Annotated in this window: 213 protein-coding genes and 4 pseudogenes (2 of these 217 only partly in view); 100 read left to right on the forward strand and 117 right to left on the reverse strand. The window is 63.0% G+C overall.

The features are described 5' to 3' along the window. The 4 genes from ACEN42_RS26880 to ACEN42_RS26895 form a co-directional block, all read left to right on the forward strand. A protein-coding gene (locus ACEN42_RS26880) for a DUF2126 domain-containing protein (protein WP_371883632.1) crosses the window boundary here: on the forward strand, positions 1 to 1,855 show its 3' portion. The gene continues 1,613 nt to the left of window position 1, outside the view; the window shows 1,855 of its 3,468 coding nt (coding positions 1,614-3,468); the start codon falls outside the window, past its left edge; its stop codon occupies positions 1,853 to 1,855. 37 nt (positions 1,856 to 1,892) lie between these two features. Then, entirely contained in the window at positions 1,893 to 4,517 is a 2,625-nt protein-coding gene (locus ACEN42_RS26885) for a circularly permuted type 2 ATP-grasp protein (RefSeq protein WP_371883960.1), read from the forward strand. Beyond that, a complete protein-coding gene (locus tag ACEN42_RS26890) occupies positions 4,514 to 5,410 on the forward strand; it encodes a transglutaminase N-terminal domain-containing protein (protein WP_371883633.1) in 897 nt (298 codons plus the stop codon). Before ACEN42_RS26885 ends, ACEN42_RS26890 begins: the two co-directional genes overlap by 4 nt. A 154-nt stretch (positions 5,411 to 5,564) precedes the next feature. After that, positions 5,565 to 6,542, forward strand: a complete 978-nt coding sequence (locus tag ACEN42_RS26895; protein ID WP_371883634.1) for an aldo/keto reductase — start codon at positions 5,565 to 5,567, stop codon at positions 6,540 to 6,542. Between the two features lie 30 nt (positions 6,543 to 6,572). Here the strand turns inward: ACEN42_RS26895 and ACEN42_RS26900 are convergent, their stop codons facing one another. The 3 genes from ACEN42_RS26900 to ACEN42_RS26910 all read right to left on the reverse strand — a co-directional run bounded on the left by ACEN42_RS26900 (position 6,573) and on the right by ACEN42_RS26910 (position 10,718). Next, positions 6,573 to 8,129 carry a phospholipase D family protein gene (locus ACEN42_RS26900; RefSeq protein WP_371883635.1) on the reverse strand — a complete coding sequence of 519 codons (1,557 nt, stop codon included), beginning with the start codon at positions 8,127 to 8,129 and terminating at the stop codon, positions 6,573 to 6,575. 13 nt (positions 8,130 to 8,142) lie between these two features. Beyond that, complete coding sequence (locus tag ACEN42_RS26905) at positions 8,143 to 9,483, reverse strand: TAXI family TRAP transporter solute-binding subunit (RefSeq protein WP_238216293.1); 1,341 nt, start codon at positions 9,481 to 9,483, stop codon at positions 8,143 to 8,145. 170 nt (positions 9,484 to 9,653) lie between these two features. Next, positions 9,654 to 10,718, reverse strand: a complete 1,065-nt coding sequence (locus ACEN42_RS26910) for a hypothetical protein (protein ID WP_371883636.1) — start codon at positions 10,716 to 10,718, stop codon at positions 9,654 to 9,656. Positions 10,719 to 10,983: 265 nt separating this feature from the next. Between ACEN42_RS26910 and ACEN42_RS26915 the strand changes: the two genes are divergently transcribed. Further along, positions 10,984 to 11,937 carry a D-2-hydroxyacid dehydrogenase family protein gene (locus tag ACEN42_RS26915; protein WP_371883637.1) on the forward strand — a complete coding sequence of 318 codons (954 nt, stop codon included), beginning with the start codon at positions 10,984 to 10,986 and terminating at the stop codon, positions 11,935 to 11,937. A 9-nt stretch (positions 11,938 to 11,946) separates the two neighbouring features. On the opposite strand, the gene ACEN42_RS26920 is transcribed toward ACEN42_RS26915, so the two are convergent. Together ACEN42_RS26920 and ACEN42_RS26925 are read right to left on the reverse strand one after the other, a co-directional pair. Next, positions 11,947 to 12,507, reverse strand: coding sequence for a TetR/AcrR family transcriptional regulator (locus tag ACEN42_RS26920; protein ID WP_371883638.1), 561 nt, complete (start codon positions 12,505 to 12,507; stop codon positions 11,947 to 11,949). A gap of 57 nt (positions 12,508 to 12,564) precedes the next feature. Then, positions 12,565 to 12,987: a hypothetical protein gene (locus ACEN42_RS26925; protein ID WP_371883639.1), complete on the reverse strand. Its 423-nt coding sequence runs from the start codon at positions 12,985 to 12,987 to the stop codon at positions 12,565 to 12,567. 179 nt (positions 12,988 to 13,166) lie between these two features. Here ACEN42_RS26925 and ACEN42_RS26930 point away from each other — a divergent pair, with 179 nt between their 5' ends. Further along, entirely contained in the window at positions 13,167 to 14,276 is a 1,110-nt protein-coding gene (locus ACEN42_RS26930; RefSeq protein WP_371883961.1) for a peptidyl-alpha-hydroxyglycine alpha-amidating lyase family protein, read from the forward strand. A gap of 77 nt (positions 14,277 to 14,353) precedes the next feature. Here the strand turns inward: ACEN42_RS26930 and ACEN42_RS26935 are convergent, their stop codons facing one another. Next, the gene (locus tag ACEN42_RS26935; RefSeq protein ID WP_371883962.1) at positions 14,354 to 15,277 is read right to left on the reverse strand and encodes a DNA-3-methyladenine glycosylase; all 924 of its coding nucleotides are present in this window, start codon (positions 15,275 to 15,277) and stop codon (positions 14,354 to 14,356) included. Positions 15,278 to 15,436: 159 nt separating this feature from the next. Between ACEN42_RS26935 and ACEN42_RS26940 the strand changes: the two genes are divergently transcribed. Further along, on the forward strand, positions 15,437 to 15,604 hold the full coding sequence (locus ACEN42_RS26940) for a hypothetical protein (protein WP_371883640.1): 168 nt from the start codon (positions 15,437 to 15,439) through the stop codon (positions 15,602 to 15,604). Positions 15,605 to 15,607: 3 nt separating this feature from the next. Continuing rightward, complete coding sequence (locus tag ACEN42_RS26945; protein ID WP_371883641.1) at positions 15,608 to 15,952, forward strand: hypothetical protein; 345 nt, start codon at positions 15,608 to 15,610, stop codon at positions 15,950 to 15,952. A gap of 120 nt (positions 15,953 to 16,072) precedes the next feature. Here the strand turns inward: ACEN42_RS26945 and ACEN42_RS26950 are convergent, their stop codons facing one another. After that, positions 16,073 to 16,822, reverse strand: a complete 750-nt coding sequence (locus ACEN42_RS26950; protein WP_187604311.1) for a GntR family transcriptional regulator — start codon at positions 16,820 to 16,822, stop codon at positions 16,073 to 16,075. A gap of 164 nt (positions 16,823 to 16,986) precedes the next feature. On the opposite strand from ACEN42_RS26950, the gene ACEN42_RS26955 reads away from it, so the two are divergent. The 7 genes from ACEN42_RS26955 (at position 16,987) to ACEN42_RS26985 (ending at position 26,967) form a co-directional block, all read left to right on the forward strand. Continuing rightward, positions 16,987 to 18,207, forward strand: a complete 1,221-nt coding sequence (locus tag ACEN42_RS26955; protein ID WP_371883642.1) for an alanine--glyoxylate aminotransferase family protein — start codon at positions 16,987 to 16,989, stop codon at positions 18,205 to 18,207. After that, on the forward strand, positions 18,204 to 18,968 hold the full coding sequence (locus ACEN42_RS26960; protein WP_371883643.1) for a 2-keto-4-pentenoate hydratase: 765 nt from the start codon (positions 18,204 to 18,206) through the stop codon (positions 18,966 to 18,968). The genes ACEN42_RS26955 and ACEN42_RS26960 overlap by 4 nt, the downstream gene beginning before the upstream one ends. Positions 18,969 to 19,022: 54 nt before the next feature. Next, a complete protein-coding gene (locus ACEN42_RS26965; RefSeq protein WP_371883644.1) occupies positions 19,023 to 22,061 on the forward strand; it encodes an FAD-binding and (Fe-S)-binding domain-containing protein in 3,039 nt (1,012 codons plus the stop codon). 253 nt (positions 22,062 to 22,314) lie between these two features. Beyond that, positions 22,315 to 23,604: an MFS transporter gene (locus ACEN42_RS26970; RefSeq protein ID WP_371883963.1), complete on the forward strand. Its 1,290-nt coding sequence runs from the start codon at positions 22,315 to 22,317 to the stop codon at positions 23,602 to 23,604. 98 nt (positions 23,605 to 23,702) lie between these two features. Next, the gene (locus ACEN42_RS26975; RefSeq protein ID WP_371883645.1) at positions 23,703 to 24,485 is read left to right on the forward strand and encodes an enoyl-CoA hydratase/isomerase family protein; all 783 of its coding nucleotides are present in this window, start codon (positions 23,703 to 23,705) and stop codon (positions 24,483 to 24,485) included. 1 nt (position 24,486) lies between these two features. Next, the gene (locus tag ACEN42_RS26980) at positions 24,487 to 25,725 is read left to right on the forward strand and encodes a CaiB/BaiF CoA transferase family protein (protein ID WP_371883646.1); all 1,239 of its coding nucleotides are present in this window, start codon (positions 24,487 to 24,489) and stop codon (positions 25,723 to 25,725) included. 93 nt (positions 25,726 to 25,818) lie between these two features. Then, entirely contained in the window at positions 25,819 to 26,967 is a 1,149-nt protein-coding gene (locus ACEN42_RS26985; RefSeq protein ID WP_371883647.1) for a DSD1 family PLP-dependent enzyme, read from the forward strand. On the opposite strand, the gene ACEN42_RS26990 is transcribed toward ACEN42_RS26985, so the two are convergent. The 7 genes from ACEN42_RS26990 to ACEN42_RS27020 all read right to left on the reverse strand — a co-directional run bounded on the left by ACEN42_RS26990 (position 26,964) and on the right by ACEN42_RS27020 (position 34,398). Next, positions 26,964 to 28,013 (reverse strand): aromatic acid exporter family protein, encoded by a 1,050-nt coding sequence (locus ACEN42_RS26990; protein WP_371883648.1) that lies wholly within the window; start codon positions 28,011 to 28,013, stop codon positions 26,964 to 26,966. The genes ACEN42_RS26985 and ACEN42_RS26990 overlap by 4 nt on opposite strands. A 209-nt stretch (positions 28,014 to 28,222) precedes the next feature. Beyond that, complete coding sequence (locus ACEN42_RS26995; protein WP_035505719.1) at positions 28,223 to 28,408, reverse strand: hypothetical protein; 186 nt, start codon at positions 28,406 to 28,408, stop codon at positions 28,223 to 28,225. 146 nt (positions 28,409 to 28,554) lie between these two features. Beyond that, positions 28,555 to 29,772 carry a c-type cytochrome gene (locus ACEN42_RS27000; protein WP_371883649.1) on the reverse strand — a complete coding sequence of 406 codons (1,218 nt, stop codon included), beginning with the start codon at positions 29,770 to 29,772 and terminating at the stop codon, positions 28,555 to 28,557. Positions 29,773 to 29,846: 74 nt separating this feature from the next. After that, the gene (locus tag ACEN42_RS27005) at positions 29,847 to 31,586 is read right to left on the reverse strand and encodes a methanol/ethanol family PQQ-dependent dehydrogenase (RefSeq protein WP_371883650.1); all 1,740 of its coding nucleotides are present in this window, start codon (positions 31,584 to 31,586) and stop codon (positions 29,847 to 29,849) included. 240 nt (positions 31,587 to 31,826) lie between these two features. Further along, positions 31,827 to 32,108, reverse strand: coding sequence for a pyrroloquinoline quinone biosynthesis peptide chaperone PqqD (gene pqqD, locus ACEN42_RS27010; RefSeq protein ID WP_238216323.1), 282 nt, complete (start codon positions 32,106 to 32,108; stop codon positions 31,827 to 31,829). A 65-nt stretch (positions 32,109 to 32,173) separates the two neighbouring features. Beyond that, positions 32,174 to 32,248, reverse strand: coding sequence for a pyrroloquinoline quinone precursor peptide PqqA (pqqA, locus tag ACEN42_RS27015; protein WP_008347847.1), 75 nt, complete (start codon positions 32,246 to 32,248; stop codon positions 32,174 to 32,176). 206 nt (positions 32,249 to 32,454) lie between these two features. Beyond that, a complete protein-coding gene (locus tag ACEN42_RS27020; protein WP_371883964.1) occupies positions 32,455 to 34,398 on the reverse strand; it encodes a sigma-54-dependent Fis family transcriptional regulator in 1,944 nt (647 codons plus the stop codon). Between the two features lie 347 nt (positions 34,399 to 34,745). Here ACEN42_RS27020 and ACEN42_RS27025 point away from each other — a divergent pair, with 347 nt between their 5' ends. Further along, positions 34,746 to 34,940 (forward strand): hypothetical protein, encoded by a 195-nt coding sequence (locus tag ACEN42_RS27025; RefSeq protein ID WP_187604301.1) that lies wholly within the window; start codon positions 34,746 to 34,748, stop codon positions 34,938 to 34,940. 94 nt (positions 34,941 to 35,034) lie between these two features. On the opposite strand, the gene ACEN42_RS27030 is transcribed toward ACEN42_RS27025, so the two are convergent. From ACEN42_RS27030 to ACEN42_RS27050, 5 genes are all read right to left on the reverse strand, one after another. After that, complete coding sequence (locus ACEN42_RS27030) at positions 35,035 to 35,679, reverse strand: LysE family translocator (protein WP_371883651.1); 645 nt, start codon at positions 35,677 to 35,679, stop codon at positions 35,035 to 35,037. Positions 35,680 to 35,790: 111 nt separating this feature from the next. Continuing rightward, on the reverse strand, positions 35,791 to 37,314 hold the full coding sequence (locus ACEN42_RS27035) for a diguanylate cyclase (protein WP_371883965.1): 1,524 nt from the start codon (positions 37,312 to 37,314) through the stop codon (positions 35,791 to 35,793). A gap of 325 nt (positions 37,315 to 37,639) precedes the next feature. Then, a complete protein-coding gene (locus ACEN42_RS27040; RefSeq protein ID WP_374191221.1) occupies positions 37,640 to 38,479 on the reverse strand; it encodes a hypothetical protein in 840 nt (279 codons plus the stop codon). A gap of 110 nt (positions 38,480 to 38,589) precedes the next feature. Further along, positions 38,590 to 40,347, reverse strand: a complete 1,758-nt coding sequence (locus tag ACEN42_RS27045) for an IlvD/Edd family dehydratase (protein ID WP_371883653.1) — start codon at positions 40,345 to 40,347, stop codon at positions 38,590 to 38,592. A gap of 213 nt (positions 40,348 to 40,560) precedes the next feature. Then, complete coding sequence (locus ACEN42_RS27050) at positions 40,561 to 41,370, reverse strand: LysR family transcriptional regulator (protein WP_371883654.1); 810 nt, start codon at positions 41,368 to 41,370, stop codon at positions 40,561 to 40,563. Between the two features lie 108 nt (positions 41,371 to 41,478). Here ACEN42_RS27050 and ACEN42_RS27055 point away from each other — a divergent pair, with 108 nt between their 5' ends. Continuing rightward, a complete protein-coding gene (locus ACEN42_RS27055) occupies positions 41,479 to 42,603 on the forward strand; it encodes a mandelate racemase/muconate lactonizing enzyme family protein (RefSeq protein ID WP_371883655.1) in 1,125 nt (374 codons plus the stop codon). Positions 42,604 to 42,632: 29 nt separating this feature from the next. Here ACEN42_RS27055 and ACEN42_RS27060 read toward each other — a convergent pair whose 3' ends face one another. Together ACEN42_RS27060 and ACEN42_RS27065 are read right to left on the reverse strand one after the other, a co-directional pair. Then, positions 42,633 to 43,463: a siderophore-interacting protein gene (locus ACEN42_RS27060; protein ID WP_371883656.1), complete on the reverse strand. Its 831-nt coding sequence runs from the start codon at positions 43,461 to 43,463 to the stop codon at positions 42,633 to 42,635. Between the two features lie 16 nt (positions 43,464 to 43,479). Then, positions 43,480 to 44,211, reverse strand: coding sequence for a PadR family transcriptional regulator (locus ACEN42_RS27065; RefSeq protein ID WP_371883657.1), 732 nt, complete (start codon positions 44,209 to 44,211; stop codon positions 43,480 to 43,482). Between the two features lie 181 nt (positions 44,212 to 44,392). Between ACEN42_RS27065 and ACEN42_RS27070 the strand changes: the two genes are divergently transcribed. From ACEN42_RS27070 to ACEN42_RS27080, 3 genes are all read left to right on the forward strand, one after another. Further along, positions 44,393 to 44,974 (forward strand): flavin reductase family protein, encoded by a 582-nt coding sequence (locus ACEN42_RS27070; RefSeq protein WP_250486153.1) that lies wholly within the window; start codon positions 44,393 to 44,395, stop codon positions 44,972 to 44,974. 260 nt (positions 44,975 to 45,234) lie between these two features. After that, positions 45,235 to 45,903, forward strand: a complete 669-nt coding sequence (locus tag ACEN42_RS27075; RefSeq protein WP_371883658.1) for a hypothetical protein — start codon at positions 45,235 to 45,237, stop codon at positions 45,901 to 45,903. Between the two features lie 96 nt (positions 45,904 to 45,999). Further along, positions 46,000 to 46,794: a class I SAM-dependent methyltransferase gene (locus tag ACEN42_RS27080; RefSeq protein ID WP_371883659.1), complete on the forward strand. Its 795-nt coding sequence runs from the start codon at positions 46,000 to 46,002 to the stop codon at positions 46,792 to 46,794. Here ACEN42_RS27080 and ACEN42_RS27085 read toward each other — a convergent pair. From ACEN42_RS27085 to ACEN42_RS27100, 4 genes are all read right to left on the reverse strand, one after another. Next, entirely contained in the window at positions 46,767 to 47,234 is a 468-nt protein-coding gene (locus ACEN42_RS27085; protein WP_371883660.1) for a hotdog family protein, read from the reverse strand. The two genes, ACEN42_RS27080 and ACEN42_RS27085, sit on opposite strands and share 28 nt — an antisense overlap. After that, positions 47,231 to 48,028, reverse strand: a complete 798-nt coding sequence (locus ACEN42_RS27090; protein ID WP_371883661.1) for a beta-ketoacyl synthase chain length factor — start codon at positions 48,026 to 48,028, stop codon at positions 47,231 to 47,233. Before ACEN42_RS27090 ends, ACEN42_RS27085 begins: the two co-directional genes overlap by 4 nt. Beyond that, on the reverse strand, positions 48,025 to 49,230 hold the full coding sequence (locus ACEN42_RS27095) for a beta-ketoacyl-[acyl-carrier-protein] synthase family protein (RefSeq protein ID WP_371883662.1): 1,206 nt from the start codon (positions 49,228 to 49,230) through the stop codon (positions 48,025 to 48,027). Before ACEN42_RS27095 ends, ACEN42_RS27090 begins: the two co-directional genes overlap by 4 nt. A 79-nt stretch (positions 49,231 to 49,309) precedes the next feature. Further along, positions 49,310 to 50,032 (reverse strand): class I SAM-dependent methyltransferase, encoded by a 723-nt coding sequence (locus ACEN42_RS27100; RefSeq protein WP_371883663.1) that lies wholly within the window; start codon positions 50,030 to 50,032, stop codon positions 49,310 to 49,312. 693 nt (positions 50,033 to 50,725) lie between these two features. On the opposite strand from ACEN42_RS27100, the gene ACEN42_RS27105 reads away from it, so the two are divergent. Next, a complete protein-coding gene (locus ACEN42_RS27105) occupies positions 50,726 to 51,697 on the forward strand; it encodes an IS110 family transposase (protein WP_371880810.1) in 972 nt (323 codons plus the stop codon). Positions 51,698 to 51,845: 148 nt separating this feature from the next. Here the strand turns inward: ACEN42_RS27105 and ACEN42_RS27110 are convergent, their stop codons facing one another. The 5 genes from ACEN42_RS27110 to ACEN42_RS27130 all read right to left on the reverse strand — a co-directional run bounded on the left by ACEN42_RS27110 (position 51,846) and on the right by ACEN42_RS27130 (position 55,980). Continuing rightward, the gene (locus ACEN42_RS27110) at positions 51,846 to 52,655 is read right to left on the reverse strand and encodes a lysophospholipid acyltransferase family protein (RefSeq protein WP_371883664.1); all 810 of its coding nucleotides are present in this window, start codon (positions 52,653 to 52,655) and stop codon (positions 51,846 to 51,848) included. Beyond that, positions 52,648 to 53,499: a MipA/OmpV family protein gene (locus tag ACEN42_RS27115; protein WP_371883966.1), complete on the reverse strand. Its 852-nt coding sequence runs from the start codon at positions 53,497 to 53,499 to the stop codon at positions 52,648 to 52,650. The genes ACEN42_RS27110 and ACEN42_RS27115 overlap by 8 nt, the downstream gene beginning before the upstream one ends. A gap of 5 nt (positions 53,500 to 53,504) precedes the next feature. Beyond that, positions 53,505 to 54,833 (reverse strand): NAD(P)/FAD-dependent oxidoreductase, encoded by a 1,329-nt coding sequence (locus tag ACEN42_RS27120; protein WP_371883665.1) that lies wholly within the window; start codon positions 54,831 to 54,833, stop codon positions 53,505 to 53,507. Positions 54,834 to 54,853: 20 nt separating this feature from the next. Beyond that, entirely contained in the window at positions 54,854 to 55,570 is a 717-nt protein-coding gene (gene fabG, locus ACEN42_RS27125; protein ID WP_371883666.1) for a 3-oxoacyl-ACP reductase FabG, read from the reverse strand. 149 nt (positions 55,571 to 55,719) lie between these two features. Further along, on the reverse strand, positions 55,720 to 55,980 hold the full coding sequence (locus tag ACEN42_RS27130; RefSeq protein WP_008348277.1) for a phosphopantetheine-binding protein: 261 nt from the start codon (positions 55,978 to 55,980) through the stop codon (positions 55,720 to 55,722). Positions 55,981 to 56,425: 445 nt separating this feature from the next. Here ACEN42_RS27130 and ACEN42_RS27135 point away from each other — a divergent pair, with 445 nt between their 5' ends. The 7 genes from ACEN42_RS27135 (at position 56,426) to ACEN42_RS27165 (ending at position 64,981) form a co-directional block, all read left to right on the forward strand. Beyond that, positions 56,426 to 57,079, forward strand: coding sequence for a hypothetical protein (locus tag ACEN42_RS27135; protein WP_371883667.1), 654 nt, complete (start codon positions 56,426 to 56,428; stop codon positions 57,077 to 57,079). Positions 57,080 to 57,099: 20 nt separating this feature from the next. Further along, the gene (locus ACEN42_RS27140) at positions 57,100 to 58,770 is read left to right on the forward strand and encodes an AMP-binding protein (protein WP_371883668.1); all 1,671 of its coding nucleotides are present in this window, start codon (positions 57,100 to 57,102) and stop codon (positions 58,768 to 58,770) included. Next, positions 58,767 to 59,747, forward strand: coding sequence for an acyl-CoA synthetase (locus ACEN42_RS27145; RefSeq protein ID WP_371883669.1), 981 nt, complete (start codon positions 58,767 to 58,769; stop codon positions 59,745 to 59,747). Before ACEN42_RS27140 ends, ACEN42_RS27145 begins: the two co-directional genes overlap by 4 nt. 4 nt (positions 59,748 to 59,751) lie before the next feature. Continuing rightward, the gene (locus ACEN42_RS27150; protein ID WP_187604281.1) at positions 59,752 to 60,336 is read left to right on the forward strand and encodes an outer membrane lipoprotein carrier protein LolA; all 585 of its coding nucleotides are present in this window, start codon (positions 59,752 to 59,754) and stop codon (positions 60,334 to 60,336) included. A 7-nt stretch (positions 60,337 to 60,343) separates the two neighbouring features. After that, on the forward strand, positions 60,344 to 62,707 hold the full coding sequence (locus ACEN42_RS27155) for an MMPL family transporter (RefSeq protein WP_371883670.1): 2,364 nt from the start codon (positions 60,344 to 60,346) through the stop codon (positions 62,705 to 62,707). Further along, complete coding sequence (locus ACEN42_RS27160) at positions 62,704 to 63,516, forward strand: polysaccharide deacetylase family protein (protein ID WP_371883671.1); 813 nt, start codon at positions 62,704 to 62,706, stop codon at positions 63,514 to 63,516. The genes ACEN42_RS27155 and ACEN42_RS27160 overlap by 4 nt, the downstream gene beginning before the upstream one ends. 697 nt (positions 63,517 to 64,213) lie before the next feature. Beyond that, the gene (locus tag ACEN42_RS27165; RefSeq protein ID WP_371883672.1) at positions 64,214 to 64,981 is read left to right on the forward strand and encodes a glycosyltransferase family 2 protein; all 768 of its coding nucleotides are present in this window, start codon (positions 64,214 to 64,216) and stop codon (positions 64,979 to 64,981) included. On the opposite strand, the gene ACEN42_RS27170 is transcribed toward ACEN42_RS27165, so the two are convergent. The 4 genes from ACEN42_RS27170 to ACEN42_RS27185 all read right to left on the reverse strand — a co-directional run bounded on the left by ACEN42_RS27170 (position 64,982) and on the right by ACEN42_RS27185 (position 69,481). Then, positions 64,982 to 66,994, reverse strand: a complete 2,013-nt coding sequence (locus ACEN42_RS27170; protein ID WP_371883673.1) for a glycoside hydrolase family 28 protein — start codon at positions 66,992 to 66,994, stop codon at positions 64,982 to 64,984. A gap of 288 nt (positions 66,995 to 67,282) precedes the next feature. Then, on the reverse strand, positions 67,283 to 68,611 hold the full coding sequence (locus ACEN42_RS27175; RefSeq protein ID WP_187604276.1) for a HAMP domain-containing sensor histidine kinase: 1,329 nt from the start codon (positions 68,609 to 68,611) through the stop codon (positions 67,283 to 67,285). Continuing rightward, a complete protein-coding gene (locus ACEN42_RS27180; RefSeq protein ID WP_035499809.1) occupies positions 68,608 to 69,351 on the reverse strand; it encodes a response regulator in 744 nt (247 codons plus the stop codon). The genes ACEN42_RS27175 and ACEN42_RS27180 overlap by 4 nt, the downstream gene beginning before the upstream one ends. Then, complete coding sequence (locus ACEN42_RS27185) at positions 69,338 to 69,481, reverse strand: hypothetical protein (RefSeq protein ID WP_167390430.1); 144 nt, start codon at positions 69,479 to 69,481, stop codon at positions 69,338 to 69,340. Before ACEN42_RS27185 ends, ACEN42_RS27180 begins: the two co-directional genes overlap by 14 nt. Positions 69,482 to 69,721: 240 nt before the next feature. Between ACEN42_RS27185 and ACEN42_RS27190 the strand changes: the two genes are divergently transcribed. The 8 genes from ACEN42_RS27190 to ACEN42_RS27225 all read left to right on the forward strand — a co-directional run bounded on the left by ACEN42_RS27190 (position 69,722) and on the right by ACEN42_RS27225 (position 75,938). Then, a complete protein-coding gene (locus ACEN42_RS27190) occupies positions 69,722 to 70,261 on the forward strand; it encodes a thioredoxin family protein (RefSeq protein WP_035499914.1) in 540 nt (179 codons plus the stop codon). Between the two features lie 203 nt (positions 70,262 to 70,464). Next, positions 70,465 to 70,683: a DUF4148 domain-containing protein gene (locus ACEN42_RS27195; RefSeq protein WP_035499810.1), complete on the forward strand. Its 219-nt coding sequence runs from the start codon at positions 70,465 to 70,467 to the stop codon at positions 70,681 to 70,683. A 47-nt stretch (positions 70,684 to 70,730) separates the two neighbouring features. Beyond that, positions 70,731 to 71,003: a hypothetical protein gene (locus ACEN42_RS27200; RefSeq protein WP_371883674.1), complete on the forward strand. Its 273-nt coding sequence runs from the start codon at positions 70,731 to 70,733 to the stop codon at positions 71,001 to 71,003. A 35-nt stretch (positions 71,004 to 71,038) separates the two neighbouring features. Continuing rightward, on the forward strand, positions 71,039 to 71,455 hold the full coding sequence (locus ACEN42_RS27205; RefSeq protein WP_238295741.1) for an organic hydroperoxide resistance protein: 417 nt from the start codon (positions 71,039 to 71,041) through the stop codon (positions 71,453 to 71,455). Positions 71,456 to 71,533: 78 nt separating this feature from the next. Then, positions 71,534 to 72,457, forward strand: coding sequence for a LysR family transcriptional regulator (locus ACEN42_RS27210; RefSeq protein WP_250485362.1), 924 nt, complete (start codon positions 71,534 to 71,536; stop codon positions 72,455 to 72,457). 109 nt (positions 72,458 to 72,566) lie between these two features. Then, positions 72,567 to 73,769, forward strand: coding sequence for a YbfB/YjiJ family MFS transporter (locus tag ACEN42_RS27215; RefSeq protein WP_371883675.1), 1,203 nt, complete (start codon positions 72,567 to 72,569; stop codon positions 73,767 to 73,769). Continuing rightward, positions 73,766 to 74,998 (forward strand): MFS transporter, encoded by a 1,233-nt coding sequence (locus ACEN42_RS27220; protein WP_371883676.1) that lies wholly within the window; start codon positions 73,766 to 73,768, stop codon positions 74,996 to 74,998. Before ACEN42_RS27215 ends, ACEN42_RS27220 begins: the two co-directional genes overlap by 4 nt. Positions 74,999 to 75,116: 118 nt before the next feature. Further along, a complete protein-coding gene (locus tag ACEN42_RS27225) occupies positions 75,117 to 75,938 on the forward strand; it encodes a serine hydrolase (RefSeq protein ID WP_187604270.1) in 822 nt (273 codons plus the stop codon). A gap of 1 nt (position 75,939) precedes the next feature. On the opposite strand, the gene ACEN42_RS27230 is transcribed toward ACEN42_RS27225, so the two are convergent. The 10 genes and pseudogenes from ACEN42_RS27230 to ACEN42_RS27275 all read right to left on the reverse strand — a co-directional run bounded on the left by ACEN42_RS27230 (position 75,940) and on the right by ACEN42_RS27275 (position 85,371). Further along, complete coding sequence (locus tag ACEN42_RS27230; protein ID WP_371883677.1) at positions 75,940 to 77,199, reverse strand: MFS transporter; 1,260 nt, start codon at positions 77,197 to 77,199, stop codon at positions 75,940 to 75,942. An 84-nt stretch (positions 77,200 to 77,283) separates the two neighbouring features. Next, positions 77,284 to 78,209 (reverse strand): annotated as a pseudogene (locus tag ACEN42_RS27235) (LysR substrate-binding domain-containing protein). 59 nt (positions 78,210 to 78,268) lie between these two features. Further along, positions 78,269 to 79,564 (reverse strand): sugar efflux transporter, encoded by a 1,296-nt coding sequence (locus tag ACEN42_RS27240; protein WP_371883678.1) that lies wholly within the window; start codon positions 79,562 to 79,564, stop codon positions 78,269 to 78,271. Positions 79,565 to 79,789: 225 nt separating this feature from the next. Next, positions 79,790 to 80,698 (reverse strand): catechol 1,2-dioxygenase, encoded by a 909-nt coding sequence (gene catA / locus ACEN42_RS27245; RefSeq protein ID WP_371883679.1) that lies wholly within the window; start codon positions 80,696 to 80,698, stop codon positions 79,790 to 79,792. A gap of 19 nt (positions 80,699 to 80,717) precedes the next feature. Then, positions 80,718 to 81,782: an NADH:ubiquinone reductase (Na(+)-transporting) subunit F gene (locus ACEN42_RS27250; RefSeq protein ID WP_371883967.1), complete on the reverse strand. Its 1,065-nt coding sequence runs from the start codon at positions 81,780 to 81,782 to the stop codon at positions 80,718 to 80,720. Between the two features lie 13 nt (positions 81,783 to 81,795). Continuing rightward, positions 81,796 to 82,158 (reverse strand): phenol hydroxylase subunit P4, encoded by a 363-nt coding sequence (locus tag ACEN42_RS27255; protein WP_371883680.1) that lies wholly within the window; start codon positions 82,156 to 82,158, stop codon positions 81,796 to 81,798. A 23-nt stretch (positions 82,159 to 82,181) separates the two neighbouring features. Beyond that, positions 82,182 to 83,771 (reverse strand): aromatic/alkene/methane monooxygenase hydroxylase/oxygenase subunit alpha, encoded by a 1,590-nt coding sequence (locus tag ACEN42_RS27260; protein WP_371883681.1) that lies wholly within the window; start codon positions 83,769 to 83,771, stop codon positions 82,182 to 82,184. A 25-nt stretch (positions 83,772 to 83,796) separates the two neighbouring features. Beyond that, on the reverse strand, positions 83,797 to 84,069 hold the full coding sequence (locus ACEN42_RS27265) for an MmoB/DmpM family protein (RefSeq protein ID WP_035499831.1): 273 nt from the start codon (positions 84,067 to 84,069) through the stop codon (positions 83,797 to 83,799). Continuing rightward, positions 84,062 to 85,069, reverse strand: a complete 1,008-nt coding sequence (locus ACEN42_RS27270) for an aromatic/alkene monooxygenase hydroxylase subunit beta (protein WP_371883682.1) — start codon at positions 85,067 to 85,069, stop codon at positions 84,062 to 84,064. Before ACEN42_RS27270 ends, ACEN42_RS27265 begins: the two co-directional genes overlap by 8 nt. A 32-nt stretch (positions 85,070 to 85,101) precedes the next feature. After that, positions 85,102 to 85,371, reverse strand: coding sequence for a phenol hydroxylase subunit (locus ACEN42_RS27275; RefSeq protein ID WP_187604262.1), 270 nt, complete (start codon positions 85,369 to 85,371; stop codon positions 85,102 to 85,104). Between the two features lie 450 nt (positions 85,372 to 85,821). Between ACEN42_RS27275 and ACEN42_RS27280 the strand changes: the two genes are divergently transcribed. Further along, on the forward strand, positions 85,822 to 87,561 hold the full coding sequence (locus ACEN42_RS27280; RefSeq protein WP_371883968.1) for a sigma 54-interacting transcriptional regulator: 1,740 nt from the start codon (positions 85,822 to 85,824) through the stop codon (positions 87,559 to 87,561). Between the two features lie 13 nt (positions 87,562 to 87,574). Here the strand turns inward: ACEN42_RS27280 and ACEN42_RS27285 are convergent, their stop codons facing one another. Beyond that, a complete protein-coding gene (locus ACEN42_RS27285; RefSeq protein ID WP_371883683.1) occupies positions 87,575 to 88,600 on the reverse strand; it encodes an AraC family transcriptional regulator in 1,026 nt (341 codons plus the stop codon). A gap of 138 nt (positions 88,601 to 88,738) precedes the next feature. On the opposite strand from ACEN42_RS27285, the gene ACEN42_RS27290 reads away from it, so the two are divergent. The 3 genes from ACEN42_RS27290 (at position 88,739) to ACEN42_RS27300 (ending at position 91,403) form a co-directional block, all read left to right on the forward strand. Then, positions 88,739 to 89,677, forward strand: a complete 939-nt coding sequence (locus ACEN42_RS27290; protein ID WP_371883684.1) for a 3-keto-5-aminohexanoate cleavage protein — start codon at positions 88,739 to 88,741, stop codon at positions 89,675 to 89,677. A 47-nt stretch (positions 89,678 to 89,724) separates the two neighbouring features. Beyond that, the gene (locus ACEN42_RS27295) at positions 89,725 to 91,068 is read left to right on the forward strand and encodes an MFS transporter (protein ID WP_371883685.1); all 1,344 of its coding nucleotides are present in this window, start codon (positions 89,725 to 89,727) and stop codon (positions 91,066 to 91,068) included. Positions 91,069 to 91,139: 71 nt separating this feature from the next. Continuing rightward, positions 91,140 to 91,403 carry an SDR family NAD(P)-dependent oxidoreductase gene (locus tag ACEN42_RS27300; RefSeq protein ID WP_371883969.1) on the forward strand — a complete coding sequence of 88 codons (264 nt, stop codon included), beginning with the start codon at positions 91,140 to 91,142 and terminating at the stop codon, positions 91,401 to 91,403. Here the strand turns inward: ACEN42_RS27300 and ACEN42_RS27305 are convergent. Further along, a complete protein-coding gene (locus tag ACEN42_RS27305; RefSeq protein ID WP_371881115.1) occupies positions 91,393 to 92,403 on the reverse strand; it encodes an IS30 family transposase in 1,011 nt (336 codons plus the stop codon). The genes ACEN42_RS27300 and ACEN42_RS27305 overlap by 11 nt on opposite strands. Positions 92,404 to 92,469: 66 nt before the next feature. Between ACEN42_RS27305 and ACEN42_RS27310 the strand changes: the two are divergent. Both ACEN42_RS27310 and ACEN42_RS27315 read left to right on the forward strand, forming a co-directional pair. Continuing rightward, a pseudogene (locus ACEN42_RS27310) lies at positions 92,470 to 92,940 on the forward strand (SDR family oxidoreductase); the annotation flags it as partial. Positions 92,941 to 92,973: 33 nt separating this feature from the next. Beyond that, entirely contained in the window at positions 92,974 to 93,765 is a 792-nt protein-coding gene (locus ACEN42_RS27315; protein WP_371883686.1) for an SDR family oxidoreductase, read from the forward strand. 194 nt (positions 93,766 to 93,959) lie between these two features. Here ACEN42_RS27315 and ACEN42_RS27320 read toward each other — a convergent pair whose 3' ends face one another. Further along, a complete protein-coding gene (locus ACEN42_RS27320) occupies positions 93,960 to 94,184 on the reverse strand; it encodes a DUF6900 domain-containing protein (protein ID WP_035499921.1) in 225 nt (74 codons plus the stop codon). A gap of 321 nt (positions 94,185 to 94,505) precedes the next feature. Between ACEN42_RS27320 and ptsP the strand changes: the two genes are divergently transcribed. From ptsP to ACEN42_RS27335, 3 genes are all read left to right on the forward strand, one after another. Next, positions 94,506 to 97,040 carry a phosphoenolpyruvate--protein phosphotransferase gene (ptsP, locus tag ACEN42_RS27325; RefSeq protein WP_371883687.1) on the forward strand — a complete coding sequence of 845 codons (2,535 nt, stop codon included), beginning with the start codon at positions 94,506 to 94,508 and terminating at the stop codon, positions 97,038 to 97,040. A 13-nt stretch (positions 97,041 to 97,053) separates the two neighbouring features. Further along, a complete protein-coding gene (ptsG, locus tag ACEN42_RS27330; protein ID WP_371883688.1) occupies positions 97,054 to 98,829 on the forward strand; it encodes a PTS glucose transporter subunit IIBC in 1,776 nt (591 codons plus the stop codon). Between the two features lie 106 nt (positions 98,830 to 98,935). Continuing rightward, positions 98,936 to 99,838 (forward strand): DMT family transporter, encoded by a 903-nt coding sequence (locus ACEN42_RS27335; RefSeq protein WP_371883689.1) that lies wholly within the window; start codon positions 98,936 to 98,938, stop codon positions 99,836 to 99,838. A gap of 24 nt (positions 99,839 to 99,862) precedes the next feature. Here the strand turns inward: ACEN42_RS27335 and ACEN42_RS27340 are convergent, their stop codons facing one another. The 4 genes from ACEN42_RS27340 to ACEN42_RS27355 all read right to left on the reverse strand — a co-directional run bounded on the left by ACEN42_RS27340 (position 99,863) and on the right by ACEN42_RS27355 (position 102,560). Further along, a complete protein-coding gene (locus ACEN42_RS27340) occupies positions 99,863 to 100,144 on the reverse strand; it encodes a DUF3325 domain-containing protein (protein WP_371883690.1) in 282 nt (93 codons plus the stop codon). Next, the gene (locus ACEN42_RS27345; RefSeq protein WP_371883970.1) at positions 100,141 to 101,718 is read right to left on the reverse strand and encodes a PepSY-associated TM helix domain-containing protein; all 1,578 of its coding nucleotides are present in this window, start codon (positions 101,716 to 101,718) and stop codon (positions 100,141 to 100,143) included. The genes ACEN42_RS27340 and ACEN42_RS27345 overlap by 4 nt, the downstream gene beginning before the upstream one ends. A 47-nt stretch (positions 101,719 to 101,765) precedes the next feature. Further along, positions 101,766 to 102,053, reverse strand: coding sequence for a DUF3649 domain-containing protein (locus tag ACEN42_RS27350; RefSeq protein ID WP_371883971.1), 288 nt, complete (start codon positions 102,051 to 102,053; stop codon positions 101,766 to 101,768). A 255-nt stretch (positions 102,054 to 102,308) separates the two neighbouring features. Beyond that, on the reverse strand, positions 102,309 to 102,560 hold the full coding sequence (locus tag ACEN42_RS27355; RefSeq protein WP_371883691.1) for a hypothetical protein: 252 nt from the start codon (positions 102,558 to 102,560) through the stop codon (positions 102,309 to 102,311). Positions 102,561 to 102,678: 118 nt separating this feature from the next. Between ACEN42_RS27355 and ACEN42_RS27360 the strand changes: the two genes are divergently transcribed. Together ACEN42_RS27360 and ACEN42_RS27365 are read left to right on the forward strand one after the other, a co-directional pair. Further along, complete coding sequence (locus ACEN42_RS27360; RefSeq protein ID WP_371883692.1) at positions 102,679 to 103,359, forward strand: dihydrofolate reductase family protein; 681 nt, start codon at positions 102,679 to 102,681, stop codon at positions 103,357 to 103,359. A gap of 144 nt (positions 103,360 to 103,503) precedes the next feature. Further along, positions 103,504 to 104,226, forward strand: coding sequence for a DeoR/GlpR family DNA-binding transcription regulator (locus ACEN42_RS27365; RefSeq protein WP_238211419.1), 723 nt, complete (start codon positions 103,504 to 103,506; stop codon positions 104,224 to 104,226). Between the two features lie 73 nt (positions 104,227 to 104,299). Here ACEN42_RS27365 and ACEN42_RS27370 read toward each other — a convergent pair whose 3' ends face one another. The 8 genes from ACEN42_RS27370 to deoC all read right to left on the reverse strand — a co-directional run bounded on the left by ACEN42_RS27370 (position 104,300) and on the right by deoC (position 113,920). After that, a complete protein-coding gene (locus ACEN42_RS27370; RefSeq protein ID WP_371883693.1) occupies positions 104,300 to 105,361 on the reverse strand; it encodes an ABC transporter permease in 1,062 nt (353 codons plus the stop codon). Next, positions 105,358 to 106,887 (reverse strand): sugar ABC transporter ATP-binding protein, encoded by a 1,530-nt coding sequence (locus ACEN42_RS27375; protein WP_238211417.1) that lies wholly within the window; start codon positions 106,885 to 106,887, stop codon positions 105,358 to 105,360. Before ACEN42_RS27375 ends, ACEN42_RS27370 begins: the two co-directional genes overlap by 4 nt. A 53-nt stretch (positions 106,888 to 106,940) precedes the next feature. Then, the gene (locus ACEN42_RS27380; protein WP_371883694.1) at positions 106,941 to 107,945 is read right to left on the reverse strand and encodes a substrate-binding domain-containing protein; all 1,005 of its coding nucleotides are present in this window, start codon (positions 107,943 to 107,945) and stop codon (positions 106,941 to 106,943) included. A 50-nt stretch (positions 107,946 to 107,995) separates the two neighbouring features. Then, entirely contained in the window at positions 107,996 to 109,039 is a 1,044-nt protein-coding gene (locus tag ACEN42_RS27385) for an ABC transporter permease (protein WP_238211415.1), read from the reverse strand. Next, on the reverse strand, positions 109,036 to 109,968 hold the full coding sequence (gene rbsK, locus ACEN42_RS27390) for a ribokinase (protein WP_187604244.1): 933 nt from the start codon (positions 109,966 to 109,968) through the stop codon (positions 109,036 to 109,038). The genes ACEN42_RS27385 and rbsK overlap by 4 nt, the downstream gene beginning before the upstream one ends. Then, positions 109,965 to 110,438, reverse strand: a complete 474-nt coding sequence (locus ACEN42_RS27395; protein WP_371883695.1) for an RbsD/FucU family protein — start codon at positions 110,436 to 110,438, stop codon at positions 109,965 to 109,967. Before ACEN42_RS27395 ends, rbsK begins: the two co-directional genes overlap by 4 nt. A gap of 61 nt (positions 110,439 to 110,499) precedes the next feature. Continuing rightward, positions 110,500 to 112,890 (reverse strand): aldehyde dehydrogenase family protein, encoded by a 2,391-nt coding sequence (locus tag ACEN42_RS27400; protein WP_371883696.1) that lies wholly within the window; start codon positions 112,888 to 112,890, stop codon positions 110,500 to 110,502. Positions 112,891 to 112,912: 22 nt separating this feature from the next. Then, entirely contained in the window at positions 112,913 to 113,920 is a 1,008-nt protein-coding gene (gene deoC / locus ACEN42_RS27405; protein ID WP_238211409.1) for a deoxyribose-phosphate aldolase, read from the reverse strand. Between the two features lie 186 nt (positions 113,921 to 114,106). Between deoC and ACEN42_RS27410 the strand changes: the two genes are divergently transcribed. Beyond that, positions 114,107 to 114,649, forward strand: a complete 543-nt coding sequence (locus ACEN42_RS27410) for a hemerythrin domain-containing protein (RefSeq protein ID WP_371883697.1) — start codon at positions 114,107 to 114,109, stop codon at positions 114,647 to 114,649. Positions 114,650 to 114,678: 29 nt separating this feature from the next. Next, complete coding sequence (locus tag ACEN42_RS27415; RefSeq protein ID WP_187604239.1) at positions 114,679 to 114,855, forward strand: hypothetical protein; 177 nt, start codon at positions 114,679 to 114,681, stop codon at positions 114,853 to 114,855. A gap of 18 nt (positions 114,856 to 114,873) precedes the next feature. Here the strand turns inward: ACEN42_RS27415 and ACEN42_RS27420 are convergent, their stop codons facing one another. From ACEN42_RS27420 to ACEN42_RS27440, 5 genes are all read right to left on the reverse strand, one after another. Then, entirely contained in the window at positions 114,874 to 115,182 is a 309-nt protein-coding gene (locus tag ACEN42_RS27420; RefSeq protein WP_371883698.1) for a hypothetical protein, read from the reverse strand. Continuing rightward, positions 115,179 to 115,553 carry a phage holin family protein gene (locus ACEN42_RS27425; protein ID WP_238211405.1) on the reverse strand — a complete coding sequence of 125 codons (375 nt, stop codon included), beginning with the start codon at positions 115,551 to 115,553 and terminating at the stop codon, positions 115,179 to 115,181. Before ACEN42_RS27425 ends, ACEN42_RS27420 begins: the two co-directional genes overlap by 4 nt. A 196-nt stretch (positions 115,554 to 115,749) precedes the next feature. Beyond that, the gene (locus ACEN42_RS27430) at positions 115,750 to 116,148 is read right to left on the reverse strand and encodes a DUF3597 domain-containing protein (RefSeq protein WP_035499864.1); all 399 of its coding nucleotides are present in this window, start codon (positions 116,146 to 116,148) and stop codon (positions 115,750 to 115,752) included. Positions 116,149 to 116,424: 276 nt separating this feature from the next. After that, positions 116,425 to 117,741: an MFS transporter gene (locus ACEN42_RS27435; protein WP_371883699.1), complete on the reverse strand. Its 1,317-nt coding sequence runs from the start codon at positions 117,739 to 117,741 to the stop codon at positions 116,425 to 116,427. Between the two features lie 40 nt (positions 117,742 to 117,781). After that, a complete protein-coding gene (locus tag ACEN42_RS27440; protein ID WP_371883700.1) occupies positions 117,782 to 119,056 on the reverse strand; it encodes a glucarate dehydratase family protein in 1,275 nt (424 codons plus the stop codon). 165 nt (positions 119,057 to 119,221) lie between these two features. On the opposite strand from ACEN42_RS27440, the gene ACEN42_RS27445 reads away from it, so the two are divergent. Continuing rightward, the gene (locus ACEN42_RS27445; RefSeq protein ID WP_238288980.1) at positions 119,222 to 119,923 is read left to right on the forward strand and encodes a GntR family transcriptional regulator; all 702 of its coding nucleotides are present in this window, start codon (positions 119,222 to 119,224) and stop codon (positions 119,921 to 119,923) included. A 633-nt stretch (positions 119,924 to 120,556) separates the two neighbouring features. On the opposite strand, the gene ACEN42_RS27450 is transcribed toward ACEN42_RS27445, so the two are convergent. The 13 genes and pseudogenes from ACEN42_RS27450 to ACEN42_RS27510 all read right to left on the reverse strand — a co-directional run bounded on the left by ACEN42_RS27450 (position 120,557) and on the right by ACEN42_RS27510 (position 135,371). Next, positions 120,557 to 121,702, reverse strand: coding sequence for an IS481 family transposase (locus tag ACEN42_RS27450; RefSeq protein WP_371880587.1), 1,146 nt, complete (start codon positions 121,700 to 121,702; stop codon positions 120,557 to 120,559). Positions 121,703 to 121,895: 193 nt separating this feature from the next. Further along, the gene (locus tag ACEN42_RS27455; protein ID WP_371883701.1) at positions 121,896 to 123,152 is read right to left on the reverse strand and encodes an SRPBCC family protein; all 1,257 of its coding nucleotides are present in this window, start codon (positions 123,150 to 123,152) and stop codon (positions 121,896 to 121,898) included. A gap of 116 nt (positions 123,153 to 123,268) precedes the next feature. Next, entirely contained in the window at positions 123,269 to 124,195 is a 927-nt protein-coding gene (locus ACEN42_RS27460) for a LysR substrate-binding domain-containing protein (RefSeq protein ID WP_371883702.1), read from the reverse strand. A 7-nt stretch (positions 124,196 to 124,202) separates the two neighbouring features. Next, a complete protein-coding gene (locus tag ACEN42_RS27465) occupies positions 124,203 to 125,204 on the reverse strand; it encodes a LysR family transcriptional regulator (protein WP_371883703.1) in 1,002 nt (333 codons plus the stop codon). A gap of 42 nt (positions 125,205 to 125,246) precedes the next feature. Then, positions 125,247 to 126,017, reverse strand: coding sequence for a pyrroline-5-carboxylate reductase (locus ACEN42_RS27470; RefSeq protein WP_371883704.1), 771 nt, complete (start codon positions 126,015 to 126,017; stop codon positions 125,247 to 125,249). 17 nt (positions 126,018 to 126,034) lie between these two features. Next, entirely contained in the window at positions 126,035 to 127,528 is a 1,494-nt protein-coding gene (locus ACEN42_RS27475; protein ID WP_371883705.1) for an aldehyde dehydrogenase, read from the reverse strand. Positions 127,529 to 127,545: 17 nt separating this feature from the next. Continuing rightward, positions 127,546 to 128,877 (reverse strand): NAD(P)/FAD-dependent oxidoreductase, encoded by a 1,332-nt coding sequence (locus tag ACEN42_RS27480; RefSeq protein ID WP_371883706.1) that lies wholly within the window; start codon positions 128,875 to 128,877, stop codon positions 127,546 to 127,548. 5 nt (positions 128,878 to 128,882) lie between these two features. Then, the gene (locus ACEN42_RS27485) at positions 128,883 to 129,770 is read right to left on the reverse strand and encodes a dihydrodipicolinate synthase family protein (protein ID WP_187604227.1); all 888 of its coding nucleotides are present in this window, start codon (positions 129,768 to 129,770) and stop codon (positions 128,883 to 128,885) included. A gap of 50 nt (positions 129,771 to 129,820) precedes the next feature. Next, positions 129,821 to 130,120, reverse strand: a pseudogene (gene glyA / locus ACEN42_RS27490) (serine hydroxymethyltransferase); the annotation flags it as partial. Positions 130,121 to 130,125: 5 nt separating this feature from the next. Then, complete coding sequence (locus tag ACEN42_RS27495) at positions 130,126 to 131,007, reverse strand: glycine betaine ABC transporter substrate-binding protein (RefSeq protein ID WP_371883707.1); 882 nt, start codon at positions 131,005 to 131,007, stop codon at positions 130,126 to 130,128. A gap of 55 nt (positions 131,008 to 131,062) precedes the next feature. Further along, positions 131,063 to 131,950 (reverse strand): ABC transporter permease, encoded by an 888-nt coding sequence (locus ACEN42_RS27500; protein WP_371883708.1) that lies wholly within the window; start codon positions 131,948 to 131,950, stop codon positions 131,063 to 131,065. After that, entirely contained in the window at positions 131,947 to 133,233 is a 1,287-nt protein-coding gene (locus ACEN42_RS27505; protein ID WP_238211391.1) for a glycine betaine/L-proline ABC transporter ATP-binding protein, read from the reverse strand. The genes ACEN42_RS27500 and ACEN42_RS27505 overlap by 4 nt, the downstream gene beginning before the upstream one ends. Before the next feature lie 383 nt (positions 133,234 to 133,616). Beyond that, a complete protein-coding gene (locus ACEN42_RS27510) occupies positions 133,617 to 135,371 on the reverse strand; it encodes a cytochrome c biogenesis protein DipZ (RefSeq protein WP_371883709.1) in 1,755 nt (584 codons plus the stop codon). 242 nt (positions 135,372 to 135,613) lie between these two features. On the opposite strand from ACEN42_RS27510, the gene ACEN42_RS27515 reads away from it, so the two are divergent. Then, entirely contained in the window at positions 135,614 to 136,177 is a 564-nt protein-coding gene (locus ACEN42_RS27515; RefSeq protein ID WP_371883710.1) for a thioredoxin family protein, read from the forward strand. Between the two features lie 53 nt (positions 136,178 to 136,230). On the opposite strand, the gene ACEN42_RS27520 is transcribed toward ACEN42_RS27515, so the two are convergent. Beyond that, the gene (locus tag ACEN42_RS27520) at positions 136,231 to 137,190 is read right to left on the reverse strand and encodes a bile acid:sodium symporter family protein (RefSeq protein ID WP_371883711.1); all 960 of its coding nucleotides are present in this window, start codon (positions 137,188 to 137,190) and stop codon (positions 136,231 to 136,233) included. 312 nt (positions 137,191 to 137,502) lie between these two features. Between ACEN42_RS27520 and ACEN42_RS27525 the strand changes: the two genes are divergently transcribed. Together ACEN42_RS27525 and ACEN42_RS27530 are read left to right on the forward strand one after the other, a co-directional pair. Further along, the gene (locus ACEN42_RS27525; protein WP_371883712.1) at positions 137,503 to 138,012 is read left to right on the forward strand and encodes a DUF6622 family protein; all 510 of its coding nucleotides are present in this window, start codon (positions 137,503 to 137,505) and stop codon (positions 138,010 to 138,012) included. Positions 138,013 to 138,135: 123 nt separating this feature from the next. After that, complete coding sequence (locus tag ACEN42_RS27530; RefSeq protein ID WP_371883713.1) at positions 138,136 to 138,930, forward strand: DUF899 domain-containing protein; 795 nt, start codon at positions 138,136 to 138,138, stop codon at positions 138,928 to 138,930. A 2-nt stretch (positions 138,931 to 138,932) separates the two neighbouring features. Here the strand turns inward: ACEN42_RS27530 and ACEN42_RS27535 are convergent, their stop codons facing one another. From ACEN42_RS27535 to ACEN42_RS27565, 7 genes are all read right to left on the reverse strand, one after another. After that, the gene (locus tag ACEN42_RS27535) at positions 138,933 to 139,787 is read right to left on the reverse strand and encodes an alpha/beta fold hydrolase (protein WP_371883714.1); all 855 of its coding nucleotides are present in this window, start codon (positions 139,785 to 139,787) and stop codon (positions 138,933 to 138,935) included. Between the two features lie 13 nt (positions 139,788 to 139,800). Then, positions 139,801 to 141,522, reverse strand: a complete 1,722-nt coding sequence (gene poxB / locus ACEN42_RS27540; RefSeq protein WP_187604218.1) for a ubiquinone-dependent pyruvate dehydrogenase — start codon at positions 141,520 to 141,522, stop codon at positions 139,801 to 139,803. A gap of 423 nt (positions 141,523 to 141,945) precedes the next feature. Further along, entirely contained in the window at positions 141,946 to 142,743 is a 798-nt protein-coding gene (locus ACEN42_RS27545; protein ID WP_371883715.1) for a transporter substrate-binding domain-containing protein, read from the reverse strand. Positions 142,744 to 142,801: 58 nt separating this feature from the next. Continuing rightward, positions 142,802 to 143,530 (reverse strand): amino acid ABC transporter ATP-binding protein, encoded by a 729-nt coding sequence (locus tag ACEN42_RS27550; protein WP_061117075.1) that lies wholly within the window; start codon positions 143,528 to 143,530, stop codon positions 142,802 to 142,804. After that, positions 143,514 to 144,167, reverse strand: a complete 654-nt coding sequence (locus tag ACEN42_RS27555) for an amino acid ABC transporter permease (protein ID WP_371883716.1) — start codon at positions 144,165 to 144,167, stop codon at positions 143,514 to 143,516. Before ACEN42_RS27555 ends, ACEN42_RS27550 begins: the two co-directional genes overlap by 17 nt. Beyond that, entirely contained in the window at positions 144,164 to 144,910 is a 747-nt protein-coding gene (locus ACEN42_RS27560; RefSeq protein ID WP_371883717.1) for an amino acid ABC transporter permease, read from the reverse strand. The genes ACEN42_RS27555 and ACEN42_RS27560 overlap by 4 nt, the downstream gene beginning before the upstream one ends. Before the next feature lie 103 nt (positions 144,911 to 145,013). Continuing rightward, positions 145,014 to 145,859 (reverse strand): NAD-dependent epimerase/dehydratase family protein, encoded by an 846-nt coding sequence (locus ACEN42_RS27565; RefSeq protein WP_371883718.1) that lies wholly within the window; start codon positions 145,857 to 145,859, stop codon positions 145,014 to 145,016. 144 nt (positions 145,860 to 146,003) lie between these two features. On the opposite strand from ACEN42_RS27565, the gene ACEN42_RS27570 reads away from it, so the two are divergent. Then, complete coding sequence (locus tag ACEN42_RS27570; protein WP_371883719.1) at positions 146,004 to 146,780, forward strand: FadR/GntR family transcriptional regulator; 777 nt, start codon at positions 146,004 to 146,006, stop codon at positions 146,778 to 146,780. Between the two features lie 52 nt (positions 146,781 to 146,832). Here ACEN42_RS27570 and ACEN42_RS27575 read toward each other — a convergent pair whose 3' ends face one another. The 3 genes from ACEN42_RS27575 to ACEN42_RS27585 all read right to left on the reverse strand — a co-directional run bounded on the left by ACEN42_RS27575 (position 146,833) and on the right by ACEN42_RS27585 (position 150,156). Then, complete coding sequence (locus tag ACEN42_RS27575; RefSeq protein WP_035499767.1) at positions 146,833 to 148,179, reverse strand: MFS transporter; 1,347 nt, start codon at positions 148,177 to 148,179, stop codon at positions 146,833 to 146,835. Positions 148,180 to 148,411: 232 nt separating this feature from the next. Next, entirely contained in the window at positions 148,412 to 149,329 is a 918-nt protein-coding gene (locus ACEN42_RS27580; RefSeq protein WP_371883720.1) for an SMP-30/gluconolactonase/LRE family protein, read from the reverse strand. After that, positions 149,326 to 150,156, reverse strand: coding sequence for an NAD-dependent epimerase/dehydratase family protein (locus ACEN42_RS27585; protein WP_371883721.1), 831 nt, complete (start codon positions 150,154 to 150,156; stop codon positions 149,326 to 149,328). The genes ACEN42_RS27580 and ACEN42_RS27585 overlap by 4 nt, the downstream gene beginning before the upstream one ends. A gap of 198 nt (positions 150,157 to 150,354) precedes the next feature. Between ACEN42_RS27585 and ACEN42_RS27590 the strand changes: the two genes are divergently transcribed. Continuing rightward, entirely contained in the window at positions 150,355 to 151,344 is a 990-nt protein-coding gene (locus tag ACEN42_RS27590) for a LacI family DNA-binding transcriptional regulator (RefSeq protein ID WP_187604208.1), read from the forward strand. Between the two features lie 69 nt (positions 151,345 to 151,413). Here ACEN42_RS27590 and ACEN42_RS27595 read toward each other — a convergent pair whose 3' ends face one another. After that, positions 151,414 to 152,703: an MFS transporter gene (locus ACEN42_RS27595; protein WP_250485342.1), complete on the reverse strand. Its 1,290-nt coding sequence runs from the start codon at positions 152,701 to 152,703 to the stop codon at positions 151,414 to 151,416. Between the two features lie 434 nt (positions 152,704 to 153,137). Here ACEN42_RS27595 and ACEN42_RS27600 point away from each other — a divergent pair, with 434 nt between their 5' ends. Both ACEN42_RS27600 and ACEN42_RS27605 read left to right on the forward strand, forming a co-directional pair. Then, positions 153,138 to 154,010 carry a DMT family transporter gene (locus ACEN42_RS27600; protein WP_371883722.1) on the forward strand — a complete coding sequence of 291 codons (873 nt, stop codon included), beginning with the start codon at positions 153,138 to 153,140 and terminating at the stop codon, positions 154,008 to 154,010. Between the two features lie 84 nt (positions 154,011 to 154,094). Then, on the forward strand, positions 154,095 to 156,050 hold the full coding sequence (locus ACEN42_RS27605; RefSeq protein WP_371883723.1) for a Cache 3/Cache 2 fusion domain-containing protein: 1,956 nt from the start codon (positions 154,095 to 154,097) through the stop codon (positions 156,048 to 156,050). Positions 156,051 to 156,062: 12 nt separating this feature from the next. Here ACEN42_RS27605 and ACEN42_RS27610 read toward each other — a convergent pair whose 3' ends face one another. The 3 genes from ACEN42_RS27610 to ACEN42_RS27620 are packed head-to-tail and all read right to left on the reverse strand — an operon-like array spanning position 156,063 to position 158,351. Next, positions 156,063 to 156,872, reverse strand: coding sequence for an SDR family oxidoreductase (locus ACEN42_RS27610; RefSeq protein WP_371883724.1), 810 nt, complete (start codon positions 156,870 to 156,872; stop codon positions 156,063 to 156,065). Between the two features lie 45 nt (positions 156,873 to 156,917). Continuing rightward, complete coding sequence (locus tag ACEN42_RS27615; protein WP_187604204.1) at positions 156,918 to 157,226, reverse strand: non-heme iron oxygenase ferredoxin subunit; 309 nt, start codon at positions 157,224 to 157,226, stop codon at positions 156,918 to 156,920. A gap of 39 nt (positions 157,227 to 157,265) precedes the next feature. After that, complete coding sequence (locus ACEN42_RS27620) at positions 157,266 to 158,351, reverse strand: fatty acid desaturase family protein (protein ID WP_371883725.1); 1,086 nt, start codon at positions 158,349 to 158,351, stop codon at positions 157,266 to 157,268. Between the two features lie 145 nt (positions 158,352 to 158,496). Between ACEN42_RS27620 and ACEN42_RS27625 the strand changes: the two genes are divergently transcribed. The 3 genes from ACEN42_RS27625 to ACEN42_RS27635 all read left to right on the forward strand — a co-directional run bounded on the left by ACEN42_RS27625 (position 158,497) and on the right by ACEN42_RS27635 (position 161,441). Further along, a complete protein-coding gene (locus tag ACEN42_RS27625) occupies positions 158,497 to 159,549 on the forward strand; it encodes a LacI family DNA-binding transcriptional regulator (protein WP_371883726.1) in 1,053 nt (350 codons plus the stop codon). An 81-nt stretch (positions 159,550 to 159,630) separates the two neighbouring features. Beyond that, positions 159,631 to 159,858, forward strand: coding sequence for a hypothetical protein (locus ACEN42_RS27630; protein ID WP_371883727.1), 228 nt, complete (start codon positions 159,631 to 159,633; stop codon positions 159,856 to 159,858). A gap of 521 nt (positions 159,859 to 160,379) precedes the next feature. Then, positions 160,380 to 161,441, forward strand: a complete 1,062-nt coding sequence (locus ACEN42_RS27635) for a glycosyltransferase family 2 protein (RefSeq protein WP_371883728.1) — start codon at positions 160,380 to 160,382, stop codon at positions 161,439 to 161,441. Between the two features lie 13 nt (positions 161,442 to 161,454). Here ACEN42_RS27635 and ACEN42_RS27640 read toward each other — a convergent pair whose 3' ends face one another. Then, positions 161,455 to 162,090 carry a TetR/AcrR family transcriptional regulator gene (locus ACEN42_RS27640; protein WP_371883729.1) on the reverse strand — a complete coding sequence of 212 codons (636 nt, stop codon included), beginning with the start codon at positions 162,088 to 162,090 and terminating at the stop codon, positions 161,455 to 161,457. 113 nt (positions 162,091 to 162,203) lie between these two features. Here ACEN42_RS27640 and ACEN42_RS27645 point away from each other — a divergent pair, with 113 nt between their 5' ends. Together ACEN42_RS27645 and ACEN42_RS27650 are read left to right on the forward strand one after the other, a co-directional pair. Next, positions 162,204 to 163,043, forward strand: a complete 840-nt coding sequence (locus tag ACEN42_RS27645) for an NAD(P)H-binding protein (RefSeq protein WP_371883730.1) — start codon at positions 162,204 to 162,206, stop codon at positions 163,041 to 163,043. Positions 163,044 to 163,083: 40 nt separating this feature from the next. Then, the gene (locus ACEN42_RS27650) at positions 163,084 to 163,341 is read left to right on the forward strand and encodes a hypothetical protein (RefSeq protein ID WP_035499747.1); all 258 of its coding nucleotides are present in this window, start codon (positions 163,084 to 163,086) and stop codon (positions 163,339 to 163,341) included. 15 nt (positions 163,342 to 163,356) lie between these two features. Here ACEN42_RS27650 and ACEN42_RS27655 read toward each other — a convergent pair whose 3' ends face one another. Continuing rightward, complete coding sequence (locus ACEN42_RS27655; protein ID WP_371883731.1) at positions 163,357 to 164,754, reverse strand: HdeD family acid-resistance protein; 1,398 nt, start codon at positions 164,752 to 164,754, stop codon at positions 163,357 to 163,359. A gap of 155 nt (positions 164,755 to 164,909) precedes the next feature. On the opposite strand from ACEN42_RS27655, the gene ACEN42_RS27660 reads away from it, so the two are divergent. The 5 genes from ACEN42_RS27660 to ACEN42_RS27680 all read left to right on the forward strand — a co-directional run bounded on the left by ACEN42_RS27660 (position 164,910) and on the right by ACEN42_RS27680 (position 170,573). Further along, positions 164,910 to 165,494 carry a DUF1349 domain-containing protein gene (locus ACEN42_RS27660; protein ID WP_371883732.1) on the forward strand — a complete coding sequence of 195 codons (585 nt, stop codon included), beginning with the start codon at positions 164,910 to 164,912 and terminating at the stop codon, positions 165,492 to 165,494. Between the two features lie 97 nt (positions 165,495 to 165,591). Continuing rightward, entirely contained in the window at positions 165,592 to 166,659 is a 1,068-nt protein-coding gene (locus ACEN42_RS27665) for a LacI family DNA-binding transcriptional regulator (RefSeq protein WP_250485375.1), read from the forward strand. Positions 166,660 to 166,764: 105 nt separating this feature from the next. Next, entirely contained in the window at positions 166,765 to 167,739 is a 975-nt protein-coding gene (locus ACEN42_RS27670) for a substrate-binding domain-containing protein (protein WP_035499743.1), read from the forward strand. Positions 167,740 to 167,757: 18 nt separating this feature from the next. Next, on the forward strand, positions 167,758 to 169,275 hold the full coding sequence (locus ACEN42_RS27675; RefSeq protein WP_371883733.1) for a sugar ABC transporter ATP-binding protein: 1,518 nt from the start codon (positions 167,758 to 167,760) through the stop codon (positions 169,273 to 169,275). A 23-nt stretch (positions 169,276 to 169,298) separates the two neighbouring features. After that, positions 169,299 to 170,573, forward strand: a complete 1,275-nt coding sequence (locus tag ACEN42_RS27680; protein WP_371883734.1) for an ABC transporter permease — start codon at positions 169,299 to 169,301, stop codon at positions 170,571 to 170,573. On the opposite strand, the gene ACEN42_RS27685 is transcribed toward ACEN42_RS27680, so the two are convergent. Beyond that, positions 170,574 to 171,362 carry an aldolase gene (locus tag ACEN42_RS27685; protein WP_371883735.1) on the reverse strand — a complete coding sequence of 263 codons (789 nt, stop codon included), beginning with the start codon at positions 171,360 to 171,362 and terminating at the stop codon, positions 170,574 to 170,576. 248 nt (positions 171,363 to 171,610) lie between these two features. On the opposite strand from ACEN42_RS27685, the gene ACEN42_RS27690 reads away from it, so the two are divergent. Both ACEN42_RS27690 and ACEN42_RS27695 read left to right on the forward strand, forming a co-directional pair. Beyond that, positions 171,611 to 171,814: a cold-shock protein gene (locus ACEN42_RS27690; RefSeq protein WP_008347993.1), complete on the forward strand. Its 204-nt coding sequence runs from the start codon at positions 171,611 to 171,613 to the stop codon at positions 171,812 to 171,814. Positions 171,815 to 172,068: 254 nt separating this feature from the next. Beyond that, positions 172,069 to 172,500 (forward strand): hypothetical protein, encoded by a 432-nt coding sequence (locus ACEN42_RS27695; RefSeq protein ID WP_238211355.1) that lies wholly within the window; start codon positions 172,069 to 172,071, stop codon positions 172,498 to 172,500. 229 nt (positions 172,501 to 172,729) lie between these two features. On the opposite strand, the gene ACEN42_RS27700 is transcribed toward ACEN42_RS27695, so the two are convergent. After that, on the reverse strand, positions 172,730 to 173,497 hold the full coding sequence (locus ACEN42_RS27700) for a sulfite exporter TauE/SafE family protein (protein ID WP_238288939.1): 768 nt from the start codon (positions 173,495 to 173,497) through the stop codon (positions 172,730 to 172,732). Between the two features lie 82 nt (positions 173,498 to 173,579). On the opposite strand from ACEN42_RS27700, the gene ACEN42_RS27705 reads away from it, so the two are divergent. Further along, complete coding sequence (locus ACEN42_RS27705) at positions 173,580 to 174,470, forward strand: LysR family transcriptional regulator (RefSeq protein WP_187604189.1); 891 nt, start codon at positions 173,580 to 173,582, stop codon at positions 174,468 to 174,470. Here the strand turns inward: ACEN42_RS27705 and ppk2 are convergent. Together ppk2 and ACEN42_RS27715 are read right to left on the reverse strand one after the other, a co-directional pair. Further along, a complete protein-coding gene (ppk2, locus tag ACEN42_RS27710; RefSeq protein ID WP_371883736.1) occupies positions 174,467 to 175,558 on the reverse strand; it encodes a polyphosphate kinase 2 in 1,092 nt (363 codons plus the stop codon). The two genes, ACEN42_RS27705 and ppk2, sit on opposite strands and share 4 nt — an antisense overlap. Before the next feature lie 27 nt (positions 175,559 to 175,585). After that, positions 175,586 to 175,807, reverse strand: coding sequence for a YdcH family protein (locus ACEN42_RS27715; RefSeq protein ID WP_371883972.1), 222 nt, complete (start codon positions 175,805 to 175,807; stop codon positions 175,586 to 175,588). Between the two features lie 224 nt (positions 175,808 to 176,031). Between ACEN42_RS27715 and ACEN42_RS27720 the strand changes: the two genes are divergently transcribed. Together ACEN42_RS27720 and ACEN42_RS27725 are read left to right on the forward strand one after the other, a co-directional pair. Next, a complete protein-coding gene (locus tag ACEN42_RS27720) occupies positions 176,032 to 176,346 on the forward strand; it encodes a hypothetical protein (protein WP_187604187.1) in 315 nt (104 codons plus the stop codon). Positions 176,347 to 176,497: 151 nt separating this feature from the next. Then, a complete protein-coding gene (locus tag ACEN42_RS27725) occupies positions 176,498 to 177,145 on the forward strand; it encodes a VC0807 family protein (protein ID WP_250485383.1) in 648 nt (215 codons plus the stop codon). An 8-nt stretch (positions 177,146 to 177,153) separates the two neighbouring features. On the opposite strand, the gene ACEN42_RS27730 is transcribed toward ACEN42_RS27725, so the two are convergent. Then, complete coding sequence (locus ACEN42_RS27730; RefSeq protein WP_371883737.1) at positions 177,154 to 177,978, reverse strand: alpha/beta fold hydrolase; 825 nt, start codon at positions 177,976 to 177,978, stop codon at positions 177,154 to 177,156. A 24-nt stretch (positions 177,979 to 178,002) separates the two neighbouring features. Further along, positions 178,003 to 178,182 carry a DUF3563 family protein gene (locus ACEN42_RS27735; RefSeq protein WP_238211352.1) on the reverse strand — a complete coding sequence of 60 codons (180 nt, stop codon included), beginning with the start codon at positions 178,180 to 178,182 and terminating at the stop codon, positions 178,003 to 178,005. A gap of 486 nt (positions 178,183 to 178,668) precedes the next feature. Between ACEN42_RS27735 and ACEN42_RS27740 the strand changes: the two genes are divergently transcribed. Then, positions 178,669 to 182,559: a response regulator gene (locus ACEN42_RS27740; RefSeq protein ID WP_371883973.1), complete on the forward strand. Its 3,891-nt coding sequence runs from the start codon at positions 178,669 to 178,671 to the stop codon at positions 182,557 to 182,559. Positions 182,560 to 182,579: 20 nt separating this feature from the next. On the opposite strand, the gene ACEN42_RS27745 is transcribed toward ACEN42_RS27740, so the two are convergent. Beyond that, complete coding sequence (locus ACEN42_RS27745; RefSeq protein ID WP_371883738.1) at positions 182,580 to 183,494, reverse strand: response regulator; 915 nt, start codon at positions 183,492 to 183,494, stop codon at positions 182,580 to 182,582. Positions 183,495 to 183,876: 382 nt separating this feature from the next. On the opposite strand from ACEN42_RS27745, the gene ACEN42_RS27750 reads away from it, so the two are divergent. Together ACEN42_RS27750 and ACEN42_RS27755 are read left to right on the forward strand one after the other, a co-directional pair. Next, positions 183,877 to 185,250, forward strand: coding sequence for a sigma-54 dependent transcriptional regulator (locus ACEN42_RS27750; RefSeq protein WP_187604185.1), 1,374 nt, complete (start codon positions 183,877 to 183,879; stop codon positions 185,248 to 185,250). 408 nt (positions 185,251 to 185,658) lie between these two features. After that, positions 185,659 to 186,969 (forward strand): MATE family efflux transporter, encoded by a 1,311-nt coding sequence (locus ACEN42_RS27755; protein ID WP_371883739.1) that lies wholly within the window; start codon positions 185,659 to 185,661, stop codon positions 186,967 to 186,969. On the opposite strand, the gene ACEN42_RS27760 is transcribed toward ACEN42_RS27755, so the two are convergent. The 3 genes from ACEN42_RS27760 to ACEN42_RS27770 form a co-directional block, all read right to left on the reverse strand. After that, the gene (locus ACEN42_RS27760; protein WP_371883740.1) at positions 186,966 to 188,162 is read right to left on the reverse strand and encodes an acyltransferase family protein; all 1,197 of its coding nucleotides are present in this window, start codon (positions 188,160 to 188,162) and stop codon (positions 186,966 to 186,968) included. The genes ACEN42_RS27755 and ACEN42_RS27760 overlap by 4 nt on opposite strands. 153 nt (positions 188,163 to 188,315) lie before the next feature. Beyond that, positions 188,316 to 189,494 carry an alpha/beta fold hydrolase gene (locus ACEN42_RS27765; RefSeq protein WP_371883741.1) on the reverse strand — a complete coding sequence of 393 codons (1,179 nt, stop codon included), beginning with the start codon at positions 189,492 to 189,494 and terminating at the stop codon, positions 188,316 to 188,318. A 10-nt stretch (positions 189,495 to 189,504) separates the two neighbouring features. Next, positions 189,505 to 190,386, reverse strand: coding sequence for a LysR family transcriptional regulator (locus ACEN42_RS27770; protein ID WP_371883742.1), 882 nt, complete (start codon positions 190,384 to 190,386; stop codon positions 189,505 to 189,507). A gap of 126 nt (positions 190,387 to 190,512) precedes the next feature. Between ACEN42_RS27770 and ACEN42_RS27775 the strand changes: the two genes are divergently transcribed. From ACEN42_RS27775 to ACEN42_RS27785, 3 genes are all read left to right on the forward strand, one after another. Next, on the forward strand, positions 190,513 to 191,796 hold the full coding sequence (locus tag ACEN42_RS27775; protein ID WP_371883743.1) for an MFS transporter: 1,284 nt from the start codon (positions 190,513 to 190,515) through the stop codon (positions 191,794 to 191,796). 7 nt (positions 191,797 to 191,803) lie between these two features. After that, entirely contained in the window at positions 191,804 to 192,673 is an 870-nt protein-coding gene (locus ACEN42_RS27780; protein ID WP_371883744.1) for an amidohydrolase, read from the forward strand. Between the two features lie 79 nt (positions 192,674 to 192,752). Further along, on the forward strand, positions 192,753 to 193,634 hold the full coding sequence (locus tag ACEN42_RS27785) for an oxaloacetate decarboxylase (RefSeq protein WP_371883745.1): 882 nt from the start codon (positions 192,753 to 192,755) through the stop codon (positions 193,632 to 193,634). Between the two features lie 22 nt (positions 193,635 to 193,656). On the opposite strand, the gene ACEN42_RS27790 is transcribed toward ACEN42_RS27785, so the two are convergent. Next, entirely contained in the window at positions 193,657 to 193,956 is a 300-nt protein-coding gene (locus tag ACEN42_RS27790; RefSeq protein WP_035499708.1) for a DUF4148 domain-containing protein, read from the reverse strand. A gap of 260 nt (positions 193,957 to 194,216) precedes the next feature. Between ACEN42_RS27790 and ACEN42_RS27795 the strand changes: the two genes are divergently transcribed. Further along, positions 194,217 to 194,507 carry a DUF1330 domain-containing protein gene (locus tag ACEN42_RS27795; RefSeq protein WP_035499900.1) on the forward strand — a complete coding sequence of 97 codons (291 nt, stop codon included), beginning with the start codon at positions 194,217 to 194,219 and terminating at the stop codon, positions 194,505 to 194,507. Between the two features lie 40 nt (positions 194,508 to 194,547). Here ACEN42_RS27795 and ACEN42_RS27800 read toward each other — a convergent pair whose 3' ends face one another. Continuing rightward, complete coding sequence (locus tag ACEN42_RS27800; protein ID WP_371883746.1) at positions 194,548 to 195,270, reverse strand: haloacid dehalogenase type II; 723 nt, start codon at positions 195,268 to 195,270, stop codon at positions 194,548 to 194,550. A 182-nt stretch (positions 195,271 to 195,452) separates the two neighbouring features. On the opposite strand from ACEN42_RS27800, the gene ACEN42_RS27805 reads away from it, so the two are divergent. Both ACEN42_RS27805 and ACEN42_RS27810 read left to right on the forward strand, forming a co-directional pair. Continuing rightward, entirely contained in the window at positions 195,453 to 196,163 is a 711-nt protein-coding gene (locus tag ACEN42_RS27805; protein ID WP_371883747.1) for an SDR family NAD(P)-dependent oxidoreductase, read from the forward strand. 73 nt (positions 196,164 to 196,236) lie between these two features. Continuing rightward, on the forward strand, positions 196,237 to 196,467 hold the full coding sequence (locus ACEN42_RS27810) for a 4-oxalocrotonate tautomerase family protein (protein ID WP_035499705.1): 231 nt from the start codon (positions 196,237 to 196,239) through the stop codon (positions 196,465 to 196,467). A gap of 58 nt (positions 196,468 to 196,525) precedes the next feature. On the opposite strand, the gene treA is transcribed toward ACEN42_RS27810, so the two are convergent. Next, a complete protein-coding gene (gene treA, locus ACEN42_RS27815) occupies positions 196,526 to 198,175 on the reverse strand; it encodes an alpha,alpha-trehalase TreA (protein WP_238211338.1) in 1,650 nt (549 codons plus the stop codon). Positions 198,176 to 198,308: 133 nt separating this feature from the next. After that, the gene (locus tag ACEN42_RS27820) at positions 198,309 to 199,202 is read right to left on the reverse strand and encodes a helix-turn-helix domain-containing protein (protein WP_371883748.1); all 894 of its coding nucleotides are present in this window, start codon (positions 199,200 to 199,202) and stop codon (positions 198,309 to 198,311) included. A gap of 135 nt (positions 199,203 to 199,337) precedes the next feature. Between ACEN42_RS27820 and ACEN42_RS27825 the strand changes: the two genes are divergently transcribed. The 4 genes from ACEN42_RS27825 (at position 199,338) to ACEN42_RS27840 (ending at position 203,773) form a co-directional block, all read left to right on the forward strand. Next, on the forward strand, positions 199,338 to 200,177 hold the full coding sequence (locus ACEN42_RS27825; protein WP_371883749.1) for an SDR family NAD(P)-dependent oxidoreductase: 840 nt from the start codon (positions 199,338 to 199,340) through the stop codon (positions 200,175 to 200,177). Positions 200,178 to 200,237: 60 nt separating this feature from the next. Beyond that, positions 200,238 to 201,983, forward strand: coding sequence for an FAD-dependent oxidoreductase (locus tag ACEN42_RS27830; RefSeq protein ID WP_371883750.1), 1,746 nt, complete (start codon positions 200,238 to 200,240; stop codon positions 201,981 to 201,983). Then, the gene (locus ACEN42_RS27835; RefSeq protein ID WP_371883751.1) at positions 201,980 to 202,315 is read left to right on the forward strand and encodes an NIPSNAP family protein; all 336 of its coding nucleotides are present in this window, start codon (positions 201,980 to 201,982) and stop codon (positions 202,313 to 202,315) included. Before ACEN42_RS27830 ends, ACEN42_RS27835 begins: the two co-directional genes overlap by 4 nt. 75 nt (positions 202,316 to 202,390) lie before the next feature. Continuing rightward, positions 202,391 to 203,773 (forward strand): MFS transporter, encoded by a 1,383-nt coding sequence (locus ACEN42_RS27840; RefSeq protein WP_371883752.1) that lies wholly within the window; start codon positions 202,391 to 202,393, stop codon positions 203,771 to 203,773. Here the strand turns inward: ACEN42_RS27840 and ACEN42_RS27845 are convergent. The 6 genes from ACEN42_RS27845 to ACEN42_RS27870 all read right to left on the reverse strand — a co-directional run bounded on the left by ACEN42_RS27845 (position 203,746) and on the right by ACEN42_RS27870 (position 208,237). Continuing rightward, positions 203,746 to 204,282, reverse strand: coding sequence for an Ohr family peroxiredoxin (locus tag ACEN42_RS27845; RefSeq protein WP_371883753.1), 537 nt, complete (start codon positions 204,280 to 204,282; stop codon positions 203,746 to 203,748). The genes ACEN42_RS27840 and ACEN42_RS27845 overlap by 28 nt on opposite strands. A gap of 22 nt (positions 204,283 to 204,304) precedes the next feature. Then, positions 204,305 to 205,072 (reverse strand): SDR family oxidoreductase, encoded by a 768-nt coding sequence (locus ACEN42_RS27850; protein WP_371883754.1) that lies wholly within the window; start codon positions 205,070 to 205,072, stop codon positions 204,305 to 204,307. 128 nt (positions 205,073 to 205,200) lie between these two features. Further along, positions 205,201 to 206,208, reverse strand: a complete 1,008-nt coding sequence (locus ACEN42_RS27855; protein WP_371883755.1) for a LysR family transcriptional regulator — start codon at positions 206,206 to 206,208, stop codon at positions 205,201 to 205,203. 78 nt (positions 206,209 to 206,286) lie between these two features. Further along, complete coding sequence (locus tag ACEN42_RS27860) at positions 206,287 to 206,694, reverse strand: cupin domain-containing protein (RefSeq protein ID WP_187604166.1); 408 nt, start codon at positions 206,692 to 206,694, stop codon at positions 206,287 to 206,289. Between the two features lie 38 nt (positions 206,695 to 206,732). After that, positions 206,733 to 207,212: a carboxymuconolactone decarboxylase family protein gene (locus ACEN42_RS27865; protein WP_187604165.1), complete on the reverse strand. Its 480-nt coding sequence runs from the start codon at positions 207,210 to 207,212 to the stop codon at positions 206,733 to 206,735. Between the two features lie 143 nt (positions 207,213 to 207,355). Further along, positions 207,356 to 208,237, reverse strand: a complete 882-nt coding sequence (locus ACEN42_RS27870) for an RNA polymerase sigma-70 factor (protein WP_371883756.1) — start codon at positions 208,235 to 208,237, stop codon at positions 207,356 to 207,358. Between the two features lie 168 nt (positions 208,238 to 208,405). Between ACEN42_RS27870 and ACEN42_RS27875 the strand changes: the two genes are divergently transcribed. Beyond that, the gene (locus ACEN42_RS27875) at positions 208,406 to 209,686 is read left to right on the forward strand and encodes an MFS transporter (RefSeq protein ID WP_371883757.1); all 1,281 of its coding nucleotides are present in this window, start codon (positions 208,406 to 208,408) and stop codon (positions 209,684 to 209,686) included. Here the strand turns inward: ACEN42_RS27875 and ACEN42_RS27880 are convergent. After that, positions 209,637 to 210,689 carry a helix-turn-helix domain-containing protein gene (locus ACEN42_RS27880; protein WP_371883758.1) on the reverse strand — a complete coding sequence of 351 codons (1,053 nt, stop codon included), beginning with the start codon at positions 210,687 to 210,689 and terminating at the stop codon, positions 209,637 to 209,639. The two genes, ACEN42_RS27875 and ACEN42_RS27880, sit on opposite strands and share 50 nt — an antisense overlap. 265 nt (positions 210,690 to 210,954) lie before the next feature. On the opposite strand from ACEN42_RS27880, the gene ACEN42_RS27885 reads away from it, so the two are divergent. Together ACEN42_RS27885 and ACEN42_RS27890 are read left to right on the forward strand one after the other, a co-directional pair. Next, positions 210,955 to 211,251 carry a hypothetical protein gene (locus ACEN42_RS27885; RefSeq protein WP_238211323.1) on the forward strand — a complete coding sequence of 99 codons (297 nt, stop codon included), beginning with the start codon at positions 210,955 to 210,957 and terminating at the stop codon, positions 211,249 to 211,251. Between the two features lie 405 nt (positions 211,252 to 211,656). Next, positions 211,657 to 211,809, forward strand: a pseudogene (locus tag ACEN42_RS27890) (gluconate transporter); the annotation flags it as partial. A gap of 14 nt (positions 211,810 to 211,823) precedes the next feature. Here ACEN42_RS27890 and ACEN42_RS27895 read toward each other — a convergent pair. Beyond that, positions 211,824 to 212,555 (reverse strand): GntR family transcriptional regulator, encoded by a 732-nt coding sequence (locus ACEN42_RS27895; RefSeq protein WP_255503561.1) that lies wholly within the window; start codon positions 212,553 to 212,555, stop codon positions 211,824 to 211,826. A 171-nt stretch (positions 212,556 to 212,726) separates the two neighbouring features. On the opposite strand from ACEN42_RS27895, the gene ACEN42_RS27900 reads away from it, so the two are divergent. From ACEN42_RS27900 to ACEN42_RS27920, 5 genes are read left to right on the forward strand one after another with little or no spacing between them, the layout of a single operon-like run. Further along, positions 212,727 to 214,025 (forward strand): MFS transporter, encoded by a 1,299-nt coding sequence (locus tag ACEN42_RS27900; protein ID WP_187604160.1) that lies wholly within the window; start codon positions 212,727 to 212,729, stop codon positions 214,023 to 214,025. Positions 214,026 to 214,082: 57 nt separating this feature from the next. Then, positions 214,083 to 214,811, forward strand: a complete 729-nt coding sequence (locus ACEN42_RS27905) for an aspartate/glutamate racemase family protein (protein ID WP_187604159.1) — start codon at positions 214,083 to 214,085, stop codon at positions 214,809 to 214,811. 11 nt (positions 214,812 to 214,822) lie between these two features. Then, on the forward strand, positions 214,823 to 216,229 hold the full coding sequence (gene hydA, locus ACEN42_RS27910) for a dihydropyrimidinase (protein WP_371883759.1): 1,407 nt from the start codon (positions 214,823 to 214,825) through the stop codon (positions 216,227 to 216,229). An 11-nt stretch (positions 216,230 to 216,240) separates the two neighbouring features. Next, complete coding sequence (locus tag ACEN42_RS27915) at positions 216,241 to 217,407, forward strand: serine hydrolase domain-containing protein (RefSeq protein ID WP_371883760.1); 1,167 nt, start codon at positions 216,241 to 216,243, stop codon at positions 217,405 to 217,407. A 3-nt stretch (positions 217,408 to 217,410) separates the two neighbouring features. Then, a complete protein-coding gene (locus ACEN42_RS27920; protein WP_371883761.1) occupies positions 217,411 to 218,598 on the forward strand; it encodes a serine hydrolase domain-containing protein in 1,188 nt (395 codons plus the stop codon). A gap of 2 nt (positions 218,599 to 218,600) precedes the next feature. Here the strand turns inward: ACEN42_RS27920 and ACEN42_RS27925 are convergent, their stop codons facing one another. Beyond that, a complete protein-coding gene (locus ACEN42_RS27925) occupies positions 218,601 to 219,701 on the reverse strand; it encodes an aldose epimerase family protein (RefSeq protein ID WP_371883762.1) in 1,101 nt (366 codons plus the stop codon). A gap of 206 nt (positions 219,702 to 219,907) precedes the next feature. Between ACEN42_RS27925 and ACEN42_RS27930 the strand changes: the two genes are divergently transcribed. From ACEN42_RS27930 to ACEN42_RS27960, 7 genes are all read left to right on the forward strand, one after another. Then, positions 219,908 to 220,093, forward strand: coding sequence for a hypothetical protein (locus ACEN42_RS27930; RefSeq protein ID WP_238211314.1), 186 nt, complete (start codon positions 219,908 to 219,910; stop codon positions 220,091 to 220,093). A 233-nt stretch (positions 220,094 to 220,326) separates the two neighbouring features. Continuing rightward, on the forward strand, positions 220,327 to 222,936 hold the full coding sequence (locus ACEN42_RS27935) for a PAS domain-containing protein (protein ID WP_371883763.1): 2,610 nt from the start codon (positions 220,327 to 220,329) through the stop codon (positions 222,934 to 222,936). Positions 222,937 to 222,984: 48 nt separating this feature from the next. Then, on the forward strand, positions 222,985 to 223,572 hold the full coding sequence (locus tag ACEN42_RS27940) for a peroxidase-related enzyme (RefSeq protein WP_371883764.1): 588 nt from the start codon (positions 222,985 to 222,987) through the stop codon (positions 223,570 to 223,572). A gap of 6 nt (positions 223,573 to 223,578) precedes the next feature. After that, complete coding sequence (locus ACEN42_RS27945) at positions 223,579 to 224,472, forward strand: LysR substrate-binding domain-containing protein (protein ID WP_187604152.1); 894 nt, start codon at positions 223,579 to 223,581, stop codon at positions 224,470 to 224,472. A gap of 93 nt (positions 224,473 to 224,565) precedes the next feature. Continuing rightward, on the forward strand, positions 224,566 to 225,315 hold the full coding sequence (locus ACEN42_RS27950; RefSeq protein ID WP_371883765.1) for an SDR family NAD(P)-dependent oxidoreductase: 750 nt from the start codon (positions 224,566 to 224,568) through the stop codon (positions 225,313 to 225,315). Positions 225,316 to 225,371: 56 nt separating this feature from the next. Next, positions 225,372 to 226,706: an MFS transporter gene (locus ACEN42_RS27955; protein WP_238211311.1), complete on the forward strand. Its 1,335-nt coding sequence runs from the start codon at positions 225,372 to 225,374 to the stop codon at positions 226,704 to 226,706. 26 nt (positions 226,707 to 226,732) lie between these two features. Next, positions 226,733 to 227,548, forward strand: the 5' portion of a protein-coding gene (locus tag ACEN42_RS27960) for a transketolase (RefSeq protein WP_371883766.1). 27 nt of this gene lie beyond the right edge of the window; the window shows 816 of its 843 coding nt (coding positions 1-816); it begins with the start codon at positions 226,733 to 226,735; its stop codon lies off the right edge, out of view.

Raw genomic sequence — 227,548 nt, forward strand, 5'->3', positions numbered from 1 at the left:
GCTCGACTCGCTGCCGTGGGTCTCGGAAGGCGATTACCCGTGGCAGCACACGCACGACCCGTTCGCGCCGTCCACGCCATTGCGCACGGCGACTGAATTACGCATGCAATATGCGGATCTGGATAATGAATCGCGCATGCAAAATGCCGATGCGGGCGTGGCGGGGCGCGCGGGAGCATCGGGTAAATCTGGTGAGTCGGGTACGCTCGCATCGAGTGAATCGCGCGATCGCAAGCCGCAACGAGGCGAATCGGCTGGCTGGATCGCGCGCATCGCGCTGTGCGTGGAGGCACGCGATCCATCGCGCGCGGCCGGTCCCAAAGCGGAAGCCGACGCCCTCAAAAAGCTCGGCAACGGCAACAAGCTCATGCATGTCTTCATGCCGCCGCTTACCTCGCTCGATGACTATCTCGATCTTCTGACTGCCGTCGAAGCGACCTCCGCCGATCTGAAGATTCCGGTGATCGTCGAAGGCTATCCGCCGCCGCGCGATGCGCGCCTCAAGATGTTGCAGGTGACGCCCGACCCTGGCGTGATCGAGGTGAATATTCATCCGGCGGCGAACTGGAACGATCTCGTCGAACACACGGAGTTTCTCTATAACGCGGCGCACGAGTCATATCTGAGCCCGGAGAAGTTCATGCTCGACGGCCGCCATACCGGAACCGGCGGCGGCAATCACTTCGTGCTCGGTGGCGCGACGCCTGCCGACAGTCCTTTCCTGCGCCGTCCCGATCTGCTCGCGAGCCTGATCCGCTATTGGCACAACCATCCTTCGTTGTCGATGCTGTTCTCGGGCCTTTTCATCGGTCCGACCAGTCAGGCGCCGCGCGTCGACGAAGCGCGCAACGATCAGGTTTATGAACTGGAGATCGCGTTCGCCGAATTGCAGCGTCAGCTCGACCTGCTCGGCGGCCGCGACAGTGCGACCGTGCCGCCGTGGCTCATCGATCGCATTCTGCGCAACATCCTGATCGATGTGACGGGCAATACGCATCGCGCGGAGTTCTGCATCGACAAGCTGTATTCGCCCGATGGCCCGACCGGCAGGCTCGGCTTGCTGGAACTGCGTGGCTTCGAGATGCCGCCGCATGCCCGCATGAGTCTCGTGCAGCAACTGCTGTTGCGTGCGCTCGTCGCGCGATTCTGGGACACACCCTATACCGCGCGCCTCACGCGCTGGGGCACGGAACTGCATGATCGCTTCATGCTCCGCACCTTCGTGCAGATGGACTTCGATGACGTGCTCGCGGAACTGCGCGAAGCGGGCTTCGCATTCGAGCAAAGCTGGTTCGCACCGCACTTTGAATTCCGTTTCCCGCTGGTCGGCGGATACGATACGAACGGCATCGCGCTCACGATTCGCAATGCGCTCGAACCGTGGCATGTGATGGGTGAAGAAGGCGCCATTGGTGGCACGGTGCGCTTCGTGGACTCGTCCGTCGAACGTCTCGAAGTGCGCGTGCTCGGGCTGAATGGCAATCGACATGTCGTGACCGTGAACGGCGAGACGTTGCCGCTGCAACCGACTGGACGCGTAAGCGAATACGTCGCGGGCGTGCGCTTTCGCGCTTGGTCGCAGGCGGCGTCGCTGCATCCTACGATCGAGGCGCATGCGCCGCTCACTTTCGATATCGTCGATACATGGACGGGACGCGCGATCGGCGGGTGCCAGTATCACGTCGCGCATCCGGGCGGGCGCAACTATCAGACCTTCCCGATCAACGCGTATGAAGCGGAAAGCCGCAGGCGCGCACGTTTCTTCGCGACGGGTCATACGCCCGGCGCGATGCACGTCGAAGCCCGCAAACGCAGCCTCGAATTCCCGTTCACGCTCGACCTGCGCTATCGTTGAAATGCATTCATCATTCGAATAACGAACATTGACGACATTGGCTTATCAATCGACCTTACCCTTCGATACCGCCGCGGCGCGCATCGATGCGCTCGCGCTGCTGCGCACGCTGCCCGCGCGTGAAGGGCACTGGGACGAACTGCGCGACACGGCGGGCCAGTTGCGCGAGCCGTGGCGGCACTTCTTCGAGTTGCTCGGCGAGCAGGGCATCGCGCGGCTCGACGATGGTGTAAGCGCCGTCGCGCAGCAGGTGCGCGACAACGACATCACGTATAACGTTTATGCCGACAACGGCAAGCCGCGTGCGTGGTCGCTGGATCTTTTGCCGCTCATCATCGATGAAGAAGAATGGGCGTTGATCGAACGCGGCGTCGCGCAACGCGCACGCCTGATGGAAGCGATCGTCGCGGATGTCTACGGCCCGCAGACGCTGCTGCAACGCGGGCTATTGCCCAGCGCGCTCGTGTTCGGACACCCAGGCTATCTGCGCGCAGTGAAGGGTTTCGTGCCGCCCTTCGGCCGCTTTCTGCAGATCGTCGCGGTGGATCTCGCGCGTGCGCCATCGGGCGCGTGGACGGTCGTCGCGCATCGGACGGAAGTGCCTTCGGGGCTCGGCTATGCGCTGGAAAATCGCATGATCGTCGCGAGCCTTTTTGCCGAACCGTTTCGTGCAATGCGCGTGAGCCGTCTTGCGGCGACCTATTCGCAACTCATCGCGACCATCGCGCAAGCCGCGCGCGCGACGATGCGCGATGACGAAGACGGCCGCAGCGATGCATCGAACGACGCGCCGCATATCGCGTTGCTGAGCCCGGGTCCGTTCAGCGAAACTTATTTCGAGCATGTGTTTCTCGCGCGTTATCTCGGCGTGACGCTCGTCGAAGGCAAGGATCTCACGGTTCGCCATGACAAGCTCTATCTCAAGACGCTCGCCGGCCTGTCGCGCGTGCATGCGGTCTTGCGGCGCCTGGACGATGCGTTTTGCGATCCCGTCGAACTGCGCGCCGATTCCACGATCGGCGTGCCTGGCCTGTTGCAGGTGATGCGCGCGGGCAATGTGATGGTGTCGAACATGCCGGGGGCGGGCTTCACGGAATCGCCCGCGCTCAATGCATTTCTGCCGGGCATCGCGCAGGCATTGCTGGACGAAGAACTCGAATTGCCGACCGTGCCGACATGGTGGTGCGGCGAGCAGGCCGCGCGCCGCGAGGTCTTCGAGCGCGTCGGCAGCGCGCTCATTGCGCCGACGTGGCCGGGCCCTGAGGCCGAACACGTGCCGGGCATCGATGCGGGCGTCCAGGATATTGCGGCATGGCGCGAGCGCATCGAACGCGCGCCTGATGTCTTCACGGTGCAGGAGGATCTGCCGTTCTCCAGTGCGCCGCGCTTTCACGATGGTGCGATCGGATCGCGTCCCTGCGTGCTGCGCGCCTACGCGATCGCCAACATCGATGGAAGCTGGAGCGTGATGCCGGGCGGCTTCACACGACTCGCGGCCGACAAGCGCGCGACAGTGTCCATGCAATTCGGCGGCAGCAGCGTCGATACCTGGGTGATGTCGAGCCAGCCCGGAGGGTCGGTCTCGTTGCTGCCCACGCCGATGAAGCCGGGCGATTTGCGCAAGCATCGCATCGTATCGAGCCGCGCCGCGGAAAATCTCTTCTGGGCCGGGCGTTACGGCGAACGCGCAGAAAACAACGTGCGGGTGTGCCGTCTTTTACTCGGGATGCTCGATGGCAGCGTCGCCGAGGAACTCTTCCCGACACTCGTGGAACTCGCGTCGGAATGCGGGCTGATTCCATCGGTCGATACGCTCGCGCGCAGCACGCCGCAAGCGTTCGAGCGCGTGCTCGTCGCGGGGCTGCCGGAATCGGGCAGAGCGACGAGCATCGGCAACAATCTCGCGGATCAGGCCCGCGCATGCGGCGAGATACGCGACCGGCTATCGACGGATCACTGGCGCACGATTCTCGCTTCGCGCAACGACTTTCGCGATGCGCTCGCGCGCCTCGTGTTCAGCGATCCCCCTGACGAAAGCACGGTGCGCATCGGTCGCGACTATGATCGTCTGATGCTTGCGAGCGCACTCGAGCAACTCGCGACGCAACTGTCCGCGATCAGCGGCGCACAGGGCGATCGCATGACGCGCGACCAGGCGTGGCGGCTGCTCTTTATCGGGCGGCATATCGAACGCGTCTCGACGATGGCGACGATTCTGCGCGTGGTCGCCGAGCGCGGCACGCTCGCATCGCCTGCAGGCTTCGATCTGCTCCTGCAACTCTTCGACAGCACGCTCACGTATCGTTCGCTCTATCCGGGCAGACTCGAAGTGCCGGCGCTGATCGATCTGATCGTGGTGGATCAAACCAATCCGCGCGGACTCTATGGCGTGTACGCGCGCCTGCGCACGAAGCTCGACGAAATCGCAGCCGCTGCGGGCGGCGCACGCCGCGCACAAGCGACGCGTTTCGCGGACCTGCTCGTTCACGCCGATGCATTGCCGGATCTCACCGCACTGTGCGAGACGGATGAGAACGGCCTGCACGATGCGTTGATCGCGCTATGCGACAGGCTCGTGGCATCGGTTTTCGCGGCATCGAATGAAGTGAGCGCGCGCTACTTCAGTCACGCGAACACGCTTTCCGCGCAGGTGTCGTCATGAGTCTCGGCATGAACGGTACCGTGCTTGCGGTGACGCATCGCACGACCTATCGCTATTCGACGCCGGTCGAAATCGCGCAGCATCTCGCGACCATTCGCCCGTTGCATTGCCCGTGGCAGCAGGTGATTTCGCATACAGAGCGCATCGAGCCGGTGCCGTCTTATGTACATAGCCGCGTCGATGCATTCGGCAATGACGTGCTGTACTTCTCGCTCGACGCGCCGCACGAACGTCTTTCGATGACGAGCGAAACCACGGTGCGGCTCACGCCGCGCTGGAATGCGCTCGATGCAGAGGCCACGCCGCCGTGGGAAACCGTCGCGCAACGGATGCGCTATCGGGCCGGCGAGTCGTTCTATCCGGAGAGCGAGTTTTGTTATGCGTCGCCTAATATCTCGCTCGATCATGAATTGCGCGCCTATGCGCAAGCGAGTTTCGATGCGGGCACGCCGCTCGTTGCGGGCGCCATCGACCTGATGCATCGCATTCACGAGGACTTCGAATACAAGCCATCGGCCACCGCGTTCGATACGCCCGCATCGCGCGCGTTCGAATTGCGTCATGGCGTGTGCCAGGATTTCTCGCAAGTGATGATCGGCTGTCTGCGTTCGCTCGGGCTGCCGGCGCGCTACGTGAGCGGCTACTTGCGCAACGATCCGCCGCCGGGGCATGCGCGTCTGATCGGCGCGGATGCATCGCATGCGTGGGTATCGGTGCATTGTCCGCAAAGCGGATGGATCGATCTCGATCCGACCAATGACGTGCTCGCGGACCTCGATCATGTCACGCTTGCGACGGGGCGTGATTACAGTGACGTGTCGTTATTGCGCGGGATGATACTCGGCGGTGGCGCGCATCATGTGGATGTGGCGGTGAATGTGCTGGCGCTTTGATGGTCGATTCGCTCGCGATGCATCGATCTTCGCGCACGGCCGACCGGGTTCGAGAAAGCAGGCTGCGCGATAGTGAGTTAATGTTTTACGCTTCGTCGTTCATGCGCGAGCGCGCCTGCGCATACCCTTTCGCTTTGCAAGGAGATTTCGCACGATGGAATACGTGAAACTGGGTTCGACCGGCCTCGACGTGTCGCGGCTCTGTCTTGGTTGCATGACTTACGGCGTGCCCGATCGCGGCACGCATCCGTGGACGCTCGATGAGGAAAAGAGTCGTCCGCTCATCAAGGAGGCGCTCGAAGCGGGCATCAATTTCTTCGATACGGCCAACACTTATTCGGACGGCACGTCGGAAGAAATCGTCGGACGCGCGCTGCGCGATTTCACGAAACGCGACGACATCGTGATTGCGACGAAAGTCTTCAATCGTATGCGTCCCGGACCGAATGGCATGGGGCTATCGCGCAAGGCGATCTTCAACGAAATCGACAACAGCCTGAAGCGCCTTGGCACCGACTACGTCGATCTGTTTCAGATCCATCGCTGGGATTACCGGACGCCGATCGAGGAAACGCTCGAAGCGCTGCACGATGTCGTGAAGGCAGGCAAGGCGCGTTATATCGGCGCGTCATCGATGTATGCGTGGCAGTTCAGCAAGGCGCTCTACACATCGCGTGCGAACGGCTGGGTCGAATTCAGGACGATGCAGAATCATTTGAATCTGCTGTATCGCGAGGAAGAGCGGGAGATGATCCCGCTTTGCAAGGACCAGGGCATCGGCATGCTGCCGTGGAGTCCGCTCGCGCGCGGACGTCTCACGCGCGAATGGGACGCGACGAGCGCGCGTCAGAAATCGGATGCGTTCGGCAGCACGCTCTATCGCACGGACGATGCCGATCGCGCGGTGGTCGAAGCCGTGGCCGCGGTGGCGAAGGCGCGCGGCGTGCCGCGTGCGCAAGTGGCGCTCGCATGGGTCGCGCAGAAGGCGCCGGTGAGCGCGCCGATCATCGGGGCATCGAAGCCGAATCATGTGAGCGACGCGGTCGCGGCGTTGACGCTCAATCTCACTGCCGATGAGATCGCGCAACTCGAAGCGCCCTATGTGCCGCATGCGGTCGCGGGTTTCAAATGAAGCGGCGATGAACGCCGGGAAGCGCGCGGTTCACAACTGCGATTCGATAGGCAGGATGCCCAGCATCCAGATGCCCGCGCGCTTCATCGCAGACACACCCGGCTCGCTGTCGAGCTGGGTCGTGTTGCCGTTGGCGTCGGTGTCGATCCATACCATGCGCGTGCCGCCGTTGCCATCATCGAGCAATTCGACACGCCACGCGATGCGATCGATATTCGCGCCGATGCCATCCGCCACTTCTTCGGCCGCCTCCGCGCTTTCGCAATAGACGCCGATCTCCGTATTCAACTCCACGGAACGCGGGTCGAGGTTCATCGAGCCGATGAAGATGCGCTTGCGGTCGAACACATAGGTCTTCGCGTGCAGCGACGCCTTCGACGATCCGAACGTGGACTTCTTCACGGTCTTGTCGTTACCCGTCGATGCGACGGGCTTGAGTTCATACAGGCGCACGCCCGCTTCGAGCATGTCCTTGCGATAGCGCTGATAGCCCGCATGCACTGCGGCGACATCGGTGGCAGCGAGCGAATTCGTGAGCACGGTGACGCGCACGCCGCGCGATGTCATCGACCGCAGCCATCGCACGCCTTCATCGCGGGGCACGAAATACGGCGACACGATCAGCATGTCCTTGTCGGGATCGAGATTCAATGCCTTGAATTGCGACATCAGATGGCCTTCGGTGTCGCCGGGCGCGCGCGTGATCTTCGCGGGATCGTCGTAGAGCAGCGTCGCCTTGCCCCACGAAAACGAGGCGTCGCGCTGCTGGATCACGCTCGCGAGACGCGCACGCACTTGCGCCACATAGGGCGAATGCGTCTCCGACAACAGATAGGCATTGAGCTTCTCGCGATAACCCGCAAGCGCGTCGGGATCGGCGGTACGTCGCATCAGGTTATCGATCGGATAGGCCGCATCCGAGTTCCAGTAAAGATCGAATGCTGTCGATACCTCGGGCACGACAGGCCCGTGCACGAGCACGTCGAGATCGCCGAACGCGACCGTGCTCGATGCGCCGAAGTATTCGTCGCCGATATTGCGGCCGCCGAGAATCGCGGCCTGGTTATCGGCGATGAGCGCCTTGTTATGCATGCGACGGTTCACGCGAAAGAACTCGGCGGCCGAGCCCAGTTTTTTGAACGTGCGATTGGCCACCGGATTGAAAAGCCGCACCTGCACGTTCGGATGCGATGCGAGCGCGAGCAGGATCTGATCGTCGGCGTTGGTGCCGAGGTCGTCGAGCAACAGGCGCACGCGCACGCCGCGATCGGCGGCACGCATGATCGATGCGGCCATCTCGCGGCCCGTCAGATCGTCGTGCCAGATGTAGTACTGGAGATCGAGCGTGCGATCGGCGGTCTCGCTCAGTATCACGCGCGCGATGAGCGCATCCGTGCCATCCGATAACAAGTGAAACGCATTGTCGCCGGGATGCGCGGCCTCGCTCGCGGCGAAGGCTGCGCCGAGGCGCGTGTTCGCGGTATCGGTGAGGGCGTGCGTCTCCACGCGTCCGGTTTGAGGCGGAAGGCTCGCGCATGCCGACATCAGCAGCATCGCCGTAACAGCGAACCATGTACGAAGTTTCATCGTGCATCCTCGGTTAGGCCATGCTCTTGTCTCGCCGCGACGCTTCGGTCAAGCGCGAGCGCACGAAGCTGACATGCTCGCGCAGGACGTAGAGCGCATCGGCGTGAGCGAGCGGCAGCCTGATCGTATCCAGCGATTCCTCGATGTAATCGAGTTCGACCAGCAACGCGCGGCGCTCTTCTTCACTGGTCACGCGCATCGCGCCGCGCTCCACCGCGATCAGCGCGCCGTAATAACGATAGATGCGCGAGCGCACGCGCCATCGATACAGCGCGGGCACGAGCCGTAGCGCGGGAAAGATCAGCACCGCGACGGGCAGCAACAGCACGAGCGCGCGATCCGCGATATTCGCGAGCCAGAACGGCAGCGTTCGATAAAGAAAGCTTTTGCCCGAGCGGTAATAGCGGCTGGCATCCTCGCTGATCGGAAACTCGTGCGCGACGGGACTCGGGAACTGCCCCGCGCGTTGCAGCAAGCCAGCCGTGCCGTGCACTTCCTGCGCCGCTTCGATGAGCAGGTCGGATAACGCCGGATGCAAGGTCGGCCGCGCGACCAGCTCGACTGTCGGACTGATCAGATGCACGGACTCCGGCGGGATGCGCCGGCCGAGGTCGAGCACGCCGGGGGGCAGCTCGATATCGTCGAGATAAGGGAAAAGGCGCGTATATGCGAGGGCTTCGTTGAAGTCCATCACCGAGATGCCGGGCACGCGCAAGAGGCGCAGCATCAAGCCGCGCGTCGCGGAGTCGCCGGAGAGAAAGACCGCGTCGGCTTCGTTGCTGACGAGTTGCGTGGCGGCTTGCAGGCCGTCGGTCGGCAGAAGCTTCGTATCGCCGCCCGGATAGATGCCGTTGGCTTCCAACAGCTTCAGTGAGAGCGTGCGTGTGCCGCTGCCTTCGCGGCCGATCGCGATGCGCTTGCCTTCCAGTTGCGACAGCAGCGTGAGTCCCTTGCCACGATAGAACACGACGAGCGGCACATACGACACGCTGCCGAGCGACATGAGCTTCGACGCTTCTTCCCTCGTCGCGATACCGCCTTGCACGAGCGCGAGATCGACGTGTTGCTTAGGATCGAGCAGACGTTCGAGGTTCTGCACGGAGCCGTCCGAGGGCAGCACTTTCAGCGTGATGCCGTTACGCGCGAGCAGCTTCGCGTATTCCTGCGAGATGACGTAGAACGAGCTGTCGGGCTGGCCCGCGCTCATCGTGATGGTTTTGGGCGGCGCGGGATCGACGAGCCAGTAGACGAGCGCGACGATGATCGCTATGACCAGCACGACGGGACCGGCCGTCCACGTGATGTCGTGCAGGACGCCTTTTGCATGATCGCGAGGCAGATGCGGGCGTTTCATGCCATGCCTCGTCATGAGCGTGCGATGGTGACTGCTTGTGTGCCGGGAAAGACATGGAGCATGTCGTGTCTGTGTCGGAAGCGGCGTTGTTTCGCAGTGTAACGCGAGGTGCGCACAAAACGAGAAGGCCGGCGCGCATGCGGCCGGCCTTCGTTTTCGTCGATGCCCGCTTATGCCCAGTGAGCGGGAATCCAGAAGCGGCCGACCCAATGGCCCGGGATCAGGACCGCGCGGTGCGGCACGACATAAACCACCTTGGCGGGCGGCGGCGGTGCGACATACACCGTCTTGACCGGAGCGGGGGCCGGCGCGACCACCACGGTCTTGACCGGAGCCGGGGCCGGTGCGACGACCACCGTCTTGGCGGGCGGCGGCGGAGGCGGCGTGACCACGACCGTCGAAGAGGCCGGGGGCGGTGCGACTACCACGGTCGTCGAAGACGGCGGGGGCGGCACGATCACCGGCGCGGCAATGACCGTCGTCCCGGTGACGACCGGCGCGGTGGCAACCACCGTCGTGCTCGACGTGACCGTGCCGCCCCCGACGACCGTCGTGCTGTGCGAGCCGTTCGTGACCGTCGCGGTGCCCGAGGTCGTGACCACGCCCGGCGCTACGCTCGTCGCGCTGCCTGAATGCGCCACCGTGCCGCCATTCGCTGTGTTCACGGTGCCGGAGCGGTTGCACGTATAACCCGCGCAGTTCGTCGATGCGGAGTGCGTCGACGTGTTGCCGTTCGGCCCAGTCACCGAGCCCGACGACGAGTATTGTCCGGGCGCCGTGCGCGTCACGGTATCGCTGCCGGTCGCGGTCTTGCCGTTCGGGCCGGTCGCGCTGCCGTTGTGCGAGCAACTGCCGCCGGCGCAGCTCGTGTCGCCTGCGTGCTGCACCGAGCGGCCGTTCGGGCCGTAGGCGGTGCCGGAGTTGGAGAACTGGCCGGGCGCGGTGCGCGTCACGGTGCCGGAGTTGGTGCCGACTCGGCCCCACGGATTTTCGACGGCGCCCGCATGCGAGCAGCTTCCGCCGCCGCAGGAACCGACGTGCGCGCCCTGATATTCGCCGCGGCCGGTGTAGGCCGTGCCGCCGCGCGCCCATCCAGCGAAGGCGGAACTGCTGCACAGCGTGAGGGCGGCTGCGGCCGCGACGACCAGCAACTGGCGCACGCGGCTCTTGCCGGAACTCGCGTCGGAGGCGGAAGCAACGCGGACGTTTGAAGCGAAAGTCGATCTGTTTTTCACGGGATGTCCTTCTCGGTTCTCAAGGCCACGTTGCGTTTCGTGTGGCGACGGAAGTGACTATAGAGAAGGGCACACGCGAAGTCCCGCGGTAACTTATTTCACGCCATGTCACGCATTCGGAGACGGCGCTCCGGCTTATGCAGCAAGGCTTTGCCGGGCTTCATGGACGCTCGCCGAGGCCCCCGCGCGACATAAATTCGCGCATTGCGTCACACTGGCGGCTGCCGCTCGATCCATTCGTAATAACAAACCAGACGAAACCATCATGGCCACATCCGATCCGATCAAGGTCGCCGTTCTCGACGACTATCAGCATGTCTCGCTTTCCATGGCCGACTGGTCGCCGCTCGAAGGACGCGCCACGATCACCGTGTTCAACGATCACATCGCCGATCGCGACGCGCTGCTCGAACGCCTGCGCCCCTTCGACGTCGTGTGTGCAATGCGCGAGCGCACGCCGTTCTCTCGCGACATCATCGACCATCTGCCGAACCTGAAGCTGATTGCGTCGACGGGCGCGGCCAATGCATCGATCGATCTCGAAGCCGCCGCCGAACGCGGCATCGAAGTGCGTCACACGGGCTACGCATCCACTCCGACGATCGAATTCACCTGGGCGCTGATTCTCGCGATGATGCGCAACATCCCCGCCGAAAACCGCTCGCTGAAGGAAGGCGGCTGGCAGGTGGGCCTCGGCACCGAACTGGCGGGCAAGACGCTCGGCCTGCTCGGGCTCGGGCGCGTGGGATCGGCGGTCGGCGTGATCGGCCGCGCGTTTCGCATGAACGTGATCGCGTGGAGTCAGAACCTCACGCGCGAGCGCGCCGAAGAAAAGGGCGTGCAACTCGTCGACAAGGACACGCTCTTCAAGACTTCCGATGTGCTCTCGGTTCACGTGCGGCTGAGCGAGCGCACGCATCATCTCGTCGGCATGAAGGAACTCGCGCAGATGAAGCCGACGAGCCGTATCGTGAACACGTCGCGCGGGCCGATCGTCGATAGCGCTGCGCTCGTCGACGCGTTGAAGGCGGGCAGGCTCGCGGGCGCGGCCATCGACGTGTACGACGAAGAGCCGCTCGCTGCGAACGACGCGCTGCGCGCGCTGCCGAACGTATTGGCGACGCCGCATATCGGCTATGTATCGGAGGAGCTGTATCGCACGTTTTACGGGGATACGGTGCGCAATATCGTCGAATGGCTCGATGCGCGCAAGGCGTGATCGTCCTGCTTATGAAGGCTTCGATGCGTCGGGCAGCAACGAGAACAAGGTTTCGATTGCGCTGCTCGCGCGGCGCTTGCCGTCCGAGCGGCCCATCGCGAGATCGATGACCGCAAGCCCGACGACGAGCGCATGCACCATCGCCACATGCTCTTTCGTCACGGCGAGGCCCATTGCTTCGAGCATGCGCGTGATGCGCACCGCGACGCCGTCCGCGAGTTCGCGAAAGAGGCTGCGGATGGTCGGCTCTTCGTCGGCGGCTTGCGCGAGCGCCATCAGCACGCGGGTGTTCTCGTGGCGTATCGCGACATTGGCGATGGATGCCGCCGTGACCTTGGGCGACGTTTCGCCCGCGAAGGCATCGACGGCGGCGAGCTGGCCGTCGATCGCCGTGCGCGCGACGGCTTCGATCAACGCGAGACGCGTCGGATAATAGTACGTGAGATGACTCTGACGCACGCCCGCGCGCGCGGCGACGCGCGGTTGCGTGAAGCCCGAATAGCCTTCTTCGCGCAACGTGGCGAGCGCGGCTTCGAGTATGGTTTGACGACGATCCTGCACGGGGCGCATTCCAGATTTGGTTGATTTACCAAACCTTAGCGCGGGCAATGCACGACGTCAACCTCGTCAATTGTTATACGAAGGCGGTTGCGGATTGTTTGCGGGGTTCGTGTCGAGCTTGCGGATTTCTATGATCGCATCGCTTGCGAGTAACTGAAGAGCTTCCTCCAGTGCATCGGCGAGCGCCTTGTCATAGACTTCGTCGCCGTTCACATAAAGCGTGAACGCTTCGATATATTTAGCCTTTTTAGCGGGATTTTCGATGGTTTCGCGCGTCCACCGATAGAGCGGATAGTGCTCGATGCCATCTCGCTCCGCTTGCGCGACGTAGTCGGCGAAGGCGTCGTACTGGCATTTCAATTGGGCATCGTGCCTGATGAGCACTCCGTTGATCGGCGCGAGCTTTTCGCTCGCAGGGTCTTGACGCGCCAGAGCCGCGTATTCGGGCGCGAGCCGGATTCGAACTTGATATTGCCAGGATTCGGTCATGATGTCCTTTCAGCGTTGAAAGCGATAAAAGCACGTGCATGTGAATAATGCGATTCATGCACTACACTTCCTCTCGCATCGCGAAGCAAGCCGACCATCGATGTTCATCATTGCAGGCGACGAACAAGAGGAGGGTAACAGTGAGTCTTCGACACTCGATGTACTGCCCATGTTGCGACATGACGCCAGGCGCTGCAAGCCGCCGGCGCTTTCTGATGCTCGCGGGCCAGAGCGCCGCCGCGCTCGCGCTCTTTCCGCATCTCGCTTACGCCGACAACGACGTGCCGGCCATTACCTACGACTCCGTTCCCGATCCGGTGCGCTTGCCGCGCGACGTGTATTTCGGCGAATGCTCCGGCGTCGCGCTCAATTCGGCGGGACATATCTTCGTGCTCTCGCGCGGCAATAGCATCGGCCCCGCATATGGCGCAGCCGCGGCGCAATTGCTCGAATTCGATCGCAACGGACGTTTCGTGCGCGAGATCGGCCATAACCTTTATGCGTGGTCATTCGCGCATACGGTCAAGGTGGATCGGCAGGACAACGTGTGGGTCACGGACAAGGGCTCGGACATGATCATCAAGTTCACGCCCGAAGGCCGTGTCGCGATGGTGTTCGGACGCAAGCAGGAAGCATCGGATGAGGATACCGCGCCGCTCAAGCATCCGAATCCGCCGTTGCCTTCGGAACCCGGCCGCTTCCGACAAGTCACGGATGTCGCGTGGGATGCCGCGGGCAACACGTACATCAGCGACGGATACATCAATTCACGCGTCGCGAAGGTCGACAAGGACGGCAACTGGCTCAAGTCCTGGGGCGAGCGCGGCAAGGAGCCGGGGCAATTCCATACGCCTCACAGCATTGCCGTCGACAGAAGCGGCCTGGTCTATGTCGCCGATCGCAGCAATCGGCGCATTCAGGTCTTCGATGGGGAAGGGAATTTTCAGCGGCAATTCACGATCGACGTGCCCGTGCCGCCCGATGCGCGCCCGGCTATCGGCAACATGCCCGATGAAGCCGCGATCGCGGCGGGCACGTTCGCGCCGGGATCGCCGTGGGCCATTTGCATTTCGCCGGGTCCGGCTCAAGTGCTGTACTCCGCCGATGCGTTTCCCGGCAGGATCTACAAGCTATCGCTCGATGGAAAACTCCTGGGCGTGCTCGGGCGATCGGGCAAGCAACCGAAGCAGTTCGGATGGATTCACGAAATGGCGTGTCCGGCGGAGAACACGTTGTTCGTGGCGGAATTGCTCAACTGGCGAGTGCAGAAGCTCGTATTGCATGGGTGAATGCGGCATCGCTTCCCGGCATTTTGCATGCGTACGAAATGCACGCAACATGCGATCGCGGTCGGTTGCATGCGATATCAGCCGCCGCGCGCAAGTCCCGTTTCCATCGCCACGCCGTTCCACAGGTGCATCGCCGCGTAGGCGCGCCACGGACGCCAGCGCTCTGTGCGCGCGCGCTGCTGGGCAGGCTTCGCCAGCGACGGATCGCGTCGCGCAATCGCCTGCATGAGAACGAGATCGGCGTCGGGCCACGCGTCGGGATCGCGTAGCGCGCGCATCGCGACATAGCCGACGGTCCACGGCCCGATGCCGGGCATCGCGAGCATGTCCCGTTTCAGCATTTCGATGTCGGCGCCCGGTTCGTCGAGCGGCAACGCGCCCGTCGCCACCGCATGAGCGAAGCGTTGCACGGTCTCGATGCGCTTCGTCGGCATGCCGATCTTCTCCAGGTCGGCTGCGGCGAGTTCGGCGGGCGTGGGAAAGCGCCACGCGGTGCCTTCGTGTGGATGCCCCGCGATCTTTTTCCCCGCGCGCTGCACGATGCGATTCGTGATCGTCGATGCGCCTTTCACGCTCACCTGTTGTCCGACGATCGTGCGCACCACGAGCTCGAAGCCGGACCACGCGCCCGGCACACGCAAACCCGGCGCGGCCGAGACGAGTGGCGCGAGCACCGGGTCATCGCCGAGGCACCGGGCGATTTCGCGTGGATCGACATGCAGATCGAACATGCGCGAGAGCGGCGTGGCGAGCGCATCGGCGTGGCGCGCCACCGCGCCCTCGACGTTCACGACGAGCCGATGCCTGCTTTCGTGCGGCTTCACTTCGACGGTGCCGTCGTCGCCTTGCCATTCGATCGCGCGTCGATAGACGCCATCTTCGACCGACTCGACGCCCGCGGACGCCCGCCCCGCGATGAATTTCAGCATGCGCGTCCAGTCGAAAGGCCGCTTGAAGGGCAGCTCGAGCGTGGCGGTCGATGTATCGATGGTCGAATGCATTTTGAATGCCGTATGCGCGATGGTCGATTGCATGCCGATCTTACTCCGGCAGCCTGCATGATCGTCGCGCGCCGATGCTCACTCTTCGCTAACTTTAGGCGGCCACAATGCCTCACATCGACAGCAACGATTCAGCGACAACAGCCAAAGGAGCCGAACATGAACGCCATCTCGATCAGCATCGCCGCCATCGTCATCACTGCCGCGCTCGCGGCCATCGCGCCGGTCACGCATTACACGCAGCATGAAATCGCCGTGCTCAGTGCGCATGCGGCGAGCACACGCGCCGAGGTTCAAGTCGGCGCGGGCAGCGGGCTGACGGCTTGATCGATGCGCGCGGAATCAGGGACGCCGCGCGAGTTCCATCGTGCTCGCGTTCAGCATCTGTCTGAATTCGGGGTCTTGAGACAGGACCTGGCGCGCGCTCGTGACCAGTTGCGGACGGCGGTCCCATTGATCGGAACGCACGACGCAGCGCGAGAGGACATCACTGTAGACGGGACGAAGCCCTTCGCGGTCGTGCACCGCGGTCAGTTGGGCGATGCGGACTTTCTCGTCACGCGTGAGGCCGCGCGTGAGGCAGTCGACAGTCTGGCGGTCCATTGCGGCCTGCGCAGTGTCGAAGTCCGAAGAGTGATAGAACGTGAAGCCCGTGATGACGAGCACCGCGCCTAGCGCGATGCATACCCCTCGAATTCTGGTCAAGGTTTTCCCCGGTAGAAGGCTCTGGCGGCCGTAGGCCGGTATCGTATCCCATCTTCCGAGAAATCGCGTGACCGTTCTATTCTCTAGCGCTCATCCACCATCGACTTTGTTCGTCGCACGCTTTTTTTGTGTTGCGGGTTTCACCGTCGTCAGCGTGCGCTCGGCGAGAACCGCATCGCGCTTGGACAGCAAATGCTTGCGCAGGATCTCGCCCATGCGCCTGCCGTCACGAGTCTCGAGCGCCTCGATCATCTCTTCGTGATCGCGAATGGCGCTGTCCCATTTCGGCGTCTGGAAGTTCGAACGAAAACGCAGCGCCATCAGACGCCGGTTGATCGACACATAGGTCTGGCGCAAGGCGGTATTGCGCGCGGCTTCGTTGATCTTGTCGTGAATGGCCTGGTTGCGGCTGTAGTAGCCCGAGAGATCGTTTTGCGCACGGCACGCGAGCATCGCGTAATGCAGGGCTTTTATCTCCGCGATCTCCAGCGGCGTGATGCGCTCGCACGCCAGTTCACCTGAAAACGCCTCCAGCCCGCTCATCAATTCGAACATCTCGCGAATCTCGAACTCGCTCATCTGCGATACGGACGCGCCCCGGTTCGGCGAAATCTCGATCAGACCTTCGGCGGCCAGCACCTTCAGCGCCTCGCGAAGCGGCGTGCGCGAGATGCCGAGCGTCTCGCATAGCTTGCGCTCGTTGAGCTTCACGCCCGGCGCGAGCAAGCCCTCGACGATGAAGCCGCGCAAATGGTCGACGACGGTGTCGTGCAGGCGCAGGCGTTCGACCTTCGGCAGTGACGAGGAAACGTGCGTTTCCGGAAAATCGGGATTTTGCATTCAATACCTCTGATTCCATTTACGGCAATTTTAACCCAGCGCTAGCGGAAAAAACCGCCAGCGGGTTATCCCTAGGCCGTTCGGCCTATGTATTCCTTTACGCGTCTCGATCACTGCGTTATTGTATTTTGCATGCAAAATTACATCTAAGAGGACGCGGACTCATGTTCAAGCTCGATTTCCATCCTGCTGGCCGTCACTTTCTGCAGATCCCGGGGCCGAGTCCGGTACCCGATCGCATTCTGCGTGCAATGAGCTATCCGACGATCGATCATCGCGGCCCCGAGTTCGGCGCGCTGGGATTGAAGGTGCTCGACGGCATCAAGAAGGTCTTCAAGACGAGTCAGCCGGTGGTGATCTATCCGGCATCGGGCACGGGCGCATGGGAGGCGGCGCTCTGCAACACGCTGAGTTCCGGCGACACGGTACTGATGTACGAGACGGGCCACTTCGCGACGCTGTGGAAGAAGATGGCCGAGAACCTCGGGCTCAAGCCGGAGTTTCTGGGTTTGCCCGGTATCGAGGGATGGCGGCGCGGCGTGCAGGCCGACATGATCGAGAAGCGCTTGCGTGAGGACACGCAGGGCGTGATCAAGGCCGTATGCGTGGTGCATAACGAAACGTCGACGGGCGTGACGTCCGATATCGCCGCCGTGCGGCGCGCCATCGACGCCGCGAAGCATCCTGCGCTGCTGATGGTGGACACGATCTCGGGTCTCGCGTCGGCGGATTATCGTCACGACGAATGGGGCGTGGACGTCACGGTCTCCGGGTCGCAGAAAGGTCTGATGCTGCCGCCCGGAATCAGCTTCAACGCGGTATCGGAGAAGGCGCGCGAGGCGTCGAAACGCGCCACGCTGCCGCGCGCGTTCTGGGACTGGAACGAGATCATCGAGATGAACAAGCAGGGTTACTGGCCTTACACGCCGAACACGAACCTGCTCTACGCGCTCTCGGAAGCGCTCGACATGATCCTCGGCGAAGGGCTCGATAACGTGTTCGCTCGCCATCAACGGCTCGCGGCCGCGTGCCGCTCGGCGGTCACCGCATGGGGACTCGAGATTCAGTGCGCCGATCCCGCCGTGTATTCGCCGGTGCTGACGGGCGTGATGACGCCCGAAGGCGTCGATGCCGATGCGGTGCGCAAGCTCATCTACGAACACTTCGACATGTCGCTCGGCACGGGGCTCGGCAAGGTGAAGGGACGTATGTTCCGGATCGGCCATCTCGGCGATTGCAACGATCTCACGCTGATGGCCGCGCTCTCCGGCTGCGAGATGGGATTGAGGCTCGCGGGTATCGAAGTGAAGGGCAGCGGTGTGACGGCGGCGATGGACTATCTGACGAGCCACGTCGCGAAGCCCGCGCTGAAGGCGGCAGCATGAGCGCCGTGTTCGACGCAGACTCGCTCGCGCGGCTTTTTGTCGAGGCCCGCGCGCATCGGGCGAAGCTCGACGTATTGCCGGAAGGCGCGCGTCCGCAGAACCCGGATGAAGCCTACGCCGCGCAGGAAGCGACTTTGCGTGCGCTGAACGCGGACATCGGCGGATGGAAGGTCGGCGCGAAATCGCACGATGGCCCGATTCAGGGCGCGCCACTTCCCGCCGATGGCATGCATGATTCAGGCGCGCGTCTCTCGATGCATGCATTCGGCAAGGCCGGACTGGAACTCGAAGTCGCGTTCAGGCTCGGCCGGCGCTTCGAGGCGGGCAGCGGTCCCTATGGCGATGAAGACGTATTTGCCGCGATCGAGTCGGTGCATGCCGCGATCGAAGTCGTGGCGAGCCGTTTCGCCGCGTGGCCCGATGTCGAGAAGCCCTGGCAACTCGCCGACCTGCAGAATCATGGCGCGTTGATCGTGGGCAATGGCGTGCCCTACGACGCGGCGTTTCCCTTCATGTCGCCCGCGATGACGTTCACCTTCGACGGCGCGCCGCTCTTCCAGGGCGCTCCCGCGAACCCTTCGGGCGACCCGCGTCGCCTGCTTGCCTGGACGGTGAACCACAGCGTGTCGCGCGGGCTTGCCGTCGAGCGCGGCACCGTGCTCACGGCGGGCTCGTACACCGGCCTCGCATTCCCCGATGCGCCAGGCACGGCTGTGGGCAGCATCGAAGGCTTGCCTGCCGTCGAATTGCATTTCGCATAACGCATTCATAAGGCCACGAACCGCACAGCGCTCTGGCACTCACCGACAGCGACGATGCTCAATTCCCCAACAGACCGGCTCGTCAAGCCGATTCATTTGATGCCCGCTTCCGCGCGTGCGCGGCCCGGGTCCACGCCGACGCCGCTGCAGGCGCGACTGCAACGCGAGCTGAAAGGCGATGTGATGTTCGATCGCGCATCGCGCGGGCGCTACGCCACCGATGCGTCGATCTATCAGATCATGCCGGTCGGCGTCGTCGTGCCGAAGGATCAGGACGATTTGCGCCTCGCATTGCAGATTGCACGCGACAGCCACGCGAACGTGCTCGCGCGCGGCGCGGGCACGAGCCAGTGCGGGCAGACGGTCGGCGAGGCGCTCGTCATCGACACGACGAAGTGGCTCAACAACATCGTTCATTTCGACAAGGATGCAGGCACGGTCACTGTCGAACCGGGCGTCGTGCTCGATCATCTGAATGCGTGGCTGAAGCCGCATGGCCTGTGGTTCCCGGTGGACGTTTCGACGAGCGCGCAATGCACGATCGGCGGCATGGCGGGGAACAACTCGTGCGGCTCGCGCTCGATGGAATACGGGATCATGGTGCATAACGTCGATGCGATCGACGCGATCCTAGCGGATGGTCACGAAGCGCGTTTCGGCAAGCTCTCGACGATGACGAACGATGCACGTGTACGCGATCTCGTCGACGGCGTGCGTGGCATCGCGCTGCGCGAGCAGCAGGAAATGCGCGAGCACATCCCCAAGGTGCTCCGGCGCGTCGCAGGCTACAACCTCGATCTCTTCGATTGCCAGAGCCCGCTCGCTTTCAGCGCCGCCGGCGAGCCGAATCTCGCGAACCTGCTGGTCGGCTCGGAAGGCACGCTTGCGTTCAGCCGCCAACTGACATTGAAGCTTGCGCCGCTGCCCGCGCACAAGACGCTCGGCGTAGTGAACTTCCCGAGCTTCTACGATGCGATGGACATGACGCAGCACATCGTGAAGCTTGGACCGGTCGCGGTGGAACTCGTCGATCGCACGATGATCGATCTCGCGATGTCGAATCCCGCCTTCCGGCCCGTGATCGAAAAGGCTTTGGTCGGCGAGCCGAAAGCGATCCTGCTCGTCGAGTTCGCGGGCGCGGATCACGATGCGCAAGTCGCGAAGCTCGCTCAACTCGTCGAGCTGATGAGCGATCTCGGTTTGCCCGGCTCGGTCGTGCAGATGCCCGATGCGGGTCCGCAAAAAGCGCTGTGGGAAGTGCGCAAGGCGGGCCTCAACATCATGATGAGCATGAAGGGCGACGGCAAGCCGGTGTCCTTCATCGAGGATTGCGCGGTGCCGCTCGAACATCTTGCCGAGTACACGAGCCGGCTGACCGAAGTCTTCAGGCAGCACGGAACCGAAGGTACGTGGTATGCGCATGCGAGCGTCGGCACGCTGCATGTGAGGCCGATTCTCGATATGCGCCGCGACGGGGCCCTCAAGATGCGCGTGATCGCTGAAGAGGCCGCGGCAATGGTGCGCGAATACAAGGGCGCATTCTCGGGCGAACACGGCGACGGCTTGTGTCGCGGCGAATGGGTTGCGTGGCAATACGGCCCGCGTATCAACCAGGCCTTTCGCGAGATCAAGCAGCTCTTCGATCCGGAGAACCGCTTGAGCCCGGATCGAATCGTCGCTCCGCCGAAGATGGACGATGCGCGCAACTTCCGCTTCCCGCCTTCTTATCACGAGCTTGCGTTGACGCCGCGGCTCGACTGGTCCGCATGGAACGTGACGCGCGACCCATCGACGGGCGAAGAGGGTGCGGCGGGGTCGGGCGGCGATCTGTCGGGTGGACTCGCGAAAGCGGTCGAGATGTGCAACAACAACGGTCATTGCCGCAAGTTCGATGCGGGCACGATGTGCCCGAGTTATCGCATCACGAAGGATGAGCAGCATCTCACGCGCGGCCGCGCGAACACGTTGCGGCTCGCGCTGTCGGGACAGTTGGGCGATGACGGGCTCGCGAGTCAGGATGTGAAGGACGTGCTCGACCTGTGCGTGTCGTGCAAGGGTTGCAAGCGTGATTGCCCGACAGGCGTCGACATGGCGCGCATCAAGATCGAGGCGCGAGCCGCATGGACCGAACGTCATGGCCTGCGCTTGCGCGAGCGATTGATTGCGTTCCTGCCGCGCTATGCGCCGTATGCGAGCCGCATGCCGGCGCTGTCGAACGCGTTCGAAGCGAATATGCCCGGCGTTGCACGCTGGCTCAAGTCCAGGCTCGGCCTCGCGCCGGAGCGAATGTTCCCGCGCTTTGCGAAGCCCTTCCTCACCGATGCGGCCAGCAATCCGGTTGCATCTGCGACTAACGAAGTCCTGCTCTTCGTCGATACCTTCAACAACTACATGGAGCCGGAGAACGCGCGGGCCGCAAAGCGCGTGCTCGAATCGGCCGGCTACACGGTTCACCTGAACATCAAGGCGGGCGAGCGGCCGCTGTGTTGCGGACGCACGTTCCTCTCGGCGGGTCTCGTCGATGAAGCGAAGACCGAAGCGCGCCGCGCGCTCGATGCGCTCATGCCATATGTCGAACGTGGCGTGGCGATCATCGGACTGGAACCGTCGTGCCTGCTCTCGTTGCGCGACGAGTTTCTCGGATACGGCTATGGCGATAGCGCTCGCGACCTCGCGCGCGTGTCGTTTCTGTTCGAGGAGTTTCTCGTGCGCGAAGAGGCAGCAGGGCGCTTGCGACTGAAGCTGAAGGCGCTGGATCGATCGAAAGCGTTGCTGCATGGCCATTGCCATCAGAAGGCATTCGATGCCGTGCGCCCCATCGAGAAAGTGCTCGGCTGGGTTCCGGGGCTCGAAGTGAAGACGATCGAATCGTCATGCTGCGGCATGGCGGGCAGCTTTGGCTATGAAGCGGAGCACTATGCCGCGTCGCAGGCGATGGCGGAACTGTCGCTATTGCCGACCGTGCGTGCCGCACCTGACGCGCTCATCGTGGCGGACGGGACGAGCTGCCGTCATCAGATCGCGGACGGTGCGCAAAGAGAAGCGCTGCATGTCGCACGCATTCTGGCGATGGCGCTCGACGCAAAGGATTGACGACGGCAGGACCAGAGTTTCATTCACCGAAGCAAAACAGCGGACAGCAAACGAGCCGCGACCCAGGAGACCAGCGATGACATCACCGCGCAAACCACGCATTCGCAAGCTGCGCCGCAGAACGCAATAAGCGGGCTCATATCGAGCCGCTGTCCTCATCCGACGTACCACGCGAAGTTCCGCATGCCGTGACATGGGGCGCCTTTCGAAAAGCGAAGGCGTCGCGCCCACGCACGCGGCCAACAAGGAGACGATGATGTTCCGTCGAGCCACGACGCGCGTTCTGCTGTTGCTATGCGCGATGTATTTCATCACCTATATCGACCGGGTCAATGTCAGTACCGCGGCGGCCCAGTTCGGCGCGGAGCTTGGCCTCTCGCACACGCAGGTCGGTTTTGTGTTTTCTGCCTTCGCGTATCCGTATCTTGTGTTCCAGATTATCGGTGGATGGGTGGGCGACCGTTTCGGTCCACGCCGCACGCTCACGCTATGCGCGATCATCTGGGCGGGCGCCACCGTGCTGACCGGTCTCGCGGGCGGCTTCGTGTCACTGATCGTGGCGCGCGTGCTGCTCGGACTCGGCGAAGGCGCGACCTTTCCGACCGCCACGCGCGCGATGTCCAACTGGATGCCCTCCGACCAGCGCGGTTTTGCACAAGGCATTACGCATGCAGCATCACGTATCGGCAATGCGGTGGCGCCTCCGCTCATCGTCTGGCTGATGGTCGCGACGAGCTGGCGCGGCGCGTTCATCATCACCGGGATCATCAGTTTCCTGTGGGCGCTGGCGTGGGTCTTCTACTTCCGCGACAACCCGCGCGATCATCCGCGCATCACGGAAACCGAATGCGCGACGCTCGCGACTTATTCGGGCGTGAAGCAACGCGCGCCGGTGCCGTGGCGCACGCTGCTCGGCCGCATGGCGCCAGTCACGGCTGTGTATTTCTGCTATGGCTGGGTGCTGTGGCTCTTTCTCGGCTGGATTCCGCAATACTTCCTGCATAGCTATCACATGCAGCTCGGCAAGTCGGCGCTGTTCGCGTCGGGCGTGTTCTTCGCCGGCGTGCTCGGCGACTGGCTCGGCGGTTCACTCACCGACCGCATCCTGAGAAAGAGCGGCAATGTGCGCCTGGCGCGCAACGTGATGGTCGGTGTGTGCATGCTGCTGACGCTTCTGTCGCTCGCGCCGATCATGCTGATCTCCGACATCTCGATCACGCTCGCGGCGGTGTGTCTCTCGGCCGGCTTCTTCTTCAATGAGATGACGATCGGCCCGATGTGGTCCGTGCCGATGGACATCGCGCCGAAGCACTCGGGCACCGCATCCGGCATCATGAATTCCGGCTCGGCGCTGGCGGCCATCATCAGTCCGGTCGTGGGCGGCTGGCTGATCGACCGAACGGGCAACTGGAATTTGCCGTTCACGGTGTCGATGATCCTGATGGCGGTCGGCATCATCCTGTCGTTCACGATGCGCCCGGACCGCACGCTCGAAACCGACGAGGAAAAGAAGGACGCGGCAGACGCACGCAAGTTCGTGTGATCGGGTGGCGGCGACGGCGGCGGTTCAATGCATTTTGCATGCGTTGAACCGCATCGGATAACGCATTCAGCATTCGGCATTCAATTCGAGGAGGCGGTGTGGCGGAACCATCCATCCTGATCCAGCGCGATGGCGATATCTCGACGGTCGTGATCGACCGGCCCGAGAAGCTCAACGCGATGACCAAGCCCTTGTGGCGCGCGCTCGGCGAGACCATCGAGAACCTTTCCAGCGACGATACGGTGCGCTGCATCGTATTGCGCGGCGCGGGCGAGAAAGCGTTTTCGCCGGGCAACGATATCGGCGAGTTCCGCACGGATCGAGCGAATGTCGAACAGGCGCGCGAGTATGGCGCGATCATGCATCGCACTTTGAATGCATTGCGCCAGTGCAGGCATCCGATCGTCGCGATGATTCATGGCATCTGCGTCGGTGGCGGCCTCGAGATCGCGGCGATGTGCGATTTACGCATTTGCGGTGAATCGAGCCGCTTCGGCGTGCCCATCAAGACCCTCGGTCTCGTGATGGCGCATGCGGAAATGGAAGGGCTCGTGCGTCTCGTGGGCCCCGCCGTCGCGCTCGAAATTCTTCTCGAAGGACGCATTTTCGATGCGAAGGAAGCGCTCGCGAAAGGACTCGTCACGCGCGTCGTCGCGGACGGGGAAGTGACCGCGCACGCGTATGAAACCGCGCGGCGCATCGCGGACGGCGCGCCCCTCGTCGCGCGTTGGCACAAGCAGTTCGTGCGCCGCGTGATGGACCCCGCGCCACTCACCGACCAAGAGCGCGACGAAGGCTTCGCGTGCTTCGGGACCGAGGATTTCCGGACCGGCTATCAGGCCTTCCTCGACAAGATCAAACCGCAATTCAAGGGACGTTGACATGGCAGACACGAAACCGGCGGCCGCACCGGGCGCGGGGCCGCTTGCAGGCATGCGCGTGATCGAGCTTGCACACATTATGTCGGGACCGATCTGCGGGATGATGCTCGCGGACATGGGCGCCGATGTCATCAAGGTCGAAAAAATTCCAAACGGCGATGATTGCCGGCGTTTCGCGCCGATTCTCCCGAGCGGCGAATCCGCGTCGTTTTTGATCGTGAACCGCAACAAGCGCGGCATCGCCCTCAATCTGAAGACGGACGGCGGCAAGGACGTGCTCAGGAAGATGCTCGCAAGCGCGGATGTGGTGACGGAGAACTACCGGCGCGGCACGATGGAAAAGCTGGGCATGGGCTACGACACGCTCAAATCGGTGAACCCCGGCCTCATCTACTGCGCGATTTCGGGTTATGGCCGCAGCGGACCGATGGCCGACAAGGGCGGCTTCGATCTCATCGCGCAGGGCATGAGCGGCCTGATGAGCATGACCGGCGAGCCGGGACAGGCGCCGATCAAGGCAGGCTCGCCCGTCACCGACATCAACGCGGGCATTCTGGCGGCGCTCGGCATCAGCGCGGCCTATGCCAGAAAGCAGACGACGGGCCTCGGCCAAATGGTCGATACGTCGCTCTTCGAAGCCGGCCTGCAACAGATGTACTGGGCCTTCGCCAACTACTTCGCGGACGGCACGGTGCTGCCGAAAGCGGGCTCCGCCAATCCGACGAGCGCGCCGTATCAGGCGTTTCGCACGCGCGACGGCTGGATCAACATCGGCGCGGCGAACCAGCGTAACTACGAGCGGCTCGTCGGCGTGTTGAACATTCCCGGCCTCGCCGAAGACGAGCGTTTTCAGACCAATGCGGGCCGCCTGACGCATCGTGAGGCGCTCGTCGAGATCCTGAGCGCGCGCCTCGCCGAGCGGACCACCGGCGAGTGGCTCGCCGCTTTCGATGAAATCGGTCTGCCGAGCGGCGCGGTGCTCGGTGTGCCGGAGGCGTCGTCGCACGAGCAGGCGATCGCGCGGGGCATGATCGTCGAGACCGAGCATCCGCTCGCGGGCCCGATGCGCGGCCTCGGTTTGCCGATCCATTTCTCCGAGGGATCGACGCAGGCTTCGCGTCCCGCGCCGCTTCTCGGTCAGCACACCGCCGAGGTGCTCAACGAGTACGGCTTCGACGATGCGCGTATTCAGGCGCTCAAGGATGAAGGCGCGATCCTCGAAACGGGAGTTCCGGCATGACGTCGACTTTAGACGTACCGGTTTTTTGCATTCGACATGCAATATTCAGCGCTATGATCGATGCCTGATCCCGTTTCATCGACACGACCCGCCATGACCCTCGCACCTCCACCCGCCGCTCGTGTGGGCGACTCGCTCGCATCCGTCGCCACGCCTTCCCTGACGATCGATCTCGATGCCTTCGACGCCAATCTCGCGGCGATGTCGGCGTTCGCCGCACGGCATGGCGTCGCGTTGCGTCCGCATGCAAAGGCGCACAAGTCCAGCGAGATCGCCAGGCGTCAGATCGAAGCGGGCGCGGTCGGCGTGTGCTGTCAGAAGTTGTCGGAGGCCTATCCGTTCGCGGCGGCCGGCATCGCGAGCATTCATGTGAGCAACGAGTTCGTCGGCGCGGACAAGCTGGAAATGGCGGTCGAGTTGGCCTCGCATGTGCGCCTCTCGGTTTGCGTGGATGCGTTGCCGCAAGTGCATGCGCTTGGCGACGCGGCAAAGCGTGCGGTCGTGACGATCGATGTGTTGCCTGAAGTCGATGCAGGGCAACATCGCTGCGGCGTGACGAGCGAGGACGCGCTGCTCGCGCTCGTCGACGGCATCGCATCGCAGAGCGCGTTGCGCTTCGCGGGTATTCAGGCGTATCACGGCGGTATACAACATGTCGCCGACTGGGCCGCGCGCAAGAACGAAGCAAACCGCGCCGCCGACGTTGCCGCACGCTACGTGCAGGCGCTCGATGTACGCGGCGTGCGTTGCGGCATCGTGACGGGCGGCGGCACCGGCACCGTCGAGTTCGATGCCGCGAGCGGCGTCTTCACCGAACTGCAACCGGGCTCATATCTTTTCATGGACGGCGATTACGGCAGCACTGGCTGGGGCGGCGAATCCGGCTGGCGTCACAGCCTGTTCGTACTGTCGACCGTCATGAGCGCGACGCGGCCCGGCATGGCCGTGTGCGATGTCGGCCTCAAAGGGCTCGCAGTGGATTCAGGCTTGCCGCGCAGCGTGCACTGGCTCGATGCGAAGGGCGCACCGGCGCTGACCTATATCTCCGCTAACGACGAACACGGCATGCTGCAAGCACAGCACGAGTCAGATGGCGACTTCGCGGGACTGGTGGGCAAACGCATTCTGTTGCCGCCCGGACATTGCGATCCGACCGTGAATCTCTATGACGAGTACGTGTGCCATCGCAATGGCCGCGTGACGGACATATGGCCGATCGATGCACGCGGCCTTTCACGCTAGGCCGATGACTCCTTGAGCGGATAAATCGTCGCGATCAACGCATCGAGATCCGCGACGATCAGGCCGACGACGAACTGCGCCACTTCCTGCGCGCCATGCGTCGCCTCCTGCCTCGCGAGCATGCTCTTGAGTTCGATCACGGCGGAGCGTGCGCGCGCGAGTTTGGTATCGTCCTGACGATTCGATGCAAGCACGCTTGCGAGCGTTTCGAACAACGATTGCAATTCGCGGCCCGTTGCGCCGAGCCGCGCCGCGCAAACATCGCGATCGAGACGCGACACCGCCTTCGCGAGAAAGATCGCATCGCTATGCAGACGCCGCAGAAAAGGCGCGGCCTTGTCGATGGCATCCGAGCGGCGATTCTGCACGAGCACGATGATGTGCTCGCGCTCGGCTTCCTTTAACGCATCGTCGAACGCTTTTTGCGCGTCCGTGCTTTGCTTTTCGAGGCGCGTCGCGCGCGCTTCGTCCTGTTCGCCCGATAGATACAGCCCGATCAACTGACCGATGCTCTTCAAGGTATCGGCGACGCTGGCATGTGCCGACGTGAGCGCGCGATTCGGCCAGAGCGCCGCCACCACGAACGACGATGCCGCGCCGATCAGAATCTCCAGCACGCGATGCATGGGCCGTTCGAAAGGCGAGCCTGGTCCCGCCGGAATCAGCACGACGATCACGAGCGTCACGCACGCAAGCCTGAACGCGGGACGTTTGGCGCTCAACGCGGCCAGCGGCAGGAGCGCGACGGAGAAGACCGCGAGCGGTGGCGCGCCGCGTTCCATCGCGACGATACCGAGCACGCCCGTCACCGCACCGATGAATGCGCCGATGATCTGATCGCGAGCGGTATCGACGGCTTGCGTGAGGCTCGGTTGCGTCACGATCACGAGCGTCGTGATGAGCGCCCAATAGCCTTCAGGAAGCGCCGCGAGCCGTGCGGCGGCGTAGCTGATCGCGCAACTCATCAGCGTACGAAGGAGGCGTCTGGCTTCCGGTGCGCCGAAGAAGGCGCGCACGCGGCGTCGCGTGCGAGTGATCGCTGTCATGCGGTTTCGTTCGGTGATGAAGCGGAATGATCGGCGAAGACGCGACCCTGCGCGTGCTCGTGCTGCATTATGCCAATGCGCACGACGCGAAATGAAAGATGTGAGGGATGAAAAGAAATAAGGCGGCACGCATGCTCCGTGTTACCGAGCATGCTGCCGCCCTTGTGCCGCGACGTGCCGAAGTCTCGACGAAGCGTCAGGGTGTGTCGTCAGGTGAGCATCGGCACCGCTTCGATCAGCGCAAGCCCGAGTAGCGCCCCGATGGCTGCGCTGATGAGCTTCGGATGCCAGCGATCCAGATGCAGCGCCGTGAGCAGCGCGCCGATCAGGATGACGCCGAGCAAAGCGAAAACGACGACAAGATAGCCGATTTCAAACTCGTTATTGATAAGCACGACGCTGGCCTCCCGCCGGCTGGAACCGGCTGACTTGCGCATTGCGCCGCGCTGCGGCCCCAAGTCGATCCACCCGCGCGACAACTTAATTATATGTCACGTTGTGACGTATTTAAAGTTGCGTGACCGGCGTCCGCGTGGCGAACTCATCGGGCGGGCCCGGCGTTCAGCGGAAGTTTCGACGCACGCGCGCTGTCCGCCGTCATCTTCGCTCCGCCGGGCTTGTAGCCGTTCGACATCAGCAGGAAGGCCATGATGTCGGCATAGTCCTGATCTTTCATCTTGCCGGGACGATCCGCGGGCATGTTGGTCGTCATGTAAGTGAAAATGCCGCCGACAGTAAGGTGCGAATTCGACGGCGGCGCGAATGCAGGACCTTGCAATGCGGGCGCGGTCACACCCTGAAGCTGCGCGCCGTGGCACTTCGCGCACGAACTCGAATAAAGCGTCTTGCCGTGCGTGGTTTGCGCCTGTTCGAACGACGGCGGCTCGACGCCACCCTCATTCGCGACCTTGATGAAGCGGCCTTCGCGCGTTGCGTTGGCATCCGCGAGCATGATGCCCACATGCGCGGACGATGCATGCGATGGCTCGCCGAGATAGCGCATTGCCGACGCTGTTTGCGAAGGCAAGGCCCATTGTTTCGTCAGCGCCTGCAAGCGGCCATCGTTGGTCATCGACGTGAGCGCATCGTCGATGCGCGTGCGCAACGCGGCGGTCCTTTCGCCGAACGCGAAGGTGAGTTGCCAGTCCGCATACGGTGAATCGGCGGTCGCGACCGTGAAGCCGCGCTCGGGATGGGCCACGCGATACGCGACGACCGCGGGATACCATACGATCGCGCGTTGCGCGCGTCCGCTCGCCACAGCTTCGACCGTCGACGCCGACGTGTTCTCCAGATCGAGCGTCACGTCGTGTTGTTGCACGGCGATCAGTTGTGCCGGGCTTGCATAGGTCGCGGCGACCGTGCGCTTCGCGGCGTCCTTCAACTCCGCGCCGGGCGCTTCGATGCTGACATAGCCCGCGCGCAGATAGCCGCGCGAGAATTGCATCTTGCCGCCGGATGCATCGGCGACGGAGGAACGTGGAAAGCCCGCAATCACGTCGCAATCGCGCGCGAGTGTCTTGTCGAGTTCCGTGAGCGACACGCCGTCGTCGTCGCCGTCCCCGATGCCGTTTGAAACGATCGTCGCCGCGATGTTGGCGCGGGCGAAGACTGCCTGCGCGACGCTGCGATCCAGCGCCGCCGACGGGCTGCCGGGAAACGTGCAGATCTTCACCGCGGCATCGGAGGCCGATGGCGCGAGCGCGATGCATGCGGCCAGCATGCCCGCCGCGCGAATGGAGTTGAGAGGATGGTTCATGTCGATGCGTCCGGTGATGACAGTGAGCACCGCAAGCGCGCGATGACGCGAGCTCGCGGTCCGATCAGACTGGGTCAGGTGCGATTCAGCGCGAACACATAGAGCGTGCCGCCGCGCGGGACCTTGTCCGCGGCTTTCGCCATCGGTCCGCCCCAGATCGGATTCGCGCCGCCATAGCCCGCGAGAATGGCGACGTATTCCTTGCCATCGATCTCATACACCGAAGGCTGCGCGATGATGCCGCTCGCGAGCTTGGGGCTTTGCCACAAGACCTTGCCGGTCTTTTCATCGAACGCATAGAGATGGCCATCGAGCGAGCCGCTGAATGCGAGACCGCCCGCCGTCGTCGCGACGCCGCCGTTCCAGGGCAGCTTGCTCCAGTGACTCCAGACCTTCTTGCCGGTATCCACATCGATGGCCTGCAGTTCACCATAACCCTTGCTGTTCGGCTCGGGCTTGATCTCGAAGCCTTCGCCGAGATAAGGCAGACCTTCCATGTAATTCACCGACTTGCCCGACAAGGACATGCACGCATGCAGGGCCGGCACGATCGCGAGATGCGTTTGCGGATCGTATGACACGGACCACCAGTTCTTGCCGCCCAGGAAGCTCGGACATGTTTCGATGGTCGTGCCCGTCTTCGGATACTTGGCTGCATCCTGAATCGGCTTGCCATCGTCCGTATAACCCGTGACCGATGTCGCGGTGACGAAAGGCCGCGCATAGATCAGCTTGCCGTTGCTGCGATCGATCGCATGAAAAAAGCCGTTGCGGTCAGCATGAATGATCGCGTCGTAGTCCTTGCCCTGATACTTGATATTCGCAAGCACGGGCGTGTTCACGCCGTCATAGTCCCACGTGTCATGGGCCGTGTATTGATAGTGCCACTTGAGGTCGCCCGTCTTCGGATCGAGCGCGAGCAGGGAATCGGAATAGAGATTGTCGCCGGGACGAAGATCGGCGAGCCACGGTCCCGGATTGCCGACGCCCCAATAAAGCGTCTTGCTCGCCGCGTCGTATGTGCCGGTGAGCCATGCGGGCGCGCCGCCATGTTCCTGCATGCCGTCCGGCCATGTATTGCCGCCGGGTTCCTTCGCGCCAGGCACCGTGTAGCGCTTCCACAGCACCTTGCCGTCATTGGGATCGAGTGCCGCGATGAAGCCGCGCGCGCCATATTCGCCGCCCGAGCTGCCGACGACGAGTGCGCCATCGAGTGCAAGCGGTGCAAGCGAGAACGCATAGCCGACGCCCGGATCGAACATCGCCTTCTTCCATACGAGCGCGCCTGTTTGCGCATCGAGCGCCGCTACTTCGCCGCTCAACATCGCGACATAGACGTTCTTTCCGTATAACGCGACGCCGCGATTGACCACATCGCAACATGCGGTCTTGAACGATCTCGCATCGAGATTCGGCTCGTATTTCCAAAGCTGTTTGCCCGTCGCGGCATCGAATGCATAGACGTTGTCCTTGGGCGTCGTCACGAAAAGAAAGCGCCCGTTGACGATGGGTGTCGCTTCGAAGCCCTGCTGCAAGTCCTTCGGAAACTTGTAGTTCCATACCTGCTTCAGGTTCTTCACATTGCTGGTGTCGATCTGCTTGAGCGGCGAATGCCCATGACCGTTATATGTGCGGTAGTACGTGAGCCAGCCTGGATCTTCCTGCGCACTCGCGAGACGCTCATAGCTGACATCCGGATACTGCGTCGGCGTGGTGCTCGCCGCGATGGCCTGATGCTGCGCTACGCTGAATGCAGCAACGGCGCCTGCTGCAATGGCCGCGACACGCATTGCCGGACTGAAGCAAATCTTCATCGTTGTCTCCTGGGTATTGTCGATGCAACTTCTTTTTGAATCTCGATAGCGATGCGAAACGGTTGCGGCATCTTCAAGGCAAGTCATATGCCATTGACCATTCACGTACGCGAGTGCCTTGCTGCATGCGGATCTCATGCACGAGCACTGCGCGCGAGGACGCATGTGGTGTTGATGCGTGGGTGTTGCATCGTGGAGCAGTGGGACGTTTGACGTGTTGCCCGATGTGACAACGCGAGTTCAGTCGAGCCAGCCGAGACGTCGCGCTTCATCGATGAAGCGATATACATCGACTGCGAGCCCCTCCATGCCGAAGCGCACTTCGAGCTCGCCGATGATGTCGTCGAGTTCGCGCGTGCCATCGCAGCGCGCGAGTATTTCGCCGGCGCTGCGATTGAGTTCGACGCTGCCGCTCGGATGCACGATTTCACACGTGCTCATGTCCGCATGCCAATGCAGCTTCAGAGGCGCACGCAAACGCGGGCGCGTGGGTGCGCCCGCATGCGCGGTCGTTGGATTCATGTGGGACGGAGAAAGAAGGGCGTAGGCCCGGGTGCGATGCAACCCGGGCTTGCATCATCGAAGCATTATCGTGTGGCGATATACATCGTGATCTCGAAGCCGAAGCGAAGATCGGTGAAGGCAGGTGTCGTCCATTGCATGTTCATCTCCTTGGGTGATGTTCGAGTTGGATCGCGAAGCATTCGCAATCGAACGTCGAAAATGCAAGCTCTGTGCCTTCGATGAAAAGTCAGTGCATGTGCACGCTTCTGCCTTTCAGTTCAATTTCGAGGATGCGTGGCCGATGTGCCGTGCTGTGCCTCTTCGTGACAGGGGTGTATCGAAGTGGAACACCGCATGGAACAACTCATTGCTCCATCGGTGAACAAGCGGGCATCTTGCGATAGATCGTGTTGCGCGAAACGCCGAGCGCGCGCGCGGCGGCGGATACGTTGCCACGATGGCGCGCGAGCGCGGCTGCGATCACGGATGCCGTGACTTCCTGTAGTCGTCCCGAAGCGAGCGTCGATGAAGGGTACGCTTCAGACATGGTTTGTACATTGCCGAGGGGCTCTTCGAAGAAGTCTTCCGGAAGATGTTCCCGACGAATGCAGCCATCGTCGTCCACCATCGCGGCCGCGGTGCGCAGCAGATTGCACAGTTGCCGGAAGTTGCCGGGCCACGCGTAACGCTCGAAGAGCGTCATCACTTCATCGTCGATGGACAGGCGCATGCCGCACGCTTCGTCGGCGCTCACAGCCTGCAGCATCTTCGTGATCACGGTCGCGAGGTCGGTGCGCTCGCGCAATGGCGGCAGCTTGACGACGAGTCCATTCAGGCGGTAGTACAAGTCTTCGCGAAAGCTGTTCTGCTCGATCATCTCTCGTAAATTGCGGTGCGTCGCGCAGATGATGGCCACGTCGACCGGTATCGACTTGCTGGAACCGAGTGGATCGACGACGCGCTCCTGCAGCACGCGCAGCAGGCGCACTTGCAATGGATAGGGCATGTCGCCGATTTCATCGAGAAACAGCGTGCCGCCATTTGCCTGCAGCAGCTTGCCGGCCGCGCCCTTGCGTCGTGCGCCGGTGAACGCGCCTTCCTCATAACCGAAGAGCTCCGATTCGATCAGGTTCTCCGGAATCGATGCGCAGTTCACCGCGACGAATGGCCCCGCGCGACGCGGTGAATCGCTGTGAATCGCCTGCGCGAGCAACTCCTTGCCGGTGCCGGTTTCGCCGGTGACGAGTATCGGTATGTCCTTGCCGATGACTTTGCGTACCTTGCCGATCACCGCGGCCACTCTGGGATCGCCCGTATCTAGTGACGCAAGTTTTGATGACGCATCGATCGCAACGGATGCGCGCGGCGCGGGTTTGATCGCCACAGGCGTGGCCGCCATGCCGGCGATCGGAGCGCGGTTCAGGCGCACGCGCGCGCACACGACGGCGCCGTTGTTCAGGTCGAGGGGAATATGCGGCGCGCGGCTCGCCTGCGAACGATCGATTAGTTGCGCGCTCGTCAGTCCGAAGAGCGATGAAAGCGTATGCGCGCGCAACGCCGAGAGCGGCAGGCCGAACTGAAACTGCGCACTGCGATTGGCGGAGAGAAAGCGGCCATCGCAGGTGAAGGCCATGATGCCCTCCATCAGCGTGCCGAGAAACTCGGGGCGGCTATGGAACGCGATCTGCAGCATGCCCTGAAAAGTGCTGGAAAACAGATGGTTTTCGATCATCTGCACCGACATGCGCGCGAGCGCCATCGTATGGCGATGGTAGCTTCGATGATCGCCGGTGACGTCCAGCACGCCGATCAGATCGCCATAAGGATCGAGGATCGGCACGCTGGAGCACGTGAGAAAGCGATTGGCCGCGAGATAGTGCTGATCGCCATGCACGACGGTCGGCGAGCATTCCGCGATCGCCGTGCCGATCGCATTGGTGCCTTGTCGTTCCTCGGCCCAGTTCGCGCCGGCTATAAGCGCGACCTTTTCGGCGCGTGCCAGGAAGTCGTCGTCGCCGGTGGAATGGAGAATAAGGCCTTGAGCGTCGGTCAACACGATCATGCTCTGCGTGTTGACGATTTGTTCACGCAGGGTTTCCATCACCGGTGTCGCGTGTGCGCATAGCACACGGTTCTGCTCGAGCTTGAGCAGCAAGTCGCCATCGGTGAGCACGTCGTAATCGGGACGAGTCGATGCGTTCAGGCCGAATGTCTCCGACCGCTCGTGCGCCTTGCGGATCGACGGGATCAGCCAGCCGCTCTCTCGTTCATCGGGGGTCGCCGCGATCTCGCGGACATCGTCTTGCATCATCTCCTCCTTGTGCAAGTTCCGGTCGTATCGCCGGTTGCGTGAGCGCGGATAAAAGCAAGTCCTGAGCCAAAGACCGCGAGCGGCGTTTGTGTTGGCGAAACGAAAGGATGTGAGATGTCGTCGCGACGCCGACAGTGCCGTGCCTCGTGTGTTGGCCAGCATCTGACTTGCTGCGTCGATGGTTGACGCGTTTTGCATGCCGCAAGCCCACGGCATAAGGCGCGGCAGGCTTCGAAGCCTTATGCCCGAGCGTTGGCATACACAATGCAAAAGACTGAGCGAGCGCCTCCACGCTCGATTCGATTCTAATGAACTCCCGCTTACGCACCGCAAGGAGAAACGCCATGGCGAACCTGAAGCTCGACGATCTGCAACATGCCCAGAAACTGTCCTCTGCCGAGATGTCCCGGATCATCGGAGGCGACAAGAAGGAGCCAGCCGGCAGGCCGACTCATATCGACGCTCAAAGCGGCGTGCTGACATTCAAGGACGGATCACAGTGGACGATGGACCTCGACGGCAAGCTGCATCCGCTGTGATGCGGGAGCTTCGCTCCTGCCAGTGAGACGGCCGGACGTGCCTCGCGGCGCGTCCGGCCTTTTGTCTTTCGCCTTATGTCTTTTGCATGCGAAATTACAGACCGGTTCTGCCCGCCGTGAGTATGAGCCGCAAACCGAGCATGGCGATCACGCTCGCCGCGATGCGATCGATCCATTTCCTCGCGCGCAGATACATCTCGCGCGGACGCTTGCTGGAGAAACCCAGAGCGACGACGGTGTACCAGCCCGTCTCGATCGCGAAGACCATCGGCGGCAGCACGAAGTAGCACCACAGCGGAGGATGTTGCGGCAGAAGCGCCGCGAAGATGCTTCCGTACCAGATGGCGGTCTTTGGATTGCTCAGTTGCGTCGTGAGGCCGAGCCAGAACGATTTGCGCGCGCTCGTCGTGAGCGTCGGCGCGTCGTCTTGCGTCGGCATCTGCATGGGCTTCGCGGCGCCGCGCCAGATCTTCGACGCGATGTAGATCAGATAAAGGCCGCCCGCGATCTTCAACGCGATGTAGAGCCACTCCACGGCGACGAGCAGCGTATAGAGTCCCGCGAGAGCGATGCCGCCAAAGAAGATGCCGCCGACGCCCATGCCGAGCGCGGTCGCAAGACCATCGGCGCGCGATATGCCGATCGAGTTGCGGGCCACGATCACGAAACTCGGGCCGGGAATCATCGCGCCCAATAGCAGCGAGAACAGAATCGCGAGTACGGCGGTGGATGCGGTCATAGGATTGTCTCCTTCTGTTCTGACTTCGCTCGAATGCGGTTTGCATGCGGCATACATAACGCACGATTGCATTCACGATGCATCATACGCGCGATATTGCGGGGGCTCGCTCTACGCGTCACCGCCCGCGACGCTGTCTTCGTGGATCGCGCGATTGCGTCCGGTGCGTTTGGCGAGATAGAGCGCGGAGTCGGCACTGTTGAGCAGTTTGAGCGCGTCCTCGATCTGACGCGGCGACGCGGTTGCGATGCCGATGCTGATCGTCAGCACGCCCTTGGGCGCGGCGCTGTTGGCAATGTCGAGTTGTTCGACTCTCTCACGAAGACGCTCGGCGATCGTGAGCGCGCCGCTTGCTTCGGCGCCCGGCAGCACGACCACGAATTCCTCGCCGCCGTAGCGCGCGACGATATCGCCGGGCCGCTTCGCGGAATTCTGTATGCAATCAGCCACCGCGACGAGCGCATCGTCGCCCATCGCGTGACCGTAGGTGTCGTTATAGAGCTTGAAGTAGTCGACGTCGACGAACAAAGCGGATAGCGGCTGATCGGCGCGGCGGGCACGTCGCCATTCTTCGTCGAGCCGGCGGTCCAGCGCGCGGCGGTTGCACAGGCCGGTGAGCGAATCGGTGCCTGCGAGCCGTTGCAACTTCTCTTGCGCGATCGCCCGCGACCGCAGCGAGATTGCGAGCAGCCAGGAGATGACGACAAAGCCTCCGCCGAACATCATGGTCAATCCGCCGATGACGATGCTGCGCTCGCGCCACGCAGCGAGCACTTCATCCTCGGCGGGCGCGACCGCCGCGATAAGCTGGGTGCCCGGCACATGCTGGAAAGTATAGAGCCGCCGCACGCCGTCGATCGGTGATCGCGAGAGATACGAGCCGGACGGCGCGTCCCGCATCGCAGCGAAGGTTGGCGATCTGGCGACGTATCCGGCTACGTCAGAGGGCAATGCGGGCTTGCGGGCGATCATCACGCCGTCCTGCTGCACGATGAACACCGAGCCGGACTTGCCGACGTTCACGCGCGAAAGCAGGTTGTTGAAATAGGCGACGTTCAACGCGATCACGGCGACGCCTGCGAACGAGCCATCCGGTGCGTCGATGCGCCTGCTCAGCGCGAGCGAAGCCGTGCCTTTGCGCAGCCGGGATATGTACGGTCCGGAAATGAAGAGGCCGGAGTCGGGATGCTCGGCGTGAACCTTGAAGTAGTCACGATCGTCGAAGAGCAGGTCGGCATGCTCTGAAGGTGCTCGTTCGACGACGATACGTCCTTCGCGATTCATCACGAATGCGCCGCCGACGAAGTTCGTGCCGGTGGCGCCGTCGAAGAGGACGAGCTTGCGCAGATCGGGAGGCAGTGCCATCACGGCGGGATTTTGCGTGCCGCTGACGATGGTGCGCAGCGACAGATCGCTCGATTCGACATTGCGTGCGATATCGGCGCTCAACGTGGCGACGAGGTTGGCTGCTGCCTGATGCGCGTTTTGCAGCGCCTGCGCGCGTCCCTGCCATAGCGCGGCAAACGACAACACGGCCATGGAAATGGCGATAGCGGTGCCGATGAGTCCGGCGAGCGCCGGAAAGCGCGAAAACGAATCGGCGAAGCGCATCGCGGCAGTGCTGTTGCGTCGCATCAGCCGGCGACTGACCATGCGTCCGGTCTTGCGAACCGCATTCAATCTGGCGGGCATTCAGGTTCTCCGCGTGACGCCATTTCCGCACGACCCGGCACGACATCGTGTGCGGCGCGATCACGCCTTGCGTCGGAAAGCGCCCTGTTTCAGCGGCTTATTCGCATATGATGCGCATCTGATGAATAGCCCTGCGCGTGTTCGCACACCGATTGTAGTCGTTCCGACCGCATTAATTTCGCACGGGCGTCCGGGAATCGGGCAGCCTTGCCTGCGATAGTAGACGAGGTTGTCTACTTCGTCGCATTCGAAAGATCGAAAGGACAGCCTATTTTACGAGGTGCAGCCGCTTCGTGATGATCGTGCCTTCCTTGCGATCGATGAGCCACGCAGCGTCGACCCTTCCATTCAATGTCGATGTCCTGCGCGTGATGTCGGTGGGTTCTTCGTCGGTGGGCGCGCTGTGCTCGACATCATCGGTCAGATAGGGCGGCGCTAGCGAGCAGATGAGCACGATCGCGAAGTCGCCACTGCCATGCTCGTGATCGAAACTCGGGAGCATGATCCGACCATTGACGGTCGTCTTGATGCCGTTTTCCGGCTTCAACTGAATGACGTCGAAGTTCTGGACGAATCCCTTCGCCTTGGCCTCGGGCGCGACGACGAGCTTACGGCCGCTTTGTCCCTTCACCGTCTGCTTGAGCAGAATCGCATCGGGACTCTCGGGCGCCGCCAGCGAGACGTTCACCGAAAGCACTTTCTTCTTCGACAGGTAGCGCACCCCGTACGCAACCGGAATGACGAACGTGAACGTGCGATCGGCCTGCTCGCGAGTTTGACTCGCGCCCGCAGCCGCGGAGGCGCCTTGCTCCGTTTTTCGAAATGGACGCGACAGAAATGCCCGGACGCGGTTCGTGATCGAGACCGGCTGCCCTGGGGCAGGGTGACCCGCGAGCGCGTCGCGGACGTGCTCGGGATCGTCGCCAGTGAAGTCAGGCGGAAGCGCATCGGCGGACATGATGCCGTGCGCCGATGCACCGCTCGCGGTTTCGACAGCACTCGCCGTATGGCCAGCGCGCGGCGCGGCCGCGAAAGCGCATATCGGTCCAAACGACAACGCGCAGGTCATGCACAGCGCTGCGCCATGTCCACGTTTCAATAAAAGCACCTGCCGCTCCTGGCGCATAGGGCCGGTCATGATGAAGTGGTTATCTTAAAGCGAAGCGCGCGTATCGGCATGTTGCATGCGTGATATTGAATTCATCAATCCGCGCACGATCATGACCGAGGAATCACACCACGCGTCGTCGTCGCGCGCAGGAAATCGAAATCGACGCCCTTGTCCGCTTGCGTCACCGTCTCGTAAAACAGCTTTTGATAACCGCGATCCGCGCTCGGCACGCTAACCGGCGATGCGTTCGTGCGCGCGGCGAGTTCTTCGTCGCTGATGAGCAGACTGATCTCGCGCTTCGATACGCTCAGGCGAATGCGGTCGCCGGTTCGAACGTGCGCGAGCGGCCCGCCCACCGCAGATTCAGGCGTCACATGCAGAACGATGGTGCCGAATGCGGTGCCGCTCATGCGCCCATCGGATATGCGCACGATATCCTTCACGCCCTTCACCGCGAGCTTGCGCGGAATCGGGATATAGCCGGCTTCCGGCATGCCCGGTGCGCCTTTGGGTCCGATGTTCTTCAGCACGAGGATATCGTCGGGGGTGACGTCGAGATCGTCGGAATCGATGCGCGCCGCGAGATCCGCGCCATTCTCGAACACGACCGCGCGGCCTTCATGCTCCATCAACTCGGCATTCGCCGCGGATTGCTTGATGATCGCGCCACCCGGCGCGAGATTGCCTTCGAGCACCGCGATGCCGCCTTGCGGATAGATCGGCTTGTCGAAGGCACGCACGACGTCCTGCTCGAATGCCGGACCCGCCGCTTCGATTTCTTCCCCGAGCGTGCGCCCGGTTACCGTCAATGTATTCAGATTCAGAAGCGGTTTCAACTCGCGCAAAAGCGTGGCCATGCCCCCGGCCTTGTGAAAGTCCTCCATGTAATGCGACCCGGACGGCTTCAGATCGACGAGCACAGGCGTCTCGCGTCCCATGCGATCGAGTGCCTTCAGATCGACGTCATAGCCCATGCGTCCGGCGATCGCGGTGAGATGCACGATGCCGTTCGTCGAGCCGCCGATCGCGAGCAGCACGCGCATTGCGTTTTCGAATGCTTCGTTCGTGAGGATCTTGTCGATGGTGAGGTTATCGCGCGCCATCTGCACCGCTTGCGTGCCCGTGAGTTCGGCGATGCGCATGCGATCCGATGTGACCGCGGGCGGCGATGCACCGCCGGGGATCGTCATGCCGAGCGCTTCGGCGATACACGCCATCGTGCTCGCCGTGCCCATCACTGAACAGGTGCCCACGCTCGCGACGAGTTGATTGTTCACGGCCGCGATTTCCGCTTCGTCGATTTCTTCCGCACGAAAACGGCCCCAGTAGCGGCGGCAATCGGTGCATGCGCCGACACGCTCACCGCGATGCGCGCCCGTGAGCATCGAGCCCGTGATGAGTTGAATCGCGGGAATGCCAGCCGATGCCGCGCCCATCAGCTGCGCGGGCACGGTCTTGTCGCATCCGCCGATCAGCACGACCGCGTCCATCGGCTGGGCGCGAATCATCTCTTCCGTGTCGATCGACATCAGGTTGCGCAAGTACATGCTCGTGGGTTGCGAGAACGATTCGGCGATCGATATCGTCGGAAAATCCATCGGCAGGCCGCCAGCCAGCATCACGCCGCGCTTTATAGCTTCGATCAGTTGCGGCGCATTGCCGTGACACGGGTTATACGCGCTGCCCGTGTTGACGATGCCGATCACCGGGCGATCGAGCGCGCCATCTGTATAACCCGCGCCCTTGATGAACGCTTTGCGCAGGAACAGCGAGAAGCCGTTGTCTCCATAGCTCGTCAGCGATTTGCGCAGACCCTTCGGTTGCGCGGGTTCTTCGCTGGCTTTTTTCTTGAACGTGTCGGTCATGGTCGCACTACCGTTTGATGAGCGTTGAATGTATCCGTGCTTCGATTATCGCGGCTTTACGCGGGCTTTGATTGCGTGTGGCGCTTCCTTCAAACCATAGAAATATTTGTTTCCGGAAGCAACCGGCGCTGATGGTTCATCGCGTTTTCAATTCCGTCCGATAGACTCGGCGGCAGCAAGAAACGCTTGCACGAGGCGCAGTCGCGCGGACGATCATCCCCATAGCAAACCGACGAGACGCTTCGGTGCGGCATGCGGCAACGCCCACTTCTTCAAGGATAATCCGCTCGATTCGTGCGATGCCCAATCCGGTATCAGCGATACGCCAAGGCCGCGATCGACCAGCGTCGCAATGGCGGCGAGGCCATCCAGCTCGCAACGTTGATGTGGCTTGATGCCATGTTGCCGCAGATAAGCATCCGCAAGCTGTCCGCCGACGACATTGCGGTCATAGCGCACGAACGGCTCTGTTTGCAGCGTGGCATGCACATCGGTAACGTGCATCGAAGCGGGCGTCAGAAGTACCAGCGCTTCCTTTCTGAACGTATGCCAGTCGCAACTCTTCGGCAGATTGAAAAGCGGTTGCGCGATCACGGCGGCGTCGAGATCGCCGCTCGTCACTTTGCGATAGAGGTCGAGCGACGTGCCCGGCTCCAGATAAAAGTCCATCTGCGGATGACGATTCAGCAGCACCGCGAGCGCATCGGGGATGAGGCCCGCCATCATCGTCGCCATGCCGCCGAGACGCAATTGACCGCCCAGTTGTTCCGTATTGTCGATGTCCGCGCGCAGGTCGCGGATATCGTGCAGCACGGCTCGCGCACGCGCCAGAATGCGCTCGCCAGCCTCCGTCGCACCGACCGTGCGGCCCGAGCGGCGCACGAGTGTCGTGCCGAGTTCGGCTTCCAGCATCTTCACCCGTTGAGCGACGGCGGCCGGCGTGAGATCGAGTCTGCGCGCCGCTTCGGCAATGGAGCCGAGCTCGACGACGAACACGAAACTCTGCAGATAGCGCGAGTCCATCGATAAAAATATTTGGGTTTGAAGAAGCCAAAGGATACTTCCTCTTGCGCATGCGTGCCATCAAACTGATTGCAATCGCAATGACTTAAAAATCACGGAGACGAAGTTATGCCCATCATCGAATCGATTGCGGTTTGCGCGGCCGCGGTGCCGCTCGATCGTGTCACGTCGTTTTCCACTCGCACTGTTTCGACGCGCCACTATGGTCTTGTCAAGGTCCGCTCGACGGATGGCGTCGAAGGCATCGGCTTTTGCTATATCGGCAGCGCGGCGGGCGAGTTGCTGACGGTGGCCGTCGAGCAATTGCTCGCGCCTGTGTTGATCGGCAAGGACTCGTATGCGGTCGAAGGGCTGTGGCAGGCGATGTACGACGAAGCGCTTCTGCAAGGTCGCGCGGGCACCGTAATGCGCGCGCTGAGCATTCTCGATATCGCGCTTTGGGATCTGAACGCGCGCACGCACGAACTAGCGCTGCACAAGTATCTCGGCGCACATCAACTCGACACGGTGCCCGCTTATGCGAGCGGCGGTTATTACCTCGAAGGCAAAACGCCGGAGAAACTCGGCGAGGAAATGGCGAGCTATGTCGAGAAGGGTTTTCGCGCGGTGAAGATGAAGGGCGGCAGACTCTCGCCGCAGGAAGAGGAACGTCGCGTGAAGGCCGCGCGCGAAGCAGTGGGGCCGGACGTCGAACTCATGATCGACATGAACAACGGCTGGACCGATGTCACGCAGGCGCTGCAACACGTGCGGCGCTTCGAGCAATACGATCCGTACTTCATCGAAGAGCCTTTCTCGACCGACGATGTCGACAATCACGCGCGTCTCGCCAAAGCGACCCGCATTCCGATCGCGACAGGCGAGATCGGCTATGGCCGCTGGTATCACAAGGAACTGCTCGACAAGGGCGCGGCCGCGATTCTGCAAACGGATGCGGCCGTGTGTGGCGGCATTACCGAATGGCGCAAGATCGCGGCGACGGCTGCGAGTCATGGCGTCGTGATGTGCCCGCACTGGTTCCACGATCTGCATGCGCCGCTCGTCGCCGCGACGCCGAATGCGCGCTATGTCGAATTCTTCTGGGACGATCAGGTGCTGAACTTCCGCAGGCTGATCGACCGGCAGTTATCGCATAGCGATGGCCGCGTGAAGCTGCACGATGCACCCGGTCTCGGCTTCTCGTTCGACGAGAAAGAAGTCGCGAAGTATGGCCGATGGACGCGCATCGCCTGAGGTCGAACGATGCGGGACACACGAGCCGATCAACCGTCGATCGTCTCGTGCACGCCTTGCTCGCCGCGCTTCCAGTAAGCGGAAGCACGAATGCGCTTCTTGTCGACGCCGCGTTCATCGCATAGCAGCTTGCGGACCGCGCGCATCAGCGTGGCTTCGCCCGCGGCCCACACATAGCCTTCGCCATCGGGCACATAGGTTTCGCGCAACGCGAGCAGCAGCGCGCCGCCGGGATGCTCGCTCTCGTTGCGATAGCGCCATTGCGCGTAGAGGTCCGCGCGCGTATTGAATTCGATGCGCGCGGATTGATCGGCGACTTCGATCAGCGTCGCGACGCGCGTGCCTTCAGGCAGTTCTTCCAGACGCCGCGCGATGGCCGGCAGCGCGGTTTCATCGCCGATCATCAGATGCCAGTCGAACTGCGTCGGAATCACAAACGATCCACGCGGTCCGCCGATGCCGAGATATTGACCCGGCGCGGCTTGCGCGGCCCATGCCGTCGCGGGGCCGGCTTCGTGCAGCGCGAATTCGATATCGAGCTCGCGCGCTTCACGGTCGAAGCGACGTGGCGTGAAATCGCGCGCAATAGGACGCGGCTTCGAAGGATCGAACGTGGGACCGTCGGGACCGGCTTGCGGGAGCGCGGGCATCGCCTCGCCGGGCTGCGGGAAGAACAGCTTCACGTGATCGTCGAAAGAGGCGCTGACGAAATCTTCGAGCGAGTCGCCCGTGAAGGTCACGCGCACGAGATACGGATTGAGCGCCTCTACGCGCGTGACTTGCACCAGGCGAAACTTGAGCGGGTGGCGTACGCGCGTGACTTCGAGATCGGGCCGGTCTTGCAGAATGGAATCTGTCATCGTGTATGGCTCCTTCTTACGCCTGCTTCGGCGCGGGGTTCTGTTCGATTTCTGCCGTCGCGCGCGCAAGGATCGCGGCGATGCGACGTTGCTCGTCCTGCGATGCGTCGGTGCGCAAGAGCAGCGCTTTCTTCAGCGCACGGCGCGCGGCGATCAGTTCGGGCGCCCAGCCGCTGTCGGCGGCGGTGTCATCGACTTCCTCGCCCATATAGGCGCGGCGCACGAGATCCATTTTGCGTGCGAAATGCGTGAGCTTCGCGAGCATGATGTCCACGCGTTCGCGGTTCGATGCGAGATAGTCGCGGCCGGCATCCGAGAGCGCATAGCGCTTGCGATTGCCTTCCAGTTCGACGGTCGCATAGCCCAGCTCTTCCAGATACGTGAGCGCCGGATAGACCATGCCGGGGCTCGGCGCGTAGAAACCGTTCGAGCGGTCTTCCAGAGCCTTGATGAGTTCATAACCATGACGCGGCGCTTCGGCGAGCATCGCGAGCAGCAGCAGTTGCAGATCGTCGGACGAGAACTTGCGGCCGCGCGGCATGCCGTCTTCGCCGCCGAATCCACCCATGCCGCCCATTCCACCGGGACCGCCGCCGAAGCGACCGCCGCCACCATGCCGATGACGGCCGATCATGCCCCAGCGTTCGAAGACCGAGCGCTCGGCCCACTCGGGGGCGTCGAAGGGAAATGCAGATCCGAATGCGCGAAAACCGGCTTCACGCGCGCGTTGAAAGCAACGGGATTTCATAGGAACACTCCAGATATGTCGTAAAACATATCTAAAGATATATATCGTAAGAGCGTCTGTCAAGCACGATTCGCAGGGCGCGAAGGGAGGCGATCGGACAAATGAATGCGACCACGCGTCGCCGCGCGCATTTTGAACACCGCATACAATCACGCGAATTGTCCTTTGCATCCATAAAACCATGAGCCACTTTCGTCCTGTCAGGCTGGAGCACGCCAGCCGTCTCATCAATCACGGTCCGACCGTCCTCGTCACCAGCGCGCATGGCGGGCGCCGCAACGTGATGGCCGCCGCCTGGTCGATGCCGGTGGAGTTCACGCCGCCGCGTATCGCCGTCGTGATCGACAAGCACACCTATACGCGCGAACTGGCCGCCGCGAGCGGCACCTTCGGCCTCATCGTGCCGGGCGCGGCGATGATCGATCTCGCTTACGCGGTCGGCACGACGAGCGGGCGCGAGATCGACAAGTTCGAAGCCTTCGGCATCGAGACGGTCGAAGGGCCGGTGCTCGGCCTGCCGCTCATCGAGACGAACTGCGCGGCGTGGCTCGAATGCAAGCTCATCGACGAGAAGCACACGGAAGACGCCTACGACACCTGTTTCGCGGAAGTCGTCGCGGCGGCAGCCGACGAGCGTGTGTTCGTCGATGGTCACTGGTTCATCGACGAATCGAATCAGCCGCTGCACACGATTCACCATCTGGGCGCGGGCAAGTTCGTGCGCGCATCGTCGATGGAACAAGCGAAGCCGCTCACGCGCTGACGTTCATTCCGCCCTGGCCCGCACACAAGGGCTAAAGATTTCCCGTTTCCCCGTCGATAAAGAGACGTCGACCGCGAAAGACCGAAAGGCTATTCGCGGCGGCGCTTTTTGAGCGCGCGATCCGTCATTCGAATTCGGACGCGGGCGATAGATGGGCGAGGACAGGTCCCATAAGGTCTTCTGCGGCGCGCCACCACACGGCGCGCCGCAGAGCGACCGCACCGGCGACCGCTCGCACCGTCAGGGGAATGGGGTGAGGTATGAAACAGCGTTTTTCGGTTGTGCGGTTCCTGGTTTATCTGGTCGGCTTCACGAGTCTCCTGATGCTGAGACTCTTCGTTTCGCCGGACGGGCAGGGCGGCATCCTCGCGTTCGTCGCGTGCGTGGCGGCGATCGCGGCGGGATACATGGTGTATTACGTGTCGTCGGAAGGCTATCTGCGCAATCTGATGAGCGGCGTCGTGGTCTATCTCGCGCTCGCGGCCGTGGTGGCCGCATGTCCGCCGTTCGTGCTCGCGCTGGCGTTCTGGTCGGTCACGGGGCTCCTTAAGCAGCGGCGCGCGCTGCTCGTTCACGCGATGTCGAGCATCGTGCTCTTCGTTCTGATTTTCCCGATGCCGCTCGCGCAACGTATCGGCATGCCCGAACTGGCGGGCGCGCCCGCGGGCATCGCCTATATGGGATTCGCGCTTGCGTGGTCCGCATGGGCGTCGCGCAGCCCGCTGAAACTCGGTCTCTTCAAGTTAGCGACGATGCTGCTCGCGGTGCCGCTCATCGCGTCGTTCGTCGCACTCGTGGGCGGCGGCATGTTCAGCCGCCCGGAGCGGCGCGTGCGCAACTCGCTGATGCGCGCGCGCAAGGCGATGACCCTGGCGTTGCCCGCGCCCGAGACCGCCGTGCCGCGAGAGGCCGTCGTCGAATTGAGCTGATTTCGCGCGCGCGGGCGAGGGTGACGTCATCGATCTCCCTGTGATAAAAACGTGCCACGGCGGCTTGCAGGCACACGAATAGTCACAGGAGACGCGATGACTTCCCCCCGGCGCGACGAGATCGACGAAATCAACGCAATCGACACGATCGACCACAAAGCCCCGCACGAGCCGCTCACCTCCTACTACTCCGATGAACCCGCCAGGCGTCTCTGGCTGCGCGGCATCTTCGATCGCACCGCCTCCGATTACGACGCGATCGAGCGCGCGATGGCCTTCGGCTCCGGCTCGTGGTATCGCAACCGCGCGTTGCGTTCGGCGGGTCTCGCGCGCGGCATGCGCGTGCTCGACGTCGGCATGGGCACGGGCCTCGTCACGAAGGAAGCGGTCGCGATCACGGGCGATGCGGCGCTCGTCACCGGCGTCGATCCGAGCCCGGGCATGGTCGGCGAGGCGCATCTGCCGATGGGCGTGGAGACGCGCATCGGCACCGCGGAAAATCTGCCGTGCGACAGCGCCGTCTACGACTTCCTCAGCATGGGTTTCGCGCTGCGCCACGTGAGCGATCTCGCGAAAGCCTTCGATGAATACTTCCGTGTACTCGCGCCCGGCGGGCGGCTCTGCGTGCTAGAGATCACGCGGCCCGCGCATGGCATGGGCGTCGCGGCGCTGAAGTTCTACATGCGCGGCGTCGTGCCGATGATCGCCCGCATCGTCGGAAAGAAAGGGGAAAGCGTCGAACTGATGCGCTACTACTGGGACACGATCGAGGCCTGCGTGCCGCCCGACACCGTGATCGCCGCCATCGAACGCGCGGGCTTCGCGAACGTGCGCCGCGATGTCGAACTCGGCATCTTCTCCGCTTATTGCGCGACGAAACCGGCGGCCTGAGCCGCGTCGAGAATCACGGCGGCGCGGCCGCTCAGCAGCATTCGTCCCGCGCAGTGAACGGTGAAGCGGTACAGCACGGTGATATCGTCGCCGCCCATGCGCTCGGCTTCGATATCGAGCGGGGCGTCGAGCGTGTCGAGACTATCGACGTGGATCTGAATGCCACGCACGCTCGTCAGCATGCCGACGCGCGGACGTGTGCCTTCCTCGCCGACTAGCGCGCCATGCACCGCCATCGCCTGCGCGGCGTATTCGATGCCGCACACCGACGCGAGCCGGCCTTTCGATCGCAGCGGGTTGTCGGGGCGAAGATGGCTCGTCGCTTCGCAGCGGATGCGTTGCGCATCCCACGCGACGACGGTGTCCAGCAGACACATCGCGCCGCCATGCGGAATGCGCGCGGCGATCCAGTCGCGATCGAGAATCTGCGCAGCCGTCATGACGGGTCGATATCCACGGCGAGGTGCGTGCCATCGAGATAATCGAGCACGATATTCGCTGCTTTCCCGCACGCCAGCGCTTCGAGCAACGGCAACGCGCGCGCGGCGGGATTCGACAGCCGCAGCGCTTCGAAATCGGCATCGGTGAAGGTGAACGCGTTCGCATCGGTGAGATGCACGGCGATGCGCGCGAGCGTGCGCTCGCTCTTTTGCGGCGCGAGCACCAACGCGACGCCGAACGCATCCGCGATCGGGCGAGCGTGGTGCAACGGCTCCGGATACTCCGTGTCATAGGCGACGAGCAGCGTCGCCGCGCCATCGACGCTCACTTGCGCGAGGCTTTCCAGCAGGCCCGCTGAGAAACTGCCGTCGTATGCGCACAGCACATTCGATGCGGCCATCGCGCGTGTCGCGATGCTCCAGTAGCCTGCGGGCGCGTTGTGGACGGAGTTGTGGAAGCGCGTCGGCGAGATTTGCGGATCGTCGCTCGCGAGGGTTTCGCAGATCGCATGAAAATTCCCGCCATCGCCGCCGGATGCCGCGAACACGGCGGCGAGCGTCGCGGCGTCGCGGCCGCTTTGCGCGACTGCTTCGTGCGCAGCCGCGAGCGCCGCGCGCACGACCGGCCCGGTGCGGCGGCGTTCGGCGGAAGGCAAACCGGCGGGCGCGGGCAGCACGGTCTGCGCGGCTGTCCGCGAGGCGCGCCGCGCCAGCACGTCGGCGGTATGAGGCCAGCCGACGAGTCCCGGCCCGATGACGCCGACGCCTTCGATAAAACCACGCAATGGAGTCATGCCGCGCCCGCTCCCTTGCGTCCGAACACGAGACTGCAATTCGTCCCGCCGAAGCCGAACGAGTTGGACAGCACCGCGCGCAACGGCGCGCCGCGCGATGCGAGCACGTAGTCGAGGCCGAGCGCGGGGTCCGGCTCGCTCGTGTTGGCGCCCGCCGGGATCATCTGGTGCCGCAACGCGAGCGCGGCGATCACCGCTTCGAGCGCGCCCGCCGCGCCCAGCGTATGACCCGTCGCGCCCTTGGTCGAACTGCACGGCACGCGGTCGAACAGGCTCGTGAGCGCGCGGCTTTCGGCGGCGTCGTTGCTGGGCGTCGCGGTGCCGTGCAGGTTGACGTAGCCGATATCGCGCGCGTCGAGCCCGGCGCTCGCGAGCGCCTGCTGCATCGCCATGCGTGCGCCGAGTCCTTCGGGATGAGGCGACGACATGTGATACGCATCGCTCGATTCGCCGATGCCGAGCAGGCGGATCGCGTCGTCATCGGCGTGGCTGGCCGAGTCGCGTTCGAGCACCGCGAACGCCGCCGCCTCGCCGATCGAAATGCCGTTGCGCTTCACATCGAACGGCTTGCACGGCCCCGGCGCGAGCAGTTCGAGCGAGTTGAAGCCGTAGAGCGTCGTGAGACAGAGCGTATCGACGCCGCCGACCACGGCCGCGTCGATCAGACCGGTTTCCAGCATGCGCCGCGCCGACCCGAACACCTTCGCCCCCGACGAACACGCCGACGACACCGACACCGCCGGCCCGCGCAACCCGAAGTACGCGCGCACGAAACCGGCGAGCGAATAGGGATTGTGCGTGGTCGCGTAGTTGAAGTCGGCGGGCAGCGCGCCGGTTTGAGCATCGCGCCGCTGATAGGCGAGTTCGGTTTCCAGAATGCCCGCCGTGCTCGTGCCCATGAATACGCCGACGCGTTGCGCGCCATGACGCCCGATCGCTTCGCGCACGCGCTCGTCGAAACCGTCCTGCGTCACCGCCAGTTGCGCGAGACGGTTGTTGCGGCAGTCGAATTCGGCGAAATCGGCGCGTACCGGCGCGTCCTCGATGCCGGCGACGCGGCCCGTGAACGTGTGCAGCGCGGCGCCTTCGAAATCGCACGGCGCGAGTCCGCTGCGTGCCGCCGAAAGCGCGTCGAGCGTCGCGTCGAGGCCGCGGCCCGCGCAGCTCGTGGCGGTGAAATGCGTAAGCAGAAGAGGGTTCACTACGGGCTAGATTCCCAAAGTCCGATGGCGTTCGAATACGATGAATTGTAACAAACGGGCCTTTCGGGCCGTGCACGCCTCAGTCCACAGGTCGCGCAATAATCAGACGATTGGCGGTGTGCGCGCCGTTGCCCATCGGACTGATCGTCACCTGAAAGCGCAGATCGCCGAGCAGCGCGAGCCATTGCGCTTCGCTGCGCACGGTGAGTCCGTTCGTGCGTCCCGACCGGGCGAGTTGCATGCCGAAATCGACGGCGCGATCGACGCTCGCGCGCCAGCCCGCGGCGGCATCGCTGACGCGCAGCAGGAGCACGCCATCCGCGGCGAGACTTGCGCGCACGCGGCGCAGCACGGCTTCCTGCGCGTTCGCATCGACGTAATGCAGCACATCGCACGCGACGACGACATCCGCCTGAGGAAACGGCGCGACGCGAATGTCGTCGCAGACGAAGCGAATGCGCGGCGCGTGCGCCTTCAACGCGATGCGCGCCCAATCGATGTCGCGCGGCGTCAGGTCGATGCCGTGGATCGATTGCGGCACGGGCGGGGCGGGCCAGAGTGCGGGCCACGCGTGAGCCGCGTCATCGCGATGCCATGCGTGCGCGCCGACCAGGCACGCAGCGAGCAAACCCTGGCCGCTGCCGAGATCGAGGATGCGCGCGCCATCGGGGATCAAGCCGTGCGCGAGGATGTGGGCGAAGAACGGATCGTGACGCAGTTTCGCCGACGCGAAGTGCCATGCGAAGCGGCCTGCGGCGCGGTAGGGGAGGCTGGCGGTTTCGATGAGTTCGGGTGGGAGCATGGGGTGGGGCGAGGGGATGCTTGTGGATTTTAGGCTTTTGCCGGATCCCGGTTTCTTGTCGGTTTATTAGCGTTGCCCCTCCCCGGGGCGGGGGTCACTTTGTTCAGGCCCGCGGTCACACGTAGTTTGGCCATGCTTGCCAGTCCGCGGTGGCACTCGCTAAGTGTCGCCCTCGAAGGCCCAACCGGACTTGGCTCGCGCGCGGTCTGCCGCACCAAATGTTTTAGCGAACTGGTTCAGCACGAAAGAGCTTCGGCACAGCGCTACGCGCTGCCGTTGGGTATGCGAGGGCAACCATCGAAGAAGAAGCACACGCAAACCCGATTGACCGAACGGCCGCGAAGCGGGCCGGAGCTATTTCGTGCTGAACCAGTGACGCAAGCGGCGCGATGTGTCAGACCGTGCGCGAGCCAAGCCCGGTTAGCCCTTCGAGGGCGACACTTAGGCGAGGGCCATCGATGGCTGGCAAGCATGGCCAACGTGCGTTGACCGCGGGCGATGAGAAGCTGCTTTCTTTGGTTACTTGTATATTGATTCCAGGTGGGCGGAAACTGATCTCCTCCGCTCACCCGAAGCGGTAGCCCGTTTGTGTTACATGGGCTCGCAGCCCGAAAGAAAGCTGGTGGCGCCGCTTCTTCTTACCGCTTTGAACCCGGACAGTTGACTGAGCCTCGAGCTCGTATCTTTACAAGTATGGGTGCTGTGGTGAACCAAATTCCTTCCGCCTTCGCTTCGCCCTTGTTCGTCGGTATCGATGTCAGCGGACCCTTCCTCGACATCGCCTATCACGGATCCGCCGAAACCTTTCGTCTACCCAATGCGCCTGAAGGCTTCGCCGAACTGATCAACCGATTGTTGCCTCTCAAGCCGGAACTCATCGTCCTCGAAGCCACCGGCAAGCTCGAACGCGCCGTCCTTCAAGCCCTCTGCCAAGCCGGTCTGCCCGCCGTCGCGGTCAACTCCACGTGGGTGCGCGAGTTCGCCAGATCCGCCGGACAACTGGCCAAGACCGATCGCATCGATGCGCGCGTCATCGCTCGCTACGGGGCCGTCATGCAACCCGAAGTCCGACCCCTGACCGATGAGCAGACCCAGCAGCTGCAGGCCCTTATCCTGCGCCGCACACAACTCATCGAGATGCTCACCGCCGAGCAAAACCGTCGCAAGCGCGCTCATAAATCGGCCCTGCCCAGCATCGATGAATTCATCCAGTTCATCACGCAACGCATCAAGGACGCCGATCGCGACATCGACTCCTTCCTCCACACCAACGAACTCTGGCGCAAAAACGAAGCCCTGCTGCGCTCCACTCCGGGTATCGGCAAAACAACCGCCGCGACGCTCATCGCCTTCCTGCCTGAATTGGGCTCCCTCAACAACCGACAGATCGCCTCGCTCGTCGGCCTTGCCCCATTCAACTCCGACAGTGGCACACACCGCGGCGAACGCCATACCAAGGGCGGGCGTCACTTCGTGCGCCGCGCCCTTTACATGGCCTGCGTCGCCGCGCAACGAGCCAATCCCTATCTCAAGGCGTTCTGCGATCAGCTACGCGCCAGAGGCAAAAAAACCAAGGTCGCCTTCGTCGCAGGCATGCGAAAACTCCTCACGCAGCTCAACGCCATGATGCGCGATGGCACGGCCTGGAATCCCCCAAAACCTTGATTCTTTGCTCACTACCGCTTGACTCTCAATACAGTTGCTTTCTTTGCAGCAGCAAAGAAAGTGACCCCCGCCCCGGGGAGGGGCAGTGCTAATAAACCGACACGAACCCGAGTTCCACCAAAAGCCTAAGCGACCCTCCCAACCCCACTCAATCCCGCGCCCGAAGCGTATCGACTTCCCCCGCATAAAACCGCTGCAATTCACCGATAAACGCCTGCAGCGCAGCATGATCCCGCCCCGGCGGCGCAAACCGGCGCCCAAGCGTCACGCGATAAGTAATAGGCAGCGCAGGCTTTCTAAAAATCTGCCACCCCTTGCCAAGAAAGCCCGAATCCGTCTCGATGATGAGCGTCTGCACCGGCACCTGCGCGCGCCCGGCGATCAGCGCGATACCGCCCTTCAGCGGATTCACCGACGCATGCTCCGTGCGCGTGCCTTCGGGAAACAGCAAAAGCGGCGAGCCCCGCTCCAATTCGGCGACCGCAGCGCGAATCAACCCGACCGGCGTATCGTTGACGATATACCCCGCGAGCAGCGCGCCCGGCCCGAGAAACACGTTCCCGGCGACATCGCCTTTCATCACGCAACACGTATCGGGAACGCGCGACGCGATCAGCAACGCATCGAGCAGGCACGGATGATTCGGCGCGAGGATCATCGCGGACTGACCCGCGAGCGAATCGAGTTCGGAGAGATCGAAGCGGCACGCGCCGAGCGTGCGCAGGAGCACGAAATAACCCTGCCACACGCGCTGCACGACGCTGCGTCCGACGCGCCGCCCGGCATCGGCGGAAAGCACGCGCCGCAGAATCCACGCGAACGGAAACCACGCGAGGCACACGAGCGCCAGCACGACGAGCGCGAAATAGAACGCCACGCATTGCCACGCGGATTCGAGCGCGCGGCCCAGCGAAATCCGTTCGTCCGCACCGCCGATTTTCCGATGGGCGTCACTCATCGCTCGCCACCATTTTCGACGACTGTCCGAACACCCACGCCACCGCCACGCCGCCCGAGAGCACGCTCTTTTGCCGCACGAGCGGGCTGTCGGCGAAGCTCGCGCCGGCGAGGTTCGCATAGCGCATGAACGCGCCGACCCAGTAACGGCTGAAGCGCCGCGACATCGACACGAGCGCCTGCGTGCCCGCGTAGCCGCCGTTCGCCTGGAACGCGGGACGGCCGGGCGTCGCGTATTGCGGCGCGACCGTGTAGTAGTGGTCGCTGTATTTGCCGTCGGCGAACATCGGTCCGGCGAGCATGCCGACGCGCAGTCCCGTTACGCCCGCGACATCGATCAGATCGAGATTCAGGTTCGGCTCGAACTGCCAGCCGACCGTCTTCGGCGACGATTCCAGCGTGATGCCCATGCGCACCGGCAGGCGCAGATCGAGCAGCGTGTCGCGCGACGGCGAGCGCCACAGGTGCACTTCCATCGACGGACCGATTTCGATCGTCGGCTTGAGATCGGGCATGCCGGCGCGCGCGTTGTCGTCGCGGCTGGAAACGGGCAGCGAACCGAGCAGGCTGATATTGAAGTTGATGCGGTCGGTGTCGAGCAACTGACCTCGCACGCCGTCGCGATCGGCGCGGAAGAACTTGCCTCGATAGATCACGTAGGGAAACGGAAAGACCCACGCGCGCGTCTGGTCCGAGCCCGGATAGTGCGGGAAGCCAGCCACGCCCATGCCGACGCCGACCTCCCACAACGGCTTGCTCGGCGGCGGCGCGTCATCGGCGCACGCAACCGTGCTCGCGGCGAGCAACATCAGGGGCGCAAGGCGCGACGAACGAAATCCCTGCATCGTGATCAATTGGCCGATAGCTCCGCGCGTTTCGCGTCGCTCAGATTGCGGCGTCGCTGGCGGTATGCGCGCAGCGAATTGCGCCAGTCGAGCGCGGCCGTAATGTAATAGATGCCCTTGAACGCGCGCAGCGAACGCCAGATCGGCGTCGTGCCGAAGATATCGCCCGCGAGCAGCGACAAGAGCGCTTCCTTCATGCGCAGCGGGTTTCTCGGGCCCATGAAGAGATCGCGCATCGTCGGCGAGGTCATGCGGTAGATGAACCACGAAAACTCGCGCGGGCCGTGACGCACGTCGCGGTCGAATTTCGCGAGCGCGGCGGGCGCATCGGCGGGATTCGAAAGCGCCGCGTCAATCGCTTCCGCGCCCGCGAACGCGCTTTGCATCGCGAGCATCACGCCCGACGAGAATACCGGGTCGATGAACGCGAACGCATCGCCGAGCAAGAGGAAGTTGCGTCCGTGCGTCATGTCGCCGGTGTACGCGTAGTTGCCCGTCGCGTGGACTTCGCTGATCAGTTCGGCATCTTTCAGGCGCTCGGCGAGCGGCGCACACAGCGCGATGGTCTCGCGGAAGAACGTCTCGAGCGACGTGCCCTTCGGACGCCGCTTCAGATACGCGGGCCACACGACCGCGCCGATGCTCGTCGCGCCGTCCGCGAGCGGGATGAACCAGAACCAGCCGTGCTCGAACCAGAACACGGTGATGTTGCCTTCGTTCTGGCCGTCGTTGCGGCGGGCATTGCTGAAATGGCCGTACAGCGCCGACGAGTTGTGGCGCTCGTTGCGGCGCTTGGTCTTGAAATGATTCGCGAGCAGCGTGTCGCGCCCCGATGCATCGACGACGAAACGCGCGCGCACTTCCTCGATGCGGCCATCGTCGTGCTCGGCGCCGATCGTCGCGCTGGCGCCATCCGCCGCGAACACGACATCGCGCGCACGGCAGCCTTCGCTCACGTGCGCGCCGTGTTTCGCCGCGTTGCGCAGCAGGATTTCGTCGAGTTCGGAGCGGCGCACCTGATATGCGCTCGGCATCGACTTGTCCCAGGCATCGGCGAAGAGAAAGCGCTGCATACGATTGTCGTGCTGCGGCGACACGAACTCGGCCGCGAGCTTGACCATGCCGATCGCGCGCACTTCATCGGCGACGCCGAGCCGTTCGAAGAGCCGCAGATTCGCCGGCAAAAGCGATTCGCCGATATGAAAGCGCGGATGCCGTGCCTTCTCCAGCACCCGCACGCGATAGCCGCGGTCCGCGAGCAGCGTCGCCGCGGTCGATCCGGCAGGACCGCCGCCGATCACCGCCACGTCCCAGGTTTGCGTCGCTTCGCTCATCCCACTCCTTTCGATCCGATTCAAGCGATTCCGCCGTTGATCGACAGAACCTGCCCTGTGACATAAGCCGCCGCGTCCGACACCAGATACGCGACCATGCCCGCGATTTCCTCCGCCGTGCCCGCGCGCTGCGCCGGCACCAGTTGCTTGATGCGCTCGGGCGGAAAAGCGTTACCGATCATCGGCGAATCGATGACGCCCGGCGCCACCGCGTTCACCGTGATGCCGCGCGACGCGAGTTCCTGCGCGAGCGCGCGCGTCGCGCCGATCAGGCCCGCCTTGGCGGCCGCGTAGTTCACCTGCCCGCGATTGCCCATCAGCCCCGACAGCGACGACATGTTGACGATACGGCCCCAGCGCGTGCGGATCATCGGCATCAGAAGCGGCTGCGTGACGTTGAAAAAACCGTCGAGCGTCACGTCGAGCACGCGTTTCCATTGCTGGCGCGTCATGCCGGCCATCGGCGCATCGTCGTGGATGCCTGCGTTGTTCACCAGAATCTGCACCGGGCCGTCGGCCAGGATGCGCGCGATCGCGGCGTCGGTGGCGTCGGGATCGGTCACGTCGAAGGCGATTGCATGCGCCGTGCCGCCCGCCGCGCGAATTGCTTGCGCGCAGCTTTCAGCGCGTTCGATTCCGCCGTTCGCGTGAATCCAGACTTCGTGTCCGGCCGCGCCCAGCGAGCGGCCGACGGCTCGTCCGATCGCGCCGCTGCCGCCTGTCACGAGCGCGCGCATGGCCTGGTTTCCGTCATCGATTGCATTGCGCCTGTCCGTATTCCGTGTTGCGCGGCCGCATCGGCGAGCGCACGAGCGTGCGCGTCGTTCAGTCTCGATGCGGCGGATTTCACTTGCATGACAGCGGCTGTCGGGGCTGACGCTGCGCGTTATCGGGTGCGATGCGCCGCGACGTGCGCGGCGAGCGCGCCGAGACTCGCGAAGATCTTCTGATTGTCGGGATTGTCCGAGCGCAGCTCGAAGCCGTATTTCTTCGAGATCAGGAGCGCTATCTCCAGGATGTCGATGGAATCGAGCCCGAAACCTTCTTCGTACAAACGCGTATCGGCCGAGACGGCCTTGGGATCGACGTCCTCGAGATTCAATTCGGCGACGATCAGCTCGGCGAGCTCTCTTTCCAGTTCGTTCATCGTATGTGCAGACCAGCCAGAAACGCGCGCAAGGGCGGCTCGTAAGACGTGCGCCCCGCGTACCCCGCACGCCACCGGCTGCCTGTTATCGAGATAATTGCTAGTGGCGAAATTCTAGACGAAGCCCTCTGGGACGCCTAGTAGGAAAGGTAACCGGTCGGAAGATGCACCGGACCGCGATATTTCTGAGAAAAATCAGCGGTTTCGCCGCTGGGCGGGACCCCCGCGTGCGTAGGGTAAAATCCGCCGGTCTGACGAATGTAAGATCATCGAACAATCGGTTACAGACCGGGCCCGCAGGCGCGCGGGAAAATGATCGTCAGGCGGGCGACTGCCGGGTTTTTGTTCAATTACGGAGCGTTCTGAAGAGAACGCCGCAGCGGCATTCCATGTTGCGTACCTTTTTCCTTCTTTCAGGCGCACCGCGCGCAGGCGGAGCACGCCGATGAACGCAGCGCGCTTTCTTCGCGCGGCGGGCGGCGTCGGTGCGATCGCCGCTTACCAGCTTGCCGCGCATCATGCCGCGTCCACGCCGGGCGCGCACGGTCTCGGGCTCGCGCTCGTCCTCGCGCCGATTCTGCTCATCGCGCTGAACGCCGTCGTGCGTTCGCCCGCGCGCGGCTGGCTGCTGCCGCTGTGGGCGCTCGCGTGCATCGCGTTATGGCTCGGGCGCGCGCCGTTCACCGCGCATTTCGGCTGGGGTTTGTGGCTCGAACACGCGAGCTTCAACCTCGCGCTCGCGTGGATGTTCGGCCGCACGCTCGTTCACGGCCGCGAGCCACTTTGCACCCAGTTCGCGACGATGGTCCACGGCCAGATCGAAGCGCGCGTCGTGCGCTATACGCGGCACGTCACGTTTGCATGGACGCTCTTTTTCGTCGCGACGGCGTTCGTGTCGACGGTGCTGTTCGCGTGCGCATCGATCGTCGCGTGGTCCACGTTCGCCAACTATCTCGCGCTGCCGCTCGTCGGGCTGATGTTCGTCGCCGAGTACGCGTGCCGCCGCATCGCGCTGCCGGACATGGAGCCGTCGAGCATCATGGACGCCGTGCGCGCCTACACGCAGTCGATGCAGATGCGTCGCGGCGGGGCGCAGTAATGTCGTCGAATTCATCGCACATGCAGACCTTTCCGCTGGTTTTCCATTCGTCGCCGGATCAGACGATCGCCTGGCGCGACGGCGTGCCCGTCACCGTGCGCGAGTTTCTTGCCGACGTGCAGGCGCTCGCCGATGCGCTGCCCGAAGGCGGACATGTATTCAACGTCTGCACGGACCGCTATCGCTTCACGGTGAGCCTGTGCGCGACGCTCGTCGCGGGCAAGACGAGCCTGTTGCCCTCGACGCATACGCCCGAAATGGTGCGCGCCCTCGCCTCGTTCGCGCCGGACGCGTTTTGCCTGCACGACAACGACGATTGCGCGATCGACCTGCCGCGCTTCCGGTATCCGCTTGGCGCGGCGTCCCGCATGACGGGCGAAGCGCATGTCCCGCACATCGACGGCGCGCGCGTGGTCGCTTACGTGTTCACGTCGGGTTCGACGGGTGTGCCGGTGCCGCATCGCAAGACGTGGGGCTTTCTGGTGAAGAACGTGCGCGCGGCGGCGGCGCGTCTCGGCCTGCTCGGCGAAGCGGGTGCGACGCTCATCGGCACCGTGCCGCCGCAGCACATGTACGGCTTCGAATCGACGGTGCTGCTCGCGCTGCTCGGCGGCCTCGCGTTCAGCAACCGCCAGCCGTTCTATCCGGTCGATATCCGCGCGGAACTCGCCGCCGTGCCCGAGCCGCGCGTGCTCGTCAGCTCGCCGATTCATCTGCGCGCGCTGTTCGCGAACGAGGAAGCGTTGCCGCGCGCGTCGCTCGTGCTGTCGGCGACCGCGCCGCTTGCGGAAAAGCTCGCGCTCGACGCCGAAGCGCGCCTCGACGCGCCGCTGATGGAAATCTACGGCAGCACCGAAACCGGCCAGATCGCGACGCGCCGCACCGCGCACACCGCCGCGTGGGAACTGTTTCCGGACATCGCCCTGACGCCGCGCGCCGACGATGCCGGTGAACCGACGATGTGGGCATCCGGCGGCCACGTCGAAGTGCCGGTGCCGATGGGCGACGCGCTCGAACTCATCGACGGCACGCATTTTCTGCTGCACGGGCGCAAGGCCGATCTCATCAATATCGCGGGCAAGCGCACGTCGCTCGCGTATCTGAATCATCAGTTGAACGCGGTGCCCGGTGTGATCGACGGCGTGTTCTACATGCCCGACGAAAGCCCCGCCGACAGCGAAGCCGTGCGCCGTCTGATGGCGCTCGTCGTGGCGCCGGAGCTCGCGGCGACGGACTTGCAGCGCGCGTTGCGCGAGCGCATCGACGCCGCGTTCATGCCGCGTCCGCTGCTGTTCGTCGATTCGCTGCCGCGCAACGCGACCGGCAAGCTGCCGCGCGAAGTGCTGACGCAGTTGATCGAACAGGAACGCAGCCGCCGCGCCGCGCTGAGCTTTACCGTGCCGCCGGAACATCCCGCGCTCGCCGGGCATTTCCCCGGACGCCCGATCGTGCCGGGCGTCGTGCTGCTCGATCACGCGCTCGACGCGATCGGTTCCGCGCTCGGAAAGAACGTCGGCGCATGCAGGATCGAATCGGCGAAATTCCTCAGCCCGGCCGTCCCTGGCGAAGCGCTCGACATCACGTACGAAACGTCCGCGAGCGGCGCGATCCGCTTCACGATTCGCGCGGGCGTTCGCGCGGTGGCGAGCGGCGCCGTCGGCATGATCGACAACGGCACGCAAGCATCGTGAACGAGCCGCGCAACCGCGACGACTGGGCCGAGCGCCAGGAACGCAGCAACCTCGCGTTGCTGCGCTTCATGACGTGGGTGTCGCTGCGCTTCGGGCGGCGCATCGGGCGCGTGTTGCTGCGGATCATCGCCGCGTATTTCGTGGTGTTCGCGCCGCGCGCGCGGCGTGCATCGCGCGCTTATCTGAATCGCGCGCTCGGCCGGCATGCGGACTGGCGCGATGGTTATCGACATGTGTTCTCGTTCGCGTCGACGATTCACGACCGCATCTATCTGCTCAACGAACGCTTCGATCTGTTCGATATCCGCACGCATGGCGTCGAGGATGTCGAGGCCGCGCTCGCCGACGGCCACGGCGCGTTCCTGATGGGCGCGCATCTCGGCAGCTTCGAGGTGGTGCGCGCGATCGGGCGGGCGCAGCCGCATATCCGCATCGCGATCACCATGTACGAAGAAAACGCGCGCAAGATCAACGCGATTCTCGCCGCCGTGAATCCGGCCGCGCATCACGACGTGATCGGGCTCGGCAAGGTCGATGCGATGCTGAAGGTGCGCGAACGGCTCGATGCGGGCACGCTCGTCGGCATTCTCGCGGATCGCACGCTGCGTCAGGCGGGCGACGCGCTGAAGGAACGCGAATTCCTCGGCGCGCCGGCCGCGTTTCCGCTCGGGCCGCTGCATATGGCGGCGGTGTTGCGGCGTCCGGTCGTCTTCATGACGGGGCTGTATCTCGGCGGCAACCGCTACGATATCCACTTCGAAACCCTCGCCGATTTTTCGAAGACCGGGCGCGGCGAGCGCGCCGCCGCCGTCGATGCCGCACTCACGCGCTACGTCGCGCTGCTCGAAAAATATTGCCGCGCGGCGCCGTACAACTGGTTCAACTATTTCGACTTCTGGCAGGCGAACGCCGTGCAGGAACCGGCGCAAGCGCGCGCGGCCGGCGCCCGTCTGCGGGAAGTCACGAAGGATTCCTGAGCTTATGCGAGTTTTCTCCGCGGTGCTGACCGCCGCCGTGCTGTGCGTCATGTCGGCACCGACTTTTGCCGCCGATGCGCCCTGGACGCTCGATCGCCTGATGAACACGCTCGGCGCGAAAAAATCCGGGCGCGCGCAGTTCACCGAGACGCGTTATCTGAAGATCGCGCAGGAGCCGCTCGAATCGTCGGGCGAACTGGTCTTCGTCGCGCCCGATCATCTGGAAAAGCATACGGTCAGCCCGAAGCCTGAGAATCTCGTCGTCGATGGCGACATGCTCACCGTCGATCGCAACGGCCGCAAGGTGACGATTCCGCTGCGCAACTATCCGGAACTGGGCGCGTTCATCGAAAGCATCCGCGCGACGCTCGCGGGCAACCGTTTCGCGCTGGAGAACGCGTACAAGGTGTCGATCGACGGAAAGGGCAACGACTGGACGATGACCCTCGTGCCGATCGATTCGCGCATGAAGCAGAAAGTCAGCTCGATCACGCTCGCGGGCAGCGGCGCGGCGCTCGCGCGCGTCGAGATCAAGCAGGCCGACGGCGATCGCTCGCTCATGCGCCTGCAAGACGCGTCGGCGCACTGAACCCGGCATGCGCGCTGTCCTTCGTCAGCCTGCGGTCATCGTCTGGCTGTGCTTTCTCGCGGTGTGCCTGGGCGTCATCGCGCGTACGAACTTTTCCGCCGATCTCTCCGCTTTCCTGCCGCGCTCGCCGAGCGAACAACAACGCGTGCTTGTCGAGCAACTGCGCGACGGGCTCGTTTCGCGGCTGATTCTCGTCGGCATCGAAGGCGGCGATGCGAACGGCCGCGCCGATGTCTCGCGCAAGGTCGCGGCCAAGCTGCGCGCGGACAAGCGCTTCTCCGCGATCAACAACGGCGAGCCGGTCGGCGCGGCGCGTGACGAGCGTTTCATTTTCGAGCATCGCTATCAGTTGAGTCCCGCGGTGACGCCCGAGCGCTTCAGCGGCGCCGGTCTGAAAGACGCGCTCGCCGACAGCCTCGATCTGCTGAGCTCGTCCGCCGGGATGATGACGAAGGACTTGCTGCCGCACGACCCGACCGGCGAAGTCACCGCGCTCGTCAGTCAACTGGACAGCGGCGCGCAGCCTTCGATGCAGGAAGGCGTATGGGCATCGCGCGACGGCCAGCGCGCCGTGCTGCTCGCGCAGACCGCGAGCGCCGGTTCCGACACCGATGCGCAAGCCAGCGCGATGGCCGCGATCCGCGATGCGTTCGCGCAAGCCGCGCCGGGCGCATCGCCGTATCGGCTGCTGATGACGGGACCGGGCGTATTCGCCGTCGAAACACGCGACACGATCATGCACGACGTGCGCTGGCTGTCGGCGGCGAGCATCGTGCTGATCGTCGTGCTGCTGCTGGCGGTGTATCGCTCGGTGCCCACTCTGCTGCTCGGTCTGATGCCGGTGCTGTCCGGCGTGGCCGCGGGCGTCGCCGCCGTGAGCCTCGCGTTCGGCACCGTGCATGGACTCACGCTCGGTTTCGGCACGACGCTGATCGGCGAGGCCGTCGATTATTCGATCTATCTCTTCGTGCAATCGGCGGGCGTCGCGCGGCGCGAATCGCTGAAGGACTGGGTCGCGAGCTTCTGGCCGACGATCCGCCTCGGCGTGCTGACGTCGATCTGCGGCTTCGCCTCGATGCTCTTCTCCGGCTTTCCGGGCCTCGTGCAACTCGGGCTGTATTCGATCGTCGGTTTATCGACGGCGGGCATCGTTACGCGTTTCGTGCTGCCGCATGCGTTGCCGCAAGGCTTTGCGATCCGCGACGTCTCGCGCCTCGGCAATCGGCTCGCGCGTGTCGCCGGCCATGCGTCGCGTTTGCGCGTGGCGCTCGTGGTGTTGTTGTTGGCGGCGGTCGCCACCTTGTTCATGCACAGACACGGGCTCTGGAGTCAGGAGTTGGCCGCGTTGAGTCCGGTTCCGAAGGCGAGCCAGGATCTCGATGAACGTCTGCGCGCCGACGTCGGCGCGCCGGACGTGCGCTATCTCGTCGTGGTGTCGGCGGCGAACGAGCAGGCGGCGCTCGAACGGGCGGAAGCGGTCGCGCGTCGGTTGCAGCCGCTCGTCGATGCGCACGTGATCGCCGGTTACGAAAGTCCGGCGCGCTATCTGCCGAGCGACGCCGCACAGCGCGCGCGTCTCGCGAGCCTGCCTTCGGCCGGGGAACTGCGCACGCGTCTCGCCGTCGCGCTGCGCGATCAGACGATCCGCGTGAAGCCCGAAGTCTTCGAGCCGTTCATCGCCGATGCCGACGCGGCCCGCACGCGGCCGTTGCTGCGTCGCGCCGATCTGCAGGGCACGTCGATGGCGCTCGCAGTCGATTCGCTCCTCACGCAACGCGACGGCCACTGGACGGCGATGCTGCCGTTGCGCGCGGCCGAAGGCTCGGACGTGCAGGCGCAAAAGATTCGCGCGGCGGTGACGGCGTCACAGGTGCCGGACGCGCTGTTCGTCGATATGAAAGCCGAGGCCGACCGTCTCTATCAGAACTACGTGCACGAGGACATTCGTCTCTCGCTCGGCGGATTCGCCGCGATCGTCGTGCTGCTCGTGCTCGCGCTGCGCTCGCCGGTGCGCGCGGCGCGCACGCTTGCGCCGCTCGTCGCGGCGGTGATCGTCGTGATCGCGGGGCTCGCGCTCGCGGGCAAGTCGCTGACGATTCTGCATCTGATCGGCATGCTGCTGATCGTCGCGGTCGGCTCGAACTACGCGCTCTTTTTCAACTATCGCGCGCACGCCGAAGACAACGCGATTTCCCCGCAAACGCTCGTGTCGCTCGTGATCGCGAATCTCGCGACCGTGCTCGGTTTCGGGCTGCTCGCGCTTTCGAGTGTGCCGATGCTCAAGACCTTCGGGCTGACGATCGGCCCCGGCGCGATTCTCGCGCTGCTGTTCTCGGCGATCCTCGCGCCGCGTTCCGGATTTTCGCGATGAACGCGCCCGGCCAGCCGCGTCGATGGACCCCGACGCCGTTGATCGGCGGCGTGGCAGCCGTGCACGCGGGTGCGCTCGCGGCGCTTGCCGTATCGCCCGCGACGTGGCCGTGGGCGGCGGGCGGCGTGATTGCGTCGCACTGCGCGCTGACGGCGGCGGGACTTTGGCCGCGCAGCGCGCTGCTCGGCCACAACTGGACGACGCTGCCGGAATCGGCGGGCGCGTCCATCGCGATCACGATCGATGACGGTCCCGATCCCGACGTCACCCCGCGCGTGCTCGATCTGCTCGACGCGCATCGCGCACGGGCGACGTTTTTCTGCATCGGGGAGCGCGCGCGGGAACTTCCGCGCATCGTCGAGGCGATCGTCGCGCGTGGACATGCGGTGGAGAATCACAGCCAGCGGCATCGGCACAATTTTTCGCTGATGGGGCCGGGAGCTATGCGGCGGGAAATCGACGCGGCGCAAACGACCCTCGGCGATATCGCGGGCACGCGGCCGCTGTTCTTTCGCGCGCCGGCGGGATTGCGCAATCCGTTTCTCGAACCGGTGCTGTGCGGTCTGGGGCTTCATCTCGCGAGCTGGACGCGACGCGGCTTCGACACGCGCACGGGTGATGCGGCGCTCGTCGCGAGGCGCTTGCTCGATGGGTTCGCTGCGCGCGATATCCTGCTCGTTCATGATGGGCACGCTGCGAGGGATGTGCATGGGGTGCCGGTCGTGCTGGCTGCGCTCGATACGGTCTTGCGGGCGGCGGCGGATCGGGGGTTTGGGACTTTGACCTTGCGGGATGCGGTCTTGGGGTAGGGGTGGTTTGGGGGTTTTTTCGCCGGATCCCGTGTTCGTGGTGGTCTATTAGCACTGCCCCTGTGCGGGGCGGCAGTCACTTTCTTTGCTGCTGCAAAGAAAGTAACCAAAGAAAGCAGCTCGTTTAAGCCCGCGGTCACACGCAGTTTGGCAATGCTTGCCAGCCATCGATGGCACTTGCCTAAGTGTCGCCCTCGAAGGACTTACCGGGCTTGGCTCGCGCACGGTCTGACACATCGCTTCGCTTGCGTCACTGGTTCAGCACGAAATAGCTGCGGCCCGCTTCGCGGCCGTTCGGTCAATCGGGTTTGCGTGTGCTTCTTCTCCGATGGTTGCCCTCGCATACCCAACGGCAGCGCGTAGCGCTGTGCCGAAGCAATTTCGTGCTGAACCAGCGCGTCAAAACATTTGGTGCGGCAGACCGTGCGCGATCCAAGCCCGTTGGGGCCTATGAGAGCCACACTTAGGCGAGTGCCACGTGCGGCTGGCAAGCATGGCCAACGTGCGTGTGACCGCGGGCTTAAACGAGCTGCTTTCTTTGGTTACTTTCTTTGCAGCAGCAAAGAAAGTGACTGCCGCCCCGCACAGGGGCAGTGCTAATAAACCACCGCGAAACCGGGATCCAGCGAAACCCCCAAGCACCTCCCCCCACAGACGTTAAAATCCACCACGTCCCTCCCGCTCGTCGCTTTCCTCAATGCCATCATCACGCGCATCGTCCACGCATCTCGTCCTCATTCCAAGCTACGACCCTGGCGAGAAAGTCGACGAAACCGTGCGCGGCGCGCGGGAACAGTGGAACCCGGTATGGGTCGTAGTCGACGGCAGCACGGACGGCAGCGCCGAGCGCTTGCTGAAAATGGCCAAAACCGACCCCGGCCTGCACGTAATCGTCTTGCCCGAGAACCGCGGCAAAGGCGCGGCGATTCTCGCGGGCATCGACGAAGCCGCGAAACTCGGCTTCACCCACGCGCTGACGATGGACTCCGACGGCCAGCATCCCGCCGCGCTGATCGGCGCTTTCATGCAAACGTCGATGCGCGCGCCCGACGCGATGATCCTCGGCCGCCCGACATTCGATGCAAGCGCGCCGCAACTGCGCGTTCAGGGCCGGCGCATCTCGAACGGCTGGGCGAATCTGGAGACGCTCTGGATGGGCATCGGCGATTCGCTGTACGGCTTTCGCGTCTACCCGATCGCGCCGCTCGCCGCGCTGATGCGCAAAGCCACATGGATGCGCCGTTTCGACTTCGATCCCGAAGCCGTGGTGCGTCTGTGCTGGCGCGGCGTGCGCCCGATCAACCTCGACGCCCCAGTGCGCTATTTCAAACCGGAAGAGGGCGGCGTCTCGCATTTCCGCTATGGCCGCGACAACGCGCTGCTCACATGGATGCACGCGCGGCTTCTTTTCGGCTTCGTGCTGCGCTTGCCCTTGCTCATCGCGAGACGCCTGTCCGGGCGATGATCAGCGCGGATCGCTGACCGTCGAGTTCATCGTCACGCCCGCGATCACCGTGTTCTTCAACACGATGTCGTGCACGTTGTACGCGTAGATCGGGCCCGGCGTCGTCGCGGTGGCGGGACCGGCCGCGACCGGCGTGCCGAAATCGCAATCCGTGATCGTCACGCCGGTGATCGCCGGAATCGCGGGCGTCGGCGCGGGGCCGTTGTAATCGAACGCGACCGGGCCTTGCGCGACGATCGCCTGAAAGCACGAACCGGTCACGCCGTTCAGCGACACATTGCTCGCCTTCACGTTCGAGATATTCACGTTCTGCACGAGCGCGGGCCGCGTGCGGATCGCGTCCTTCGACGGCTGATAGTCGCAGTCGAACGTGATGATGCCGCCCTGCGCCGCCGATGGATTCGCCGCCGCCGCCGTCGCCACGCCGAGCGGCACCGTCGCGTTGATCGGGCTGCCCGCGAGCAGGCTGCTGCCGTAGCCGGAAGGCGTCAGGCTCACGCCGTTGGGCAGCGTCACGTTGTCCACGTAGAAATCCTTCACGAAGCCGCCGCGATTCATGTTCGTCTTGATGCGGATCGCGATGTTCAGCGAATTCGTCGCCCAGAACTTGTTGAGCATCTGCAGATTGCGCGCGTAGATCTGCTGCACGCCGCCGCCCATTTCGCTGCCGAGCGTGATGCCGCCGTGGCCGCTGTTCATCGTGCAATTCTGGATCACGTGGTTTTGCGCCGGGCCGTATTGCGTGTCGAGATTCTTGCCCGACTTGATCGCGATGCAGTCGTCGCCAGTGTTGAACGTGACGTTCTCGCACAGGACCATGTCGCAGGCGTCGGGATCGAAACCGTCGTTGTTCGGGCCGATGCTGTCCACGGTCACGCCGCGCATCACGACGTTCTGGCAATCGGTCGGATGGTGCTGCCAGAACGGCGTGTTGTTCGTGCGATAGCTTTCCATCAGCACGTTCGTGCAGCCGATGAATTCCACCATGCAGGGGCGCAGATAATGGCCGATGCCGAAGATGCGCTTCTCGATTGCGACGCCCGCCTCCGAAAGCGCGGGCAGATAGTTCTGGTCCTGCTGCCAGGGCGTGGCGGGATCGGTGAGTTTGGCGTAGAGCGCATCGGGGATGCCGGGCACGGCGGTTTTCAGATCGACGTTGTTCGCGTTGCTCGATGCCTGTGAAGGCGTCGACGAATTCACGCAGCCGTAGACGCCGTTGTTGCCCTTCCATGTCCACCAGCACGTCGCGGTGTTGCCGCTGCCGGCGAAGGGCGTCATCGCCTGGCCGTTGAGCACCGAAGTATCGCCTTCGCCCGTGACCGCGATGTTCTTCTGGTTGCGCGCGTAGACCGGCGGGCCGTAGTTGAGGCAGTCGTTCGCCTGCCAGCGGCTGTAGAAGAGCTTGCCGTTCGGGCCGCAATCGATCGGGCCGTCCTTCGCGTAGTCGGCCGGATTCGGGCTGAAATAGACCGTGCAGTTCGCTGACAGATGGAAGTCGACGTTGGACAGCAGCACAATCGGGCCGGCGCAATACCACGCGCCGGCTGGCACGACGACATGGCCGCCGCCGGCCGCGTTGCAAGCCGCGATGGCCGCGAGAAACGCCGGACGCGAGTCGAAGGAGCCGGGCGCGTTGGTCTGATCGGCGCCCGTGCTCAACGGCGATTTCGTCGGATCGGTGTACGGATTCGCCGCCGCGACGACCGCGCAGGGCTTCGCGCCGTAATCGGTGACGAGGAACTGGCGGCTCGGAAACATCGACGTCGATACGCTTTGCAGCGCGTTCACGATCTGCGTCGCCGAACCGGACGCGCCCCAGATCGGGTCCGGTGCGGCGGGCGGCGGCGTCGAACCGGAGCCTGAATTCGAGTCGTCGTGGCCGCCGCAGCCCGCGAGCGTGCCGAGCGCGCCCATCGCACCGATGAGCGGCGCGCCCGCCGAAATGCCCGCGAATTTGACGAACGTGCGGCGCGCGACGGATCGCACCGCCGATGCATGTTTCGGTTGCTTCATGAAAGTCTCCTCGATGCGGATTTTTTGAGCGCGCGCGAAGCGCACGGACGCACGGCGCGGCGTCCGGTCTGAGATTCGAAGGGAAGTGCGAAGCGGGCGTCAGCCAGAAGGCTGCGAGGGAGAAAACAAACGATGTCGTACAACATCAGCGCGGCGGGGCATGGCGTCTCCAGCGATGTCCGGTGCGCGCGTGGGGCCGCGCGTCATGGAGCAAACATTAGCGGAGATCGCTATACAACGTCAAGCGGGGCTAACGTGTAGTCCACGTTTGATATGAGACGTCGTATGTTAAGTCGCCTTTTTGAGGACCAGACGCGCTTCCAGCCCGCCGCCTTCGCGATGATGCAGCGTGAGCGACGCGTCCATCGCGAGCGTAAGTTGCCGCGCGATGGCGAGCCCCAGACCCGTGCCGCCGGTCTGCCGGTTGCGCGAGCCTTCCAGCCGCACGAACGGCTCGAACACCGCCTCCAGCGATTCGTCGGGAATGCCCGGACCGCGATCGAGCACGGCGATGACGGCGCGGCCATCGTCGCGTGTGGCGACTTCGATCTCCGCCGCGCCGGAATACTTGATCGCGTTATCGACGAGATTGCCCACGACGCGCTTCAACGCCTGCGGAGGCGCCATCAGCGCGCCGGCGATGTTCCCGCGCAAGGTCACCGATTGCCCGGCATCGAGATAGTCATCGACGATGCTCTCGAACAGCGCATCCGGATCGATGCGGCGCGGCGCTTCGTTCGTGCCGTGCAGCGTGCGCGCGTAGGTCACGCCTTCCTTCACGAGCGACTCCATTTCCTTCAGGTCCTGCTGAAGCTTCGCGCCGGCCGCCTCGTCGTCCATCACGTCCACGCGCAGACGCATGCGCGTGATCGGCGTCTGCAGGTCGTGCGTGATCGCCGCGAGAATCTGCATGCGCTGGGTCATGTAGGTCGAGACGCGGTCCTGCATCGCGTTGAACGCCTTCGCGGCGCGCGCGACTTCCTCCGGCCCGGATTCGGGCAGGCGCTCGGCCTTGAGATCGGGACCGAGCGTATCGGCGGCATTGGCGAGGCGTTTGAGCGGGCCCGTCGCGAGGCGCACCGCGAGCCAGCAGCACCCGCCGAGCACGATCAGTTGCAGCACCAGCACCAGCGGCAGCCAGCCGGACAGCGGCGTGCCGACCATCGGACGCATATCGATGGTGAGCGGCGAGCCGTCCGACAGCCGCAGATGCACCTGAAAGCGCTCCCTGTCGCCGGGCACGGCGTTGACCGTCAGCGGATAGCGCTTGCCGATGCCTTCGCCGATGGAGCGCGCAAAGCGCTCCGACAGCGCGGCATCCAGCGGCGCGCCCGTCTCGCCGGGTCCGAGAATGAACGTGTAGCTGCGGCGTGCGAGACGCGGCAGCCACGCCGCGCGCTCGTCCGGCGGCAGATGATCGAGCAGCGCGACCGAGCTCGCCACTTCGCGCTCGACGTAGCCCACCATCATGTGGGTCATCGAATCGTCGCGTTCGCGCATCGTCAGAAGGAACGAGAAGGTCTGCGCGAGCGCCAGTCCGACGACGAGAATCAGCGCGAGCCGCGCGAACAGCGTGCGCGGCCAGTGCAGCAGGGAAGCGGGCGTTACCGTGCTCATTGAGAAGACTCGATCGGTTTGACCTCGGCCGAAAACACATAGCCTTCGCTGCGCAGCGTCTTGATGTAGCGCGGCTCGCGGGCGGTGTCGCGCAGACGTTGGCGCAGTCGCGACACGAGCAGGTCGATGGAGCGGTCGAACGCATCGGCCTGGCGTCCTTGCGTCAGGTTCAGGAGTTGATCGCGCGTGAGCACGCGCTGCGCGTTGTCGAGAAACACGCGCAGCAGCCGGTATTCCGCGCCGGACAGCGCAACCATCGTGCCTTCGGCATCGAGCAGATGACGCGCGGTCGTGTCGAGGCGCCAATCGCCGAATGCGAGCATCGGCGCGGATTCGCTCACTTCCATTCCCGGCGGCAACATGCGCGTGCGGCGCAGCACCGAGCGGATGCGCGCGAGCAGTTCGCGCACGGCGAAGGGTTTCGGCAGGTAATCGTCGGCGCCCATTTCGAGACCGAGAATGCGATCCGCTTCCTCGTTGCGCGCGGTGAGCATCAGCACCGGCACGTCGCGGTACTTGCCCGCGCGCAGCTCGCGGCACAGCACGAGACCGTCTTCGCCGGGCAGCATCAGATCGAGCACGATCAGATCCGGCGCGCCTTGCTGCTCGAGCACGGCGCGCATCTGCCGGCCGTTCGCTGCGAGCGACACGCGCATGCCGTTCTTTTCGAGGTAGGTGGCGAGCAGTTCGCGAATGCCGCGATCGTCGTCGACGATCAATACGTGATCAGTGGTTTCCATCGATGGATCGTTGTCGTTGACGCTTGAGTTGCACCCGGCTCGGGCTGACCAGCAGACACTGAACCGGATGGGCCATTTCCGTCGCGATACCGCCTACGAGAAAGGCGAGAACCGCCAGCATGCGTTTCATTCGAAGCTCCCGCTGATAATGCGATGTCTGCGTTATAGCGCGCTTCGGCGGAAGTTTTGTATCGCAGTGTATCCCGCATGTCGCACGATACATAACATTGCGCAGCGCGCCTTTTTCCGACACAAGCGGGATACGCGCGAGCAGTCCAATGCGGTCATGCCGATGAGAACGTCGGCCTGCCGGGGCCAAAGGCTCATATCGAGCCACCCCGTTTTTTTACCGCATTCAGAGGACTTCGACATGCTCGCCGCCATCAAGAACGCTGCCGCGTGCGCCGGACTGGCCGCCTGCGCGGCCATCACGCCCGTGCACGCCGCCGCGCCCGCAAGCGCCAACACGCATTCCAACGCCGCGCCGGAATTCGCCGGCATCGACACATGGCTCAACAGCGCGCCGCTCACGCTCGCGCAGTTGCGCGGCAAGGTCGTGCTCGTCGATTTCTGGACCTTCGCGTGCGGCAACTGCGTCAATACGCTGCCGTCCGTGAAGTCGTGGCATCAGAAGTACGCGGACAAGGGGCTTGTCGTCATCGGCGTGCATACGCCCGAGTTTCCGTTCGAGCAGGACACGAACAATGTGAAGCGCGCGATCGAGCGCTTCGGCATCACGTATCCCGTCGCGCAGGACAACCGCTATGCGACCTGGGCCGCGTACGGCAATCAGTACTGGCCGGCGTTCTATCTGATCGACAAGCACGGGCAGGTGGCCTACACGCACGTCGGCGAGGGCGATTACGCGCAGACCGAAGCGGCGATCCAGAAGCTGCTGGCCGAACGCTAAGCCGGGTTTCGTATCGCAATGTATCTGGAACGTGCGCGATACAAAACATTGCACAAGACCCGCATCCCGGACACAAGCCAGATACCTGCGGGGCTTCAAATACACACAACGACGGCTCACGAGTGAAACGCAAGACGAACACCGCGAAGCCCGAGTGCCGTAACTCATACAACCGACCGATTGATCCGCCAAGGAGAAACACCATGAAATCCACGATCGTTGCTTTCGCTCTCGTCGCCAGCGCTGTTGCAGGTGTTGCTCATGCCGCCGTGCCGGCAAACCCGGTGAACGTGCAGAGCCAGCAAACCGTTGCGAGCCAGAACAACGCGGGCAAGACCCGCGCCGAAGTGAAGCGCGAACTGGTTCAGGCACAGCGCGACGGTCAGATCGCCGCGCTGCGCAGCCTGTATCAAGGTAGCTGATTCGTTATTACCAAATATCGACCGACATTACTCATAGAGACCCAATCATGATCAAGCAATTCGTCACCGCCGCAGTCATCGCCGTCAGCGCCGTCGCCACCGGTTCCGCCTTCGCCAGCAGCGGCTACGGCCCCGCGCCGCACTATGACCCGCTCGCAGGCGCGCCCGCCTCGCAACGCGGCGTGAGCGTGCAGACCATCGCCAATGAAAGCGCCGCAATGCCGATGCAGGCGTACGGCGGCATGACCGACACGATCTCGCAATCGGGCACGCGCGGCACGTCGACGAACGACGTGGCCAGACTCTTCGCGCATCACTAAGCCAATCAACTTTTGAACACACAGAGGAACGCATCATGACCCAGATCGACACCGTCCTGTACACCGGCAAAACCCGCGTCGTCGGAGGCCGCGAAGGCCATGCGAAGAGCACCGATGGCCGTCTCGACGTGAAACTCTCGCCGCCTGGATCGACGGGCGCGGGCACCAATCCCGAGCAGATGCTCGCCGCGGGCTGGTCCGCGTGTTTCATCGGCGCGATGGGCAAGGCCGCCGCGAAACTGAAGGTCCGCCTGCCCGCCGACACCGCTGTCGATGCGGAAGTGGACCTCGGCATGGCGGGCGAAGCGTACCTGCTGCGCGCGCGCCTGAACGTGAGCCTGCCGGGCATCGAGCGCGCGGTGGCCGAGGAAATCGCCAACCTGGCGCATCAGACCTGCCCGTACTCGAAGGCGCTGAAGAGCAACATCGACGTGACGATCACGGTGGTCTGACGCGTTTCACCGGCGCGCTTAGGCGATTGGGTCCGGTAGACTTGGCGCTTCATCGATCAAGCGAAGCACCGAGCCGACATGGACCGAATCGACGCGATGAAGGTTTTCATCGCCACGCTGGACGAGGGCAGTCTGGCGGGCGCGGGGCGGCGGCTCGGCCGCTCGCCCGCCGCCGTGAGCCGGGCGATCGCCTTTCTCGAAGAGCACACCGGCACCGCGCTGCTCCATCGCACGACGCGCACCATCAAGCTGTCCGAAGCCGGCGAACGTTACGCCGCCGCGTGCCGCCGCATCCTCATCGATCTCGAAGAAGCCGACTTGCTGATCGCGCACGAGCGTTCCGCGCCGCGCGGCCTGCTGACGATCACCGCGCCTGTCGCCGCGGGCGAAGACTTCCTGCGTCCGATGCTCGACGATTTCATCGCGCGCTTTCCCGCCGTTTCCGTGCGCCTGCAAATGCTCGACCGGCCCGTGAGCCTGATCGACGAAGGCATCGATGTGGCGCTGCGCATCGCGCATCTGTCGGACTCGACGCTGATCGCGATTCCCGTGGGCGAAGTGCGGCGCGTCGTGGCCGCGTCGCCGCGCTATCTCGCGAAGCATCCGCGCATCGGACAGCCTGCCGATCTCGCGCAGCATCAGATCATCTCGATGACGCACTTCGGCCTCGATTCGTGGAGCTTTCCGACTTCGGGCGGCTCGACGATTCCGCAAGTCGTGCAGTTCGCGCCGCGCTTCATCGTCAACACGGTGCGGGCGGCCGTGGCATCCGCCGTCGACGGGCACGGGCTCACGCGGCTCTTTTCGTATCACGTCGCGAAGGAAGTGAAGGACAAGACGCTGCAGATCGTGCTGCCGGACAGCGAACATGCGCCGTTGCCGGTGCATCTGCTGACGCCGCACGGAAGGCTTTCGGTGCCGAAGGTGCGGGCGTTCGTCGATTTCGCGACCCCGCGTCTGCGGCGTCACTTCAAGCAATCGCAACTCGATTCAACCGCATAACGGAAGATTATCTTCCGATCGGCGTCGATTCTCTCTTGATGCGATCGAATATAGACTGGCCTTCATGAAAGGGCGCGCAGAGCGCGCCCGAAGCCGTAGTGGAGGCACTATGCGATACGCAGTCTTGAACCAGCCGGAACGCGGGTCGTTCCAGCTTTGGCGTGGCGTGCTGGCCGGCGCCAGCGCGAGTCTGATCGGCATCGGGCTTGCACGGTTTGCCTATACGCCGCTCCTGCCGGCGATCATCGGCGCGCACTGGTTTCCCGCATCGACGGCGGCGTATCTCGGCGCGGCCAATCTCGGCGGCTATCTCGCGGGCGCGCTCGCGGCGGGCTGGCTCGCGCGCCACGCACGCGCCGCGACAGTCCTGCGCGCGATGATGGTGCTCGCCACCATCGCGTTCGTCGCGTGCGCGTTTCCCGTTTCGTTTCTGTGGTTCTTCGTGTGGCGGTTCCTGTCGGGCATTTCCGGCGGCGCGTTAATGGTGCTCGCCGCGCCGACGATCATCGCGCATGTTGCGCCGTCGCGTCGCGGATTCGCGAGCGGCGCGATTTTCACCGGCATCGGGCTCGGCATCGCTGCGTCGGGGACGATCGTGCCGCTGCTGCTTCGGCAAGGCCTCACGCAGACCTGGCTCGGGCTCGCGGTAGTGTCGTCGTTGCTGACGATCGTCGCGTGGCACGGATGGCCGTCGCAGGATGCGCCCGCGCCTGCGCAAGAGACGCCACACAGGCACGCGAAGGCGCCGTCGCCGCCCGCGTTGCGCGCGTTGTTCGTCGAGTACGCGCTCAATGCGGTCGGTCTCGTGCCGCACATGATTTTTCTCGTCGATTTCGTCGCGCGCGGTCTCGGCAAAGGTGTCGATGCGGGCGCGGAATTCTGGGTGCTCTACGGACTCGGCGCGATCGCCGGTCCGCTCCTCGCAGGACATCTCGCCGATCGCGCCGGCTTCGGGCCTGCATTGCGCGTCGCGTATCTGCTTCAGCTCGTGGCGGTCGCATTGCCCGCGGTGTCGTCGAATTCGGGCTTGCTGATGATGTCGAGCGTGCTGGTCGGCGCGTTCACGCCGGGCATCGTGCCGCTCGTGCTCGGACGCGTGAACGAACTGCTCGGACATCATCCGGCCGCGCAGAAGGGCGCGTGGCGCACCGCGACCACGGGATTCGCCGTGCTCCAGGCGCTCGCGGCTTACGGTCTTTCGTTTCTGTTTTCGAACAGCGGCGGCGATTACCGCTTGTTGTTCGTGATCGGCGCGCTCGCGCTTGCCGTTGCGCTTGCCATCGATCTGCTTACCGCGTTGAGGTCGAAATGAGCCAGGTTGTTTCAGCATCCATCCCGCTCGGCTATGCCGAACGCAACGGACAGTACTGGCGGCGCAATCTCGCCGTCTGCGTGTTCGGTTCGTTCACGACGCTCGTGAGTCTCAGCATGCTGCTGCCGTTTCTGCCGCTGTATGTGCGGCAACTCGGCGTGGAGTCGCAGTCGGCGGTGATCGAATGGTCGGGCGTCGCGTTCAGCGCGACGTTCCTCGGCACCGCAGTCACCGCGCCGATCTGGGGGCGTCTCGCCGATCGCTACGGCCGCAAGCCGATGCTCGTGCGCGCGGCGGTCGGCATGGCCATCGTGATGTCGCTGATCGGCGTCGCGCATTCGGTGCATCAACTGGTCGCGCTGCGTCTGCTCGCGGGGCTGATCGGCGGGTACGCGTCGGCATCGACGGTGATGATCGGCACGCAGGCGCCGCGCGAACGGGCCGGCTGGGCGCTCGGCATATTGTCGACGGGCGCGCTCGCGGGCAATCTCGCCGGGCCGCTGATCGGCGGCATGTTGCCGGGACTGATCGGCATTCGCGGAACCTTCTTCGCGGGCGCGGGGATGATCGCGGTGGCCGCGCTCGCGACGATCTTTCTGGTGAAGGAGGACTTTCATCCGGACGATGCGAAAAAGCGCGCGTCGCACACGGATTCGACGCACGCGCATCGCACGAATTACGTCGTGGTCGCCGCGCTGCTCATGACCGCGATGATGGTGCTGCTCGCGAACATGTCGATCGAACCGATCATCACCGTCTACATCGGCGGGCTCGGCGTGAAGGCCGATAACGTGGCGCGCATCGCGGGCGTCGTCATGGCGTGCTCGGCGCTCGGCAGCATGCTGACCGCGGCGCGGCTCGGCGCGCTGGCGGACCGCATCGGAAGCTGGAACGTGATCGTCGGGTGCCTCGTGCTGACCGGCATCGCGATGATTCCGCAGGCGTTCGTGCACCAGTGGTGGCAGCTCGCCGCATTGCGCATGCTGATGGGCATGACGCTCGCCGGCTTGCTGCCTTCCATCGCGAAGCTCGCGCGCAGCGCCGTCAGCGAAAACAGCAGCGGACAGATGCTCGGTTATCTGCAATCGGCGCAGTTCAGCGGGCAGGTCGTCGGGCCGCTGATCGGCGGGCAGATCGGCGTGTGGCTCGGTTTGCACTCGGTGTTCTTCGTGACGGGAAGCCTGCTGATTGCGTGCGCGGGACTCGCGCACTGGGCGCGCACGCGTTAGCCCGCGTTGCGCGGTTTAAGTTTCACTTAAGCCGCGCAACTTACGGTAGCGGACTCTTTTGCCTGTCGCTGCCCCATGCCGCCGCCACTCTTTTCGATGACGCGCATCTGATCGCGTCATGCTCAAAGTCCATCTCTTCTTCATCGTCTTCATTGTCGCGAGTCTCGTGCCGCTCATCGCGCACGCGAAACGCGTCGTTGCAGCCGAACCGGTGTTGCAGGCGCGCGCCGCGATCGCCGTCGATCTCTCCACCGGACGCACGCTCTACGCGAAGCACGCTGACGCGCGCGTGCCGATCGCATCGCTCACCAAGCTTCTCACCGCGATGGTCGTGCTCGACTCGAAACGCTCGCTGCTCAAACCCGCGCGCATCACCGATGCCGATGTCGATCGCCTCAAGTGGTCGCGCTCGCGCCTGCCCGTCGGCTCGCTTCTGTTGCGCAAGACGATGCTGCATATCGCGCTGATGTCGTCGGAGAATCGCGCCGCCTTCGCGTTGAGCCGCGATTATCCCGGCGGCCGCGCGGGCTTCGTGCATGCGATGAACCGCACCGCGAAGCGCCTGCATATGAATCGCAGCCATTTCGTCGATCCGACCGGTCTCTCGCCGCACAACGTATCGACCGCGCGCGATCTCACGAAGCTCGCGCGCGCGGCGTATCGCTATCCGACGATTCGCGAATACGCGACTTCACATCACAAGCTCGTGCTCGGCGGCGCGGGGCCGCTGATGTATCGCAATACCGATCCGCTGGTCTATCGCGCGGCGTGGGACGTGGGATTGCAGAAGACGGGTTTCACGAACGAGGCGGGGCATTGCCTCATCGTCGTCGCGCAGGTGCATGGGCGGCCGACGCTCTTCGTGATTCTCGGCGCGCCGGGCGAGCACGCGCACTTTCAGGATGCGGTGAAGCTGCGGAGTTGGTTGTTGAAGCGATAAGTCATGCACGCATGCCCGCAAGCGATGCTTCGTCAACAGGCCGATCATCGATAGGAAAATGCAGCAGCGCCGCGACGAGACCCGCGACGGCCGTCGCACCCCAGATCAGCGAGTACGAACCGGTCGTGTCGAACACATAGCCGCCGAGCCACGCGCCGAGAAACGATCCAAGCTGATGGCTGAGAAACACGACGCCGAACAACGTGCCCAGATGCCGCGTGCCGAATACCTTCGCGATGAGCCCGTTGGTGAGCGGCACCGTGCCGAGCCACGTCAGCCCCATGACGGCGGCGAAGATGACGACGGATACGCTCGTCGTCGGCAGCAGCACGAAGAGGGCAATCGTGCCGCCGCGAATCAGATAGAGCCACGCGAGCACGTGATGCTGCCGCCAGCGTCCGCCGAGCCATCCGCATCCCCAGCTGCCGATCATGTTGAAGAGGCCGATCAGCGCGAGCGCCGTCGCGCCGAGCCCGACCGGCATGTGGCAGAGCATCAGATAACCCGGCAGATGTGTCGCGATGAACGCGAGCTGAAAACCGCATGTGAAAAAGCCGAGCGTCAGGAGCCGGTAGCCGCGATGACGCGACGCATACGCGAGCGTCTCGCGCAGCGGCATCGCGTGTGTTTCATTTGATGCCGCCACCGCCGCCGATGCCTTGCTCCGGCGGCTCGCGCGGTCGAGCACGATGCCCAAGGGCGCCGCGAGCAGCAACACGAAGGCAAGGGCATAGAGCGACGCCGCCACGCCCGCATGCACGCGCACTTCCTGCGCGAACGGCACCATCAGCACTTGTCCGAGCGAGCCGCCCGCGCTGGCGAGACCCATCGCGACGCTGCGCGTTTGCGGCGACGCGACGCGTCCGACCGTCGCGAGCACGACACCGAAGCTCGTGCAACTGATGCCAATGCCGACGAGCAACCCGAGGCCTATCACGAGCATCCAGCCGGAAGTCGCGGCGGCCGCGAGCGCGAGGCCCGCCGCGAACGTGGCCGCGCCCATCGCGACGACGGGCGCGGCGCCGTACCGGTCGGCGGCGGCGCCTGCGAACGGCTGCGCGAAGCCCCAGACGAGATTGTGCAGTGCGATCGCGAAGGCGATCAGTGTGACGGGCAGACCGCGATCGAAGGAAAACGGCCCGATGAAAAGCCCGAAAGTCTGACGCACGCCCATCGCGGCGCTCAGGATCAGCGCGGCCGCGCCGATGAGCGCCCACGCCGTTGCGCGGTTCGTGCCGGTAGTGCTCGATAGTGACGACATGGCGCTATTCCTCCTTGCGGCCATCCTCGCAGGCGAACGTCCGTGCTGACAAACGAAAAGTTTTCGCTGACGGATGAGCGCAGTTCAACCGCGACGCTTCGCTTCGTCGCCGTCGTTGCCGACGAACTCTTTCGCCTGCGCGATCAGCCAGTCGCGGAACGCGACGAGATCCGCGCGGGCGCTCGCTTGCGGCGTCTCGCAGAGCCAGTACGCGGTCTGCGTCTCGACGCTCGTCGCGGACGCTTCAACGAGCGTGCCCGCGACCAGTTCGCGATCGACGAGCGGACGCCGGCCGATGACGACGCCGAGCCCGGCCGCGGCGGCATCGAACGCGAGCTGCACGGTATCGAAACGCAGGCCGCCCTGGAGATCGAGGCCGTCGATGCCCGCGCCGTCCATCCACGCCTGCCAGTCCTGGCTCGCGGTATCGACGTGGATGAGCGCGGCGCGCGCGAGATCGGGGATGCCGTCGGCGCCCGTCAGCCCGGCGCGATACGCCGGACTGCACAGGGGCACGAGGCGCTCGCCGAAGAGACGTTGCCACGACGCGCCATCCACCGGGCCGCGCGAGAGGCGCAGGCCGAAATCGAAGCCATCGACGGGAAAGCCCGCCTGACGGCGCGAGGTGTCGATGGTCACGTCGATGTTGGGCCAGCGCGCGCGGAAATCCGGCAGGCGCGGGACGAGCCAGCGAGCGGCGAGCGTGGGCGCGCAGGTCACGGCGATGGCGCGGCGCGTGCGTTTGCCGGGCAGCGTCTGCGTGCCGATCGCGATGAGCGAAACGCTTCGGCGATGTACGGCAGATAGTGCTCGGCCGCCGCGCTCAGCGAAAGCCCGCGCGGCTCGCGCACGAAAAGCTCGACGCCGAGCACCTTCTCCAGCGCGCCGATGCCGTGGCTCACCGCGCCGGGCGTCACGTTGAGTTCGGCGGCGGCGAGCTTGAAACTGCGATGGCGCGCGGCGGCTTCGAAGAGACGCAGGGCGTTGAGCGGCGGAAGGCGCTGGGGCATGTTGGCGTGTCGGATCGACGAGGTGTGCGTCTATATTGCCATCGTCGCGGGAGGGGCTGTCAGCGGGCCGGCCGACGCCGCGCCTTCCACCAGGCGAGCGAGCGCCGCGCCATGAGCCCGAACGGCGGATTGGCGAACAGCACCGCCGCGCCCAGCGCGATGGCGCCGCACACGAGAAACGTGCCGCGATAGCCGAGCGCCGCCACGAGCGCGCCGGACAACACGCCGGAAAGAATCGAGCCGACGCGCGATGCGTTGAAGAACAGCGCCGTCGCCGCGCCCGGCGTGCGGGGCATGAGGTCCTGCATATAGGTCATGCCGAGACACGAAATCACCGACACGACGAACGCGTTGAACGCCTGCATCGGGATCAGGAACTGGACGCTCTGCGATGCCGCGACCGCGATGAAGTAGATCGTGTGCACGGCCGCCGACGACGCGAGCCAGCGCTGCTTGTCGAGGCGCGAGCCGCGTGCGCCGAGCGCGAGCATCATCGGAATTTCGAGGAGCGCGCCGAGCCCGAGCATGACGGACACGTCGATGCGCGAGCCATGCATGCCGTGCACGACGTAAAGCGGCAGCACGATCATGGTCGCGCTCGCCGCAAGTCCGATGAGCGTCATCGCGACCGTGGCGCGCCATATCTCCGCGCGCGAGTGCGACACGCCGGCGTGCGGCGGCACGAGTTCATCGGTGTCGGGCGCGGTCACTTCGAGCAGCGATGACGGATCGCCTGCATAGTGCGCGGGCGCGCTGTGCGGGTCGCCCTTGGGCGAATCGTGCATGCGCCAGACGATCGCGCCGCACGCGATGAAACACGCAGCCGCGAACAGGAACAGGCCGTAGAAACCAGCCGCGGCCAGCACCAGCGCGCCGACGGAAGGCCCGAATACCCATGCCATCGAGAGCACGGTTCTCAGCGTCGCGAGTGCGAGGGCCCGCTCGGCGGCGTCATCGACGGGCAGGGCGGCGCGCGCAAAGGAGAACACGAGCGACATGGCCGAGCCGCCCGCGCCGAGAAACACGACGCCGATCGCCACCAGCGCGGCGTAATTGCGCACCAGACACAGCAGCAAAAAGCCGAGCGACGACGCGATGAGCGCCGCCAGCAGCAATTCCCGATGATGACCGTGCCTGTCGGACCATTTGCCGGCGAAAGCGCTCGCCACGACACCGCTCGCGGCGATGACCGTCATGAAGACGCCGAGCCGCAACGGACTCATGTCCGCCTGCTCGACGCTGAACAAGGACAGATACGGCGCGGTGAACGACATCGCGACACCGAGCATCAGCGTCGCGCCGGAGAGCGGCAGAAAGAACGGGATCCGTGTGAGACTGAGCAGGCGTGTATTCATCGGGGACGTGGGGCGGCATGTGCGATTCAGGCGCGAAAGTGCGAGTTGCGACGCGCGCCGGTCTGCGGGCAGTTTGCCACCACGATCCCGATAATGTGTGGCAATCGGTCGATCATGGATGACCGCTCGCTAATCTCAGCCGACCTGCTGAATGGCAGCAACTTTCACATCCGCTTTCGAATTCCCTCGCACTGACAGCCGACTCCACGCGGCATGCGCCGAATATCAGGCAACGGCGCGGGCCCGTATTACCTCCGTCGTCGGCACGTCGCTGCGTTCGCGCGAGAGCGTGAAGTCGAAATCGATCAGCGCGAAGTTGCCATGCACGCCGTACCGCTCGCCTTCCGCGCCTTCGGCCTTCCTCAGTTCCGGCACGAGTCCTTCGCGCGTGGCGAACGCGAAGTCGTCCCACAGATACGGATCGCCTTCGATGTTGATCTGCGTCGTGAGCTTGCGATAACCCGGCGACGAGACGAAGAAGTGAATATGCGCGGGCCGGTGACCGTGCCTGCCGAGCCGATCGAGAAGTTGCTCCGTCTTGCCGCCCGGCGGCACGCTGTAGCCCACCGGAACGACGCTGCGAAAACTATAGCCGCCTTGCGAGTCCGTCCGGATCGAGCCGCGCAGGTTGAACGCGGGCTGTGAGTTGTCGAAGTGCGAGTAATTTCCCAGATGGTTCGCATGCCACACTTCGACCAGCGCGTTCGCGAGCGGCTTGCCGTCGTCGCCGAGCACGAAGCCGCGCATCACGAGCGTCTGACCGGGATCGTTGCCGTCATCGATACGCGCATGGCCTTGCGACTCCGGCGCACCGGCCACATACAACGGCCCTTCGATCGTGCGCGGCGTGCCGCCTTCGAGGCCCGCTTTCTGTTCCGCTTCATCGAGTCGCAGATCGAGAAAATGCTCGAACCCGAGTCCCGCGGCAATCAGGCCGAACTCGCCGCGCTGGCCCGTCTCGGTCAGGAAATTGAGCGCGGTCCAGAATTCATCGGGCGTGACGTCGAGATCCTCGATCGTATGAAACAGATCCCGCACGATGCGGTTCACGATCGCCTTCGTGCGCGGATTGCCTTCGCTCGTCGCGCTGTCGTTGATCTTTTGCAGGAGCGTGTCGATCGTATCGTGGTTCATGGCGTGTCTCCATTGGTCTTCAGATCGATTTGAACAAGGGGCTCTTCGCAAGCGCATCGGCGCCGTCCGCGCTGGTGAGGAACTTTTCCGTGTAGATGTCGCGCTCGAAAAGCTGGCCTTGCATCAGCGTGCGGATCGCGGCTTCGATCATCACGGGTGGGCCGCACAGATACGCCTTGTGTCCGCGGAACACACCGTCGAAATGCGCTTTCGCTGCGTCGTGCACGAAACCGCGAAAGCCTTCCCAGGACGAGTCCGCCGCTTCGTCGGAGAGCGCCGGCACATACGTGAAGTTCGCGTGCGCGCTTGCGAGCTGCAGAAAAAGCTCGTGGTAGTAAAGCTCGGCGCGATTGCGCGCGCCGTACACGAGCGTGATCCGCCGCGCGTCGTTCTCTTCGAGCAGATCGATCAGCATCGACTTCGGGCTCGACAGTCCCGAGCCGCCCGCGATCAGGATCACCGGTTGCGGGTCCGACTTGCGCACGAAGAATCGCCCATAAGGACCGCTGAAGCGGATCTCGTCGCCGGACCTGATTTCTTCGTGCAGATAACCCGTGCCCTTGCCGCCGGGCACGCGCCGCACATTCAGTTCGATGACCGTGCGCGACGTCGGCTTGTCCGCGAGCGAGAACGCACGCGGCATGTCCTCGCCGGGGATATGCACGTTCACGTACTGCCCCGCCTGAAACTCGATGCCATCGCCGTCCAGTTCGACGAAAATGCCCTTGATCGTCGGTGTGAGATCGATCATCTGCTTCACGCGGCCGGTGTAGTCGCGCACGGGGAAGTGGCGCGCGTCCTCGTCTTCGTCGATGTCCGCCTCGATCGTCAGGTCCGATTGCGCCGTCGCGCAGCACGCGAGGCACTTCTGCTCGTCGCGCTCGAAGTCCATCAGCGCGAACGGCGATGCATGTCCGTGCTCGATCTCGCCGTCCAGCACCTGCACCTTGCACGTCGCGCACAGGCCGTGACAGCAGGCGTGCGGCAGCCACACGCCGGCGCGCATGCACGCATCGAGGATGGTCTGCTCCTCCTCGATCTCGATCGTCTGCCCGATCGGCTCGATGGTCAGTTGGTAGCTCATCATCGTCTCCGTTCTAGCTGCACGATCCGCCGATGCCCGTCAGACCCGGCGTGCGAAAGCGAATGACCGCCTTGTGACCGAGTCCGTTTTCGCCGATGCTCCTGTCGAAATCGGGCGTGAACGCCTCGCCGGACCTGAACCATTCGATGGCCCGAACATCGACCTTTTGCCAGTCCGGATGCGAGGAATACATTGCCGGAAGCACTTCGTCGATGAGCGCCCTGAACGGCGTCGCCGCTTCGACGGGAATGCAGTGCGGCGCGCAGAACATCAGATGATCCTCCCAGCCGACGAAGAGCAATTGCTTGCCGCGATAGTTCTCGACGCGGTCCCTGATCTCGCCCGTATAGCCTTCCTTCAGCGCGATGACTGACATGATTCGTCTCCTGTGTGGTGTCTTTACGCGGCGTCGCGATGTGCCTCGGGCGCTTCTTCGCCGCCGTGGCTCGGCTTGCCGGTCCAGCGCAGCCAGTTCCTGCGGTCGGGCGAGTCCTCGAACTCGTGGCCGTCCTCGCCCACGTTGATGTGGTAGTAGCGCAGCACTTCGAGCATCGGATCGAAGCCGGGCGCGCCTGGGTCGGCGTCTTCGGCGAAGCAGTTGCCCTGATAGATCTGCTGCACCGGCATCCATGCCTGCACGTACTTCTCCGGCTCGTTGTCGAAGATGTCCTTGCAGCCGTCCGAGCAGAAGTGAAACTTGTTGCCGAGGTAATCGCTCTCGCGGTAGCAGATCTTCGTCGGGTCGTCGGGCTCGGTGAACGCCATCGGAATCTGGCAGGTCTGACACAGCATCGGCAGGGTCATGTTGTAGAAGCGTCTGCCCGCCTGTTGCTCTTCGCGCCAGTGTTCGAGGCGCGGGCGATAGAGCCGGTCGAAGGTGTCCGGATATTTTTCCGCGAGCCACTGCATCTCGTCTTCGGACGGAATCCACGTATGCATCGCGGCGGCGTGCGTGTAGTTGTAGAAGATGCCCCACGCCTCGTGCGAGAGACGGTCCTTCTCCTTCATCGCCACGTCGTGATACTTCGGCATGCGGATGCCGTAGCGTTCGAGATCGTGAAAGAGGGCGCCGCCGTTCTTCTCGAAGTAGGTTTCCCACGCCTCCTGCCACGACATGATGCGCTTGGGGAGCATGTAGTCCATCATCATCGCGACCAGCGTGAGCAGGCGATAGCCGCGCCAGAACCACTTGTCGATCCACTTCTGGATGATCGGCACATTGCCCGGGTCCTGCTCCAGCAGGAACTTCACGACTTCGAGACCGAGCGTCATGTGGCGCGATTCGTCGGACTGTGCGGAGAAGCCGAAGGTGACCGTCGCCATGTCGCCGTTGAAGGCCGCGCCGGACATGAACGGCATGAAGAGCAGGTTCGTCAGCACGTATTCGAACGAGAACGAGATGGCGGTCACGAACTCGAACGGACCGGCGCTCATCGCATCCTCGAAGTACGACTTCGGCACCGACAGATACCACACGCGATCATGCATGTGCCTGAAGTCGTGAAAGCCGTTGAAGTACTTGTTGTAGTGGCTGATCGTATGCACCTGCGTCTGCGCATGACGCAACTCGTCGACTGCCTGCATCTGGCACGCGATGCGCGCGCCCGCGCCGCGGAAGTTGCGCCCCGCGAGCGCGAAGCCGCGATGCGCCGCGTATTCGAGCGGGCTCACGCCGGTCAGAAAGAGCTTGAGCGCGTTGATATAGCGCGGGTCCGTGACGTTGAACTGGCCGTTGTTCTGCTGGAAGGCGTCGATGATCGCGTACAGCTTGCGTTCCTTCTCGCCCTGATACTTCCAGTAGGCGTCCATCGTGAGGCGGAACGGGTCTTCCCACTTGTCCCAGTCGTGCACCTTGATGCCTTCGAAGCGGTCATAGGGAAAGACCTCGTCCATCGGCTGATAGGTGGTCTCCCAGCCGAGGCCGCGTGTGAGCATCGCGTAGTTTTCCTTGATGCTCAGCTTCTTCGGCGCAGATTGTGGTGTGCTCATTTGCTTGACTCCCTTATGTTGCCGCTCAGGCTTTCCATTCGAGGATGAATTCGTCGTCGGTTTCGTCGATGTTGCCGCCGAGCGAAATCAGGTTCAGTTGCAGTTCGCGCAGGTCGAAGTCGCGGCCGATCAGCGCTTCGATCGATTCGCGCCGGATGACGAGCCTGCCGACGGCATCGATCTTGACCATCGCCGGAAACGCGTTGACGACCGCATGCGGGTTGTCCGCCTGAATCGCCTCGATGATCGGCCGCGAATCGTCGTTCGCCTGGAACGCGATGAATACGGAATCAGCCATGACTCACCTCCACGCCCTGTTTCGCGATGCGCGCATCGAACGCCTGTGCGATGGCTTCGAGCGCGTGATGCGCGTCGTCGTCCAGCGCTGCGATCGCGAACGGCTTCAGTGCCTCGATCACCGCGGCGCGCCACTTCGCGATCCATTGCCCGAGCAATGCCGCATTGGCGGGCGACTCCGCGGCCGCGGTCTTGATGGTCGCGTCGACCCAGCGGCTCGTTTCATCGAACCAGCTGCTCGCGAACTCGTTGAGCATGCCGAGCCCCGGACCGTGCAGACGCGTGATGCGCTCGTCGATGTGGCGGTACACGAGCGGATACAGCAGGCCGTCCATCACGACGTTCTGCGCGACGAAGGTCTCGAACCAGTCCCGCACGACCATCGTGTCCTCCACGACGCGCCGCAGTCCCTGCCACATCGGATCGTCGAGCCAGCGCGCCTTGCCTTCGACGAGCGTCGTGCCCTGATTGCCGTCCAGCGCGAGCCCGATGCGCGACAGGTATTGCGCGATGCCGAGCCGGTCCATGCAATGGAACATCGTCGCCTGCGTGATGGCCGTGCCCCAGCCGTAGCCCGTCACGAAGCAGTTGTTCGTGTTGGCCGCCCATTCGACGTGGCGTAGCGGCACCATGAGCGACGCGATGTGCGCCTTCGCCTCGTCGGAGAGATCGGAAAGAAGACGCCGCCTCGCGACGAACTCGAAGTTCTTCTCCATCGCTTCCTGCTGCCTTGACCGGGCGATGGTGTACGCACCGTAGTAGTACTGACGCGGGTCCTTGAACGCATACCAGTCGTTCATCACGATGGCCGTGCGGCCTTTGTCGTAGAGCTCGAACTCCGGCTGCCACAGCGGACGATAGTGAAAGTTGACCTCGGGTTGCAGGTCGAAAGTCGCTTCCTGATAGCGCGACGCGGGCTTGTCCGCGCCGAGCCGCCGCGCGACGTGCGAGAAAGTCTGCCGTACCTGCTCGACGGCCGACGTCTTGATGTCGATCTGCATTCCTCACTCCTCTGGTTTGACTTCGTGGGGGATCATTCGGAGAGTCCGGGCTGGCCGTAGCGCCACTTCGCCTGATCGATGTCGAGCTGCGCGCCTTCGTCGCGCGTCAGATAGGTCACGCGATTCGCGCGGCAGAACGACTGAAATTCGCGCAGCGGCATCACGAGCTCGACGCTCAGTTCAGGATCGCCGATCGAAAAGTCGAACTCGACGAAGCCGTCGTCCCTCTGCTCCCTGAAGCGCACATAGCGCCGGGTGATGTCGAACGCGCGCGGAGGCCGCGCATAAGCGGGCAGTGACATCGCTGTCTCCTTGGTTTTCGTCTACGTGGCCGGCCTTTCATCGATGATTTGATCGGGAACCGGCGTGCGCACCCTATAAGGCAACACGTGTGCCAATCGTGGAATGCAGACGGAGCAATGGCGTCGTCGCGCGACGGCGCGAGCCTTGTGCGGCGGGCGCGCGAGGCATCGAAGCCTTTTCCGATGCGCGCTTTCCTGCCCGTCGGCGCACTTTCCCGAGTCGATCAAATGCTCGAAACGCGCGTGATTGGCTGCGTGGCGGGTTCATCAAATCCGTATCAGGGAACGCCCCGATAGCGCCGCTGCCGCCGTCCGCGAACCGGGTGGCAGAGCATTGCGCGCCACACGCACATCGCCTATCGTGGTGCCATGAAAACGAGCAGACAGCAGGAGACAACCGCAATGCCACGCCGCGAGAAAGCGTCTGTGAATGCGCAGGACGGCATGTCGATGGTCGCGCCCAAGGGCGCCCCGGTCGATAGCCTTCGCTATCCCGACATCGCCGATCTGATGTCGCGGCTGCACTTCTCTCCCGGCGACGGCCGCATCTGGCTCGACGAACAGCGCATGCTGCTCGTGCATACCGGCGCGATGGGCTCGATGCGCCGCGAACTGATCGAGAGCCTCGGGATCGATGCCGCGCGCGGCCTGCTCACGCGCATGGGCTACAACTCCGGCGCACGCGATGCCGAACTCGCGCGCCGCGTGCGCCCGGAGAACAGCATCACCGAGATGTTCGCGGTCGGGCCGCAGTTGCACATGCTCGAAGGCATGACGGTGGTGGAGCCGGTGCGCCTCGAAATCGACGTCGAGCGCGGCCAGTACTACGGCGAATTCATCTGGAAGAACTGCGCGGAAGACGAGGAGCACGTGCGCATCTACGGCATCGGCGCGGAGCCGGTTTGCTGGACACAGCTCGGCTACGCGGCGGGCTACACGAGCGTGTTCATGGGTCGCCCGATTCTCTATCGCGAAGTGGAATGCCGCGCGCTCGGGCAGGCGCATTGCCGAATCATCGGCAAGCCGGTGGAGGAGTGGGGCGAGGAAGCCGCCGACGATCTGCGCTTCATGCAGGCGCAGGCCTTCACGCAGGGGCTATCGGCGAACAGCGCGGGCGGTCAGGGCGCGTTCGGCGACGAGAACATGGTCGGCGCTTCGCCCGGATTCAACGCGGTGTGCCACATGATCAGGCGCGTCGCGGGCACGCGCGCCACCGTGCTGTTCCTCGGCGAGAGCGGCGTCGGCAAGGAAGTGTGCGCGCGCACCTTGCACAGGATCAGCAAGCGCAGTGAAGGCCCGTTCGTCGCCGTGAACTGCGCCGCGATTCCCGAAGCGCTCGTCGAATCGGAGCTCTTCGGCGTCGACAAGGGCGGCTTTACCGATGCCACGCAAAGCCGCCCCGGACGCTTCGAACGCGCGCATGGCGGCACGCTGTTTCTCGACGAGATCGGCATTCTCAGCATGACCGCGCAAGGCAAGCTGCTGCGCGCGTTGCAGGAAGGCGAGATCGAGCGCGTGGGCGGCACCGAGACGCGGCGCGTGGACGTGCGCGTGGTCGCCGCGACCAATCTCGACCTGCGCGACGAGATTCGCGCGGGGCGCTTCCGCGAAGATCTGTATTTTCGTCTGAACGTGTTTCCGATTCGCGTGCCGTCACTGCGCGAGCGGCGCGAGGACCTGCCCGTGCTGCTCAATCACATGCTGCGCAAGTATCGCGAGCGGCACGAGCGCAACGTCACCGGCTTCACGCCGCGCGCGCTCGATGCGCTCCTGAACTATGGCTGGCCGGGCAATATCCGCGAGCTGGAAAACATCGTGGAGCGGGGCGTGATCCTCGCGAACCATGACGGCGCGATCGATATCGGCCATCTCTTCACGAGCGGCGAGAGCATCGAGACCGGGACATTCGGTATCGGCGACGATGGCTCGCTGACGGCTTCGCGTTCCTTGCTCGCGCAAGCGGGCGAAACGGCTGGCGACGAAGTCGATCGCGTCACGCGCAAGGTGAATAGTCTGTTGCTGGGAATCGGCGGGGACGTCGAGCCCACGTCGCTCGATGACATTGAAACCGCGTTGCTGAAAAGCGCGGTGCAGCGGGCGGACGGCAACCTCTCGGCGGCGGCTCGTACGCTCGGCATCACGCGGCCGCAACTCGTTTATCGCCTGAAGAGCCGGGGATTGCGTCTTTGAAGACACGCGCCTCTCAATGACGCAGTTCCTCGGTTCCTTTGCCCGTCCAGCGTTTGAGCGCGCGGCGGAAATTCGCGGCATCGCTGAAGCCGAGCAGCATCGCGACGTCCTCGGTGCTCATCTTCGTCGTTTTCAGATATTCGAGCGCGAGCGAGCGTTTGACGTCATCCACAATCGCCTGAAACGACGAGCCTTCTTCGTCCAGTCGACGCCTCAGGGTGCGTGAGGTGAGATGCATCGACCTGGCAACGGTCTCCATGTCGGGAAACGATCCGGGCGTGGCCATCAGGCATTGATACACCTCGCCCGAGACGCCGCTCGATGTCTTCGCCTGTCCGATCAGACGATCGCAAGTCTCTTGCAGCAATGTCGTCGTGAGCGGGTGGGCGAGTTGGGGCTTCCGGTCGAGAATGGCGCTGTCGTAGATCAGTTCGCATTGATCCTGATCGAAGAGACATTCGCAGCCGAGATAGTCCGGGTAGATGGCCGCGTGCGCGGGCGCGGGATACGAGAAGCACGCTTTCATCGGCGGGCAGACACCGCCGGCGACGTCCTGAAGATGCGTCACATGCTGGGTGTATTGCTGCTCGATGATGAACTCGCGCAGTTCGCGCGACGGGCTTGAGACGAACGCGTCAGGAAATGTCCAGACCATGCGATCCGGATACTCCGTCCATTCGATTGCGACGGTCGGCGTGGCGAGCCTGTGATACTTCACGCCGAGCTTGAAGTAGTCGCGCAACGACAGACACGACATCAGCGCATAGCCATACATGCCGTAGGCGGACAGATGCAGCTTGCGTCCGACCCTGAACGGCGTATCCGGCTCGCAGCCAAGCGACACGGCGTTCCGGCAGACGGTCGCGTACTGTCCGACGGACGTGAGCACCGACGCGTCCTGCAGATCGGCGACCGTGACGTCCGAGCCGCTCAGGCTGTCCTCAGGCGCGATTCCCTGTTCCGCAAGCACTTCGACGAGCGCGGCGATCTTGTAAGGCGCGAACATACGTTCGTTCAGCGGAGGTCGGAGGGCGGCCATGTTTCTATTGTCCTGTGAGGACTCGCGAGTGTCCGAAAAAGACCTTTTCCGGAAAATACTATCTCAATAAGATCTCAGTCACAAGGCGCCGTTCCGACCAGGAATTGCGTCGAACAGAAACGGAGACGAGGGATCTCGATGAGCGATTCAACCCGCAAGGTCATTATTTCGTGCGCCGTCACCGGCGCCACGCATGTTCCGACGATGTCGGAGCATCTGCCGATCACGCCCGCGCAAATTCGCGACGAAGCGATCCAGGCCGCCGAAGCGGGCGCGGCGATCATCCATCTCCACGCACGCGACCCCAACGACGGCCGTCCGACGCCCAACCCCGACATCTTCCAACAGTTCGTTCCCGCCATCGCGGAGGCGACCGATGCGGTCATCAACATCACGACGGGCGGCAGCACGCGCATGACGCTGGAAGAGCGGCTCGCTTATCCGCTGCGTGCGGCGCCCGAGATGTGCTCGCTCAATATGGGATCGATGAACTTCTCGATCCATCCGCTTGCGTCGAAAGTGACGTCATGGCGCTACGAATGGGAGAAGGGGTATGTCGAGGGCATGGAGGACATGATCTTCCGGAACACCTTCAGGGATATCAAACACATCCTTCTCGAACTGGGCGGTAAAGGAACGCGCTTCGAGTTCGAATGCTATGACCTCGGGCACCTCTACAATCTCGCGCATTTCGTGGATCAAGGCTTGATCAAGCCGCCGTTCTTCATTCAATCGGTGTTCGGCATTCTGGGCGGCATGGGCGCGGACCCCGAGAACATGACCGTGATGCGCGCAACGGCAGACCGCCTCTTCGGACGCGAGAACTATCACTTCTCCGTGCTCGGCGCGGGCCGTCACCAGATGCCGCTGGTTACGATGAGCGCCATTCTCGGCGGCAATGTCCGCGTGGGGCTGGAAGATAGCGTGTACATCGCAAAGGGCGTCAAGGCCGAGTCGAATGCGCAGCAGGTGCGCAAGATCCGCCGAATCCTCGAAGAGCTGTCGTTCGAAATAGCATCGCCTGACGAAGCGCGCGCGATGCTGGGACTGAAGGGGCGCGACAAGGTTACACCGTAAGACCTTCAATATTCATAGACGGGGCGAAGACCCATCCCGGAGACAAAATGAACATCACCGACGAACTCGACAAGCTGCACCGCATCGCCACGCACAAAGCGATGCGGCGACTCATTCCACTCATGTGCGCGATCTACTTCATGTCGTTCCTGGATCGCACGAACGTGGCTCTGGCGAAAGCTCAACTGGCAATCGATGTGGGCATCAGTGCTGCCGCATATGGATTAGGTTCGGGCATTTTCTTTATCGGCTATGCCTTGCTCGAAGTGCCCAGCAATCTGGCTGCGCATCGCGTCGGGCCGCGTCGGTGGATCGCGAGAATCGCGGTGACGTGGGGCATTCTCTCCACCGCGATGATGTTCGTTCAGGGCGAGTGGTCGTTCTACGTTCTGCGCGTGTTGCTCGGCATCGCCGAGGCGGGGCTTTTCCCGGCGCTCATGTATATGGTCACGCTGTGGTTCGCACCGAACGACAAGCCTGTCGTCGTGGGATGGATCTACATCGCGCCTGCGCTTGCACTGATGCTCGGCAGTCCGCTCGGCGGAGCGTTGATGCAACTGAACGGCCTCTCTGGCCTTCATGGCTGGCAATGGATGTTCATGATCGAAGGCATTCCGAGCGTGCTCGTCGGCATTCTGCTTTTTTTCAAAATGCCGGAGCGTCCGCGCGACGCCCGCTGGCTGTCCGTCGAAGAGGCTCAGGCGCTGGAGTCGCGCGCAGCCGCCGATGCGCAAGGACATCCGGAGCTCACGTCTTCGGACTGGATGGCCGCGTTGAAGCGTCCCACAACCGTTCTGATGGGCCTGATCTACTTCCTCAACCAGGTGGCGTTCGTCGGACTGTACTTCTTTGCACCGTCGATGATCCAGCAGATGCACGTCAAGTCGCCACTGCTCGTCGGCGTGCTTGCCGCGAGCGTCGGCCTTGGCTTTCTGCTGGGCGTGCTGATCCTTCCGCGGATTCATCGGCGCTACGGCAATGACTGCGCGTTCCTTGGCATCCTCACGATGGGACTCATTGCCGGCGCGTGCGCGTTCATCGCGACTTCCACCCCGGCAGCGCGCATGACGCTGCTTGCGGTCACCGCATTTTTTGCAGGGGGTGTGTTGCCGTCGTACTGGGCCATTGCGATGAAGCGACTGCACGGCATTCAGGCGGCGGCAGGTCTCGCGTTCATCAATACGATCGGGCTGATCGGCGGATTCGTCGGACCTTACCTGTTTGGATTGGCGGAAACCTTCACAGGACGTAGCGATTCCGGCTTTTACATCATTCTCGTGGCGTCGTTGCTCGGCTTGCTGCTCGTGCCATTGTTTGCAAAGGCGATACGCCGCGAGACCGAAGCGCTGGTGTCGCCTGGCAACGGCAGTGCCGCCGGAATGCAATCCTGAACGATCGATAAAAAAATGGAAAAGATGAGACTAAAAGAAAAAGTAACGCTGATCACGGGTGCGGGGCAGGCATTGGCGCCGCCACCGCTCGCAAGTTCGCACAGGAAGGTGCGACGGTCGTTGTGTGCGACGTCAATGAGGCGTCGCTCGAGGAAGTGACCGAGACGTGCCGGAAAGCGGGTGCAGAAACAGCGGGATACTGCATCGACATGACCGACAGGCTCAGTGTGGACGAAGTGGTCGCGAGCGTGATCAGGCGCTTCGGCCGCATCGACGTGCTGGTGAATAACGCAGGGCGGTTTCAAGCCGAAGTGCAACAAGGGGTTAATGTTTAGCGTCTTGAGGTTGACTTGCTGAGGCGAGCGTGGCGGCGAAGACCTCGAACGGTGAATGAAACGCGTGAGTTGCGCGCGGCCGGTTGTTCAAGCTGTCGGCGATAGCATCGAGTTCGTCTTGTGTGTAGACCGAGAGGTCGGTTCCCTTAGGTAAGTACTGGCGCAACAATCCGTTGGTGTTTTCGCAAGTGCCGCGTTGCCACGGGCTGTGCGGGTCGCAGAAGTACACGCGCACGCCGGTGGCCGCGGCGAGTTCCTGATGGCGCGCGAGTTCCTTGCCCTGGTCATAGGTGAAGCTCTGGCGCAGGGGTTCAGGAATCGAATTGAGTTTGGCCGAGAAGCCCGCCAGAGCTGAGGCGGCCGTAGCATCCTCCATCTTGGCAAGCAACACCAGGCGGCTGGTGCGCTCAACCAGTACGCCAACGGAGGATTGGTTGCCGGCGCCTTTTATAAAGTCGCCTTCCCAGTGTCCAGGCAGCAGGCGGTCTTCGATTTCGGGCGGGCGCACGTGAATACTCACCATCTCGGGAATCTGCCCGCGTCGGTCTGTGCCGCGTGTGCGGGACATACGGGTACTGTGGCCGTGGCGCAGGCAGGCAATCAACTGGCGGCGCAGTTCGCCGCGCGGCTGAGCGTAGATAGCCGTGTAGATGGTTTCGTGCGATACGTGCTGGGTCGGGTCGGTCGGATACATTCGCCTAAGTGTGCCCGATATCTGCTGGGGCGACCACTTCCAGTCCAGCAACGTGAGCACAACCCGCCAGCGAACGCCCTGCGTGCAAAGCTTGGCGGGGCCGCGCCCAGCGCTACGGCGGGCGGCGCATAGTGCTTGAGCTGGCACGGATGCGTAGCCAGCAGGAGAGCTGTTGCGCGTCAGTTCACGGCTCACGGTGGACGGCGAGCGACCGAGCATTCGGGCCATGGCCCGAATGCTCACATCCTGCAGTCGTAGGCTTGCGATGGCGAGGCGTTCTTCAGGTTGAAGATGCTGGTATGAAATAGTTTTGTCGGGCATTGCAACACCTTATACGAGATAGGTGTTGCACCTCGCTTTTGAGGCCGCCCAGGCATTACGCGCGACGCGCGGCTCCAGAAGATGACGCTAGATCAATTCGACGCGGTGATCGACGTCAATCTGCGAGCCGTCTTCCATGCGAGCCAGGCCGTCGTGGAAGGGATGGTCGCGCGGGGCTCGGGCGTCATCCTGAACGCGAGCTCTGTCGTTGGCATCTATGGGAACTTCGGTCAAACCAACTACGCCGCATCCAAATTCGGTGTGATCGGGTTCACGAAGACATGGAGCCGGGAGCTCGGGCCCAAGGGCATTCGCGTCAACGCGGTCGCTCCGGGGTTCATCGACACGTCGATTCTGTCGACGATTCCCGAAGACGTTCTGCACAAGATGCGCGAACAGGTGCCGCTCGGCCGCCTTGGCGCGCCGGAAGAGGTCGCCAGCGTCTACGCGTTTCTGGCGAGCGACGAGGCGAGCTACATCAATGGTGCCGTGATCGAAGTGTCCGGCGGCATGACGCTCTGACATCCTCGATATCGAAAGTCCAACTTTGCCGATATGAATACTTTTGAATTGTTGAAGCCGCAGCCTGGTCTGCGGGTGTTGATCACTGGTGCGGCCTCGGGCATCGGCGCCGCGATGGCGCAGGCGTTCGTTCAGGCCGACGCGCACGTCGTCATCTGCGACATCGATGCGGTGGCCGTCGAAGCATTTACATCGACGAGCACGTCGCTGCATGGCTGTGTCGCGGACGTGAGCGACTCGAGCCAGGTCGATCAGGTCGTCGCGTTAACCGAACGCACGTTGGGCGGCCTCGATCTGTTGATCAACAACGCCGGGATTGCAGGACCGACAGGGGCCATCGAAGATATCGACGAGCAACAGTGGGCGGACACGGTGACGACGAATTTGAATGGACAGTTCAAATTCCTGCGCAGGGCGGTGCCGCTCATGAAGGAGACATCTCGGAGTGCGGGCATCATCACGATGTCGTCCGTCGCGGGACGGCTCGGTTACGCGTTCCGCACTCCCTATGCGGCGACGAAGTGGGCGCTCGTGGGGCTCACCAAATCGCTGGCCATCGAATTGGGGCCCAGCGATATTCGCGTCAACGCCATTCTGCCGGGCGTCGTGCAGGGAGAGCGGATGGATCGCGTGATCGCCGCGCGGGCGGAATCGCTTGGGATCACGGTAGATGCGATGCGGGATGACTACCTGAAGAAGATCTCATTGCGTCGCATGGTGACGATGCAGGACATCGCGGCCACGGCGCTTTTTCTTGCTTCGCCCGCTGCCCGTAATATCACTGGACCGTCGATCAGTGTCGACGGGAATGTCGAGTATCTTTGAGTCGTTGGATCGGCGCCGTTGTTCAGATGCAATCGGCGCTGCGGATGCTTTAATTGACATAATGTAAATTAGCGCATTTTTGTTTCTAGGTCCCAAGTTCAAATGTCCGCTTCTAGCCAAGACAGATGCAGCGGACCAAAGCACGGACCGCTGCATGCGGCGCTATCCGCCCGCACAAATAGCGCACACCTAATTCACGCGCAATGTCCCTTCGCGCGCTCGGCACGCGTCACCGTATGTCCAACAAGCAGACCGAAATCATAGGCGCGTTCGAGCGCGCGCCCGATGTCCTCGACACGGCACATGCGTATGTCGGCGCTGGGCTTGCCCATCGGATCGAATGATTGAATGCCAAGCTCGTCGCGTGCGATCGTCAACAGCGGCTCCCAGTAGGCTTCGTTTTTGTTGCGGTAGATCATGATGCGCGCTCCTTTTGCTTGCATTTACTAGTTAACTAGATTAATGCGATGCGGGCGCGCGGCCTGCGGCGGATCGCCGCGATTGGAGCATGGTCTCTAGAAACTACCGATGCGCTGCGAAACAATAGCGCGATTTTCGCCGTCATTGCTCTCGGAACGAGAACGCGGCGTTTCAGAATCCGAATCAATGCGCGCATCGCCCCACAAACAGCGTGCTTTTGCGAACGCGCATTCATTCGGTCAGCGAATCACGAAGCCGTTGCCTATGATTTACCTCAGGCCGGTTTCAGCTCATATCGTCAAGGAAAAGGAGTCGTTCACGTGAAAGCTCCTCAACGTTTGGCACGAATCGAGTTGATGGCGCCGCTCTCCGGCGTGATGGTGCAACTCGACACCGTGCCCGATCCGGTTTTCGCACAAAAGATGGTCGGCGATGGCGTGTCGATCGATCCGACATCCGACGAATTGCTCGCCCCCCTTCCCGGCACGATCACGCAACTGCATCGCGCGGCACATGCGGTCACAGTGACGGGAGAAAACGGCCTCCAGGTACTGATACATATCGGCCTCGATACGGTGATGCTGCGCGGCGAAGGCTTCACGCCGCTCGTCAAGGAAGGCGACTCCGTCACGACCGGCCAGCCGCTGATCCGTTTCGATCCGCTCATCGTCGGCGCGAGAGCCGTGAGTCTGCTCACGCAGATGGTCATCGCGAATGGCGAAGAACTCGTCACGCGCTATATGCCCGCGACGGGCCTCGTCACCGCAGGCAAGGACGTTGCGCTGGCGGTCGAGTTCGTCGGCGGCGCGCTTGAAGATGCCGGCGTCGGCGCGGCCGACGCGATCCGGTCCGACGAAGTCACGCTGCCGAATCCCCAGGGACTGCACGCGCGGCCCGCGGCGGTGTTCGCGGCCGAAGCGAAAAAGTACAAATCCGATATCCGCCTTCTGCGCGGCAGCGATAGCGCGAACGCGAAGTCCGTCGTTGCGCTGATGACGCTCGCGACGAAGTTCGGCGACACGTTGCGTGTCGAGGCCGCCGGCCCCGATGCGGGCGAAGCCGCGGCAGCGCTCGCGCGTCTGCTCGCGTCGGGTTCGGGCGAGAAGCCCGGCGATGCGCCCGCGCCGGCCGCGCCCGCAACCGAAGCGGTCGCGCCGAAACCCGCCGCGCCCGCCGATGCGAACGAATTCACCGGCGTATCGGCGTCGCCGGGGCTCGCGGTCGGCAAGATCGTGCAGTTCCGCCAGGAAGTCATCGACGTGGCCGAAGCCGGCGAATCGCCGCAACGCGAGCGCGCACGGCTCGACGCGGCGCATCACGAGGCCCGCCAGCAGATCGAGGCGCTGAAGGCGAAGCTGACCGATCCGTCGAAGGCGCAGATTCTCGATGCGCATCTGGAACTGCTCGACGATCCCGGTCTCAACGACACGGCCATCGGCGGCATCAGCGAAGGCAAAAGCGCGGGCTTCGCATGGCGGGCCGCGTTCGAGGCGCAGGCGAACAATCTGGAGAAGGTCGACAACTCGTTGCTGCGCGAGCGCGCGGGCGATATCCGCGATGTGGGCCGCCGCGTGCTGGCGCTGCTCGCGGGCGTGAAGCAGGCGCATATCGATGTGCCCGGCGAATCGATCCTGATCGCGGAGGAGCTGTCCCCTTCCGATACCGCATCGCTCGATCGCAGCAAGGTCCTCGGCTTCTGCACGACGACCGGCGGCGCGACGAGTCATGTGGCGATCCTCGCGCGCTCGCTCGGCATTCCGGCGATCTGCGGCATCGACGAAGATGCGCTGCAATTGCCCGACGGCACGCTCGTCGTGCTCGATGGCTCGCACGGCAGCCTGCGCCGCAATCCGAGCGCGGACGAACTCGCGAAGGCGCGCGAACGCATCGAGCGTCAGACGAAGAAGCGCGAAGAAGAAAAAGTCGCCGCGAGCAAGCGCGCCGTCACGGCCGACGGTCATCGCGTCGAAGTGGTCGCGAACATCCGCAATGCGCGGGAAGCGCGCGACGCGGTCGCGGCGGGCGCGGAAGGCGTCGGGCTGTTGCGCTCCGAGTTCCTGTTCGATAACCGCGACACCGCGCCGTCGGAAGACGAACAGGCCGCCGAATATTGCGCGGTCGCCGAAGCGCTCGGCCGCGAGCGTCCGCTCGTCGTGCGCACGCTCGATGTCGGCGGCGACAAGCCGCTCTCCTACATGCCGCTGCCGAAGGAAGACAATCCGTTCCTCGGGCTGCGCGGCGTGCGCGTGAGTCTCGATCGTCCCGACATGTTCCGCACGCAATTGCGCGCCATTCTGCGGGCCGCATCGATCGGCAATCTGCACATCATGTTTCCGATGGTCGCCGCGATCGAGGAAGTGCGCGCGGCGAGGCGGATTCTTCAGGAAGAAGCCGGCGATCGCATCGGCGATGTGAAAATCGGCGTGATGATCGAAGTGCCGTCCGCCGCGCTGATCGCCGAGCCGCTCGCGCGCGAAGTCGATTTCTTTTCGATCGGCACCAACGATCTGACGCAATACACGCTCGCGATGGATCGCGGGCATCCGAAGCTCGCGAAGCAGGCCGATGCGCTGCATCCGGCGGTGCTGCGTCTCATCGGCATGACGGTCGAGGGCGCGCACAAGCACGGCAAATGGGTCGGCGTGTGCGGCGGCATCGCATCGGATGCGATGGCCGTGCCGGTGCTCGTCGGGCTCGGCATCGACGAGCTATCGGTCAGCGTGCCCGCCGTCGGCTCGATCAAGGCGCAACTCGCGCGCCTCACGATGGACGAAGCGCGCACGCTCGCGGCGAAAGTCATCACGCTCGGCACGGCCGAGGAAGTGCGCGCCCTCCTCGCGCCCTACGCAGAATAAGCGGAGACCCTTCATGTTCAAGAATGCATTCGGCGTGGTGCAGAAAGTCGGCAAGTCGTTGATGCTGCCGGTCGCGGTGCTGCCGGTCGCGGGTTTGCTGCTCGGCCTCGGCGCGACCGATTTCCACGGCTACGTGCCCGCGATCATCCTCGAGTTGATGAAGAACGCGGGCGATGTGATCTTCGGCAATCTGCCGCTCATCTTCGCGATCGGCGTCGCGCTCGGCTTCACGGAAAACGATGGCGTATCGGGCATTGCGGCGACCATCGGCTATCTCGTGATGACGGCGACGCTCGGCGTGATCGCGAAGGTCGAAGGCGTCGAGACCAGCCTGATCATGGGCATTCCATCGATCCAGACAGGCGTGTTCGGCGGCATTCTCGCGGGCGGCCTCGCGGCGTGGATGTTCAATCGCTATTACCGGATTTCACTGCCGGCGTATCTCGGCTTCTTCGCGGGCAAGCGCTTCGTGCCGATCGTGACGGCCATCGGTTCGATCGTGCTCGGCGCGGTGTTGTCGGTCGTGTGGCCACCGATCGGCGGCGTGATCAAGGCGTTCTCGCAATGGGCGGCGGTCTCCGATCCGCGCACGGCGGCAACGGTCTACGGCTTCGTCGAACGTCTGCTGATTCCGTTCGGCCTGCACCATATCTGGAACGTTCCGTTCTTTTTCGAAGCGGGCAGCTTCCTCGATCCGACGACCGGCAAGGTCGTTCATGGCGACATCAACCGCTTCTTCGCCGGCGATCCCACCGCGGGCATTCTGTCCGGCGCATTCCTGTTCAAGATGTTCGGCCTGCCTGCCGCGGCCATCGCGATCTGGCATTGCGCGAAGCCGGAGAAGAAAGTCGCGGTCGGCGGCATGATGGTGTCGGCGGCGCTGACGTCGTTTCTCACCGGCATCACCGAGCCGATCGAGTTCGCGTTCCTGTTCGTCGCGCCCGTGCTGTATTTCATTCACGCGTGTCTCGCGGCGTCGGCGCAGTTCGTCGCCAATACGCTGAACATGCACATGGGCTTCACCTTCTCGCAAGGCGCGATCGACTTTCTGATGTTCAACCTGATCGGCAACAAGGCGACGCACGCGTGGTACGTGTTCATCCTCGGGCCGATCTACGCGGCGATCTACTACTGCGTGTTCCGTTTCGTGATCACGCGTTTCAACATGAAGACGCCGGGACGCGAGGACGATACGGTGGCGACCGCGGCGCTGAGCACAGGCCCGGGCGGACGCTCGCGCGATCTCGTGCTGGCGTTCGGCGGTCGCTCGAACATCAAGAGTCTCGATGCGTGCATCACGCGCTTGCGGATCTCGGTGAACGATCCATCGCTCGTCGACGATGCCAGGTTGAAAGCGCTCGGCGCGGCGGGCGTCGTGCGCGTCGGCAATGGCGTGCAGGCGATCTTCGGGCCGTTGTCGGAAAACATGAAGACCGACATGCAGGAATACCTGAAGTCCGCGGGCAGCGATGCCGATTTGCCGGTGGCCGGCGTGGCGGCCGCCGCGACGGAAGCTGTGCCCGCGCCGGCTGCCGTTGCCGCGCAGGACACGGCGCAGCAGAAGGCGCGCGCGGAAAAGATTCGCGCGGCGCTGGGCGGCGCGGCCAATATCCTGAAGCTCGAACCGCTCGCGGCCACGCGATTGCGCGTCGCGCTGGGCGATGCATCGCGGCTCGACGGCGCCGCGTTGAAGGCAGCCGGCGTGCCCGCGACGCAAGCGCTTGCCAATGGCGAAGTCGATCTGATCGTCGGACTGGAAGCGGAAAATCTCGCGGGCGCGATGCGTTGAATCAGGCACGTGCGATCGACGGTCCCGTTTCGATGCGCGGCCGTCGATTCGGCATGCACGCGCGGCTATGCGATGATTCGAGGCTCCGCCACGATATTCTCGCGACATGCCTTCCACCGCCGTCACGCGCACGAGTCACCTGCCGCTAGCCAGCATCGGCTTCATCCTTGCGTCGATGCTGTGCTTCGCGATCGTCGACACGCTGGCCAAAGCGGTCGCGCTGCACTATCCGGCTAACGAACTCACGTTCTTTCGCATGGTGTTCGGCCTCGTTCCGGCGATTGCCGCGTGCTGTGTCGGCAAACGATCGCTGATCGATCGCGTGAAGCGTCTCGACATCAAGGGGCAGACGTGGCGCGCGCTCACGCTGCTCGGCGCGTCCGGCTTCTTCTTCGCGGGTCTGCCTTATATGCCGCTCGGCGAGGCAGTGGCGATCGCGTATTCGGAGACGCTGCTCGTCGTCGTGCTTGCACCGTTCATCCTGAAGGAACGGCTCACGGCGCGCTCGGCGGTGGCCGCGCTCATCGGCTTTATCGGCGTGCTGCTCGTCGTGCGTCCGGGTGGCGGCGAGTCGAACTGGCTCGGGCCGGTGTTGTTGCTGCTCAGCGCGTTGTGCGGCGCACTCTCGATCATCCAGATAAAACGCATTCGCCCGACCGACGATTCGCGCACCACGGTGCTGTTCTTCACGGCAGTGGGAACTGTCGTCAGCGCGAGCACGCTCCCTTTTAGCTGGAAGACGCCGATGCCCGACGCGCTCTTGCTCATGGCACTCCTCGGCGCATTGGCGACCGTCGGGCAGATTCTGATGACCGTCGCCTTCCGGCGCGCCGACGCCGGCACGCTCGCGCCGTTCAACTACACGAGCATCGTGTGGGCGGCATTGTTCGCCTACATCGCGTGGGGCGAGATCATTGCGCCGCTGTCGCTCGCGGGCATCGCGTTGATCGTCGGCAGCGCGATCGCCGTTGCGTGGCAGCGCAAGCTTCCCGAAGGACCGATTGCGTGAACGCGCCCGGCGTTCCACGGCATGTCAAGCCGTGGAAAACCGCTCATAAGCGATGAGTCCGCCATATACGAGCCCGGCCGCGAGACTCGTGCAGCCGCTATAGGCGACGAGGCCGAGCGCCCATCCTTCATTGCCGACGGTGAAGCGCAACGCGAGCGCGAGGCCGCACCACCCCGCGATGCGAAACCCGCGCGATTGCCCGGCGCGAAGCTCGCGCCCGAACAAGGCCATCTGATGGCGGTTCATCGAGACAGCCAGAAAGGCGAACGCCATCACGCAGAAAACGATGCTCAGGAGATGCGTCATGCGCTTTCCTTCTCGCGCTCGGGCATCGCGACGCGTGCGCCTGCAAGCTTGCCCGCGGGCTTCACGCGCGGACGATGCCGGGTCACGCGCCATGCCAGGGCCGCATGCAGCGCGGCGAATGCCCACATCGTCAGATCGAAGCCCGCGAAGACCCAATCGCCTTGCGCGACGCTTCGCCACAAAGGCCGGTCGGTGGTCAGCGCGTTGAGCACGGGCAGGAACGCGAGCAGCGCCGTCGCGAGCCACAACGATTCGATCCACGCGCGCTTTGCCGGACGCACGAACGCATGCAGCAAGGTCGCGCCCCACACGGCGAAGAACACGTTGATCTCGGCGTTATCGCGCGCGGCGAATCCGAGCGGCAGCAGACGATTGGCCCATAGAAAGCTCGTCATCGCGACGGAAAGCCCCGCGATGCTCGCGATATTCAAACGCTCGACGAGCCAGAAGCCGAAATGAGGCCGCGCGGGACCGGGTAGTTTCTGACGGCGCTTGACTGTCCACATCACGAGTCCGGTGCCGACCATCGCCGTGCCCGCGAGACTGACGATGAAGTACAGCCAGCGCAACTGCAGATCGCTGAAGCGTCCGAGATGCAGCGCATACAACACGCCGCGTGTTTCCGCCGCGCCGCCGACACTGTCCTTCACGTCGATGAGCTTGCCCGTCACGCCATCGAAGAGCATGTATTGCGGGCTCATCGATACGCGTGACGCCTCGCCGCGCGAGACGGCCACGCGCGCGGTGGTATCGCCGGGATTCGTGATCGTCACGCGGCCCACCTTGTCGCGGCCCCAGCGCGCCTGCGCTTCGCGCACCATCGCATCGACGGGCGCGAGGCCGGCCTTCTGTCCGGACGGCTTGCCGGGCTGAATGAACGCGCTCAGTTGCGATGTCATCGCCTCGCGTTCGGCGGGCGTTTTGAACGCGGTCTGCGCGCCCCACGGCATGTACATCGTCATCAGCGTGACGAGACCGGTGTAGGTGATCATCGCGTGAAACGGCAAGCCGAACACCGATAGCGCGTTATGCGCATCGAGCCACGAGCGCTGCCCCTTCCCCCATCGGAACGTGAAGAAATCGACGAAGATTTTCTTGTGCGTGATGACGCCGCTCACGATCGCGACGAGCATGAACATCGCGCACAGTCCCGCGAGCCAGCGGCCCCACAGCACCGGCATGTAAAAAAACTGAAAATGGAAGCGATAAAAAAATTCACCGCCGAGCGTCTCGCGCGCGCTCGTGCGCTGGCCCGTTACCGGATCGAAGCTCGCCGATTCGAATGTGCGCTTGCCTGCCGCCGCGCCCGGCGTGCGCCAGAACGAACCGATGACGCTCGTGCGCTCGTCGGGCAAGTCGAAGCTCCATTGCGAACTGCCCGCGGCGATCGTGCCGAGCGTCGCGGTGACGCGTTGCGCGACGCGCGCGGCATCCGGCATAACGCGCTGATGCGGCTGCTCCGGACGCATCCATTGCGAGGTTTCGTCCTTGAAGTAGCTGACGGTGCCGGTCAGGAACATCGCGTAGAGAATCCAGCCGGCTAGCAGGCCCGCCCACGTGTGCAGGTCGGACATGCTCTGGCGAATGCCGCGGGCTTTCGGTTCGGGATCGCGCGCGCGTTTCACGAGATGCGCCCTGCCGTCCATACGTTCGACGCGGCCAGCAACAGCGGCACGGCGACGATCACGAGACCTGTCCAAGCGCGCCGCGCGCTACGAACCGCGAACACCCAGATCACCGCGCACGCGTAGACGATAAAGCTCGCGAGCATGCCGGTCAGCACGGCTTGCGGCTTGCTCATCGGCAGCGCAAGTGCTGCCACGCTCGCGAGTGCGGCAAGCGCATAGCCGCCGAAGATCGCCGCGACGATTCGAGAGGCGAGCGGGCCGTGCCTGACGATCGCGCTCATTGATCGGATGCGCGTCGCCGCGTCTTGTGTTTCCACTGATTGGTCTGCGAATGGTTTGGCCGGAGGAACGTGCGCATCGATGGATGCGGGAGCCGGCGCGCCTGAAGAAATGCCTGACGTAAATGATAATAATTATCAATAACTCGGGACAAACTTGTCAAGCGGCGCTTAAAACCAGGTGATTACGAGTGAAGACGACGCGATGCGCCTTTCGGCGCATCGGAATATCGAGGATGAGCGTGTAGCAGGACCGGCTTACTCTTCGCCGGTCACCCATTTTTTGGTGGCGTGATAGCCGCGCTTCGAAGTGTCCGCGATGGCGTGACCCGCCGATTTCGCGCCGTCGCCGATTGCGTGCGCGGCATCGCGAGCCGCGTGGCCGGTCTGACGCCCTGCCGATTTGACATCTTCCTTGAATTGATGCGCGCCCGATTCGACGCTCGCATGCGCGAGCGGGCTGAGCGCCATCAGCAAGGCCGGAATGATGAGCAAGGTGTTCTTTTTCATATCGACGATTTTCGCACATCGCGATCATCGCGCGTCGACAGCGCTCGCCTTCGCTCTCCCCGGCGGCACGGCGCTTGCGCCGCCGATGCATCGAAACTCTTCACGCCTGGAGTAGACCATGCATATCGTCTGTCACATGATGTCGTCGATCGACGGCCGCAGCCTCACCGATAACTGGAATCTCGATTTCGCATCGCCCATTTACGAGGACACCGCCGCGCGCTTCAAGGCCGACGCGTGGGCATGCGGCCGCGTTACGATGCAGGAAATCTCGCACGGTAAGGATCGCGACTATCCACGCGGATTGGCGAAAGGCCCGATTGCGCGCACCGATCATTTCGCCAAACGCGATGCGAGTCAGTACGCGATTTCCATCGATCCGAAGGGACGCGTCGCGTGGAAGAGCAACACGGCGCTCGATTCGCACATCGTCGAAGTGCTCGCCGAAAGCGTCGAAGACGATTACCTCGCGTATCTGCAATCGATAGGCGTGTCATACGTGTTCGGCGGCAAGGACGATATCGAACTGAAGCGCGTCGTCGATACGCTCGCGCGCGAACTGAAGATCGGCAAGCTGATCGTCGAAGGCGGCGGCCATGTCTCGGGCGCGTTCGTGAATGCTCAACTCGCCGATGAGGTCAGCGTCCTCCTGATTCCGCTAGTCGATGGACGCGAAGCGCATACGTCGTCATTCGAAGTCGCGATGGACAAGTGGCAAACGCCCGCTTATCTCAAGCTCGAATCGATCGAAAAACTGGAACACGACGTCGTCTGGCTGCGCTACACGCGCAAGTCCTGACGTCTCGGGATTTACCCGCGCCGCGCCCGGCAAGCAGCTAAAAATGCGGCTTGCATTGTTATAATCCTTTCATCGAACGACCAAAACCTAACACAGCTCGCGCGACACGCCGCCACCAAGAGCGCGCCTCGTCGCGCCATCCCGATGGCCAAGAACGAACGCCTGCGCGCCCTTTCCGGCGCGCTCGAAAAACAGAGCGTCATGCGTCTGCGCGATGCGGCCGCATTGCTCGGCGTATCGGAGATGACGGTGCGCCGCGATATTGCCGCGCATCCCGGCCAGTTCACTTATCTCGGCGGCTATATCGTCAGCGCAGCCGATGTGCCCAACGCGGGCTACACCATCGAGGAAGAAAAGGATCATTTCGCGCAGGCGAAGGCGATCGCATCGAATCACGCGGCGCGTCTGCTCGTCGATAACGAAACCATCTTCATCGATTGCGGTACGACCCTGACGACGCTCGCGCGGCAGATTCCCACGGAGATGCATCTGACGGTCGTGTGCTATTCGCTCAATGTCGCGGAGATTTTGCGGCGCAAGCCGAATGTGCGCATGATCCTGCTCGGCGGCGTGTACGTGCCGTCGTCGGAATCATTCGCCAGCGACGAGAGCGTCGAAACGTTGCGGCGTATGGGCATCAACAAGGCGTTCATGTCGGCGGGCGGTGTCGATGAAGCACGCGGCGTCACGTGCTGGAACTTTCATGAAGTCGCGATCAAGCAGGCCGCGATGGCGAGCGCGGTGGAACGGCATCTCGTCGTCGATGCCAGCAAGTTCGGCAAGGTGAAGGCGGTGCGGTTCTCGCAGATTTCGGAGTTCGATTCGGTCATCACGGAGCAAGGCCAGACGCTTAAAAAACGCGCCTGATTCGTTCCGCTTAAAAACAGAAAGGCTCGTTCAGGATTTGAACGAGCCTTTTTTGTTCCGCTTTTTTAGAACGTTACTGCCTGCGTCCCAGCGCGAACAACGTCCCCGCGACCAGAATGAACGCGCCGATGATCACCTTCTGCCAGGTGCTCGGTACGCCGACGAGAATCAGCACGCTATTGATGAGCGTCACCAGCACGACGCCCAAAAGCGTGCCCACTACCGTTCCCGTGCCGCCCGTGATGCGCGCGCCTCCGAGAATCACGGCGGCGATCACGTCGAGTTCGGTGCCGACGAGATCGAACGGATTCGCGAGCCGATTGGTCGATACATGCAGAATGCCCGCGACGCCCGCCAGCAAGCCGGTATAGCCGAACACGAACAAATGAATCGCGCGCAGGTTGTAGCCGAGCCGTTCGGCGATGGCGAGCGAGCCGCCCATCGCATAGACGCCGCGGCCCATCATCGTGCGATTGAGCAGCCACCATGTCACGACCGCTGCGATCACGAGCGCGAGCACGGAGACGGGCAGCACGGCGCGCAAGCCGTCCGGCGTGTGATAGAAGAACAGCGGCAGGCGCCCGAACGTATCCATGCTATGCGGAATGTTCATGAAGAACTGCGTGCCGACGAAAGTCAGCAACAAGCCGCGATACAGATATTGCGTGCCGATGGTGACGATCAGCGAAGGCGCCTTAAGCCGATGCACGAGCATCCCGTTGATCACGCCGAGCACCACGCCGCCGATCGCGCCCGCAAGCAGGATCAGCGCGAACGGGCACTCGGGCCACCAAGCGAACACGGCTTTGGTGATCGAGTACATCGTCAGCGCGGCAATCGCCGTGAACGACACATCGATGCCGCCCGACGCCAGCACGACGAGCGTGCCGAGCGCAAAGAGCGAGACCGTCGTCGCGGAATGCAGCAGGTCGAACAGCGTGGCGAACTGGAAAAAGCGCGGGTTGATGCTGCCCACGACCAGACACGTCACCAGGATCAGCCCGAGCGTGAACCACTCGGGATTGCGCATCAGTCGCGCGTACAGGTTGCCCTTGCGCACACGCGGCGCGACTTCGGCCGCGTGCTGCGGCATCGTCTCGCTTCCCGTGCGGCGGATGGATTCGCTCATGCTCATGCTGCCTCTGAAAGTAGCGCGTGATAAAGATCGGCCTCGTTCAACCGGTCCGCGCGATATTCGTTCGCGACGCGGCCCTTCTTCATCATCAGAATGCGGTCGCAGTTCTGCAGCAACTCGGGCAAGTCGTCGCTGATCAGGATGATCCCGATGCCTTCCTTCGAAAGCCGCTGCATGATGCGATAAATGATGTCCTTCGATCCCACGTCGACGCCGACCGTCGGCCCGTGCAGAATCAGCACGCGCGGATCGATTGCGAGCCAGCGGCCGATCAGCACGCGCTGCTGGTTGCCGCCCGAAAGCGATTGCACGGGCTTGTCGACATCGGGTGTCGCGATCTGCAAGTCCTTCACCGTGCGCTCCGCAAGCTCCTGCGCGCGTTTGCGGTCGATCTGGCCGAATCGGTCGCGCAGGCTCGCGATCATCGCGGTCACGACATTGTCGCGAATCGGCTTGTCGAGAAAAAGCCCTTCATTCAGGCGGTCTTCCGGCACATAGCCGATGCGCTGCGCCTTAGCATCCGCGGGCGAATGCAGGCGCACACGCATGCCGTCGAGCGTCACCGTGCCCATGTCGGCAGGCGCGACACCCGCAAGCGCACGCGCGAGTTCGTTGCGGCCCGAATCGAGCAGACCGGTCACGCCGAGAATTTCGCCCTTGTGCAGCTTGAACGACACATCGGCGAACTGGCCCTTGCGGCCGAGACCTTGCACATCGAGCACGACCTGCGATGCGCCTTCTTCCCCTTGCGCGCGATATCGTTCTGTCGACAGATGCTTGCCCGTCATGAGCTCGCTGATCTGCGCCTTCGTGTAGTTTTCGATCGGCCCCTGCGCCATCTTCTGGCCGTCGCGCAGCACGATCACTTCGCCGCCGATCGCATAGCATTCGTCGAGCTTGTGGCTCACGAACAGCACGGCCACGCCGTCCGCGCGCAAACGTGCGAGCACGGCGATGAGGTTATCGACTTCCTTCTGCGTAAGCGATGTCGTCGGCTCGTCCATGATGACGAACTTCGCCTCGCTCGCAATGGCCCGCGCGATCGCGACGAGCTGACGCGTCGCGAGCGGCAACTGCTCGATGAGCGTCTTCTGAAAGTCCGCGTCGCCCGGCAAGCCGACTGCTTCGAGCGCGCGCGCGGCGGTTTCGCCAAGCGCCCGGCGATCGAAGGTGCGGGCGAGCTTGCCCGCATGTTCCGCGAGCTCGGAGGTCAGCGCGACATTCTCCGCGACGCTCATGTTCGGCAGCAGCGACAAGTCCTGATAGACCGTTTCGATGCCCGCCGAGAGCGATTCGAGCGGCGAGAGCTTCTTGTGACGCACGCCTTCGATCACGAGCTCGCCTTCATCGGGTGGCTGCGCGCCCGAAATGATCTTGATGAGCGTGCTCTTGCCGCAGCCGTTCTCGCCGAGCAAGTGATAAATCTGGCCGCGCTCGAACGCGAGGCTCACGCCGCGCAGCGCATAGACGCCGGTGAAGCGCTTGTGAATATCGACGACTTCGAGGAGCGGTGTCGTTGTGGTCATGTCTGTCCAGGGCAAGCGGCGCGCTCTTTTAAAAGCGCGCCGCGCGCGTCACATCAGAAGTTGTATTGCTTGTAGTTCGTCTTGTCGACGTCGACCCAGCCGGTGCCGCGCACGATCACGCCCTTGCCCGGGCCTTTCGTCACGCTGACCTTGTTGTAGCCGGTGATGCCGAGGTCCGCACCGTTCTGCACTTCCTTGCCGTCCACGAGCATCTGCGCGACCTTGTTCATCGCGAGACCGGCGAGCTTCGGATCCCAGAACGCGATGCCGTTGATCGCGCCGCTCTCCAGGAACTTGCCCGCTTCCGTCGGCAGGCCCGTGCCGTACACGCAGATCTTCCCGACCTTGCCCGCTTCCTCGACCGCGCGGCCGATGCCGATCACATCCAGCGACGACGAACCTTGAAAGCCCGTCAGATCCGGGTGCTTGCGCAGCACTTCCTTCGCGACCTGATACGCGCGTTCGCCGTCGTTGTTGGTTTCGAGTTTCGGCTCGACGAGATCCATCTTCGGATACTTGGCCTTCGCATTGCCGATGCCGCCGTCGGCCCATTGAACCTGCGAGCGCGAACCGAGCGAGCCGACCAGCACCGCCCATTCGCCCTGCTGACCCATGCACTTCGAGAGGCGCTCGTTCAGCCCCGCGCCGTATGCGGTGTTGTCGAAGGCTTCGATATCGACCATCGTGTTCTTGGCGTTGTCCGCTTCATGCGTGACGACCTTGATGCCGCGATCCATCGCTTTCTTGAGCGCGGGTTCGAGCGTCGGCGGATCGTACGGCACCACGGCGATCGCCGTGACCTTCTTCGCGATCAGGTCTTCGATGATCTTCAGTTGCTGTGCGGCGTCGGCGCGGCCCGGACCCGTCTGATATGCATTGATGTTCGGGTTCTCCTTGCCGAACTCCTTCACGCCCTCATCCATGCGATTGAACCAGTTGATGCCGGTCACCTTCACGACCGTCACGATGGTTTCGTTCGTCGCGGCTTGCGCCGCCGCGATCGCGCCCGCTGCGAGTGCAATCGCCGTGAGCGCGGTGCCGAATCTGTTGAGCTTCATTGCTTGTCTCCTTTATTTCGATTGGTCTCTTTGATGAATCACACGCAACACTAACGTCCCGTCGATGCGGGCGGCGGCGGAACATTGCTTTTGGGCGCGGCCCCGCCGATACCGAAGATCGCGCGCACGCGATCGCCGCCCGCGAATGCGAGCGATGCGAGCAGCAGAAAGCCCCACGCGCAATCGCCGAAGAACTGCGATACGCCGAGCAGGTTGAACAGGCTCGACAGAAACTGCAGCACGGTCGCGGCGAGAAACACGCAGACGATGCGTCCATACCCGCCCGCCGGATTCACGCCGCCCATCACCGCGATCAGAATCGCGATCAGCAGATACGAATTGCCGTAGTCCCACTTCGCGCTCGACGTATGCGTCGCGCTGATGAGACCCGCGAGCGACGCGAGCACGCCGCACATTCCGTACGTGAGAATCAGCATGCGCGCGCGTGGAATCCCCGCATAGAAGGCGGCTTTCGGATTCGTGCCCATCAGATAGAGACGCAGGCCGAACGGCGTGCGCTTGAGCACCCAGCCGAGCAGCAGCACGGCGGCAATGAAGATCCACAATGAAATCGGCACTTGCAGGAAGGTGCCGTTGCCGATGTTCGACAGCGGATCGACATATTCCACGCGCACCGATGCGCCGTTGCTCAGCACGACCGCGATGCCGGTGAAGAGCAGTTGCGTGCCGAGCGTGCAGAGGATCGGCGTGAGTTTCAGCTTCGCGATCACGACGCCGTTCAGCAGCCCGCCGATCGCGCCAATCGCCACGACGATGCAGATGAACACCGCCGTATAGAGCGCGGGCGAATCGTCGGCGGAAACCATGTGCGGCAAGAGCATCGCCGCGACCATGCCGGAGAGATTCGCAAGCCCCACGCCCGACAGATCGATGCCGCCGTTGCCCGACACCATCGACAGCATGATGCCGAGCGCGAGCAGGCCCAGCTCGGGCAACTGGCCGCCCATCGACTGGAGATTGTCGATATCGAGGAACTGGCCGTGCGACATCCACGTCGCGACGATCACGACGAGCACGTTCACGGCGATAAGGAAGTTGAACTGGCGGTCGGCGAGCCACTTCGACGCTTTCATTGCGTGACGCTCCCTTGTTCGAGCAGCGCGTTGATCTCGTCGAGACGCGGCATCGATGGCGCGGTGCCCGGACGCGTCACGGAGATGCTCGCGAGCGCGCAGCCGAAGCGCACCGCATCGGCCGGGCTTTCGCCTCGTGCGAGCGCGGCCGCGAAGCCGCCGGTGAAGCCATCGCCCGCGCCGGCCGTTTCGACGACGCGGCCGCAATCGAACGCAGGCACGAGCGTCGATTCGTTCGGCGTATGCAGCAACGCGCCCGCTTCACCGAGCGTGACGATCACCGCGCGTGCACCCTTCTTCAGCAACACGTCGGCGGCGCGACGCGCGTCATCGACATTGGCGATAGGCACGCCCGTCAGCGCCGTCGCTTCCGTTTCGTTCGGCGTGATGTAGTCGCACAGCGGATAGATATCGTCGGTAAGCGGTATGGCGGGCGCCGGATTGAACACGGTCGTTACGCCATGCTTGCGCGCGAGTTCCAGACCGCGGCGCGCGGCCGGAATCGGCTGTTCGAGTTGCGTGACGAAGACGCCCGCGCGCGCGATATCGTCCTCGATCGCATCGACGTCTTCGGGAGCGAGCGCGCCCGCCGCACCCGCCGCGACGATGATCGCGTTGCCGCCCGTGTTCTCATCGACATAGATATGCGCGGCGCCCGTTGCAACGTCGTTCATCACGGTTGCGCGCGATGTGATGCCTTCGGCAGCCCAGGTCGCCTGCGCGATCTCGCCGAACGCATCCGCGCCGATGCGCGTGCAGAAGATCACGTTCGCGCCCGCGCGTGCGGCAGCCACCGCCTGATTCGAACCCTTGCCGCCCGGTCCCATCTTGAACGCGGAGCCCGCGACCGTTTCGCCGAGCAGCGGCATGCGCGCTGCGCGGAACGCGAGGTCCGTCACGTAGATGCCGAGAATGACGACGCTTTTCATCGCGTACCTCCTTCCGGTGCATCAGGTGCGAGCTGCACGCCTTTCTTGAAGATGAAGCAGCCGTAGCCGCGCGCTTCGCCCGTCGCGATCACGCAATAGGCCTGCTTCGCGCGCTCGTAGAATGCGAAACGTTCGATCGGCGCAAACGGCGTCTCGCGGCCTTCCGCGTCGTCGACTTCGCGTTGCGCTTCGCGCTGCACGGCGGGCAAGGTCGATGCATCGCCGACTATCTCCATGCGGCCCGCCGGATCGTCGACGAACGTATCGAGCGGCAGCACCGACAGCACCGCGCGCACCGCACGCGGCGCGTTCGCGCCGTCCGCTCGCAGCAGCTTGCCCAGCACCGTTTGCCGCGCGACGGAATCGGCGGGGAAATGGGCGTCGCAGATCACCACTTCGTCGCCGTGACCCATCGCGGCGAGCGCGTACAGGATATCGGCGTTCAAGAGCGGATCGATGTTCTTCAGCACAGCGTCTCCTCCATGCGTGGGCGTGTCTCGTGTCGAGATCTGCGCCCGTTCAATGCTTCAGTCAGTCTCCGTACGGCACCCAGATGTTCTTGACCTGCACGGCCTGGCGAAGGAACGGCAGCCCTTCGCTTGCGGCATCGTGCCAGTCGAACACGCGGCCCTGATCGACGAACGTGCGCTTCAGGTTGCCGGTCGATTCACGCTCGGCCATCGCCGAAAGCGACGCGCCGTGGAAGCACCAGAGCGCATCGACGTCATCGTGTTGCGCGAGCGTCTGCGCCAGAGAGCGCGCATCGCCGGTGACGATATTCAGCGCGCCGCCCGGCACATCCGAGGTCTCGACGACCTGATAGAAGTCCGTCGCCATCAACGGGCACGTCTCGCTCGGCACCACGACCACGCGATTGCCCAGCGCAAGCGCGGGCGCGACGAGCGATACGAAGCCGAGCAGCGGCGCTTCGTCCGGGCACACGATGCCGATCACGCCGAGCGGCTCGTGCATCGCGAGCGCGACGCCATGCAGCGGCGGCGCATGCACCGCGCCATCGTACTTGTCGGCCCACGCGGCATAGGTGAAGAAGCGCGCGATGGACGCATCCACTTCGCGCTTCGCATCGCGTTCGTTCGAACCCGCGCGCGTAACGAGTTGCTTCGCGAACTCATCGGCGCGTGCGCTCAAATTTTCCGCGAGGTGGTACAGCACTTGCGCGCGGTTGTGCGCGCTCGCCGACGACCACTTGCTCATGCCTCGCGCGGCAGTCACCGCATTGCGAATGTCCTTGCGGCTGCCCTCGCCCACTTCACCGACGATCTCGCCAGCGGGCGAATGCACGAGCCGCGAATAGCCGCTGTCGGGCCGCGCCTGCTTGCCGCCGATGAAGAGCTTCGCGGTGCGATCGAGCGCGCTGACCTTGCCGGCATCGACGAGCGAATCGGGTTGTGCCTGCAACGGCTTCGTTTCGCCGCGAACCGGGAGTCTGGTCCACGCGCGGGGCTTCAGATATTCGTAAATGCCCTCGCGTCCGCCTTCGCGCCCGAAGCCGGATTCGCGATAGCCGCCGAAGCCGACGGCCGCATCGAAGAGATTGGTCGCGTTGATCCACACGACGCCGCATTGCAGGCGCGGCGCGACGTCGAGCGCGCGGCTGATGTTCTCGCTCCACACGCTCGCGGCAAGGCCGTAGCGCGTGTTGTTCGCGAGCGCGACGGCTTCTTCCGGCGTGCGGAAGCTCATCGTCACGAGCACCGGCCCGAAGATTTCTTCCTGCGCGAGCGTCGATGCGGGCGCGACATTGGTGACGAGGGTCGGCGGAAAGAACGCGCCGTGCTCGGGCAACGTGGCACGCGGCGACTGATAAATTTCGCAGCCTTCGCTTTCGCCCTTGTCGACGAGCGCGCGAATACGTTCGAGCTGCACGTCATCGACGACGGCGCTCATGTCGATGCCCTTGTCGAGCGACGTCCCGACGCGCAGCGTATCCATGCGGCGCTTGAGCTTCTCGACGAAACGCGCTTCGATGCCTTCCTGCACGAGAAGACGCGAGCCCGCGCAGCACACTTGTCCCTGATTGAACCAGATCGCATCGACGACGCCTTCGACGGCGCTGTCGAGATCGGCATCGTCGAACACGATGAAGGGCGACTTGCCGCCGAGTTCGAGCGTCAGCGATTTGCCCGAGCCCGCAGTCGTCGCGCGAATCTGGCGGCCCACTTCGGTCGAGCCCGTGAACGCGATCTTCGCGACGCGCTTATGCTCGACGAGCGCCGAGCCCGTGCTTCCGTCGCCGGTGACGACGTTGAGCACGCCCTTGGGCAAGCCCGCGCGATGCGCCAGTTCGGCGAACAGCAGCGCGGTCAGCGGCGTGAATTCGGCGGGCTTCAGGACGACCGTATTGCCGAGCGCGAGAGCGGGCGCGATCTTCCACGCAAGCATCAGCAGCGGAAAATTCCACGGCACGATCTGCCCGATCACGCCGAGCGGCGCCCAGTCGGCGAACTCCTTGTCCTGCAACTGCGCCCATCCCGCGTGATGCAGAAAGTGCCTTGCCACAAGAGGTATATCGATATCGCGGGACTCGCGAATCGGCTTGCCGTTGTCGAGCGATTCGAGCACGGCGAAGAGACGGCTATGCCGCTGCACCATGCGCGAAAGCGCATAGAGATGCCGCGCGCGCCCCGCTCCGCCGATCGCCTGCCAGCCTTCGAGGGCGGCATGCGCGGCTTCCACGGCGGCATCGACATCGGCTTGCGTGCCTTGCGCGATCGATGCGAGCACGCGACCCGTGGCGGGTTCGCGCGAATCGAAGCGGTCGGCGTCGTCGCTATCGCGCCATGCGCCGTTGATGAAGTGACCGAAGCGCCCGTCATGCTGATCGAGCCATGCGCGCGCGGCGCGATCGTCTTCCGGTGCGGGTCCGTATTCCATCGAGGAGAAGTATTCGGCAACGCTCATGAGGCTGTGTATTGAAGGTGAATCAGGCGACGGGATGACGGTTGAACGCCGAGTAGCGTCCGCTCACATGATGTTCGAGCTGGCGTTCGATATCCGCGAGCAGGCTCGATGCGCCGACACGGAACAGGTCCGCTTCGAGCCATTCGCGGCCGAGCTCTTCCTTCATGAGGATCTGATATTCGAGCACCGATTTCGCGGTGGACACGCCGCCGGCAGGCTTGAAGCCGATCGCGACGCCGGTGCGCGCGAGATATTCGCGAATCATGCGCACCATCACGAGCGATACATCGAGCGTCGCGTTGACGCTCTCCTTGCCCGTCGATGTCTTGATGAAGTCGGCGCCGGCCATCATGCAGATCATCGACGCCTTCGCGACATTCGACAGCGTGCGGATATCGCCGGTCGCGAGAATCGCCTTCACGTGCGCATCGCCGCATGCAGCACGGAAATCGCGCATCTCTTCGTAGAGCGCCTGCCAGTTGCCCGTGAGCACGTGCTCGCGCGTGACGACGATATCGATCTCCGACGCGCCGTCTCGCACCGACGCCTCGATCTCGCGCAGCTTGAGATCGTGCGGATTGAGTCCGGCGGGAAAGCCCGTCGATACGGCCGCGACCGGAATGCCGCTGCCTTCGAGCGCGTTCACGGCGGTTTTCACGTAGCGGTGGTAAACGCACACCGCGCCTGTTTTTATCGACGCGGGGGCCATGCCGAGCGCGTCGAGCAGATCGTCGCGCAACGGACGGCGCGCCTTCGCGCACAGGCGTTCGACGCGGCCGTGCGTGTCGTCGCCGCTGAGCGTCGTGAGGTCGATGCAGGTGATCGCCTTGAGCAGCCACGCGGCCTGCGCATCTTTCTTGACGGCGCGGCGCGTGCCGAGCGTCGATGCGCGGCGCGTCACGGCCGATTGATTGACGCGCAGCCCGTCGAGCCACGACAGATCGAACGGCACGCCGGGATTGCGGGCGCTGGCGTGAACTTGCGCCTTTGCGGGCCAGGCGACGATGGACTTCGATGCAGTTTCCAGCATGAGATCGGTATGCCGGCGTCTTGTGCGACGCACAACAGTTTTTGATAGATTGATCTCAGTTTATAACATCGATGTGAGGATCGTAACATAGGGAAAGTTCGTAGGCGGTCGATGGCCGCTATGTGGCAGCCGGGACCGCGCATTGCTCTATATCGTGACCACCCACTTTTTGAAACAGAGGACACGATGCCCCGCCCGACCCCCACACAGGCTGAAACCGCTGCCGCTTCTCGCGCCACGCCGAGCCAGGACGCCATTCAGGTGCTGATGGACGATCATCATGCCGTTAAAAAGCTGTTCGATGCGTTCGAGAAAACAAAGGACGACGATCTCGACGCGAAAACCACGCTCGTGCGACGCGCGTGCGAAGAACTCACGGTCCACGCGATGATCGAGGAAGAGTTGCTGTATCCGGCGGCGCAGGAAGCGCTGGACGAAGACGACCGGCCCGATGTCGAAGAAGCTTATGTCGAGCACTTTCTCGTTAAGGTGCTGATCGAAAAGTTCACTACGCTCAGAGCGGGCCAACCCGGCTTCGACGCGACCTTCAAGGTCATGAGCGAGATGGTGCAGCATCACATCGAAGAGGAAGAATCGGATCTCTTCCCCAAGCTGCGCAAGTCGAGCGCGGATCTGAATGCGCTCGGCAAAAAGCTGATGCAACGCAAGGAACAACTGGAGGCGAAGATCCCGAAAGATGCCGGCGACAACACCATGCGTCTGCATTGATCCACATCGACGTCTACCGGAGCCGAAGCATGAAAAACCCTTGGGTGAAGAAGAATCCGTTCCTCAGCATGTGGCTGTCCGGCGCGAATGCGGTCATCGGTTCGACGCGAGGCCGCGCCACCGCCCAAGCGAAACGGCAAGCGTCGGCTTTCTGGACGGCAGCGCTTACGCCGCCCAAGCCGAAGAAGCGGCGCACACGGCGTTAGGCGTTCGGCAACCGGCAGTCATCCACGCAGCGCGTTGAGCACATCGGAGAACGCCCGATGTGTCGACGCGCTCAATCCCGCGCCGACGGCCGTCTGCACCGTGCGGCGCACGCCGAGAATCGCGATGCCGACGAGCGCGAGCGCAATCAACTCGGCATTGGGCGTGCGCAGGAACCACGGCGCGGGTCGCGTTGCCGGCAACGTGCGCGGCACACGCGTAGCACGCGTAACCCGCAAACGTTCATCGGCAATATGCGCGGCAATCAATTCCGCGCGCGATTCCGCCATGCGCGCGAGCACCGCTCCCTGAGCTTCGGCATGCTTCATTGCGTTGCCTCCCTGATGGCATCCACGTCGCGTCGCAACTCTTCGCGCAGCAACTGAAAAGGTTGCGCGGGCTTGCGCGACATCATGACGATGACGGCGATCACCGCGACGGCGAGCCACGCTCCCGCCACGCACCACGCCGTCAGCACGAGATACGGCGTGCCGACTGAGGTCACGATCACCGCGATCGACACGAAAGATAGCGTGAACAGTGCGCCGATCGTGAGCGCGACGAGCGCGACTACTTCATGCAGCACGCGCTTCTTGGTCTCAGCGAGTTCGATGGGAATCAGCTCGCCATAATCGACGAGGCGTCTCGTGCAGAAATGGCCGATCCTGCGCCAGTTGGCGATCTTTCTCTGGATTGTCATCGTTGCTTCCCCAGCGAGGTTTCAGTCAAGACGGAGTGCCTTGCCAGAATGGAGAGCAGTGCGCATGCCAGCGATGCGTGCGGTCGATGAGAATCGGTGGTTATTTCATACGGGCAGTCGCGGAAGATGATCCGGACCGTAGTAAGACGCGGCGAAGGCAAACCGTCTCCGGATCGCCTTCCGCGATTTTTACTTCTTACTTGAGATCGTCGGGCACCTTGCCGCCGTTTTCCGCGAGCTTCTGCATGACCTGCTTGTGAAGCCAGATGTTCATCGAGGCCGAGTCTTCCGTATTGCCGGTGTAGTGCAATTCCGACGCCAGTTCCTTGCGCGCGGACAGGCTGCTGTCGAGGCCGAGCAGCTTCATCAGATCGACGATCGACGTGCGCCAGTTGAGTTGCGCGCCTTGACTCGCCTGCATTTGCGTCAGCACTGCTTCGACATCGACTTCCTGCATCGGTGCTGCGGCAGGCTGGTCGGGCGTGGCAGCCGTCGTGGTGGCCGGTGCGGCAGCAGGCGCTGCGCCCGGGCTTGCGCTGGCAGGCGCACTGTCGTGGTGAAAGATTTTGTTCAGGATATTTGAAAAGATACTCATGACATCTCCTTTGAAAGTGAACCCACGGACGTGCAAGTGTCGTGCCGCTACGCTTCCGATGCAACTGTCATTTGATGCAATTTGACGGTTGTGGACTAACGCGTGAACGATGAGTGTCGTGTCATAAAAGCACGGTAGCGCGAAATCCCGACGATCTCAGCAAACACCGTAACACGGCGAGGAGACATCATGGGTATATCGTTCTGCTTCACTTAAAAATGCGCCGTCGTAGAGTTCACCTTTTCATGCTTTAACGTGCAATGGAGAGATGCGCGATTACTTCTGCACGCCCGGTTGCAGCACCGGCACATCGCGCCCGGCCCGAGGCGCCATGCGCGCGAAAAACACGACACCGGCGGCCACGACCGACATCACCGCGAGACCCGTCAACCCGCCCTGAATCGAACCCGTCTTCTGTTCGAGGAAACCGAACGTCGCAGGCGCGACAAAGCCGCCGAGGTTGCCGATCGAATTGATCAGTGCGAGCACGGGCGCCGCGATGCGCGCATCGAGATAACCTTGCGGAATCGGCCAGAACAATGACGATGCGGCCTTGAAACCGATTGCCGCAAAGCAGATCGCGACAAACGAGAAGACCGGGCTGCCGAGACCCGCGGCATACATGCCGGCCGCCGCGATCAGCAACACGCACGCAACCCACGCCTGCTGAAACTTGAAGCGCGCCGCGAGTGCCGCGAACAGATACATCGCGACGATGGAGATGAGCCACGGAATCGAGTTGAAAAGGCCGACCTGAAAATCGTTGAGATGCCCCATCTTGCGGATGATGCTTGGCAGCCAGAACGTCGCGCCGTAGATCGTCAGCGAGACCGAGAAATAGATCAGGCAGAAGATCAGAATCTGCGGATCGCGCAAGAGGCTCCACGACGTCGGCTTCTTCGCGTGCACGGCATCGCGGCGGCGCTGCTCGTCCTCGATTTCGGCGACGACCGCATCCTGCTCGGCGCGCATGAGCCACTTCGCGTCGCGCGGCTTCGAATCGAGCCAGAACCACACGAAGCCCGCGAGTACGACCGACGCCATGCCTTCGATGATGAACATCCACTGCCAGCCGTGCAGGCCCACGCCTTCGATCAGCATCAGCCCGCCCGAGATCGGTCCGGAGAACACCGAAGCCAGCGCCGAGCCGCTCAGGAAGATGGCCATCGCCTTGCCGCGTTCATCGCGCGGCAGCCATTGCGTGAAATAGAACACGACGCCCGGGAAGAAGCCCGCTTCGGCCGCGCCGAGCACGAGCCGCATCGCGTAGAACGAGGTCTCGCCCTTCACGAAGGCCATGCCCACGGCCGCCAGCCCCCACGTGATCATGATGCGCGTGAGCCACGCCTTCGCGCCGAAGCGCTGCATCAGCATGTTCGACGGCACTTCGAACACCGCGTAGCTCACGAAGAACAAGCCCGCGCCGAGCCCGTAAGCCGCCGCGCCAATGCCGAGATCCGCGCTCAAGTGCTGGCGCACGAAACCGATGTTCACGCGGTCGATGTAATTGACGATGAACATCACGACGAAAAGCGGCAGCACATGCCACTTGATCTTGCGAACGGCGCTCGACAGCGCGCTGGAACTGCTCATGAGGTTGTCTCCTGGAATGCGCGTGTACTTGTTCTATGACTCAGAAGCGCGGGTTCTTGCCGGTGAACTCGGGCTGATACTTGCGCATCTGCGTGAGGTCGTCGCGATTGCGCACGCCGCACGTCAGGTATTGCTCATGCAATGCGGCGAGTTGCTCGCGATCGAGTTCGACACCGAGACCCGGCGTCGTCGGCACGCGCACCGCGCCGTTATCGAATATGACGCGGCCTCCCTTGATCACTTCTTCTTCCTGCCACGGGTAGTGTGTATCGCACGCATACGTGAGATTCGGCACGCTTGCCGCGACATGCGTCATCGCCATCAGGCTGATGCCGAGGTGCGAGTTCGAATGCATCGACATGCCGAAGCCCCACAGCCGCGCCATGCGCGCGAGCGTCTGCGTGGCGCGCAGGCCGCCCCAGTAGTGGTGATCGGAGAGCAGCACCTTGATCGAGCCCATGTTGCAGCCGCGACGGAAGTCGTCCATGGTCGTGATGACCATGTTGGTCGCGAGCGGCAGCTTCGTGTGCTTCTGCAGTTCGGCCATGCCTTCGAGGCCGGGGCACGGGTCTTCGTAGTATTCGAGGATTTCATCGAGCTCGGGCGCGGCCTCGATGCTCGTCTTGAGCGTCCAGTTCGCGTTCGGATCGAGGCGCAGCGGCATGCCGGGGAACGCCTTCGCGAGCGCCTTCATGCAGGCGATTTCATGCGCGGGCTCGAACACGCCGCCCTTCAGCTTGATGCTCTGGAAACCGTACAGGTCGATCATGCGCTGCGCTTGCGCGACGATCTGCTCAGGGCTGATGCCCTCGCCCCACGCATCGGGCGCATAGGGCTTGTCGATATGTTCCGCGTACTTGAAAAACAGATACGCGCTGTACGGCACGGCGTCGCGGACCTTGCCGCCCAGAAGATCGACGACCGGCGCGCCGACGATCTGCCCTTGCAGATCGAGCATCGCCACTTCGAACGTGCTGATGACCTTCGGCGCATTTTTCGCGGCATGCGAACCGGGCGCGAGTTCGAACTCGACGGCGCCGGGCGTCGCCTTGATCGTCGCGCGCACGCGCTCTTCCATCTGGTTCAGGTCGAACGGCGACAGGCCGATCACGAGGTCTTTCGCCTGATCGAGCACGCGCAGCATTGGCTCGTCGCCATAGGTTTCGGAGATGCCGACACGCCCGTCGCTCGTTTCCAGTTCAACGATGGCGCGCAACGCCCACGGTTCGTGGATGCCCGCGGCGTTGAGCAACGGGCCGTCGCGGAAGGCGATCGGCGTGATTCGAACCTCGGTGATGGCGATATCGCGGGTCATGTCGGGCGTCCGGAAAGTAGCGAGAGTAGCCGAATGGTAAAGCACTAATGTATTAGTATGTCAGTCGGGTATACGCCGATCGTTCTTTGCGAGTTTTCCGTGCCTCATATGGCTGAGCGCGGCTATAGTACTAATGTTTCAGTTGCCTATCGCTTTCTGTCTGAAATGAAAAACGCTGCTTCCGCTTCGGTCCATCGGCTGGACCGCTCCCGCCACGCCGCGCCGCAGGTTTTCGAACGGCTGCGCGAAATGATCCTGTCGCTCGAGCTCGAGCCCGGCACGGTTCTGTCGCGGATCGAACTGGCGACGCGTTACGGCCTCAGCCAGACGCCCGTGCGCGACGCGCTGATGAAGCTCGGTGAGGAAGGACTCGTCGACATCTTTCCGCAGCACGCGACGGTCGTGAGCCAGATCAGCGTGGCGTCGGCGATGCAGGCGCATTTTCTGCGCCGTTCGATCGAACTCGAAGTCGTGCGCACGCTGGCGCGGGAGCACAAGGCGTCGCTGGTCGCGCGGCTTCGCGCGACGATCGCGGAGCAGACGGAGTGGCTGGATCCGAAGGACGTCGAGCAGTTTTCATTGCTCGATCAGGCTTTCCATCGGCAGATGTATGAGGCTGCGGGCGTGCCGCAGCTCTGGGATCTGGTGCGCAGATTGAGCGGCCATATCGACCGGCTGCGCCGTTTGCATTTGCCGGTCGAGGGCAAGACGATGGCGGTGGTGCGGGATCACACCGAGATCGTCGATGCTATCGAAAAGGGTGATCCCGATGCGGCGGATGCCGCGTTGCGCAAGCATCTGTCGGGTACGCTTAGTCAGGTGGACGAGATTCGTACGCGGCATCCGACTTTTGTGACTGATCATTGAAAGCGGGGATTGTTTTGCTTGGCGTTGGGCGTGGTTCAGGTTTTCGCCGGATCCCGTTTTCGCGTCGGTTTATTAGCACTGCCCCTCCCCGGGGCGGGGGTCACTTTCTTTGCTGCTGCAAAGAAAGTAACCAAAGAAACAGCTATCCCCAGCCTAAGCACTTCACACCGGCCGCGGCACAGACGATTGGCTGAATGGCCCGGCAGTAGCGAGTGCCCTCGAAGGTCTCGCGGGGCTTGGACCGCGCACGGTCTGACTCATCGCACCACACAACAAATTGGTTCAGCACCAGAGAGCTCCGGCCCGCTACGCGGCCGATGGGTCAATCGGGTTTGCGTGCGCTTCTTCGATGGCTTCCCTCGCATACCCAACGGCAGCGCGTAGCGCTGTGCCGAAGCTCTTTGGTGCTGAACCAGCGCGCTAAAACATTTGGGGTGGCAGACCGTGCGCGATCCAAGCCCGATTGGGCCTTCGAGGGCGACATTTAGGCGAGAGCCACCGCGGGCTGGCAAGCATGGCCAACGTGCGTGTGACCGCGGGCCTCGACGAGCTGCTTTCTTTGGTTACTTTCTTTGCAGCAGTGTATAGACCGGAGACATGGGTAACAGGTGTGTCAGGACATGGGTAACACATTTAGCTCCTTTTGCCGCGTCCCTTCAAGCTGATGGTATCGATTCGTTGATGAGCGAAGTACACGTCGTAGCAGCCGTCGGTTTCGCTACAGGCGCGCAACGCGATGGGCAGCTCAGCCAGCGCACTTGAAACCTTGAAGCATTGCGACTTGAAGCGCACCTCGCCGTTGATGCCCACGCGAAGCACCACGTCTGCGTCGCCGTACTCGATCGGCGGCAGACGCTCCGGATACGCTCGCGGGCTGGGTTGATAGCGCGAGATCGGCGTGGCCATGCCCAGCGCCTGATGCGGGCGCTCGTGGTTGTACATCTGGCGCCACGTATCGAAGGCTTGCTGGATACTCTTCAGGCTCTTGAAGTGTCGACCCGCGAGCAGTTCCGCCTTCAGCGTCCGATGAAACCGTTCGTCTTTACCGTTGGTCTGCGGATGCCCGGGCCGGCTGTACGAAGGTCGGATGCCCAGGCGGATCAGCCAGATCGCCAGCGCAGTCAGTTGTCCGGGTCGCGCAGGGCTGCCCCATGGCGGACCGTTGTCCGCATTGATGCGCAGCGGCAACCCGTAACGGCGAAACACCGCGCGCAAGTGCTCACGCACGACCCGCGTGGGCGTGCTGCCACACGCATCGAGCGCCAGATCGAAGCGCGAATGATCGTCCAGCACCGTGAACGGCAAGCAGCGTCGTCCACTGTCGAGTTCGATATAGCCCTTGAAATCCATCTGCCACAGATCGTTGGGATGCTCGTGTTCAAAGCGCTGCCAGCGCAAGGCCTCGGTGCTGCTCTCAGCGGTGATCAGGCCTTGCCGATGCAGGATGCGCGTCACGGTGCTCGGCGAAGGCGTCTGAGCGCAACCCAGATCGCTCAGGCGCCTGGCAAGCTTGGCCGCCCCCCAGGCGGGATGCGCTTGACGCAGTTCGACCACGCGTGCCTCTACTTCGGCATCGGTACGCGAGGGGCTATGCACGGGCCGTCGGCCCTGATCGGCCAAAGCGGTGTCGCCTTGCTCGAAGCGCCTGATCCACTTGTACCCCGTCTTCGCGCTGATGCCGTACTGGCGACACAAGGCGCGCCGATTGGCCCCTTCTCGGGTGGCGAATTCCACGAATTCAAGCCGCAGTTCCATGATGTCTTTGCTATCCCAGGTCATGATCTACTCCGGACGAACCATTCGTCCGAAGTGTTACCCATGTCCTGGAACAGGTGTTACCCATGTCTCCGGTCCATACACAGCAGCAAAGAAAGTGACCCCCGCCCCGGGGAGGGGCAGTGCTAATAAACCAAAAAGAAATCGGGATCCGGCGACAATCAAGCACCGCATCGAAAGCTCTCGCCAAAACCCCCTAAACACCATGCGCCCCCAGCCGAGCGACATACCACCGCGAGAACTGCTCCACATAACTCTCCGTAAACGGCGAGAACACAGCGGGCCGAAAAGCCGGATCCTGCGTACCCTCATGCGTAATCTCGACAAGATGCTTGTCCTGCGCATTGGTCGCGACCCACACTTCCGTCAGATCCTGAATCTGGTAATCGACACCTTCCACCGCATCCGCGTGCACGAGCCACTTCGATCGCACGAGCGTTTTATCCGGCGCAAGCGGAATGATGTACGAAACGACCGCATGGTCACTCATCACATGCGTCCATGAGTTGTGCGTCCAGAGATGCGTGTCGCCCAGGTCGCGCCGCTGCAGATCGCCGAGCAGCTTTTCGCTTGCGACCTTCGTGCTGATGGTCTGCGACTCGCCGTGCCCCGCGATGACAAGTTGCTGCGTTCTGAACTGCGTGACGGCATCCTCGTCCAGCCATTCGACGGTCGCGCTCGTGAAGCCATCGCGCTCCCAGCTCGCCTGACACGCGGCGTTGCGTTCCTTGTAGGCCTCGATTTCGCGCAGCGCTTCCTCGGGAAGATTCTCGGGACAGAAGCCGAAATCCTCGGGCAGAAACGAAGCGGTCAGTTCCGGATGCGTCGCGGCGCAGTGATAGCACTCGCGATTATTTTCGATCACGAGCTTCCAGTTGCCGTTCTCGATGATCTCCGATTCGAACGCGATCTTCGTGTTCCGCATATCGTAGGGCGCGAATCGCGGCGCCATCGCGTCTTCGAGCTTCGAGATATCCGCCGGCGGTTCGTCGGCAAGGCACACGAAGATATGCGTGCCGACGATGCGCGTATGCACCGGCAGCAAACTGCGGCACTTCGGATCGAAATCACGGCCCATGTGCGCGGCGTGGCGCAGGCTGCCGTCGAGGTCGTAGGTCCACTGGTGATACGGGCACACCAGCATGCCGACGGTCGATTTCCCCGGCTCCTTCAGCCGCGCGCCCCGATGCCGGCAGACGTTCCGATAGGTACGGATATTCTCGTCGTCGTCGCGAACGATGATGATCGAAGCCCGGCCGATATCCACCGTCGAGACATCGCCCGGCTCGGGCACGTCCGCCGTCACGCCGACCAGAATCCAGTGCTTATGGAAAAAGACCTCGACGTCCGTCTCGAACACGTCCTGCCGCCCGAACAGCTCGCCGGGCAATCCGTGGCCGGGCTCGAGGCTGCGGATCAGTTCGCCATGAGTCTTGAATTGCACTTCGGACATCGTCGCTCTCCATCGTTCAGGGATCGGGACTTCGAGTGGTCCCGCGATAACCCGAGTATTGGATCGCTAGAAATTAGCGTCAATGCGCTTTATTTTCGATCTCGGATTACTTTAATTTATGCGTGCGCGTCGTCGCGCAGCCACTCGATCAGCGCGGCGATGGCAGGCGTGATGGCGCGGCCGTGCGGCACCACGGCAAAGTACGAATCGCCCGGCCTGAACGATGCCACGTGCAGTCTCACCAACTCGCCGCTTTCGAGAAAATCGTGAACGAGCCGGCCCCAGCCGAGCGCGACGCCCTGGCCGTAACGCGCGGCCTGGATCGCATCGGTGTAGAGGCTGCAACGCAGCGAGAAATTCAGACGCATCGGCCGGAATCCGACCGCATGGAACCACTCTTCCCAGCCCATCCAGCCTTCGGAAGTCGAATCCGATTCGACCAGCACGCAGCCCGCGAGCTCTTCCAGCGACGCCGGCTCAGCCTGCGCCTGGAGCCATGAAGGGGAACAGACAGGAAACACTTCCTCGTCGAAGAGCAGCGTCGCCGTGCCGTCCGGCCACACGCCGCCGCCGAAGCGCACCGCGACATCGATCTCCTTGTGCCGCAGATCCGCGGTGAACATTTGGGTGGACAGCCGCAGTTGCAAATCGGGCTGCACGGCCTTGAGCGATGCGAGCCGCGGCAGGAGGCGGAAGTGCGAGAACGCGGAAGTCGCGGCCAGCACGAGCTCCTGCTGCACGGGGCCGCGCGCGATGCGGTCGAACACGCTCGCGATCTTCTGCATCGATTCCGCGACGACGCGGTACAGCGCCTCGCCTTCCCCGGTTAGTTCGATCGCGCGATGCAGCCGGCGAAAAAGCCGCGTGCCGAGCGTCTCTTCGAGGAACCGGACCTGCCGGCTCACGGCGGCCTGCGTGACGCCCAGTTCATGCGCCGCGAGCGTGAAGCTGCCGAGACGCGCGACGGCTTCGAACTCGACCAGCGCGGTCACCGACGGAATGAGCCGCCGATACCCCTTCGGTTTTTCGGTCGCCTGTTTCATGTGGCGCTCAGAGAACGGCCTTCGATTCGGCCGCGGGCCATCCCTGCATCATCGTGGCGATCTCCTCGTCGAGCCATTGGCGAAACTGAATGTATTCCGGGCGGGATTTTGCATTGCGATGCGTGATCACGTAGTGATGACGATCATGGAACACGAGCGCATCGTCGACGGGGCGAACCAGTTTTTTCTGCTCGACCTGCCGATGCACGAGATGATGCCAGCCGAGCAGCGTCCCCTCGCCCGCTTCGGCCTGCGCGACGAGCAACCGATAGTCGTTGCTTTCGAGATCGTCATGCTGATCGAGGCGTTCTGAACCGTCGCCTTGCTGATACCAGTTTTTCCACACGCGCCAGTCGACGTGCTCGCACACTTGCGCGCGCCCCAGCAGCGACAGGCTCAGCGTGGGATGCGCGAGCAGATCGAGCGGCTTCAACGAGCGCCCGTGAAAATAGCGCTCATAAAACGGAACGCTGCATACCGGATAAACGATGTCGTGAAAAAGCGGCTCGACTTCATACTCTGCCTCGCGCGGCGGATTCTTCGTGATGATGACATCGGGCTCCATGAGGTCGTCGAGTTCCATGAAGTGCTCGGTCACCATCACATGCAAGCGGATATTCGGAAAGCGCTGGCGAAACGTCGGCAGCCTGAACGAAAGCCACAGCGCCGAAAACGTATGAGAGATGCAGAGCGTCAGCGCGTGACGATCGACGCGCCGCACCGCTTGCGCCGCCTCCGCGATGTTCATGATCGACAGATACGACGCGTTGTAGAGAATGCGGCCCGCGTCGGTCAGCGCGATGTGTCTGCCGGTGCGCTCGAACAGCGCGACTTCGAGCGTATCTTCGAGTTCCTTGATCTGCCGGCTCACCGCCGCCTGCGTGACGCACAGCACTTCCGCGGCCTGCGTGAAGCTTTCGTAGCGCGCCGCGGTGACGAAACACCGGAGCGCGCGCAGCGACGGCATCTGGGCGAGAAGCCGGTCCGCGAACTGCTGTTTCTTCTGCATGTGAATCACCTTCCGAGGGGCGCGAGTGTCGTTTGTTCGTCGTTATCCACGCCATTGCACGCGGCGCATGATGTTGTCGAGCGCCTCTGCGTAGTGCGTGTACGTGCCCCGCTCCGTAAGCTCGCGGTTGAGCTGCTCGTTGAGACCGCCGGGCGTGCTCGCGTGCCCGATCATCGCGGAGAAAGGCGCCGTGCCTGACGTCGCTTCATGAGCGAGCCCCACATGATAGCCCGACAAAAACGACCGGGCCGACGCATACGGCACGCCTTGCGCGACGAGCCACGACGCCTGTTCCTCAAGCAGCGCGAAGAAGGCGGCCATCGTCGCGGTCGCGGCGGAAAGCGCGTCGAACTGATGCTCGTCGTCGACTTCGACGGCTTCGCCGAGCGGCGCAAACAGCGCCCGTGCGATGTCGTCGCGCGGGCAGATCGCCGTGCTGCCCTTGCCTGCCGCGACGGCGGGCAGCGGCACCGCGCGCACGATCCTGGACGAACGGCGCACGAACGCCCCGATCTGATCGAGCGACTTCCCCGCGATGAAGCTGATGACGTGATGCCGCGCATCGAAGGTCAGTTCGCTCAGGACGTCCGCCGCGATCTGCGGCACGACCGCAAGACACACGACGTCCGATGTATCGAGCACGTCCTGATTGCTTTCGCAGACTTCGATGCGCGCATCGAGCGCGGCCAGCCGCGCCGCGATCTTCGCATTGCGCGGCGACAGCGCCACGCGCTCGAAAGACACGCCGAAGCGGATCATGCCGGTCACGACCGCCTCCGTGATCGTGCCGGTACCGATGAAGCCAATGCGCATGTTGCCTCGTCCGATGATCAGTCGAGCTTCAGCCAGGTCGTCTTCAGCTCGCAATATTGGTCGTGTGCGTAGACCGACTTGTCGCGTCCGCCGAAACCGGACTGCTTGAAGCCGCCGAAGGGTGTCGAGAGATCGCCCTCGCCGAAGCAGTTCACGGTCACGGTGCCCGCGCGAATGCGCGCCGCGACTTTATGCGCCTGATTCACGTTGTCGGTCCACAGCGATGCCGCGAGTCCGTAGCACGTATCGTTCGCGATGCGCACGGCCTCGTCGACGTCAGCATATTCGATAAAGCAGACCACCGGGCCGAAGACCTCGTCGCGCGCGATGCTCATCTCGGGCGTGACGTTATCGAAGATGGTCGGCTCGACGAACCAGCCGCCCGTTTCCGCAAGCGTCGCGTTGCCGCCGCTCGCGACACGCGCGCCTTCCGCCTTCGCCTTCTCGATATGACCGAGCACCTTCTGGTAATGCGCTTCCTCGATGAGCGAGCCGAGCTTGACATCGGGATCGAGCGGATCGCCGACCTTCCAGCCTTCGAGCACGGCCTGGACCTTTTGCAGCAGTTCGGCCTTCTGGCTCTTGTGCACCAGAATCCGCGAGCCCGCGCTGCAGTTCTCGCCCATGTTCCAGAACGCGGCGGCGACGGCCTGCTCCGCGACGGCATCGAGATTGGCGACATCGGGCAAGACGACTTGCGGATTCTTCCCGCCGCATTCGAGCACGACGCGCTTCAGGTTCGTATCGGCGGAATAGCGCAGGAAGCGCTTTCCGGTTTCGGTCGAGCCCGTGAACGCGATGAGATCGACATCCGCGTGCGTGCCGAGCGCCTGTCCCGCGCTTTCGCCGAAGCCCGTCACGACGCTGAACACGCCGGGCGGCAGACCTGCTTCAAGTGCGAGATCTGCGATTCGCAGCGTCGAGAGCGAAGTCTGCTCCGCCGGCTTCACGATGACGCTATTGCCCACCGACAGCGCCGGCCCGATCTTCCATGCCAGCATCAGCGCCGGAAAATTCCACGGCAGCACCGCGCCGACGACACCGATCGGCTCGCGCGTGATCATGCTCACGACGCTCGGACCGGACGGCGACAGCGCGTCGTAACGCTTGTCCGTCACCTCGGCATGCCAGCGGATGCACGCCGCCGATTCGGGAATGTCGAGCCCCATGCATTCGCTGATCGGCTTGCCCGCTTCGAGCGCTTCGAGCAGCGCGAGCTCTTCGGCGTTGTCGTCGATCAATTGTGCGAGACGCTGCAGGACCGCCTTTCTCTGCGCTGGCGCGGCCTTCGACCACACGCCCGATTCGAACGCCTCGCGCGCCGCGACGACCGCGCGGTCGATGTCCTTCGCGTCGCACTTCGAGACTTCAGCGAGCACCTTGCCGGTCGAAGGATTCAGCGTGCCGAATGTCTCGTTCGATGCGGCGTTGCAGCGTGCTCCCGCAATAAATGCGCGGCCGTCGAGCGACAGATGCTCGGCCTGACGTTTCCAATCCTGATGCGTCGTCATGTCATGTCCTCACAGATTCAAAGTTCGGCGCCCGCCGAGAATTCCTTCACCCAGATAGCCGCCGATACCGCGACGTCCGCGATCGGCCGCATCGGCAGCGAACGCGGATGCGGCTGTTTCAGCAGCTGATTGATCAGATCGTTCGATTGCCCGAGCGCGTGTTCGGCGATGAGCTTGCCCGCCGCCGATCCGCGGCTCAGGCCGAGGCCATTGCAGCCGACAGCTTCGAATACGCCGTCCTCGCGTTGCCCGAAGAGCGCACCGTTGTTCGCCGAGAGGCACAACGCGCCGCCCCATGTGTATTGCAGCTCGACATCCTTGAGCATCGGAAAGCGACGGTCGAACGAACGCTGATGCAGATGCTTCGCTTTCGCGAGATCGCCTTCGGATACCGAGAGATTCGGCCGGAACGCGAAATGATTGCGCACGCAGATACGGTTCGTCGCGAGACGGCGCACGGTGGTGCCCATCGGATCGGCGGGAATGAGCGCCCACGAGTTTGTTCCGCCGAGTCTTGCGATTTCGTCGCCGGTCATCACGCGCGACATCGACGCGAACGTATAGACCGGCAACAAGCCGTTAGGATGGCCGCCGAAGGTCGCCGCATACGCGTTGGTGCACAGCACGACGCGCTTCGCTTCGATGCTGCCGTTCGCGAAGCCGAGCAGCTTCGTCTGCCCGCGCGTTTCCATGCCCTTCACGGCGCTCATTTCGAAGACCGTCACGTTCGACGGCTGCGTCGCGGCGAGGCCGCGCATGAGCGCCGCCGGCTGAACCGTGCTGCATCCCGGCGTGAAGAGCGCGCTCTGATAGAAGCGCGTGCCCGTCACCTTGGCGATCGCGGCTTCGTCGAGCCACTCGCACGGCTCGCCGATGCGCGCGAGTCCATCCGCGAAATGAGTCAGCGCCGAATGGCCCTTCTTGTTCACCGACGCGTGATACTTCCCGTCGTCGCGCCAGTCGCACTCGATGCCATGCGCCTTCACCGTGCTGCGCACATAGTCGATGCCATGCCGTTGCAGGCGCACGTCCGCCTTGTCGGCCTCGACACTGCGCGAATAACTTTCGCTGCTGATGTCATGCGGCAAATCGACGAAAAAGCCCGAATTGCGCCCCGCTGTCGAACGCCCGACGCGATCCGCTTCCACGAGCGCAATGGATGCATCCGGCGCGAGTTCGGCAAGCCGCCGCGCCGCGCACAAGCCCGTGATACCGCCGCCGACCACCACGAAGTCGAAGCGCTGCTCGCCTGTCACGCTGTTCGCGGGCGCGGCGGGCGGCAGACTTTCCCACCAGCCGTTCACGCCATCGGGTGCGGGAAACCGCATGAAATCCAGTTTCGAGGCCATTCACGTTACTGAGCGTTGCGCAGCAAGGGTTGAACGATCTTGGCGAAGGCACTGCGCTCTTCGTCGTTGAGCGTGCCGAGCGGCGCGCGCGCATTGCCGACGCGTGTGCCCGCGAGTTCACATCCATAACGCACATACTGGATGAATTTGCCGCTGCGTTCCAGCAGTTCGAGCACCGGAAGCAATTGCGTCATCAGCTTGCGGCCCGCGATGAAATCGCCGCGCTTCACGCATGCTTCGAGCAGATCGGTATGCGCTTCGGGCAGGAAGTTCGAAGCACCCGCGACCCAGCTTCGCACGCCCCATGCGAAGAACTCGAGCGCCTGATCGTCCATGCCGCAACTGAGGACGAAGCGCTCCGGCAGATGCGTCGCGAGATGATGCAGATGCGCGATATCGCCCGTGCTTTCCTTCATCGCTGCGAAGTTCGGGCGCGCGAGCAGCTTGTCGAGGACTTCGTCGCCGATCGCGGTGCCGGTGCGTGCCGGAAAGTTGTAGAGCATGATCGGCATGTCGAGCGCGTCATCGACCTTCAGCAGGTGAGCGAGCAACTCGTCCTGCGTCGGCTGCGTGTAATACGGCGCCGCGACGAGCAACGCGTCATAGCCCGCGCGCTTCGCTTCCTGCCCGATACGCACGACTTCCTTCGTCGTGGTCGCGTTGATGCCCGCGGTGAGGTAGGTCTTTCCGCCGACCGCCGACGCCACCGTGTCGAACGTCTTCACGCGCTCGTCGAAACTGAGCGCATAGTATTCGCCGGTGGTGCCGCCGACCCCCATGCCCGACACGCGGCCCACGAGACTGGCGGCGTGTTTGCCGAGCATCTCGTGATCGATTTCGCCGTCGTCCTTGAACGGGGTGACGAGCGGAGTATGAACGCCTTCGAAGCTCATGATCGTGTCTCTCTGATGAAAAGATAGTGTGTGGTCATGCGCGATGCGCGTCAGACGAGCGCTTCCGCATGTGAATAAAGCGGGTACGTGCCGCACAACTCGCGCACGCGGGCGCGAACCGAGCGCTCCACGTGCTCGTCGCCATTGCGCGCATGTTCGAGCGCGGCCAGCACGTCGAGAATCATTGCGCCAACCTGCTCGAACTGCGCGACGCCGAAGCCGCGCGTCGTCGCCGCGGGCGTGCCGAAGCGTATGCCTGAGGTCACAGTCGGGTTCTCGGTATCGAAGGGAATGTTGTTCTTGTTGCACGCGATGCCTGCGCGCTCCAGCGCCTTCTCCGCCTGCATGCCCGTGTTCACTGCGCGAGCCACGCCTTCACCTTGTCCGGATGCGCGTCGACGAACTTTTTCGCGGCCGTCGCGTAGTCGTTGGTCGAATTGCCTTCGAATTCGATCGACTCGACATCCGCGAGCGTCAGCTTGAAATGCTTGAAGAATACATCCGCGCGCGGAAACTTGGTCGCGAACTGCTTCGATGCGAAAGCGTGAACCTGCTCCTCGCCGCCCAGCGTGCCTTTCGGGTCTTTCAGATAGCGCATCTGCCATTTCTGGAACAGCCAGTGCGGGCTCCATACGGTCGCGACGATCCATTGCTTCGATCCATATGCGCGCTGAATCGATGCGAGCATCCCGGCCTCGCTCGCCGATTGCAGCTTGTAACCCGACAGGTCATACGCCTTGATGGTCTTTTCCGATGCCTGCATCAGACCGCCGCCCGGCTCGATGCCCTGGATCACGCCGTTGAGCTGCTTCTGCACCTCGGGCTTCTTCAGGTCCTCGATCGATGAAAGCTGCGACTCGGGCACATACGCGGGAACGGCCCAGCCATTCTTGCCGCCCGTGTAGATGACGCCGACGTCGTCGAGCGTGTCCTTGTAGCGCGCGACATACTGACCGTGCGTCACCGGCAGCCATCCGCCGACCATGATGTCGAGATCGCCGCGCGACACGCCCTGATACTGGATGCCGATATCCGCCTGAACGAACTGCACCGGCTGCTGGAGCTTCGTCTCGAGCACGTACTTCGCGACATTGGCGACCGCGAGCACGTCGGCCCAGTTCGTCACGGCGACTTTGAGAGGCTCGGCCGAGATCGCCGGATTCGCACCGGCCCCGAACGCCACGATGGCCGGCGTCACGATCTTGATGATCAGGGATTTGATGAAGCTGTTATTCATTTCGGACTCCGTATCTTACGGTTCATGATTTGAGATATTGGCGACGCTGTGTTGCTCAGGTTTGAGCAGTGTTTGCGGCAGGAGCAGGCTTGACTGGCGTGGAGACGACCTTCTTTTTCTTCTTCGACTTCACGCCGAAACTCTCCGTCAGCCGATCGAGAATGATCGCGAGCAGCACCACGCCGAGGCCGCCTTCGAAGCCGATGCCGATATCGAGCCGCTGAATGCCGCTCAGCACGTATTCGCCGAGCCCGCCCGCACCGATCATCGATGCGACCACCACCATCGACAGCGCCATCATGATCGTCTGGTTCACGCCCGCCATGATCGAAGGCAATGCATTCGGCAACTGAATCTTCCAGAGCAGTTGCGCATCCGTGCTGCCGAACGACCGGCCCGCTTCGAGCAATTCCTCACGCACCTGGCGAATGCCGAGCGTCGTGAGGCGCACGACCGGCGGCATGGCGAAGACGATCGTCGCGATCACCGCGGGGACGCGTCCGAGACCGAACAGAATCACCGCGGGAATCAGATAGACGAACGCGGGCATCGTCTGCATGAAATCGAGCAGCGAACGCAGCACGACTTCCACACGCCGGTTGCGCGCACCCCAGATGCCGAGCGGCACGCCGATCACGAGACTGAAGAAGGTCGCCGCGACGACGAGCGCGAGTGTCGAAGTAGTCTGCGCCCAGAGGCCCATGTAGTTGATCACATAGAGCGCCGCGCCGACGAACACCGCGAACACGACACCTCTTCTCCACAGCGCGAGCGCCATGAGAATCACGAGCATCACGATGAACGGCACCGCGCCCAGACCATCTTCGAGCAGCGTGATGACTGCGCCGAGCGCGGCCGAGAATGCGTCGAAACCGCCGCGAAAGTGCGAGAAAAGAAAGTTGACTGCGTCTTCGGCGACCTTTCCAAATATCGAGGAATTCATGCTGCTCTCCGCTCCATGACCTGCTTGAGAATCGTGCGGCAGGACACGACGCCCGCGAGTCTGCCCTGTTCGTCGGTGACCGGCACGTCGTGCTCCTGGCCGAGCGCAATGGTCGCGAGTTGATGCAGATCGGCTGTCAGCGGGACCGCCGCGACATCGCGAAGCAAAGCGTCGCTGATCGGCCGGTTGCCGTTCTTGTGCAGCGATGCAGGCGTCACGCAGCCCTGATAGCGCCCTGCCTCGTCGCAGACGTAGCCGCATTCGGCGCCGCTGTCGATCAGGCCGTTCAGATAGCGCTCCGACGGCGCGCTCGTGTTGCACGCGATGAGACCGCGCTCGACCTTCGTCATCAGGCTCGATGCTTCGAGAAAGCGCGATACGTCGACATTGCGGAAGAAGTCGCGCACGTAATCGTCGGCGGGCGACTGGATGAGTTCTGCCGGCGTGCCCACCTGAATCAGGCGGCCGTCTTTCATGATGCCGATGCGCCCGCCGATCTTCACCGCTTCTTCGATATCGTGCGAGATGAACACGATCGTGCGCTGTTCTTCCTTCTGCAGGCGCAAGAGTTCGTTCTGCATCTCGAAGCGGATGAGCGGATCGAGTGCGGAGAACGCTTCGTCCATCAGCAGCACGGAAGGATTCACCGCCAGCGCGCGAGCGAGACCGACGCGCTGCTGCATGCCGCCCGACAGTTCGCTCGGCAACAGCTTCTCGTAGGAAGCGAGACCCACGCGCGTCAGTGCGGCGCGTGCGACTTCATAACGATCCGCCTTCTTCTTGCCCGCGACTTCGAGGCCATAAGCAATGTTGTCGATGACCGAGCGATTCGGCAGCAGCGCAAAAGACTGGAACACCATCGCCATTTTTTCGCGGCGCACGGCGCGCAGTTCGGGCGTGCTCATCGGCGCGATGTCGCGGCCTTCGAGAATCACTTGTCCCGAGGTCGGTTCGATGAGGCGGTTGAGCAGACGCACGAGCGTCGATTTGCCCGAGCCGGAAAGACCCATGATGACGAAGATCTCGCCCGCGTTGACGGCGAGGCTCACATCGTCGACAGCGACCATGTTGCCGGTCTGCGCGAAGATTTCGTTGCGGCCGAGTCCCTGGTTCAATAACGCCTGAGCGCGCTCCGGTTTCGCGCCGAAGATCTTCGAGAGGTTTTTGACCGTGAGGATCTCGGTCTGGGACGCCGCAACCGATCGGGCCGGCGATACGGTTCCCGACTGCGAGGGAGCCGGATTCGTGACGTCGTTCGGTGCGAGAGTCAGGTTGGGAATCATCGGTTCAGTCACCTGGCAAGTTCGAGAAAGGGATTTGTCTGCCGGAACATCTCGGCGTTCTTTGCGTTGAATGAAGCGTACATGGCCAATTTCGATCACCCACCGACATTTTCTGAGCACTTTCCGATACTTCTGGTAATGCATGCGGGCAGTGCAGAAACTGCCTGAGCATGGTGCGGCGCTGCGCGTGGGCCGCGGAACCAGAGCCGGCGCGGCTTTGCGGCGACAGGGTGTGCGCGTGGACGAAGCGCGCCACGCGATCTTTCAAAAGAGACGCTAGGGAATGCACCTAGCCGGAGCCGTCCGGATGACTTTTTCTCGTGGTAAAGACGAAAAAACGCCGCGCATCGGCGCGGCGTCGAAGAAGAAAGTCGGCAAGCGAGTTAGCCGAAAGTGAAGCTATACGCTTGTGCGCCAGAATCGAGAAATTCGATTTCGAAAGTGCGATCGACGACCGCGCCCGTCTGACGCACGAGCTGATAAAGACGCGCGTTCGTCACGACACCGCTGCCATCGGCGGCGATATCCGCGCCGTGTGACGCGCCCGGCGCTGCGCCATCGATCGTCACGCGAAAGCGTACCGGCTTGCCATCCGGCGATGGCCCGAGCACGAGATGCAGATCGCGCGCGTGAAAGCGATACGCGATGCGCGCTTGCGGCGCGGCCGGCACCGCCGCCTCTGCGCCGACGTTCCACTTTCCATCGAGCGCCCAGTCGTTGAGCGAGAGTCGCGCGGGCAGCGTGTAGGTTTCGATGGCATCGGGCATCACGCGTTGCGGCGACGCGAAGCCTTGCGCCTGTCTGTAGCCCACATAGGTTTCATCCGAACCGATGTCCGCGGGATCGGCCGCCGCTTGCGCGCCGCTGCCCTGCACGCTTTGCGCATCGCGGGCGGTCATCGTCGCGCCGTTATCGGCGAGCAACTGGCGAATCGCGTTCTCCGCCTCGCCATATCCGCCTTCGCCGAAGTGATGAAAGCGCACGCGCCCTTGTGCATCGACGATATAGAACGCCGGCCAGTACTGATTGCCGAACGCACGCCAGATGCCGTAGTCGTTATCGACGGCAACGGGGTACTTGATGTTCAGATTCGCAAGCGCGCGCTTCACGTTTGCCGTGTCGCGCTCGAAACCGAACTCGGGCGTATGCACGCCGACCACGACGAGCCCGTCATCGCCATAACGTTGCGCCCACGTCTTGAGATACGGCAGCGTGCGCAGACAGTTGATGCACGAATACGTCCAGAAGTTGACGACTACGACCTTGCCGCGCAATGCATCGGCGGAAAGCGGCGCGGAATTGAGCCAGGTCGTCGCGCCGTCGAGCGATGGCAACTTGCCCTGAACCGGCAGCGCGGCCGTCGTCGATACGCGCAGGAGGCGCGCGCCCTGTCGTGCATCGTGCGATGTCTGTTTCGCCTTCAGCACGCCGACGAGCTTGCTCTCGATGCCGTTCGTCGGCGCGCCGGGGATATGCGCGAGCACGCGCGTGTCGAGGCCCGTCGCTATCGCGGCCACGGTCAATACGACGAGCGCGCCCGTTGCACGGCGCAGATGCTCGCCCACGCCGAACGAACGCTTGAGCGTGTCCAGCGCGCGCTTGCCGAGGCTCGATGCGACCGCGAGCGAACTCGCCGCGCCGATGCCATACGCGGCGAGCGCCGCAGCCGTGTGCCAGTTCGCGCCATGCAAGGCCGCGCTCGTGAGAATGACGCCGAGGATCGGCCCCGCGCACGGCGCCCACAGCAGCCCGGTCGCCGCGCCCAGCAGCATCGACGAAGCGATGCGGCGCGTCGTGCCCTGCGTCTGCGAACGCGCGACGATGCGGTCCGCGAGCGCCGATAACGGACGCGTGAGCCGCTCGGCAATCGACGGAAACAGCAGCGCCGCGCCGAACAGCCCGAGCGTGCCAAGCGCGATCCAGCGGCCGTATTCGTTCAATTGGGCGGCGCCTGCGAGACCCGCGACGCCGATGCCGGTCACGAGCGCGAACGTGCCCGCGAGCCCGATGAGAAGCGGCAGGCGGTCGGTGACGAAGGGCCTGTCCGAGCGCGCGAACACGAACGGCACGACCGGCAGGATGCAGGGGCTCAGCACGGTGAACACGCCGCCGAAGAATGCGATGACGATGAGTGACATGAGATCGGTGTTCCGTGGAAATCGGTTGGACGGACCGGCATCGAACGCCGGGGAAACGGCACATCAGGCCATGTGACGTATTTCAGCGCCTTCATGTATCGCGGGAATTTCAGAAACGGCCCGCCGTGCAACGCCATGTATCGGCCGCGCCGCTGGATACATGGCGATACAAACGGGACACGCGCCCGATACATCCGCGCGCTTCAATACGCTTTACCGCCAAACCGAAAGGAGAATCCGCCATGTTTGCCCGACTCAAGATCGCCGCCGTCGGCACTGCCATGATCGCAGCGCTCGGCGCCGTCGCGGCGCTCACCGCTTTTTCATCGACCGACTCCGCGGCCGGCATGAAAGCGATGCAGCAGACCGGCGCGCAAGCCCCTGATTTCGCCGGCATAGATAACTGGATCAACAGCGCGCCACTCGATCTCGCGCAGTTGCGCGGCAAGGTCGTGCTCGTGGACTTCTGGACCTTCGATTGCATCAACTGCGCGCATACGCTGCCGCATGTGAAGGACTGGTACGCGCGCTATCGGGATAAAGGACTTGTCGTGGTCGGCGTGCATACGCCCGAATACTCGTTCGAGCGCGACACCGGCAATCTGAAGAAAGCTATCGCGGGATATGGAATCGAATATCCGGTCGCGCAGGACAATCGATACGCAACGTGGAATGCGTATAACAACCAGTACTGGCCCGCGCTCTATCTGATCGATCAGAACGGGAAGATCGTGTACACGCATTTCGGCGAAGGACGCTATGCGCAGACTGAGGAAACGATTCGCGGGCTGCTCGGAGTGAAATGAAAAAAACGCGCCGGCATGGGCGCGTTTTCTCTAACTCGATTAAGTGCGAACGCTCAACTCTGCCGCGCGACGACACCTTGTGCATCGGTATCGCGCGTCGAGCCTTTCGCCGGGCGTCCTGCCCAATAGCCCGCGAGCATCGATCCCGACAAGTTGTGCCACACCGAGAACAGCGCGCCGGGCAAGGCCGCGATCGGCGTGAAATAGAGCTTGCCGAGCGTCGCTGCGAGGCCCGAGTTCTGCATGCCGACTTCGATCGCGAGTGTGCGGCAGACGGCTTCGTCGAAGCCGAGCAGACGGCCGCCCCAGTAGCCGCCCAGAAGACCGATGCCGTTGTGCAGCACCACGCCCACCGCGACGACCATGCCCACCGATGCGATGCTCTTCTGCGTGCCGCCGACGACCGCCGCGATGATCAGCAGGATCGACACCATCGACACGAGCGGAAGAACCCATTCGATCTTGCGCACGAGCTTGCCGAACAGATGATTCACGACGAGGCCGATGACGATCGGCAACGCGACGATCTGGACGATGCTCATCAGCATGCCGTGCACATCGACGGCAATCGATGCATCGACATAAAGACGCGTGAGCAGCGGCGTCGCGAACACGCCGACAAGCGTCGACAACGCGCTGATCGTGACGGACAGCGCTACATCGCCACGCGCGAGATAGATCATCACGTTCGAAGCGGTGCCGCTCGCGACGCTGCCGACGAGCACCATGCCCGCCGTCAGATCGGGCGGCATGCGCAGCGCTTTCGCGATCGCCCATGCGGCGAGCGGCATCACGAGGTAATGCAGGACGATGCCCGCGATGACCGGCGCGGGCCGTGTGAACACGCGCCTGAAATCGTCGATGGAGAGCGTGACGCCCATCGACAGCATGATGACCGTCAGAAGCGTCGTGACGTGCGGCGCGATGCCCGTCACGGAAGAAGGCGCGCTATAGGCTGCGACGGAAACCAGCACGGCCCAGAGCGGGAAAAGGCGGGTGATGCGGGCAAGCATGAAAACAATCCTCGAATGTCGTTGCGTAGCGTGTGTGGTTCAGCGAAAGCGGCGGTGCGCGGGATGACCGGACGGACGCAGACGGAAGGAAGTTTGCCTTCGTGAGGCGGGGGCGGCCCGCAATGCCGTCGATGCGCGGGTCACACGCATCTTCGGCCGAACGGCGGGCAGGCCGCATTTTACCCGGCGCGCGCCCGGTCTTCGGGGTCCGCTTAATACACGCGATGCAATCGCCCGGTTCGTTCGACTCATTCGCAGCTAATTCTCCGGCGGCATCATGCGCATCAAACAACCGGTCTGAAGGAGATGAACATGACACCAATCGCCATCATTCAAGGCACGCCGACATGGGTCTGGGTGCTGCTCGCATTCCTGCTGTATCGCGGCGTCAAGGCAATGCAGGCCAGCACCACGCCGCTTTCGAAACTCGCGATCATCCCGCTGGTTTTTGCGGGCATGGGCATCGCGCATCTGATTTCGTCGCCGCTCACGGGCGTGGCCGCTGTCGCCGCGTGGATTCTTACGCTCGGCGTGGGCGTCATGGCCGGCGTGTTCAACGCGAGCCGGAGCCGCTTCATCGTCGATCCGATCGCTCGCACCGTGATGCTGCCGGGTTCGTTCGTGCCCTTGCTGCTGATCGCCGCCACGTTCATCGCGAAGTTCTGGCTCGGCTTCGAGATGGCGACCGTGACGAATCTGTCGGCACTCGTGACGTATGGCGTGATCGATGCTGCTGTGTCGGGTGTCGTCGCGGGCATGTTCGCCGGACGCTTCTTCACGTACTGGAAAACGATGCACGCGCTGCGCGCCTCGTGGGCCTGATTGGTCTGCGCGCAACCTCCGGAAAATGCCGTCACACTTGTTACTCCCCGTCAGCCGCATTCGGGTGCAGACTGGTTCACGGCGAACAACGAGCAAGAGTTCAACTCAGGAGGTTGCAAAGCCATGACTACATCAGACGAAAAAGGAACGACAAGCGAACGGACTGAGATGCGCACGCCGCCCGTCGTGTCGGAACAAGCGTGGGAAGCGGCGCGTCAGCAGTTGCTCGTGAAGGAAAAGGCCCACACGCGCGCCCGCGACGCGCTCGCCGCCGAGCGTCGCCGCATGCCGTGGATGGCCGTGAAGACGGACTATGTGTTCGAAGGCCCCGACGGCAAGATCGGCTTTCTCGATCTGTTCAACGGAAGGCGCCAGTTGATCGTCTATCGCGCGTTCTACGAGCCCGGCGTGTTCGGCTGGCCCGAGCATGCGTGCCGGGGCTGTTCGCTGGTCGCCGATCAGGTCGCTCATGTTGCGCATCTGAATGCACGCGACACCACGCTCGTTTTCGTATCGCGTGCGCCGCAGCAGGACATCGCGCGACTGAAGCAACGCATGGGCTGGAACATTCCGTGGTTCACGCTGACGGATCGTTTCGATGCCGACTTCGGCGTCGACGAATGGCACGGCACGAACGTGTTCTTCCGCGATAACGATCAGGTCTTCCGCACGTATTTCCTCAACAACCGCGGCGACGAGCAAATGGGCAATACCTGGAACTATCTCGACATCACGCCGCTTGGACGTCAAGAGTTATGGGAAGATTCGCCCGAAGGCTATCCGCAGACGCAGACGTACAAGTGGTGGAACTGGCACGATAGTTATGTCGACGATGCACCGCCCGACCGGAAATGGGTAGAAATATCCGACGCGGGCGAAGCGGCATTTCGCGCCGAGAGCGCCAAAAACAAGGGGTGAAGTTAAGGGCGGTGGGTCTGCATGAACGTCAGCCATTCGCCGACGATAACCTCGGGCGCGTCTTCCTGCATCAGATGTCCTGATCCGGGCACACGCGTGAAGCGCGCCTGCGGAATCATCGACGCGAGTTCGACACCGCGCTCGACAGGTATCCACTCGTCTTCCTCACCCCATAGAATCGACACGGGACAGGTCAATTCGCCATAGCGCGATTGCACTTCATCGGTATAGCGCTGATCCATCTGTGCAATCTGTCGATAAAACGCGGCCTGTCCTTTCTCGCCCGTCCAAGGCCGCGTATAGATTCGCAATGTCTCTTCCGATAACTTTCGATACGCCGCGCCTTGCAGATACGCATCGAGCATCGCGTGATGCATGTACGGCGGCACGCCTGCGAACGCGGCTTCATGTTGACGCACATGACGCACGAACGGCGATCCCCAAGGCGCCACGGCAACCGGATCGACGAGCATCAGCGAACGATAGGCGCAGCCGTTCAGCAATGCCGCCCTGAGCGACGTCGCGCCGCCGAAGTCGTGCGCGAGCACGTCGGGCAATGCGCCGTTCCAGTCGGCGCGCCAATGGGCAATCAGCGCCGCGAGCACGCGGTTCTGCACGCCGAGCGAAACATCCTGATCGTCGCGCATTTCCGAAGCGCCATAGCCCAGCAGATCGAAGTAATGCACGCGCCGCGAACGGGCCGCAATCGGCGCGATACGCCGCCATACCTGCGAAGAAAACGGCGTACCGTGCACCAGCACGAGCGGCGCACCCTCGCCGATCACGCCGTAGCGCACGGTTTGCCCTTCGAAGTCGAACACATGATCGAGCGGCAAGCTGTCTTTCGTTTCGCTCATGGCGCTGTCCCGCTCAACGCAGGTTCGTGCGCGCGAGTTCGACGATTTCATCGCCGCGGCCGCTCAGAATCGCTCGCAACATATAGAGGCTGAAGCCTTTCGCCTGCGATAGCTCGATGGTCGGCGGCATCGCGAGTTCATGCTTCGACGTGACGACATCGACGAGCGCCGGTCCCTTGTGCGCGAATGCTTCCCGCAAGGCGTTTTCCAGTTGCTCCGACTCTTCCACACGCACCGACCAGATGCCCGCGCCCTTCGCGATCTGCGAGAAATCGGTCTTGCTCAGATCGACATTGGTGTCGAGATACCCGCCCGCCTTCAATTCCATCGACACGAAACCGAGCAGGCTGTTGTTGAACACGACGACCTTGATCGGCAATTCGAGCTGCACGGCGGACAGCAGATCGCCGAGCAACATCGAAAGGCCGCCATCGCCCGATAGCGACACCACTTGCCGTTGCGGTTGCGCGGCCTGCACGCCGAGCGCCTGTGGCATCGCGTTGGCCATCGAGCCGTGATTGAACGAGCCGTGCAACTGGCGCTTGCCGTTCATCGTCAGATAGCGCGCGGCCCAGAGCGTCGGCGTGCCGACGTCCACGGTGAAGATCGCGTCTTCGGTGGCGATTTCATCGACGAGCTTCGTGAGGTATTGCGGATGGATCGGACGTCCCGGCGCGGACGGCGTCGCGAGATCGTCGAGGTCCTTGCGCGCGGTCGCATAGTGCTTGAGCGCGTTCTCCAGAAAGCGCCGCTCGTCCTTGCGCTGAAGCTTGGGCAAGAGCGCCGCCAAAGTTTCCTTGATCGTGCCGACGAGCCCCATTTCCAGCGACGCGCGACGACCCAGTTGCGAGCCGCGCCAGTCGATCTGCACGATCTTCGCCTGCGGCGGATAGAACGGGCGATACGGAAAATCGCAGCCGAGCAGGAGCAGCGTGTCGCAGGACATCATCGCGTGATAGCCCGAACTGAAACCGATGAGCCCCGTCATGCCGACATCGAACGGATTGTCGTACTCGATGAACTGCTTGCCGCGCAGCGCATGCACGATGGGCGCGCCGAGCGTATCGGCAAGCGCGACGACTTCGTCATGCGAGCCGGCGACGCCGCTGCCGCACATGATCGTCACCGCTTCGCAGCCGTTCAGAAGGTCGGCGAGTCTGCCGAGGTCCACATCGGCCGGCACGATCGCGCCCGGCGCGCTCGCGGTCCAGCGCGGTTCCACGCTCGGACCCTCGCTCAATGCGACATCGCCCGGCAACACGATGACCGCGACGCCGCGCTGATCGAGCGCCGCGCGCATCGCACGCTCGAGCACGCGTGGAAACTGCGATGCATTCGACACCAGTTCCACGAAGTGACTGCATTCCTTGAACAACTCCTGCGGATGCGTTTCCTGGAAGTAGCCCAGCCCGATCTCGGTCGACGGGATATGCGCGGCGATGGCGAGCACGGGTTGATGATTGCGATGACAGTCGTAGAGCCCGTTGATGAGATGCAGATTGCCCGGCCCGCAACTTCCGGCGCACACGGCGAGCTTGCCCGTGGTGGCAGCATCCGCGCCCGCCGCGAAGGCGGCCGCCTCCTCGTGGCGCGTATGCATCCAGCGGATCGAGCCCACGCGATCGAGGCTGAATGCAAGCCCGTTCAGGCTGTCGCCCGTTACGCCCCAGATGCGTTCCACGCCCGCTGCCGCAAGCGTCTTCGCCAGATAGTCCGCAATCGTGTTCTTTGCCATGATGCTTCCTGTGATGAAGAGAGGGAGTCCAATGAGTGGCGAATCCGCGGCCTGAGCGCGGCCGCGAATTCGGAATGGCTCAATGCATGCAGGATTCAAAACGCAAAGCGAGTGTACGCCGGAGCGCCGCGGCTTGTCTCGAACGGTGCCGACGCCTCATGGCGCAGTGATGCAGCGTGGTGTGCTCAGGGCTTACGGGCACGGCGATAGCGGCATTTCGAATGCATTATTCGCCGACGAATCTTGTATGCCGAATTCAAACGACAAACGGGGCCGAGTCGACCGACTCCGCCCCGCTCTTTGCTCTGATTGTCGGATCGCCCTGCTTCACGCTCAGCCGCTCGATCTGCACGATGAAGCCGATCCGTCGGGCATGTCACGCGGGCGCTCGAAGATTCCGCGTGGCTCGCACCGGATTGAAGTTCAAACGCCCTTGCGCACGGTATCCGGCAAATCGCGCCCGTGGTACTTCTTGTAGATCGTGTTCAGGTTACCGTTCTTCATGTTCGTGCCGACCCAGTTGTTCACCCATTCCTTCAGGCGCGGCTGATCCTTGTTCATCGCGATGCCGAGATCGAAGGTCTTCTGTTCGAACTTCATCTCGATGTTGCGTTGCGGCGCGCGATCCTGCATTTCCTTCAGGTTTGAAGGCGTGCTGGAGAAGATTTCGACCTGTCCCGTGACCATCGACGTGATGAGCGTCGCGTCGTCCTCATAGCGCTGGATCTGCGCGCCCTTCGCCTGTTGCGTCGTGAGCGTGTCGTTCACCGTGGCGCGCGTGAGACCGATAGTCTTGCCGTCGAGGTCCGCGTAATCCTTCACCTTGATCGTCTTCACGCCGCCGACGATGATCGAGATAACCGCGTACGGGTTCGAGAAATCGACCACCTTCGCGCGCTCCGGCGTAACCGACAGCGACGAGATCACGAGGTCCGCGCGCTTTGCCTGCAGCGTCGGAATGCGTGCGGCGTTGGTAATCTGCACGAGTTCGAGCTTCACGCCGAGATCTTTCGCGAGCGCATTTGCGGTATCGACGTCCGATCCCGCGGGCTTCAGATTCTGATCCGCATAGCTGAAGAGCGGCGTGCCGATCGCAATGGCGACGCGCACGACGCCCGCCTTCTTGATGTCGTCGAGCTGATCGGCCATTGCGCTGTGCACCGCGCCTGCCATCATCAAGGTTGCAAGGGCCGCGCGTGCAATGATTGTCTTCGCTTTCAAGTCGAGTCTCCGTCGTTATTGATGTTGCTGGATGCTGCTGGATAAGATGCTGCGAATATCAAAGTCCGTTATCGAGGAATGCGCGCAATTCGGGCGTGCGCGGCGCATCGAGCATGCTGCCGTCGCCCACTTCCCACACCTTGCCCTGATGCATATAGATGATGCGGTCCGCGACGCGCTTGGCGAAGGCCATCTCGTGCGTGACGAGCAGCATCGTCATGCCGTCTGCCGCGAGGTCTTCCATCACGCGCAGCACTTCGCCTGTCAGTTGCGGATCGAGCGCCGACGTCACTTCGTCGAACAGCATCACCTTCGGCGACATCGCGAGCGAGCGCGCAATCGCCACGCGCTGCTGCTGCCCGCCTGACAATTGTTCGGGATACGCGTCGGCCTTCTGTGCGAGTCCAACCTGCTCCAGCACGTTCATCGCGATGCGCCGCGCTTCATCGCTCGACATCTTCTTCACGTGACGCAGCGCGAGCATGATGTTCTCTTCCACGGTCAGGTGCGGAAAGAGGTTATAGCTTTGAAACACGATGCCCACTTCACGGCGCAACAGATGCAGATCGACTTTCGGATCGTCGACGCGAATGCCGCACACTTCGATCTGCCCCTGGTCGATCGTCTCCAGCCTGTCGATGCAGCGCAGTGCCGTGCTCTTGCCCGAGCCGCTCGCGCCGATCACGGCAATCATCTCGCCCTTGTTGACTTCGAAGGACACGCCTTTGAGAACATGATTGGAGCCGAAGCTCTTGTGAATATCGCCGACCTTAACGATTGCTGACATTGAGCTTGTTCTCCATCGATTGGCTCCAGCGCGAAAGCGGATAGCACAGGACGAAATAGAAAGCGCCGACCAGTCCGAAGATGAGGAACGGCTGGAAGATCGAGTTGTTGATGATCTGCCCCGCGCGCGTCAGTTCGACGAACCCGATCACCGAAGCGAGCGATGTCATCTTGATGAGCTGCACGAGAAAGCCGACGGTCGGCGGCAACGCGAGTCGCATCGCCTGCGGGATGATCACGAGGCGCAGCGTCTGCCAGCGCGTGAGCGACAGACACTCCGACGCTTCCCATTGCGGCTTCGGCATCGCTTCGATGCAGCCGCGCCAGATGTCGCCGAGATATGCGCTCGAATAGACCATCAGCGCGAGGCCGGCCGCGACGAGCGCGGGCACCTGATAGCCATACACCGACAAACCGAAGTACACGATGAAGAGCAGGATCAGCAGCGGAATGCCCTGAATCGCTTCGATATAGACGATCGCGGCGCGCGATAACCAGGCGCGCGGCGAAATGCGCGCGAGCAACACGCAAAAGCCGCCGATACCGCCGAGCACGAACGCGAGCAACGAAAGCACGAGCGTCCAGCCGATCGATTGCACCAGATAAACCAGATGCGATGAGGTGAATCCACCGCTCATGCCGCACCTCCGGGAATGACCGTATCGATACGCTGCGAATCGGGCGGCGTCTTGCCGGCGCGTTTCGCGGCGAGTCGAATCGCGCGGCGCCGCTTGAAGAGATGCTCGCCCACCGCCCACGCGATCAGCTTGATGATCAACGACAGCACGAGATACAGCGCCGCCACCACGATGTATGTTTCGAGCGAGCGGAACGTATCGGACTGCACGGTGTTGGCGACCGCCGTGAGTTCTTCCGCCGAAATCTGCGACGCGATCGCCGAGGCCTGCATCATCAGCAGGAACTGGCTCGTCAGCGCGGGATAGACCTTTTCGATCGACGGTTGCAGCATCACGTGCCAGCCGATGCGCCACTTCGAAAGCCCGAGACACTCGGCCGCTTCGATCTGTCCGCGTGGCACCGATTCCAGACCGGCGCGAATGATCTCGGCCGCGTAGGCGCCGATGTTGATCGTCATCGCGAGCGCGGCGGCCGCAAAGGTCGGCATGCGCAAGCCGATGCTCGCGAGACCGGAGTACAGGAGGAAGATCTGCACGAGGAACGGCGTATTGCGCACGGTCTCGATATAGATGATGCAGATGCGCGTGAGCACCGGCACCTTCGCGCGCTTGGCGAACGCGACGAGCATGCCGAGGATCACGCCGAAGAACACGGCCACACACGTCATCTTGAGCGTGAGCCATGCGCCCAGCAGGAACGTCGGCCAGTACGGCAGCAGCGGTGAAAAATCGAGAGAAAACATGGCGGCAAATGTCCCTGTGATGTCCGGGCGTCGTGCTCAATGCGGCCGGCGCTGGATGTATGACGACATACTACGAATGTCGTGATACTGCATGTTGCATGCATTAAACCGGGTCGAACGGGCCTGTCGTCGTGAACGCGCCGCCTTGCAGCACGGCCACGGCATCGGTCGGCGCGGGCGGCGGCGTCGCCTCGATCTTCTCGCGGAACTGCTCCGACGAGTCGCGTGGCACGAAGCCCAGATGCGCCGCGCAGCGGTTGTCCCACCAGGTGTGCGCATTCGCGGACATGCCGAACACGATCGTATGGCCGACGTCCTTCGTGAAAAGGCTGCGGCGCAAGAGATCGTGAAAGTCGTCGTAGCTCATCCAGCTCGCCATCATGCGGCGGTCCTTCGGCTCGGGAAACACGGAGCCGATGCGGATGCTCACGGTCTCGATGCCGTAGCGGTCGAAATACATCTGCGCCATGTCTTCGCCGAAGGACTTGGACAAGCCGTAGTAACCATCGGGGCGTTTGCGCGCCGTGGCGTCGATTCGTTCGTCCTGCCGATAGAAACCCGTGACGTGATTCGAGCTCGCGAACACGATGCGCCCGACACCCTGCCGGCGGGCTGCTTCGTAGAGGTTGAACACGCCCTTGATGTTGGCTTCGAGAATCTCCTCGAACGGCCGCTCCACCGACACGCCGCCGAGATGGATGATCGCGTCGCAATCGGCGGCGAGCGCGTCGACGGCCTGGCGGTCGGCCAGATCGCAAGGAACGCGTTCCTCGTGAGGCGCCGCATCGTCCGGCAGCACGCCGGGCAAATCGGAGATGCGCACGTGTCGCGCGAATTCGGCGACGCGATGCCGGATCGCCCGCCCGATTCCGCCCGCGGCGCCCGTTAGCAGAAGGCGATCGAATCGCGCGGCGTTACCCGTGGACGGCGTGCTGTTTTGTTGTTCCATCGAACTGTGTCTCCTGAAGGCTGTCGTCGCTAGGGATTACCCGGCACGCGCCTCCTTGTACGTTGTCATATCACCGCATCACGCATATCATCATTTGCCGACCGATTTGTCAATGTGTGTAAAACCCACTCCAACGAGAACGCCGTGACGCTATCGCCCGATCCACATGCCGACACGCACCATCCCTCCTCAACGGATGTATCCATCGCGCTGCCCGGCGCGCGGCGCAGCCTTACCGCGCAACTGGTCGATGCATTGCGCGCGCAAATCGATGCGAAGGAATTGAAGGCCGGCGCTCGCCTCGCGACCGAAGCGGAGATGGTGCAGCGTTTCGGCGTGAGCCGCACTGTCGTGCGTGAGGCGTTATCGCGTTTGCAGGCGGCGGGGTTCGTGGAGACGCGGCACGGCATCGGCACGTTCGTGTGCGAAGCGGGCACGTCGCCGCTATTGCATCTCGATCCCGCCGATGTCGCGGGGTCCATCGATGCATTGGCCATCCTCGAATTGCGGATCAGTCTGGAGACGGAAAGCGCGGGACTCGCAGCGATGCGTTGCAATGCAGCCCGCCTCGCGACGATGCGCTCGGCGCTCGCCGATTTCGCAAAGAGCGTGGGCGCGGCATCGGATACGGTGGCGCCCGATTTGCGGTTTCACATGGAGATCGCGCATGCGACGGGCAACCGCTATTTCGTCGAGATCATGGAGCATCTCGGCACGCGGATGATTCCGCGCACGCGCATCACGGCCACGCCCATTCCGCGCGAACAATACGCCGAGTATCTGATGCGCGTGAATCGCGAGCACGAGCAGATCGCGGACGCCATCGAACGCGGCGACGCGGATTCCGCGCGCACCGCGATGCGTCTGCATTTGATCAATAGCCGGGAAAGGTTGCGGCGGGCGCAGGCAACGTCTGCGTGAAATCGCGGCAAGGACCGCGTAACGAGCGATCCTTCCCGCGGGTACGACGGCTTCAGCGAGCCATGTTCGGCTCTCCATCCTCGATATCGTGCGCGCCCGAAATCGTCTCCATCGACGAATCGTGATGCAGCAGCAGCACGGCCGCCACGCCGACCATGCCCGCCCCTGCAAGGCACAGCAAGCCCGCGCCGAAGCCGCCCGTGCTGTCCTTGATCCAGCCCATCGCATAGGGGCCGAAGAAGCCCGCGAGGTTGCCGAGCGAATTGATCGCCGCGATACCGCCCGCAGCAGCAGCCCCCGACAGGAACGAAGCCGGCAGCGTCCAGATCACAGGCAGGCAGCCGAAGATGCCGAAGCCCGCGATCGACAGCGCGATCATCTTCAACACCGGGTTATCCAGCCCAGCAGAAGCCGCGATGCCGCCCGCCGCCACCATCAGCGCAATCGCAACGTGCCAGCGGCGCTCGAGCTTGCGATCCGAATGCCGGCCCCACAGCACCATGCTGATCACGCCGACGACATAAGGCAATGACGTAACGAAGCCCGTCTGCAGGTTGGTCAGCCCGAACGCCTTGACGATCTGCGGCAGGAAGAAGCTCAGGCCATAGTTGGTCGCATTCGCGCCGAAGTAGATCAACGCGATGGCCAGCACGCGCGGATTGAAAATGGCCTCCTTCACGCTGAACGCATGCACCGACTCACGATGCGCCCGTTCCTGCGCCTGGCGATTCACGAGCCAGTCACGCTCTTCCTTCGCGAGCCAGTGCGCATCGGACGGCCTGTCGGTCAGGTAGAAATACACGACGAACGCAAGCAGGAGCGCGGGAATCGCTTCGATCAGATACAACCATTGCCAGCCCTGCATGCCGTTGATGCCGTCCATCTGCAACAGCGCGCCGGAGATGGGCCCGCCGATCACGGTGGACAGCGGAATCGCCGCCATGAAGTATCCGACCACACGCCCCCGATACTTCGCCGGAAACCACAAGGTCAGCAAAAAGATGATGCCGGGAAAGAAGCCCGCTTCCGCGATGCCGAGCAGAATGCGCAAGCCATAGAACACGTAAGCGTTCGACAGGCCCGTCGCTTGCGCGATGTGCGGAATGTAGGCCATTGCCGCCGCGAGAATGCCCCACGTGAACATGATCCGCGCGATCCAGCGACGCGCGCCGAATCGTTCGAGCAGCAGATTGGACGGCACTTCGAAAAAGAAATAGGCGATAAAGAAAATGCCGGCACCGAAGCCGAACATGCTGGCGGTGAAGCCGAGCGCCTTGTTCATCTGCAACGCCGCGAAGCCGACGTTAACGCGATCGAGATACGCGATGAAGTAACACAAGATCAGGAACGGCACGAGGCGAACCATCACGCGCTTCATGGTGCGAGCTTCAAGGTCCATCTAGGTCTCCTCCGGATAAGAGAATCGGGTAGATCGCTGGTACTTGAGGTACCTGCGGAGACTACTCTTTACGGAGGAACTACAGCATTGGTGTTTGTTCTTGGTATCGGTTCCGAAGCGGTACGTGTCTGTCGATTCGATGCGCGCCAATGCGGTGCATCGAATCGTTTGCGTCCCAAAGTATGCGTAAAAATTGCGAACGGGGCATGCGATTCGCCCCGTTTCGCGACGATCATGCGACCGGTAACAATCCGGCGTAATCCGGTTCCGGTAAGCCTTGCACGCCGGGGTTCATGGCGAACACATAGCCGTCGTCGTCAGTGGCGTTCGTTGCCGGACGAATTGTCGTCACATAGAGCGTCTTCAGATCGGTCCCGCCGAATGCGCACATCGACGGCTTGCTCGCGGGCAGCGCGATCTCGCGATCCAGCTTGCCCTGCGGCGTGAAGCGCAGCAAGCGTCCCGCGTCGTTCGCGCAGGTCCAGTAGCAACCGTCGGCATCGACAGCGGCGCCGTCCGGGCGGCCCGCGTAGTGATGCAGATCGGCGAACACACGCTGCGCGCCGGGCGTGCCCGTATCGGGATCGAAGTCGAATGCCCACACGAGGCGGCGTTGCGGGTGCGAGTCGGACAGATACATCGTTCTGCCATCCGGCGACCACGCGAGACCGTTCTGGGTGATCAAACCATCGACAAGCGGCGCGGAGAGCGTGCCGTGCTCGTCGTAGCGATACAGCGCGCCCGCAGGACTCGCGAGCGACATGTCCTGCACCATCGTTCCGGCCCAGAAGCGCCCTTGCCTGTCGCAGCGGCCATCGTTGAAACGCATGCCCGTAGCGGGAAACGCTGGCGCGGCGAGCTTCACGGCGCGCCCTTCGTTCACCTCGCCGGCACCGGAGAGCGTCACGGCGAACATGCCGCTCTCCATGCCCGCGACGACCCGCCCCGCTTCATCGAACGCAAAGCACGCGACCTGTTCGGCAAACGCCCATTCCGTGCGGCGTGCGCTGTCGACTTCGAGCCGGACGATACGGCGCGCGGGAATATCGGTCCAATACAGCGCGCCCTCTTGCGCGCGCCATACCGGACATTCACCGACCGTCGCACGGCCGCCCGCGTCGAGCCGTTCGGCGCGCACGGATGCGCTCATCGCTTGCGCTCCATCGGCTCGCCCAGCACGAACGCGCCGCCCTGGAAGCGTTGCGCGGGGTCGTCGCGTTCGGCGGTCGGCCCGCTCACCGGAAAGAGCCCGTCGAACTGCGCGGAGCTGTCCTTCGGATTGAAGCCGAGGAAGCCGGCCTTCGCGTTGTCCCACCACTTCACGGGATTGTCCGACGCGCCATACACCACCGCGTGCCCGACGCGATTCGTGAACAGCGAGCAGCGCACGAGTTCGATGAAATCGCGGTAGCTCAGATACGTGACGAGCATGCGCGGATTCTTCGGCTCCTCGAACGACGAACCGATGCGCAGGTTCACCGTCTCGATGGCGAAGCGGTCGAAGTAATAGCGCGACAGCGATTCGCCGAAGCACTTCGTCACGCCGTAGAGACTGTCCGGCCGATGCGGTGCATCCGTATCGATCACCTCGGTGACCGGATGAAAGCCGATTGCATGGTTCGAGCTCGCGAACACGATGCGCTTCACGCCGTAGCGGCGCGCAGCTTCATAGATGTTGTACGTGCCGCGGATATTCGCCTCGATCAGATCGTCGAACGGCGCGTCGATCGAGATGCCGCCGAGATGCACGATTGCATCGACACCTTCGACGAGTTGCATCACCTTCTCGCGGTCCGCGAGATCGACGGCGCTGATTTCTTCGTGGCTCGCCGCATCGTCGAGCGGCGCGATGTCGGAGAGCCGCACGACGTCGGCCCATTGCGCGAGCGCGCCGCGCAACTGACGGCCCAGATTGCCGGCGGCGCCGGTCAAAAGCAGGCGCTTGAACGGTTTGCCCGCTGCGTTTGGCTGATTCATCGAGACTCCTGTCCAATACGTGGTAATGCGTTGAAAGCAAAAATGAAGAAAACGTTTTCGGGACTATAGCGGCGGGGCGGAATGGCCGTCAATCGCCGTCTGGCATTCATAACGCTGCACGCAAAATGCATGATGCACGTCATTGTTTCCCGGTTTTCTGCGACAATCCGTAAACATTGCGAAAACGTTACCTTCCGAATGAAGAAAATTTCCCCGACCATTCGCGACGTCGCCGCCGCAGCGGGCGTGTCCGTCGCGACCGTCTCAAAGTACATCAACGGCGCGCAACGCTTCTCCGCGCCGGTCGAAGCCAAGCTCAAAGAAGCCATCGATACGCTCGGTTACCGGTCGAACCCGCTCGCGCGCTCGATGATCACGGGCAAGACGCGCACCATCGGCCTCACGATCCTCGACATCAGCAACCCGCACTTCACCAACGTCGTGAAGGGCGCGAACCGCATCGCGCTGCGCCACGACTACACGCTGCTGCTCGTCGATATCGACGAGAACCAGGCGCGTGAACGTCCGCTCATCGAAGCCCTCGCGCAGCGCGTCGACGGGCTGCTTGTCAGCTCGCGTCTCGCCGACGAAAACGCGCAATGGATGCTCGATCTCGACAAGCCCGTCGTGCTTCTGCGCAATGCGGAACTGCCGATTCCGAGCGTCGGCATCAACAGCCGCCTCGCTACCTACATGCTCGCGCGCCATCTGCTCGATCTCGGCCATCGCCGCATCGCGTATCTCGGCTTCGAGCATGCGCGCATCAACGATGAACGGATTCGCGGCGCACGCGATTGTCTTGCCGAAGCGGGCCTCGAACTCGACATCTACGAAGCGCACGCGCCGACTGCACTTGCGGGCGAACAGGCGTGCTCGCGCGTGATGCTCGGACCGAAGCGGCCGCAAGCGGTGATCTGCTACAACGACCTCATCGCGCTCGGCTTCATGAAGGAAGCCGCATCGCTCGGCATTCGCGTGCCGAAGGACGTGTCGGTGACCGGCATCGACAACGTTCCTTATGGCGCATACGCCGCGCCTGGCCTCACGACCGTCGACATCCAGAGCGAGAAGATGGGCGAACTGGCGATGCAAAAACTCATCGATGCGCTCGCCGGTCATCCCGACCCCGGCAACTCCATGTTCGAGCCGCGGCTCATCGTGCGTGAATCGACTGCTGCGGCCGCGTGATTCGCGCCGCGCCGCCTGCAAGTTGCGAGTGCTGGCGGCGCGGCGCATTGCCTGACTAATAATTAGCGATCAGGCCGGGAGCTTCGCCGGCGTCATCTTCGGCGTGAGCATGTGCATGATCGCGAAGGCGATGAGATACGCCGATGCGCCGATCGCGAACAGCACCCAGTAGTGACCCGTGCGCTGCAGAACCTGGCCGATCACTTCCGAGAACAGCACGCCGCCGATCGAACCGGCCATGCCGCCGATACCGACCACCGCGCCCACTGCACGACGCGGGAACAGGTCCGATGCCGTCGTGAAGAGATTCGCCGACCAGCCCTGGTGCGCGGCGGCCGCGAGACCGACGATCGCCACCGCGACCCACAGATTGTCGGCCTGCGAGACAAACGCGATCGGCAGCACGGCACATGCGCAGATCAGCATCGCGGTCTTGCGTGCCGCATTCACGGTCCAGCCCGCACGCAACAGCGCCGACGAAATCCAGCCGCCGCCGATGCTGCCGATGGTGGTGATCGCGTAGATCACGACGAGCGGCAAACCAATGTGCTGCATGTCCATGCCGCGCGATTCGTTGAGCCACTTCGGCAGCCAGAACAGATAGAACCACCACACCGGATCCGTCAGGAACTTGCCGACGATGAACGCCCACGTCTCGCGCTGCTTGATGAGCACCTTGAAGCCCGGCGCGCCTGCTTTCGCGTTGGCGGCATCGGCGGAACGGGTTTCGTCGCCTTCGTTCGCGAGATCGTCCTCTTGCGCGCTGCCGTCCGGCTGGCGATACATGAAGAACCACACGACCAGCCACACGAGACCGACCGCACCGACGATCACGAATGCCGCGCGCCAGCCGAACGCCACCGCGATGGCCGGAATGAGCGCGGGTGCAAACACCGCACCGATGTTGGCGCCGGAGTTGAAGATGCCGGTCGCGAGCGCGCGCTCACTGCGCGGGAACCATTCGGCGGTCGTCTTGATGGCGGCCGGGAAGTTGCCGCCCTCGCCGATGCCGAGCAGTGCGCGGACCATCGCGAAGCCCATCACGGAGCCGACGGCCGCGTGCAGCATCGCGGCGATACTCCATACGAACATCGCGAGCGCGTAGGAGATACGCGTGCCGAGCCAGTCGACGATGCGTCCGAAGCAAAGCAGACCGATCGCATAAAACGCCGAGAACGCGATCACGATGCGGCCGTACTGGATCTGCGTCCAGCCGATGTCGTGCTGCAGCATCGGGGCGAGCAGACCGAGGATCTGCCGGTCCATGTAGTTGATGACCGTGGCGAAGAAGAGCAGCGCGCACACGGTCCAGCGATAGCGGCTGGCGGTACGCACGACGCCGGCAACGACAGTGTTCATGAAAGTCTCCGGACGCGGCGGCGCTCGTCGTGCCGCGTTCTTTGTTGCGTGAGCGGCGACGAGCGCCGTGGCGATGGCCTGCGTAGGTGGTGAAGCCGCAAGCCGGCCTGGGTTTTGGAAAACGTTTTTCGAAGGATAGTGGGTTTGCTCTCGACTGACTATCCTGGTATTTGCCCTAATCCAGAATGAAGCGTCCGTGTATAGGGGTTGCGCGCCTTATCGTCGAACAGGATTTGATCGACGAGCGTAGTTAATCGTTTTCTATAAATTTCCTATTTCTGTCGCTACGGACGCGCTTGCATTCGGCGTTTCGCATGCATTTTGGCGTTTTGCATGCCGCCTCACGCATACAAAATGCCGACCCTGAGACCTTCGAACCCACCGGCGCGCCTGTATGATCGAACCCCAATCGACAACAACGACAAACGCCTTCCATGCCTGCTCGACTGACGGGGCTCCTGTATCTGCTCGTCACCGCCACCGGCTGGGCGCTGAACTGGCCCGCCATGAAAATCCTGCTGCGCGAGTGGCCGCCGCTCTTCTCGCGCGGCATCGCCGGTATCGCGGCCGCCGTGCTGCTCGGCGTCATCGCAAAACTGGCAGGCGAGAACATGCGCGTGCCGCGCGCGCTGGTGCCGAGGCTGCTGCTTGCATCGGCGATCAATGTCTTCGCGTGGATGGGCTTCTCCACGCTCTCGATGAAATGGCTATCGGTGAGCGAAGGCGCGCTGCTCGTCTACACGATGCCGATCTGGGCGATGCTGCTCGCGTGGCCTATCGCGAAGCGCAAGCCCTCGGTCGCGGGCTTCTGCGCCCTCGCGCTGGGACTCGCGGGCGTGGTCGTGCTGCTGTCCGCGCACGGCCTTTCGTTCGATGGCGGCAAGCTCGCCGGCATCGGGTTCGCGCTTTCGGCCGCGCTGCTGTTTGCGCTCGGCACGGTGATCACGCACGGGCCGATACCCATCCCGCCCGTCACGCTCGTCGCGTGGCAAGTCGGCATCGGCTGTGCGCCGATGGTCGTGCTCGGCCTCTATATCGAGCATCCAGTTTTTTCCGCGCTCGGGCTCGACGGCTGGGCCGTGCTCGTCTACATGAGCCTCGTCCCGATGGCCGTGTGCTATCTCGCATGGTTCGCGACGTTGCGCCGCCTGCCCGCCGAGGTCGCGTCCATCGGCATGCTGCTCGTGCCGATCATGGGCATCGTCGCGGCGGCGCTCACGATTGGCGAGCCGCTCGGCGCGCGCGAGGCGATCGCGATGGCGCTCACGCTCTCGGGCGTCGCGCTCGCCATGAAGCAACGCCGGTAACTCACGCCCTGACGAAAAATTAAAGACCTGACAAGGACGTGCCGATAAGTGGCAGTACAACTCTTATCGTTCAGTCATTCCCCCATGCTTCGTAATACTCTGGCCCGCATGAACGTCGGGACCAAATTCGCCGTGCTCGCCTGCGCGCTCACGGCAGTCGTCGTTGCCTTCTTCACCATCGCCGTCACCCGAAGCGCGGGTGAGCAGATCGACGAGCACGCGCTCGCACGCGTCGAAAGCGAGAATCGCTCGATCGCGACGATGATCGGACTCTTCGACAAAGCCGTGAGCGCGGAAGTCACGCGCTTCATGACGATCTTCGCGCACCGCCTGCCCGCCAGTTTCACGCTCGACGAAACGCGCACGGTGGATATCGGCGGCGTTGCGACACCGAGCTTCCTCGCAGGCGACAAGCCCCTGAACAACGACTTCGCGATCCCCGATGCGTTTCTCGACGAAAGCGGCGCAATCGCGACGATCTTCGCCCGCACCGGCGATGATTTCGTGCGCGTGACCACATCGCTCAAGAAGCAGGACGGCGCGCGCGCGATCGGCACGCTGCTCGACCGCAAGGGCCCCGCGTATGCGCCGATGATCGCGGGCAAGCCGTACATCGGCATCGCCACGCTCTTCGGCAAGCAGTACATCACCGAGTACAAGCCCGTCACCGATGCGTCGGGCCGTGTGATCGGCGCGCTCTTCGTGGGCGTGGACGTGACCTCCGAATTCGCCGCGCTGCAGGACGGAATCGCGAAACTCGTCATCGGTGCGAGCGGCTATCACTTCGTCGTCGATGCATCGAATGGCGCGAATCGCGGCAAGCTGCTCGTGCATCCCGGCTCGAAAAACGAACTGGCCGATGAACGCGTCGCCCCCTTCAAGCAGATGCTCGAATCGCACGAAGGCCAGCTCACGTTCGACGGCGCTGATATCGCGGGCGCTGATGCGCGCGTGCATGGCGGCACGAAGGAAATCGTCTACATGACGGTGCCGCAGTGGCAATGGATGATCGGCGGCATCGCCTATCGCGACGAACTGCTCGCGGACGTCCACGAGAGCCGCAACCGCTTTCTGATGCTCGGCCTCGTCGTGGTCGCGCTGCTCGTCGGCGTGCTGATCTTTGCGGTGACGAAGCTCGTGGGCCGTCCGATCGACGACGTCACGCGCGCCTCGGAACGCATCGCCGCGGGCGATCTCACCGTGCGCATCGACAGCGCACGTGAGGACGATATCGGCCGCCTGATGCGTGCAATCGATGGCATTGCGCGTGGCCTAGCGGGCATCGTCGCGCAAGTGCGCAGCGCATCGGCGGACATGAACGATGGCACGGCGCGCATCGCGTCGGGCAGCAGCGATATCGCGACGCGCATCGCCACGCAGGCGGCGAGCGTCGAAGAAACCGCCGCGAGCATGGAACAGATCACGAGCACCGTGCAGCAGAACGCGGCCAATACCGCGCAGGCCGGTACGCTCGTCGCGTCGGCTTCGGAGGCGGCGCGCGCGGGCGGCGACGCCGTGGGACGCGTCGTGGCCACGATGAGCGAGATCGATGCATCGGCACGCCGCATCGCCGATATCACCGCGACCATCGAAGGCATCGCGTTCCAGACCAACATCCTCGCGTTGAACGCAGCCGTCGAAGCGGCGCGTGCGGGCGAGCATGGCAAGGGCTTCGCGGTCGTCGCGTCGGAAGTGCGCGCGCTCGCGCAACGCAGCGCGGGCGCAGTAAAAGAGATCGAAGCGCTGATCGCCGAATCGGCCGCGAAGGTCACGCAGGGTTACAAGATCGCCGAGCATGCCAGCAGCACGATGGGCGGCATCGTCGAGCGCGTGTCGCGCGTGAATGCGATCGTCGATGAAATCGGCGTCGCGTCGCGCGAGCAGGCATCGGGCATCGAGCAGGTGAACAGCGCGGTCATGCTGATCGGCGAAGCGACGCAGCAGAACGCGGCGCTCGTGGGGGAAGCCGAGCATTCCGCTGCCGAATTGCGCGATCAGGCCGAGCGTCTCGAACGCGCTGTCAGCATGTTTCGCGTTTGAGTCATCGACGATTCAAAGCGGCTCTTGCGGATGCGGCGCGTCGTCATACGCGCCCCATACCGATTGATCGAAGTTGATCATCGATCCCGTCATGAGCCCTGACTCCCCGCTCGCGAGATAAGCGACCGCGCGCGCCGCTTCGTTCGTGTTGATCAAGCGTCCGAAGGGCTGCGCGGCCGCGGCGCGTTCGAGCCAGTCGTCATCCGCTCCATGATGCGTGCGCTGAATGCGGTCCTCGCCCTCGCTCGCCATCCAGCCGAGATTCAGCCCGTTCACGCGAATACGATTGCGCAGCAGCGCATAAGCGGTGTTCTGAGTGAGCGTGGCGAGCGCGCCTTTCGATGCGCAATATGCAGCGATGAACGGCTGCCCCGCCATCGCCGACATCGAGCAGATATTGACGATCGCGCCCTCCGTTCCTTCGCGCTTCATGATGCGGATGGTGTCCTGCATCAGGAAGAAAGGCGCGCGGACGTTCGTCGCGAACATGCGATCGAAGAGCTCGGGATCGGTATCGAGGATCGTGCCGCGATCCGTCGTTGCGGCCGCATTGACCAGCACGTCGATGCGGCCGAATTGCTCGTCAGCGGCGGCGATGACCGCGCGGCAATCGTCCACACGCGCGAGATCCGCCGCGACGAAGCGCACTTGCGCCCCGCTCGCTTCGGCAAGCTCGCGCGCTTTCTTTTCGCCTTTGTCCTTCGAACGCGCGCAAATCACGATGCCCTGTGCGCCGCGCTCCGCGAAGAGCGCCGCCACGGCCGCGCCCAGACCTTGCGCGCCACCGGTGATGACCGCCACCTTGCCTTCGAACTGAGTCATCTTTGTTCTCCGTGTGGTGATCCGCGTGCTTGCCGGATCACGACGTCAGATCTCGATGAAGATGCGGCCGCCCTCCACTTTCGCGGGATACGTCCGCAGCTTTTCGCAAACGGGCGCGCACAGCGGCCGGCCGTCGCGGATATCGAAACGTCCATTGTGCTTCGGACATTCGATGACATGGTCCATCACGAACCCGTCGCTCAGATGGACGTGCTCGTGCGTGCAAAGGCCATCGCTCGCATACACCTCATCGTTCACGCGATAGATCGCGAAGGTGCGGCCATCGTGATCGAAGCGCATCACGTCTTCGTCTTCGATATCGTCCATCTGGGCTGCATCGATCCATTGCGTCATGGCGGGTCGTCTCCTCTCTCTCGATGTCGTTATGCCGGTTCAGGCCTGGGTTGCGGTCGAGGCGGGCATGGGCCGCTCGACGTGATACGACGGGTCGCGCCTTTGCCGTGCGAGCGCCGGAATGATCTCCGCATAGGCCGCGATCGTGCTCGTATAAGGTGGCGGCATGTCGTCCTTCACCGCTTCGTGCAATCGCGGCAGCGCGTGATAAGGCACCATCGGAAACATATGATGTTCGACGTGATAGTTCATGTTCAGATAGAGAAACCGGAACACGGGATTCATCATCACGGTGCGGCAATTCTTGCGATGATCGAGCACGTTCTCGGGCATCCCCGCATGCTGCGTGAGGCCGAAGAAGAGATAAAGCCACGCGCCATAGAGGCTCGGCAAGCCGATATAGAGCAGCGGCAGGATCGAATGAAAAACGAGGCACGAGCCGACCACCACGGCATAGATCGCGAGCGTGATGCGCGCCTCCAGAATCACCTTCGGCCACTCCGACTCCGGTACGTAGGTCTTTTCCTCTTCGCCGATATTGCCGAACGCAGACGAGACGATCTTCGGCACTTCAGCCGCCGCGTGCTTCAGCGCGAACACGTTGAGCGCGAGGCTCAGCCAGTCCGTGGGCAGCGGCACCGCGATCTCGCGATCTCGCCCTACGACGAGCGTATCGGTGTGATGCCGCGCGTGGCTCCAGCGCCATATCGTCGGCCGGCGAAACACCTGAAACGACGCGACCTGATAGAGCGCCTTGTTCATCCACGCTGTCTTGAACGCAGTGCCGTGACCGCTTTCGTGCCAGCGCGAATCCGCGGGACCGCAGTAGAGCGCGCCGTAAAGAAGGAATGCCGGAATCGCCCAGAGCGAATGTGCTTGCCACGCGAACCATGCAAGCACGCCGCTCGCGATGATCGCCGCATACCAGAGCAGCGTGTCGCGAATGGCGCGTGCGTCACCGCGCTGCATCAGGCTCTTCATGACGGGGCGCGGCACCGCGCACCTGTACCACTCGGCATTGACGAGGCCCGCGGCTTTCGCACGCTCGCCCGCGCCGCCGATCAGCTGGTAATCGCGATAGCCGTCCCGCTCGCCCGCGCGATGCCCTTGCCCGGATTCCATCATGTCACCTCATCCGATGATTGAATTACATCATTGGTTATTATTGGAGCGATGATAGGAGCGGAAGCATCGGCTGTGCAATCTTCGCGCGCATTTCCTATCTTTAGGCATCATCGCGCGATCTGAAAATCCATCATTTACATCAACGATGAGCAAGCGTCCCACTCTTCAGTCAGTGGCCGAAGCTGCCGGGGTAAGTCCCGCAACCGTCGATCGCGTGTTCAACAGCCGCATCAGCGTGCGTGAAGACACGGCCTTGCGCGTGATCGAAGCGGCCGAGCGTATCGGTTATCACGGCGCTGGACTGATGCGCGATCGCCTGCGCGCGCAACGCGGCGAACGTCATGAGCGATACACGCTGGGCTTTTGTCTGCAAAAGCGCGCCGATCCTTTCTATCAAACCTTCGCGCGCATCCTGACGGACGCGGCCGCGCGTCACGAACCCGAGCATTGCACCGCCGTCATCGAATACATGGATGAACTGGACCCGGCGTCGATTGCGCGCACGCTGCTTTCGCTCGGCGAACAAGCGCAGGCGCTCGGCGTCGTTGCGGTGGATCATCCGCATGTGACCGCCGCCGTCGAAACGCTTCACGCACAGGGAAAGCCGACGGTCACGTTATTGTCGGATTTGAGCGCGCCGTTGCGTGCAGGTTATATCGGCGTCGATCCGCGCAAGAGCGGACGTACCGCAGCGTGGGCCGTGAGTCGTCTAACGCGTCGCGACGAAGGCACGGTCGGCGTATTCGTCGGCACGCCGCGCTATCTCGGTCAGGAAAGCTGTGAGATCAGCTTTCGCTCGTACTTGCGCGAGCACGCGCCAGGGTTGCGCGTGCTCGACACGCAGATCAATCTCGAAGACAAGCAACTCGCTTATGAAGCAACGCTCGCGATGCTCGCTCGCCATGCCGATCTCGCCGGCCTCTATATTCCCGGCGGCGGCGTGGGCGGTGTGATTCGCGCGCTGCGCGAGGAAGGCGCGGGACGACGCATCGTCACCGTGTGCAGTGATCTGATGCCGGACCGATACGAGGCGCTCGTCGAAGGCGTCATCGACCTTGTGATCGACACGCCGCTTCAGCGCATCGCGGAGACCGCCATTCAGGCGATGCTGCGGAGTTTGCAGGCGCTGCCGGGCGAAGCCGCGCAAGCGAGCCAGTATCCACTGCCAGCGCAGCTCTACACGCCGGAGAATGTCTGAGCGTTGGCGAAGCACTCACGATCGGCTAATTCTTCGCGCTTATTCTCCTTATCGAGGTCCACTCATTCAAGGAGAATGATCATGAAGAAACTCGCAGTCGTGCTGCTCGCAGCCTCCGTCATGGTGCCGATGCTTTCCTACGCGCAAACGCCCGCGCCGGCCAGACGTGGCGACACCGAAGCGCAGAACGAACAGTCGCATAAGGCCAATTCCGATTACGGACCCGGTATAGAGGGCAGTGTTCAAAGCGGCTGGACGACGCAGCCTTCGCCGCAAGCGCTGGGGCAGTCGCTCTACATACATCATTGAAGCGAGTCGGGAAGCGCGGCATCCGGGTATGAACTTTTTTCTGATTTGAATTCGGCTAAGTACGAAAGAAGAAAAATGTACTCATGTTTCAAATGATGCTTGCAACATGAAACGGTTTGTCACGCTTCCTTACTTTCAATGAACTTCGCATGTGTCCAAACGCACGGAGGACTATGCAACGAGTCCGGACGATAACGTTTGCGAGCCACTTCAGATGGCATTCCAGATTCGCGGGCGTCACGTCCTCGTTTTTCTACTAGTATTTCTGAAGGATCAACTTGCAGACTGTCGGGGAACGTAACCCCTCCGATCTGCTCTATTAACGTGTTTTCCATCGACATGCACATCAGGCGGGGACATCCGGGGCCCGCCATATGACGTGACATGCTCCAACAAGAACGCGTCCCTTGCGTCGCCATCAGACCAACTGCATGTCTCATCGTGCCGCGATTCACGCGCGTGGCACACGGAAACCCAATCATCGACGGAGAGCGTCATCTATGCCGTTTGAGAGTGACTCATTGCGAGACACCGGTCCGCTGCTCAGCATCGTCGTGGCGGCGTATAACATCGAGGGATATATCGAGGAAGCGCTCGAATCCCTCTTATCCCAACCTCATATCGATGCGATGAAGATCATCGTGGTCGATGACGGTTCTCGCGACGAGACCTATGCGGCAGCGCGCGCCATCGTGGAGCGCGATCGCGGCGTGCACGTCGAACTGTTGCATCAGGAAAACCGTGGCCTGAGCGCCGCGCGCAATACGGGCCTCGCAGCGGTGCGCACGCCGTATGTCGGCTTCCTGGACGGCGACGATATTTATCTGAAGGGTTTCACCGACGCGATCATTCCCGTGCTCGCCGAGCGCAAATGGGATGTGGTCGAATACAACGTCAAGATCATCGACGATGACGGGCGCGAGCTAGACGAAATCGAAATCGCCGACGACGCGACGAGCGGCGGCCACCCGATGGATCGCGCGGCGCTGAAGCAATTCGCGGATCGATTCCATACCTTCGCATGGGCGCGCACCTATCGCACCGACCTCTTCGACGAAGCGCCGTTTCCCGTCGGACGAAACTACGAGGACATGGCGCTCGTGCCCGCGACCTATCTTCGCGCGAACAGCATCTATCGTATTCCCAAGGCGCTGATCGGCTATCGCCGGCGCTTCGGCAGCATCACGCAAACCGCCAAGCTGAGCGATATGCTGAATTTGCGCGTGTCCGGCCAGGAGGCGCTCGCGCGTTGCGATGGCAGCGAGACGGACGATTACTGGCTCACCGTATTCGACAAGCTCTTCCATCGCGCATGCCATGTTTGTGCGCGCGTCGATCGTGCGTCGTTCAAACAGGCTTCGGAGACGCTCACGGCCATGGCCGTCGATCATCGCAAGATGCGCGAGAAACTCACCGCGCACGGCGGGCGTGAAGTCGTCGAGCTTGCGCCTTTCGATCTGAACGTGCGCGCCGACCGCTCGATCCACTTCCTCAAGGGGCTCGTCAAGAAAGTATTGAGGCGCAGCCTCGATCATCATCAGCGCGAGCGCCGCCCGAGTACCTCGAATCAATTGAGCGGATAAGCGCGCGTGGTCTTCATGCCTCGTCGATCGCCCGCAGGCTCATTCGCTTGTAGGCATCGACGAGCATGGCGCCTTCGCTGCGCTTGTGCGCGACGGCGAGGCGCATCGTCTCTTCTCCTAGCTGCCAGATCAGGAACGCGAGCGCGCTGACGCGCTTGCTGTCCGCGCGCGGCGCCACGCGCCGGATCGCCGCTGCGAGCAACGCGCCGCACGCGCGGCTCTCCGCAATCTCGATGTTCATCAATTCCTTGTCCGAGCGCAGCGCCGACGAAATGTCGCGCATCACGGGCTTGTCCATCACGATCTCGTAGTACTGGTCGACCAGCGAGGCGAACGCGTCGAGCAGTTGCGCCTTGTCCTGCACGGCATCGAGCGCTTCTCGCACGCATCGGCGGCTTTCGTCCGCGTACAGCTCCGCGAGCGTGCGCACGATCGCCCGCTTGTCGGGGAAATACTGATAGAGCGAGCCGATCGATATCTCCGCAAGCTCGGCGATCTCGCTCATCTTCACATGCTCGCTACCCTTCTCCGCAATCAGTTGCTGCGCAACCTCGAGGATGCGATCGAGGCGCTCGCGGCTGCGCTGCTGCGCGGGCTGCCTGCGCGCGACGCTTCCCTTCGCTACGATACGTGGCGGCTTCTCCTGCATGGTGACTCCTTTGCCGCATGAAAGCAGGCTCGAAAATGCTTGACAGTCAAATGTGAGTATCTATCATGTTTAAAACGTGAGCAACTCTCACGTTTTAAACTCAGGAGACAGTCATGGCTCAATCGGACTTCGACGCCGCGCCCATCCTCGTTCTGGGCGCCAACGGCAAGACGGGACGACGCGTGGCGGAGCGGCTACGCACACAGGGACTCGCGGTTCGCGCGTGCGCGCGCTCCACGCAGCCCCGCTTCGACTGGAACGATCGCGCGACGTGGCGCGCGGCGCTCGAAGGCGTAAAACGCGCGTATGTCACGTATCAGCCGGATCTGGCTGTACCAGGCGCGCTCGATACGGTCAGCGCATTCTTCGACACCGCGCTGGCAAGCGGCGCCGAACGAATCGTGCTCCTCTCGGGGCGCGGCGAGGAGGAAGCGCAAGCCGCCGAAGAAGCGCTGCAACGCTCGGGCGCGAACTGGACCATCCTGCGTTGCAGTTGGTTCATGCAGAACTTCAGTGAGAGCTTTTTGCTCGATCCGATTCGCGAGGGCACGCTCGCGCTGCCCGTCGGCGATATCAAGGAGCCTTTCGTCGATGCGGAAGATATCGCCGACGCAGCCGTCGCGGCACTTACGCAATCGGGTCATGAAAACAGGCTCTACGAACTCACAGGCCCGCGCGCGATCTCTTTCGCCGAAGCGCTCGGATGTATCTCAAAGGCTTCGCGGCGCGACCTGCATCTCGCGCCCGTGCCTGCCGATGCGTTTCGCGCCGGCCTGCTCGAAGCGGGCGTATCGAACGAGGAAACCGATCTGATCCTCTATCTCTTCACCACCGTGCTCGATGGCCGCAATGAGCAACCTGCCGATGGCGTGCGCGCCGCCCTGAATCGCGAAGCCCGCTCCTTCGAGGACTATGCAGCGCGAACCGCGGCAAGCGGCGTCTGGTGCGCATAGGTGCACAAAAGCGGTCACTGTTTCGCGGTAGACTTTAGGAATGGAAAAATGTCCCTACTGTGAGCGAATCCGTGACGAATGGGATTGTCACGGGCAGGAATGCCGCACCGCCATCGCCCGCGCGCTGCGCAGACAGCGCATGGGATTGCCGATGGTGCCCAAGGTCATACGCAATGAAATCCCGGCAGGCGCATCGACTGGCGAAGTGATCGCCCAGTTGTCGCGTCAGCGCTTGCGCGCGCGCCGCGCGAACGAGGAACGCCGCGCGCGCAAGGAAGCCGACGACCTCGATCTTTAGCGGCGGCACGCCTCATCAAACGCGCGCCGGCGGATCGACGTTCGATCCGCCGCGTGGCGCAAGCGTCCCTTCCTCGCGCCATGCACGCCGCGATTCGCGCATCTTCGTGAGCGCCATGCGTGCGACCTTGAGCCAGCCATAAGGACGCGGATCGGCGACCATGCTGAGCGCGCGCGCATAGTCGAGCGTGAGGCCGGGCGTCCAGGCCATCGTCACCGCGCGCTTGCGCACCTGCGCCGCGACCCACAGTTCCGGCGTGACGATCATCCTGAAGAGCGCGCCCCAGCCCGCGCGCGCACCGTACAAGCGCCCTGCCGCGCCTTCCAGCGCCGCATCGAGCGCGCGCGACACGCTGCTCGAACAATTGCGGTGCGTGAGGTTATACGTCGGATCCTCGCGATAACTGCGCCAGAAGCTATCGAGCCGCGCGGGATCGTAATTGCGAATGCGCACGCGCACGGTCGATGGGCACCATGCCTTCGATTCGATCGCATAGCTCGGTTGAAATACGCCCGGCACGTCGTTCTCGCGCGTGGCGCGCAAGAGGCGCGCGAAGTCATCGGGCGAGCGGTCGATTTCCACTGCGGGATAGAGACTCACATAAATGCCCTCCGGCGATTCGAGCGCGGCGTGGCCTGTCGAGATCACGCCATTGCGATCCACCGCGGCGATATAACGATCGACGATCGGATGCCACTGCGTTTCTGCCTTCGATGATCCCACCGGCGTCCATACGTGCACCGTGAGCGCTGGTTCATCGTCCGCGGGCGGGCCGTCCCACTCTCTCGCCTGCAATTCATGTCCCTTGCCCGCAACGCTTGCCGCTTCCGCGCTCGCATCGCCCCATACGGCGGGGTTGCTCGTCAGCTTGCGCACGCGCGTCGCGATCATGATGAGATTCCATCCCGCGAAGATGAAAAACGCACCGATGCAATACGGCACCGTGCCTTTATAGTGCGTCGGAAACGGTTGAATCATGAAGACTCCGAGAGCGATCTCGAAGATCGCGAAGCCGAACGCGACAAGATAGCGCCGGTAACGCACGACAAGCGCCGATGTCGCCTGCAACAGACCATCGAAGAGGAACGCAAGGCCGATCAGTATCGAGAGAATGAAGTGGCCGTGATGATTCCCTTCGAAGATAAGTGCCGCCGTGAGCGCGAACGCGATGCCCTTCGCGTAGCGCAACCTGCGCTGACCGCCGACGCCGGCCCACGCGACAGCCAGCGTAAGCGCGGCCTCGATCAGCAGCAGCCAGCCGACGAAGGCGATCGGAAAGCCCAGCGCGCCGTCGAGCGCATCGATGAACACGCCGATGCCGATAACGAGCAACAGCCAGCCGATCACCAGCAGGCTGCGCCAGCGATTGCGCAAGTAGTCCACGCCCAGCAGGATCATCATCAGCTTGACCATCGTTCTCTCTTTCCAAAAAATGACGGTAAGTGCCGGTACATGTTAGTGCAGTCGGCGCAGCGAACCCTATCGCACGATCGTTCGAATGCGCTGCACCGCATCACGAATGCGCCGTGACATACTTGCGCTGCCCATCCTCACGCGACGGAGACGCCATGTTCGAGCAATGCCGATGGATCAACGAGCCCGCGCAATGGCGCGTCGAGAACGACACGCTCTTCGTCACCACCGACACGCACACCGACTTCTGGCGCAAGACTCACTATGGCTTCGTGCGCGACAACGGCCACGTTCTGGCGGCGAACGTGGACGGCGATTTCACGGCCGAGGTCGCTGTCGATGGCGATTTCTCCTCGTTATACGACCAGGCCGGCCTCATGGTGCGCGAAAGCGCCGAGCGCTGGGTCAAGGCGGGCGCCGAATACAGCGACGGCGCGCTCAGCTTCAGCACTGTACTCACGAACGAGCTCTCCGACTGGTCGCTCAGCTCGCGCGCGGACACGAACCGCTTCCGGCTGCGCATGACGATCGCGCAAGGCGTCCTCAAAGTGCAATGCAGCACCGATGAAACCAACTGGACCCTCATGCGCCTCGCGCCTTTCGCGTCAGTCGATGCGACTGCGCGCTGGCTCGTCGGCCCGATGTGCTGCACGCCGGAGCGCGGCGGTCTGAACGTGCGCTTCTCAGACTTCAGGATCGGCCCGCCCATCGTGAAGGACCTGCACGACGTCTCGATGTGAAGCGGCGCACTCCGGCTCGGTAAAAACACTCACTTGCTCCGTTCGCCTGCGCTTCCTAATATTTTGAAACGTTTCAAAATATCGACGACATCGCGCCTTGGACTCACGAAAAAAACCGGCCCGCACGTTGAAGGACGTCGCCAACGCGGCGGGCGTCTCGCTCGGCACCGCGTCGAAGGTCATGGCGGGCGCGGAAGGCGTGAGTCCCGCACGGCGGCAGCAGGTCCGGGACGCGGCGCGCAAGCTCGGCTACCGGCGCAACAGTCTTGCAGCGGAGTTGCGCAGCAGCCGTTCGACGTCCATCGGTTTCGTCGTGCCGGATCTGACCAACTCGTTCTTCATCGAGCTGCTGTGCGTAGTCGAGGATCATGCGCTCGCGAGCGGTTATCGCCTGCTGCTCGCCCATGCGCAGGAGGATCCCGCGCGCGAAGCCGAACGCATCCGCTTCGTGCTCTCGCGGCAGGTGGCGGGCATGATCATCATTCCGTGTCATGGCTACGATCACGCGATAGAAGAACTGCGCGAATGCGACGTGCCGCTCGTCATGGCGGATCGCGTCGACAACAGCTTTCCCGCCGATACCGTCACCACCGATAGCCGGCGCGCTGCGAGCGACGGCACCGATCATCTGATCGCGCTCGGGCACAAGCGCATCACGTTCATCGTCAATGCGCTCGATCTCGTCAATAGCCGCGAGCGCGCGGACGGCTATCTCGACGCGATGAAGCGCGCGGGGCTCGCGCGTCATGCGCGCGTCGTCGTGTGCGGGATGACGGATACGGAAAGCCATGCGGCCACGCTCGGGCTGCTGTCGGAACGCGAGCGGCCGACCGCGCTGTTCACGGGCGCGAACGTGGCGACACTCGGCGCATTGCGCGCGATACGCGACGCCGAATTGCGCCTGCCCGACGACATCTCGCTGCTCTCCTTCGACGATGCACCGTGGATGTCGGTGCTGCATCCGCGCATCAGTTCGATCCATCAGCCCGTGGAAGCCGTGGGGCGCGCGATCTGGCAATTGCTGCACAAGCAGTTGCAAGGCGAATCATCGGAGCCGGTGCATCTGCGCATGAAGGCCGATTTGCGCGTGCGTGAAAGCACCGCGCCGCCGAGCAAGACCATGACCAGGGAAACCCGCAAGCGCGCCGCCCTCGCGGATCGCTGACGGCGCTATAACGTTTTATTTTTCATCGAAGATCAGAACCAGCGAGAGCATCAGCAAGCCCTGAAAACCAGACCCGAAGCTGGCAACCAAAACAGGAGAGACGCAATGGACAGCAAACGACGCATCATCACCGCGAGTCTCATCGCCGCACCGCTGGCCGGCGCGATCGGCTCGTTATCCGCGCTCATCGCGCAACCGGCGTTCGCGCAGCAGAAGAAGTATCGCTTCGGGTTCTCGCAGGTCACGACCGTCGAGCCGTGGCGCGTGCAGTTCAACAAGGACATGAAGGCGGAGGCCGCGAAGCATCCCGAGGTCGAGCTGATCATCGCCGATGCAGGCGACCGCACCGACAAGCAGAACGCCGACATGGAGAACTTCATCACGCAGAAGATGGACGCGATCTTCATCTCGCCCAAGGAGTCGGCGGGACTCACGGGCGTCGTGGAAAAGGCCTTCAAAGCAGGCATTCCCGTGTTCGTGCTGGATCGTGAAGTCAACGGCGACCAGTTCACGCAGTTCATCGGCGGCGACAACGTGCAGATCGGCGAGGAAGCGGGCAACTTCATCGTCAAGCTGACGGGCGGGCCGGGCAAGGCGCAAGGCAATCTCGTCGAGATCTGGGGCGGCTTCGGCGCGCAGCCCGCGCACGATCGTCACGACGGCGCGGACAAGGCCATCGCCAAGGAGAAAGGCATCAAGCGCGTGGGCGAACGGGTGGATTGCGACTGGAAGCAGGACAAGGCCTACGACTATATGAAGACCGTGCTGCGCGTGCAGCCGAAGATCGACGTGGTCTATGCGCACAACGACCCGATGGCCTACGGCGCGTATCTCGCCGCGAAGGATGCGGGCCGCGAGAAGAGCATCAAGTTCGTGGGCATCGACGGCTTGCCGCAGGAAGGCGCGACATGGGTCGAGCAAGGGCTGCTCGCGGGCACGTTCATGTACCCGACGCCGGGCGCGGAAGGCATCCGCCAGTCGCTCAAGGTATTGCATGGCGACAAGGTGCCGAAGAAGGTCACGCTGCCGACGCAAGGCATCTTCGTCGACAACGCGAAGCAGTACATCGCGAGTCATTGAACGCAACGGAGACACGCGATGGCAACCGTCACCGCGCCGCTCATCGAAGCCGCGGGCCTGTCGATCTCGTTCAACGGGAGCGCCGCGCTGTCGGACGTCGACTTCGATGTCGCGGCGGGCGAGGTCCATGCGCTCGTCGGCGAGAACGGCGCGGGCAAGTCGAGTCTGATGAAGATTCTGGGCGGCCTCTATTCGCCCGATGCGGGCAGCATCCGCGTGCGCGGCGAGCCGACGCGCATGACGAGCGTGAACGACGCCACGCGCGCGGGCATCGCGATCATTCATCAGGAGTTGAATCTCGTCGACACGCTGTCCGCCGTCGATAACATCTTTCTGGGCAAGGAAATACGCACGCGCATGGGCTTTCCCGATCGCCGCGCGATGCGCGCCGCCGCGGCGAAAGTGCTCGCGCAACTGGGCTTTCGCTTGCAGCCCGAAACGCTCGTGGGCACGCTGCGCGTCGGCGAGAAGCAACTGGTCGAGATCGCCAAGGCATTGCTCGCCGATGCGCGCGTGCTCATCATGGACGAGCCGACATCCGCCCTTTCCGACACCGAAACGCACGCGCTGCTCGCACTCACGAAGGACTTGCGCACGCAAGGCATCGGCATCGTGCTCATCAGCCATCGTCTGGGCGAAGTGTTCGCGGTCGCCGATCGCGTCACCGTATTGCGCGACGGACGACGCATCGCGACCTTGCAGATGCGGCAGGTGGAATCGTCGGAGGCGCTCGTCTCGATGATGATCGGCAAGGACTTCGCGCCGCCCGAACGCACCGAAGCCGAAGCGCCGCAAGAACGCCCGCTCGCGGTGACCGTGCGCGGACTCACGTTGTCGGGGCCTGCGCGCGCGCTCGTGTCGGATGTCTCGTTCTCCGTGCAGCAGGGCGAAGTCTTCGGCATCTCGGGGCTGCTCGGCGCGGGCAAGACGGAGATACTGGAGGCGATCTTCGGTGTTTCGCCGTATCGGCGTGAAGGCGAGATACGCGTCGCGCATCATGCGCGCACGATCGATTCACCCGATCGCGCGGCCGCCGCAGGACTCGCGTTCGTCACCGAGGACCGCAAGAAAGACGGGCTCGTGCTGGATCAGTCGCTCGAAGCGAATCTGCTGTTGCCGTCGCTCTCGCGTGCGCCGGGCTTTCCGTTCTATCGGCGCGCACGCATGCACACGTGGGCCACTTCGCAGGCGCGGGCATCGAACGTCAAGCATCGCAGTCTCGCGCAGGATGCGAGCACGTTATCCGGCGGCAACCAGCAGAAGCTCATCATCGGCAAATGGCTGATGACGAAGCCGCGCATCCTTCTGCTCGATGAACCCACGCGCGGCGTCGATGTCGCCGCGAAGGCGGAGATCTATCGGCAGATACTCGCGGCCGCGCGCGAGGGCGTCACGGTGATCGTCGCGAGCTCGGAGATCGACGAGCTGATGCTGCTTTCCGATCGCATCCTCGTGATGTGCGAAGGGCACGCGCGCGGCGTGCTGGCACGAGAACAATTCTCGGGCGATGTGCTCATCAAGATGGCCTCGCCCTGAAGGAAGAACCGGAGACTCACACCATGCTGCACGCGCAGGACCAACTCGCCGAGCCCGCGGCCAACGCCCGCCAGCGACACCTGAGCACGTTCCTCACGTATCTGAAGTATTACCTGGGGCTCATCGTGCTGCTCGTGGTCGGCGCGCTGACATCGCCGCACGCGGCCGATGGCGGCAATATCTTTCTGTCGAGCGCGAATATCTCCGACGTGTTCCGCCAGGTGGCGAACGTCGGCGTGATTTCCATCGGCATGACGCTCGTGATCATCACGGCGGGCATCGATCTCTCGGTCGGCGCGATCATGGGTCTCGGCAGCGTGCTTACCGCCATGCTGCTCACGACCGATGGCTGGAATCGCGCGACGTACGCATCGCTCGTGCTCGATGCGATCGCCATGTTCGCGATCGTGTTCGCCGCGCTCGGCGTCGTGCGCGGCATCATGCGCGCCCGCGATACGCAGACGGTGCGCGTCGCGGACCGTTCATCCGTTGCCATACAGGCGGGCGTTGCGTTGCTCGTCGCGGCGTCGGCGTGCGCGTATATCGCTCTGCACGGCGGGCATCGCATGCCCCTGCTCGCCGTGATGTGGATCGTGCCGCTCGCGGGCTTCACGCTCGGCGCGCTCAACGGCTGGATCATCACGCGCGGGCGCATGCAGCCCTTCATCGTGACGCTCGCCGCGATGGTCGGCGTGCTCGGCGCCGCACGCCTGATCGCGGGCCAGGACACGGCCGTCTACTCGATCTATAGCGGCACCAATGCGACCTCCGATATCGAAGCACTGCGCGCGCTGCTCTTCAACGTGGTGCCCGTGCCCGCTCTCTTCTTTCTCGCGATCGCCGTGGTCGTCGGCTTCGTGATGAATCGCACGGTGTTCGGCAAGTATCTGTATGCGATCGGCGGAAACGAGAAATGCGCGGTCGTGTCGGGGCTCGATGTCGCGCGTCACAAGATGGCGGCGTATGCGATCTCGGGGCTCTTGTCCGCGCTCGTCGGCGTGCTTTACGCGGCGCAGTATCGCCAGGGCAAGGCGGACGCCGGCATGGGCTGGGAGCTCGATGCGATCGCCGCCGTGGTGATCGGCGGCACGAGCCTTTCTGGCGGCGTCGGGCGCGTGTCGGGCACGGTCGCCGGCGTGCTGATCTTCGGCTTTCTGAGCAATATCCTGCTGCTCAACGATATCGACAGCAATACGCAGCTCGTGCTGAAGGGATTGATCATTGTTATCGCCGTGTTCCTTCAACAGACGGATATGGGCAAGCGCGGATGGTTCAGGCGCTTCGGCACGCGAAAGTAATCACGACTCGAAATCGATATTGCGCGCGCGCAACTGCCGCATGCCGCTTGCGAGATGCGCCCGCGCGCTCTCGGCATCGCCCGCGCGCATCTGCTCATACGTGCGTTGCGCGATGTCGTGCGGCACCGGCCTGAGCGGACGGTTCGCGCTCATCGCCCGTAATTGCACTTCCGCCGCGCGTTCCAGATAGTAGAGATCGTCCCACGCCTCGGCGATCGTCGCACCCGCAACCATCACGCCGTGATTCTTGAGGAAGAGGATATCGGCGTCGCCCATCGCACCGGCGATGCGATCGCCCTCGGCATCGTCGAGCGCAAGACCGTTGTAGTGCTCGTCGACAGCCGTGCGGCCGTAGAACTTGAGCGACGTCTGCCCGAGCCACAATAGCGGCGGCCCGTCGAGCAGGCATAGCGCGGTCGCGTTCGGCATATGCGTATGAAAAGCGGCCTTCACGCGCGGCATCAGCTTGTGCACGCGCGCGTGAATAAAGAATGCAGTCGCCTCGGGCTCGCCTTCGCCGTCGATGACATTGCCGTCGAAGTCGCAGATCAGCAGACGCGACGCGGTGATCTCGCTGAACGCATAACCATAGGGGTTCACGAAGAACAGATCGTCGTGGCCCGGCACCATCGCGGAAAAGTGATTGCAGACACCCTCTTCGAAGCCGTGCAGCGCCGCGAGCCGAAAACAGGCGGCAAGCTGGCGGCGCGCCTCGGCGATCTCGGGGGCGTCGAGCCGGGCGGAAACGGCTGTAACGCGTTGCGCCGCATTGGAAAGCGTATGAGCCATATGAGTGTGCCTTTGGTCATGTGCCTGACCGAAATGTCGAGAATAATCGACCGGGCGGACGGATAATGTCCGATCAAAAAGATTTCCGCAAAACCGGCGCTGGCCGCGTGAAGTATGACGCGCTTATGTTGTGTCTCTTAGCAGAAACGCTTATTTGAACTCCGCATTCTGGCATGGTAAAACTCTGTGTCGCTCGAAATTCGAAGCGCAACTTCAACGTTTAATCGTCTCAATAGGGTTCGGAAAAAATGGCAACAGGTACTGTCAAGTGGTTCAACGATGCGAAGGGTTTTGGTTTCATCACGCCGGACGACGGCGGTGAGGACCTGTTTGCACATTTCTCCGAAATCCAGTCCAAGGGTTTCAAGTCGCTCCAGGAGAACCAGAAGGTGAGCTTCGAAGTCAAGCAAGGCCCGAAGGGCAAGCAAGCTTCGACGATCCAGCCGCTGTAAGTTCGGCGCTGTCGCCTTAAGGCACAAAACGGCCCATCCGGGCCGTTTTGCATTGGTGCGCGAATAAGCTTGTCTTCGACGGGTTCGATCGGACAAGCGAGATATAAATAGATCAGTAGAATCGTCATCTTATTCAGGCCATACCCATTCGCGAAGACGCGAATTTATTTCCACTCACCTGCGTGAACTCGACAAGCAATCGGAAAAAATGCCGTACCTTCGTTCGGCATAAAACAAAGGCATTGCTCGTCTCCATGTGGATCCTGACTTGCGATGCGCACGCGCAATCGTTCGCGGCTAACCAGAAGGCGGCGCGCTTCGTCACGGAAGTCGTGATGAACGACTTCCACACGGCACAGGCGGGCGGCGGTTACGTGTTCTCCTACGACAGCCACGAAACGGAAGCGTCTCTCGCGTCCCGGCTCGATCACTGGTTCTCCGGAACCGATCCGCAGGCAATCGCCATGGAACCCGCCGAAAAGCAGGCGCTCTTCGGCTTTTATTGGGCCGCGAGCATGATGCCCGCGAATTCGCCGTGCTTTCGCGACATCGCCGATCCCGGTTGTGGTGCGGACCTCTCGAAGTGGATGGCGCGCGAACTCGACGACGATCCGCGCTTCATCCGTGCCTACGAGGCCGCGAGAGGGCCGCTCGGCCTGCCCCCGCTCGCACGCAACGCGCATTGAGCGGCACGCGCGCGCGGCGTTCGCGACGCGCTTCGTGCCGCTCCTGGCGACTGGCGCACGCGGCCCGGACATGCCCGGCCGACACGGCTTCCGGCGCGGCGGGCCCGGCTTCGTCGCATATCCCGCGCAGCAACGCGATCTTCGCCGCGACGCTCACGAGCAGCGAAAGCGCACCGATGGTTTCGAGCAACGCGGGAATCATGATGGTCCCTCGCGCGATTCACGCGCATCATCGATGCGACAGCATCGGCCCGTAGGTCTTGACGAAAAATGCGATCGTGATGCCGGCGCTGACGACCAGCGTGCCCGCGCGAATCCAGTGCGGCGGCGCGCGCCGGCCGATTTGCGCGCCGCCGTAGCCGCCCGCGATCGCCGCGAGCAGCATCGCGATCGTTTCCGGCCAGCGCACGGCCTGCGCCGCCGCGAAGGTCAGCACCGCGACCGAGTTGGCCGCGCTCACGAGCAGCGTGCGCGGCGCGTTCAGGCTTTTCAGGTCGCGCGAATCGAGCAGGCCCCAGACGGCCATCATCATGATGCCGACCGCGCCGCCGAAGTACCCGCCGTACACGCCGAGCAGGAACTGGATCGACAGCACCGCCGCCACGCCGATATGCCAGCGCCGCCGCAACACCTCGCCGAGCTTGCGGCCGAACGCGAGCGTGAAACTCGCGCACAGCAGGAGCCACGGCAGCACGAAGGAAAACGTTTTCGACGATGTGGACAGCAGGAGCGCCGCGCCGACGAAGCCGCCGATGAGCGTCGTCACGAGCATCTTGCGAATCGACACCGAGCCGACGGGACCGAGCCCGTCGCGATACGCCCACGCGCTCACCACGCCGCCGGGAAAGAGCGCGACGGTGCTCGAAGCGTTCGCCTGAACCGGTGGCAAGCCGGCGGCGATCATCGCTGGCAGGCTCACGAACGAGCCGCCGCCTGCGAGTGCGTTCATCGCGCCCGCGAGAAAACCGGCGCCGATGACGAGAATAAAGGGTTCCATGCGACAGATGCTAACGAGGCCGCGCGGCCCTTACAATCTGGCATTTCCAATGCGAGGCTTCGGCTAAACCGAAGGATGGAGCATGCGTTTCGATCTGACCGACATGCGGCTTTTCCTGACCGTGGTCGAGCGCGGCAGCATCACGGCGGGCGCGCAGGCGATGCATCTCGCGCTGGCCTCGGCGAGCGAGCGCATCGCTGGGATGGAGGCCGCGCTCGGCGCGCCGCTGCTCGAACGCAACCGGCGCGGCGTGCAGGCGACCGCCGCCGGCGATGCCTTCGTACGCCACGCGCGCGCGATACTCGGTCAGGTCGAGCAGATGCGCGGCGAACTGCGCTCGTTCGCGACGGGCCTCAAGGGCCGAATCCGGATGATGTCGAACACGGCCGCGCTGGCCGCCTTCCTGCCGCCGAGGCTCTCGCATTTTCTCGCCGTGCATCCGGATCTTTCGATCGATCTCGACGAGCGCCCGAGCGTCGATATCGTGCTGGCGGTTGCGGAAAGCCGCGCCGATCTGGGCGTCGTGTCGGACACCGCGGACCTCGGACAGCTACAGACGCATCTGCTCGCGCAGGATCAACTGGTGGTCGTGGCGAACCGCGCGCATCGCATCGCGGGGGAACGCGCGGTGGCGTTCGCGGAGATCGTCGGCGAGGCCTTCGTGGGGTTATCGGATGCCGCGCTCGAATTGCATCTGGCCGAGCGCGCTTCACGGCTCGGCAAGCAGATCAGCTATCGCATCCGTATGCGCAGCATCGACAACGTCGGCATGCTGGTCGAGGCGGGCATCGGGCTGGTGATTTTGTCGGAGGCGTCGGCGCGCATGCTGGAGCGGCCGGAGCTCGCCATCGTGCCGCTCTCGGAGCCGTGGGCGACGCGCCGCCTGCATCTGTGCGCCCGCGACTTCGACGCGCTCACGCCACACGCGCGCCTGCTCGCCGAGACGCTGATGGACGGCGCGAACGCGAGCTAGAACGGCCGCCCGACGATGAACGGATCGACCGCGCCGATCGCCTTGAGATCGCGATTCGCATACGGCAGCCTGTGCAGCACGTAGCGCATCGCGTTGAGCCGCGCGCGCTTCTTGCAATCGGAGCGCACGACGGTCCAGGGAGTATCGGCGGTATCGGTGTGCGCGAACATCGCTTCCTTGGCTTCGGTATAGGCGTCCCACTTGTCGAGCGACGCGAGATCGACCGGGCTCAGCTTCCACTGCTTCAGCGGATGAATCTCGCGCTCCCTGAAGCGGCGGCGCTGCTCGGCGCGGCTCACCGAGAACCATAGCTTGATGACGTGCGTGCCGCCCTGCGACAGATGCCGCTCGAACGCGGGCACCTGCTGCATGAATTCGTCGTATTCGCGCGGCGTGCAGAAGCCCATCACGCGCTCGACGCCCGCGCGGTTGTACCACGAGCGGTCGAACAGGACGATCTCGCCCGCCGTCGGCAAGTGGCCGACGTAGCGCTGAAAGTACCATTGCCCCCGCTCGCGCTCGGACGGCTTTTCCAATGCGACCACGCGCGCGCCGCGCGGATTGAGATGCTCCATAAAGCGTTTGATGGTGCCGCCTTTGCCTGCCGCATCGCGCCCTTCGAAGACGATCACGAGACGCTGGCCGGTGTCCCGCACCCAGGCCTGCAACTTCAGCAGCTCGACCTGAAGCCGGTACTTCTGCTTCTCGTACGCGCGCCGCGACATCAGATTCCGATACGGATAACTGCCTTCGCGCCACGACGGCGAGAGCTCGTCGTCCGGGTCGGCCGATCCGCTGCCCGTTCGAAGCACGGCGTCGCCATCGAAAAGATGAGTGCGCAGCATGGCGACTTCATCCGGCGACATTCCGCCGATCAGGGTTCTCACGGTATCGACCAGCGAATCCGCTTGTTCGTGGTCGTGCGGGTCGAAGCCTTTGAGAATGTCGCCGACGCTACTCGTCAGCAGCTCATGCGCCGCTTCGACCGCGTGGCCTGCTTCTTCCCGTTCGATGCAGACCGGAACCGCGCGTGCCGCGATGTCGCCATTATTCGATTCAGCAGCCTTTTCTGGCGATATCAACTTCATGCCTTCCTCTTCATTGTCTTCCCTGCTTCACGCGGCTTCGTGCGCCTTTCTCAAGACCGCATACAGCTTGTCCTTCAACAACAGCTTTTCCTTCTTCAGCGATTCGATGGTGAACGAATTCGCAGGCGCAACGCCCGTCCCCATGTTGGCGATCTGATGATCGAGTTCATTGTGGCGCTCGAACAGCCGCGAGAAATGGGCGTCCTCGGTTTTCAGACGCGAGATGAGATCGCGATACTCGGGAAACATGCGGTGATCCTCCGGTGCGTTCGTCGTGAATACTTCGAAGTACATAATATCGACCGGGCGAATCCATTTGTTAGACGTTTATCAAGCGCGGCTGTGCCGTAACGTCGCAGAGCACATGAAATGCACCTAGGCAAAACCCTCCTACTTCCGGGCACCGTCCTTGCACACAATGAGAGTGCCGCCGTGCATCCGCGCGGCGAGCGTGATGCCCAAGGGAGGCCGTCATGAAGAAGAGCCGCAATCGCGCGCAACGTCGCGCCCTGCAAATTGCGTTGATCGCCGGCGCTGCCGGTATGTGCTTCGCCACGGCAGCCAGCGCGGACAGTCAGGCCGCGAAGAAGATGGGTCAGATGGGCGTCATCAACCAGACGCTCCAGCCCAAGCCACTCAAGCCGCCCGCGGCGACCACCAACACGCCGAACGCCGCCACGACCAACCCGAATTACAACGCGAATTCCACCTATAACCCTAACGCTGCAAACGCCGCGAATGGCGTGAATCCCAGCGCCACCGCCGCGGGTGCGGGCCAGAAGAAGTAAGCGATGCGATGCCGTCTGCCGGATCGGGCAGACGGCTCCGCTTTCTCGTTTTCCCTTGCCGATTCGGCACGCGCGCATGCGTACATTCGCGCACATTTGATCTTTTATACTTGGCTCACGGTTCCGCATTTAAGTGCACACTCGTGAGTCCATGAAAAAAATCAAGCCCGGTCTCGTGCTCGAACTTGCCGCCAATCTGCTGCTTCCGTGGCTGGCGTATCGGCTTGCACTGCCGTATTGGGGCGATGTCGGCGCACTCTACGCATCGGCGGCGCCGCCGCTCGTGTGGAGCATTGCCGAATTTGCGCGTTCGCGTCGCGTCGATGCGCTTTCCGCGCTCGTGCTGTTCGGCATCGCGCTGTCGATCGTGATGCTCGCGATGGGCGGCAGCCCGCGCATCCTGCTCGTACGCGAATCGCTCGCGGCGGGCGCGACGGGCATCGTTTTCCTGATTTCGCTTTTCTTCCAGCGTCCGCTCATCTTCTATCTTGCCCGCGCCACCGTCACGCGCGAGCAGGCAAACGGCGCCGAGCGTTTCGAGGCGTACTGGAGCGAAAGCGCGTCGCTGCGCGCATCGTTGCGGCTCATGACGCTGGTGTGGGGCGTCGGCCTGTCGGTCGAAACCGTGCTGCGCTTCTGGTTCGCGTGGACGTGGCCCGTCGAGCGCTATCTCGTCGTGTCGCCCGTCGTGAGTTATGCGATTTACGGCGGATTGCTCGCGTGGACGTTCTGGTTTCGCGCGCGGCTCATTCAGCGTCAGGGCAAAAGCGAGCCGTCGCGCGACGGGCTATTGGGCTAACCGACGGGCTAACTGACGGGCCGCGCATCGCACGTGGCGATATGCTGTGCGATCGCGTCATTCACCGCCTGCGCATGCGTAATCGGCCCCATGTGCCCCGCTTCGGGCACGATGATCAGCTTCGCCGCCGGCATCAGATCGGGCAAAGACTCCGCAATCAGCCGCGTTGGCGCGGGCGCATGTTCGCCGCGCATCACGAGCGTTGGAATGCGCAGCTTCGCATACGCGCTCGCCGGCGTGGGCTCGTGTATCAGCGCGCGAAAATCGAGCGGCGCTTTCGGCACCCAGCGCGTGAGCATCGCCTGCACGGACGGCCGCAGCGCGGTCCACGCGCCATGCCCGCCCCAATAGTCGACGAACGAACGCGCCGCGCCACGCAGATCGCCCGCGACGACGCCCTCGGCCGTGCGCGCCGCAATCGCGAGAATCTCCGCGAATGCCGCCGCGCCGTGCGCGCCCATGCCCTTCAAGAGATGAAACGCCGACGGCTCGTACAGCGTGATGCTCGCAACATCGCGCGGCCGCTCGAGAGCCGCACGCAGCGCGACGCCGCCGCCATATGAATGTCCGACGAGATGCACCTTGCCGCGCGATCGATCGATGATCTCGACGGTGCGCGCGGCTTCGTCCGCGAGCGTGAAGGCCCGCTCGCCGCTCCACGGTCCGACGCTGTCGCAGCCGTAATGCTCCGGCGCGATCAGCGAATAGCGCGTGTCGTCGGTATTGAGCGCGTCGAGGGTGTCGCCCAAGAGACGCCATTGACTCGCGCCCGCACCCGAGCAATGCAGCGCGATGACCGGCGCGCCGGTGTGTTCGTCGTTCAAAGCCATCATCGTTCGTTCTCGCCTCGTGATTGATCAGGTTTCGCTGTCGCTGTCGCACGCGCGCATGCGGCGCTCGAGTTCACCGATATCCGCGCACGATCCGAGATAGGCATCGCGGCGGCCATGCTCCGCACGGTTCAGCAGGATCCCGGTCCAGCAGATCAGATGCGGCAGCATGAAGTCCTTTCCTACATTGATTAGGTATCCGAACATGATTCGCTCCACGTGCACCAGCACGTTCCTTGATGAGATGCCACTGAGCGATCGTTAAAACGGGTTAACCCGAAGAGTCGCTGAGGCGGCGGTGGCGAAATGTAATGCAGCCACCGTGCCAGTGATGCGAATCCCTTGTGCCACAAGGCTCGGCGCGAACTCGACCGCACGCCGGGCGACACGAGTGTCGGGCGCGAGCCAACGCTTTCGGATCTGAAAGACGGCGAACTTCGAACATGCCCGAAGCCGGAGCCATGCTTGCGATACGGATAAAACCGCGAAAATATTCCCGTCGTGCGGGGTCAAGTTTTTGCGCAGCCGCGCCGTAGACAGATTGATGGCCGCGCAAAACGCGGCATTGCCTCGCTGGGCCGTCTGACGAACGCCCCGGACGGCGCGATAAGATACGGCAGCGCCCGATCCGGCGCCCTGCAATCGCTCATTCGGAGACACGGCGTGCTCAGTCGCCAATCGCTCACGTTCAGGATGACGGTGTTCATCGTCATCGTCTGCATGCTCCTGATCGGTACCGATATCGGGCGCAGCGTCGCCGCGCGCCGCGTGCAGATCGACGAGATGACGACGGCGACATCGAACCTAGCGCGCGCGATGGCGCAGCACGCGAACGACACCTTCAAGGAAGCCGACACGACGCTCATCGGCATGGTGGAACGCGTTGAGGAAGACGGCACCTCGCCGCAGGCGCTCGCGCGGCTGCATCGCTCGCTCGTCTCGCGCGTCGAGCAACTGCCGCAACTGAACGGCCTCTTCATCTACGACAAGACGGGCGCGTGGCTCGTCAACTCGCAGCCCAAACTCGATTCGCGCTTCAACAACTCGGACCGCGAATACTTCGACTATCACCGTACACGTACGGATCAGAATTCGCATATCGGGCCGCCGTTCAGAAGCCGCTCGACGGGCAAGTGGGTCGTGCCGATATCGCGTCGCATCGATGCGCCCGACGGCAGCTTCGCAGGCGTCGCGCTCGCGACCATCGACATCGACTTCTTCTCGCGTTTCTACGACAGCCTCGATCTCGGCCAGTCGGGCGCTGCGGCGCTCGTCCTGAATTCGGGCGTGATGGTGGTGCGCCGTCCGTTCGAGGACCGTTTCGTCGGCAAGAACGTGATCGATACGGCGCTCTTTCGCTCGCACCTGGAACAGGGCCGCTCCGGCGTGTTCACGACGCGCTCTTCGCAGGACCACATCAAGCGCCTGAACAGCCTGCGCGAATTGCAGGACTACCCGCTCTTCGTCGCGGCGGCGCTCTCGGAAGACGAAATCCTCGGACCGTGGTGGCGCGACACGCTCTGGCACGCGTCGGTCACAACCTTCCTCGCGCTCGTGCTGGCGATGTTCGGCGCTCGACTCGTGCGCCAGGTCACCGCGCGCACGCGCATCGAGCAGGAACTCGCCCGCAGCCTCGCGACGACGCAAACCGTGCTCGATACCGCGATCAGCCCAATCATCACCGTGGACGAGCGCGGCGCCGTCCGCTCGTTCAACTCGGCGGGCGAAAAGGTGTTCGGGTACAAGGCCGACGAGGTCATCGGGCAAAACATCCGGATGCTGGTGCCGCCGCCGCATCTGGATGCGTATAACGAATACATAATGCAATTCAAGGGCGAGAACGGCGTGGCGACCGCCGATTGCGAGCTTGCCGGCCAGCGGAAGGACGGCACATCGTTTCCCGCGCACGTTTCCACTGGCGCGATGCGGCTCGATGGCGTTTTGCATTTTGTATCTGTCATTACGGATATTTCCCGGCAGAGAAAGGAGCGGACCGAACTGGCTCAGGCGCGCGACCAGCTTCTGCTTGCCGCCGACATCGCCGAGCTGGGCATCTGGTCCTGGGATATCGCGACCGGTAAGGTGCACTGGAATGCGCGCATGTTCGAGCTCTATCAATACCCGCCGGAACTGCTCGACAACGGTCTGCATTTCGAGCACTGGCGCCTGCGCGTTCATCCCCAAGATCACGACGCGATCATGAGCGACCTGCGCGCGGTCGCGGCGGGCGAGACCGAGACTTTGCCGCCGTTTCGCATCGTCCTGCCGGACGGCACGACGCGGCGCATCCAGGCCGGCCTGCGCACGCAACGCAACGCGAGCGGCACGGCTGTCGTGATGACCGGCGTGAATTACGACATCACCGACCAATACGAGCTGGAATTCCATCTGCGCAACGCGAAGGAACAGGCGGACGCGGCGAGCGCGGCGAAGTCGTCGTTTCTCGCGAACATGAGCCACGAAATCCGCACCCCGATGAACGCGGTGCTCGGCATGCTGCATCTCGTGCAACTGACGACGCTCAACGCGCGCCAGCAGGACTATGTGAGCAAGGCCGAAACGGCGGCGAAATCGCTGCTGAACCTGCTCAACGACATCCTCGATTACTCGAAGATCGAGGCGGGCAAGCTGGAAATCGACAGTCATCCGTTCGAGCCGGAGAAGCTGATGCAGGAGCTCGGCATCGTGCTGTCGGGCAATCAGGGCACGAAAGACGTCGAAGTGCTGTTCGATCTCGATGCGTCCTTGCCGGCCGTGCTGATCGGCGACAGCTTCCGGCTTCAGCAGGTGCTCATCAATCTCGCGGGCAATGCGCTCAAGTTCACGTCGAAGGGGCAAATCGTCGTGAGCGTGCATCGATGCGAAGACGCGAACGAGCCAGCGGGCGACGCGGTGCGCGTGCGCATCGCGGTGAGCGACAGCGGCATCGGCATCAGCGAGGAACAGCTCGGGCGCATCTTCGAGGGCTTCACACAGGCGGAAGCATCGACGTCGCGGCGTTATGGAGGCTCCGGCCTCGGCCTCGTCATCAGCAAACGGCTCCTCGCGATGATGGGTAGCCAGCTCCAAGTCGAAAGCCGCGTCGGAGAAGGCAGCCGCTTCTGGTTCGACATCACGCTCGGCGTGGACACGTCCGGTGCGCTCATGCTTGACGACGTCGCGATCCCTGAACACGGCGCGCGCATTCTCATCGCCGACGACAACGCGATCGCGGGCGAGATCATGGCGCGCACGGTGCGCTCGCTCGGCTGGCAGGCGGATGTCGTGACGAGCGGGGCCGAGGCGGTCAAGCGCATCGGCGACGCTGCGCTGAGCGATGCGCCCTACGCTATCGCCCTGCTCGACTGGCGCATGCCGGGACTCGACGGCCTGAACGCAGCAAGGCAGATCAACGCGATGAAGGGCCGCGCGACCCCGCCTCTCGTGCTGCTGGTCACTGCTTTCGGACGCGAGGTTTTGCGGGAGTCGCAGGACGGCGGCGCTGCGCCCTTCGCCGCTTTTCTGACGAAGCCCGTGACACCGAAGCAGCTCGCCGCCGCGATCCGCGCCGCGTTGCCTCGCGCTAGCAAGGCGATGCCAACGACGATGCAGCCGCTGCCGAAGAAAGCCCGCCTTGCGGGACTTGCGTTACTCGTGGTCGAGGACAACGAACTCAACCGCCAGGTCGCGGAAGGCCTGCTCCTGGCTGAAGGCGCGTCCGTGACGCTTGCGGATGGCGGCCGCGAAGGCGTCGATCGGATCGTGACAGGCAATGCCCATTTCGATGCCGTGCTGATGGACGTGCAGATGCCCGATCTCGACGGCCTCGAAGCGACGCGTCTGATTCGCGCGGATGGCCGTTTCGCCGCGCTGCCGATCATCGCGATGACGGCCAATGCGTCGGGCACGGATCGCGATGCCTGTTTGCAGGCCGGCATGAACGATCATGTGGGCAAGCCGATCGATGTCGAGCGGCTGGTCGCGGTGCTGCGCGCGCACGTCGATACCCAGGACGCCGATGCCGAGACAATCATCGAGCAGCGCGATTCGATCGTCGCGCGCTTCGGTGGAAATGTCGATTTGATCCGTAATGCAATCGACCGCTTTAGCCCACAGACCGACAGGCAACTGGCGCGGCTCGACTCGGCGCTCGTTACACACGATATGCAAAGCGCCGCATCGATGCTGCATGCAATCAAGGGAAGCGCGGGCACGGTTGGCGCGGCGGCGCTCGCGAAGCTCGCAAGCACGCTCGAAACCGATACGCAAGTGCTCGCAGCAACGCGCGCGAAGCTGCCGCGCATGCGGGAATTGCTTGCGTCGAGCGTGACACGGCTCGTCGATCAATTCGGCCGGCCGTCGTCGTCCGTGAACTCGGAAACCAGCAAGTCGCCGCTCGATGATGAAGACTGGCGTGCTCGGCTCGCCGCGATCATCGAATTGCTCGATGCATCGAATCTGCAGGCGATCGCGCTATCCGAGAACCTGTCGCCTCATGCGCCGGGCGCGTACCGCGAGGACTTCGAGCAGTTTCTCGCACGCGTGCGAGCGCTCGATTTCGCGCGCGCATCGGAGATCGCGCGCGATATGCTCGAGCAGGTTTGAAATGGAGGAAACGCTATAACCTAGCCGGCGCGTGTATCGCGAGCGAACACCGGAAACGGATGAACGCTCGCGCCCCTCGCCGATTCGAGCTGCGCGCGCAATTCTTCCCGCGCTTGCCGCGCCGAAGTCAACGCGCCTTGCACACGCGCCTGCAACACTGCTGACCTCGCCGGACTCGCGATGACATCCGCTGCGCCGGCATCGAGCGTGCATTGCTCCGTTTCGATATCGCGTGCATCGGCCAGCACGACGATAGGCACGTGAGCCAGTTCCGCCAGCAACGTACGCACGGCGTCGCAAGGGTTATTGCAGCAACGCGCATCCAGCACGATTGCATCCGGCTCCTTGCTTTGAGCGAGACGCAGCGCGGCTTCGCAATCCTTCACCAAATCGAGTGCGCCGATGGCTTCGAGCGCATGGCGATGCGCCTCGACCATGTCGTCAGAAAGGATGCTGAGCACGCGCACGCCTGTGGGTTTCGTCATTGCGGGCTTCGCTGCCTGCGCCTCCATCACGCGATGCCGCAAACGGAGCTGCGCCCGCACGCGCGCGCGCAAGCGTGGCGCGACGAGCGGCTTGATCACGTAATCGGCGGCGCCCATGCGAAACGCATCGACTTCGAGCGCGGGCGCGTCGTGACTCGTGATGAAAATGACCGGCACACGCGCGAGCTTCGCGTCGCTCTTGAGAATCTCGCAGACATCGAAGCCCGTCATGTTGGGCAGATTGGCGTCGAGGAGAATGAGATCCGGCGTCGACTCGCGCGCCAGGGCCAGCGCGGCCTCGCCCGTGAGAGCAAAGCGCTGGTTGGGAAATTCCGCAAGCATTTCGCCGATGACGCGGATCATCGCCGGATCGTCGTCGACCAGAAGCAAACGCGGCTGATAGGTTGAAGTGCGATTCTCTGGATTTTCCATGTTCGAACGGGTATTCATCAGACGGACGCGTTTACGAACTCTACGCTCGCAATGGCAGCGCCACAAAAATGCATGAGGTATCAATTATCTGACATTTCAGCGCCGGCCACTTTCAGCTATGCAGATACATGATGGACAAATCATATTCATAAGTGAATAAGTAATTTGTTCCGCCATATCTCCTCGGACGAAAGCCTCCCAGCATATGGTTGAGCGCCCTAAAGCACATGCGTGCATTTAATTTCTGCACGAACGTAATGCAAAGATTACTCTCACGTACTTAATCGATTCCGCCGATCAATGTAAACAATCAAAATCTGGTTATCGTTTGCGAGACGTTTTACATTGCGGCAACCGGGCGCATACTTGCCGCTACACCTAAAAAAAGCCGGGAAAAGCCATGTACGGGGAAGCCAGAACGCTCTATTTCGTTGGTCGGGCCGTATCGGACGATTTGTCCGGGCGTTTGCATGATCGCGGCTGGGCCATCGAGCGCATCGATCCGGCAAAGCCGCCCAAATCCGCCAAGCACGGCAAGCGCGCCGCCGCGGGGATCGTCGACCTGACGAGCCGCGGCTTCGCCGCCGAAGCGGCCACGCTCACCGCGATGCTCGCAAGCTATCAGATCGGCTGGGTCGCGACCGTGGACGCCGAGCATGTCGATAACCCCGAGATCTGCCGGCTGATTCGCGATTTCTGCTTCGACTATGTGACGGTGCCCTCTTCGGCGGACCGTATCGTCGATGCAGTCGGGCATGCGTACGGCATGGTGTCGCTGCACGACACCGCCAGCAACGATCCCCGCAAGGACGATTGCAAGGAAGGCAGTATGGTCGGCTCCTGCGATGCGATGCAGGCGTTGTATCGCTCGATTCGCAAAGTCGCGATGACCGATGCGCCCGTTTTCATCTCCGGCGAATCGGGTACGGGCAAGGAACTCACGGCGGTCGCGATTCACGAGCGTTCGGTGCGCCGCGATCAGCCGTTCGTCGCGATCAATTGCGGCGCCATACCCGCGCATCTGCTGCAGTCGGAACTCTTCGGCTATGAGCGCGGCGCGTTCACGGGCGCGAATCAACGCAAGATCGGACGCGTGGAAGCAGCCGACGGCGGCACGCTCTTTCTCGATGAAATCGGCGATTTGCCGCTCGAAAGCCAGGCGAGCCTGTTGCGCTTCCTGCAGGAGCGCAAGATCGAGCGTCTGGGCGGCCAAGGGTCTACGGATGTCGATGTGCGCATCATTTCGGCGACGCACGTCGATATGCAGTCGGCAATGATCGAAGGACGTTTCCGTGCGGACTTGTACCATCGTCTGTGCGTGTTGCAGATCGATGAGCCGCCGCTGCGCGTGCGCGGCAAGGATATCGAACTGCTCGCGAATCACATGCTCGATCGCTTCAGAAAGGATGCGAGCCGCCGGCTGCGCGGCTTTTCACCGTGCGCGATCGCAGCGCTTCATAACTATGGCTGGCCCGGCAATGTGCGCGAATTGATCAATCGCGTGCGTCGCGCAATCGTCATGTCGGAAGGACGGCAGATTCTCGCAGCCGATCTGGAACTGGGCGAATATGCCGAAGCCGCGCCGATGACGCTCGCACAGGCACGCGAGGCCGCCGAGCGGCAGGCTATCGAAGTGGCGCTGCTGCGTCATCGCGGCCGTCTCGGTGAAGCTGCTGATGAACTGGGTATCTCTCGTGTCACGCTGTATCGCATGCTGACTGCGTATGGTTTGCGCGTGAAACCGGACCGCCCTCTGGAGGCGTCGGGCGGCTAGCGCTTAATGATCTCGTGCGTGAATCATGATTCGCTTAAAAGCGCGCGAAGGAACCTTTGTTCGTGCTCGGCACTCCAATCACCGCATCGCAATCGATGCATCGTGAAAGCCTGAAGCGGCATTCGCGCATCATGCGCCGTTAGCCTCGTCACGCGTTTCCTCTCATAGCCTGCTGGCGTATTCTCGCGCCGTCAGCCGCGCGCTACGCAGTCTCGTTTCATTCATATGCAGCCCGCCCGAGCTTCTTCGGCGCGCTCATACAGCGCTCATTCGCATGCCATAACCTTGACTCGCACGTCGAATGCGTCGCGTGCTGGTATTGGCGTGCTAGCGAGTAATCTCGGGTTGTCAGTCATGGTTTCGCTCAACAAAAACGTATCCCTCGTTCGTCAATTCTCGAACTACGCCGTGCCTACCGTGCTCGCGGCATGGGTGTACTGCATGCACTCCGTCATCAGCGGCATCTTCATCGGACGGCATGTCGGCGCCGATGCGCTTGCCGCGTTGAATCTGCTCGTCCCCCTGCTTTATCTGCCCTATGCATTCAGCGTGATGATCGGCGTCGGCGGATCGACGCTCGTCTCACGCCTGCTCGGCGAGCGGCGCGAACGCGAAGCCGCCGAAGCATTCACGCAAGCGCTTTGGCTGCTCGGCTTATGCGGCGTAGCGTTCTCACTCGCCATTTATTTTTATGCCGATACCTTCGTGCAATGGACAGGCGCTCGCGGTGAACTCGCGCGCCTCGCAAAAGATTTCCTGCATGCCTATGCGCCGTTCGTCCTGTTTCCGACCGCATGTTATGCACTCGAACTCTTCCTGCGCATCGAAGGCGCGGCCAGGTTCGGCCTCGTATGCCTGATCGCGGGCGGCGTCGCCGACGTCGCGTTGACATGGTGGATGGTCAGTCACATGCAATGGGGCATGCGCGGCGCGGCGCTCGCGTCGGGCATCAGTCAGGCACTCGCCTGCGTCCCGATGCTGGCCTATCACTTCGTCAGGGCCCGGCACGTTCGTCCCGTCGCGCATGCCTTCGCACGGCTCGATCACGCGTGGCGCATGGCCTACAACGGCGTATCCGAGTTTCTCGGTGAGATCGCGCCGAGCGTCACGCTCTTCGCGTTCAATCACGCGGTGCTGCGCTGGCTCGGCGACACGGGTCTCGTTGCGTTCGCGGTCGTCGAATACATGACGATGATCGCGTCAGTCACGATGGTCGCGCTCGTGCAAAGCATGCAGCCGATCGTGAGCTTTCAGCGCGGCGCGGGCAATGCGCATGCCGTGTCGCGCGCATTCTCGATCGGCATCATGGTCACGGCCGGCTTCGCGCTAGCCGCCGCCTTCGCGATTCTCACGCTCGCACAACCGCTGGGCGCGCTATTCGTGCCCGACAGTGCGGCAGCGCAAGCGCTCCTGCGCGACGCGTTGCCGTGGTGCGCGCTCGCGTTCCTGCCGGCCGCGATCAATGTCGCGATCAGCGGCTATCTGACTGCCATCGAGGCGCCGCTTGCGTCGATGATCGTCGCGCTGCTGCGTAGCTGGATGTTGCTGCTGGCGATGCTGTGGCTTCTCACCGAATGGCTCGGGCCGAACGGCATCTGGATGACCGTCGCCATCACCGAACTGGCGACGCTGGCGGTGAGCATCGTGTTGTATCGCACGCGCGGCCGGCGTATCGATATGGCGGTGACGTTCACGGCTCAAGCGAATCCTCGCGGCTAAGCTTCACGCGTCAGGTGAAAACGTCTGTCGACCGATGCGAGCAGGCGTCTCGACAAACGCGTCGCGCGCCCTTGAATCAGACGGTCCGACACGCGCGAAAGCGCATAAGAAACGACCAGCACCGCGATCAGCGTCGCGCCGAATAGCGCGAGCGAAGTCTCGCCGTTCTTTTCTCCGAATGCGTGATCGAAGAAATGAAACGTCGCATAGACGCAGATGAAGTGCCAGAGATAGATGCCATAACTTTCGCGGCCGAGCGCGGCGGCGCAACGTCGGACGAACGTGGCGCGCGGCGCCGCTCGCGCGCTATCGCGGCGTCTTCGGGCGTGATGCGAACACACGAACAGCAGAAACGCGACGGCGCTGCACGCTGCGAATACGGGAGCGAGTGCATGCGCCTTGTCGAGCCATACGCCGAGCGCGGCGGTCGCGAGTGCAAATCCCAATGCGAGCGAAAAATAGAGCCACGATACACGCCGCGTGACATCGGACGCGCCGAGCAAATGCGAGCGGAATGCATACCACGCCCACATGCCGATGATGAAGCACGGCCCTTGCACAGGCGGCCAGAAGTAACTGAACGTGTTATTGGCGACATTGCAATTGAGGCTGCCGTTGCAGTCGCTCATTGACATCGTTGCATAAGAGAGAGCCAGCAGCAGAGCCGTAGCGAGCAACAGACGCGCGCGATTCATCGCGAGGAAGAACAGTAGCGGCGCGATCAAATAGAACAGCATTTCGACACCGATCGACCATCCTCCCGGCACGACGTTATTGATCGCGGTCGGCGAAAACGCATGCAGAAAGAGCATGTTGAGCAGAACGTCCATCGGGCCATGCGCGCCGAGAATCCATGCCCGCTCGATACCCGAACGCATCGCGCCATAGCTGATGAGGCCATAGACCGCGATCGCCGCGTAATACAACGGCGCTATGCGAAAGAATCGTTTGATGTAGAAGCGCAACGTGACATGACGCGCATCCGCGCAGCGCGCGTGATCCATTTCGAGCGTCATGAAGATCGTGATCGCGCTGATCACGAAGAAAAGCTGCACGCCGTATTGACCCATGCGCGCGATGAGCGTCACGGCGCCGGGCAGATTGGGGAATTGAAACGACAGGTGTACTGCGACTACCCCGACGATCGCGAGCGCCCGGCCTGCGTCGAGCGCGGCAACACGTCCTTTATCCATCGATACTCTCCTCGCGGTTGATGCCGACCTTCGAAGGCCGCGAGGCTCGTGGACACTGGCGCTTTGGGTGAAGTTCCTGCGAATGCCGATGCACCGGCAACTCTTACAAGAGGAAACTTCATACACTTCTTGATACAACTCTTCGTGCGCTCGCTAGATCGCGGGCGCATCCTGCCTCAGAAACCGCAGGATGCGGCTGACGACGGTACTCGGCTGCTCCTGCTGCACCCAGTGCCCCGCGCCTTCGATCAGATGCGTCGCGCGGAAATTCGTGCAGGCCAGAACGCGCATCGCTTCGAAATCGCCTGGTCGCTGGTAATAGCCCCAGTCGCTCGCGCCCGCGATGAAACATGACGGCACGTCGATCGTGCATCCCGACCAAAGCCGTAATTCGGCCGCATAGTGCGGGTCTGTGCCGCAGCGATACCAGTTCAATCCGCCCTGAAATCCGGTGCGCGTGTATTCGCTCTCATACACGTTCAAATCCCGATCGGAAAGCCACGCGCATGCCGCGATCTTATCGGCGGCGGGCATATGCTCCGCAACGGTCTGCGGCATCGTCGCATCCGCATTCATCACGTAGTACGTGGGCAGCATCGCGAGTTGATCGGGCGTGACGGATGCAAGCGGATGAGGATGATTGCCCGGCCAGTCCGCGCTCTTGACGTGGTAATACGCGCGCAAGAACGCAGCGAGCCCTTGCGGCGCGTGCCACATATCATCGTTGGCCTGCGCGCCCGAGTAATACCATTGATAATGCTTGCGCGGCGGATCGAGCGATTGGAGCCCCGCCACTGCTTCCGCCATGACCGATGGCGCCGTTTCGACGCGCGCGAGGCTCGCATCGTCCTTCGCGGTATTGAACGCGAATGCGGGCGGCCCCGCGAAAGGCGCGCTCATCATCACGACGGACGCGAACACATCGGGGCGAATCAACGCACACCACGCGGCCACAGGCGAACCGAAGTCATGACCGATGACCGATGCAACTCTGCGATAACCCAGCGCCGAAACGAGGCCGAGCACATCGCGCACGAGGTTCGGAAAATTGAACGCGTCGAGATCGGTATCGAATAGAGCAGCGCCGCCGACCGTGCGTCCATAACCTCGCTGATCGGGTGCGACGACATAAAAGCCCGCATCCGCCAGCGGTTTCATGATCTTGCGCCAGCTATAGGCGAGCTCGGGAAAGCCGTGCAAGAGCACGATGCAAGACCTTTCAGGCGCATCGAATCCGGCTTCGAGCACATGCATCGAAAGTCCGTTGCCGTTGTCGATCATGCGCGCGCGAATGCCCTCCGGCAAAGGCAGATCGTTCGAAATTTCATTCATGCATGTCTCCTCATGCTTCGAGCAAGGCCGCGAAACGATCCGCGAGTGTGGGCCGCGAGCGCATCGGCCATATTGCACTGAGTTCGAAGGGTGGCAGGTTATCGCCGTCGCGCACATCGCAAAAGCGCACGCCAGCGAATTGCAGCGCCGTCACCGATTGCGGCAAAAGCGATGCGCCGCATCCCGCCGCGACGCAAGCGAGCACGGTCAGCGAGCGATTCGCGTCCTGCACGACGTTTGCTTCACAACCTGCCTTACGAAAAGCACTCAGGATGCCCGCGCGGACAACCGGTAACTGATCGCTGGGAAACCACACGAGGCCCGCATCGGAAAGATCCTTCAGGCCGACTTTTCCATCGTCGCCGATAGCAAACGAGAGCGGCAGCACGGCCAGCAGGCGTTCTCTTGCGATCATCTTCTCGCGCATACGCCCGCCCACCGCGACGGGCGTATGCAGCAAGCCGATATCGATCGTGCCTTTCTCCAGCGCGCTCGCCTGCTCCGCATTGCTCATTTCCCTGAGCATGAGTTCGACATTGGGCACTTCCTCACGCAGCGCCGCAATTGCGCGAGGCAAAAGACTGAAAAGCGCCGCCGATGCAAAGCCGATCGTGAGCCGCCCGCCACGTTGCGCGCCGATCTCCCGTGCGCGGTGCGATGCAGCATCGATACGCGCTACGCTCAATCGTATGTCTTCGACGATCGCTTCGCCTGCCGGTGTCAATTTCGCGCCACGGCGCGTGCGCTCGAAGAGCTTCACGCCCAGATCGCGTTCCATGCGCGAAAGGGCCTGGCTCAACGCGGGTTGCGCGATATCGAGCACCTCGGCCGCGCGTGTCACGCTGCCTGCGTCGACCACGGCGAGGAAGTATTTGAGGTTGCGCGTCTCCATGTCGCGAGCATATCAAAATGTTATGAAAAACGACCGTATCCATAGTATGCGAGGCCGCGATTCGTTTCTAGAATGCAGTGACATATTGAACAAGAGCCGGCCCGGCGCCAGCACAGGAGACGCAAGATGAATTGGTACCGTGAGATTTCCACGGCGGAAAAACGCACGCTATGGGGATGCTTCGCAGGCTGGGCGCTCGATGGCGTCGATACGCAGGTATTCAGCCTCGTTATCCCGACGCTCATCGTGACCTGGGGCATCGGCAAGGGACAAGCGGGTCTGATCGGCGGCGCGACGCTCGTCGCGGGCGCATTGGGCGGACTGCTTGCGGGCGTGCTCTCCGATCGCATCGGGCGCGTCAAGGCATTGCAGGTGACGGTTCTCTGGTTTTCGCTCTTCACGTTTCTCAGCGCCTTCGCGCAAAACTTCGAGCAATTGCTCGTGCTCAAGTCGCTTCAGGGACTGGGCTTCGGCGGCGAATGGACAGCGGGCGCGGTATTGCTCAGCGAGACGATTCGCGCGAAACATCGCGGCAAGGCTATGGGCATCGTGCAAAGCGCATGGGGCTTCGGCTGGGCCGGTGCGGTATTGCTCTATACCATCGTGTTCTCATACGTTTCACCCGATTGGGCCTGGCGTGTGCTATTCGCGGTCGGCCTGTTGCCCGCGTTGCTCGTGGTCTATATGCGCCGCAATATCGTAGAGCCGCCGCGCGAATCGAAACCTGTCGAACAAGGTGATGAGCAACCTCGAGGCACGTTCGCTATTCTCGCCGGCATCTTTCATCCGTCGGTATTACGCACGACGATCATCGGCGGATTGATCGGACTCGGCGCGCATGGCGGTTATCACGCCATTACGACATGGCTCCCGACTTACCTCAAAACCGAACGTCACTTGTCGGTGCTCGGCACGGGCGGCTATCTGGCCGTCGTGATTACCGCGTTCATCATCGGATGCTTTGTCAGCGCGTGGTTGCAGGACAAGATCGGCCGCCGGAAAAACGTGATTCTCTTCGCGATCTGCTGCGCGGTCACGGTCAACGTGTATGTGTTTCTGCCTATCGGCGATGTTGCAATGCTGATGCTGAGCTTCCCTCTCGGGCTCTTCTCCGCGGGCATTCCGGCGACGCTCGGCGCGCTCTTCAACGAGCTGTATCCGCAAGGCGTGCGCGGCACGGGCGTCGGCTTTTGCTACAACTTCGGGCGCGTGGTGTCCGCTGTGTTTCCGGTGCTCGTCGGCCACATGGGCAATTCGATGCCGCTTGGACAAGCGCTCGGCATCGATGCGGGCATCGCATATGGACTCGTCGTCGTGGCTGCATTGCTGTTGCCCGAAACGAAAGGCCGTCGCATTGCGACCGTGCCCGCTCAAGCCGCTTCGAGCGAGCGATCGCCCACGCATGTCTGATCTATCCATGATGCATACACTCCACTCCACACTCGCCGACGAGCAATGGCTCGCAACGACGCCCGCGGAAATCGAAGCCATCGACAGTCACGCGCATGTCTTCGTGCGCGGCCTTCCGCTCGCGCCGCATCGCCGTCATGCACCCGATTACGATGCGACGCTCGATGCCTACGCGGATCATTTGCGCGCGAACGGCATATCGCATTCGGTGCTCGTGCAGCCGAGTTTTCTGGGTACGGACAATTCATTTTTCCTCGATGTGCTGCGGCGCTTTCCGCAACGCTTTCGTGGCGTAGCCGTCATCGATTCTTCCATCAGCGATGATGAATTGCGGCATCTCGCGGCGCATGGTGTCGTAGGCATGCGGCTGAATCTGATCGGCCTTGCTCTGCCCGATCTGCGCGAATCTCATTGGCGCGAATTGTTCAGGCGCATCAATGCGCTCGGCTGGCATGTCGAGATTCATCGCGATGCGATCGATTTGCCGATGCTCATTACGCCGCTGCTTGAACAAGGCTGCACGATCGTGGTCGATCATTTCGGCCGACCCGATCCCGCATTCGGCGTCGACGATCCGGGCTTTCGCTATCTTCTGACGACCGCAAGGAGCGGGCGCGTGTGGGTCAAGCTATCGGCGGCTTATCGCAGCGTCCGCGGCGAAAGCGGCGTCGCGATCGGCCAAGCGCTCACGTCCGCGTTGCTCGATTGCTTCGGCGCGGCGCGGCTCGTGTGGGGCAGCGACTGGCCGCATACGCAGCATCAAAGGCTGATCGACTACGAAGCCTCCCGCGATGCGCTCGACCGCTGGATTCCGGACGCATCGCTGCGTACCATCGTGTTGCGCGATTCGGCGCGCGCCCTGTTTCGCTTCGCGTGATAGCCACGCGAGCGCCGAAGCGCATCGCGGGTTAGCATTGCAGACGCCGAACATGAACTCACTTTCCGGACCCGAAGCCATGACCACTTCCTCTTCACGCCGCCGCGCTGCCTTTCGCGAACGGGTCAACGCACGCAGCGCCCTGCTCCTGCCCGGCGCGTTCAATGCGATGAGCGCGCGCGTCGCGGCCGATCTGGGTTTCGAAGCGATCTACATCACCGGTGCGGGCGTGACAAACATGTCGCTCGGCATGCCGGACCTCGGCTTCATCGGCCTCGCGGAAATCGCGGAGCATACGTCGCGCATTCGCGATGCAGTGGACGTGCCCCTCATCGTCGATGCGGACACGGGCTTTGGCAATGCGCTCAATGTGCGTCATGCAGTGCGCACGCTGGAACGCGCGGGCGCCGATGCGATTCAACTCGAAGATCAGGTGATGCCGAAGAAATGCGGCCATTTCGCGGGCAAGGCCGTGATCTCGACGAATGAAATGGCAGGGAAGATACGCGCGGCGGTCGATGCGCGCGAAGACGATAACTTCCAGATCATCGCGCGCACCGATGCGTGCGCGGTGGAAGGCTTCGATGCGGCGATCGAGCGCGCGCGTGCATTCGTCGAAGCGGGCGCCGACATTCTCTTTGTCGAAGCTATCGAAACGCCGGAGCAGATCGCATCGCTGCCGAAGCTGCTCGATGCACCGCAACTCATCAATATCGTGATTGGCGGCAAGACGCCCGTAACGGATCAGGCCGATCTGGCGCGCCTGGGTTTCAGTCTCGTGCTGTATGCGAATGCCGCATTGCAAAGTGCCGTGCGCGGCATGCAGACCGCGCTCGGCGCATTGCAATCGCAAGGACGGCTCGATGAAGATCCGGCAGTTGTCGCGCCGTTCGCCGAACGTCAACGTCTCGTGAACAAGCCGCTCTTCGACGAACTCGACCGCAAATATGCTGCGGACTGAGTCCTTCGCCTGAAGTAACGGCTTATCGCGAGTACATCGCGTTCCAGTCCGATTGCGACACGCGCGCACCGCCCGATTGCGCCGTGCCGTTAGCCGCACCGCCATAAGCCGTCGCGCCATCGCGTGCGGCGAGCTTCGCTTCGGCTGCCTGAATCGCTTCCGGATAGTGAGCCTGATCGCCGTCGCCCACGTGATAACCCACGCTCTGCAATTCGGCGAGTTCCGCACGGACCTGAGCCCGCGTGATCTGGCTTTGAGCAAACGAAGCGACAGGAACGACAAGAACGGTTGCGACGATGGCTGCGCGGATGATCGACTTCATGATGAAACTCCAGTGTTATGAGGTGCCTGGCTTCGAACACGGTGTCGTTCGAAAGCAGTAATGGCAGTCTATGACGCTGGCCTTCACGGGTTAACCCCTAGCGCAAGAAAGCACCTTTCACGGAAACACGCAGAATCGAGCGCGCGGGCGGCGCGGGCATTCGCATTCGAGAATTTGCTATGCTGGCCGCCGGACTGAACGCAATCGCGCATTGCGTTCGCCTCATGGCGCAAAGCGCCCGTCAAACATTGGAGATACAGATGGCAAAAGGATATTGGGTCAGCGTGTACAAGAAGATCATGAAGCCCGAGCAAGCCGCCGAATACGCGAAGATCGCAACGCAAGCCATCGCGGAAGGCGGCGGCCGTCCCCTCGTTCGCGGCGTCGCGGCGATGGCGCAGGGTGAAGGCGCGATCGAGCGCACGGTGGTCATTGAATTCGATTCGCTCGATGCGGCCGTCGCCGCTTATAACAGCGCGACTTATCAGCACGCGCTGGAAGTGCTGGGCGACTCCGTGGTGCGCGACTTCCGCGTCGTCGAAGGCGCTTAACGGCGCTTAAAGTCGCTTCATCGGCCGATGTTATCGGCGCTCAGGCGCCCACGGCATCGGCCAGTTCGTTCATGTCGTTCGCGACGACATCCCAATCGCTCTCGGCTTTCAGATCGATTGTCTGACCTGGACCGCGCTCATACGGACGCGCGATGAACGCAGTGCGCAGGCCGCACTTTCTCGCCGCAACGAGATCGTCGTTATGCGCGGCGACAAGGCAGACCTCTTCCGGCTTCAGCATCAACACATCCGCCGTGCGCAAATAGGCCTGCGGATCCGGCTTGTAAATCTGCGCGATCTCCGCGCCGAGAATCGCATCCCAGGGCAGTCCGGCACGCTTCGCCATATCCACCATCAGCCTGATATTGCCGTTCGAAAGCGGCGCGATGATATGGCGCGCCTTGAGCCGTTGCAGGCCCGCTATCGAATCCGGCCACGGGTCGAGTCGATGCCACGCGAGATTGAGTTCGTCGAGTGCCTCGGAAGCAACAGCTTTCGGATCGATGCCGAAGTCCGGCAAGACATCCACCAGATTCTCGCGATGCAGCACATCGAGCCGCACGAACGATCGCTCGCCGCCGATGATCTTGCGCATCGCGGGCACATAGCGGCTGCGCCATGCATCCGCGAAGGCTTCAGGCGCAGCGCCCGATGCGCCGTGGCGTTGCAGGAACGGCGCGGCCTCGCGCGCGACGCCGCCGCGCCAGTCCACGACTGTGCCGAATACATCGAATACGAATGCTTTCACGTTGCGCAAGGTCACGTGTATCTCCCATTGAATGATTCGTCTGATCGATTCGCCCGCGACGCATTTGTTCCTCGCGTGCAAGACTGATTGTCCATCGCGTGTGTACGCAACGAATCTCGAAGGGCATAAATTACGAGCCATCGGAGCCGTCGGTCCGATCCGCAACAGGCCCAAATCAACATCTATCGAGGTTCATCATGAGCAACGCAAACAAAGTCGCTATCGTCACCGGCGCGTCGCAAGGCATCGGCGCGGAAATCGTCAACGCTTTTCGCGCGCAAGGTTATCGCGTCGTCGCGACCGCCCGTTCCGTTACGCAGCCGGACGATCCGAACGTCATAGCCGTCGCGGGCGATATCGGCGATCGCGCCACCGCGCAACGCGTCGTCGATGCGGCGATCGCAAAGTTCGGCCGCATCGATACGCTCGTCAACAACGCCGGCATCTTCATCGCCAAGCCCTTCACGCAATATACGCAGGAAGACTATGCGGCGTTCCTGAACGTGAACCTGAACGGCTTCTTCAACATCACGCAACTCGCCGTCGAGCAGATGGAGAAGAACAAGAGCGGGCATGTCGTCAGCATCACGACGACGCTCGTCGATCATGCGGTGAGCGGCGTGCCTTCGGTGCTGGCGTCGCTGACCAAAGGCGGCTTGAATGCCGCGACGAAGTCACTCGCGATCGAATATGCGAAGTCCGGCATTCGCGCGAATGCGGTGTCGCCCGGCATCATCAAGTCGCCGATGCACGCGCCCGAAACGCACGAAGCACTCGGCGCGCTGCATCCGATGGGACACATGGGCGAAATGAGCGACATCGTGAACGCCGTGCCGTATCTTGATTCTGCGCCGTTCGTGACGGGCGAGATCCTGCACGTCGACGGCGGTCAAAGCGCGGGACATTGATTGATCGATTCTTCACCGGTTGCGAATGCGCCCTTCGCGGGCGCTTCGCTGTTTCCCACTCAAGGAGATCGCCATGCCGATGGTTACGATTCAGGTCACACGCGAAGGCAGCAAGCCCGGCACGAGTGCCGTCACCGCCGATGAGAAAGCGCAGCTCATCAAAGGCGTGAGCCAGTTGTTGCTCGACGTGTTGAACAAGCCGCTCGACGCCACGTTCGTCGTGATCGAAGAAGTGGAGATGGAGAACTGGGGCGTGGGCGGTTTGCCGGTGCAGGAGTATCGTCGGCAGAAGCAGGCGAAGTAAAGTCGATACCACGGCATCGCCGCATGAGAGGTCACGGCGATGCCTTCGTTGCTCTGTCTTATTGACCCGGCGCGTAAAGGTCGAGCAGCTTCAGCGTGACGCCATTGGTCCATCCGAAGCCATCCTGCAACGGATATTCGCCGCCGCCGCCGCCGCCCGTTCCCTCGCCTTCCACAATGTACTTCTCCACGAGCTTCTGCTGCGTCTTGTAGACGTTATTCACGTCGGCGAGAAAGCGCGTTCCGATCTGCTGCGCGAGATCGCTGCGCCCGTATCGCTTCAGACCTTGAACCGCGATCCAGTGCAATGGCGCCCAGCCGTTCGGCGCGTCCCACTGCTGCGTCGTGTTGTAGGTGGTCGTCGTGAGGCCGCCCGGCTTCAGCAGCATCGCTTCGACTGTCTCCGCTGTCTTGTGCGCGCGATCCGGCCACGCCGCGTTGGCGAAGAGCGGATAAAGCATGGCCGCCGACGGGTTATTGCGCGGTTGTCCGAGCTTCCAGTCGTAGTCGCCGTAATAGCCGTTCTTGTTCCAGAGATACTTGTTGATGCCGACGGCACGCTTCGCCGCGCGTCCGATGAACTCGCCGACGCAACCGAAATCGCGCGCCTCGCCGCAACCGATAGCAATCGTCGTTTCGAGGTGGAACATCAGGCTATTCAGATCGACGGGAACGATCGATGTCGTGCGGATCGTCGCGAGCGTCATGTTGTCGCCGAACCAGCGCGAACTGAAGTCCCAGCCGCTTTCGGCCGCCGCGCGCAGATCGCGATAAACCTCGTTCGCCGGGCGATTCGTAACTTGTTTGGCGGTGGCGACGTCTTCCGAATAAGACTCGTCGCGCGGCGTGTCGCGCTCGTCCCAATAGCGATTGAGCACGGTCTTGTCCGGCAGCATCACGACATTGCGCACTGCGTCGCCGGGCTGCAACGTATTCGCGCCCTGCATCCAGTAACTATGTTCCTTGCGCAACTGCGGCAAATACTTCTGATAGACCCGCCCGCCTTCCTTGTGCGCGGCAAGTTCGACCATATAGGAGAAAAACGGCGGTTGCGACCGGCTCACGTAGTACGTGCGATTGCCGTTTGGAATATGTCCGATCGTGTCGATCAGATACGCGAAGTTATCGAGCATGTCGTCAACGAGATCTTCGCGGCCCGCTTCCTGAAGACCCAGCATCGTGAAATACGTGTCCCAGTAGTAACCTTCGCGAAAGCGCCCGCCCGGCACGACGTATTGCTTGGGCATCGGAATCAGCGAGCTGTTGGGTGGTACGTTGGCGGTCGTCGTGAGACGCGTGAGTTCCGGCCAGAGCCAGTCGATATGTTCGCGCAGCGACTGGTTCGGCGGCGGCGTGATGACCTGATCGGTCGGCGGCGTGAAGTACTGCGCGACGAACGTCTTCAGCGAAAAGCCCGGCACTGACATCTGCTGATGATAGGCCTGCACGATCTGCGCGGGATCGATCTTGGGTGTCGCGTCGACGAAGGTCTTTTGATCGGGATAAATGCCTTGCGTCTGCACGGCGACGAAAAGATCGCCGTATAACTCGCTCGGCGGAGGCGGCAGCGTATAACCGGTTTGCGCGTCCGCATACGCGAGGTTTGCAGCCGCGCTCATGACGAGCCAGCCGCATAGCACTCCGCGTGCCTTGAACTGGAAACGCCGCGACGCCTCGTGCGCCGCGCGATGCGATAACAGTGCGATCATGCTCCCTCCTCAAAAGGATCAGTGAACCGGACTGGTCTCGCTCGGGCCGTTTTTGTTTTGATTGATTCGCAGCACGGCGAAGCATCGCACGCCTGCATGACGGTGGCAACCCTCCGACATCAGTGCGAACAGGCTATTGGATAGCGAGCGCCTTATGCGCTTCGGACTGAAATTGCGTCGGGGTGACGCCGGTCTGCTTGCGGAAATAGCGGCTGAAATATGCGATGTCGGCAAAGCCCAATCCATGCGCGATCTGCTTGACCGACATGCTCGAATAAACGAGATCGCGCTGCGCCTCGCGCACGAGATGTTCATTGATCATCGCGAGCGGCGAGCTCGATATCTCCTCGCGGCAAATGCGTCCGAGCTGCGTGACCGTCATGCCGAGCTTCTGCGCATAGAAATCCACGGGCTGATGCTCGCGAAAGTGCGCGGCCACCAGTTCCCTGAAGCGCTTGATCTGTTGCACGCGCCTTTCCGTCGATGCGACGCTCGGCGCCGACGCACTCTCGCATAGCCGCGCGACATGCACGAAAAGTGCAATCAGCAGCGACATGCCCGCCGCCATGTGTCCACGGTTCGTCGCGCGAAACTCGCGCTCCAGCAATTCGAGGATCGGCATGAACGCGCTTTCCTTCACGGACTGGGCGCTGATACGCGAAAGCCCCGCGCGTTGCAGCACGGGAATGAGCCCCGGCGCCGCGATCGACGCAAGCGCCTCGATCGATCTTTGCGCGACGGTCACGACCAGACCATCGACGTCCGGCGCGAAGTTGAATCCATGCACCGTCTGCGCAGGCAGCACGATGACGCACGGCGGCCGGATATCGATCATGCGGTTCTCGATCAGCACTTGGCCGCCGCCGTCGCGAATGTACAGAAATTGCAAGAGCGCGTCATGACGATGCGCGTCGATATGCCAGTCGTTCGGCGCGCTGCGCTCGGCGATCCACTCGAAGTTGAACGCGTCATACCACGGCGGACGCGCCGATTCTCCGTACAGGTTGTAGTTAGGGATTTTCCTCATGTCGCGCGTCTCCTGATGCACAAATTGTCCTGTCGTCTGCCGCCTTTGTCCAATTTTTTATGCAAGGCCGTGAATATACTTTTTTCACGGGCAAGGCTATCGCGCCTTCGCATCGAATGGACTCAGGAGACAAGGATGACTAATCAGGTCGCGCGGGATCAGACCGCACCGCATTGGCTCGGGCTCGAATCGAGCGTGTGTGTGGTGACGGGTGCGGCGGGCGGCATCGGCCGCGCCATTGCATCGACATTCGCGGATGCGGGTGCTCGCCTCGCATTGCTCGATCGCGATGAAGCGGGTTGCAACGAAGCGGCCGAAACGCTGCGCGCAAGCGGCATTGATGCGATTGCCATTGCCTGCGATATCGCCGATGCGGCCAGCGTGAACCGCGCACGCGATCAGGTCGAGCGAAAGTTCGGCCATGTCGATGTGCTCGTGAACAATGCGGGTTTGTTGAGAGCCGGCGGCATCGAAGATATCCGCCTCGATGCGTGGAATGCGATGCTCGCCGTCAATCTCACGGGTTATATGTTATGCACACAGGCCTTCGGACGCGGCATGCTGACGCGCGGCGCGGGCAGCATCGTGCATATCGCATCGGTGGCGGCGCATCATCCGCAAACCTGGAGCGGCGCATATAGCCCGAGCAAGGCCGGCATCGCGATGCTGTCGCGCCAGATCGCCGCCGAATGGGGCGCGCGTGGCGTGCGCAGCAATACGGTCTGCCCCGGCATGATCCGCACGCCGCTCTCGCAGGCGTTCTATGAGCAAGGCGATGTCGAAGCGCGCCGCAGCGCGATGACCGCGAGCAGGCGTATCGGCGAGCCGCGCGATATCGCGGAAGTCGTAGCGTTTCTCGCGAGCCAGCGTGCGGCGTATGTGAACGGCGCGGAGCTTGCCGTCGATGGCGGCTTCGAATGCATGTTGATGGACCTCGTTCCGCGTCCCGGCTTCGAAGCGCCGCGCACCGCCTGAAACACGGCCTTCCATCTCACGGGTGCGCAACGCGCCCGCTTCCAATCAAAGGACATCATCATGACTACCGTAACGCGGTCGTCCGATCTCGCTTGCGATGTGCTCGTGATCGGCTCGGGCGCCGGCGGCCTTTCGACGGCCATTACAGCGAAGAAGCAAGGGCTCGACGTGATTGTCGTCGAGAAGGAACAATACTTCGGCGGCACGACCGCATTCTCGGGCGGCGTGCTGTGGATACCCGGCAATCGCCACGCGAAAGAAGCCGGGGTTCAGGATACGCGTGAAGCCGCGATTCGATACATGCGTGGCGAGACCGGCGCGATGTACGACGAAGCCGCCGTCGATGCGTTTCTCGACAACGGCCCGCGCATGATCGACTTCTTCGAGCGCGAGACCTCGGTCGAATTCCTGCCGACGCTCTACCCCGACTATCATCCCGATGCGCCGGGCGGTGTCGATGTGGGGCGCTCTGTCGTCGCAAAGCCTTTCGATGCGCGCGCACTGGGCAAAGACATCGCGCGCCTGCGCCCGCCGCTGAAGACGATCACGTTCATCGGCATGATGTTCAATTCGTCGAGCGCGGATCTCAAGCATTTCTTCAACGCGACGAAATCGCTTGCATCGGCGTGGTATGTCGCCAAGCGGCTTGCGAGTCATATCGCGGAGCTCGCGCTCTATAAGCGCGGCGTGCAGATCACGAGCGGCAATGCCCTCGCCGCGCGTCTCGCCAGGTCCGCGCTCGATCTCGGCATTCCGATTCATACGAACACGGGCGCGAAGGAACTCACTACCGTGAAGGGCCGCGTGACGGGCGCGATCGTGATCGCGGAAGGGCGCGAAACACGCATCACCGCGCGGCGTGGCGTAGTGCTCGCGTGCGGCGGCTTCTCGCATGATGTCGCACGCATTGCGAAGGCATATCCTCATGTGCGGCGCGGCGGCAAACATGTATCGCCGGTGCCCGCAGGCAATACCGGCGATGGCGCGCGCATGGCCGAGCGCGTGGGCGGTCGCGTCGATATCCGCTATCCGCAGCCTGCCGCATGGATGCCGGTCTCGCGCGTGCCGCTGAAAGACGGGAAATACGGCGTGTTTCCGCATCTGCTCGATCGCTACAAGCCGGGCGTGATCGGCGTGACGCGCGGCGGCGTGCGCTTCACCAACGAATCGAATTCTTATCACGATGTCGGCGCGGCGATGATCGAAGCATGCCGCGATGAAAAGGAAACGGCGATGTGGCTCATTTGCGATCACGAGACGATCCGCAAATACGGCCTCGGCTTCGCAAAGCCCGCGCCGATTCCGCTCAAGTCCCATCTGAAAAGCGGCTATCTCGTCAAAGGCCGCACGCTTGCAGAACTCGCGCGGCACGCAGGCATCGACGTAACCGCGCTCGAAGCGACCGTGCGCGAATACAACCGCGACGCCGTGGAAGGCAAGGACAACGCATTCGGCCGCGGCACGACTTCGTTCAACCGCTATCTCGGCGATCCCGCGCACAAGCCGAATCCCTGTGTTGCGCCTATCGGCGATGGCCCGTATTACGCGCTCAAGGTCGTGATGGGCGACCTCGGCACCTTCGACGGCATTGCAACGAATCCGCACGGACAAGTACTCAAAGGCAGCGAGCCGATTCCCGGACTCTATGCAGTCGGCAACGATCGCGCGAGCGTCATGGGCGGCAACTATCCCGGCGCAGGCATCACGCTCGGCCCGATCATGACATTCGGGTATCTCACCGGGCTACATCTCGCGGGCCGTATCGACGCGCGCGCGAATTCCAGCGAATTGAGGAGCGCAGCATGAGCAAGCCATTCATCGATCACCGCATCTACACGATCAGGCCGCGCGGCATGGCGGAATTCATCGACGTATTCGATCGTCTCGCGATGCCGATACAACTCAAGTATCTCGGCGCGCCCGTCGGCTTTTATATGAGCGATATCGGCGCGTTGAATCAGGTCGTGCATCTGTGGGGCTACGAGAGCATCGGGGATTACGACCAGCGGCGCACCGCGCGCGACAACGATCCGGAATGGCCCGCTTATCTGCAGGCCTCGGCGCATCTGATCGTCGCGCAGGAGAGCCGCATCATCAGGCGCGTCGAGTTCAGAAGCCTTTCGCCCGCATTGCGTTAGAGCCCGGCATAGCGGCACGAAGAAGGCCGCATCCTTGCGATAGCTTTTTAGATAAATGAATGGAGACATACCGGCATGGAAAAGAACTTCGGGACCATCGAGGTCCAGAGCTTCATCGACGGCGAGCGCTTCTCGCCGTATCAATGGGTCATCCTGATCCTTTGCTTTCTCGTCGTCGCGGCCGATGGCTTCGATACGGCGGCAGTCGGGTTCATTGCGCCGTCGTTGATCGGCGACTGGGGCATCACACGAGCAGCATTGGGTCCCGTGATGAGCGCGGCGCTCGTCGGGCTCGGCATCGGCGCGCTCGCTGCGGGACCGGCTGCCGACCGCATCGGACGCAAGGCGGTGCTCGCGCTTTCCGTGTTCTTCTTCGGCGTATGGAGTCTCGCGTCGGCACAGGCAAGCTCGGTCGAAACGCTGACCGCGTGGCGCTTTCTCACCGGCCTGGGCCTCGGCGCCGCAATGCCCAACGCCGTCACGCTGATGTCGGAGTACGCACCCGCGCGCATTCGTGCCGTCGTCGTCAACACGATGTTCTGCGGCTTCTCAGTGGGCCTTTCGATAGGCGGATTGTGCGCCGCGTGGCTCATACCGCATTTCGGCTGGCCGAGCGTGCTCGTCGCCGGCGGCATCGGCCCGATCGTGCTCACGGTGCTGCTGCTCTTTCTGCTGCCCGAGTCCGCGCAGTTCATGGTCCTGAGAAAGCATCCCGCGCAAAAGATCGCCCGCGTGCTGCGACGCATCTCCAACGATGCGCGTCTCGCCGAAGGCGCACGCATCGCGTTCACAGCCGCCGATACGCGCACGGGCGGCGCGGATAAGTCCGCGCTCGGACTCATCGTCTCGCGTCCCTATCGTTTCGGCACATCGATGTTATGGCTCGCGTATTTCATGGGCCTGTTGATCTTCTATCTGCTGACCAACTGGCTTCCGACGCTTTTCAAGGACGCCGGCTTCTCCGCCGAACGCGCCGCCCTCACGACGTCGCTCTTTCCGCTCGGCGGTATTCTCGGCAACCTGTGTCTGGGCTGGGTGATGGACAAGGCCAATCCGCGACGCGTCAACGCATGCGCCTATGTGCTCGCGGCGGCGCTGGTGCTGACGATCGGACGCGGCGTCGCGGATCAGTTCTGGCTCGCGGTGCTCATCTTCCTGACGGGAACGGCCGTGACGAGCGCGGTCACGTCGATGTCGGCGCTCGCGGCATCGTTCTATCCGACGCGAAGCCGCGCAACGGGCGTTGCCTGGATGCTCGGCATCGGGCGCATGGGCGCGGTGGCGGGCGCGATGACCGGCGGCCTTCTCATGAGCATGGGGTTGCAATTCAGCGCGGTCTTCACGCTGCTCGCGATTCCCGCGTTCATTGCGGCGTTCGCACTGGGCGCGTTGAGCAGGCGCGATGCATCGCGTCAAGCAAACCAACTCGATCAGACGGCGCGCGTGCCTGCCGAATGATCCGTGGCAACGCCATTCGTTGCAAGTGAAACGATATTGACGATGCCCTTGCGCGTCATCTTCGTATAAGGGCAAAAGCGCTCCGTGTTGCGCACGAGTTCTTCCGCTGCCGCGCGTTCGATGCCAGGCATCTGAACGCGCGTGTGCGCGGTGAGCACGAAGAGGCCGTCTATCGGATCGCGGCCGAATTCGACCGTAACGGACACGCTTGCGCCCTCGGCCACGATACCCGCGCGCGCGGCGAGCAAGACCAGCGCGCCATGAAAGCACGCGGCATAGCCCGCGGCGAACAACTGTTCGGGGTTCGTGCCGCCGCCGGGCCCGCCGAGCGCTTGCGGCATACGCAGGTCGAGTTCGAGATTGCCGTCGTCGGAGCGGGCCACACCCGAGGCGCGGCCGTGGCCCGCATCGCCGCCCGTGACGGTGACGGTCGTCGAATACAACGGCTGCACGTCGCGACCTTCATACTTGTCGAGCAGGCTGACGGGCGGCGGATGGAGCGGCTCCATGACGGCCCCTTCTACGAATCGTTCAACGCGCCGCTTGAACCTCGCTCCGGGTCTCTTCGAACCACGCATCGAAATTCACCGCGCCGAGATGCGCTTGTGCGCCTGGCAAGAGCGTGTCCGCCGCGAGTTGCGCGCCGAAGTAGAGCGCGTTCTCGTCGGCGACGACCGTCCTTGCATCGCCCGTCGCCTTGAAATAGCGCTGCATCAGATCAGACAGACGCGACTTCTCCGGCCCCGCGATCTCGACCACACCCTTGACCGGTGCATTGACGGCGCGATCCGCGACGGCGCTTGCTACGTCGCCCGAGGCGATCGGCTGAATATACGCATCCGACAGATGCACCGCGTTTTCATTGGCGCTCGCTTTCGCAATGCCGCCGAGAAACTCGAAGAACTGCGTCGACTGAACGATCGTGTACGGCACGCCCGATTCGCGGATCAGCTTCTCCTGCGCGATCTTGCCGCGAAAATAGCCGCTTTGTGCGAGGCGATCCGTGCCGACGACCGAAAGCGCCACATGATGCGCGACGCCGGCGGCCTTCTCCGCAGCGAAGAGATTGCGTCCCGACGTTTCGAAGAATTCGAGCACGGCCTTGTCTTCGAACGAAGGCGAGTTGGCCACATCGACGACCACGCGCGCATCCTTCAGCGCGTCTTTCAGGCCGTTGCCCGTCATCGTATCGACCCCCGATGCAGGCGACGCCGCGATCACTTCATGTCCGCGCGCACGCAGGTTCTTCACGACCTTGCTGCCGATGAGTCCGCTTCCGCCTATCACTACGATCTTCATGATGTTCTCCTTTGAAGCGATGCGCGAATGGTCGCGCTCGCTGAATCTGTCGTGCGTGATGCATCGTAGGTGGACGCGCACGCATCCGGTAGCGCCTTCAGCGGACGCGCGGTGTTGCCTTCGATGCATCAATCGGCGATCACGAACGCCGCATCGCTCCTGTTCGTCATATGGGTCGTCAGGCAATGCAGATCGAGCGCGCGCGTATGCTCGGTCATGTAATCGACGAATACACGCACCCGCGCGGGCAGTTGCTTGCGGCTGAGATAGCAGAGATAGTGACCGCCGTCGTCGGGCGCATGTTGAGCGAGACATATGACGAGGCGCCCGGCCTTGAGCGCATCGCACACGAGATAGGCAGGCAGTTGCGCGATGCCCTGCCCGTCGAGCACCGCTCGCAGCATCAGATCGATGTCGTTGAACGTCTGCTTCGCGGCGAGCGAGCGCTTGTGCGGCAGGCCATCGACCTTGAACTCCCAGTCGGCGATACGCCCCGCCGATGTACGGAAATTGATGCAGCGATGTCTGTCGAGCTCATCGACACGACGCGGCAAGCCGTGCTGGCACGCATACTCCGGCGATGCGCACACGACCATCTGCATCGGAATCAATTGCTTCGCGACGACCTCGCTGTCTTCCATATGACCGTCGCGAAATGCGACATCGACACGGTCGGCCGTGAAATCGCACGGACGATCGTTGAGCACGAGTTCCAGTGCGATATCCGGATAACGCGCATGGAAGCCGGACAGAAGCGGCGCGACGACCCTGCGGCCGAAACCCGGCGCGGACGCGATGCGCAAGTGTCCGCGCGGCGGCCCATTGCGCAGTTCGCGCATGTCTTCGAGCGCCTGCACGATGCGCTCCACGCCCGGCTGACAGTTCTTGTAGAAGAGCTCGCCCTCGCGCGTGAGCGACGTGCTGCGCGTGGTGCGAAGAAAGAGACGCGCATCGAGCTGTGCTTCCAGCTTCTGCACGTTGCGGCTGACGGCGGAGCGGCCGATACCCAGGCGATCGCTTGCTTTCGCGAAGCTGCCTTCATTGGCGACCGCAAGAAACGAAACGACGCCCGCATAACTCGTCACGAAGCTATAGGCGAGCGAATCGTCGGAATGACACGCAAGATCTGATGGCATGGCGGCACGAAACGTAGTGGCTCTGTCTCACTAGACGTTCACGCCCTGCACTTTGTGACACGCCATGCTCGATTTCTTTTATTTCACCGGCGTGAGAACCGGTTTGCCCTTGTCTTTGAGAAGCAGCACGATGAACTTCGCGCGCTTCGTCTTGCTGGCGTTGCGGCCCACCGTGTGAATGTCTTCAGGGCCTTCATAGAAAGTGTCGCCGGCTTTGAGCGTCACGGCCTTGCCGCCCTGAAGCTGCATGATGATCGTGCCTTCGAGCACATACACGAATGCATGCGCGTCATGCCGATGCACCGGATCGACCGAGCCCGGCGGATATTCGACGCTGATCATCAGCGCCTCCTTGCCCGGATATTCGGGCAGCGGCTTCGTCATCAGCTCCTTGACGATGGCCTCCGGCGCGGCCTGCGCCGTGTTCGCGGCAAGCGCCGCGCATCCGAAGACGAGCGTGAGTCCCACGCGTTTGATGCTGTGCATGATCCGTTCTCCCATGATCGAATGACGGCGCGAACACATCACGACAGGTTTGCCTTGTCGAGGCCGAAGGCCTTGTCGGACGAACCCGGCACCGTCTGGAATGCGACATTCGCACGATTCCATCCGTTGATCGCCATGACGGCGTAGGTCAGGTCGGATAGCTCCTTCTCCGAGAACTGCTCGCGCACGCGTCCATAGAGCTCGTCGGACACGCCATGTTCGGGAATGCGCGTCAGCACTTCGGTCCACGCGAGCGCGGCGCGTTCGCGCGGCGAGAACAGCGTCGACTCGCGCCAGATCGCCACGTGATGCGTGCGCAGTTCGCGCTCGCCGTGAATCTTCGCTTCCTTCACATGCATATCGACGCAAAAGGCGCAGCCATTCATCTGCGATGCGCGAAGCGTCACCAGGTCGCGGGTTGTCCGCTCGATCGAGCACTCCTGCAGGACCTGGCTGAATTCATAGAACTTCTTGAACAGTTCGGGCGATTGTTGAACGTAGTTGATTCGCTGCGTCATGATGACTCCATGCCTGGTTGAAGATATCGCCGGCGCTCCATGGCCGGCACGGATGTCATCGTAAGTTTGCGCGCCTGTTCGCGGTAGACGCGCGAACGTGCGCACGCTATTGCTTCGCGCGCATCAATCGCAAAGGCAATCCATCACGCGTTTCCGTAACGCGCCGCGATGCGTTCGAGCTTCTCCGGGTTGCGCTGCACCTGAATACGCACGATGTGCTCGTCTTCGATATCGTAGGTCTGGGCCGATTCGAGCTTGCCGTCGATGAAGCGCAAGAGCGCCCATTGGTCATTGAGCATCACGAGTTCGATGCGCACGCCCTTTCCGTGACGCAGGAATGCCGCATAGAAAAGCTGCGCGATGCGCTTGCCGCCGAGTAGCGGCTCCGGGAAGCTCTGCACGTGGCCGCCGCCATCGCCGACGAGCGTCGCGTCATCCGCGAGCATCGCGTGAATGGCCGCGAAATCGCCGTGTTCGATCGCATGTGCGAATGCGTGCAGCAAACGTCTGTGGATTTCGCGCGGCACCGAACGGCGTGGACGTTCTTCGCGCAGTTGTGCCTTCGCGCGGCTCACGAGCTGCCGGCACGCGGCCTCCGTCTTCCCGATGATGCTCGCGACCTCCGGATAATCGGCATCGAAAACTTCGCGCAGCAAGAACGCCGCGCGCGCTTCGGGCGTCAGGCGTTCGAGCAGCATCAGAAACGCGACCGACACATCGTCCGCGCGCTCCGTGACTTCTTCGGGCGTCGCGGGCGGCTCGGTGATTTGCGGCTCGGGCAGCCAGATGCCCGTGTAATGCTCGCGCTGCAATTTCGCGGCGCGCAGCCGGTCGATCGAATGCCGCGTCGTGACCGCGACGAGCCAGGCTTCGGCATTCTCGATAGCTTCGCGCGCAGCCGCATGCCAGCGAAGCCATACGTCCTGCACGATGTCTTCCGCCTCGGCGACCGAACCGAGCATGCGATAGGCGATGCCCTGCAAGCGAGGGCGCAGCCGGTCGAACTCGCGCGTGGCGTCATCCATGAAGACGATTCCTCGTTCGTAAACGAACTACGAAGCCAGCGAATTTGAAAGGTGATCGTATATTACTCGCCTTGTCTTTGTGACGATTACGACGAAGCATTAATAATATGAGCAATGCGGCCGTTAATATCGGAAGCCGGATTCGAATGCATCCATCTCCGTTCATTCATGACTCAAACCGAACAACAAAAAACGTCTGGGAGTCTGACGCGCATCATCGTCGCAACGGTGATCAGCAACGGCTTCGTCGCCTACGACTTCACCGTGTATGGCTTCTCCGCGGCGATCATCGGACAGCTCTTTTTTCCCGCGCACGACGCCGCTGCGTCGCTGTTGCTCTCGCTCGCGACATTCGGCGCGGGCTTCGTGATGCGTCCGCTCGGCGCGATGCTGATCGGACGATACGCGGACCGGCGCGGCCGCGAGGCCGGCATGCGGCTATCGATCGCGTCGATGGCGGCGGGCACCTGGCTGATCGCATGCCTGCCGACGCATGCGGCGATCGGCGCGAGCGCGACCGTGCTGATCGTGTTCGCGCGGCTTCTGCAAGGGCTCGCGGCGGGCGGCGAGATCGGCCCGGCATCCGCGCTGCTGATGGAATCCGTGCCTTATGAACGACGCTGCTTCATGGTCAGCTGGCGCGGTGCGAGCCAGGGCGCGGCCGCATGCGCGGCGGCGCTCGTCGGCGCGTGCACGTCCGCGTTGCTGTCGCACGAGCAACTCGTGCAATGGGGTTGGCGCGTGCCTTTCGTCATCGGCGGATTGATCGCGCCGGTCGGCTGGTTCCTGCGCCGCGTGCCGGGTGATGCATGGACGTCGCCCGCGCGCACGCCGCTTTCGATCGTGCTTCGCGAACATGCGCGCCCGCTCGCATGCGGCATCCTGATGATGGCCGCGCCTTCGTCGAGCATCTACATTGCCGTGCTTTACATGCCGAGCTATCTGACGCACACGTTGCAACGGCCGCCGGCGATTAGCTTCATGATCGCGTCGCTTTCCGGTCTCGTGATTCTCGTCGTCACGCCGCTCGTCGCGCTCGCCGCCGATCGCCTGATGAGCCGCAAGACGCTGCAATACGCATCGCTCGTCGGCGCGCTCGCGACGGCATATCCCGCGTTCTATGCGCTCACGCGAGGCGCACCGGATACGCTCGCGCTCGTGATCATCCTGCTCTATGTCGCCATCGCGCTGAACAACGCGGGCGCGGGCTCGGTGCTCATGCTCGAAGCCTTCCCGAAGCATCGGCGCGCAGCGAGTCTCTCGGTGATCTACACGTTCGGCGTCGTCATCTTCGGCGGCTTCTCCCCGCTCGCGGTCGCATGGCTCATCGGCGCGACCGGCAATGTGATGACGCCCGCGTGGTATCTGCTCGCCGCGAACTGCGTGACGCTCTTCGCACTCAGCCGCTTCCCCGAACGCCCCTCGAATGCGCGGCGTGCATGCGCATGACGGGATCGCTGTCCGCCGCGCGCATCAGGTCGAGCGCACGCAGACGCATTTCCAGCGGGCTCACATCGAACGCGCGACGGAACGCGCGCGTGAAATCCGATGCGCTCTTGAAGCCGAGACCGAATGCGATATCGGCAATCTGCAGGTTCGGAAACCGCGCGAGTTCATCGGCTGCTTCGCGCAGACGGCGATGTCGAATGTACGCGCCGAGGCCGCCTTCCTGCTCGAACCATCGATAGATGGTCGCGCGCTTCAGACCGAGTGCATCGACGATCTTCATCGGCGTGAGATCGGCTTCATGGAGATGCGTCTCGACATAACGCTTCACCTGGCCCTTCACCGCCGTTTGCAGCGCGGCGCGTGAGTCGTGCAATGCATGCGGCTTTTCGGCGAATGCCGCGAGCAGGAGTTGCGCGCCGGCATCGAGGGCGTCGATGGCATCGGGACGTTCCAGCGTCGGCAGTGCGCGCGCGGTGGCATCGAAATGCTGGAAGACGAAGCGCGCGAGCGGCGCGTCATCAGGCACGACGCGGCCGTGCAGCGCATCGCAGTCATCGATATGCGCGGCGACGACCGAGCGCGGCACGAACATCGTCAGCACGCGGCACGCCGGACGTTCGACGCGAAAGCGCTGATTCAGATCGAACGCGACGATGCCGCGCATCGAGCCCGGCGCAGTGCGCTTCACGCTCGGGCCGCTGACATGGCCGGACTCGCCTTCCACATACACATGAAACGCGAAATCGCGGCGCGTGTCGGTCGAGACGCGCGCGATCGATCGCTCTAGCACCAGCGCTTCGGTGCGCGCCTCCGTGAACACGAGGCCGCCCGCCGCATGCAGATCGATGCTGCCCGCAAAGCCGCGTGCGATGCGATCGTTATCGGGAAGAACATCCACCACATGCCCGACGCGATCGCGCCATGCGAGCAACTGGCGCTCGCGCGGCAATGTCTGCGTCGAGAAACGCGTGAATAGCGTGCGTGGATCGGAATCGGCGGGCATGGGATCGATGTCGGTTCAAATAGTCCTTTCGAGCAGTGGCGCACACGATGCGCGCCGGCAAATGAGACGCATGGTAAAGCGAATTCGAAATGCAGGTATATCGTGCTGAACGAGGAGCAGCGTGTGCGGCGTCGCGGGCGGTTCAGGTCGGCGATTCCTTGCCGTCATCCCGCTGTCACATCGCTGTCTCCCACTCATTGGTTTACGGCTGACTAAGAACAAATACACAGCCGCATGCAGCAAAAAGGCGTTTCGGGGCGTCAACATGGAAAAGTCGAAAGTATTGCAAGCCAGCCGCGCCGCGCAAAGCACGCGAGCGGCGCTCAAGCCTGCGCGCATTGCGGACGCGCAGCTCGATCATCTCGAACACATGATCCGTTCGCTTGCAGTCGCGGGCAATCAGAAGGCGTTCGCCTGTCTCGATCGCGCCTACTGGAAAAGACGGCTCGCCGCACTCGGCGACGAAAGCGATCTCGTGTCCACGCAACGCGCTCGCGTACTGCGGCTGTTCGATCTTCTCGCACAGGATCACGCCGCAGGCCCCGACAAGGCCGCCGCGTAGTCATCCACTGAACACGCATGTGGAATGCAAAACGCAAAGAGGCATTCCGAATGCAAAACGAAAAATGCCAGTAATAACTGGCAAGCCGATTGCAAGGCCGGCCTGAGAGAGCACGATCGACGCGCGGTCGATTTTGACCGTCGCGTCGAAAAGTGCTATTACGACGGGGCTTCGCGTCCCGCGCATGGTTCGCCACGAACGCGCGAGGTCATGCGCGGGACACGAAAGCTCCTCGTAATCGCATCGGCATTCAAAGCGATGCGTGTCAGCTCAAGGTCACCGTGAATCCCGCAACCCTGACTCCCTGGTCGGCCCACGACACTCAATTGCTGATCGCCTGCGGGCTCGGCCTCGCGATCATCATCGTTTCCATCAGCGTGCTCAGGCTCGCGCCGTTCCTGTCCATTCTCGTGGGTACGCGACGCGGGTTTCTGGATGGTGCGCGAGTACTTCCGGCTCACGCTCAAGCGCACGGTCGCGGTGTGGTCCGTGTTGCAGACGATCGTCTCGGTGGTGGGACTCGTGCTGACGCTCGCGTTGTGGAGCGCGCTGACGTAACGACGTTCAGGCGTTCAGCCCGACGCTTCCTCGCGCGCGAGATCGCCGATGCGCGCGGCGGGCGCATCGCCCTTTGCGCGCTCTAGCACGGCGAGCACTTCGCGCGCGGTGTTCTCCGAATGCTCGCGCAGGATCGCGGGCAAACCTTCGCGCGCGGGATTTTCGAGCGCGGCCAGAATGGCTTCATGCTCGCTCGCCGATTCGGCCCAGCGCAGCGTGTCGGCATTCGCCGCGCCGCGCGCCCGATGCACCTTCGACATCAACGTCGAATAGACGCTCGCGAGCACGGGATTGTCGGCGGCATCGACGATCATCTGGTGGATCTGCTGATTCAGCTTGAAATACTCGACGCGCTTGCCGGCGTCGTGACATTCCACCATGCGCCGATGCTTTGCCGCGATCGCCGCGATTTGCGTATTGGTGATGCGCTGCTGCACCAGGCCACCCGCCATCGCTTCGAGTCCGTGAAGCAGCTCGAACGTGGCGGCGAGATCGTCGAGATCGATCTCGGCGACGCGATATCCGATGTACTGCCGGTGCGTCACGCGCCCCTCCGACACCAGCACCTTCAGCGCCTCGCGCAAGGGCGTCTTCGAGACGTCGAACGCGCTGCTCAATTCTTTTTCGTCGATGCGCGCGCCGGGCGGCAACTCGCCCTCGTCGATCATGTCGCGCAGGCGCGCGGCGATCTCCGCGGCCATGCCGCGCGTGCGCAAAAGGAGGGGGCTTTTAGTGGTCTGGTTCATCGCAGTGCAAGCTTATCACGAACTTGGTGAAAACCCTGCACCGTCATCGTGCACTTTAAATTTCAATAAAACCAAGCGTTTACACTGTTTGTAATTATAAATTTCTAATCCTATACTCTGTTCAACGTTGCGCGACGTCACGAAAACATCCGCCTATCCAGGAGCCCGTACATGTCTTCAACATCCGGTGTTGCCGCATTGACGGTGGGCAAATCCACCGTTCGCTGGAAGATTTTCGTCGTCATGCTGAGCCTCATCGCGATCAACTACATCGACCGCGCGTCGCTGTCGGTCGCGATGCCGCTCATTTCCAAGGAGTTCGATATCGGCCCGGCGATGGAGGGGCTCATCCTCTCCTCCTTCTTCTGGACCTACGCGGTGATGCAGATTCCCGGCGGCATGCTCGCCGACCGCTTCAAGCCGCGCATCGTGATCGCAGCCGCGACCGTGTTCTGGGGTTTCTTCCAGGCCATCGCGGCGGTCTGCACGAACGCGCCGGGCCTGCTGCTCACGCGTCTCGGCCTCGGCGCATCGGAAGCGCCGATCTATCCGGCGGGCGGCAAGCTCAACGCGATCTGGATGACGCAGACCGAGCGCGGCCGCGGCGCAACGCTGCTCGACGGCGGCGCACCGCTCGGCGCGGCGCTGGGCGCGATTCTGATCACTGGACTCATCGCGACGCTCGGATCGTGGCGGCTCGCATTCGCGGTGGCCGGCGTCGGCACGGTGCTCGCGGGCGTCCTCGCCTGGTTTTATGTACGCAATACACCACGCGAGCATCCGGGCGTGAACGAGCTCGAAGCGGCCTATATCGAGGAATCGCATGCCCGCGACGCCGCCGCCGAACCGTCCACGCTCTCGGGCCGCACGCGCGATTTCTTCAAGTACCGCTCGGTGTGGTGCATGTTCTTCGGCTGGATGTGCTTCAACAGCGTGTTCTACGGCCTGCTCACGTGGATGCCCAATTACCTGCACATGGTCCACGGCTTCGACATCAAGCAGATGGGCGGCTCCAGCTTCATCATCTTTTTCAGCGGCTTTATCGGCGAACTGATCGGCGGATGGATCGCGGACAAGTGGAAGGCTGCGGGCGGGCGTCCGAATGTCGTGATGCGCACGCTCTTCGGCATCGCGGCGGTCATCGCGACCGTGTCGATCTTCTCGGTGGCCTATGTGACGAATGCGGTCGCGGTCGTCGCCCTGCTTTCGACGACGCTCTTCTTCCTGCGCTGGTGCGGTCTTTACTGGTGCATTCCGTCGTCGCTCGGCACGCGCAACAAGATCGGCTTTCTCGGCGGCTTCATGAATCTCGGCGGCAATATCGGCGGCGTGGCGGTGCCGATCATCGTCGGCGCGATCGTGCAGTTCACGCACTCCTACTTCCTCGCGCTGATGTTCTTCGCGGCGGCAGGCATCGGCTTGCTCGTGTGCTCCAGCGCCATCGATTACGAAAAGAAGATTCCCGTTTGAACGGGATAGCAAGTTCACGCAGCAACGCTTCGCTCAATTCACACAAGAGACATCACGATGAAAAAACGCACTTTGCTCGGCATGCTCACGCCCTCGTCCAACACGTCGCTCGAACCGCTGACGAGCGCGATGGTTTCGAACCTGCCCGGCGTCTCCGCGCATTTCGCGCGCTTTCCGGTGACGGAGATCTCGCTCTCCGATCAGGCGCTCGGCCAGTTCGACGATTCGAAGATCCTGCAGGCGGCCCAATTGCTCGCCGATGCGAAAGTGGACGTGATCGCATGGAACGGCACGTCTTCGGGCTGGCTCGGCTTCGAGGCCGACGAGCGTCTGTGCCGGCGCATCACGGAAGCGACGGGCATTCCCGCGACGACCTCCGTGCTCGCTTTGAACGAAATCCTGAAGAAGACCGATGCGCGCGAATTCGGTCTCGTCACGCCCTATCTCGACGACGTGCAGGAGAAGATCATCGCGAACTATCGCAGCGTTGGACTGAACTGCATCGCCGAGCGGCATCTGAACCTGAAGGTCAACTTTTCGTTCTCGGAAGTTCAGCCCGATGAAATCCGCCGCATGGTGCGCGAAGTGGCGAAGGACAAGCCGCGCGCGATCTCGATCTTCTGCACCAACCTGAACGCCGCGCATCTCGTGCCCGAGCTCGAAGAAGAAACCGGCATTCCGATCTACGACACGATCACGACCGTCGTATGGAAATCGCTGCAGCTCGCCGATTACGACACGCGCAGCGTCAAGGGCTGGGGACGTCTCTTCAGCGAAGTCATCTAAGGGGAAGGGCCATGTCGAACGAACTCGATTTCGTGATCCGTCACGCCGACGTCGTCACCGCGTCGGACCGGTTTTCGTGCGACATCGGCATTCGCGACGGCCGCGTGGCGATGCTCGGGCAAGGACTGCCCGACGCGCCGCGCGAACTCGATGCGAGCGGGATGCTGGTGTTGCCGGGGGGCGTCGACGGCCACTGTCATCTCGATCAGCCGATGCCCGACGGCCTGCGCATGGCCGACGACTTTCTCAGCGGCACGCGCTCCGCGTTATGCGGCGGCACGACCACGGTGATTCCGTTCGCCGCGCAGGCCAAGGGACAATCGCTGCAAGCGGCCGTCGACGACTATCACAGCCGCGCGGAAGGCCGCGCGCTGATCGACTACGGCTTTCATCTGATCGTCGCCGATCCGACGCCGCATGTGCTCGCGGAAGAGTTGCCGCGCCTGATCAGAAACGGCTATACGTCGTTCAAGGTCTACATGACCTACGACGATCTCAAGCTCGATGACCGTCAGATGCTGGACGTGCTCACGGTCGCACGCGAGCACGGCGCGCTCGTGATGGTGCATGCGGAGAACTCGGATTGCATCGGCTGGCTGACCGAACGTTTGCTAGGCAAAGGCCTGCATGCGCCGCACGCGCATGCGCTCGCGCGGCCCGCCGTGGTCGAACGCGAGGCGACGCACCGCGCGATCGCGTTCGCGGAGCTCGTGGACGTGCCGATCCTGATCGTGCATGTATCGGGCGCGGATGCCATCGAGCAGATTCGCTGGGGCCAGTCGCGCGGTTTGCCGATTCTTGCGGAGACGTGTCCGCAATACATGTACTTGACCGCCGACGATCTCGGTCACGGCGAATACGAAGGTGCGAAATGCGTATGCAGTCCGCCGCCGCGCGATCCCGCGAATCAGCAGGCGGTGTGGAAAGCATTGCGCCAGGGCGTGTTTTCGCTCGTCTCTTCCGATCACGCGCCCTTCTCTTATGACGATCCGCAAGGCAAGAAACCGGGCGGCAAGGAAGTGTCGTTCGATCACATTCCGAACGGCATTCCCGGTCTCGAAACGCGCTTGCCGCTGCTGTTCAAGGGCGTGAAGGAAGGGCGCATCTCGCTGCACCGGTTCGTCGAACTCACGTCGCTCGCGCCCGCGAAGCTCTACGGGCTGTATCCGAGGAAAGGCACGATCGCGGTGGGCGCGGATGCGGACATCGTCGTGTGGGACCCGGAAAAGCGCGTGACCATCGCGAACGCGTCGCTGCATCACGCGGTCGATTACACGCCTTATGAAGGCATCGAAGTGACGGGATGGCCGCGTCATTGCTTCTCGCGCGGCGAACTGCTCGTCGAAGACGGCAGGCTTCTGAACGTGACGAGCGGACGCGGACGCTTTCAGCCCGCCGGCAAACCCAATCTCGAATGAAGGTGCAAGCGATGAAGCTGCCTTTGTTGTCACTGACCGCCGCGATGTTCTGCATGACGGCGCACGCCGCGGAAAAAGATATGCCGAACGTCGTGCCGGAATCGGTCGGCGTCGATTCGGCGCCGCTCGTGCGCATGTCGGAGTGGATACGCGCGGACAAGATGGATGTGCGCAGTCTCGTCATCGTGAAGGACGGCAAGATCGTGTTCGAGCGCTATGGCGACGGCCTCACGCGCGATAACAACTACGAGCTGTATTCGGTCACGAAGACGATCACGTCCTTGCTCGTCGGCGTGCTCGAAGGCGAAGGCAAGCTGAATCCATCGACGAAGGTCGCGCCGCTCATTGCGAAAGCGCGGCCCGATCTCGCCGCGCAACTCTCAGACAAGGAGAACATCGAGCTGCGTCATCTGATGTCGATGTCGAGCGGCCTCAGTTATCAGACGCGCGAAGGCACCGATCCGCTCTACTATGGCGCGCCGGATCGTCTGCGTGCCGCGGTGACGGCGAAAGCCGCGAAGACGCCAGGCACGGACTTCGATTACATCGACGTGAATCCGGTGCTCGTCGGCACCGCCGTGAGCGTCGCCGCACACGAGCGCGAGGATCGCTTCGCACAGAAGAAGCTGTTCGAACCGCTCGGCATGTCGCATTACCGCTGGACCGGCGTCGATGAAACCGGCGCGGTCGCGGGCGGCTGGGGCTTGCGGCTGCGCGCCATCGACATGGCGAAGATCGGCATGCTGATGCTCGACGACGGCCGCTGGCAAGGCAGACAAGTCGTGCCGCGGACGTGGATCAAGCAGATGACGACGCCCTCGCCCGCTGCCGCGGATTACGGTTACTACTGCTGGATTCAGCATGTCGTGGAGAAAGGTCAGCCCGAATTCGGCGCGATGGGCTTCAAGGGGCAATTCATCACCGTGCTGCCGAAGCAACATGCGGTCGTAGTGATGACGAGCCTCCTGCCGACCGATGGCGGCTTGCGCGACGCCACGTATCTGAACCAATACCGCCGCATGGTGAACGACTTCATCCTGCCCGCGTTGATGCCGGCGGCGCGCCCCGTCACGACGGCCGCGAAGACCGAAGCGCTGAAGGAAGAACTCGAACGCAGCAACAAGACGCAGGGCGTGCCCGGCACGGCGGCCGCATTCAACGACGCACCCGAGACCTGATCCATGACACTACGTTTGCTGCTCAAGTGCATCGCGCCGGCCATCGTCGCGATGTCGATCTCGAACGCTCATGCAGCCGCGCCGCTGCGTGAAGCGGGACTCACGCAGGCATCGCCGGAAGATGCGGGCGTCGATTCGCGTGAACTCGTGCGTCTGTCGCAATGGATTCGCGAGGAGAAGCTCGATGTGTACAGCCTGCTCGTCGTGAAGGACGGCAAGCTGATTTTCGAGCGCTACGGCGCGGGTGCATCGCGCGATTCGAACTACGAGCTGTACTCGGTCACGAAGTCGGTGACGTCGATGGTCGCGGGCATGCTCATCGGCCAAGGCAAGATCAGTCTCGACGATTCCGTCGCGACGAAGCTCGCCGCGTGGCGTCCCGACCTGCGCGCCGATTTCGCCGACAAGCGCAACGTCGAACTGAAGCACGTGCTCTCGATGTCGAGCGGCCTGCATTACGACTTCAAGCCGAAGGACGATCCGATCTACTACGCCGCGCCCGATCGGCTGAAGCTCGCGGCAGAAACGAACCCCAAGGCCGCGCCCGGCTCCGAGTTCGAATACACCGACATCAACCCGATCCTCGCCGCCGCGATGCTGAGCGCCGCGGCGCACGAGCCCGTCGAACGCTACACGCAGGCCAATCTCTTCGGACCGCTCGGCATGAAGCACGCGGTATGGGCGCGCGCGGACCGTTCGGGACTCGTGTCGGCGGGATGGGGCTTGCGTCTGCGCGCTGTCGACATGGCGAAGATCGGCATGCTCGTGCTCGATCATGGCCGCTGGCAAGGACGCCAGATCGTGCCGCAGGCATGGATCGCGCAGATGACGTCGCCCGGCGTCGCGCCCTACTTCGGCTACTACTGGTGGATCAACAACATCGTGCAGAAAGAGCCGGAATTCGACGCGATGGGCTTCAAGGGGCAATTCATCACGGTGCTGCCCGAGCGCAATACGGTGATCGTGATGACGAGCGTCATGTCCGTCGATGGCGGCCTGCGCGATGCGAAAAACCTCCAGACGTTCCGGCACATGGTGAACGACTATGTGATTCCCGCACTCGACAATGCGCATCACGCGCAGCCATCGACGGAGCGCCGCTCGGCCTTGCAGCATGAACTCGCAATCAGCGCGCACACGAAGGGCGTGCCGGGCGCGCAAGTGGACCCGACCGATCTGCCCCGGCTCTGACGCTAACGCACGCCGAATTTCCAGACCGTGATTTCGTGATACTCGTCGCCGGGCCGAAGCTCGGTCGACGGAAACGCCGGACGATTCGGCGAATCCGGGAAATGCTCCGCTTCGAGCGCGAAGCCATCGGTCTGCCGGTACGCCGTGCCCGACGTGCCGATGGCGCTGCCATCGAGACCATTGCCCGTGTAGAACTGCAGGCCCGGCTGCGTCGTGTAGACATCGAGCACGCGACCGCTCGACGGATCGTAGGCGCGCGCCGCGAAGCTTGGTTCGCCATTGCGCTGGCCGTTCCTGTTGAGCTTCCAGTTGTGATCGTAGCCGTGCGCATAACGCATCTGCTGATTCGACGAACGCAGCCGCGCGCCTATCGGCGTCAGCGCGCGTAAATCGAGCGGCGTGTTCTCGACGCTCGCTGTCTCGCCAGTTGGAATCGAATCGGCGCGCACCGGCGTATAGCTCGATGCCGCGATCATGACGAGTTGCCCTTCGACACCGCCGCTGCCCTCGCCCGCGAGATTGAAATAGCTATGGTTCGTGAGGTTCACGACAGTGGGCTTGTCCGTCTTCGCGCGATAGTCGATGCGCACTTCGTTGTCGTCCGTGAGCGTGTACGTCACATCGACGGTCAGCGTGCCGGGAAAGCCGTTCTCGCCATCGGGACTCACATAGCGCAGTTGCACGCCCGCGCCCTGCGCGCCCTGAAACGTCCTGACGACGGTCCACACTTTTTCGTCGAAGCTGTGCGGGCCGCCGTGCAACGTGTTCGGCGGCTCGTTGACGGGCAGCTTGTAGCTGCGCCCGTCCAGTTCGAAACGTCCATCGGCGATGCGGTTCGCATAGCGCCCGATCAGACCGCCGAAGTGAATCTTGCCGTTGTACTTCTCGTAGTCGCCGAGCGACCCGAAGCCGAGCACGATGTCCGCGCGACGCCCGCGCCTGTCGGGCACATCGAGGCGCGTAACGATACCGCCGTATGTAATGCAGCTCATTGTTACGCCACGCGCATTGGAGAGCGTGTATTGCGCGACCGCTTGCCCTTGTTGCGTCGCGCCATAGGACGTGGAAGCGAGCGTCGCGGCGAAGCCATAGGGCGAGAACATCGCGCATGCAAGGGCGGCAAAACGGATGAGCGTTCGTTTGGTGTCCGGCATAAGCGACGTGAAAGAAAGTTCGTTCGATACGGCCCGGCATGGAGAACATCGCAGCGTCGGGCAGCATCGCTTATGCCTGACGCAGGCCGGGCACGCACCCTGCGAACCTTCATCGCTCATCCCATTCGATCGATGATGACGACAAGGAGCCTCTCATGAACGAACCAGCCGACCGTCCGACGCCGCCGAAGCAGACGCCCGAAGACCCGAACGTGGCGGATCGCCGTCTGTCCGACGAGCAAAAGCGTGCGATGACCAACGAGCCCGAAGCGCCGAAGCCCGCCGACGAAGGCAAGGAAGGCAAGCTGCCGAATCCGAAGGATGTCGGCGAAGCGGGTTAGCTGCCGCAAGTTGCGCACGCCGTCCTCGCGCATGGCGAGGGCGGCGTGCGATTCATTAGATGAATCGATCTTTAGCACGTACAAATTACATACGAGGCACTCGCGCGATGTTAACCGTGACGCTGGCGCGCGGCGTTCCGGATTGCTTTTGTTGTATGGTATCCCTAAGCTATCGCAGCGTTCGATGCCGCGCCCGGCGACGCGTCTCGCCGGAATAAGGAAGCAAGACGCCCATGCACGATCCTGCTCATTTTCTGCCGTCGTTCGTGTGGCGCGCGACGCGAGACGGGGTGATCCAGTACGCCAATCCGTGGGCGTGCCGTTATCTCGGCATTCCATTTCCGGAACTGGTCGGGCGGCACTGGAATGCTTTTGTCCACGCCGACGACATTCCTCCGGTCCTCGACGCACTGCGGCAAATGCGCGACGGCACGCTGCTGCGCAACGCCGATGTGCGTCTTCTGCGAAACGATGGCGCCTTCCGCTGGCACACGCTGCATCTTCAGGCGCGCCGCGACGAGGAAGGACAGATCAGCGATACGGTCGGCGTCGCGATCGACATCCATGAATGCCGTCACGCCTGGGCGCTGTACGAAGCGAGCGAGCGGCGGCTTCAGGCCGCATTCGCCGGCGCGCGCATGGGCGCATGGGAATGGGACATGAAGACGCGCGTCGTGCGCATGACCGCGCAACTCGCCGCGCTCTACTCTTTTCCGCCCGGCACCGAATCGGTTCTGCTTGCGGAAGTGTGGGACCGCGTCGCCCCTGAATATCGCGAGCTGTTTCAGCGCGAGCTGACCGAAGCGTTGCGTGAAGGCGGACCATTCGAGTTCGACTTCGTGCTCGATGGCGATAAGGGCCAGCGACGCTGGCTGCGCATGCGCGGACATCCCGAGTTCGACCGTCACGGCGTGCTCGCGCGTGTCTATGGCGTGAGCTTCGACATCAGCGCGCAACGTGCCGACGAGGAACGCCTGAGCCTTTCGGAACGCCGCTATCGCGCACTCGTCGAAACGACGGGCGCGCTCGTCTGGTCCGCCGATGCAAACGGCGAGATCCGGCCTTCGGGCGGCGAATGGGAACAGTTCACGGGCACCTCGCCGGACGTGCTGTCCGGCTGGGGCTGGCTCGACTACATTCATCCGGACGATCGCGAACGCACGCATCAGGCGTGGCTCGACGCATTGCGCGAAGGCGCCGCGCGCACGCTCACCTTTCGCATGTACCGGCGCGATGGCGTCTATCGCATGGTGCAGGCGCATGCCGCGCCGCTCTACGACGAGAAGGGCAACCTGCAGGAATGGTTCGGCACCACGACCGACGTCACGCCGCGCTATGAAGCGCAGGCCGCGATCGAAGCGCGCAGCTTGCGTCTCACGGTGGCGATGCAGGCCGCGAAGATTCATATCGCATCGCTTGAACTCGCGACGTGGACGCTCTTTCTCGAAACCGGCGGCGAGCGTCAGATCACCGAAACGCTCAGCTACGACGCGGCGCTCGCGCGCGTGCATCCCGACGACAGCGCGACGCTCGATCGCTATATGCGCAGCATCGCGGCGGGCGAAAATCCCGAAGGTCACTTCGAGTTTCGCGTGCGCAACCTGCACGGCGAACAATGGATGCAGGGCAGCGCGCTGCTTCAGCGCAGCAAGGACGGCGAGCCGCTTCGCATTATCGGTAGCGTAATCGATATCACCGAGCGCAAGCACATGGAGCTGATGCTGCGCGAAGCGGGACGCCGCAAGGACGAGTTTCTCGCGATGCTCGCGCATGAGCTGCGCAATCCGCTCGCGCCGTTGCGCACGGCGATCGCGCTATTGCAGAAGGATCAGGATGGCGACGCGCATCTGCGCGATCTGATCGACCTGATGCGCAGGCAGGTCGAGCATATGACGCGCATCGTCGACGACCTGCTCGAAGTCTCGCGCATCACGCAGGGACGCATCGCGCTGCAGCTCGAACCGATTCTCGTCGGCACGGCCGTGTATCACGCGGTCGAGGCGATCGCGGGCATGGTCGAGTCGCGCTCGCAGACCATTCATGTCGATGTGTCCGATGCCACCACCTGGGTCTGCGGCGATCCCACGCGGCTCTCGCAGATCCTCGTCAACGTGCTCAACAACGCGAGCAAGTACACGCCCGAGCAAGGCCGCATCACCGTGAGCGTGCAGGCGGATGACGGATGGGTATCGATCATCATCGCCGATACGGGCACAGGCATTTCCGCCGACCTCCTGCCGAAAGTGTTCGAGCTGTTCTCGCAAGGCGAGCGCACGCTCGACCGTTCGAACGGCGGCCTCGGCATCGGGCTGTCGCTCGTCAAGAAGCTCGTCGAGATGCATAAAGGCACGATCACCGTGCAAAGCCCCGGACCGGGTCTGGGCACGACCGTCACGGTGCGGCTGCCGCGTTTGCATCATCACGAAAGGCATTCGGCGCTCGCGCTCTCGGAGACGAGCATGCGCGAGACGCGTGCGGCGCTGCGCATTCTCGTCGTCGACGATAACCGCGATGCCGCCGACTCTCTCGCGATGCTGTGCGAATCGGAGGGACATGTCGCGCGTGTCGCGTATTCGTCGGCGGAAGCGCTGGAAGCCGCGCCGAAGTTGCAACCCGATGTGGCGCTGCTCGATATCGGTCTGCCCGACATCGACGGCTACGAGCTCGCGCGACGCCTGCGCCGCAAGGGCGATACGACGCCTTTGCTGATCGCGATCACGGGTTATGGACAGGCGGAAGACCGCTTGCGCGCGCAATCGGCGGGCTTCGATTATCACTTCGTGAAGCCGGTGAATGTCGAGAGCCTGCTGAAGCTGCTGTTGTCGCTGACCGTCACGCGTTGAAGAGCGCCGCTCTACAATGGGCGTTCGATCAACGCCTTCGAGGACGTCATGACGTCAAAGCCCATCAGCCGCTATCCCGTTCCCGATCCGCAAGACTGGCCCGATGATATCCGCGCGCGCATTCTCGAGGTTCAGGAGAAAGCGGGCTTCGTGCCGAACGTGTTCCTCACGCTCGCTCATCGGCCCGACGAGTTCCGCGCGTTCTTCGCCTATCACGATACGCTGATGCTGAAGGACGGCGGTCTCAGCAAGGGCGAGCGCGAGATGATCGTCGTCGCGACGAGCGCAGTGAACGATTGCCTCTATTGCGTCGTCGCGCACGGTGCGATTCTGCGCATCTATGAAAAGAGCCCGCTCGTCGCGGATCAGGTCGCGGTGAATCATCGCAAGGCGGATATCACGCCGCGTCAGAAGGCCATGCTCGATTTCGCGCTGAAGGTGTGCCGCGCGTCGGGCACCGTGGACGACGCCGATTTCGCCGCCTTGCATGCGCATGGTTTCAGCGATGAAGACGCATGGGATATCGCGGCGATCACGGCGTTCTTCGGCTTGTCGAATCGCATGGCGAACGTGATTTCGATGCGCCCCAACGACGAGTTCTTTCTGATGGGGCGTGTGCCGAAAGAGCCGAAATAAGAAGCCATGCGCCTCCCTCCGCTGAAGTCCATCATCGCGTTCGAGAGCGTCGCGCGAACGAAGAGCGTGAACCGCGCCGCCGACGAACTCGGCCTCACGCCCTCCGCCGTCAGCCATCAACTCGCGAATCTGGAGAACATCGTCGGGCGTCCGTTGTTCACGCGTCTGGGCCGTGGCCTCGTGCTCACGCCGACCGGCTCGCAATATCTCTCGGATGTCACCGGCGCGCTCGCCGAGCTGAACCGCGCGACGGAGCGTGCGTCGAGCGAGACATCGGTCGAGATATTGCGGATTCATTCGAGCCCGAGCTTCGGTCTGATGTGGCTGCTGCCGCGTCTCGCCGCGTTTCAGGAAGCCAACGGCGACATCCAGATGAATCTCGCGTGCTCGTATGAGGACGTGTCGTTCACCTCGGGTTACTACGATATCGACGTGCGTCACGGCTATGCGCATTGGACCGATGTCGAAGTGAAGACGCTGCGGCATGAGACCATCGCGCCGCTCGCGTCGCGCACGTACCTCGAACGCTTTCCGGTTTCTTCGCCCGACGATCTGCTCGACCGTCGCCTGATCTTTTCCGAATCGCCGCTCGTGCAGTGGCAGCAGTGGTTCGGCAAATTCGGCGTCGCGACGAAGCGCAAGGCGTTCGATTTCGCTTTCGATCGCTCGTACATGTCGCTCGAAGCGGCGGCGCTCGGTCACGGCATCGCGCTGGAGAGCACGATGCTCGCGTCGAATCATCTCGAACGCGGCTCGCTCGTCCCCGTGTTCGGCAAGGAATACGCGGTCGAAGTGGGCGCGCATCATCTGGTTTACCCGAGCCAGAACGCCGGATTGCCGCGCGTCGCCAAGTTTCTGCTGTGGATGGACCAGCAGATCGAGCGTCGGGCCAATACCTGAAAATTTCTCAGCAATAGTTGAACCAAACTGCGTTGATCGTCAGGTCAAAGGCGCGGAAACTGCGCCTACACCAGACAACCAACGGAGACAGCGATGTTGCTCGACAAGCAGGTAGTGATCGTCACGGGCGCGGCTTCGGCGCGCGGAATCGGCAAGGCGACGGCGAAGGCGCTCGCGGCACAGGGCGCGCGCATCGTCGTGCTGGACCTGAAGGAAGCGGACGCGCAAAGCGCCGCGAACGATCTGGGCGATGGCCATCTCGGCCTCGCCTGCGATGTCACCGACAAGGCCGCGTGCGTCGCCGCCGCCAGTGCGACGATCGAGAAGTACGGGCGCATCGACGTGCTCATCAACAACGCGGGCATCACGCAGCCGATCAAGACGCTGGAGATCGGCGCGGATAACTTCGATGCCGTCATCAGCGTGAATCTGCTCGGTACGCTTTATATGTCGCAGGCCGTGATTCCGCAAATGAAGAAGCAGAAGAGCGGCAGCATCGTGTGCATGTCGTCGGTGTCGGCGCAACGTGGCGGCGGCATTTTCGGCGGACCGCATTACAGCGCGGCGAAGGCCGGCGTGCTGGGTCTTGCAAAGGCGATGGCGCGCGAGTTCGGCGGCGACGGCATCCGCGTGAATTCGATCACGCCGGGCCTGATTCAAACCGATATCACCGGCGGCAAGCTCACGCCCGAAATGCGCGCGGACATCATCAAGGGCATTCCGCTCGCGCGCCTCGGCGATGCAGCGGATATCGCCAATGCATGCCTCTTTCTTGCGAGCGATATGTCGTCGTATCTCACCGGCGTGACGCTCGATGTGAACGGCGGCATGTTGATTCACTGATCGCACGTAACGGCGCACCCGGATAACCGGGGCGTCAAACATGGCTGGAGACATCTATGAAATCCAAACTGGCCGCATCGTCGGCAACGGCTGCATTCGCGTCATCCGACGATGCGAGCACGAGCAGCTTCGAGGCGAAGACCTATGCTAAGGTCGGACGTCGCCTGATCCCCTTTCTGATGCTGTGTTATCTCGGCGCGTATCTCGACCGCGTGAATGTGGGCTTCGCCAAGCTGCAGATGCTCAACGATCTGCGCTTTTCCGAAACCATCTACGGCATCGGCGCGGGCATCTTCTTTCTCGGCTACTTTCTGTTCGAAGTGCCCAGCAATGTGATCCTGCATAAAGTCGGCGCGCGCAACTGGCTCGCGCGCATCATGCTGACGTGGGCCGTGATCTCCGCGAGCTTCGTCTTCGTCAAGTCGCCGACGACCTTCTATGTCCTGCGCTTTCTGCTCGGCGTCGCCGAAGCGGGTTTCGCGCCCGGCGTGATTCTCTATCTCACGTACTGGTTCCCCGCCGCACGACGCGCCAAGGCGCTCTCGCTTTTCTTCATGGCGATTCCGCTCGCGGGCATCGTCGGCGGTCCGCTCTCGGGCTACATCATGCATGCGTTCCAGGGTATGCACGGGCTCGCCGGATGGAAGTGGCTCTTCATGCTCGAAGCGCTGCCCTCGCTCTTCCTCGGCGTCGCGATCCTCTTTTATCTCGACAACGGCATCGCCGGCGCGAAGTGGCTCACCGACGAAGAGAAGGCCCTGCTCAAGCGCAATGTCGAAAAGGACAACGCGCAAACCGTGAAGCATGTATCGATCCGCGCGTTCATCGGCGATCGTCGTCTGTGGCTGATGGCCGCGATCTACTTCTGCGTCGTGATGGGTCAATACGGCCTGACGTTCTGGCTGCCGACGATCATCCGCCGCACGGGTGTGGCGGACCCGCTGTGGGTCGGCATTCTCACCGCGATTCCGTATCTCTGCGCGATCATCGCGTTGCCGCTGATCGGCGCGAGCGCAGACAAGCGCCGCGAACGCCGTTTGCATCTCGCCATTCCGATGCTCGTGTCCGCAGCCGGTTTCGCCACCTTGCCGATGCTCGGCAGCGTGGGCGCGTCGATCGTCTGCGTGAGCATCGCGGCGGCCGGCATTCTCGCATCGTCGTCGCAATTCTGGTCGCTGCCCACCGCGGTGCTCGGCGGCATGTCGGCGGCGGCGGGCATCGCCGCGGTCAACTGCTTCGCCAATCTCGCGGGCTTCTTCTCGCCTGCGATCGTCGGCTGGCTCAACGACTTCACCGGCAAATCGACAGCGGGCCTGATCTTCATTTCGATCGCAATCGTGCTGGGCGCAGTGCTCGTGTTCTTCGTGCCCGCCAAGACCGTCAATCGCTAAAACCAGTTCAATCAAGGAGACAACACATGAGTACTCCCGTCATCGAGGAAGTCACGCTCGCCGAGCGTGCCTACCGTATCCGCCGCAATGCCCTGCTGATGGGCGAAGTGCAGGGCCAGGGCTATATCGGCCAGGCGCTCGATATCGCCGACGTTCTCGCCGTCGCCTACTTCGGCGCGATGAACTACCGCCCTGAAGATCCCGACTGGGAAGAGCGCGACCGCTTCCTGCTCTCGAACGGCCACTATGCGATCGCGCTGTACGCCGCGCTTTTCGAAGCGGGCATCCTGCCGCAGGACGAACTCGAAACCTACGGCAGCGACGACAGCCGCCTTCCGATGTCCGGCATGGCGAGCTACACACCGGGCATGGAGATGTCGGGCGGATCGCTCGGGCAAGGACTCACGATTGCAGTAGGCCGTTGTCTCGGCCTCAAGCGCAAGGGCTCGAAGTCCTTCGTCTATACGCTCTTCTCCGATGGCGAACTCGACGAAGGTTCGGTCTGGGAAGGCCTCATGTCCGCCGCGCACTGGAAGCTCGACAACCTCATCGCGATGGTCGATGTGAATAACCAGCAAGCCGATGGCCCCTCGACGCAGATCATGGCGTTCGAGCCGCTCGTCGAAAAACTCGAAGCGTTCGGCTGGTACGTGCAGCGCATCGACGGCAACGATATCGACGCCGTGAAGCAGGCCTTCGACAACGCGCGCAACTTGAAGGACGCGAAGCCGCGCATCATCGTGTGCGATACGAAGATGGGCTCTGGCGTGCCGTTCCTCGAACAACGCGAGAAAAACCATTTCATCCGCGTCGATGCCCATGAATGGCAACTGGCGCTTCAG

Origin of the sequence: Caballeronia sp. S22 (genome assembly GCF_964261745.1) — a bacterium.
GTDB classification, from domain to species: Bacteria; Pseudomonadota; Gammaproteobacteria; order Burkholderiales; family Burkholderiaceae; genus Caballeronia; species Caballeronia jiangsuensis.

Coding starts and splice junctions, on each gene's coding strand:
- ACEN42_RS27765 (WP_371883741.1), bottom strand. CDS start 189,494: ATGAATGAAATTTCGAACGATCTGCCTTTGCCGGAGGGCATTCGCGCG.
- ACEN42_RS27690 (WP_008347993.1), top strand. CDS start 171,611: ATGGCAACAGGTACTGTCAAGTGGTTCAACGATGCGAAGGGTTTTGGT.
- ACEN42_RS27055 (WP_371883655.1), top strand. CDS start 41,479: ATGCCCATCATCGAATCGATTGCGGTTTGCGCGGCCGCGGTGCCGCTC.
- ACEN42_RS27845 (WP_371883753.1), bottom strand. CDS start 204,282: ATGGAGCCGCTCCATCCGCCGCCCGTCAGCCTGCTCGACAAGTATGAA.
- ACEN42_RS27200 (WP_371883674.1), top strand. CDS start 70,731: ATGATCAAGCAATTCGTCACCGCCGCAGTCATCGCCGTCAGCGCCGTC.
- ACEN42_RS27435 (WP_371883699.1), bottom strand. CDS start 117,741: ATGAGCAGTTCCAGCGCGCTGTCGAGCGCCGTTCGCAAGATCAAGTGG.
- ACEN42_RS27345 (WP_371883970.1), bottom strand. CDS start 101,718: ATGTCCGACCTGCACACGTGGGCGGGCCTGCTAGCCGGCTGGATTCTC.
- ACEN42_RS27630 (WP_371883727.1), top strand. CDS start 159,631: ATGAAGAAACTCGCAGTCGTGCTGCTCGCAGCCTCCGTCATGGTGCCG.
- ACEN42_RS27280 (WP_371883968.1), top strand. CDS start 85,822: ATGGTCGCGCCCAAGGGCGCCCCGGTCGATAGCCTTCGCTATCCCGAC.
- ACEN42_RS26900 (WP_371883635.1), bottom strand. CDS start 8,129: ATGAAACTTCGTACATGGTTCGCTGTTACGGCGATGCTGCTGATGTCG.
- ACEN42_RS27870 (WP_371883756.1), bottom strand. CDS start 208,237: ATGGATGACGCCACGCGCGAGTTCGACCGGCTGCGCCCTCGCTTGCAG.
- ACEN42_RS27750 (WP_187604185.1), top strand. CDS start 183,877: ATGTACGGGGAAGCCAGAACGCTCTATTTCGTTGGTCGGGCCGTATCG.
- ACEN42_RS26990 (WP_371883648.1), bottom strand. CDS start 28,013: ATGACAGCGATCACTCGCACGCGACGCCGCGTGCGCGCCTTCTTCGGC.
- ACEN42_RS27720 (WP_187604187.1), top strand. CDS start 176,032: ATGAAGAAGAGCCGCAATCGCGCGCAACGTCGCGCCCTGCAAATTGCG.
- ACEN42_RS27045 (WP_371883653.1), bottom strand. CDS start 40,347: ATGACCGACACGTTCAAGAAAAAAGCCAGCGAAGAACCCGCGCAACCG.
- ACEN42_RS27510 (WP_371883709.1), bottom strand. CDS start 135,371: ATGTCACTCATCGTCATCGCATTCTTCGGCGGCGTGTTCACCGTGCTG.
- ACEN42_RS27505 (WP_238211391.1), bottom strand. CDS start 133,233: ATGATTCCCAACCTGACTCTCGCACCGAACGACGTCACGAATCCGGCT.
- ACEN42_RS26905 (WP_238216293.1), bottom strand. CDS start 9,483: ATGAAACGCCCGCATCTGCCTCGCGATCATGCAAAAGGCGTCCTGCAC.
- ACEN42_RS27220 (WP_371883676.1), top strand. CDS start 73,766: ATGAGCCAGGTTGTTTCAGCATCCATCCCGCTCGGCTATGCCGAACGC.
- ACEN42_RS27085 (WP_371883660.1), bottom strand. CDS start 47,234: ATGACGGCTGCGCAGATTCTCGATCGCGACTGGATCGCCGCGCGCATT.
- ACEN42_RS27585 (WP_371883721.1), bottom strand. CDS start 150,156: ATGAATCAGCCAAACGCAGCGGGCAAACCGTTCAAGCGCCTGCTTTTG.
- ACEN42_RS27380 (WP_371883694.1), bottom strand. CDS start 107,945: ATGAAGCTCAACAGATTCGGCACCGCGCTCACGGCGATTGCACTCGCA.
- ACEN42_RS27725 (WP_250485383.1), top strand. CDS start 176,498: ATGAAAAAAATCAAGCCCGGTCTCGTGCTCGAACTTGCCGCCAATCTG.
- ACEN42_RS27880 (WP_371883758.1), bottom strand. CDS start 210,689: ATGCCCGCCGATTCCGATCCACGCACGCTATTCACGCGTTTCTCGACG.
- fabG (WP_371883666.1), bottom strand. CDS start 55,570: ATGCGCGCGCTCGTGACAGGCGGCAGCGGCGCGATCGGACGAGCCGTC.
- ACEN42_RS27420 (WP_371883698.1), bottom strand. CDS start 115,182: ATGAAGCATGCCGAAGCTCAGGGAGCGGTGCTCGCGCGCATGGCGGAA.
- ACEN42_RS26890 (WP_371883633.1), top strand. CDS start 4,514: ATGAGTCTCGGCATGAACGGTACCGTGCTTGCGGTGACGCATCGCACG.
- ACEN42_RS27950 (WP_371883765.1), top strand. CDS start 224,566: ATGTTGCTCGACAAGCAGGTAGTGATCGTCACGGGCGCGGCTTCGGCG.
- ACEN42_RS27675 (WP_371883733.1), top strand. CDS start 167,758: ATGGCAACCGTCACCGCGCCGCTCATCGAAGCCGCGGGCCTGTCGATC.
- ACEN42_RS26985 (WP_371883647.1), top strand. CDS start 25,819: ATGACCCTCGCACCTCCACCCGCCGCTCGTGTGGGCGACTCGCTCGCA.
- ACEN42_RS27165 (WP_371883672.1), top strand. CDS start 64,214: ATGCCATCATCACGCGCATCGTCCACGCATCTCGTCCTCATTCCAAGC.
- ACEN42_RS27885 (WP_238211323.1), top strand. CDS start 210,955: ATGGAAAAGTCGAAAGTATTGCAAGCCAGCCGCGCCGCGCAAAGCACG.
- ACEN42_RS27600 (WP_371883722.1), top strand. CDS start 153,138: ATGCCTGCTCGACTGACGGGGCTCCTGTATCTGCTCGTCACCGCCACC.
- ACEN42_RS27610 (WP_371883724.1), bottom strand. CDS start 156,872: ATGACTCAGTTCGAAGGCAAGGTGGCGGTCATCACCGGTGGCGCGCAA.
- ACEN42_RS27575 (WP_035499767.1), bottom strand. CDS start 148,179: ATGGACCTTGAAGCTCGCACCATGAAGCGCGTGATGGTTCGCCTCGTG.
- ACEN42_RS27195 (WP_035499810.1), top strand. CDS start 70,465: ATGAAATCCACGATCGTTGCTTTCGCTCTCGTCGCCAGCGCTGTTGCA.
- ACEN42_RS27685 (WP_371883735.1), bottom strand. CDS start 171,362: ATGGCTCATACGCTTTCCAATGCGGCGCAACGCGTTACAGCCGTTTCC.
- ACEN42_RS27090 (WP_371883661.1), bottom strand. CDS start 48,028: ATGACTCCATTGCGTGGTTTTATCGAAGGCGTCGGCGTCATCGGGCCG.
- ptsG (WP_371883688.1), top strand. CDS start 97,054: ATGTTCAAGAATGCATTCGGCGTGGTGCAGAAAGTCGGCAAGTCGTTG.
- ACEN42_RS27430 (WP_035499864.1), bottom strand. CDS start 116,148: ATGAGTATCTTTTCAAATATCCTGAACAAAATCTTTCACCACGACAGT.
- ACEN42_RS27140 (WP_371883668.1), top strand. CDS start 57,100: ATGCAGACCTTTCCGCTGGTTTTCCATTCGTCGCCGGATCAGACGATC.
- ACEN42_RS27525 (WP_371883712.1), top strand. CDS start 137,503: ATGACACCAATCGCCATCATTCAAGGCACGCCGACATGGGTCTGGGTG.
- ACEN42_RS27580 (WP_371883720.1), bottom strand. CDS start 149,329: ATGAGCGCATCCGTGCGCGCCGAACGGCTCGACGCGGGCGGCCGTGCG.
- ACEN42_RS27645 (WP_371883730.1), top strand. CDS start 162,204: ATGGCTCAATCGGACTTCGACGCCGCGCCCATCCTCGTTCTGGGCGCC.
- ACEN42_RS27655 (WP_371883731.1), bottom strand. CDS start 164,754: ATGGTCAAGCTGATGATGATCCTGCTGGGCGTGGACTACTTGCGCAAT.
- ACEN42_RS27770 (WP_371883742.1), bottom strand. CDS start 190,386: ATGGAGACGCGCAACCTCAAATACTTCCTCGCCGTGGTCGACGCAGGC.
- ACEN42_RS27205 (WP_238295741.1), top strand. CDS start 71,039: ATGACCCAGATCGACACCGTCCTGTACACCGGCAAAACCCGCGTCGTC.
- ACEN42_RS27615 (WP_187604204.1), bottom strand. CDS start 157,226: ATGACGCAATGGATCGATGCAGCCCAGATGGACGATATCGAAGACGAA.
- ACEN42_RS27520 (WP_371883711.1), bottom strand. CDS start 137,190: ATGCTTGCCCGCATCACCCGCCTTTTCCCGCTCTGGGCCGTGCTGGTT.
- ACEN42_RS27650 (WP_035499747.1), top strand. CDS start 163,084: ATGGAAAAATGTCCCTACTGTGAGCGAATCCGTGACGAATGGGATTGT.
- ACEN42_RS26930 (WP_371883961.1), top strand. CDS start 13,167: ATGACGCCAGGCGCTGCAAGCCGCCGGCGCTTTCTGATGCTCGCGGGC.
- ACEN42_RS27110 (WP_371883664.1), bottom strand. CDS start 52,655: ATGAGTGACGCCCATCGGAAAATCGGCGGTGCGGACGAACGGATTTCG.
- ACEN42_RS27080 (WP_371883659.1), top strand. CDS start 46,000: ATGACTTCCCCCCGGCGCGACGAGATCGACGAAATCAACGCAATCGAC.
- ACEN42_RS27620 (WP_371883725.1), bottom strand. CDS start 158,351: ATGATGGAATCCGGGCAAGGGCATCGCGCGGGCGAGCGGGACGGCTAT.
- ACEN42_RS27170 (WP_371883673.1), bottom strand. CDS start 66,994: ATGAAGCAACCGAAACATGCATCGGCGGTGCGATCCGTCGCGCGCCGC.
- ACEN42_RS27410 (WP_371883697.1), top strand. CDS start 114,107: ATGCCCCGCCCGACCCCCACACAGGCTGAAACCGCTGCCGCTTCTCGC.
- ACEN42_RS27320 (WP_035499921.1), bottom strand. CDS start 94,184: ATGATCTACCGCAACAAAAACGAAGCCTACTGGGAGCCGCTGTTGACG.
- ACEN42_RS27590 (WP_187604208.1), top strand. CDS start 150,355: ATGAAGAAAATTTCCCCGACCATTCGCGACGTCGCCGCCGCAGCGGGC.
- hydA (WP_371883759.1), top strand. CDS start 214,823: ATGTCGAACGAACTCGATTTCGTGATCCGTCACGCCGACGTCGTCACC.
- ACEN42_RS27285 (WP_371883683.1), bottom strand. CDS start 88,600: ATGGCCGCCCTCCGACCTCCGCTGAACGAACGTATGTTCGCGCCTTAC.
- ACEN42_RS27860 (WP_187604166.1), bottom strand. CDS start 206,694: ATGCACAGCATCAAACGCGTGGGACTCACGCTCGTCTTCGGATGCGCG.
- deoC (WP_238211409.1), bottom strand. CDS start 113,920: ATGCTGGAAACTGCATCGAAGTCCATCGTCGCCTGGCCCGCAAAGGCG.
- ACEN42_RS27155 (WP_371883670.1), top strand. CDS start 60,344: ATGCGCGCTGTCCTTCGTCAGCCTGCGGTCATCGTCTGGCTGTGCTTT.
- ACEN42_RS27485 (WP_187604227.1), bottom strand. CDS start 129,770: ATGAGCTTCGAAGGCGTTCATACTCCGCTCGTCACCCCGTTCAAGGAC.
- ACEN42_RS27440 (WP_371883700.1), bottom strand. CDS start 119,056: ATGACCCGCGATATCGCCATCACCGAGGTTCGAATCACGCCGATCGCC.
- ACEN42_RS27790 (WP_035499708.1), bottom strand. CDS start 193,956: ATGAAGTCGATCATCCGCGCAGCCATCGTCGCAACCGTTCTTGTCGTT.
- ACEN42_RS27225 (WP_187604270.1), top strand. CDS start 75,117: ATGCTCAAAGTCCATCTCTTCTTCATCGTCTTCATTGTCGCGAGTCTC.
- ACEN42_RS27295 (WP_371883685.1), top strand. CDS start 89,725: ATGAACATCACCGACGAACTCGACAAGCTGCACCGCATCGCCACGCAC.
- ACEN42_RS27550 (WP_061117075.1), bottom strand. CDS start 143,530: ATGTCAGCAATCGTTAAGGTCGGCGATATTCACAAGAGCTTCGGCTCC.
- ACEN42_RS27855 (WP_371883755.1), bottom strand. CDS start 206,208: ATGCCATCAGATCTTGCGTGTCATTCCGACGATTCGCTCGCCTATAGC.
- ACEN42_RS27180 (WP_035499809.1), bottom strand. CDS start 69,351: ATGGAAACCACTGATCACGTATTGATCGTCGACGACGATCGCGGCATT.
- ACEN42_RS27595 (WP_250485342.1), bottom strand. CDS start 152,703: ATGAACACTGTCGTTGCCGGCGTCGTGCGTACCGCCAGCCGCTATCGC.
- ACEN42_RS27810 (WP_035499705.1), top strand. CDS start 196,237: ATGCCGATGGTTACGATTCAGGTCACACGCGAAGGCAGCAAGCCCGGC.
- ppk2 (WP_371883736.1), bottom strand. CDS start 175,558: ATGAAGTTGATATCGCCAGAAAAGGCTGCTGAATCGAATAATGGCGAC.
- ACEN42_RS27360 (WP_371883692.1), top strand. CDS start 102,679: ATGCATATCGTCTGTCACATGATGTCGTCGATCGACGGCCGCAGCCTC.
- ACEN42_RS27495 (WP_371883707.1), bottom strand. CDS start 131,007: ATGAATAACAGCTTCATCAAATCCCTGATCATCAAGATCGTGACGCCG.
- ACEN42_RS27465 (WP_371883703.1), bottom strand. CDS start 125,204: ATGCAGAAGAAACAGCAGTTCGCGGACCGGCTTCTCGCCCAGATGCCG.
- ACEN42_RS27680 (WP_371883734.1), top strand. CDS start 169,299: ATGCTGCACGCGCAGGACCAACTCGCCGAGCCCGCGGCCAACGCCCGC.
- ACEN42_RS26955 (WP_371883642.1), top strand. CDS start 16,987: ATGTTCAAGCTCGATTTCCATCCTGCTGGCCGTCACTTTCTGCAGATC.
- ACEN42_RS27670 (WP_035499743.1), top strand. CDS start 166,765: ATGGACAGCAAACGACGCATCATCACCGCGAGTCTCATCGCCGCACCG.
- ACEN42_RS27130 (WP_008348277.1), bottom strand. CDS start 55,980: ATGAACGAACTGGAAAGAGAGCTCGCCGAGCTGATCGTCGCCGAATTG.
- ACEN42_RS27640 (WP_371883729.1), bottom strand. CDS start 162,090: ATGCAGGAGAAGCCGCCACGTATCGTAGCGAAGGGAAGCGTCGCGCGC.
- ACEN42_RS26965 (WP_371883644.1), top strand. CDS start 19,023: ATGCTCAATTCCCCAACAGACCGGCTCGTCAAGCCGATTCATTTGATG.
- ACEN42_RS27915 (WP_371883760.1), top strand. CDS start 216,241: ATGAAGCTGCCTTTGTTGTCACTGACCGCCGCGATGTTCTGCATGACG.
- ACEN42_RS27340 (WP_371883690.1), bottom strand. CDS start 100,144: ATGACGCATCTCCTGAGCATCGTTTTCTGCGTGATGGCGTTCGCCTTT.
- ACEN42_RS27715 (WP_371883972.1), bottom strand. CDS start 175,807: ATGTTTCCCGAGTATCGCGATCTCATCTCGCGTCTGAAAACCGAGGAC.
- ACEN42_RS27820 (WP_371883748.1), bottom strand. CDS start 199,202: ATGAGGAAAATCCCTAACTACAACCTGTACGGAGAATCGGCGCGTCCG.
- ACEN42_RS27075 (WP_371883658.1), top strand. CDS start 45,235: ATGAAACAGCGTTTTTCGGTTGTGCGGTTCCTGGTTTATCTGGTCGGC.
- ACEN42_RS27775 (WP_371883743.1), top strand. CDS start 190,513: ATGAATTGGTACCGTGAGATTTCCACGGCGGAAAAACGCACGCTATGG.
- ACEN42_RS27805 (WP_371883747.1), top strand. CDS start 195,453: ATGAGCAACGCAAACAAAGTCGCTATCGTCACCGGCGCGTCGCAAGGC.
- catA (WP_371883679.1), bottom strand. CDS start 80,698: ATGAACCACGATACGATCGACACGCTCCTGCAAAAGATCAACGACAGC.
- ACEN42_RS27480 (WP_371883706.1), bottom strand. CDS start 128,877: ATGGCCTCGAAACTGGATTTCATGCGGTTTCCCGCACCCGATGGCGTG.
- ACEN42_RS27240 (WP_371883678.1), bottom strand. CDS start 79,564: ATGAATACACGCCTGCTCAGTCTCACACGGATCCCGTTCTTTCTGCCG.
- ACEN42_RS27745 (WP_371883738.1), bottom strand. CDS start 183,494: ATGAATACCCGTTCGAACATGGAAAATCCAGAGAATCGCACTTCAACC.
- ACEN42_RS27780 (WP_371883744.1), top strand. CDS start 191,804: ATGATGCATACACTCCACTCCACACTCGCCGACGAGCAATGGCTCGCA.
- rbsK (WP_187604244.1), bottom strand. CDS start 109,968: ATGAAAAGCGTCGTCATTCTCGGCATCTACGTGACGGACCTCGCGTTC.
- ACEN42_RS27190 (WP_035499914.1), top strand. CDS start 69,722: ATGCTCGCCGCCATCAAGAACGCTGCCGCGTGCGCCGGACTGGCCGCC.
- ACEN42_RS27935 (WP_371883763.1), top strand. CDS start 220,327: ATGCACGATCCTGCTCATTTTCTGCCGTCGTTCGTGTGGCGCGCGACG.
- ACEN42_RS27230 (WP_371883677.1), bottom strand. CDS start 77,199: ATGTCGTCACTATCGAGCACTACCGGCACGAACCGCGCAACGGCGTGG.
- ACEN42_RS27315 (WP_371883686.1), top strand. CDS start 92,974: ATGAATACTTTTGAATTGTTGAAGCCGCAGCCTGGTCTGCGGGTGTTG.
- ACEN42_RS27825 (WP_371883749.1), top strand. CDS start 199,338: ATGACTAATCAGGTCGCGCGGGATCAGACCGCACCGCATTGGCTCGGG.
- ACEN42_RS27500 (WP_371883708.1), bottom strand. CDS start 131,950: ATGAATTCCTCGATATTTGGAAAGGTCGCCGAAGACGCAGTCAACTTT.
- ACEN42_RS27065 (WP_371883657.1), bottom strand. CDS start 44,211: ATGAAATCCCGTTGCTTTCAACGCGCGCGTGAAGCCGGTTTTCGCGCA.
- ACEN42_RS27925 (WP_371883762.1), bottom strand. CDS start 219,701: ATGTTCTCGCCCTATGGCTTCGCCGCGACGCTCGCTTCCACGTCCTAT.
- ACEN42_RS27875 (WP_371883757.1), top strand. CDS start 208,406: ATGACTCAAACCGAACAACAAAAAACGTCTGGGAGTCTGACGCGCATC.
- ACEN42_RS26920 (WP_371883638.1), bottom strand. CDS start 12,507: ATGCGCCCCGTGCAGGATCGTCGTCAAACCATACTCGAAGCCGCGCTC.
- ACEN42_RS27005 (WP_371883650.1), bottom strand. CDS start 31,586: ATGAAGATTTGCTTCAGTCCGGCAATGCGTGTCGCGGCCATTGCAGCA.
- ACEN42_RS27105 (WP_371880810.1), top strand. CDS start 50,726: ATGGGTGCTGTGGTGAACCAAATTCCTTCCGCCTTCGCTTCGCCCTTG.
- ACEN42_RS27475 (WP_371883705.1), bottom strand. CDS start 127,528: ATGACGACGCATCAGGATTGGAAACGTCAGGCCGAGCATCTGTCGCTC.
- ACEN42_RS27850 (WP_371883754.1), bottom strand. CDS start 205,072: ATGAAGATCGTAGTGATAGGCGGAAGCGGACTCATCGGCAGCAAGGTC.
- ACEN42_RS27530 (WP_371883713.1), top strand. CDS start 138,136: ATGACTACATCAGACGAAAAAGGAACGACAAGCGAACGGACTGAGATG.
- ACEN42_RS27385 (WP_238211415.1), bottom strand. CDS start 109,039: ATGAAAGCGTCGAAGTGGCTCGCCGACCGCCAGTTCAACTTCCTTATC.
- ACEN42_RS26980 (WP_371883646.1), top strand. CDS start 24,487: ATGGCAGACACGAAACCGGCGGCCGCACCGGGCGCGGGGCCGCTTGCA.
- ACEN42_RS27900 (WP_187604160.1), top strand. CDS start 212,727: ATGTCTTCAACATCCGGTGTTGCCGCATTGACGGTGGGCAAATCCACC.
- ACEN42_RS27290 (WP_371883684.1), top strand. CDS start 88,739: ATGAGCGATTCAACCCGCAAGGTCATTATTTCGTGCGCCGTCACCGGC.
- ACEN42_RS26895 (WP_371883634.1), top strand. CDS start 5,565: ATGGAATACGTGAAACTGGGTTCGACCGGCCTCGACGTGTCGCGGCTC.
- ACEN42_RS26945 (WP_371883641.1), top strand. CDS start 15,608: ATGCGCGCGGAATCAGGGACGCCGCGCGAGTTCCATCGTGCTCGCGTT.
- ACEN42_RS27905 (WP_187604159.1), top strand. CDS start 214,083: ATGAAAAAACGCACTTTGCTCGGCATGCTCACGCCCTCGTCCAACACG.
- ACEN42_RS27895 (WP_255503561.1), bottom strand. CDS start 212,555: ATGAACCAGACCACTAAAAGCCCCCTCCTTTTGCGCACGCGCGGCATG.
- ACEN42_RS27560 (WP_371883717.1), bottom strand. CDS start 144,910: ATGTTTTCTCTCGATTTTTCACCGCTGCTGCCGTACTGGCCGACGTTC.
- ACEN42_RS27415 (WP_187604239.1), top strand. CDS start 114,679: ATGAAAAACCCTTGGGTGAAGAAGAATCCGTTCCTCAGCATGTGGCTG.
- ACEN42_RS27255 (WP_371883680.1), bottom strand. CDS start 82,158: ATGTCAGTCATCGCGCTGAAGGAAGGCTATACGGGCGAGATCAGGGAC.
- ACEN42_RS27335 (WP_371883689.1), top strand. CDS start 98,936: ATGCCTTCCACCGCCGTCACGCGCACGAGTCACCTGCCGCTAGCCAGC.
- ACEN42_RS27210 (WP_250485362.1), top strand. CDS start 71,534: ATGGACCGAATCGACGCGATGAAGGTTTTCATCGCCACGCTGGACGAG.
- ACEN42_RS27400 (WP_371883696.1), bottom strand. CDS start 112,890: ATGAGCGTTGCCGAATACTTCTCCTCGATGGAATACGGACCCGCACCG.
- treA (WP_238211338.1), bottom strand. CDS start 198,175: ATGATCGCACTGTTATCGCATCGCGCGGCGCACGAGGCGTCGCGGCGT.
- ACEN42_RS27700 (WP_238288939.1), bottom strand. CDS start 173,497: ATGGAACCCTTTATTCTCGTCATCGGCGCCGGTTTTCTCGCGGGCGCG.
- ACEN42_RS26950 (WP_187604311.1), bottom strand. CDS start 16,822: ATGCAAAATCCCGATTTTCCGGAAACGCACGTTTCCTCGTCACTGCCG.
- ACEN42_RS27455 (WP_371883701.1), bottom strand. CDS start 123,152: ATGTCCGAAGTGCAATTCAAGACTCATGGCGAACTGATCCGCAGCCTC.
- ACEN42_RS27355 (WP_371883691.1), bottom strand. CDS start 102,560: ATGAAAAAGAACACCTTGCTCATCATTCCGGCCTTGCTGATGGCGCTC.
- ACEN42_RS27515 (WP_371883710.1), top strand. CDS start 135,614: ATGTTTGCCCGACTCAAGATCGCCGCCGTCGGCACTGCCATGATCGCA.
- ACEN42_RS27735 (WP_238211352.1), bottom strand. CDS start 178,182: ATGTTCGGATACCTAATCAATGTAGGAAAGGACTTCATGCTGCCGCAT.
- ACEN42_RS27425 (WP_238211405.1), bottom strand. CDS start 115,553: ATGACAATCCAGAGAAAGATCGCCAACTGGCGCAGGATCGGCCATTTC.
- ACEN42_RS27830 (WP_371883750.1), top strand. CDS start 200,238: ATGACTACCGTAACGCGGTCGTCCGATCTCGCTTGCGATGTGCTCGTG.
- ACEN42_RS27215 (WP_371883675.1), top strand. CDS start 72,567: ATGCGATACGCAGTCTTGAACCAGCCGGAACGCGGGTCGTTCCAGCTT.
- ACEN42_RS27795 (WP_035499900.1), top strand. CDS start 194,217: ATGGCAAAAGGATATTGGGTCAGCGTGTACAAGAAGATCATGAAGCCC.
- ACEN42_RS27865 (WP_187604165.1), bottom strand. CDS start 207,212: ATGACGCAGCGAATCAACTACGTTCAACAATCGCCCGAACTGTTCAAG.
- ACEN42_RS27695 (WP_238211355.1), top strand. CDS start 172,069: ATGTGGATCCTGACTTGCGATGCGCACGCGCAATCGTTCGCGGCTAAC.
- ACEN42_RS27730 (WP_371883737.1), bottom strand. CDS start 177,978: ATGATGGCTTTGAACGACGAACACACCGGCGCGCCGGTCATCGCGCTG.
- ACEN42_RS27275 (WP_187604262.1), bottom strand. CDS start 85,371: ATGTCACTGCCCGCTTATGCGCGGCCTCCGCGCGCGTTCGACATCACC.
- ACEN42_RS26935 (WP_371883962.1), bottom strand. CDS start 15,277: ATGCATTCGACCATCGATACATCGACCGCCACGCTCGAGCTGCCCTTC.
- ACEN42_RS27035 (WP_371883965.1), bottom strand. CDS start 37,314: ATGCGACGCAACAGCACTGCCGCGATGCGCTTCGCCGATTCGTTTTCG.
- ACEN42_RS27100 (WP_371883663.1), bottom strand. CDS start 50,032: ATGCTCCCACCCGAACTCATCGAAACCGCCAGCCTCCCCTACCGCGCC.
- ACEN42_RS27535 (WP_371883714.1), bottom strand. CDS start 139,787: ATGAGCGAAACGAAAGACAGCTTGCCGCTCGATCATGTGTTCGACTTC.
- ACEN42_RS27185 (WP_167390430.1), bottom strand. CDS start 69,481: ATGAAACGCATGCTGGCGGTTCTCGCCTTTCTCGTAGGCGGTATCGCG.
- ACEN42_RS26940 (WP_371883640.1), top strand. CDS start 15,437: ATGAACGCCATCTCGATCAGCATCGCCGCCATCGTCATCACTGCCGCG.
- ACEN42_RS27555 (WP_371883716.1), bottom strand. CDS start 144,167: ATGAGCGGTGGATTCACCTCATCGCATCTGGTTTATCTGGTGCAATCG.
- ACEN42_RS27000 (WP_371883649.1), bottom strand. CDS start 29,772: ATGAACCATCCTCTCAACTCCATTCGCGCGGCGGGCATGCTGGCCGCA.
- ACEN42_RS27150 (WP_187604281.1), top strand. CDS start 59,752: ATGCGAGTTTTCTCCGCGGTGCTGACCGCCGCCGTGCTGTGCGTCATG.
- ACEN42_RS27120 (WP_371883665.1), bottom strand. CDS start 54,833: ATGAGCGAAGCGACGCAAACCTGGGACGTGGCGGTGATCGGCGGCGGT.
- ACEN42_RS27565 (WP_371883718.1), bottom strand. CDS start 145,859: ATGGAACAACAAAACAGCACGCCGTCCACGGGTAACGCCGCGCGATTC.
- pqqD (WP_238216323.1), bottom strand. CDS start 32,108: ATGAATCCAACGACCGCGCATGCGGGCGCACCCACGCGCCCGCGTTTG.
- ACEN42_RS27445 (WP_238288980.1), top strand. CDS start 119,222: ATGAAAAACGCTGCTTCCGCTTCGGTCCATCGGCTGGACCGCTCCCGC.
- ACEN42_RS27930 (WP_238211314.1), top strand. CDS start 219,908: ATGAACGAACCAGCCGACCGTCCGACGCCGCCGAAGCAGACGCCCGAA.
- ACEN42_RS26960 (WP_371883643.1), top strand. CDS start 18,204: ATGAGCGCCGTGTTCGACGCAGACTCGCTCGCGCGGCTTTTTGTCGAG.
- ACEN42_RS27955 (WP_238211311.1), top strand. CDS start 225,372: ATGAAATCCAAACTGGCCGCATCGTCGGCAACGGCTGCATTCGCGTCA.
- ACEN42_RS27370 (WP_371883693.1), bottom strand. CDS start 105,361: ATGAGCATGAGCGAATCCATCCGCCGCACGGGAAGCGAGACGATGCCG.
- ACEN42_RS27135 (WP_371883667.1), top strand. CDS start 56,426: ATGAACGCAGCGCGCTTTCTTCGCGCGGCGGGCGGCGTCGGTGCGATC.
- ACEN42_RS27025 (WP_187604301.1), top strand. CDS start 34,746: ATGGCGAACCTGAAGCTCGACGATCTGCAACATGCCCAGAAACTGTCC.
- ACEN42_RS27660 (WP_371883732.1), top strand. CDS start 164,910: ATGTTCGAGCAATGCCGATGGATCAACGAGCCCGCGCAATGGCGCGTC.
- ACEN42_RS27760 (WP_371883740.1), bottom strand. CDS start 188,162: ATGGATAAAGGACGTGTTGCCGCGCTCGACGCAGGCCGGGCGCTCGCG.
- ACEN42_RS27940 (WP_371883764.1), top strand. CDS start 222,985: ATGACGTCAAAGCCCATCAGCCGCTATCCCGTTCCCGATCCGCAAGAC.
- ACEN42_RS27250 (WP_371883967.1), bottom strand. CDS start 81,782: ATGAGCTACCAACTGACCATCGAGCCGATCGGGCAGACGATCGAGATC.
- ACEN42_RS27705 (WP_187604189.1), top strand. CDS start 173,580: ATGCGTTTCGATCTGACCGACATGCGGCTTTTCCTGACCGTGGTCGAG.
- ACEN42_RS27375 (WP_238211417.1), bottom strand. CDS start 106,887: ATGACCACAACGACACCGCTCCTCGAAGTCGTCGATATTCACAAGCGC.
- ACEN42_RS27625 (WP_371883726.1), top strand. CDS start 158,497: ATGAGCAAGCGTCCCACTCTTCAGTCAGTGGCCGAAGCTGCCGGGGTA.
- ACEN42_RS27460 (WP_371883702.1), bottom strand. CDS start 124,195: ATGAAACAGGCGACCGAAAAACCGAAGGGGTATCGGCGGCTCATTCCG.
- ACEN42_RS26925 (WP_371883639.1), bottom strand. CDS start 12,987: ATGACCGAATCCTGGCAATATCAAGTTCGAATCCGGCTCGCGCCCGAA.
- ACEN42_RS27115 (WP_371883966.1), bottom strand. CDS start 53,499: ATGCAGGGATTTCGTTCGTCGCGCCTTGCGCCCCTGATGTTGCTCGCC.
- ACEN42_RS27175 (WP_187604276.1), bottom strand. CDS start 68,611: ATGAGCACGGTAACGCCCGCTTCCCTGCTGCACTGGCCGCGCACGCTG.
- ACEN42_RS27840 (WP_371883752.1), top strand. CDS start 202,391: ATGGAAAAGAACTTCGGGACCATCGAGGTCCAGAGCTTCATCGACGGC.
- ACEN42_RS27605 (WP_371883723.1), top strand. CDS start 154,095: ATGCTTCGTAATACTCTGGCCCGCATGAACGTCGGGACCAAATTCGCC.
- ACEN42_RS27050 (WP_371883654.1), bottom strand. CDS start 41,370: ATGGACTCGCGCTATCTGCAGAGTTTCGTGTTCGTCGTCGAGCTCGGC.
- ACEN42_RS27470 (WP_371883704.1), bottom strand. CDS start 126,017: ATGCGCATTGGCTTCATCGGTACCGGCACGATCACGGAGGCGGTCGTG.
- ACEN42_RS27270 (WP_371883682.1), bottom strand. CDS start 85,069: ATGCAGATCGACATCAAGACGTCGGCCGTCGAGCAGGTACGGCAGACT.
- ACEN42_RS27785 (WP_371883745.1), top strand. CDS start 192,753: ATGACCACTTCCTCTTCACGCCGCCGCGCTGCCTTTCGCGAACGGGTC.
- ACEN42_RS27030 (WP_371883651.1), bottom strand. CDS start 35,679: ATGACCGCATCCACCGCCGTACTCGCGATTCTGTTCTCGCTGCTATTG.
- ACEN42_RS27020 (WP_371883964.1), bottom strand. CDS start 34,398: ATGCAAGACGATGTCCGCGAGATCGCGGCGACCCCCGATGAACGAGAG.
- ACEN42_RS27260 (WP_371883681.1), bottom strand. CDS start 83,771: ATGAGCACACCACAATCTGCGCCGAAGAAGCTGAGCATCAAGGAAAAC.
- ACEN42_RS27945 (WP_187604152.1), top strand. CDS start 223,579: ATGCGCCTCCCTCCGCTGAAGTCCATCATCGCGTTCGAGAGCGTCGCG.
- ACEN42_RS27060 (WP_371883656.1), bottom strand. CDS start 43,463: ATGACAGATTCCATTCTGCAAGACCGGCCCGATCTCGAAGTCACGCGC.
- ACEN42_RS27920 (WP_371883761.1), top strand. CDS start 217,411: ATGACACTACGTTTGCTGCTCAAGTGCATCGCGCCGGCCATCGTCGCG.
- ACEN42_RS26970 (WP_371883963.1), top strand. CDS start 22,315: ATGATGTTCCGTCGAGCCACGACGCGCGTTCTGCTGTTGCTATGCGCG.
- ACEN42_RS27835 (WP_371883751.1), top strand. CDS start 201,980: ATGAGCAAGCCATTCATCGATCACCGCATCTACACGATCAGGCCGCGC.
- ACEN42_RS27070 (WP_250486153.1), top strand. CDS start 44,393: ATGAGCCACTTTCGTCCTGTCAGGCTGGAGCACGCCAGCCGTCTCATC.
- poxB (WP_187604218.1), bottom strand. CDS start 141,522: ATGGCAAAGAACACGATTGCGGACTATCTGGCGAAGACGCTTGCGGCA.
- ACEN42_RS26915 (WP_371883637.1), top strand. CDS start 10,984: ATGGCCACATCCGATCCGATCAAGGTCGCCGTTCTCGACGACTATCAG.
- ACEN42_RS27740 (WP_371883973.1), top strand. CDS start 178,669: ATGACGGTGTTCATCGTCATCGTCTGCATGCTCCTGATCGGTACCGAT.
- ACEN42_RS27350 (WP_371883971.1), bottom strand. CDS start 102,053: ATGAGCGCGATCGTCAGGCACGGCCCGCTCGCCTCTCGAATCGTCGCG.
- ACEN42_RS27450 (WP_371880587.1), bottom strand. CDS start 121,702: ATGACCTGGGATAGCAAAGACATCATGGAACTGCGGCTTGAATTCGTG.
- ACEN42_RS27365 (WP_238211419.1), top strand. CDS start 103,504: ATGGCCAAGAACGAACGCCTGCGCGCCCTTTCCGGCGCGCTCGAAAAA.
- ACEN42_RS27160 (WP_371883671.1), top strand. CDS start 62,704: ATGAACGCGCCCGGCCAGCCGCGTCGATGGACCCCGACGCCGTTGATC.
- ACEN42_RS27265 (WP_035499831.1), bottom strand. CDS start 84,069: ATGGCTGATTCCGTATTCATCGCGTTCCAGGCGAACGACGATTCGCGG.